The 193,393-nt window shown below is 70.5% G+C and carries 164 protein-coding genes, 4 tRNA genes, 2 pseudogenes and 1 riboswitch; of the genes and pseudogenes, 89 read left to right on the top strand and 81 right to left on the bottom strand.

Going from position 1 to position 193,393, the window contains the following annotated elements; all coding sequences use genetic code 11:
• Positions 1-53 precede the first annotated feature (53 nt).
• The 12 genes from ACWD3H_RS04855 (at position 54) to ACWD3H_RS04800 (ending at position 11,772) form a co-directional block, all read left to right on the top strand.
• The gene (locus ACWD3H_RS04855) at positions 54-206 is read left to right on the top strand and encodes a hypothetical protein (protein ID WP_451954055.1); all 153 of its coding nucleotides are present in this window, start codon (positions 54-56) and stop codon (positions 204-206) included.
• 148 nt (positions 207-354) lie between these two features.
• Positions 355-1,320, top strand: coding sequence for an LLM class flavin-dependent oxidoreductase (locus tag ACWD3H_RS04850; RefSeq protein ID WP_451954054.1), 966 nt, complete (start codon positions 355-357; stop codon positions 1,318-1,320).
• Entirely contained in the window at positions 1,313-1,921 is a 609-nt protein-coding gene (locus ACWD3H_RS04845) for a flavoprotein (RefSeq protein WP_355569315.1), read from the top strand. The genes ACWD3H_RS04850 and ACWD3H_RS04845 overlap by 8 nt, the downstream gene beginning before the upstream one ends.
• A complete protein-coding gene (locus ACWD3H_RS04840) occupies positions 1,918-2,871 on the top strand; it encodes a hypothetical protein (protein ID WP_451954053.1) in 954 nt (317 codons plus the stop codon). Before ACWD3H_RS04845 ends, ACWD3H_RS04840 begins: the two co-directional genes overlap by 4 nt.
• The gene (locus ACWD3H_RS04835) at positions 2,871-4,145 is read left to right on the top strand and encodes a M16 family metallopeptidase (RefSeq protein ID WP_451954052.1); all 1,275 of its coding nucleotides are present in this window, start codon (positions 2,871-2,873) and stop codon (positions 4,143-4,145) included. Before ACWD3H_RS04840 ends, ACWD3H_RS04835 begins: the two co-directional genes overlap by 1 nt.
• A complete protein-coding gene (locus ACWD3H_RS04830) occupies positions 4,142-5,356 on the top strand; it encodes a M16 family metallopeptidase (protein WP_451954051.1) in 1,215 nt (404 codons plus the stop codon). Before ACWD3H_RS04835 ends, ACWD3H_RS04830 begins: the two co-directional genes overlap by 4 nt.
• Before the next feature lie 264 nt (positions 5,357-5,620).
• Positions 5,621-6,313: a FadR/GntR family transcriptional regulator gene (locus ACWD3H_RS04825; RefSeq protein WP_355569340.1), complete on the top strand. Its 693-nt coding sequence runs from the start codon at positions 5,621-5,623 to the stop codon at positions 6,311-6,313.
• Positions 6,286-7,278 (top strand): NAD(P)-dependent oxidoreductase, encoded by a 993-nt coding sequence (locus ACWD3H_RS04820; protein ID WP_451954050.1) that lies wholly within the window; start codon positions 6,286-6,288, stop codon positions 7,276-7,278. The genes ACWD3H_RS04825 and ACWD3H_RS04820 overlap by 28 nt, the downstream gene beginning before the upstream one ends.
• A 31-nt stretch (positions 7,279-7,309) precedes the next feature.
• The gene (locus ACWD3H_RS04815; protein ID WP_451954049.1) at positions 7,310-8,629 is read left to right on the top strand and encodes an MFS transporter; all 1,320 of its coding nucleotides are present in this window, start codon (positions 7,310-7,312) and stop codon (positions 8,627-8,629) included.
• Positions 8,630-8,648: 19 nt separating this feature from the next.
• The gene (locus ACWD3H_RS04810; RefSeq protein ID WP_451954048.1) at positions 8,649-9,539 is read left to right on the top strand and encodes a transketolase; all 891 of its coding nucleotides are present in this window, start codon (positions 8,649-8,651) and stop codon (positions 9,537-9,539) included.
• Positions 9,536-10,531 carry a transketolase family protein gene (locus ACWD3H_RS04805; RefSeq protein WP_451954047.1) on the top strand — a complete coding sequence of 332 codons (996 nt, stop codon included), beginning with the start codon at positions 9,536-9,538 and terminating at the stop codon, positions 10,529-10,531. Before ACWD3H_RS04810 ends, ACWD3H_RS04805 begins: the two co-directional genes overlap by 4 nt.
• Positions 10,528-11,772 carry a four-carbon acid sugar kinase family protein gene (locus tag ACWD3H_RS04800; protein ID WP_451954046.1) on the top strand — a complete coding sequence of 415 codons (1,245 nt, stop codon included), beginning with the start codon at positions 10,528-10,530 and terminating at the stop codon, positions 11,770-11,772. The genes ACWD3H_RS04805 and ACWD3H_RS04800 overlap by 4 nt, the downstream gene beginning before the upstream one ends.
• Positions 11,773-11,783: 11 nt before the next feature.
• On the opposite strand, the gene ACWD3H_RS04795 is transcribed toward ACWD3H_RS04800, so the two are convergent.
• Positions 11,784-12,308 (bottom strand): hypothetical protein, encoded by a 525-nt coding sequence (locus tag ACWD3H_RS04795; protein ID WP_451954045.1) that lies wholly within the window; start codon positions 12,306-12,308, stop codon positions 11,784-11,786.
• A 347-nt stretch (positions 12,309-12,655) separates the two neighbouring features.
• Here ACWD3H_RS04795 and ACWD3H_RS04790 point away from each other — a divergent pair, with 347 nt between their 5' ends.
• The 3 genes from ACWD3H_RS04790 (at position 12,656) to ACWD3H_RS04780 (ending at position 15,864) form a co-directional block, all read left to right on the top strand.
• Positions 12,656-14,332 carry a fibronectin type III domain-containing protein gene (locus ACWD3H_RS04790; protein ID WP_451954044.1) on the top strand — a complete coding sequence of 559 codons (1,677 nt, stop codon included), beginning with the start codon at positions 12,656-12,658 and terminating at the stop codon, positions 14,330-14,332.
• Between the two features lie 78 nt (positions 14,333-14,410).
• Positions 14,411-15,076 (top strand): hypothetical protein, encoded by a 666-nt coding sequence (locus ACWD3H_RS04785; RefSeq protein WP_451954043.1) that lies wholly within the window; start codon positions 14,411-14,413, stop codon positions 15,074-15,076.
• Positions 15,073-15,864 carry a nickel/cobalt transporter gene (locus ACWD3H_RS04780; protein WP_451954042.1) on the top strand — a complete coding sequence of 264 codons (792 nt, stop codon included), beginning with the start codon at positions 15,073-15,075 and terminating at the stop codon, positions 15,862-15,864. Before ACWD3H_RS04785 ends, ACWD3H_RS04780 begins: the two co-directional genes overlap by 4 nt.
• A gap of 140 nt (positions 15,865-16,004) precedes the next feature.
• On the opposite strand, the gene ACWD3H_RS04775 is transcribed toward ACWD3H_RS04780, so the two are convergent.
• The 3 genes and pseudogenes from ACWD3H_RS04775 to ACWD3H_RS04765 form a co-directional block, all read right to left on the bottom strand.
• Positions 16,005-16,367, bottom strand: a complete 363-nt coding sequence (locus tag ACWD3H_RS04775) for an arsenate reductase family protein (RefSeq protein ID WP_355554237.1) — start codon at positions 16,365-16,367, stop codon at positions 16,005-16,007.
• Positions 16,368-16,674: 307 nt separating this feature from the next.
• A complete protein-coding gene (locus ACWD3H_RS04770) occupies positions 16,675-16,914 on the bottom strand; it encodes a DUF397 domain-containing protein (protein WP_451954041.1) in 240 nt (79 codons plus the stop codon).
• Positions 16,905-17,683 (bottom strand): annotated as a pseudogene (locus ACWD3H_RS04765) (helix-turn-helix domain-containing protein). The gene ACWD3H_RS04770 and the pseudogene ACWD3H_RS04765 overlap by 10 nt, the downstream one beginning before the upstream one ends.
• A gap of 687 nt (positions 17,684-18,370) precedes the next feature.
• Between ACWD3H_RS04765 and ACWD3H_RS04760 the strand changes: the two are divergent.
• Both ACWD3H_RS04760 and ACWD3H_RS04755 read left to right on the top strand, forming a co-directional pair.
• Positions 18,371-18,856 carry a hypothetical protein gene (locus ACWD3H_RS04760; RefSeq protein ID WP_451954040.1) on the top strand — a complete coding sequence of 162 codons (486 nt, stop codon included), beginning with the start codon at positions 18,371-18,373 and terminating at the stop codon, positions 18,854-18,856.
• A 155-nt stretch (positions 18,857-19,011) separates the two neighbouring features.
• Positions 19,012-20,652, top strand: coding sequence for a DUF885 domain-containing protein (locus ACWD3H_RS04755; RefSeq protein ID WP_451954039.1), 1,641 nt, complete (start codon positions 19,012-19,014; stop codon positions 20,650-20,652).
• A 280-nt stretch (positions 20,653-20,932) separates the two neighbouring features.
• Here ACWD3H_RS04755 and ACWD3H_RS04750 read toward each other — a convergent pair whose 3' ends face one another.
• Together ACWD3H_RS04750 and ACWD3H_RS04745 are read right to left on the bottom strand one after the other, a co-directional pair.
• Positions 20,933-24,025, bottom strand: a complete 3,093-nt coding sequence (locus ACWD3H_RS04750; protein WP_451954038.1) for an AfsR/SARP family transcriptional regulator — start codon at positions 24,023-24,025, stop codon at positions 20,933-20,935.
• Between the two features lie 360 nt (positions 24,026-24,385).
• Positions 24,386-24,538: a hypothetical protein gene (locus ACWD3H_RS04745; protein WP_350919877.1), complete on the bottom strand. Its 153-nt coding sequence runs from the start codon at positions 24,536-24,538 to the stop codon at positions 24,386-24,388.
• Positions 24,539-24,792: 254 nt separating this feature from the next.
• Here ACWD3H_RS04745 and ACWD3H_RS04740 point away from each other — a divergent pair, with 254 nt between their 5' ends.
• Genes ACWD3H_RS04740 through ACWD3H_RS04730 form a run of 3 tightly spaced genes read left to right on the top strand, consistent with a single transcriptional unit; the run spans position 24,793 to position 26,716 of the window.
• Positions 24,793-25,131: a hydroxyisourate hydrolase gene (locus tag ACWD3H_RS04740; protein ID WP_326641313.1), complete on the top strand. Its 339-nt coding sequence runs from the start codon at positions 24,793-24,795 to the stop codon at positions 25,129-25,131.
• A 41-nt stretch (positions 25,132-25,172) separates the two neighbouring features.
• On the top strand, positions 25,173-26,006 hold the full coding sequence (locus ACWD3H_RS04735; RefSeq protein WP_350919880.1) for an AfsR/SARP family transcriptional regulator: 834 nt from the start codon (positions 25,173-25,175) through the stop codon (positions 26,004-26,006).
• A gap of 23 nt (positions 26,007-26,029) precedes the next feature.
• Complete coding sequence (locus ACWD3H_RS04730) at positions 26,030-26,716, top strand: hypothetical protein (protein ID WP_451954037.1); 687 nt, start codon at positions 26,030-26,032, stop codon at positions 26,714-26,716.
• Positions 26,717-26,768: 52 nt separating this feature from the next.
• Here the strand turns inward: ACWD3H_RS04730 and ACWD3H_RS04725 are convergent, their stop codons facing one another.
• The 13 genes from ACWD3H_RS04725 to ACWD3H_RS04665 all read right to left on the bottom strand — a co-directional run bounded on the left by ACWD3H_RS04725 (position 26,769) and on the right by ACWD3H_RS04665 (position 39,986).
• On the bottom strand, positions 26,769-27,815 hold the full coding sequence (locus tag ACWD3H_RS04725) for an FAD-dependent oxidoreductase (RefSeq protein ID WP_451954036.1): 1,047 nt from the start codon (positions 27,813-27,815) through the stop codon (positions 26,769-26,771).
• A 13-nt stretch (positions 27,816-27,828) separates the two neighbouring features.
• Positions 27,829-29,133 (bottom strand): MFS transporter, encoded by a 1,305-nt coding sequence (locus tag ACWD3H_RS04720; protein WP_355554216.1) that lies wholly within the window; start codon positions 29,131-29,133, stop codon positions 27,829-27,831.
• Entirely contained in the window at positions 29,130-30,368 is a 1,239-nt protein-coding gene (locus ACWD3H_RS04715) for an ATP-grasp domain-containing protein (RefSeq protein WP_451954035.1), read from the bottom strand. Before ACWD3H_RS04715 ends, ACWD3H_RS04720 begins: the two co-directional genes overlap by 4 nt.
• A gap of 1 nt (position 30,369) precedes the next feature.
• Complete coding sequence (locus tag ACWD3H_RS04710) at positions 30,370-31,731, bottom strand: cation:proton antiporter (RefSeq protein ID WP_451954034.1); 1,362 nt, start codon at positions 31,729-31,731, stop codon at positions 30,370-30,372.
• The gene (locus ACWD3H_RS04705; RefSeq protein ID WP_350956169.1) at positions 31,724-33,529 is read right to left on the bottom strand and encodes an ABC transporter substrate-binding protein; all 1,806 of its coding nucleotides are present in this window, start codon (positions 33,527-33,529) and stop codon (positions 31,724-31,726) included. The genes ACWD3H_RS04710 and ACWD3H_RS04705 overlap by 8 nt, the downstream gene beginning before the upstream one ends.
• Complete coding sequence (locus tag ACWD3H_RS04700) at positions 33,526-33,903, bottom strand: hypothetical protein (protein ID WP_451954033.1); 378 nt, start codon at positions 33,901-33,903, stop codon at positions 33,526-33,528. The genes ACWD3H_RS04705 and ACWD3H_RS04700 overlap by 4 nt, the downstream gene beginning before the upstream one ends.
• A complete protein-coding gene (gene ddaH / locus ACWD3H_RS04695) occupies positions 33,900-34,748 on the bottom strand; it encodes a dimethylargininase (protein WP_355554207.1) in 849 nt (282 codons plus the stop codon). Before ddaH ends, ACWD3H_RS04700 begins: the two co-directional genes overlap by 4 nt.
• The gene (locus tag ACWD3H_RS04690) at positions 34,745-36,004 is read right to left on the bottom strand and encodes an ATP-grasp domain-containing protein (protein WP_355554204.1); all 1,260 of its coding nucleotides are present in this window, start codon (positions 36,002-36,004) and stop codon (positions 34,745-34,747) included. The genes ddaH and ACWD3H_RS04690 overlap by 4 nt, the downstream gene beginning before the upstream one ends.
• Complete coding sequence (locus tag ACWD3H_RS04685; protein ID WP_355554201.1) at positions 36,001-37,536, bottom strand: class I tRNA ligase family protein; 1,536 nt, start codon at positions 37,534-37,536, stop codon at positions 36,001-36,003. The genes ACWD3H_RS04690 and ACWD3H_RS04685 overlap by 4 nt, the downstream gene beginning before the upstream one ends.
• On the bottom strand, positions 37,533-37,898 hold the full coding sequence (locus tag ACWD3H_RS04680) for a cupin domain-containing protein (protein ID WP_355554198.1): 366 nt from the start codon (positions 37,896-37,898) through the stop codon (positions 37,533-37,535). The genes ACWD3H_RS04685 and ACWD3H_RS04680 overlap by 4 nt, the downstream gene beginning before the upstream one ends.
• 40 nt (positions 37,899-37,938) lie before the next feature.
• A complete protein-coding gene (locus ACWD3H_RS04675; RefSeq protein WP_451954032.1) occupies positions 37,939-39,237 on the bottom strand; it encodes a SidA/IucD/PvdA family monooxygenase in 1,299 nt (432 codons plus the stop codon).
• A gap of 66 nt (positions 39,238-39,303) precedes the next feature.
• A complete protein-coding gene (locus ACWD3H_RS04670; RefSeq protein ID WP_451954031.1) occupies positions 39,304-39,465 on the bottom strand; it encodes a hypothetical protein in 162 nt (53 codons plus the stop codon).
• A gap of 152 nt (positions 39,466-39,617) precedes the next feature.
• Complete coding sequence (locus ACWD3H_RS04665) at positions 39,618-39,986, bottom strand: hypothetical protein (RefSeq protein WP_350919920.1); 369 nt, start codon at positions 39,984-39,986, stop codon at positions 39,618-39,620.
• A gap of 259 nt (positions 39,987-40,245) precedes the next feature.
• Here ACWD3H_RS04665 and ACWD3H_RS04660 point away from each other — a divergent pair, with 259 nt between their 5' ends.
• Entirely contained in the window at positions 40,246-41,232 is a 987-nt protein-coding gene (locus ACWD3H_RS04660) for a LuxR C-terminal-related transcriptional regulator (RefSeq protein ID WP_451954149.1), read from the top strand.
• A gap of 30 nt (positions 41,233-41,262) precedes the next feature.
• Here ACWD3H_RS04660 and ACWD3H_RS04655 read toward each other — a convergent pair whose 3' ends face one another.
• The gene (locus ACWD3H_RS04655) at positions 41,263-41,778 is read right to left on the bottom strand and encodes a methyltransferase family protein (RefSeq protein WP_451954030.1); all 516 of its coding nucleotides are present in this window, start codon (positions 41,776-41,778) and stop codon (positions 41,263-41,265) included.
• Between the two features lie 358 nt (positions 41,779-42,136).
• Between ACWD3H_RS04655 and ACWD3H_RS04650 the strand changes: the two genes are divergently transcribed.
• The 5 genes from ACWD3H_RS04650 (at position 42,137) to ACWD3H_RS04630 (ending at position 49,035) form a co-directional block, all read left to right on the top strand.
• The gene (locus ACWD3H_RS04650; protein WP_451954029.1) at positions 42,137-46,024 is read left to right on the top strand and encodes a Pls/PosA family non-ribosomal peptide synthetase; all 3,888 of its coding nucleotides are present in this window, start codon (positions 42,137-42,139) and stop codon (positions 46,022-46,024) included.
• Positions 46,025-46,056: 32 nt separating this feature from the next.
• Positions 46,057-47,349 (top strand): M1 family metallopeptidase, encoded by a 1,293-nt coding sequence (locus ACWD3H_RS04645; protein WP_451954028.1) that lies wholly within the window; start codon positions 46,057-46,059, stop codon positions 47,347-47,349.
• Between the two features lie 54 nt (positions 47,350-47,403).
• Positions 47,404-47,718, top strand: coding sequence for an L-rhamnose mutarotase (locus ACWD3H_RS04640; RefSeq protein ID WP_451954027.1), 315 nt, complete (start codon positions 47,404-47,406; stop codon positions 47,716-47,718).
• Between the two features lie 61 nt (positions 47,719-47,779).
• Positions 47,780-48,193 (top strand): ribosomal maturation YjgA family protein, encoded by a 414-nt coding sequence (locus tag ACWD3H_RS04635; RefSeq protein ID WP_451954026.1) that lies wholly within the window; start codon positions 47,780-47,782, stop codon positions 48,191-48,193.
• A gap of 32 nt (positions 48,194-48,225) precedes the next feature.
• Positions 48,226-49,035: an Fpg/Nei family DNA glycosylase gene (locus ACWD3H_RS04630; protein WP_355554168.1), complete on the top strand. Its 810-nt coding sequence runs from the start codon at positions 48,226-48,228 to the stop codon at positions 49,033-49,035.
• A 329-nt stretch (positions 49,036-49,364) separates the two neighbouring features.
• On the opposite strand, the gene ACWD3H_RS04625 is transcribed toward ACWD3H_RS04630, so the two are convergent.
• Entirely contained in the window at positions 49,365-50,219 is an 855-nt protein-coding gene (locus ACWD3H_RS04625; protein ID WP_451954025.1) for a tryptophan 2,3-dioxygenase, read from the bottom strand.
• Between the two features lie 149 nt (positions 50,220-50,368).
• Between ACWD3H_RS04625 and ACWD3H_RS04620 the strand changes: the two genes are divergently transcribed.
• Complete coding sequence (locus ACWD3H_RS04620; protein WP_211263939.1) at positions 50,369-50,794, top strand: Lrp/AsnC family transcriptional regulator; 426 nt, start codon at positions 50,369-50,371, stop codon at positions 50,792-50,794.
• Between the two features lie 14 nt (positions 50,795-50,808).
• Here ACWD3H_RS04620 and ACWD3H_RS04615 read toward each other — a convergent pair whose 3' ends face one another.
• Entirely contained in the window at positions 50,809-51,921 is a 1,113-nt protein-coding gene (locus tag ACWD3H_RS04615) for an alpha/beta hydrolase (protein ID WP_451954024.1), read from the bottom strand.
• A gap of 260 nt (positions 51,922-52,181) precedes the next feature.
• Between ACWD3H_RS04615 and ACWD3H_RS04610 the strand changes: the two genes are divergently transcribed.
• From ACWD3H_RS04610 to ACWD3H_RS04600, 3 genes are all read left to right on the top strand, one after another.
• Positions 52,182-52,739, top strand: a complete 558-nt coding sequence (locus tag ACWD3H_RS04610; protein ID WP_451954023.1) for a GNAT family N-acetyltransferase — start codon at positions 52,182-52,184, stop codon at positions 52,737-52,739.
• A 113-nt stretch (positions 52,740-52,852) separates the two neighbouring features.
• Positions 52,853-53,680 carry a sirohydrochlorin chelatase gene (locus tag ACWD3H_RS04605; protein WP_451954022.1) on the top strand — a complete coding sequence of 276 codons (828 nt, stop codon included), beginning with the start codon at positions 52,853-52,855 and terminating at the stop codon, positions 53,678-53,680.
• A gap of 67 nt (positions 53,681-53,747) precedes the next feature.
• The gene (locus ACWD3H_RS04600) at positions 53,748-54,155 is read left to right on the top strand and encodes a nitroreductase family deazaflavin-dependent oxidoreductase (RefSeq protein WP_451954021.1); all 408 of its coding nucleotides are present in this window, start codon (positions 53,748-53,750) and stop codon (positions 54,153-54,155) included.
• Positions 54,156-54,244: 89 nt separating this feature from the next.
• On the opposite strand, the gene pgeF is transcribed toward ACWD3H_RS04600, so the two are convergent.
• The gene (pgeF, locus tag ACWD3H_RS04595) at positions 54,245-54,931 is read right to left on the bottom strand and encodes a peptidoglycan editing factor PgeF (protein ID WP_350920069.1); all 687 of its coding nucleotides are present in this window, start codon (positions 54,929-54,931) and stop codon (positions 54,245-54,247) included.
• A gap of 96 nt (positions 54,932-55,027) precedes the next feature.
• Between pgeF and ACWD3H_RS04590 the strand changes: the two genes are divergently transcribed.
• Complete coding sequence (locus ACWD3H_RS04590; protein WP_350919960.1) at positions 55,028-55,393, top strand: PH domain-containing protein; 366 nt, start codon at positions 55,028-55,030, stop codon at positions 55,391-55,393.
• 8 nt (positions 55,394-55,401) lie between these two features.
• Here ACWD3H_RS04590 and glgA read toward each other — a convergent pair whose 3' ends face one another.
• Entirely contained in the window at positions 55,402-56,601 is a 1,200-nt protein-coding gene (gene glgA / locus ACWD3H_RS04585; protein WP_451954020.1) for a glycogen synthase, read from the bottom strand.
• 49 nt (positions 56,602-56,650) lie between these two features.
• Here glgA and glgC point away from each other — a divergent pair, with 49 nt between their 5' ends.
• From glgC to ACWD3H_RS04540, 9 genes are all read left to right on the top strand, one after another.
• Positions 56,651-57,877, top strand: a complete 1,227-nt coding sequence (gene glgC, locus ACWD3H_RS04580) for a glucose-1-phosphate adenylyltransferase (protein ID WP_451954019.1) — start codon at positions 56,651-56,653, stop codon at positions 57,875-57,877.
• 232 nt (positions 57,878-58,109) lie between these two features.
• Positions 58,110-58,574 (top strand): signal peptidase I, encoded by a 465-nt coding sequence (gene lepB, locus ACWD3H_RS04575; RefSeq protein ID WP_451954018.1) that lies wholly within the window; start codon positions 58,110-58,112, stop codon positions 58,572-58,574.
• A 50-nt stretch (positions 58,575-58,624) separates the two neighbouring features.
• Entirely contained in the window at positions 58,625-61,540 is a 2,916-nt protein-coding gene (locus ACWD3H_RS04570) for a BTAD domain-containing putative transcriptional regulator (RefSeq protein WP_451954017.1), read from the top strand.
• A 78-nt stretch (positions 61,541-61,618) separates the two neighbouring features.
• Positions 61,619-61,807 carry a hypothetical protein gene (locus tag ACWD3H_RS04565; RefSeq protein ID WP_350919974.1) on the top strand — a complete coding sequence of 63 codons (189 nt, stop codon included), beginning with the start codon at positions 61,619-61,621 and terminating at the stop codon, positions 61,805-61,807.
• A 115-nt stretch (positions 61,808-61,922) separates the two neighbouring features.
• Entirely contained in the window at positions 61,923-62,453 is a 531-nt protein-coding gene (locus ACWD3H_RS04560) for a MauE/DoxX family redox-associated membrane protein (RefSeq protein WP_355554139.1), read from the top strand.
• 37 nt (positions 62,454-62,490) lie between these two features.
• Positions 62,491-63,006, top strand: a complete 516-nt coding sequence (locus ACWD3H_RS04555) for a hypothetical protein (RefSeq protein WP_451954016.1) — start codon at positions 62,491-62,493, stop codon at positions 63,004-63,006.
• The gene (locus ACWD3H_RS04550; protein ID WP_451954015.1) at positions 63,003-64,874 is read left to right on the top strand and encodes an ABC transporter ATP-binding protein; all 1,872 of its coding nucleotides are present in this window, start codon (positions 63,003-63,005) and stop codon (positions 64,872-64,874) included. Before ACWD3H_RS04555 ends, ACWD3H_RS04550 begins: the two co-directional genes overlap by 4 nt.
• A gap of 247 nt (positions 64,875-65,121) precedes the next feature.
• Complete coding sequence (locus ACWD3H_RS04545; protein ID WP_451954014.1) at positions 65,122-65,847, top strand: TetR/AcrR family transcriptional regulator; 726 nt, start codon at positions 65,122-65,124, stop codon at positions 65,845-65,847.
• Positions 65,848-66,065: 218 nt separating this feature from the next.
• On the top strand, positions 66,066-66,437 hold the full coding sequence (locus ACWD3H_RS04540) for a VOC family protein (protein WP_355625485.1): 372 nt from the start codon (positions 66,066-66,068) through the stop codon (positions 66,435-66,437).
• Here the strand turns inward: ACWD3H_RS04540 and ACWD3H_RS04535 are convergent.
• From ACWD3H_RS04535 to ACWD3H_RS04505, 7 genes are all read right to left on the bottom strand, one after another.
• Complete coding sequence (locus ACWD3H_RS04535; protein WP_350956208.1) at positions 66,416-67,216, bottom strand: enoyl-CoA hydratase/isomerase family protein; 801 nt, start codon at positions 67,214-67,216, stop codon at positions 66,416-66,418. The genes ACWD3H_RS04540 and ACWD3H_RS04535 overlap by 22 nt on opposite strands.
• 255 nt (positions 67,217-67,471) lie before the next feature.
• On the bottom strand, positions 67,472-68,587 hold the full coding sequence (locus ACWD3H_RS04530) for a mechanosensitive ion channel family protein (protein WP_451954013.1): 1,116 nt from the start codon (positions 68,585-68,587) through the stop codon (positions 67,472-67,474).
• Between the two features lie 45 nt (positions 68,588-68,632).
• Positions 68,633-69,628, bottom strand: a complete 996-nt coding sequence (locus ACWD3H_RS04525; protein WP_355554117.1) for a ribonucleotide-diphosphate reductase subunit beta — start codon at positions 69,626-69,628, stop codon at positions 68,633-68,635.
• 66 nt (positions 69,629-69,694) lie between these two features.
• Positions 69,695-71,950, bottom strand: coding sequence for a ribonucleoside-diphosphate reductase subunit alpha (locus ACWD3H_RS04520; RefSeq protein WP_451954012.1), 2,256 nt, complete (start codon positions 71,948-71,950; stop codon positions 69,695-69,697).
• A 116-nt stretch (positions 71,951-72,066) separates the two neighbouring features.
• A riboswitch (cobalamin riboswitch) is annotated at positions 72,067-72,268 on the bottom strand.
• A gap of 4 nt (positions 72,269-72,272) precedes the next feature.
• The gene (locus ACWD3H_RS04515) at positions 72,273-73,295 is read right to left on the bottom strand and encodes a tripartite tricarboxylate transporter substrate-binding protein (protein WP_451954011.1); all 1,023 of its coding nucleotides are present in this window, start codon (positions 73,293-73,295) and stop codon (positions 72,273-72,275) included.
• Between the two features lie 105 nt (positions 73,296-73,400).
• Positions 73,401-75,221, bottom strand: coding sequence for a glutamine--fructose-6-phosphate transaminase (isomerizing) (glmS, locus tag ACWD3H_RS04510; RefSeq protein WP_451954010.1), 1,821 nt, complete (start codon positions 75,219-75,221; stop codon positions 73,401-73,403).
• Positions 75,222-75,232: 11 nt separating this feature from the next.
• Entirely contained in the window at positions 75,233-75,508 is a 276-nt protein-coding gene (locus ACWD3H_RS04505; protein ID WP_355554105.1) for a hypothetical protein, read from the bottom strand.
• A 153-nt stretch (positions 75,509-75,661) separates the two neighbouring features.
• Here ACWD3H_RS04505 and ACWD3H_RS04500 point away from each other — a divergent pair, with 153 nt between their 5' ends.
• The 5 genes from ACWD3H_RS04500 to ACWD3H_RS04480 all read left to right on the top strand — a co-directional run bounded on the left by ACWD3H_RS04500 (position 75,662) and on the right by ACWD3H_RS04480 (position 78,379).
• Positions 75,662-77,890, top strand: coding sequence for an N-acetylmuramoyl-L-alanine amidase (locus ACWD3H_RS04500; protein ID WP_451954009.1), 2,229 nt, complete (start codon positions 75,662-75,664; stop codon positions 77,888-77,890).
• 89 nt (positions 77,891-77,979) lie between these two features.
• Positions 77,980-78,051: transfer RNA gene (locus ACWD3H_RS04495), tRNA-Gly, on the top strand.
• A 26-nt stretch (positions 78,052-78,077) separates the two neighbouring features.
• Positions 78,078-78,148: transfer RNA gene (locus ACWD3H_RS04490), tRNA-Cys, on the top strand.
• 73 nt (positions 78,149-78,221) lie between these two features.
• A tRNA-Gly gene (locus ACWD3H_RS04485) sits at positions 78,222-78,293 on the top strand.
• Positions 78,294-78,307: 14 nt separating this feature from the next.
• Positions 78,308-78,379, top strand: a tRNA-Val gene (locus ACWD3H_RS04480).
• A gap of 124 nt (positions 78,380-78,503) precedes the next feature.
• Here ACWD3H_RS04480 and ACWD3H_RS04475 read toward each other — a convergent pair.
• The gene (locus tag ACWD3H_RS04475; protein ID WP_451954008.1) at positions 78,504-79,085 is read right to left on the bottom strand and encodes a hypothetical protein; all 582 of its coding nucleotides are present in this window, start codon (positions 79,083-79,085) and stop codon (positions 78,504-78,506) included.
• A 279-nt stretch (positions 79,086-79,364) separates the two neighbouring features.
• Here ACWD3H_RS04475 and ACWD3H_RS04470 point away from each other — a divergent pair, with 279 nt between their 5' ends.
• From ACWD3H_RS04470 to pcp, 5 genes are all read left to right on the top strand, one after another.
• Positions 79,365-80,252 (top strand): hypothetical protein, encoded by an 888-nt coding sequence (locus ACWD3H_RS04470; protein ID WP_451954007.1) that lies wholly within the window; start codon positions 79,365-79,367, stop codon positions 80,250-80,252.
• A gap of 33 nt (positions 80,253-80,285) precedes the next feature.
• Positions 80,286-81,290 carry a hypothetical protein gene (locus ACWD3H_RS04465; RefSeq protein WP_451954006.1) on the top strand — a complete coding sequence of 335 codons (1,005 nt, stop codon included), beginning with the start codon at positions 80,286-80,288 and terminating at the stop codon, positions 81,288-81,290.
• Positions 81,291-81,375: 85 nt separating this feature from the next.
• A complete protein-coding gene (locus ACWD3H_RS04460) occupies positions 81,376-83,229 on the top strand; it encodes an endonuclease/exonuclease/phosphatase family protein (protein ID WP_451954005.1) in 1,854 nt (617 codons plus the stop codon).
• 28 nt (positions 83,230-83,257) lie between these two features.
• Positions 83,258-83,635, top strand: coding sequence for a thiol-disulfide oxidoreductase DCC family protein (locus ACWD3H_RS04455; protein ID WP_451954004.1), 378 nt, complete (start codon positions 83,258-83,260; stop codon positions 83,633-83,635).
• Positions 83,632-84,258 (top strand): pyroglutamyl-peptidase I, encoded by a 627-nt coding sequence (gene pcp, locus ACWD3H_RS04450; protein ID WP_355562846.1) that lies wholly within the window; start codon positions 83,632-83,634, stop codon positions 84,256-84,258. Before ACWD3H_RS04455 ends, pcp begins: the two co-directional genes overlap by 4 nt.
• A gap of 66 nt (positions 84,259-84,324) precedes the next feature.
• Here the strand turns inward: pcp and ACWD3H_RS04445 are convergent, their stop codons facing one another.
• Together ACWD3H_RS04445 and ACWD3H_RS04440 are read right to left on the bottom strand one after the other, a co-directional pair.
• The gene (locus ACWD3H_RS04445) at positions 84,325-85,371 is read right to left on the bottom strand and encodes a hypothetical protein (protein ID WP_451954003.1); all 1,047 of its coding nucleotides are present in this window, start codon (positions 85,369-85,371) and stop codon (positions 84,325-84,327) included.
• Between the two features lie 88 nt (positions 85,372-85,459).
• Positions 85,460-86,896 carry a glutamate--cysteine ligase gene (locus tag ACWD3H_RS04440; protein ID WP_451954002.1) on the bottom strand — a complete coding sequence of 479 codons (1,437 nt, stop codon included), beginning with the start codon at positions 86,894-86,896 and terminating at the stop codon, positions 85,460-85,462.
• A gap of 254 nt (positions 86,897-87,150) precedes the next feature.
• On the opposite strand from ACWD3H_RS04440, the gene ACWD3H_RS04435 reads away from it, so the two are divergent.
• The 4 genes from ACWD3H_RS04435 (at position 87,151) to ACWD3H_RS04420 (ending at position 92,580) form a co-directional block, all read left to right on the top strand.
• Positions 87,151-88,188 (top strand): alcohol dehydrogenase catalytic domain-containing protein, encoded by a 1,038-nt coding sequence (locus tag ACWD3H_RS04435; protein WP_355562839.1) that lies wholly within the window; start codon positions 87,151-87,153, stop codon positions 88,186-88,188.
• 103 nt (positions 88,189-88,291) lie between these two features.
• Positions 88,292-89,623 (top strand): hypothetical protein, encoded by a 1,332-nt coding sequence (locus ACWD3H_RS04430; protein WP_451954001.1) that lies wholly within the window; start codon positions 88,292-88,294, stop codon positions 89,621-89,623.
• Positions 89,624-89,725: 102 nt separating this feature from the next.
• A complete protein-coding gene (locus ACWD3H_RS04425) occupies positions 89,726-90,415 on the top strand; it encodes an SDR family NAD(P)-dependent oxidoreductase (protein ID WP_451954000.1) in 690 nt (229 codons plus the stop codon).
• A 248-nt stretch (positions 90,416-90,663) separates the two neighbouring features.
• Positions 90,664-92,580: a S9 family peptidase gene (locus ACWD3H_RS04420; RefSeq protein ID WP_451953999.1), complete on the top strand. Its 1,917-nt coding sequence runs from the start codon at positions 90,664-90,666 to the stop codon at positions 92,578-92,580.
• 130 nt (positions 92,581-92,710) lie between these two features.
• Here ACWD3H_RS04420 and ACWD3H_RS04415 read toward each other — a convergent pair whose 3' ends face one another.
• Positions 92,711-92,866: a hypothetical protein gene (locus ACWD3H_RS04415; protein ID WP_451953998.1), complete on the bottom strand. Its 156-nt coding sequence runs from the start codon at positions 92,864-92,866 to the stop codon at positions 92,711-92,713.
• Here ACWD3H_RS04415 and ACWD3H_RS04410 point away from each other — a divergent pair.
• Positions 92,865-93,515 carry a DUF4232 domain-containing protein gene (locus tag ACWD3H_RS04410; protein WP_451953997.1) on the top strand — a complete coding sequence of 217 codons (651 nt, stop codon included), beginning with the start codon at positions 92,865-92,867 and terminating at the stop codon, positions 93,513-93,515. The genes ACWD3H_RS04415 and ACWD3H_RS04410 overlap by 2 nt on opposite strands.
• Before the next feature lie 120 nt (positions 93,516-93,635).
• Here the strand turns inward: ACWD3H_RS04410 and ACWD3H_RS04405 are convergent, their stop codons facing one another.
• The 3 genes from ACWD3H_RS04405 to ACWD3H_RS04395 form a co-directional block, all read right to left on the bottom strand.
• Positions 93,636-95,066 (bottom strand): methyltransferase domain-containing protein, encoded by a 1,431-nt coding sequence (locus ACWD3H_RS04405; RefSeq protein WP_451953996.1) that lies wholly within the window; start codon positions 95,064-95,066, stop codon positions 93,636-93,638.
• A gap of 302 nt (positions 95,067-95,368) precedes the next feature.
• Positions 95,369-96,334: a serine hydrolase domain-containing protein gene (locus tag ACWD3H_RS04400; RefSeq protein WP_451953995.1), complete on the bottom strand. Its 966-nt coding sequence runs from the start codon at positions 96,332-96,334 to the stop codon at positions 95,369-95,371.
• Between the two features lie 329 nt (positions 96,335-96,663).
• Positions 96,664-97,293 carry a nitroreductase family protein gene (locus ACWD3H_RS04395; protein ID WP_355562818.1) on the bottom strand — a complete coding sequence of 210 codons (630 nt, stop codon included), beginning with the start codon at positions 97,291-97,293 and terminating at the stop codon, positions 96,664-96,666.
• A gap of 170 nt (positions 97,294-97,463) precedes the next feature.
• On the opposite strand from ACWD3H_RS04395, the gene ACWD3H_RS04390 reads away from it, so the two are divergent.
• Together ACWD3H_RS04390 and ACWD3H_RS04385 are read left to right on the top strand one after the other, a co-directional pair.
• Positions 97,464-97,937, top strand: coding sequence for an Lrp/AsnC family transcriptional regulator (locus tag ACWD3H_RS04390; protein WP_451953994.1), 474 nt, complete (start codon positions 97,464-97,466; stop codon positions 97,935-97,937).
• 168 nt (positions 97,938-98,105) lie between these two features.
• A complete protein-coding gene (locus tag ACWD3H_RS04385; protein ID WP_451953993.1) occupies positions 98,106-99,080 on the top strand; it encodes an aldo/keto reductase in 975 nt (324 codons plus the stop codon).
• 322 nt (positions 99,081-99,402) lie between these two features.
• Here the strand turns inward: ACWD3H_RS04385 and ACWD3H_RS04380 are convergent, their stop codons facing one another.
• From ACWD3H_RS04380 to lanL, 7 genes are all read right to left on the bottom strand, one after another.
• Positions 99,403-100,446, bottom strand: coding sequence for a radical SAM protein (locus ACWD3H_RS04380; protein ID WP_451953992.1), 1,044 nt, complete (start codon positions 100,444-100,446; stop codon positions 99,403-99,405).
• A gap of 121 nt (positions 100,447-100,567) precedes the next feature.
• Positions 100,568-100,777, bottom strand: coding sequence for a hypothetical protein (locus tag ACWD3H_RS04375; protein WP_451954148.1), 210 nt, complete (start codon positions 100,775-100,777; stop codon positions 100,568-100,570).
• 54 nt (positions 100,778-100,831) lie between these two features.
• A complete protein-coding gene (locus ACWD3H_RS04370; RefSeq protein ID WP_451953991.1) occupies positions 100,832-101,269 on the bottom strand; it encodes a hypothetical protein in 438 nt (145 codons plus the stop codon).
• 146 nt (positions 101,270-101,415) lie between these two features.
• Entirely contained in the window at positions 101,416-101,544 is a 129-nt protein-coding gene (locus ACWD3H_RS04365) for an ALQxL family class IV lanthipeptide (RefSeq protein WP_451953990.1), read from the bottom strand.
• 57 nt (positions 101,545-101,601) lie between these two features.
• On the bottom strand, positions 101,602-101,727 hold the full coding sequence (locus ACWD3H_RS04360) for an ALQxL family class IV lanthipeptide (protein WP_451953989.1): 126 nt from the start codon (positions 101,725-101,727) through the stop codon (positions 101,602-101,604).
• Between the two features lie 172 nt (positions 101,728-101,899).
• On the bottom strand, positions 101,900-103,672 hold the full coding sequence (locus ACWD3H_RS04355; RefSeq protein ID WP_451953988.1) for an alpha/beta hydrolase family protein: 1,773 nt from the start codon (positions 103,670-103,672) through the stop codon (positions 101,900-101,902).
• Between the two features lie 32 nt (positions 103,673-103,704).
• Positions 103,705-106,605, bottom strand: a complete 2,901-nt coding sequence (gene lanL, locus ACWD3H_RS04350) for a class IV lanthionine synthetase LanL (protein WP_451953987.1) — start codon at positions 106,603-106,605, stop codon at positions 103,705-103,707.
• Between the two features lie 557 nt (positions 106,606-107,162).
• Between lanL and ACWD3H_RS04345 the strand changes: the two genes are divergently transcribed.
• Positions 107,163-107,780 (top strand): DUF4142 domain-containing protein, encoded by a 618-nt coding sequence (locus tag ACWD3H_RS04345; protein ID WP_355562793.1) that lies wholly within the window; start codon positions 107,163-107,165, stop codon positions 107,778-107,780.
• Between the two features lie 86 nt (positions 107,781-107,866).
• Here the strand turns inward: ACWD3H_RS04345 and ACWD3H_RS04340 are convergent, their stop codons facing one another.
• The 6 genes from ACWD3H_RS04340 to ACWD3H_RS04315 all read right to left on the bottom strand — a co-directional run bounded on the left by ACWD3H_RS04340 (position 107,867) and on the right by ACWD3H_RS04315 (position 117,320).
• Entirely contained in the window at positions 107,867-109,432 is a 1,566-nt protein-coding gene (locus ACWD3H_RS04340) for a glycoside hydrolase family 43 protein (protein ID WP_451953986.1), read from the bottom strand.
• 144 nt (positions 109,433-109,576) lie between these two features.
• Positions 109,577-112,534 (bottom strand): endo-1,4-beta-xylanase, encoded by a 2,958-nt coding sequence (locus tag ACWD3H_RS04335; RefSeq protein WP_451953985.1) that lies wholly within the window; start codon positions 112,532-112,534, stop codon positions 109,577-109,579.
• A 141-nt stretch (positions 112,535-112,675) separates the two neighbouring features.
• The gene (locus tag ACWD3H_RS04330; RefSeq protein WP_451953984.1) at positions 112,676-114,097 is read right to left on the bottom strand and encodes a glycoside hydrolase family 5 protein; all 1,422 of its coding nucleotides are present in this window, start codon (positions 114,095-114,097) and stop codon (positions 112,676-112,678) included.
• 49 nt (positions 114,098-114,146) lie between these two features.
• Positions 114,147-114,971, bottom strand: coding sequence for a carbohydrate ABC transporter permease (locus ACWD3H_RS04325; protein WP_451953983.1), 825 nt, complete (start codon positions 114,969-114,971; stop codon positions 114,147-114,149).
• Complete coding sequence (locus tag ACWD3H_RS04320; RefSeq protein WP_451954147.1) at positions 114,968-115,942, bottom strand: carbohydrate ABC transporter permease; 975 nt, start codon at positions 115,940-115,942, stop codon at positions 114,968-114,970. Before ACWD3H_RS04320 ends, ACWD3H_RS04325 begins: the two co-directional genes overlap by 4 nt.
• A gap of 82 nt (positions 115,943-116,024) precedes the next feature.
• A complete protein-coding gene (locus ACWD3H_RS04315) occupies positions 116,025-117,320 on the bottom strand; it encodes an extracellular solute-binding protein (protein ID WP_451953982.1) in 1,296 nt (431 codons plus the stop codon).
• 178 nt (positions 117,321-117,498) lie between these two features.
• Here ACWD3H_RS04315 and ACWD3H_RS04310 point away from each other — a divergent pair, with 178 nt between their 5' ends.
• From ACWD3H_RS04310 to ACWD3H_RS04275, 8 genes are all read left to right on the top strand, one after another.
• Positions 117,499-118,512: a LacI family DNA-binding transcriptional regulator gene (locus tag ACWD3H_RS04310; RefSeq protein ID WP_350928793.1), complete on the top strand. Its 1,014-nt coding sequence runs from the start codon at positions 117,499-117,501 to the stop codon at positions 118,510-118,512.
• A gap of 178 nt (positions 118,513-118,690) precedes the next feature.
• Complete coding sequence (locus ACWD3H_RS04305) at positions 118,691-119,962, top strand: glycoside hydrolase family 30 protein (RefSeq protein WP_451953981.1); 1,272 nt, start codon at positions 118,691-118,693, stop codon at positions 119,960-119,962.
• Positions 119,963-120,005: 43 nt separating this feature from the next.
• Entirely contained in the window at positions 120,006-121,037 is a 1,032-nt protein-coding gene (locus ACWD3H_RS04300; RefSeq protein WP_451953980.1) for a Gfo/Idh/MocA family protein, read from the top strand.
• Positions 121,028-121,867, top strand: coding sequence for a DUF6807 domain-containing protein (locus ACWD3H_RS04295; RefSeq protein ID WP_451953979.1), 840 nt, complete (start codon positions 121,028-121,030; stop codon positions 121,865-121,867). The genes ACWD3H_RS04300 and ACWD3H_RS04295 overlap by 10 nt, the downstream gene beginning before the upstream one ends.
• Positions 121,868-121,885: 18 nt before the next feature.
• Positions 121,886-122,554: a cupin domain-containing protein gene (locus tag ACWD3H_RS04290; RefSeq protein WP_451953978.1), complete on the top strand. Its 669-nt coding sequence runs from the start codon at positions 121,886-121,888 to the stop codon at positions 122,552-122,554.
• A 67-nt stretch (positions 122,555-122,621) separates the two neighbouring features.
• Complete coding sequence (gene polX / locus ACWD3H_RS04285) at positions 122,622-124,307, top strand: DNA polymerase/3'-5' exonuclease PolX (protein ID WP_451953977.1); 1,686 nt, start codon at positions 122,622-122,624, stop codon at positions 124,305-124,307.
• A gap of 90 nt (positions 124,308-124,397) precedes the next feature.
• Entirely contained in the window at positions 124,398-125,639 is a 1,242-nt protein-coding gene (locus tag ACWD3H_RS04280; RefSeq protein WP_451953976.1) for a sulfite oxidase, read from the top strand.
• Between the two features lie 267 nt (positions 125,640-125,906).
• The gene (locus ACWD3H_RS04275; protein WP_451953975.1) at positions 125,907-127,406 is read left to right on the top strand and encodes a WS/DGAT/MGAT family O-acyltransferase; all 1,500 of its coding nucleotides are present in this window, start codon (positions 125,907-125,909) and stop codon (positions 127,404-127,406) included.
• 28 nt (positions 127,407-127,434) lie between these two features.
• Here ACWD3H_RS04275 and ACWD3H_RS04270 read toward each other — a convergent pair whose 3' ends face one another.
• The gene (locus ACWD3H_RS04270) at positions 127,435-128,808 is read right to left on the bottom strand and encodes an NADP-dependent succinic semialdehyde dehydrogenase (RefSeq protein ID WP_451953974.1); all 1,374 of its coding nucleotides are present in this window, start codon (positions 128,806-128,808) and stop codon (positions 127,435-127,437) included.
• Between the two features lie 147 nt (positions 128,809-128,955).
• Positions 128,956-130,005, bottom strand: a complete 1,050-nt coding sequence (locus ACWD3H_RS04265) for an alpha/beta hydrolase (RefSeq protein ID WP_451953973.1) — start codon at positions 130,003-130,005, stop codon at positions 128,956-128,958.
• Between the two features lie 102 nt (positions 130,006-130,107).
• On the opposite strand from ACWD3H_RS04265, the gene ACWD3H_RS04260 reads away from it, so the two are divergent.
• Positions 130,108-131,031 (top strand): aldo/keto reductase, encoded by a 924-nt coding sequence (locus ACWD3H_RS04260; protein ID WP_355554713.1) that lies wholly within the window; start codon positions 130,108-130,110, stop codon positions 131,029-131,031.
• Between the two features lie 70 nt (positions 131,032-131,101).
• Here ACWD3H_RS04260 and ACWD3H_RS04255 read toward each other — a convergent pair whose 3' ends face one another.
• The 13 genes from ACWD3H_RS04255 to ACWD3H_RS04195 form a co-directional block, all read right to left on the bottom strand.
• Complete coding sequence (locus ACWD3H_RS04255; RefSeq protein ID WP_355554715.1) at positions 131,102-132,775, bottom strand: solute symporter family protein; 1,674 nt, start codon at positions 132,773-132,775, stop codon at positions 131,102-131,104.
• The gene (locus ACWD3H_RS04250) at positions 132,772-133,101 is read right to left on the bottom strand and encodes a DUF485 domain-containing protein (RefSeq protein ID WP_030908181.1); all 330 of its coding nucleotides are present in this window, start codon (positions 133,099-133,101) and stop codon (positions 132,772-132,774) included. The genes ACWD3H_RS04255 and ACWD3H_RS04250 overlap by 4 nt, the downstream gene beginning before the upstream one ends.
• A 197-nt stretch (positions 133,102-133,298) precedes the next feature.
• Entirely contained in the window at positions 133,299-134,798 is a 1,500-nt protein-coding gene (locus tag ACWD3H_RS04245) for a sodium/solute symporter (RefSeq protein ID WP_350955866.1), read from the bottom strand.
• A 49-nt stretch (positions 134,799-134,847) separates the two neighbouring features.
• On the bottom strand, positions 134,848-135,333 hold the full coding sequence (locus ACWD3H_RS04240; protein ID WP_451953972.1) for a hypothetical protein: 486 nt from the start codon (positions 135,331-135,333) through the stop codon (positions 134,848-134,850).
• Positions 135,330-136,091 (bottom strand): LytR/AlgR family response regulator transcription factor, encoded by a 762-nt coding sequence (locus ACWD3H_RS04235; RefSeq protein WP_211263913.1) that lies wholly within the window; start codon positions 136,089-136,091, stop codon positions 135,330-135,332. The genes ACWD3H_RS04240 and ACWD3H_RS04235 overlap by 4 nt, the downstream gene beginning before the upstream one ends.
• A gap of 250 nt (positions 136,092-136,341) precedes the next feature.
• On the bottom strand, positions 136,342-137,541 hold the full coding sequence (locus ACWD3H_RS04230) for a sensor histidine kinase (protein ID WP_355554722.1): 1,200 nt from the start codon (positions 137,539-137,541) through the stop codon (positions 136,342-136,344).
• Positions 137,542-137,676: 135 nt separating this feature from the next.
• Positions 137,677-138,114, bottom strand: a complete 438-nt coding sequence (locus ACWD3H_RS04225; RefSeq protein WP_451953971.1) for an HIT family protein — start codon at positions 138,112-138,114, stop codon at positions 137,677-137,679.
• A gap of 4 nt (positions 138,115-138,118) precedes the next feature.
• On the bottom strand, positions 138,119-138,946 hold the full coding sequence (locus tag ACWD3H_RS04220) for an HpcH/HpaI aldolase/citrate lyase family protein (protein ID WP_451953970.1): 828 nt from the start codon (positions 138,944-138,946) through the stop codon (positions 138,119-138,121).
• Positions 138,946-140,106, bottom strand: a complete 1,161-nt coding sequence (locus ACWD3H_RS04215) for an acyl-CoA dehydrogenase family protein (RefSeq protein WP_451953969.1) — start codon at positions 140,104-140,106, stop codon at positions 138,946-138,948. Before ACWD3H_RS04215 ends, ACWD3H_RS04220 begins: the two co-directional genes overlap by 1 nt.
• Before the next feature lie 211 nt (positions 140,107-140,317).
• Positions 140,318-140,788 carry a VOC family protein gene (locus ACWD3H_RS04210; RefSeq protein ID WP_451953968.1) on the bottom strand — a complete coding sequence of 157 codons (471 nt, stop codon included), beginning with the start codon at positions 140,786-140,788 and terminating at the stop codon, positions 140,318-140,320.
• Between the two features lie 9 nt (positions 140,789-140,797).
• Entirely contained in the window at positions 140,798-141,358 is a 561-nt protein-coding gene (locus ACWD3H_RS04205; protein ID WP_451953967.1) for a hypothetical protein, read from the bottom strand.
• Positions 141,359-141,783: 425 nt separating this feature from the next.
• Positions 141,784-142,434: a DUF3618 domain-containing protein gene (locus tag ACWD3H_RS04200; RefSeq protein ID WP_355554734.1), complete on the bottom strand. Its 651-nt coding sequence runs from the start codon at positions 142,432-142,434 to the stop codon at positions 141,784-141,786.
• Positions 142,431-142,829, bottom strand: a complete 399-nt coding sequence (locus ACWD3H_RS04195) for a phage holin family protein (RefSeq protein ID WP_355554736.1) — start codon at positions 142,827-142,829, stop codon at positions 142,431-142,433. Before ACWD3H_RS04195 ends, ACWD3H_RS04200 begins: the two co-directional genes overlap by 4 nt.
• A gap of 309 nt (positions 142,830-143,138) precedes the next feature.
• Between ACWD3H_RS04195 and mads6 the strand changes: the two genes are divergently transcribed.
• The 3 genes from mads6 to ACWD3H_RS04180 are packed head-to-tail and all read left to right on the top strand — an operon-like array spanning position 143,139 to position 146,581.
• Positions 143,139-144,740 carry a methylation-associated defense system protein kinase MAD6 gene (gene mads6 / locus ACWD3H_RS04190; RefSeq protein WP_451953966.1) on the top strand — a complete coding sequence of 534 codons (1,602 nt, stop codon included), beginning with the start codon at positions 143,139-143,141 and terminating at the stop codon, positions 144,738-144,740.
• A 58-nt stretch (positions 144,741-144,798) separates the two neighbouring features.
• Positions 144,799-145,395 (top strand): RNA polymerase sigma factor, encoded by a 597-nt coding sequence (locus ACWD3H_RS04185; protein WP_451953965.1) that lies wholly within the window; start codon positions 144,799-144,801, stop codon positions 145,393-145,395.
• A complete protein-coding gene (locus tag ACWD3H_RS04180; protein WP_451953964.1) occupies positions 145,388-146,581 on the top strand; it encodes a CU044_5270 family protein in 1,194 nt (397 codons plus the stop codon). Before ACWD3H_RS04185 ends, ACWD3H_RS04180 begins: the two co-directional genes overlap by 8 nt.
• 7 nt (positions 146,582-146,588) lie before the next feature.
• On the opposite strand, the gene ACWD3H_RS04175 is transcribed toward ACWD3H_RS04180, so the two are convergent.
• Both ACWD3H_RS04175 and ACWD3H_RS04170 read right to left on the bottom strand, forming a co-directional pair.
• The gene (locus tag ACWD3H_RS04175; RefSeq protein WP_350928739.1) at positions 146,589-147,527 is read right to left on the bottom strand and encodes a diacylglycerol/lipid kinase family protein; all 939 of its coding nucleotides are present in this window, start codon (positions 147,525-147,527) and stop codon (positions 146,589-146,591) included.
• Between the two features lie 84 nt (positions 147,528-147,611).
• Positions 147,612-150,344: an immune inhibitor A domain-containing protein gene (locus tag ACWD3H_RS04170; protein WP_451953963.1), complete on the bottom strand. Its 2,733-nt coding sequence runs from the start codon at positions 150,342-150,344 to the stop codon at positions 147,612-147,614.
• A 340-nt stretch (positions 150,345-150,684) separates the two neighbouring features.
• Here ACWD3H_RS04170 and ACWD3H_RS04165 point away from each other — a divergent pair, with 340 nt between their 5' ends.
• From ACWD3H_RS04165 to ACWD3H_RS04110, 12 genes are all read left to right on the top strand, one after another.
• Positions 150,685-152,046, top strand: a complete 1,362-nt coding sequence (locus ACWD3H_RS04165) for an FAD-binding oxidoreductase (protein WP_355554747.1) — start codon at positions 150,685-150,687, stop codon at positions 152,044-152,046.
• A gap of 201 nt (positions 152,047-152,247) precedes the next feature.
• Complete coding sequence (locus ACWD3H_RS04160) at positions 152,248-154,143, top strand: protein kinase domain-containing protein (RefSeq protein ID WP_451953962.1); 1,896 nt, start codon at positions 152,248-152,250, stop codon at positions 154,141-154,143.
• A 328-nt stretch (positions 154,144-154,471) separates the two neighbouring features.
• The gene (locus ACWD3H_RS04155; RefSeq protein WP_451953961.1) at positions 154,472-155,482 is read left to right on the top strand and encodes a nitronate monooxygenase; all 1,011 of its coding nucleotides are present in this window, start codon (positions 154,472-154,474) and stop codon (positions 155,480-155,482) included.
• A 153-nt stretch (positions 155,483-155,635) separates the two neighbouring features.
• Positions 155,636-156,295 carry a TetR/AcrR family transcriptional regulator gene (locus tag ACWD3H_RS04150; RefSeq protein ID WP_355554753.1) on the top strand — a complete coding sequence of 220 codons (660 nt, stop codon included), beginning with the start codon at positions 155,636-155,638 and terminating at the stop codon, positions 156,293-156,295.
• Between the two features lie 47 nt (positions 156,296-156,342).
• A complete protein-coding gene (locus tag ACWD3H_RS04145) occupies positions 156,343-157,875 on the top strand; it encodes an acyl-CoA carboxylase subunit beta (RefSeq protein ID WP_355554798.1) in 1,533 nt (510 codons plus the stop codon).
• Positions 157,876-157,877: 2 nt separating this feature from the next.
• Positions 157,878-159,929, top strand: coding sequence for an acetyl/propionyl/methylcrotonyl-CoA carboxylase subunit alpha (locus tag ACWD3H_RS04140; RefSeq protein ID WP_451953960.1), 2,052 nt, complete (start codon positions 157,878-157,880; stop codon positions 159,927-159,929).
• A 58-nt stretch (positions 159,930-159,987) separates the two neighbouring features.
• Positions 159,988-160,800: an enoyl-CoA hydratase-related protein gene (locus tag ACWD3H_RS04135; protein ID WP_350955833.1), complete on the top strand. Its 813-nt coding sequence runs from the start codon at positions 159,988-159,990 to the stop codon at positions 160,798-160,800.
• Positions 160,801-160,833: 33 nt separating this feature from the next.
• Entirely contained in the window at positions 160,834-162,588 is a 1,755-nt protein-coding gene (locus ACWD3H_RS04130) for an acyclic terpene utilization AtuA family protein (RefSeq protein ID WP_451953959.1), read from the top strand.
• Between the two features lie 103 nt (positions 162,589-162,691).
• Positions 162,692-163,717 (top strand): phosphotransferase family protein, encoded by a 1,026-nt coding sequence (locus ACWD3H_RS04125; RefSeq protein WP_451953958.1) that lies wholly within the window; start codon positions 162,692-162,694, stop codon positions 163,715-163,717.
• Between the two features lie 118 nt (positions 163,718-163,835).
• Positions 163,836-164,060, top strand: coding sequence for a hypothetical protein (locus ACWD3H_RS04120; RefSeq protein ID WP_030908087.1), 225 nt, complete (start codon positions 163,836-163,838; stop codon positions 164,058-164,060).
• Positions 164,061-164,172: 112 nt separating this feature from the next.
• Complete coding sequence (locus ACWD3H_RS04115; RefSeq protein WP_451953957.1) at positions 164,173-165,024, top strand: helix-turn-helix domain-containing protein; 852 nt, start codon at positions 164,173-164,175, stop codon at positions 165,022-165,024.
• 67 nt (positions 165,025-165,091) lie between these two features.
• Positions 165,092-165,361, top strand: a complete 270-nt coding sequence (locus tag ACWD3H_RS04110; RefSeq protein WP_343976512.1) for a hypothetical protein — start codon at positions 165,092-165,094, stop codon at positions 165,359-165,361.
• 36 nt (positions 165,362-165,397) lie between these two features.
• Here the strand turns inward: ACWD3H_RS04110 and ACWD3H_RS04105 are convergent, their stop codons facing one another.
• From ACWD3H_RS04105 to ACWD3H_RS04070, 8 genes are all read right to left on the bottom strand, one after another.
• Complete coding sequence (locus ACWD3H_RS04105; RefSeq protein ID WP_355554767.1) at positions 165,398-166,051, bottom strand: TetR/AcrR family transcriptional regulator; 654 nt, start codon at positions 166,049-166,051, stop codon at positions 165,398-165,400.
• A 130-nt stretch (positions 166,052-166,181) separates the two neighbouring features.
• Complete coding sequence (locus tag ACWD3H_RS04100; protein ID WP_451953956.1) at positions 166,182-168,236, bottom strand: glycosyltransferase family 39 protein; 2,055 nt, start codon at positions 168,234-168,236, stop codon at positions 166,182-166,184.
• Complete coding sequence (locus ACWD3H_RS04095) at positions 168,233-169,429, bottom strand: glycosyltransferase (RefSeq protein ID WP_451953955.1); 1,197 nt, start codon at positions 169,427-169,429, stop codon at positions 168,233-168,235. Before ACWD3H_RS04095 ends, ACWD3H_RS04100 begins: the two co-directional genes overlap by 4 nt.
• 266 nt (positions 169,430-169,695) lie before the next feature.
• Entirely contained in the window at positions 169,696-170,559 is an 864-nt protein-coding gene (locus ACWD3H_RS04090; protein WP_451953954.1) for an intradiol ring-cleavage dioxygenase, read from the bottom strand.
• An 86-nt stretch (positions 170,560-170,645) separates the two neighbouring features.
• Positions 170,646-172,043: a HAMP domain-containing sensor histidine kinase gene (locus ACWD3H_RS04085; RefSeq protein ID WP_451953953.1), complete on the bottom strand. Its 1,398-nt coding sequence runs from the start codon at positions 172,041-172,043 to the stop codon at positions 170,646-170,648.
• Positions 172,040-172,747 (bottom strand): response regulator transcription factor, encoded by a 708-nt coding sequence (locus ACWD3H_RS04080; protein ID WP_451953952.1) that lies wholly within the window; start codon positions 172,745-172,747, stop codon positions 172,040-172,042. The genes ACWD3H_RS04085 and ACWD3H_RS04080 overlap by 4 nt, the downstream gene beginning before the upstream one ends.
• A 73-nt stretch (positions 172,748-172,820) precedes the next feature.
• The gene (locus tag ACWD3H_RS04075; RefSeq protein ID WP_451953951.1) at positions 172,821-174,335 is read right to left on the bottom strand and encodes a phytoene desaturase family protein; all 1,515 of its coding nucleotides are present in this window, start codon (positions 174,333-174,335) and stop codon (positions 172,821-172,823) included.
• Positions 174,316-175,275: a LysR family transcriptional regulator gene (locus ACWD3H_RS04070; RefSeq protein ID WP_355554780.1), complete on the bottom strand. Its 960-nt coding sequence runs from the start codon at positions 175,273-175,275 to the stop codon at positions 174,316-174,318. Before ACWD3H_RS04070 ends, ACWD3H_RS04075 begins: the two co-directional genes overlap by 20 nt.
• 178 nt (positions 175,276-175,453) lie before the next feature.
• On the opposite strand from ACWD3H_RS04070, the gene ACWD3H_RS04065 reads away from it, so the two are divergent.
• The 5 genes and pseudogenes from ACWD3H_RS04065 to ACWD3H_RS04045 form a co-directional block, all read left to right on the top strand.
• The gene (locus ACWD3H_RS04065) at positions 175,454-176,425 is read left to right on the top strand and encodes a YeiH family protein (RefSeq protein ID WP_451953950.1); all 972 of its coding nucleotides are present in this window, start codon (positions 175,454-175,456) and stop codon (positions 176,423-176,425) included.
• 123 nt (positions 176,426-176,548) lie between these two features.
• Entirely contained in the window at positions 176,549-177,487 is a 939-nt protein-coding gene (locus tag ACWD3H_RS04060) for a pseudouridine-5'-phosphate glycosidase (RefSeq protein WP_451953949.1), read from the top strand.
• A 7-nt stretch (positions 177,488-177,494) separates the two neighbouring features.
• Positions 177,495-178,445 (top strand): carbohydrate kinase family protein, encoded by a 951-nt coding sequence (locus ACWD3H_RS04055; protein WP_355554786.1) that lies wholly within the window; start codon positions 177,495-177,497, stop codon positions 178,443-178,445.
• Positions 178,446-178,509: 64 nt separating this feature from the next.
• Positions 178,510-180,228, top strand: a complete 1,719-nt coding sequence (locus ACWD3H_RS04050; RefSeq protein WP_451953948.1) for a hypothetical protein — start codon at positions 178,510-178,512, stop codon at positions 180,226-180,228.
• Between the two features lie 452 nt (positions 180,229-180,680).
• Positions 180,681-181,874, top strand: a pseudogene (locus ACWD3H_RS04045) (MFS transporter); the annotation flags it as partial.
• A 91-nt stretch (positions 181,875-181,965) separates the two neighbouring features.
• Here the strand turns inward: ACWD3H_RS04045 and ACWD3H_RS04040 are convergent.
• The 3 genes from ACWD3H_RS04040 to ACWD3H_RS04030 all read right to left on the bottom strand — a co-directional run bounded on the left by ACWD3H_RS04040 (position 181,966) and on the right by ACWD3H_RS04030 (position 185,243).
• The gene (locus tag ACWD3H_RS04040) at positions 181,966-183,987 is read right to left on the bottom strand and encodes an nSTAND1 domain-containing NTPase (RefSeq protein WP_451953947.1); all 2,022 of its coding nucleotides are present in this window, start codon (positions 183,985-183,987) and stop codon (positions 181,966-181,968) included.
• On the bottom strand, positions 183,984-184,874 hold the full coding sequence (locus ACWD3H_RS04035; RefSeq protein WP_245651495.1) for an SIR2 family NAD-dependent protein deacylase: 891 nt from the start codon (positions 184,872-184,874) through the stop codon (positions 183,984-183,986). The genes ACWD3H_RS04040 and ACWD3H_RS04035 overlap by 4 nt, the downstream gene beginning before the upstream one ends.
• Positions 184,875-185,084: 210 nt before the next feature.
• Positions 185,085-185,243, bottom strand: a complete 159-nt coding sequence (locus ACWD3H_RS04030; RefSeq protein ID WP_343977558.1) for a hypothetical protein — start codon at positions 185,241-185,243, stop codon at positions 185,085-185,087.
• Positions 185,244-185,444: 201 nt separating this feature from the next.
• Between ACWD3H_RS04030 and fxsT the strand changes: the two genes are divergently transcribed.
• Positions 185,445-187,976 (top strand): FxSxx-COOH system tetratricopeptide repeat protein, encoded by a 2,532-nt coding sequence (gene fxsT / locus ACWD3H_RS04025; protein ID WP_451953946.1) that lies wholly within the window; start codon positions 185,445-185,447, stop codon positions 187,974-187,976.
• An 11-nt stretch (positions 187,977-187,987) separates the two neighbouring features.
• On the opposite strand, the gene ACWD3H_RS04020 is transcribed toward fxsT, so the two are convergent.
• Complete coding sequence (locus ACWD3H_RS04020; RefSeq protein ID WP_451953945.1) at positions 187,988-189,292, bottom strand: HEXXH motif domain-containing protein; 1,305 nt, start codon at positions 189,290-189,292, stop codon at positions 187,988-187,990.
• Entirely contained in the window at positions 189,289-190,566 is a 1,278-nt protein-coding gene (locus ACWD3H_RS04015; RefSeq protein WP_451935883.1) for an FxsB family cyclophane-forming radical SAM/SPASM peptide maturase, read from the bottom strand. Before ACWD3H_RS04015 ends, ACWD3H_RS04020 begins: the two co-directional genes overlap by 4 nt.
• A 199-nt stretch (positions 190,567-190,765) precedes the next feature.
• Here ACWD3H_RS04015 and ACWD3H_RS04010 point away from each other — a divergent pair, with 199 nt between their 5' ends.
• The gene (locus tag ACWD3H_RS04010) at positions 190,766-193,240 is read left to right on the top strand and encodes an FxsB family cyclophane-forming radical SAM/SPASM peptide maturase (protein ID WP_451954146.1); all 2,475 of its coding nucleotides are present in this window, start codon (positions 190,766-190,768) and stop codon (positions 193,238-193,240) included.
• Positions 193,241-193,393 lie beyond the last annotated feature (153 nt).

Here is a 193,393-nt window from a genome sequence, read left to right as displayed (position 1 = left end):
GCTAACCACCTGACCCCCAAACCCACAACACAACACCCCAAAAGGAAAAACACATGACCACCGAACTCCTGCTCGAAGGCGCCAACACCTACACCTCCCTCGCCGAAATCGCCACCACCCCCGAAACCGACACCCCCGAAGCCACCCCTCTCACCACCGTCCTGACCATCAGCTTCATCAGCTTCACCGCCGTCCTCGAGTGCTAACCGGCCACAACATTGTGTGACGGTGTCACGGGCGCGCAGAGGCGGCCCGTGACACCGTCACGGCTCCAGATGCGAGGTTCAACCGGCTGCAGGGGTCGGCGCGCTGCGGGGTTGAGCGCCCGCACAAATATCTGATCTTGGAGGTTCCATGGCTCCCGGGTTGCTGTTCCCAACCCAACCCGCGCATCCCGATGTGGTGGTGCCCTTCGGCAAGCTGGTGATGAACGGGCTGGCCGGCCGACTTTGGCTGGGACAGTCCTTGGCGGCTGAGACGCACCAGACGATCGCCTACCTGGCGGGCCGGGGCATCAAGGTGCCGTCCGGCATGGGCGTGACGCTGATGCCGCTGCGGCATCCGATGGAGGCGGCGGCCCAGGCGCGTAGCCTGGCGGTACTCACCGGTCGTCCGGTGGTCGCCGGGTACGGCGCCGCCACCCCGGAGCTGGTCAGGGCGCTTCGCGGCGCGCCGTACGAGAAGCCGGCAACGGCCGCGGCCGGGTACGCCCGCGCGGTGCGCGGCATCCTCGACGGTGGGATCTCCGGGCACACCTGCGAGGCGTGCGTCGCCTCCGGCGGGCTGCTCCCGATGAGGCACGCGCCCGTCGAGGTGGGCCTGGGCGTCCTCCGCCCGGGCATGGCGCGGGCGGCGGGCGCCGTCGCGGACGTGGCCATCACCTGGATGACGCCGCCCGGCTACGTCCGGGACACGCTGATCCCCGCCCTGGCCGAGGGCGCGGCGGACCGCGGCTCGGTGCCCCGCGTCGCGACCGTCGTGCACGTGGCGCTGGCCGCCCCCGGCCGTGACCCGCTCAGGCTCGCACGGGTCGGGGCCGGGGCTCACCTGGGGGCGCCGCACTACACAGACATGCTCAGGCGAGCCGGGGTGCCTGCGGACCCGGCCGACCCGCGGGCGGGCGCCGCGGCCCTGGTCGAGACGGGGGTCTACGTGTACGGCACGCCGGAGGAGGTCGTCGAGCGGTTGCGCGAGTACCGCGAGGCGGGCGTGGACGAGGTCATTCTCAACACCATTGGTGTCGCGTCGACCGAGGGATTCACGGCGGCGGCGGCGGACGCCGAGCAGATCCTCAGCGCGATGGCGAACGCCGATGAGTGAGGCCGGGCAGCCCCAGAGTGCGCCGTCGTTCCGCGCCGAGCGTCTGCTCGTGCTCGTCACCGGGTCGCTCAACGCCACCTTCGTGCCGTACTGGTTCAACTGGTTGCGGCTCTTCTACCCGTGCCTGGACATCCGGGCGGTGGTGACCAGAAGCGCGGAGAGGTTCGTGACCCGGCAGTCGCTCGCGTCCATCCTCAACAAGGATGTGCCACTTGACGTCTGGCCGGACGTTCCGAAGCCTGGCTCGCCCCACGTGGACTACGCGTCCTGGCCGGACACCGTCCTGGTCTACCCGGCGACCTACCACTTCCTGAGCAGGTTCGCCAACGGTTTCGGCGACACCCCCATGCTGCTGGCGCTCCAGTGCACCTCCGCACTGATCGGGATCGCGCCGGCAGTGCCGCCGAACGCCATCCGGTCATACGCCTACCAGCAGCACCAAGCGGCGATCAAGGCCAGGCCCAACGTCGCGTTCGTCGACCCCGTGCTCGGTATAAGCGCCCACACCAGAGAAGAGAGCGTTGCGGCGGCCGCCCCGCTCCCCACTCTGATCGAGCGGCTGGAGAAACTGCGCGCCATCCGAGAGAAAGAAGCCAGATGAGCAAGGTCGTCGAATCCTTCGGCACGGGCTTCGTGCTCACCACGATCGTCAAGCACGACGACGGGGACTATCGGTGGACCCGGCGCCCCGGGCCCCACCGCGGCGGCGCGATCCGCACGCCTGATCCCACCGTCCTGGCAGCCGTCCGGGCGGTGCCGCGGGGGCGGGTCGGGCTCACCGTCCCGGAGCCGAAGGAGGGCGCCGGGGTGACCTACCGGACCGGTCAGGCCCGCTCGATCGCGGCCATACTCCTTGGTTTAAGGCCGGGTGCGGAAAAGTTCGACATCGAACAGGTCGCCATGGACACCCTCGTGGAAACCGGCACGACCCTCGCCCGGCTGCATACCGTACCGGTGCCGCAGGCCGACCTGCCCTCACCGGCGGGTCCGCAGCGGTTACTCTCCTGGCTGCGCAGCGGACAGGGGCCCACCGCCGCGCCGGAGCTCCACTCCCACGCGACCGGGATCCTCGGCCATGACCGGATCTCAACGGTCGAGGCGTGGTGCGTGCCGCCGTCGGAGGGACGGCACGTACTGCTGCACGGCGCCCCCGGCCACGGCATCCTGCTGCCCCTGACCCAGGATCAGGACGGCTGCCTGCTGACCGGTGAGGACCTCAGCGCCGGTCCGCCGGAGTTCGACGTGGGCTGGCTCATCGGCGAACTGGTGGAGTTTCGTGAAACGTTCCAGCAGCCGGGCCACAACACGTTCCCCGCCCTCGACTACGACGCCCTCATCGGCTGCGTGCTGGACGGCTACAACGCCCCCCTGGACCTCGCCGCCGTGGGCAGGGCCGCCGCCCTGCGATTCCTGACCCACACCCACGATTTCGCCGCCTACGTGGGCTGGCACGATGTCCTGGCGGACTACCTGAAGATCGTCGCCGATGCGATCGACGCGGCGGACGCCGGGCAACTTCTGCCCTCCTCCTCGCACAAGGTGAGCCACTGATGAAGACTACCGAGATCGTGCGCGTGACGTTGGACAACGGGCTGCGGGTGGTCGTCGAGGAGGAGCACTCCGCGCCCATCGCGGGCGTCGCCGTCCACTACGACGTCGGCTTTCGCGCGGAGGCCGAGAACAGGTCAGGGCTCGCCCATCTGTTCGAGCACCTGATGTTCCAGGGGGAGGCCGGCAACGAGCTGGACCACTTCCAGCAGCTTGAGAGCATCGGGGGTTTCTGCAACGCCTCCACCCGGCAGGACTACACCGACTTCTACAACGTCGTCCCCGCCGAGGCTGTCGCGCGGGCGATCGCGCTGGAGGCCGGTCGCATGCGAGCCCCGAAGATCACCGAGCGGGCCATCCGGGCCCAGACCTCGGTCGTGCGGGAGGAGGTGCTGGGCAAGATCCGCAAGCCCTACGGCGGCTTCCCCTGGCCCAGGCTGTCCCCCGTGCTCTTCCACGACTTCGCCAACGCCCACGACGGGTACGGCGACTACGCCGCCCTCCAACAGGTCACCCTTCATGACTGCGTGGACTTCTTCGACCGCCATTACAGCCCGGCCAACGCCGTGGTGACGGTCGTGGGTGACGTCGAGCCCGGCGCGGTGCTGGAGGTCATCGGGCGTACCTTCGGGGAGATCCCGCCCCGGCCCGCCCCCGCGCTCGGCTCCTGGTGGGAGCCGGAGCCGGCCGGTCAGCTGGAGGCCGAGTACACCGACTCGCTGGCGCCGCTTCCCGCCTTCGCCGTCGGCCACCGGGTACCTGACCCGGCCGCCGACCCACATGCCCACTTCGCGCTGTCCGCCCTCGCGGGCGTTCTGGCCGGGGGCACCCAGCCGCGGCTGCGTGAGCGACTGCGGCGTGAGACGGGGCAGGCCGTCATCTTCTCGGCCCGCGTCGGCCTGTTCGACTTCCTCGACGCTCGCGAGCCGGACATGTGGATCCTCACCGCGGTCCACCCGAAGGAGTTGCCGGCCGAACGGGTGCTGGCCGCCGTGGACGCCGAACTGGAGTCGATCGGCGCGCTCGGGCCCACCGACGAGGAGTTGCTGCGCTGGCGTACCGCGTGGGTCAACTCCCATCACCGGTCCATGGACCAGCTCGCCAACCAGGTGCGGATGACCGGGCGATTCGAGCTGCTGTTCGCTGATCCCGGCCGCGTCGCGCGGCTGCCCGAACTGTGCGCCGAGGTGACCGCCGCCGATGTGGCGGCGGCGGCGCGCGGCCTGCGCCCGGATTCCCGCGCGCTGCTCAGAGCTGTTCCGGAGGAGGGACGATGAGTAACGCGGTCGTGGATCGCACTCTGGGAAACGGCCTGCGCCTGCTGGCCCTGCGCCACGGCGTCACCCCCCTGGTCGAGGTGCGTCTCCACCTTCCCTCCCCCTGCCTGACCCGGCGCGATCTGGCCGAGTCCATGCTGCTGGCGGCCTGCCTGTCGCAACGGCAGAGCACGGACGACGGCGTGGAGCTGAGCGTGGCGGCCGACGTGTACAAGACGACCGTCACCGCCTCCTGCTCCGTGCAGGACGTGGACCACCTCATGTCAGCGCTGACGGAGGTGGTGGAAGGGGTGCCCGCCGAGGTGGAGTCGGTGCGTGGGCAACTGATCGCGCAGCTCAGGATGACCAGAGCCCACCCCGACGTCGCGGTCAGGTCCGAGCTGGCGCGGCACCTGTTCGGCGACCATCCGGCGACCTTCCTGGTGCCGGAGGAGGACGAGCTGACCGGGATCGCGGAGCCGCGGCACCGGCCGTTCGACCCCAGCGGCGCCGTCCTGATCATCCTCTCGCCGGACGACCCGGAGCGGATGGCCGATGCCGTGGAGAAGGCGCTGGCCGGCTGGCGGCCGCTCGCGCGGAGCGCGCCGCCGCTGCCGCCGCTGCCCAGGATCGACGGTGGCCGGCTGGCGCTGCTGCCGCGGCCGGGCGCGCCGCAGTCTCGCATCCGGCTGCGCGTGCAGGCGGTGACGATAGAGCACGAGCGCTATCCCGCGCTCTTCCTGACCTGCAACCTCCTGGGCGGCTACCTCTCCTCCCGGCTGTCGAGAAGCCTGCGCGAGGACAAGGGCTACGTGTACAGCGTCATCTCGTTCTTCGACCTCCAGCCCGGTAGCGGGCTCCTGGCGATCGAGGCCGACACCTCGGCCGCCACCACCAGCGCCGCGATGGAGGTGCTGGGCGCCGAACTCCGCGGGATGCGGACGCGTCCCCCCACAGGACAGGAGATCCAAGTCGCCCGCACCTATGCCCTCGGTTCCATGGCGACCCGTATGGCTCCGCGTGCCGCCTTCGCCTCCGCGCTCACCGATCTGGCCGCCAAGGGCATGGATCCGCTCTGGCTGCTCGACTTCTCGCACCGTCTGGCCGCCGTGACGCCGGACGCCGTGGTGGCCGCGGCCGAGGAGTTCCTCGCTTCCGGGCGCTTCTCCGGCGTGGTCGCCGCGGATCCCGAGGTGCTCACACATCCCCTCGCTCTCAACGATGTGGAGTAGGACATGATCGCCAAGACCAAGCGGGCGCCGCGCCCGCTTGGTCGCCGACGTTCGGCCATCTGACAGGTGGTGCCTTGGCGGTACGTCTCCGACGTTCGCCAAGGCACCGCCGGCCGCCGGCGAAACCCGCCGCGACGGCCCCGCCCTCCCCACGGGAATCTCCCCGCCCGAAAATAGGTTTGACCAATCTGTTGACCTGGAAGCAACGTGAGCTTAACCTCAGTGCAATTGGTTTAACCAAAGGGTCACCAGGAGGGGAAGGGTATGGATCTGGCATCCCTGGTTCGGAGCCTTGCCGAGCAGGCGAGTCCCGAGCCCGCCACCGGCCGCCTGCGCCTGCCCACGGAGCGCGAGCTGGTGACCTCCCTGGAAGTCAGCCGGGGCTCCCTGCGCGAGCAGTTGTCGATGCTGGAGATGCTGGGCTTCCTGGACCGCACGCAGGGCAGGGGTTCCTACCTGAGCACCCCGGACGCCGGTTTCATCCAGCTCTACTTCGACCTGGGCGTCCAGCTCGGCCACCTGAGCCAGGAACAGTTCACGTCGGCACGGAAGATGCTGGAGGTGTCCGTCGCCGAGGCGGCGGCGAGACTGGCCACCGCGGACGACGTCGACGCCCTGCGTGAACTCGTTGACGAGATGGTCAAGGCCAGCGGCGACGGCGACGGCGAGCGCGCTCTCGAAGCGGACCTGAAGTTCCACCACCGGCTGTTTTTGATCGTCGACAACCCCGTCTTCAACCTTGTCCACGACGGCCTCAGCCACGTGCTCCGCAGCGAGGTCGTCGAGCGCCGCCGGCTGGCGGTGGAACGCGAGCCCCTGACCCCGGGCAAGACCCGGGTCATCGACACGGTCCACTACGGGATCGTCGAGGCCATCGGCGAACGGGACGGCGAGGGCGCGCGGATCGCGATGCGCAGGCACTTCGAGGTGTGGTCCTCCCTCACGCACTCGCCCTAGGCCCCCCACACACGACAACGACACGCCACCCCCGCGCGGGCAGTGGGCCATGCCATGCCCAGAAACAGGGCCGGATCACCCAGAACAGAAGGATGTCCATGAGCGACCCAACAGTCGTTTTCGTCGGTATCGGCGCCATCGGCCTGCCGATGGCGGCCCAACTGGTGTCCGCCGGCTACGCGGTCACCGGGGTGGACCCGCTACCGGCCGCGCACGAGCGGGCCGAGGCCGCCGGCGTACGGGCGGTCTCCCGGTTCTCCGAAGCGCCCAAGACCGAGTTCGTGGTCGTCATGGTCGCCACTCCGGCGCAGCTCGAAGCCCTTGTCACCGAGGCGCTGGCAGTGGATGTGACCGGTCAGCGCTGGATCGTGATGAGCACGGTGGGCCCGGAGGCGGTGCGCGAGCAGGGCGCCCGGCTACAGATGGCCGGCGCGGTCGTGGTCGACGTGCCGGTCACCGGCGGGGTGGCCAGGGCCCGGACCGGCGAGCTCACCCTGTTCGCCTCGGGCCCGGCCACCGACATCGAGGCCGCCCGTCCCGTCCTCGACAGATTTGGAACGGTCCAGGCGGTCGGAGACGCGCTCGGTGACGGTCAGGCCATCAAGGTGGTCAACCAGCACCTCTGCTCGGTCCACATCGTGGCGGCGGCCGAAGCCCTCGCTCTCGCGTCCACGCTCGGGCTGGACAAGGAGAAGGTCCTCTCCCTCGTGGAGCGGGGAGCCGCCGGATCATGGATGCTCTCCGACCGCGGGCCGCGCATGCTGCGGGGCACCGACGTCGACGTCACCAGCACGATCAACATCTTCGTCAAGGACAGCGGCCTCGTGTACGAGGCCGCGCGGGCGGCCGGGGCGCAGACCCCCCTCCTCGACGTCGCCAGGGCCCGCTACCAGCAGGCCGCCGACGCGGGTCTTTCGACACGTGACGACTCACGGGTCATCGAAACCTACGAACACCCCCAGTGATCAAGATCATTAAGATAGCGAGGAGCGGCACATGACCGCTGCATCCAACGTCGCCGGTGCTCACCGGGACAACCCGGCAAAGGTGTCCTTCGCCTCGATGGTCGGCACCGCGGTGGAGAGCTACGACTTCTTCATCTACGGCACCGCCTCGGCCGCCTACTTCGGCACGGTGTTCTTCCACTCCGAGGACAAGCTCGTCGGCGTGCTGGCATCGTTCGCCACGCTCGCCGTCGGCTTCCTGTTCCGCCCGCTCGGCGGCTACCTCGCCGGACACTACGGCGACCGGGTCGGCCGCAAGACGATCCTGATGTGGTCGCTGGTGCTCATGGGCGTCGCGACCGTCCTGGTGGGCGTGCTGCCGACCTACGACCAGGCGGGCGCGCTCGCGCCGATCCTGCTGATCCTGCTGCGGATCCTTCAGGGCATCGGCTTCGGCGCCGAGTGGGGCGGAGCCGTCCTGATGGCCGTCGAACACGCCCCCGAACGCCGCCGCGGCTTCTTCGGCGCGGTCCCGCAGATCGGCATCCCGGCCGGGCTGCTGCTGGCCAACGGCGCGTTCCTGCTCAGCGAGGCCCTGCTGGAGGGCTCCTGGGTGTGGCGGGCGCCCTTCCTGCTCTCCGTGGTGATGGTCGCCGTCGGCATCTTCATCCGGATGGGCGTCTCCGAGTCGCCCGACTTCGCGGAGATGAAGAAGAACAACGAGATCCGCAAGGCTCCGGCACTGGACGTCATCAGGCGCGACTGGCGGGTGATCCTCAAGATCATGACTCTGCGGCTCGCGGAGACCGGCGGGTACTACGTGACCACCAGCTTCATGCTCTCGTACGTGGTGCTCGCCGAGCTGACCGACAAGCAGAACGTGCTGATCGGCACCATCGTCGGATCCGCGCTCGGCCTGGCCAGTCACCTGCTGTACGGCGCGCTGTCCGACCGGATCGGCCGCAAGCCGGTGTTCCTGATCGGGTCGCTGTTCACGATCGCGTTCGGCATCCCGATGTTCCTCATGATCAACACCGGCGCGGTCCTCATGGTCGTCGTCGCGGTCGCCCTGAGCCTGCTGCTGAGCCACGACCCGATCTTCTCCGTGGAGTCCTCCTGGTTCTCCGAGCAGTTCCCCCGTGACGTCCGCTCCTCGGGAATCTCCCTCGGCTACAACGGCGCCTCGCTGGTCGCCGGCCTGCTGCCCTTCCTGGCCACCGCCCTGTACGGATCCATCGGGTGGATCGGCCCGGCGGTGCTGTTCATGCTGCTCGGCGTGGTCTCGACGATCGCCGCCACCCTCACCCCGGAGACCGCTCCGGTCAAGGTCGGCACCCCGGCGTCGTCCACGACCACGGCCGCGACCGTCTGAAGAGAGAACGAGAACAGACATGACCACACTCAGTGAACCGCAGGCCGGCCGCCTCGATCCGGCGGCGCGGGCGGAGAGGGTGCGCGGTGCGGCCTACCGGATGCGTCACCACACCCTGAACATGGGCGAGGCGCAGGGCCAGGGCTACGTCGGCCAGGCACTCGGGGTCGCCGACATGCTGGCGGTCACCTACGTCGACCAGCTCCGCTACCGGGCGGACGACGAGCACTGGGCCGAGCGCGACAGGTTCCTGCTCTCCACCGGCCACTACGCCATCGCCCTCTACGCGGCCCTGGCCGAGGCGGGCGTCGTGCCCCTCGACGAGCTGGAGACCTACGGCTCCGACGGGTCACGGCTCCCGATGTCCGGAATGGCGTCCTACACGCCCGGTATGGAGATCTCCGGAGGATCGCTCGGCCACGGACTGACCGTCGCCGTCGGCATGGCCCTCGGGCTGCGCCACCAGGGGTCGGACTCACGGATCTACAACTTCCTGTCCGACGGTGAGCTGGACGAGGGCTCGACCTGGGAGGCGGCGATGGGCGCCGCCCACCACAGGCTGGGCCGGCTGACCGCGATGGTCGACATGAACGCCCTGCAGGCCGACGGGAAGACCGAGACGGTCATGCGCATCGAGCCGGCGGAGGGGAAATGGGTCGCGGCGGGCTGGTTCACCCAGCGGGTGGACGGTAACGACGTGGAGGCGCTGCTCGCGGCCTTCGACGCCGCCGCCGAGCAGGCCCACCCGGAGGGCAGGCCCTCGGTGATCCTGTGCGACACCAGGATCGGCCGGGGCGTCCCGCTGCTGGAGACCCGCGAGAAGGCCCACTTCATGCGAATCGACGAGGACGAGTGGGAGCTGTGCCGTCAGCAGCTGACGGCCGGGTACGAGGGAGTGGAAGTACTGTGAGCACCGCGACGGGCGCCAGGCGCCTGACGACCTCGGCGATGATCGCCTCATTCGCCGACCCCGGGCAGAGGACCGCGAACGCGCCCTTCGGCCACGCCCTGGCCGCTCTGGCCGAGCAGGACCCGCGCGTCGTGGGACTCACCGCGGACCTGGGCAAGTACACCGACATGCACGTCTTCGCCAAGGCCCACCCCGAGCGGTTCTTCCAGATGGGCATGGCCGAGCAGTTGCTGCTCGGGGCGGCGGCGGGCATGGCCGAGGTCGGCCTCATCCCGTTCGCCTCGACGTACTCGGTGTTCGCGGCACGCCGCGCGTACGACTTCCTGTGCCTGGACATCGCCGAGCCGAACCTGAACGTGAACGTGATCGGTGGCCTGCCCGGTCTGACCACGGGGTACGGCCCGAGCCACCAGGCCACTGAGGACATCGCCATCTTCCGCGGCATGCCGAACCTGACGATCGTCGACCCGTGCGACTCCGTCGACATCGAGCAGGCGGTGCCCCAGCTGGCCGCGTCCGACGGCCCGACCTACCTGCGCCTGCTGCGCGGCAGGGTGCCGACGGTCCTCGACGAGTACGACTACACCTTCCGGCTCGGCAAGGCGGCGGTGCTCCGCGGCGGCAACGACGTCGTGTTCGTGTCAAGCGGCCTGATGACGATGCGCGCCCTGCAGGCGGCCGAGGAGCTGGCCAGGCACAATGTCGACGTCGCGGTGGTGCACACTCCGACGATCAAGCCCTTCGACGCCGAGACCGTCCTCGCCGAGGTCGACAGCGACCGGCTGGTGGTCACGCTGGAGAACCACACGGTGGTGGGCGGGCTCTTCGAGACGGTCGCCTCGGCGGTCGTGCGGGCCGGCATCGGCAGGCGGGTCGTCCCGATCGCCCTCCCCGACGCCTTCCTGGACGCCGGCGCCCTGCCCACCCTGCACGAGAGGTACGGCCTGGCCACCGGCACCGTCGTCGCCAAGGTGCTCGAAGAGCTGGCATGAAGACCGTCGTGCTCGATGACGACCCCACCGGCACCCAGTCGGCCAGTGGGGTCCGGGTGCTGCTGCGCTGGGACGCCGCCCGTCTCACCGAGACGTTGCGCGCGGTGGACTCGGTCTACCTGCAGACGAACTCGCGGGCGATCGACGAGGCCGCGGCGGTGGCACTGTGCCGGCGGATCCGCGGCGAGGTCGACGCGGCCTCGGCCGAGCTGGACACCGAGATCCAGGTCGTGCTGCGCGGGGACTCGACGCTGCGCGGACACGTCTTCGCCGAGACGGACGTGTTCACCACCGGCGACAGCCCGATCCTCTTCCTGCCGGCCTTCCCCGACGGGGGCCGGACCACGGTCGGCGGGGTGCACCATGTCCTGGTCGGCGGGGTGCCGACCCCCGCCCACCTGACGGAGTACGCCAACGACCCGGTCTTCTCCTTCCGTCACGGCGACCTGGTCGGGTACGTGCGGGAGATCGGTGCCAGGGAGGCGTTCCCGGTGCCGCTCGAGGAGGTCCGCTCCTCGCGGGGCGAGGCCGTGGCCGCGGCCCTGCTCGCCGCGCCCGGCCGCACCGTGGTGACGCCGGACGCCGAGACCGACGAGGACGTCGATCTGGTCCACCGGGGCCTGCTGGCGGCGCGGGAGCGGGGCAGGCCCGTGGTCGTCCGTTCCGCGGCGCCGCTGGCCGCCCGGTGCGCCGGCGCGGTCAGCCGGGGTCTGCTGCCGCGGCCGCTGAACGGCGGTCGCGGCCCCGTCCTGGTGGTCTGCGGTTCGCACACCTCGGGGGCGACCGCTCAGCTCGCGGAACTGGAGCGGCGCCGTGGCGTCACCACGCTGACGATCAGCACCGAGGCGGCACTGCGGAACGGCACGGCGGCCGGTCACGCCATCGTCGCGGACGCGAGGAGGGCGCTGACCGGGGAGGGCATCGCGGTGATCAGCTCGGAGCGGGTGCGCCACGAAGGCCACAACACCCTCGCGCACGGCGAGGCGGTGATGACCGCACTCATGACGGCGGTCCGCGAGCTGTCGGACACCGCCCGCGTGGTGGTCTCCAAGGGGGGCATCACCTCGGCCGAGGTGACGGCCACCGGACTGCGGGCCGCCGCCGCCACCGTGCGGGGCCAGGTGCTGCCGGGAGTGTCCGTCTGGGACCTGGACACCGACGCGGCCGCCACGACCTGCGTGGTCGTGCCGGGCAACGTGGGCGGCCCGGACGTCCTGGTGGAGGCCGTCGAGGCGATATAGACGACCCGCGATCACCACCCCGCCAGGGGGAGCGCCGAGCCGTTCATCGGGCCTTCGGGGCTGTAGACCACGCACATCACATCGCGGTCGCCGTCGGCCCAGGTCTCCCGGGTCGGCATGACCGGGTAGAAATCCAGTCCCGAGGCCGACTCACCGCTCCAGTTGCTGTCGAACCCCCGCCGGCAACTCTCCCGGGCGAACGTGGTCAGCGCGGCCGGATCCCATTCACCGTCGGGGGCGTGCACGAAGCCGTACGACTGGTTGGCCGCCTGCTCCCTGCAGGGTGTGTAGAGCACGACGACCTCGGCCGCCTCCGGGGAGTAGGCCGGGTCGGTGAAACACTCCCCCGCCTCGATGTGCAGGAGCCCGCCGGTCTCCGCGGTGATGAAGGTCTCGTCCTTGACCATCGGCCCCGCCGGGCCCGTCGTCCCCGACGTGGACGGCGGCAGGAAGAGCGCGCCGAGCACCACGAAGCCGGGAAGCAGCGTCCAGCGGCGGGCGGACCGCCGGTCACCGGCCTGCCGGGGGCCCGTCATCAAATACCTCCCGTTCGGCGGCCTCGGCCTCGGCCCGGGAGGAGGAACCCTCAGCGAAACCGCGTGCCATGTGGCGCAGGTCGCGAAGTAGGCGTACGTGTTTCCTTTCCACCCGAGCCCGCTCGCACGATGTTAGGCGCGCGCCACCGAACGCGAGGGCAACGGAAGGTGTCGAGCGCACGGCCTTCCGGCGACATCAATGGTGCGGTTGGGGCCAGAGATACCTGGGAGGAGGTGTTCATCCGGGCGTAATGCCCTATATGGGCTTTTGTCCCTCTTTTCTGGATCAATACCGACGTCTACCGCACTCCCTCGGTGGAATGTGATCCCTCCTTGGAGAAGAGTTCATGATGGGCAAAGCCAAACTGCCCCGATCCGCCGGATCCCGGCGTACCAGGCTGACGGCGGTGAGCGCGGGCGTGCTGATCGCCAGCGGCCTCGCGTTCAGCCCGGTGGCGTTCGGCGCGGCCGCGCCGCCGAAGTACCCCGCCGCCGATATCCACAAGCCCTCCCCCATGCCCGACCGGGTCATCCTCACTCCCACCACCACGCCGTCGGCCAGCCAGAAGGTCACCTGGCGGGCCGTGACCGACGCCGATTCGGCGCAGGCCCAGATCCTTGAGGCCCCGCGCGCGCTCGGCGATGTCGCGCCGTCCGCGGGCGCGGTCACCAACGTCAAGGCGATCAGCACCACCCCGGTCAACACCACGCTGGGGTACGCCTCCATCTACCACACCGTCGAGTTCACCGGCCTGAAGCCGAACACCCGCTACAGCTACCGGGTCGGCGACGGCACCAACTGGGCGGAGTGGAGCGACTTCACCACCGCGGCGGCCGACCTCCAGCCGTTCTCGTTCATCTACTACGGCGACGCGCAGAACTACATCGACTCCGCGGTGCCGCGCGTCTTCCGCCAGGCGTTCGCCGACCGCCCGCAGGCCAAGATGATCGTCAACGCCGGTGACCTCATCGACTCCGCGAACAGCGAGGAGCAGTGGGGTCAGTGGTACAAGGCCGCGGGTTTCATCGACAGCCAGGTCAACAACCTCTCGATCCCCGGCAACCACGAGTACAGCGGCGGCCTGTCCACCTTCTGGCGTCCGCAGTTCCCCTATCCGGACAACGGACCGGGTAACCCGGAGCTGAAGCAGACCGTCTACACCGTCGACTACCAGGGCGTGCGCTTCATCGGCCTGGACTCCAACGTGCAGAGCAACACCACCCTGATGGCCGCGCAGACCACCTGGCTGGAGGGTCTGCTCAAGGACAACCCGAACAAGTGGACCGTGGTGACCTTCCACCACCCCGTCTACTCCACCACCGGCACCCGCAACAACCCCGCCGTACGCGGCCAGTGGGGCCCGCTGTTCGAGAAGTACGGCGTGGACCTGGTCCTCCAGGGCCACGACCACTCCTACGGCCGCGGCAACGTGGCGACCGCCCGCAAGTCGGTCACGGTCAACAACGGTGTCGCCTACGTCGTGTCCGTCTCCGGCGGCAAGATGTACGCCCTCAACAACGGCGAGAACTGGACCGGAAACGGCGCCGAGGTCGTCAGCAAGAGCCAGAACACCCAGCTCTACCAGCTGATCGACATCGAGGCCGACAAGATCACGTTCGAGGCCCGGTACGCCAACGGCGAGCACCACGACGGCTTCGTCGTCCGGAAGAACAACAAGGGCGAGCGCACCGTCAACGAGGTCCGTACCGCGGAGAACACCGTCGGTGAGCAGGTCACCGTCGACAAGACCGCCGTCGAGCACCGCGGCGAGCTCACGATCTCCGCGTACGGCTACGACCCGGCCGAGCGGGTGTCCGTCTTCATGAAGAAGGCGGGCGACGGCAACCCTGGAAAGGGGAACGACAACATCTCGATCGGCACGCAGGAGGCCGATGAGCTGGGCCGTCTGACCTACACCTTCAGGGTGCCGAGCAACCTGAAGAAGGGCGAGACCTACGTGGTCTACCTGGACAGCGCCAACCAGAAGATCACCAGCCCGGCCGTCACGGTCGACAAGAAGTAAACCCGCCAGGGGACGGGGCCGCCGTCACGGCGGCCCCGTCCTCCGGACGTGCCGGAGCCTTGTCGGACAGGAAATCCATTGAAAATCCATGCCCGTACGCTGGCGGGCGCGCTGCTCGTCGGCGCCCTGGCCGGCTGGGCCACCCCGGCCGCCGCCCATCCCTTCGGACCACCGTCCACCGCGCGGATCGAGGCCGACGGCTCGCGCGTGACCATCTCGTGGCTCCCGGCCGAGGACGACTGGGTCGCGCTCGGCCAGTCGCTCGGCGCGTTCGAGGACCCGTCCACCGGCACCGTCTCGACGGAGCTGACCGGCGAGCAGAAACTGGAGCGCTCAACGGCCCTCCGCGACTACCTGCTGGAGAAGATCACGGTCGCCCAGGCCGGCCGGCCGTGCGAGAGCCGGCTGGAGGAACTCCGGGCGCTGCTCGTCGACGGCGCCCGGTTCGTCTTCGACTGCCAGAGCCCGGTGACCGAGGTGGAGGTGACCGTCGCCGCCCTGACCGACCTCAACACGGCGTACCGGACGATGCTCATCGCGGACACGCCCGCCACCCCCAAGCAGACGCTCTTCACCGAGGCGGTCAGCACCCAGCGTCTGAGCTTCTCCGGCACGGCGGGGAACGGCATGTCCTGGCAGACGACGAGCGTCGCCGTCGGCGCCGCCGTACTGCTGGCCGGGGCGGGCGCGTTCGTCATGCTGCGCACCCGGCGCAGGGTGAGTACGACGGGTACGCGATCATGACGGAGCTCAGCGGCTTCGAGAGCCGGTTCATCTCGCTCTTCGACAACAGGGGCGTCTTCTGGGTGGTCCTCGCCGTCGCCCTCGTCGCCGGAGCGATGCACGCGGTCGCCCCCGGCCACGGCAAGAGCGTCACCGCGGCCTACCTGGTCGGCACCCGGGGCAACTACCGCGACGCGCTGCGCCTGGGAGTCATCGTCGCGTTGATGCACACCTTCTCGGTGCTGGTGCTGGCGTTCGCCTGGGTGGGGCTCAGCAGCGCCGCGAGTTTCGGCACGGAGAGCGTCACCGCCTGGATGCAGGTGCTGGCCGGACTGGTCACCATCTGCGTCGGCATCCACCTGACCTACCGCCACCTCCAAGGGCGCCGGCGCCAGGCGCAGCACGGACATGGCCACGGACATGGCCACGGGCACGGGCACGGACATGGGCACGAGCATCAGGTCGAGGACGGGCCGGACCCCTGGTCACGCCGGGGCCTCGTCGCGCTCGCCCTCTCCGGCGGCCTGCTGCCCTCCCCGTCGGCGTTCGTCGTCCTGATGAGCGGGCTGCTCACCGGCCGGGCCTTCGACGCCGTCGCGCTCGTCGCCACCTTCGGCGTGGGGATGGCCCTCACCCTGACCGGCGTGGGCGTCGTGACGATCCGGGGCTACACCCTGCTGGCCCACGGAACCCACAGGTGGTCACTGGCCTCCGCGGTCATGGCCTGGGCCCCGGCCGCCGCCGGCCTCGCGGTCTCCTCCGCCGGAGGTCTCTACCTCCTCGCAGCGGTGGGCACCATCACCGGTTGACACCCGGCCGCGCGCCGGAATGTCCGCCGGATCGGGCGTGGTGGACATCCAGGGGCGGGCGTCACTGGCTGGAACAGCGGCCGTCGCCTCCCGGACGGCCGTCATCCGTGTTTCGCGGATGTGCCCAGGATGCTCGACGCCTACGAACGCGGAAGCAGCGAGCGGACGGCCTCCTCGGTTCGGGCGACGACGGCCGGTCCGTCGTCGGCGGTGATGATGGGGCGCTGGATGAGGATCGGGCGGTCGGCGAGCGCCCGGATCCAGCGGTCACGGCTCTCGGGGGTACGGGGCCAGTCGGCCAGGCCGAGCTCGGTGGCCGCGCTCTCACCCGTCCGGGTGATGTCCCAGGGTTCGAGGCCGAGCCTGGTCAGCACCTCGCGGAGTTCCCGCTCGTCGGGCGGGTCTTCCAGGTAGCGGCGGACCGTGTACTCGGCCTTCTCGGCATCCAGGACGGACAGCGCGGAGCGGCACTTGGAACAGTCGGGGTTGATCCAAATTTCCATACGTCTTCCTTCGTGCTCGGACAGCGGGCGAAAAGAGGAACCCACCGCGGAAAACGTAACGGAGCGATACCTCGGACCGGGTACGCGGGTGTGAGGTTTTCCCTGGCTGCGACCTCCGCCGCAGCATGGCCTGACGACCACCGTCGACATGCTCGCCGCCCAGAACGCGGACAAGCACGAGCGACCTGCCCGGACCTGGAACGCGACGTGTGACAGGCATGTACGAGACCCGTCTGACCTCGCGGATCGTCTCCGGAAGGCAACCGGCCGCCAGGAGGGAATGTCCAGGCGGCCGGGAGGGGACCTCTCAGCCGAGGTCGAACTCGCTGGCCTTCACACCGCCGACGAAGGCGTCCCACTCGGCGGGGGTGAAAAAGAGCTTCGGGCCGTCGGGGTCCTTGGAATCGCGTACGGCGATCAGGTCGGGGTGCTCGGCCTTGTGATCAGGGCCGTCGACGACGTCTCTGAGTTCCGCGACCTCAACACAGTCACCACCATTACTTCCGGAGAAGCTTGACTTGAACCACTTGGCGCTACTCAGGTCCATTTTTCCTCTGCCGCCCTCTTGATAAGATCGATGGACATACTCAGCGAAATCGCTTCGGTTCGCATGGCTTCGAAACATTCGACTGCCGTCGCGACATCCTCCGGATCGTTCGTGGTGATACCCCGTATGGCGGTCTCCGCATACAGTACTTCGCCTCCTCCGGGCATCGTCGCAATTGAGAAGCCCCCATCAAGCCCGAGTGCATTCCATGTGGAACCACCTGGACACTCAGTCGGGGTCCGACCACCGATATGAGGTGCTCCAACTGCTCTCGCATCACCTGGGGGCCGCCGATCGGGCGGTGGAGAACCGCCTCGTCGATCACGCACCGGAATATTGGAGGCTGGGGGTCATCACGGACGAAGAGTGCCTGACGATTCAGCCGCGCTTCTACCTTCGCTTCATCTCCGAATAGCAGCACTCGGGCGTATGCCTCGGTCTGGAGGAGCCCTGGAAACACCAGCGGCTGATAGGTCCGGAGGGCGATCGCCGAGTCCTCTTGGTCGCGCCACCTGCCGAACCAGGACGGGAAGACCTGTCCCTTCCGCCAGTCGAGGAGGCGGCGGAGGGCGCCGCCGGTGTCGAGGGCCGTGTCGCAGGCGTCGGCGAACTCCGGGCTGGCCGGGAGCAGACCGGTCTCGACGCCGCTGATCAGGGACTCGCTGAAGTGGATTATCTCGGCCAACTGCCCCTGGGTGAGGCCCGCCGCCTTCCGGTAGTGCTTCAGCTCCCTGCCCCATATCGCCTGAGGCGTGTAGAGGTTGACCACGATGCCCTCCTCGCCGGAGTTCAACGACAACGGCGCGAACCCCAACCATCGAATCTGGTAACCATTCGACTACCAAGCGTAGTCATTTCCCGGCATGCTGGCCATACGAATTCCAGAGAATAAGAAGAGAATTCCAAGGCGCACGAGGCGCCGGACGAGTATCACCACAAGCCGGCCTCCTCGCCATTTCGTGCTGGGCATAAGTGAATACCGGAATCCGGTCACCACCGAAAAGTCCGGTACCGCATACTGCGAAAAGCACAGCGAGGGCAAGTGCGGGTTCGGGGCCGTCCATCGGCGCGGGTCTCCGCGAGGTGAGAGGCCAAAAGCGCAGCGACGGCAAGGAAGGGGTCAAGGACCGCGCATCGGTACAGGTCCGCACGGGGCGCTTTGAAAGGTGACCCCGGAGCTCAGTGGGCCCATCGAGTGGGCGAGCGGCACCAGCCGGTTACAGGTGGATCGCAAGCGCCGTCATCCAGGGTGAGGAACATGCTTCACGCGCCGAAGAAGGCCAGGCGAGACGGCTCTCCCTTGAAGAAACCCGCCCGACGACCTGCCAACCCGGTATCCACCGAACCCAGGTCCGCCGCGCGTGGGAAGCGGGCCCGATCCAAGAGACCCCCCAGCCAGGAGAATGTCCGTGCGGAGCCCACGCCGAAGCGGAAACCTGGAGAAATCATCGGCGGCTTGGCGCTCGCACTCGGCATAACGGCCGCGCTGTCGCTGCTGGCGTTCACCTTGGTCTCCGTCGCCCTGCCCGATCTGAAGGTGGCGCTCGGCATGACGGGCGTACAGGGAACCGCCACTGTCGTGTTCTGTGAAAGTCTCGGCCACGGAAAGCATAGAACGCACCACTGCAAGGCGGATTTCATATTCGACGACCCGGCGAGATCACCGATCGTCATCGACACCGTGCCGGATGCGGAGGTGGGCGACGTCTTCCGGGCCGCACTCAATTTCGAGGGAGACCGGGTTCTGCCCACGGGCACGCAGGGCGTGATGCCCCAGATCGGCCTGCTCGCCCTCGCCCCGCTCTGTGTGGCCTTCGTACCCACCCTCCTGCTGAGGGGCCTCAACATCGAGCGTGGTTTGGGGGTGGCGATAATCGGCGGATGCGTGATCGCGGCTGTCTCGTCTCTGGTGGCCATCATAGGCGTGAGCTTCAGCATCTGAACCGGGGGCGATGAACCGGCCCGTTGACGAGCCGGCGCCTCCCCTTTGCCGGCCTGGACGTCGCCGATTCGGGCTTGGGGCCGGGTGGCCGGCGTCACGCAGGCCCGATAGCGAAGCGATAAGGCATGGATGTTGGGCGGTCCTACGTTTCGGACATGAGCACTCCGATCTTTGCGCTTTGCGATGAGTACGTCACCCGCTGGGCGGCACTCGACCCGATCGCGGCAGGTGCCGAGGGCATCGTGTCCGACTTCGTCGCCGCCACCGACCACAGCCCCGCCGGAAGCGCCGCCCGGGCCGAGCTGATCCGTACGACCCTCAAGCGTCTCGACGAGCTGGTCCCGACCGGGGAGTCGGACGTCCGGGCGGCCGCCCACCTGCGGGAGCGGCTGGAGGCCGAGCTCGGCTGGCACGACATGGGTGAGCCGCTCCGCTGGGTGGCGGCGCCGTACGGGCTGCCCTACCGGGTGCGCTCCAGCGTCGTCCTCCTCCCGCACGGCAACGACGACGAGTGGCGCGACGTCGCCGCCCGCCTGGCGGCGATCCCCGCAATGCTCGCCGGATGGCGGGAGAGCCTGGAGGTCGGCCTGGCCTCGGGCCTGCGGGGCGCTCGCAGGCAGGCACTGGCCATGGCCGACCAGGCCGATCAGTTCGCCGGCGCGGGCGGGACTCCCCCGGCGCACGACGCCTTCGTCGCCACCTACGGCGAGGGTCCGGTCAAGGAGGAGCTGCTCAGCGCGGCGGCGGCGGCCCACGCCGCGTACGCCGACGCCGGGCGCTACCTGCGCGAGGAGTACGCCCCGAGGGCGGACGAGGCCGACGCGGTGGGCCCCGAGCGCTACGCGGTCGCGGCCAGGATCAGCCTGGGCTCCGACATCGACCTGCGCGAGGCGTACGAGTGGGGCTGGGCCGAGCTGGAGCGCATCGGGACCGAGATGGCCGCCGAGGTCGAGCGGATCAAGCCGGGCGCGACCATCGAGGAGGCCACCGAGATCCTCAACGAGACCCAGGCCGTCGACTCCCTCGAGGAGTACCAGACGTGGCTGCAGGAACGCCACGACTGGGCTATCGAGCAGCTGAACGGCACCCACTTCGACATCCCCGAGCCGCTGCGGCGGATCGTGGCCGAGGTCGACGTGAGCTCCACCTCCGGCGCGGCCTCCTACAACTCGCCCAGCGAGGACCTGTCGCGGCCCGGCCGCACGCTGTGGCCGGTCGGCGGGCGGACGCGCTTCGCCACCTGGAGCGAGCTGACCACGATCTTCCACGAGGGCGTTCCCGGCCATCACCTGCAGTTCGGCGCGATGCGGATGGCCGGGGACGGCCTGTCCAGGTTCGCCAAGGTCTCCTGGGTGGACGGCCACGGTGAGGGCTGGGGCCTGTACGCCGAGCGGCTGGCCGACGAGCTGGGCTGGTTCACCGACCCCGGTACCCGGCTGGGCATGCTCAACTGGTCGGCGCTGCGTGCCGCCCGGGTGGTCATCGACCTGGGCGTCCACCTGGACCTTCCGCTTCCCGACGGCTCGAAGTGGACCTTCGAGAAGGCCTGCGAGGTGCTGCGCGACCGGGGCCGTTGCGAGCCGCACCGGGTCGAGGCCGAGGTGGTGCGCTACTTCGGCTGGCCCGCCCAGGCCATCGCCTACAAGCTGGGCGAGCGGGCCTGGGTGCAGGCCCGTGAGGAGGCCAGGCTGCGCCAGGGCGACGCCTTCGACCTGCGTGCCTGGCACACCGCCGCAATGGAGCTCGGACCGGTCGGCCTGTCCAGCCTGGCCGACGCCCTGCGCCGGATCGGCTGATCTTTGGCCCCTCACCTCATGTGATGTCGCCGACGGCGGCCGGTCCTGCCAGGGCAGACGACCGGCCGCCAGGCGACATCACATGAGGGCCACCGCTGACCGCCCGCACCGCCCACAACGACAACGGCCACTCGACCGGGGCCGGCGACCGACCCGCCGCACCACATCACGTGCAGACCACCCGCACCGCCCGTGACCAACCGCCGCACCACACGTCCGCGCCTCGTTCAGGGAGCGCGGCCGCGCCGTCTCCGTCGCCTCTCACCGGGCACGGCCGAGGTCAGGTGGCGGGAGGATCCGCCAGCTGGGTACGGATTTGGGCGGCGATCGCGGGTGGCATCGTGTCGGCCAGTTCGAGCGCCTCCTCCGAGACGCTCAGCGCCGCCTCGGTCTCGCCGACGGCCGAGTACGCCTCGCTGAGCATGACCAGGACGCGGACCACGTGGAACGGCGCGTCGATCTTGTGAAACAGGCCGAGTGCCTGGTGGAAGCGGCCGATGGCCTGTTCGGTCTGGTCGGTGGCCAGCGCCAGCTCGCCGAGGCCGAGCACGACCCGCGCCTCGGCCAGCTTCTCTCCCGTGGTGCTCGCCAGTTCCAGAGCGCGCTGGAGCGTGAGGTCGGCCTCGGCGAAGTCGCCCTGGCGCAGCCGCGCGATGCCCAGGCCGTGCAGGGCGTAGGCCTCTCCGGTCGGGTCCCCGATGTTGCGTACCGTGGTGAGCGTCCGCTCGAAGACCTCGGCCGCCGACGGCAGCTCTCCCGAGCGGAGGTAGGTCTCGCCCAGCCGGTGCAGGACCTGTGCCTCCACGCGCCGGCTGCCGCCGCCCCTGCTGAGTTCCAGCGCCTCGCTCAGCAGTCGCTTGGCCGCGTCGAGGTCCTCGCAGTCCAGTCTGATCTGGGCCACGCTGTGCAGCACGTAGGCGGAGGCGACCTGGTCATCGGTCCTGCGGAAGATCGCCAGCGCGCGTTCGTAGCGTTCCACGGCGTCGTCGAGCCGGCCGCTGATCCGGTCCAGGAAGGCGATGTTGCGAATGACGAGGGCCACGCCGAGGTCGTCGCCCGCCTCCTCGAACAGTTCCGCGGCCGCCTCGAAGTCGCGGCGCGCGTCTCCGAACCGCTGCTCGGCGATGTAGAGCGAGCCGATCGAGTAGAGCATCGCCGCCTGCCCCCTGCGGTCCCCCGCCCGCCGGGCGGCGGCCAGCGCGACCTCGTGGGTCTCCCGCCAGTCGTCGAAGTAGATCCTCGACTCGAACAGGGTCACGGCGCTGATCGCGAGATCCCAGCAGAGCTCGACGAACCCGGCCTGCGCCGCCTGGCGGATCCCCGCGACCAGCGTCAGCCGCTCGCGCTCGTACCAGGGCAGGGGGGCCATGACCAGCTTCTCGACCAGCCTGTCGGGCAGCGACCAGCGCGGGGCGTCGCTGTGCACCTGCACGTAGTCGCCGCCGTACTCGCGGCGGTGCGCCTCCCCGGTCAGGAAGAGCAGTCCGCCGAGCACCCTCTCCAGCGCGGCTTTGCGGTCGGCGACCGCCTCCTCGGTGGCGAGGCGCTCGCGGGCGAAGACGCGGATCAGGTCGTGGAAGCGGTACTGGCCGTGCACGCCGTACCCGGTGTCCGTCGCCTCGATCAGCTGGGTGTCGGCCAGGTCGTCGAGCAGGTCCTGGGCGTCCGCGGGGTCGCTGTCGAGCAGTGCGGCGGCGACCCAGCCGGAGAAGTGCCGGAACTCCAGGATGGCCAGGCGCCTGAACAGCCTCCGCGCGTCCTCGCTGACGCTTTCGTAGGTCAGGGAGATGCTCGCCCTGATGCCCAGGTCCCCGTGCTTGAGCTCGTCGAGCCTGCGGGTCTCGTCTTCGAGCCGGCCCACCAGCTGGTCGATCGTCCAGTGCGGGCGGGCCGCGAGCCTGGCGCCCGCGATGCGCAGCGCCAGCGGGAGGTGACCGCAGAGGTCCGCCAGCCGGGCCGCCGCCTCGTGCTCGGCCTGCACCCGTTCGACGCCCGCGATACGGGAGAGCAGGTCGACCGACTGCCGCGAGTCGAAGAGGTCCACGTCGAGGTGGGCGGCACCGGGCAGGCCGGCCAGCCGGGTCCTGCTGGTGATTATCACCGCGGCCTCGGGATTGCCGGGAAGCAGGGGCAGCACCTGGCTCTCGCTCCTGGCGTCGTCCAGGACGATCAGCATCCTGCGTCCGGCGAGCAGCGCGCGGTACATCTCCGCCCGCTCGTCCACCCCGTCGGGGATGGCGGTGCCCGGCACGCCCAGCGCCCGCAGGAAGCGTTCGAGCACCTGCCCGGAACCGAGCGGGCGCGACTCCCCTCCGTGCAGGTCGGCGAAGAGCTGGCCGTCCTCGTAGCGGCCGGCGACGCTGTGCGAGACGTGCACCGCGATCGTGGACTTGCCGATCCCCGGCTTGCCGACCACGGCGATGATGGGCACGGCGAGTCGCTGCCGGTCCTCCGCGGCGAACGTGAGCTGCCTGCGGATGGCCTCGACCAGTTTGATCCGGCCGGTGAAGTCCGCGATGTCAGTGGGAAGCAGCCGGGGCACGGTCCGGTGCGCGACCGGCACCTCGTTCGTCTCCCCGTGGCGCTGGAGCTGCTGCGGTTGTTGCTGCTGCTGCCGCTCCGGCGGGTCAAGGCTCTCGTCGGAGGTGAGGATCGCGTACTCGAGTTGCTGCAGGCTCTCGTTGGGCTCGATGCCCAACTCGTCGATCATCGTCTGGCGGGCGCGGCGGTAGACCGTCAACGCCTCCGCCTGGCGCCCGGAGCGGTAGAGCGCGAGCATCAACTGGCCGCGTAGCCGCTCCCTGAGCGGATGTTCCTCGACGAGCTCGCTGAGCTCGCCGACCAGCTCGTGGTGCCTGCCGAGTTCCAGCTCCAGATCGACGCAGTCCTCGTTGGCGTTGATCCGGCGCTCGGTCAGCCTGCTGACCGCCGCCTGCACGAGCCGGCTCTCCTGGCCGTCGAGGGCGGGGCCCCGCCAGAGGGCGAGCGCGTCCCGGTAGTGTCTGACCGCCTCCTCCGGGTTGCGGTTCTCGCGGGCCTGGCGGGCCTGGCTCAGCAGGTTCTCGAAGTTCTGGGAGTCGAGCTGCCCCTCGGTGACCCGCAGGGTGTATCCCTGGGAATGGGTCGCGATGACGTCGAGGTTGCCGTGGGCGGCGAATAATCGCCGGAGTGAGGAGATGCAGATCTGCACCTGCGCGCGCGAGGTGCTGGGAAGGTCGTCGCCGTAGATCGCGTCGGTCAGTCGCCCGATGGTGACCATGCGATTGGCCTCCAGCAGAAGGCAGGCGAGAACCACCTGTTGCCGGGGTGCCCCCAGATCCAGGCGCTGGGAACCGGCCACGACTTCCAGAGGACCGAGGATCCGATACTCCACCCGAATCTCCTTACAGAGTCGCGGCCTGTCCAGGAAATCACCGCATGGTTTTGCGTAAGAGAGACGTCAGGCACCTGACCATTAACTTAAACCCAGGGAAAATATACCGAATCCCAACCGTCCATAACCCTGAACACATAATCCAGTGATCACGGCGGGTGATTTTATGTGTATGAACCGCTGTCTGCCCGGGATCATACAACGTCGCCGGGTGGAGAACCAGGGGGGTTTGTTAAGGTCTGACCTGATTTGCGACTAACGGGTGGGTTTGAGACGCGAAGAAGCGGCCGGGCCTTGGACGGCTCCGACCGCTCCGGCGAATCCCCGCCGCCGGTGACCACCGGGCAGGGAGGGTGCAGTTCAGCCCCAGGGGGTGTTGCTGGCGAGCACCACGGTCTCCGGGGACCCGCCGGCGGCGACCGCGGGGAGGACGGCGGTGAGGCCGAGGCACCCCAGGATGGCGGCGGCGGCGACGATGGACCGGAGAGCGTTGGAGCTAGCGAATTTCCGCATTTTCTGCACCTCTTGTCGTGTCTTTCTGGCTGCTGTTCGCCTGTCTGCTTCAAAACGTAGGCAGCCCCCCTATCCAGCCTTTATCCGATCTCTTCTGATCCGGCATCCGCCCCATTCGCCGGCAAAAGATAGGGAGCGGTAGCCGATGGATAGCGGGCCGAAAGCGGACGGATAACGCTCCGGTGGAACCTGATGGGACCGAGGTCGCGTGATACGGGTCACGCGGCCCCGACCAGAAGATGGGTATCCTCACCATGAGCATCGCCACGCAGGCACTTGACGGCGTCTACGGCCGATCCGCGGCCGGTGTCCGAGCTCGCCTGGAGCGAGCCGTGGGCGCGGACTGGCAGCAGGTCTCCGAGGGAGAGACCGACATCGAGGGAAACGTAAAAGAATGGATGGACGAATTCATGGAGCGCGGGCTCTATCGTCTCGTCCTCGCCACCGACCACTATTTCGCCGGGCTTGGCATGACCACCTCCTATCCGGAGGTCACGGTGATGTTCAGAATGCACGACGAGTGCATGCCCTATCACATCCAGGTCGTGCTGGCACCGCACTCGTACACGACGTATTTCGGCGTCCGCGGTTGACTCCGCGAGCGGCGGAGTCCGTTCTCCTGAGGGAAGCGAACATGCCTGTTCAACAATTGGCGGTACCTGGCCCCCACAACCCCGGAGCCGACGAGGGCACGCCCTCGGTCGTCGCCCGCTGCCTGAGCAACTTCCGTCTGGAGGTCGACGGGCAGGCCGTGTCACACTGGCGCGCCGGCAAGGCCCGGGCCCTGTTCCAGTACCTACTGGTCAACCGTGATCGATTCGTCCACCGGGACCGGCTGCACGAGGTGTTGTGGCCGGAAAGAGCGGACCACCACTCCAGCTCGCTCAAGGTGGCCGTGCACGGCGTACGCCGGGTGCTCAACGAGTTCGAGGACAGGGACGGTTTCACCCTGCTCCACCAGAACCACGGCTACCTGCTGCGGACGAACAGCGCGTGGGTGGACATCGAGGAGTTCCAGCGCGCCTTCGACCGGGGCCGGGACGCCTGGGTCGCCAAGGACCACGACACCGCGATCGCCTGGTTCCAGCGCACCGCCGACCTCTACATCGGTGACTTCCTCACCGGCGAGACCGGCGGCTGGATCAACGAGCAGCGGCAGTGGATGCGCGGGACCGCCCTGCGCGCGCTGTCCGCGCTGCGCAGCGAGTCGCTGGAGCGAGAGGACTGGCCGGCCGCGATGCACTGGTGCCGCCGGACCCTCGACGTCGACCCCCACCACGAGGCCACCTACCAGACCCTGATGATGATGCACGGCGAGCTCGACGAGCTCGGCCGCGTCCTGAGCTGGTACGAGGTGTGCCGTCACCGGCTCCGCACCGACCTCGGGGTGGAGCCGAACGAGCGCACCGAACGGCTGCTGGCCGCGCTGATGCGGGGCCGGAGCCGGCCGCCGTTGACCGGCCGGTGACCATGACGACTCCGTCGTGGGAGATGGGATCGCGTTCCGCCGTTCCCGGCCAGGGAGGCTCCGTCACGGACGGGGGGCCCGACCTGGAGCGCCTGCGCGCGGCGGTCGGCGAGTTCGCCGGCTACACCGCGGCCGAGCGGTCCTGGGAACGGCTGCTGCTGGCGACCGGGCCGTGGGTCGACCCGGCGCTCGCGGCCCATCGCCGGGCACTGCTGACCTGGTTGAACGCCTGGGGGTGCCGGCTGCGCTACCCGCGCGAGGGCGAGCCGGACGTCTTCTGTGCGGAGACCGGCGCCTGGTGGGAGCGCTGGCGGGATCGCCTTCCCGGCCGGGACGCCGCACTCGCCCAGCTGGGCGACGCCGAGATCGACGCGGTGGGCGAGTGCTACGCGGACCTCGCGGCGATGCGGGCGGCCCCCGGTTCCAGACCCCGCTCGCTGGGACCGACCGCGGCGACCAAGATGCTGCACGCCCTGCGCCCGCGAGCGCTGATGCCCTGGGACGCCGCCATCGCCGACGCCCTGCACGGTGCCCGTACGGCCGACGCCTACCGCGCGCACCTGCGGCTGGGCCGCCAGTGGGCGCGGCGCCTCCTTTCGGAGGCCGGTCTCGGCGAGGAGGCGCTGGCGGTGCAGCTGGGCCGGCCTGGCCGGCCGCTGGCGAAGATGCTGGACGACTACTGCTATCTGGTGTTCACCGCGACGACCTGACCGGGTGTCGCGGTGACGTTCACCGCGCCCCGGCCAGGCCCTCTTCCCATGGTCAGCGCAGTGACCTGACCAGGCTTCGCGCGGCCGTGCGGCTCGCGGCGAGCACCGTCTTGCCCGCGCCGCCGCTGCCCCCGGTGAAGGTGTAGACGCCCTTCGCCAGGGGGCGCAGCGACAGCCCGCCCGTGGGGTGGTAGCACTCGACCGCGGTGACGGCCCTGACCCCCACACCTGGCGGGCGGTACCCGATCCTGGACTCGGCGACGTCCAGGATCCTGCTGGTGAGGGCGGGGTCGATCGGCACGGTTCCAGGGGTGATGTCCCATCTGTCGGTGGGCAGTCCGAGCAGGATCCTTCCCTCCGCGTACGTCCTGCCGTACAGGCCGGACGTGTCGTCGACGAACGCGCCGGGGTTCCTCCCGGCCGCGGGCCCGAGCACGTACTGGATCACCTTGGTGCGCAGTCCCGCGTCCGACAGGCCGGTGCGGGCGAGCAGGTCCTGAGTCCAGGCCCCCGCCGCCACCACGACGGCGTCGAACCTGGCCGGGCTGCCCTCGGCGGGGCGAACCTCGGCCTCCGCGGTGATCCCGTCGACCTGCCCGTCGGTGACGAACGCGCCCGACCGGGCGAGCTCGACCAGGAGCCGGTCGCGGAAGCCGTTCGGGGAGAGGTAGCCGGCGCGTTTCTCGACGACGGCCACGCTTCCCTCAGGCAGCTCGCGGAACGTGCCGCGGCTGCTGAGTTCCTCGCCGCCGATCAGGGAGATCGAGCCGGGCAGGCGGCTGCGCACCAGTTCCACCAGGCCCTCGGTGCCCGGCCCCAGACCGGGGAGCAGGTATACCGAGCCGGTCTCCCGGTAGGAGGCCCACTGGCGCAGCTCCGGACTCGACTGGAGCTCGGCCAGGCTGTCGGCGGCCTCCAGGCAGAGCGCGGGATCCGGTTCGAACGCCCTGGTCAGGCCGCCTGAGGCGGAGCTGGCGTCGGCCCGCCTGTGCGGCTCTCCGGTGTACAGGTGGACGGCGCTGCCCCTGATGACCTCGCACAGCCGCCAGGCCAGCATGGCCCCCGCGATCCCACCGCCCACAACAGCGATTCTGAGCATCTCATCCCTCCGTTCATGTCGCCGAGGCGGTCGCGGGCCGCGACTCGTCGGCCTTGTGCGGGTCACGCATGCCGATCAGGCCCGCCACGGTCGCGATCGCGGAGACCAGGGCCGCCCACAGCCACACCGAGCGTCCGACCTGGAACCACACCAGGGTTCCGATCACCGGCCCGATCGCGGTGCCGAGCCCGAAGACGCTCTGCATGGCGCCGATGTAGCGGCCGCGGAGCCGTTCGGGGCCGGCCAGGGCGGGGTAGGCGAACGTGGTGGGCCCGCCGATGATCTCCGAGAGCGTCCAGACCAGGGTGCCGATCATGAACCAGATCGGGAGCGGGGATATCGCGTAGATCGCGTAGCCGACCGAGACCAGGCCGAGGCCGAGCAGCGCGGTCAGCCGGATCGGCCACTTCTGCACGACCTTCGTCATCGCCAGCTCGCAGGTGATGACGATGAAACCGTTCAGCGAGACGGCCGCGCCGTACCACCACAGGCTGATCCCGGCGGCGGAGATGTCCAGCGGCAGGGTGGCCGTGTACTGGCAGTAGACGATGGAGGTGAGCAGCATCGCGAGCAGGTAGACGCTGTAGCGCCAGTCGGCGAACACCGCGAGGTAGCCGGAGCGGCCCTGCGTTGCCGGGTCCGCCTCCTCCGCCACCGCCTCCTGCTCCTTCGCCACGTACGCGGCGTGCGCGGCGCGCTTGGGCAGCGCGAACATCACGGTGACGCCGAAGATCAGCGCCGCGGCGGCCTCGCCCCAGAAGAGCGCGTTGTAGGAGACGGAGAGCAGCGCGGCGCCGATCAGCGGGGCGGCGGTCATGCCGAGGTTCAGGCCGAGCCGGTACATCGCCGTGATCATCACGACCCGGTGCCTCGGCGTCAGCTCGGTCAGCATGGTCTGGGCCGCCGGCCGGTAGAACTGGCCGACCGTGCTGACCAGGAAGACCGCGGCGAGCAGCAGCGTGTAGGTCGGGGCGTAGAGGATGGACACGATCAGGACCGCGGAGCCGGCCATGCTGATCAGCGTGACCGTCCGGGCACCGAGACGGTCGGATAGCGATCCGCCGGCGAACGAGCCCACCACCGCGCCGGCTCCGTACACGCCCAGCGCCAGCCCGGCCTGGGTGGCGGAGAAGCCCCGGTCGGTCAGGAAGAGCACCAGGTAGATCTGGATGAACGCGGCGAGCCTGCTGATGAAGCCGCCGAAGAGCAGCGCCTTGACGGCGCGCGGGGTCTCCCGCAGGGTGACGAACACCCCGTCGTCCGGCTTGCCCGGGGGCTCCGGCGGCATGTTCTTCTCGTTCTCGATAACGGCGGTCACGCTGTTGCCCTCACCTTCAGGCCGGCCTCGGCGGCGTCCAGCGCCGCCCGGCATTCGTCGACGGTCTCTGACAGCGCGGTGGCGTAGGCGATACGCCCCCACAGGGTGCCCTTGGGCGGTGGCGAGACGGTCGCCCCGGGGGCGACCACCGGAACCGCCCTGTCGATCTCCGGGGGCAGGCCGGCCTCGTCGAACTCGATCGACTCGATCGTGGTGTCGTCCTCGGCGACGTAGAAGAAGCGCACCCCGCCCACGAGCTTGCGCTCGGGGGCGAGCGCGGGGGTACGGCCACAGGCCACCGCGGCGGCGGCCAGGCCGGGGTTGATCCCGGTGGTGAGCAGCCCGAGGTAGGGGATCATGTCCCCGCCCAGGCGGGCGTTCACCTCGATGACGCGCAGTCCCCTGGAGGAGAGCTTGATCTCGGTGTGGGTGAACCCGTCGGTGAACCCGAGAGCGGTGTGCGTGTCCTGCAGGACGCGGCAGAACTCCGGGTCCTGCAGGAGCGCGTCCTGGGCGTCGACGAAGTGACCCACCTCCTCGCAGTACGGCTCGTAGCCCAGGACCTTCCTGCCGAGGAAGAGCGGGGTCACCACGCCGCCCTGGACGACGGCGTCCACGCTGACCTCGGGGCCGTCGGCGAACTCCTCGACCAGGACGGGAATCTCGTAGGTCGCCCCGTCGGGGACCGTCAGCTCCCGGACGAAGGCGAATCGCTCCGCCAGCTCCGAGGGGTCCTCGACCCTGATCACGCCCAGGCTGCCGCCGAGGCCGCGCGGCTTGAGGATGGCCGGATAGCCGACCTCCTCCGCGGCCCGCAGGGCCTCTTCCAGCGTGGCGACGGCCAGCGACCTGGGCTGCGGCACGCCGAGCGCGTCGAGCGCGACACGGGTGCGGTGCTTGTCGCGGCAGCGGCGCACCATCTCGGGGTCGCCGCCGGGCAGGCCGAGGGCCTCGGAGACGTACGAGGCGGCCAGGATCCTGGCCTCGTCCCAGCAGAGCACCCCGTGCACGGGCTCGCGGGCGGCCAGCTCCAGTGCGACGCCTGCCATCGCGGGGCCGTCGGTCGTGTCGGCGACCACGGTCCAGCCGGTGACGTACTCCTGCTCCCAGCCGGGTTCGGCGGTCACCAGGAGGTGAATGCGGTATTCGGTGGCGATGGAGCGCAGCAGGTACTCGCGGTAGTGCCGCATTCCCGTCGAGACCACCAGGATCAGCGGCCTGGTGTCGGTGGTCATCTCACGCCTCCTTGGCGGTGGTCACGAGCTCCCGGTCGGAGCCCTGCAGTGTGTCGAAGAACTCCTCGCGGACGGACTCGTCCTCGGTGGGGGCGATCCGGGAGGCCGCGTAGCGGAGCAGGGGCGGCGCCATCATCGAGGTCACGACCGCGACCAGGACGATGACCGTGTAGGACGCGGTGGTGAGCACGCCCAGGCGGAGACCGACCATCGCGATGATCACTTCGATCACGCCGCGGGAGTTGAGACCCGCGCCGAGGGCGAGTGCCTCCCAGCGGGTGCGCCTGGCGATGCGCGCCCCGAGGTAGGCGCCGGCGAACTTGGCGGCGATGGCGACGGTCAGCACCACGATCCCCGCCACGAGTACGGGCGGCTTGGCCAGCTCGGTCAGGTCCATCCGCAGGCCCGCCGTGGCGAAGAAGATCGGTGCCAGCACCGCGGCGACGAGCGTCTGCAGGGGGGCCAGCCTGGCGACCTTCAGGTCCGGCGAGGAGCCGACGAGCGCTCCGCAGATGAAGGCGCCGAGGATGGCCTCGAACCCCATCGCCTGGGTGGCCGCGGCCGAGAGCAGGATCATGATCGCCACCGCGGCGATGGTGGTGGCGCTCCCGCCCCGGTCTGCGGCGCGCAGCACCCTGGCGACCACCCGGCGGCCGAGCAGGACGGCCACCAGCACGAGCGCGGCGAGCAGCGCGATCGCGGTCAGCGCGGCCTGCCCGGTGCGTGCCCCGGCGGTGGCGAGCGCGGAGACCACCGAGAGCAGCAGCCAGCCGACCACGTCGTCGACGACCGCGCTGCTCAGGATGAGCTGGCCGATGTCGCGGTGGAGCAGGCGCATCTCCATCAGCACCTTGGCGATGACGGGGATGGCGCTGACGCAGAGCGCGACGCCGAGGAAGAGCGCGAAGACCGTGTGGTCGACGCCCTCGGCGATCATCTCGGCGGGGGCCAGGAAGCCGATCCCGACGCCGAGGACCAGCGGGATGATCAGTCCCATGCCGCTGATCCAGGCGGCGGTCCTGCCCTGGCGGCGGATGAAGCCGAGGTCGAGATGCATGCCGGTCAGGCCCACCAGCAGCAGGACGCCGAGCTGGCCGACGGCGTCGATCATGTGGAATCTGGCCGGGTCGGTGGGGAGCAGCCAGGCGGAGAAGTCGGGGGCGACGTTGGCGAGCAGCGAGGGACCGATCAGGATGCCGGCGCTGAGCTCGCCGAGCAGGGCGGGCAGCCCGAACCTGACGGCCAGGCGGCCCAGGACGGTGGCCAGGCCGAGGAGCAGCCCGAGTTGCAGCAGCAGGATCATGAGGTTCTGCGCGGGGATGACGGCGATGGGTGCCGCGGCGAGGGTCATGGAATCAGCCACCGTTCTCGACGTAGTACCAGTTCTCCGGGCTGATCATCCCGAAGGGGTTGATCGGCTCGAAGCCCCGGAGGTTGTTGGCCACCTCGAACAGCCGCAGCGAGAAGTTCGGGATGAAGATGACCGGGACCTGCTCGGCGATGTAGTCCTGGTACTCGTAGAGCGCGGCCGGGTCGTCGCTGGTCAGGGTGCGGTCGATGAGCTCGTCGGCCTTGGGGTCGGTGTAGTGGCCGAAGTTGCCGCCGGCGTCGGTCCGGAACAGGATCTCGCCGCTCGGGTAGTGGTACACCCAGCCGCCGCCCCAGGTGCTCAGCTCCCACAGGCAGGGGCTGTCGGGTCCGGCGACGCAGGGGGCGTCCTCGGCCACCAGGACCGAGCCGTAGACCTCCTGGAGGCGCAGCTCGATGCCGGCCTTGACGGCGTCGTCGCGGAACTGCTCCATCAGCCGGGTGAGCGCGGGCCGGCCCTCGGCGTACCTGAGGGAGAAGCTGAGTTTGGTACCGCCGGGGATGCCCGCCCCGGCCTGGCCGGGCCCCTCTCCGGGGTTGACGCAGACGGCGGGCGTCACGCTGGTGTCCCAGCCGTTGGCCTCCAGCAGCTCGCGGGCCCGGTCGGGGTCGAAGGGCAGGATCGGCGCGCCCTGCAGGGTGGGCGAGACCAGGTCACTCACCGGGTAGCGGGGCACCGGGCCGTCCTGCCGGTAGGCGTAGCCGTGGTAGATGTCACGGGCCGCCCGGTCCTGGTCGAGGGCGTGCTGCATCGCCTGCCTGATGTAGGTCTGGGCGAGCATCTTGCCGGCGACCGTCGGGTTGTTGTAGTTGAGCGGGATGTAGCGGATGCAGAAGGCCGCCTGCGGGACCAGCGTGTAGTTCTCGCCCAGCGGGTTGGGGCCGCCCTTGGTGGGGTCGTCCGTCGGCTCGGCGCTGAAGCTCAGCGGCAGGTAGCCGACCTGGATGCCGTCGGGTCCGTCCGGCCCCTCCAGCAGTTTCTGGTACTCCTCCCCGTCGGACATGAAGGGGACCTGCCGGAACTCGTCCAGGTGCGCCTTGTTCGGCCCCGAGTAGTGCTCGTTGGGGACGAAGGTGACGACGCCCTCCATGGTGTAGCTCTTCAGCCGCCACGGGCCGCTGACCACGCTCCACACCGGGCTCGTCGCCCAGTGCACCCGGTCGGAGTTGTCCTCCTCGATGACGCCGCCGTTCTCCCCCATCAGGAAGTCGTAGACCGCGGCCACGTTCTCCAGGCTGTAGGAGGCGTCGGAAGGTCCTTCGGCGGTGCGGTCCCACGCCTTGGGCATCGGGGTGATGGTGCTGAGCTGGTTCATCAGCACCCAGCGCTTGGAGTAGACCTTGTCGAAGGTGAAGTAGACCTTGTCCTCGGCGAGCTTGCCGTAGGAGACCAGGTTGTCGGGGAAGCAGCCGGGGACGTACTCGCCGTAGCGCTCGCCCTTGACCGCCATCATGTTCACCCAGAACAGCACGTTGTCCGCGCAGATCGTCTCGCCGTTGGACCACTTCCAGGGCTTGACGGTGACGGTGACGGTCAGGCCGTCCTCACTCCACTGCGGCGGCTCGCCGATGCTGAGGTCGTAGTCGACCTCGGGGGTGCCGTGCGTGCCGAAGAAGTAGAGCGGCCGGTACATCAGGATCTGGAACTCGAGCAGGTTGCGGGTGCCGAAGCGCTCGGGCGGGGTGAAGGGGAAGATGATGGACGGGGGGAATCCCGGCGCGCAGGCCCAGGTCACGGTGCCGCCCTTGACGGGCTTCTCCAGGTTCGGGCGGGCGATGGTGTTCAGGGTCATGTCCGGCTCTCCGTCGTCTGGTGGTTCTGTGCGAACGTCTTCGGGTCGATCTCCTCGAGCAGGGACACACCGCTGTCCGCGTGGGCGCCGTAGCGCTCCCACGTCTCGTGGAGCAGCACGCGGCCGTCGGGGAGCAGTTCGGGGGTGCTGCGGCAGTGGCCCGACACGACGGCGCCGTTGTCGAGGACCATGGTGTAGGCGAAGTCGAGGGTGCCGTCGGGGGCGCAGAGCCCGGTGAGGGTCCCCCGGCGGGCGTGCCCGCCGGAGAACTCGCCCCACAGCAGGTCCCCGTCCTGGCGGTACAGGGCGATCGGGTGCCTCTCGGTGGGGGGGACGCCGCCGGTGGTGAAGCGGCGCCCGTTGTAGTCGATCATGACCGGCCCGCCCTGAGTTCGAGGGTGCAGCACTTGGCGCTGCCACCGGACTTCAGCAGCTCGGAGAGCTCGACGCCGATGGGCTCGTAGCCGCGCTCGCGCAGCTCGTCCATCAGGTGGGTGGCCGAGGGCGGCATCAGGACGTGGCGGCCGTCGGAGACGGCGTTCAGCCCGAACACCTCGGCGTCGGCCTCGGTGGCGATGATCGCGTCGGGGTACAGGACGCGCAGAACGCCCTGGCTCTCCTTGGAGAAGGCTCCCGGGTAGTACATGATCTGGTCGTGGTCGAGCACGGCCAGCGCGGTGTCGAGGTGGTAGAAGTGCGGGTCCACCAGGCGCAGCCCCGCCACGGGCATCCCGAAGAACCGCTCCGCCTCGCGGTGCGAGCGGATGTCGGTGCGGAACCCGGTGCCGGCCAGCAGGTACCTGCCGGCGTGCAGGTAGTCGCCCTCGCCCTCGTTGACGTGGACCGCCTCGCGGGTCTCGTAGCCTCTGGCGCGGAACCACTCCAGGTAGGCGGGGCCCTCCGCGGCCCGCTCCTCGTACCGGAAGCGGGCCGACAGCACCTTCCCGTTGATGACCGTCGCGCCGTTGGCGGCGAACACCATGTCGGGGTAGCCGGGCAGCGGCTCGATGAACTCCACCTGGTGGCCCAGCGCCAGGAAGGCGCGGAGCAGACCGTCCCACTGGAGCCTGGCCAGCGCGCCGTCGACTGGCTTGTCCGGGTTCATCCAGGGGTTGATGGAGTAGACGACGTCGAAGTGGGTGGGCGGGCACATCAGGTAGCGGCGGGTGCGCGCCACCCGCCGGGTCCGCTGCGGCGTCTCGGTGGCCAGCTGTGTCATGTCAGCTCTCCTTCCTGGACGAAAGTGACGTTGATCTTGGATGCGTAGTCGAGCATCGTCTCCCTCGCGTCCTCCAGGGAGGTGCCGGTGGTGCCGAGGAAACCGAGGATGCTGTTGCCCTCCGGCGGGCGCCGGATGACGTCCCCGGGCCTGGCGGTGATCTTGAGGAAGAAGACCCGGTCGGACTCGGCGACCTCGGCCGGCACCTCGATCGAGGCGATCCGGCCGGCGTCGCAGAGCAGGCACATCGCGGTGACGTGGACGCCGGTCGGCCGGTAGTGACGCACCCTCGGCGTGGCACCCCGCGCCACGTCCATGACCGCGCGGATCGGGTTGTGCGTGGCGGTGATCCCGGCGATGAGATCCAGCCCCCCGCCGCCGGGCCGGATCGCGATCTCCAGCAGGTACGGCTCGCCCCGGTGGAAGCGGACCTCGGCGTGCAGCACGCTGCGCCGCAGCCCCTGGGCGTGCGCGCCGGCCCTGACCACGCGGTGGACCGCGGCCACCTGCTCGGTGGTGAGCGAGGTCGGCGCGTGGTGCACGTCGTCGTCGAAGGTGCCGCCCTCGACGGTGATCCGGTCCACGATGGAGCCGAGGTAGACCTCGTCGTCCCAGGCCACGGCCTCGATGAGGAACTCCTCGCCGTCCAGGAACGACTCGATCAGCAGACCGTGCGGGCCGAGGTCGAGGCCGTGCGCCTCCATCTCGAACCACGACATCCCCTCAATGCCCTCAAGGGCCTGCGGGAACAGCTCGGCCATCTCCTCGCTGTCGTCGACCTTGAACACGAAGTTGCTCGCGGCGCCCAGCGTGGGTTTGAGGATGACCGGGTAGCCGAAGTCGTCCGCGGTCCCGAGCGCCTCCCGCAGGTCGGTGACGAAGCGGAAGTCCGGATGCGGGGCGCCGTGCCTGCGGTGCGCCTCACGCATCAGCAGCTTGTTACGGCTGGTCCTGGCCGCCTCGACGCCCACGCCCGGCAGGCCGAGCGCCTCCGCGACCGCCGCGACCGTGGTCACGGCCGACTCGGAGAAGGTGATGATCCCGTCGAAGCGCTCCTGCTCGTGCCAGTTCTTGGCCTCGGTGATGAGGTCGTCGATGCGCTGGGAGCCCGCGACGCGGTAGCGGTCCTTGGGCCAGAAGTCCGGGGTGCCGATGCCGTTGAGCACGTAGAGCTCGGCACCGAAGTCCTGAACCTGCTGGTAGCGGGACTGGTAGTAGGTGGCGTTCTGTCTGGCTTCAAGGGCGAGGAGTTTCATCGGGGACTCCCGGGCAGTCGCGGTAGTGAGAAGGCGTCGATCGTCTCGGCGGAGGTGTCGAGGGTGAGCTCGACGCCCGCCGCCTCGGCCTCGGCCGCGACGTCGATCAGGATGGGCGCGGCGCAGGCCAGGAAGGCGCGTACCTCCATCAGCAGGTCACCGGTCTCGTCACGCTCGGCGGTCAGCAACCTGCCGAGCTGGGTGACGATGCCGTCCGCCGCCCTGGTCAGGCTGAAGGAGGTGAGGTCGTAGCAGAGCCTGAACCTCTCGACGATCACCGCGGCCCGGTGCCGGCCGGCGGCGGTGACCTTGAGCTCCTCCCCCGGGTCCGTGACGAGGGTGTCGAGGCGGTCGGCAAGCGCGTTCCACGGCTCGCGCAGCCGCCTGCCGGTGACCTTGTCGAGCCCCTCCCTGGTGAAGTTGGCCCGCTGGTCCTCGGGGCAGGTGAGCGCGAGGTAGAACCGGACGAGGTCGCGCGGCACCTCGGCGACCAGATCGGCGCCGCGGATCAGGTGGTTACGGCTGGTGGAGAACTTCTCGTTCTCCAGCTCGTAGAACTCGTTGCAGACGTTGGCGTCCGGGGTGATGTAGCGGTCGCCGTGGGCCAGCAGCATGACCAGGTCGACCATGCCCCAGAAGTAGACGTTGTCGAAGCCGTGGAAGTAGACCAGGTGGTTGCCGCTCTCGGCACGCCAGGCGCTGTCGACGGGGCCCTCGGGCCCGCCGGCCGCCTTCCAGGTGCTGTAGATCGAGGCGGGCATCGCCTCGACCCACGGGTAGAGGATCTGCCCGGGGGTCTCGGCGAACGGGGCGTCGATGCCCCACCCCGGTGACGGCACCGTGATCGGGATCTCCGGGAGCGGCCGGGCCAGAATCTCGCGGATGAGCTGCCTGCTGTGCCCACGCCAGGTGCTCATCCGGGCGGCGTAGTAGGCGGTGAGCTCCTCCCGGTAGTTCTCGATGGGCAGGACCAGGACGGTGACCTCGCGCGAGGTCACCGGGTCGTCGGGGTCCAGGACCGAGCGCGGGTCGCCGAGGTCGTCGAAGTGGTTGGGGTGGCCGCAGCCCTCGCACGACCCGCCGCAGCTCTCGGTCAGGCAGGCCGGGCACTCGCCCTTGACCAGCCCGTCGAACAGGTGGGTTCCCGCGTTCTCCGCGTACGGCATGCGCACGGTACGGAGTTCGAAGCGACCCTGGCGGTGCAGGGCGGTGACGAAGTCGAGCACGGTCTGCCGGTAGGCGTCGTCGACGGGCGGCAGCGGGGCCAGCGAGATGCCCATCGCCTCGACCGACCGCTGGATGGCCGCGGTGGAGGTCGCGCACAGCTCGGCGGGCGTGGTGCCGTGCTTGTGGGCGGTCGAGATCATGTAGGACTGGCTGTCGTCGGTGCAGGTGTTGTAGTTGACGGGGCGACCGTCGGCCCGCAGGTAGCGGGCGTAGACGTCACCGGCGATGTAGGGGCCGGCCATGTGGCCGACGTGCAGGTCGCCGTTCGGCGTCGGGGTGGCGGCGATGACGATCGTCCCCGTCATTTCTCCTCCAGGTGCCGGGCTTCGAACGCGCGGGCGAGGTCGTGGTCCCACCAGATGCCGTACATCTCGAAGTCGGTGGTGCCGTCGTTGACCACCTGGTGGTCGGTGCCGGGCGGGAAGTAGGCGACGTCCCCGGCGGCGAAGGGGGCGCGCTCGCCCTCGCTCTCCAGGACCGCCTCGCCGGAGACCGCGATGAAGATCTCGTACTCGTGGTGGGCGTGCCGGGTCGAGGCGGTGCCGGGCGCGATGACGCACCAGGCCCCCTCGAACGGGGCGTTCAGCGTCTCCCAGGGCAGCAGCCTCTTGGCGAGCAGGCCGTTGTCCGGGCGCAGGTGGGCAGGGTCATAGGAACGGAGGTCCACGGGGATTCTCCTCGGTGGGTCTCAGGGGGGGTCTGGGGGATCAGGAGGCGACCGGCAGGGCGAACGGTGACAGGAGCTCGGCGGTGGCCTGGCTCTCCTGGATGTCGCCGACGATCTCCTCCGCCCGGTTGGCCAGCGTGCTGAGCAGGGAGTCGGCGATGCCGTGCGTGTCCTCGTTGACGCCCTGCAGGTAACAGGCGGCGCTCGACCCGGCGGGCAGGGCCAGCTTGTAGAAACGGTCGACGCCGATCTCGCCGAGGCCGGCCCTGGTGGCCAGGTCGCGGATGAGCGAGGGCATCCGGCGGTCGAAGCCGGTGCCGAGCAGCAGGACGTCGCAGGGCAGCTCGTCGTGACGGCCGCTCTTCCTGTCCCTGAGGGTGAGGACGATCTCGCCGCCCTCGATCCTGGCCTGGGAGATCTCGGCCATCGTGATCATCCGGATCCTCTCCTGTCCGGTGAGGCGCTCCAGGTAGATCTGCCGGTAGAGGCTTTCGAGCAGGCCCGGGGAGAGACCCGCGTAGTTGGTCCGGTGCATCTCGCTGAGGAGCTGGCGGCGGGCCTCGGGGCGCGACTCGTAGAACTCGTCGACGAAGGAGGCGTAGAAGAGCTCGTTGGTGAACTTGCTGCTCTCGTAGCCGTTGAGGCCGATGGAGCGCATGATCATCGTGCACTCGGCGTTGGGCATGCTCTGGTGGGTGGCCCACAGCATCTCGGCCGCGCTCTGCGCGCCGCCGATGACCGCGACCCGGTGCGGGGCGTCGTGGTCCAGCCCGGCGATCCCCTTGCTGTACTCGGTGCTGTGGATGATCCGCTCGCGAGGAAGCGTCTCGAACACCTCGGGGATGTGCGCATCGCGGCCCGCGCCGACCACCAGGGTGCGGCAGCCGATGGTCGAGCCGTCGGCGAGCCGGACGATCCAGCGCTCGATCTGGCCGTCACCGGACAGGACCGGCTCGACCGCCGCGCAACGCCGGCCGTACTCGATGCGCACCTGGGCGAGCGACTCCGCGACCCAGATCAGGTAATTCGAAATCTCCATTCTGTACGGGGTGAAACTACCCAGGTTGACGAATTCACTAAGCCTTCCCACCGAGTGCAGGTGATTCACGAAGGAGAACCTGCTCTGCGGGTTCCTCAGGGTGACCAGGTCCTTGAGAAAGGAGACCTGGCTCTGTGTCCAGGGCAGCAGCATTCCCCGCTGCCAGGCCACGTTCTCGTGCTGCTCTATGATCAGCGTTCTGGTTGCCAGTTCCGGAGCGAGCTCTTCGAGAGCCACGGCGAGGGCGAGGTTGGACGGCCCTGCGCCGAGAGCGAGTAACTCGACTTCCTGGTGCTTCACGATGGTCGCCTCCCGGACGACTTCTCGGGCACGGTGCCCGTTACGAATGGGTTTCTCCTGGTCGGCTCACTGCCAGCCGGCTCCGCCGGCCAGGATGAGGGTCGCGGCCGCCGCGGGGCCACCGGCCTTCTTCCCGGTCGAGGCCGCGGCCGCCACGGCGGTCGTGAGGATGGCGGTGAGCGAGCGGACGCCGATTACGGGGGCGACTGGACAAATCGCGGCATTCATTGTTCTTCTTCCTTTCGGCCGGTAATCATCGGCGCCCTTTTCACTGTTTTCCCGGGTGATCTTCCGGTTTACTTTCACCGGACATTTCCCGTTTTGTTCTGACACTTCGATTCTTGGCTGATGTCCGGGTATTCCGGAAGGCCTCGGGGCTGTCAGCGCGCTGCAATGGCAGGACGCTGACAGGCCTGGCCGCCGGAGTCCTCGAAACGGGTGAGAGCGAGGGCGAGGTCGGCGCCACAACCCAGCAGCGACCAGCCCGCGAGCTCGGGCACGTCGCCGAGACAGCGCCCGCAAAGCCGGGCCGCCGCGCTCTCGGCGGCGTCGAGGGTGCGTCTGCGAATGAAGAGGCCGAGGGCCACGCCGTCGGCGCGCTCCTCGCCGTAGACGTGCTCAAGCCCCTCCTCGGGCTCCGCCAGCACCAGGAGCAGACGTCGGATCTCGCGCGCGGACATCCGGCCGCCGGGTGGGGCCAGGCGGCCTTCGATCTCGGGGGCGCGTAGGCGCACGTTGATGAGATACATGAATCGACAGTGGTCGGCATGTGGCGAATAGAACAGGTATTTCCCCTGGCAGGTCCCTAACGTGGCAGGGTCATGCCAGCGTGCCGCGGGCCGGCCCGGGAGCGGCTCCCCTGCCCCCGCCACCCGCCGTTCCGGCCCCCCGGGGGCGAGCGCATAACCCCGTCGTCACTGCGCCTGGCTAGTTTCAGGCTGAGACCATCCTGGGTCCTGCCCGCAGATCGGGTCTTGGTCATGCTCGAACCGTGGAGGAGTCGTGCTCATGCTGCTTGGCATCGGGTCCGCCGAGGAAACCGTCTACCGAACCATCCTGGAGAATCCCTCCTACGGCGTGATGGAACTGAGCCTTGAGCTGGGCTGGCCGGTCCATCGGATCCGCAACACGCTGGACGAGCTGGCCAAGCTGTCGCTCCTGCGCCCCTCCTGGGAGGAGCCGGACGTGCTGCGCCTGGTCCGGCCGGAGGTGGGGCTGGCCGCGCTGCTGGCCCGCGAGGAGGCCGCGCTGCTGGCCAAGCAGCAGGAGATCGAGCGGAGCCGGATGGCCGTCGCCCAGATGATCGCGGCCTACGCCGACCAGAACCCGGCGCGCTCCGGCGAGGACTCCGAGTCACTCGTCGGCATCGACACGATCCGCACCAGGATCGAGGAGCAGGTCGCCGAGTGCCAGCAGGAGTTGCTCGGGTTCGAGCCGAAGAGCGCCCAGACGCCGGACAACATCGCGGCGAGCCGTCCCCTGGACGAGGCGCTGCTCGACCGGGGTGCGGCGATCCGCGTCGTCTACACCGACAGCATCCGCAACGACCAGCCGACCAGCGCGTACGCGGCCTGGCTCACCGACCGTGGCGGCCAGGTGCGCACCACTCCCGGCCTTCCGCTCCGCATGCTCGTCTTCGACCGCCGGGTGGCCCTGTTGCCGATGGATCCCGAGGACAGCAGCATCGGCGCGGTCCTGCTCCGCGGCGCGGGCGTCGTCACCGCCCTGGTCGCGCTGTTCGAGCAGACCTGGGGTGCCGCCACCCCCCTCGGTGCGGAGCGCAGACGCGACGAGAAGGGCCTCAGCCATCAGGAGCGCGAGGTGCTCCGCCTGCTCTCCGCGGGACTCACCGACGAGGCGGTGGCCCGCAGGCTCGACGTCTCGGTACGCACCCTGCGTCGTATCACCGCCGACCTGATGGAGCGGCTCGAAGCACGCAGCCGTTTCCAGGCCGGCTACCTCGCGGCCACCAGAGGGTGGCTGCCCCGCCCGTGACGGCGGCTCCGCCTCCCGCCGGACCGGGGATCAGGGGTGATAGGCGCGCGTACGGGGCCACCAGCCGGGCACGGCCGCGTGGTACCTCTCGTAATCGGCGCCGAACCTGCGGCGCAGGCTCGGCTCCTCGTACCAGCGGACGAACGCGACGACGGCCGCGGCCGTGACGGCGCCGTACAGCAGCAGGACGGGCCGGCCCAGGAGCAGCGCCTGCCCACCGATCGTCGCGAGGACGGCCACGTACATCGGATTCCTGACGTATCTGTACAGACCTCCGATGACCAGGCGCTCGGGCGGTGCGACCGGGGCGGGAGTGCCCAGCCCCTCCACTACGAACCGGACGAATGCCCTGACCAGCACCACGACCCCGGCGACGACGAATGACGCGCCGATGAGGCGTAGCGAGACCGTGCCCCAGGACGGCGCCGCCGGCATCGGGTCCGCCGTCTCCCACCGGGTGATCCACCAGGGTACGAACCCGGCCACGGTGCCCGGCGCCAGCGCGAAGAAGATCGTGCTTCCGATGGCCGCGGGTGTCCTGCGCACAGCGTCACACTCCCGTGTCACGACCGGCCGCCGACAACACCATCGACAGCACCGCCGACAGCGCGGCCACCGTTCGCCACAGAAAATTCACTATGCGTTGAGTTTAAGCTCTGCCAGCAGGACGTCAACAGGCACGACGCGGATCCCTGGCCAACGTCACCAACTCACGGTCCCGCACCGGATGGACACGGTGCGCACCCCGCTTCGAGCGAGGCCTCCTCCGAGCGGCCGACCAGCCGGAATGTGATCGGAAGGGCGGGGTTCACACGACGTACAACCAGGCACCCGGAATGCGTTAACCCCGTGCGCATAGGCTGTTCCGCGGCCGGAAGGGCCTCACACCACATGGGGGAAGACCGTGAGTCCGTTACCAGCCGACACCGACGTGCCAGCGCGGGCGCTCCTGCCGGGAGGGGCCGCGCCGCAGGCCAGGACGCTGCTGGACATCCTCGACCAGACCACGCGGCGCCACCCCCACGCGGCCGCGCTGGACGACGGGCGGACCCGTCTCGACTACACCGGCCTGCGGGCCGAGGCCGGGCGGATGGCCCTGGAGCTGCGGGCCGCCGGGGTCGGGCGCGGCGACCGGGTCGGGGTGCGGATCCCCTCGGGCACCGTCGGTCTGTACGTCGCGATCGTCGCCGTGCTCACCGTGGGCGCCGCCTACGTACCGGTCGACGCCGACGACCCCGACGAGCGGGCCGAGCTGGTCTTCGGCGAGGCGGAAGTCCGCTCCGTCATCGTCGACGGCGGGAAGATCATCTCCTACGGCGACCCCGGCGTCCCCCCTCTCGACGGCGGTCCGGCACACGACCCGACGCACAGCCCGGCCGTCCCGTCTCACGGCGACGGTGGGCGGCCCGGCCCCGAGGACGACGCGTGGATCATCTTCACCTCGGGGTCCACGGGAAAGCCCAAGGGCGTGGCGGTGACCCATCGCAACGCGGCGGCGTTCGTCGACGCCGAGGCGCGGCTGTTCCTGGCCGGGGAGCCCATCGGGCCCGGTGACCGGGTGCTGGCGGGGCTCTCGGTCGCGTTCGACGCCTCCTGCGAGGAGATGTGGCTGGCCTGGCGGCACGGCGGCTGCCTGGTGGCGGCACCGCGGGCGCTGGTGCGCGCCGGCATGGACCTGGGACCGTGGCTGGTCGACATGGGCATCACGGTCGTGTCGACAGTACCGACCCTGGCCGCGCTCTGGCCGGTCGAGACGCTCGACGACGTACGGCTGCTGATCTTCGGCGGTGAGGCGTGCCCGCCGGAACTCGCCGAGCGGCTGGCCGTGCCGGGGCGCGAGGTGTGGAACACCTACGGCCCGACCGAGGCGACGGTGGTGGCGTGCGCGGCGCCGCTGACCGGGGAGGGGCCGGTGCGGATCGGGCTGCCGCTGGCGGGCTGGGATCTGGCCGTCGTCGGCAAGGACGGTGAGCCGGTGGCGATGGGCGAGGCCGGGGAACTGGTCATCGGCGGGGTCGGGCTCGCCAGATACCTGGACCCGGCCAAGGACGCCGAGAAGTACGCCCCGCTCGGATCGCTCGGCTGGGAGCGCGCCTACCGCAGCGGCGACCTGGTACGGGCCGAGCCGCAGGGACTGCTCTTCGTCGGGCGGGCGGACGAGCAGATCAAGCTCGGCGGCCGCAGAATCGAGCTGGGCGAGGTCGACGCGGCCCTGCAGGCGCTGCCCGGGGTCGCCGGGGCGGCCGCGGCGGTCCGCACGACCGGTGGCGGGCACCAGCTGCTCGTCGGCTACGTCGTGCCCGGCGAGGAGTTCGACCAGCAGGACGCCAGGGACCGCCTCCGCCACACCCTGCCCGCCGCGCTGCTCCCCCGGATCGCTCTGGTGGACGACCTGCCGACGCGCACCTCCGGGAAGATCGACAGGGATGCCCTGCCCTGGCCGCCGCCCAAGAAGTCCGGCCCGGCCCCTACCGGGATGCCGGACGTCGACCCGTGGGTGGCCGAGTGCTGGCTGGACATCCTCGGCGGCGTCGAGGGCGACTTCTTCGCCGAGGGCGGCACCAGCCTCGCGGCGGCCAGGCTGGTCTCGGCGCTGCGGACCCGCTACCCCGCGGTCACCGTCGGCGACGTCTACGACAACCCGACGCTGCCCCGGCTCGCCGGGCACCTGTCGGCACTCGACGCGCCGGAGATCGTGACCACCGACCGGATCGTCACGCCGGTGCCGCGCCGTGCCGCGATCGCACAGACGGTGCTCACCATCCCGCTGCTCACCGTCGGCGCGCTGCGCTGGGTGGTGGCGCTGGCCGCGCTGAACAACCTGGTGGGCCTACCCTGGGCCCCGGCCGTCTCGTGGTGGTGGGTGCTCGCGGGCGCGCTGCTGTTCGTCAACCCCGCCGGGCGGATCGCGCTGGCCGCGGGCGGCGCCCGGCTGCTGCTGCGCGGGCTGAAACCCGGCACCTACCCCCGAGGCGGCGGCACGCATCTGCGGCTCTGGTTCGCCGAGCGGCTCGCCGAGCGGCTCGGCGTGGGCGAGGTGTCCAGCGCCCCGTGGCTCACCCACTACGCGCGGGCGCTCGGCGCCCAGGTCGGCGATGACGCGGACCTGCACTCGATGCCGCCGATAACCGGGATGCTCAAGCTGGGCAAGTACGCGGCGGTCGAACCCGAGGTCGACCTGAGCGGCTACTGGATCGACGGCGACCGGGTACGTGTCGGCGAGATCAAGATCGGCGCCTCCGCCACGGTCGGCGCCCGCACCACCCTGTTCCCCGGTGCGAAGATCGGCAAGAACGCCCAGGTCGCGCCCGGCTCGGCGGTGGCAGGTTCGGTGCCGTCCGGGGAGCGCTGGGCGGGCGTGCCCGCGAGCCGGATGGGCAAGGCCCGCCAGCCGTCGGCCGACCGTCCGCCGCGCTCGTGGCGCTGGGTCGCGGTCTACGGGCTGTCCGCGCCGGTCCTGGGCCTCTTCCCGGTGATCGCCATGCTGCCCGGCCTCGCCGTGCTGCTGCGCGGCGACGCCCCCTCCCTGACCTCCGTCCTTTCCGGGGTGCCCACGGCCACCGTCGTCTCCACGGCCACCCTCGTCCTGCTGACCGTTGCCTCGGTGCGGCTGCTCTCGGCCGGCCTGCACGCCGGGCAGCACCCGGTGCACAGCCGCCAGGCCTGGCAGGCGTGGGCGACGGGCCTGCTGATGTCGATGGCGCGGGTCTGGCTGTTCCCGCTGTACGCGAGCATGGTCACCCCCGCCTGGCTGCGCGCCCTGGGGATGAAGGTCGGCCGGGACGTGGAGCTGTCGACGGTGCTGGCGCTGCCGTCGATGACCTCCGTCGGGGACGGCGCCTTCCTCGCCGACGACACGATGGTGGCGCCGTACGAGCTGGAGGGCGGCCGGCTGCGGGTCGACCATGTGCGAATCGGCAAACGCGCGTTCCTCGGTAACTCGGGGATGACCGCGCCGGGGCGTAAGGTGCCCAAGGACGGCCTGGTCGCGGTGCTGTCGGCGGCGCCGAAGAAGGCCAAGGCGGGCTCGTCCTACCTGGGCATGCCACCGGTGGAGCTGCGCAGGGCCACCGAGGAGATCGACCGGAGCCGCACCTACGATCCGCCGCCGAGACTGAAGGTCGCCCGCGCCGCGGTCGAGGTGTGCCGCGTCGTCCCGGTGATGTGCACCGTCGCCGTGGCCGTGCTCGTGGCGGCGGCCCTGGAGTGGCTGGCCAGGGCGTACGGCTTCGCGGCGGCGATCGTCCTGTCGGGCGTGGTGGTGCTGAGCGGCGGGGTGCTCGCCGCGGCGGTCGCCACCGTGGCCAAGTGGGCGCTGGTGGGCCGGATCGCAGTGGGCGACCGGCCACTGTGGAGCTCGTTCGTGTGGCGCAACGAACTGGCCGACACCTTCGTGGAGGTACTGGCCGCGCCCTGGTTCGCCCAGCGCTGGCTGGGGACGGCCCCGCTGAATGTGTGGCTGCGCTCCCTGGGCGCGCGCGTGGGCCGGGGCGTGTGGTGCGAGACGTACTGGCTGCCCGAGGTCGACCTGGTCAGCCTGGGCGACGGGGTGTCGGTGAACCGGGGATGCGTGTTGCAGACTCATCTGTTCCACGACCGCGTGATGAGCATCGATACTGTCGTCATGCGGGACGGATCGACACTCGGGCCCCACGGGGTGATCCTGCCCGCAGCGGCGATCGGGGAGAACACCACGGTTGGACCGGCCTCCCTGGTGATGCGCGGTGAGTCCGTGCCCGCCGGGACCCGCTGGTTCGGCAACCCGATCGCGGCATGGGCCCGGCGGGGATAACGCACGAAGAGAGTGGAACAGAGGAAGCCGGTGTGGTTCTGAGCACGCCCTTTACCCCCAAGTTGTACTTCCCCATGCACGGCGACGACAGCTACCGGGTGGAGCACTACGACCTGACCCTCGACTACCGGGTGGGCCCGAACCGCCTGGGTGGCGTCGCCCGGATCTCCGCCGTGGCGCTGCGGCAGCTCACCCGGCTCTCCCTCGATCTGGGTGCCCTGCGTGTGAGCGGAGTGCTGGTCGACGGCGCGCGGGTGCGCTTCACCCATCGCGGAGGCAAGCTCCACCTGTCGCCGGTCGGGCTGCGACCCGGCCCCTTCACCGTCGAGGTCCGCTACGCGGGCAGTCCCCAGCCGGTGACCAGCCACTGGGGCGGGCTCGGCTGGGAACAGCTCACCGACGGCGTCATCGTGGCCAGCCAGCCGATCGGGGCTCCGTCGTGGTTCCCGTGCAACGACCGGCCCGACGACAAGGCCACCTACCGGATCTCGGTCACCACCGCCTCCGCGTACCAGGTGATCGCCAACGGGGAGCTGGTCGCGCGGCGGCGGGCGGCCTCGACGACCACATGGGTGTACGAGCAGATCGAGCCGATGGCCTCCTACCTGGCGAGCGTGCAGATCGGCCGCTACCAGCGGGCCGAGCTGGGCCCGGGGATGGAGCTGCTCTTCCCCGCCGGGCACGCCTCGCGGGTGCGCCACGACTTCGAGCGTCAGGGCCGGATGATGGAGGTCTTCCGCGAGCGGTTCGGCCCCTACCCGTTCGGCTCCTACACCGTGGTGGTCGTGAACGACGAGCTGGAGATCCCGGTCGAGGCACAGGGCATGTCGATCTTCGGGGTGAACCACGTGGACGGTAGACGGGGCGAGGAGCGGCTGGTCGCCCACGAGCTGGCCCACCAGTGGTTCGGCAACAGCCTGACGGTGACCGACTGGCGCGACATCTGGCTGCACGAGGGGTTCGCCTCTTACGCTGAGTGGATCTGGTCGGAGAACTCCGGCGGCCTGTCATCCGATGACCACGCGCGCCACTGGCACCGTTTGCTCTCCGACCTCCCCCAGGACTTCGTCCTGGCCGACCCCGGTCCCCGTCGCCTGTTCGACGACCGCGTCTACCGGCGCGGCGCGCTCACCCTGCACGCGCTCCGGCGCACCATCGGCGACGATCCCTTCTTCGCGCTGCTGCGGGAGTGGACGGCCGGGCACCGCCACGGGAGCGTCACCACCGAGGCGTTCACCGCGCTGGCCACGCGCCGCACGGTGCGGCCGCTGGACAAGCTGTTCGCGGGCTGGCTGCACGACCGCCGCCTGCCATCCCTTCCCTGACCCCCACACATCGGACCACTGCTATAACGGTCTACAACTTCGTGGAGGTACAACATGCGCGTCGCGCTGCACACCCGGGTCAAGCCTGGCAGGGAGTCCGAGTACGACCAGGCGCACCGGGAGGTGCCCGCCGAACTGGTCGAGGCCATCAAGCGGGGCGGCGCGCACGAGTGGACGATCTGGCGCAGCGGCCAGGACCTGTTCCACGTGATCGAGTGCGACGACTACGAGGCGCTGCTCTCGTCGCTGGCCGCCCTGCCGGTGAACATCACCTGGCAGGCCCGGATGGCCGAACTGCTCGAGGTCACGCACGACTACTCCGAGGACGGCGCGGGCAAGGGTCTGCCCGCGGTGTGGCGACTGCCCTGAGCCCCGCTCCCCTCCGAACGGTGTCCGGCGCGGCCGGGGACGCGATCGCTATCGTGGGTGGATGCCTCCCGCCCAGCGCACCCGTCTGCTCGCCGCGCTCGCCGCGGCCCTGACCATCGCCGCCGGGCTGACCGTCCGCGCGGTCGCCGGCGGCTGGTTCGGCAAGTACGCGGGCGACGCCCTCTACACCGTGCTGGTGTACGCGCTGATCGTGCTGGTGTGGCCCCGGATCACGCCGGCGCGGGCCGCGCTCGGCGCGCTGGCGTTCAGCTGGGCGGTCGAGCTCGCCCAGCTGACACCCGTGCCGGCCGCGCTCTCCGAGGTGAGCGCGGTGGCCAGGCTGGTGCTCGGCAGCACGTTCAGCGCGGCCGACCTGGTGGCCTACGCGGCCGGGGCCGCCCTCGTCGCCTCGGCCCACACCCTGCTCAGGCGACGGCGTGAGCACCGCCCCGAGCCGGTGACCACGCCGCCCTGACCATCACCGGGGGGCCGTATGATTTCGGGACCATGCCTGAAGGACACACCATTCATCGACTGGCCGAAGAGCATCGGCGGGCGTTCGGCGGCCGCGAGGTCCGCGCGGAAAGCCCCCAGGGGCGGTTCGCCGCCGGGGCGCTGCGGATCGACGGGCGGGTGCTCACCGAGGCCGACGCCCACGGCAAGCACCTGCTGCTCGGCTTCGACGACGAGCGGTGGCTCCACATCCACCTGGGCATCTACGGCAAGTACGCCTTCGGCCCGGTTCCCGTGCCCGCGCCGACCGGGATGGTGCGGCTACGCCTGAGCAATACCGGCGAGTACGCGGACCTGCGTGGCCCCAACACCTGCGAACTGCTCGACCCGGCGGGAAAGGCCGCGCTGCACGCCAGACTCGGACCCGACCCGCTGCGCGCGGACGCCGATCCCGAATCGGCCTGGCGGCGGATCGGCCGCAGCCGCACCTCCGTGGGGGTCCTGCTGATGGACCAGTCGGTCGTCGCGGGCGTGGGGAACATCTACCGGGCCGAGGCACTGTTCCGGCAGGGCGTCGACCCGTCACGGCCCGGCCGCGACCTCACCCACGAGCAGTGGGAGGCGATCTGGGCGGATCTGGTGCTGCTGATGGCCGACGGTGTCCGGGTGGGCCGCATCGACACGGTCAGGCCCGAGCACACTCCGGAGGCGATGGGCCGTCCGCCCCGCGTCGACGACCACGGTGGCGAGGTCTACGTCTACCGGCGTTCCGGCATGCCCTGCTTCCTCTGCGGCACCGAGGTGCGCACGCAGGTGCTCGCCGGGCGCAACCTCTTCTGGTGCCCGGCCTGCCAGACCGGCTGACGGCGCCGCACCGGGCGGGAGCGGGTTCGGGCCGCGAACCTGGGCGAGATCAAACAATCTCCAAGCGGGCACCAAGAACCGGCGGCCCCCTGTCGTTTCCCCCTAGGCGCTCCCGCCGGGCCGACCGTCCGCGGTCACCGGCGGCCGGTTCGGCAAGAACGTGGGCGACGCCCTCCGCACCGTGCCGGTGTGGCCTAGTCATTCTTAAGTAACCGACAAGTGTTCCGGGCCACGCTGCCGATCATGAATGCTAAAAGGATCATGGGTCCGCGGCGTTACTCGCCCTGGCGGCGAACCTGACCGTCTCGACCGGCTCTGGTCGGGCGCACTCACATCAGGGTGCGGGCCGTCCAGAGTTCGGGGAAGACCTCCCGCCGCATGCTCCGCTCCAGCCAGCTCAGGCCACTGGATCCGCCGGAGCCGGGCTTGGCGCCCATCGAGCGGCGCACCGCCATCAGGTGCCGGTAGCGCCAGTCGGAGAACTGCTCGGCCAGGTCGGTCAGCGTCTCGGCCAGCGGGGCGAGCGGCCCGGCGTAGACCTCGGCCCAGACCGCCTCGACCTCGGCGCTTGGCTCGTACTCCGCGGCGAGGTCGCGTTCGAGCACCGAGGTGGGGATCGCGTGGCCCGCGCGGGCGAGCATGGCGAGCACCGAGTCGTAGAGGCTCGGCCGGTGCAGCGCCTCCACCAGCTCCCGGTGCGCCTCGGGATTGCGGCGGTGCGGCCTGATGAGCGCCTCGGACTTGTTGCCGAGCAGGAACTCCACATGGCGGTAGAGCGCGGACTGGAAACCCGATCCCTCGCCGAGGGCGTCGCGGAAGGTGTTGAACTGCGCCGGGGTCAGCCAGCTCAGCGCGGCCCAGGCGGCGTTGAGCGCCTCGAAGTGCCGTACCGTGCGCCTGATCGTCCACGTCGCGGCGTTGACGTCGTCCTCGTCGAGCTGCCGCTGGGCCAGACGCCACTCCGAGCGGAGCAGTCCGAAGTAGAGCTCCATCACCTGTGTGGTGACCAGGAACGCCAGTTCCTCCGGGGCGTCGGTGACGGTGTGTTGAAGATCATGAAGGGCGGCGGTGCCCACGTATTCGTCGTAGGGCGTGCCGGCTTCGAAGCCCAGCGTCGGCAGCCCGTCGTTGGCCTCCGCGCGCGCCTTGCGGTCCTGCTCCGTGAGCTGCTTGATAGCGGTCATCGCTCCTCCTACGCCTGTACACCCCCATAGTGCTCCGTATCGGTCTGTACGAAAATAATGCAGGAAAGGTGATTATTGGGTTGTGCCTTCGGAACGGAAGGCATCAGGCAGATCAACTTACGGCATGACGGAGCGTGATCGTGGACGCGATGGACTGGGCACTGCTGGCCGAGTTGCAGCAGGACGCGCGGCTGTCCTACAGCGAGCTCTCCCGGCGGGTGCACCTGTCCGCCCCGGCGGTGGCGGAGCGGGTACGGCGGCTGGAGGAGACCGGGGTGATCACCGGTTACCACGCCCGGGTCGACGCGTCACGGGCCGGGCGCGGGGTGGCCGCCCTGATCAGGATGTCGTGTTACGGCCCCCGCTGCGTGCTCCGCGACGAGCAGGCACTGGCCTGGCCGGAGATCCTTGAGGTGCACCGGGTGACCGGTGACGCCTGCTGCCTGCTGCGGGTCGTCACCTCCTCGATGACGACATTCGAGGAGATGATCGACCGGCTCGCTCCGTACGGTCACCCGTCGAGCATGATGGTGCTGTCCAGCCCCGTCCCCTGGCGCCCCCTGTCGTCCGGCTGAGACCCACCGCCGCGTCAGGTGACCTTGCCGTGCTCGGCGATCGCCCCGGCGGTGGCCCGCCAGATCGGCGACACGGGGTCGATGACATCGAAATGATCACCCGACATTTCGAGATATATCACCTGATCGCCTGACTCCTGAGCGGCTCGCGCGTAGCGACGGCTGAAGTCGACCAGGTCCAGGTCGTCCCCACCCCCCTGCACGATGAGCTGGGGCACTCCCAGCGGGAGTCGCTCCAGCGGCCCCGACCGCTGGTAGGTCTCGGGCACCTCGGCGGCGGATCCGCCGAGCGCCGCGGCGACCGCGCCGGAACTCATCTGCCTGCGGTCCCCCTCGGCCAGGTCGAGCACCCCCGCCAGGGAGACCGCCAGGGTGATCCGATGGTCGTCGGCGGCGGCACGGAGGGCGAGTTGCCCGCCCGCGGAGTGGCCGATCACCACGAGCGGGCCGCGGGCGCCCTGTGCCGCGAGAGCGATGCCCCGGGCGACGTCCGCGGTGGTCGCGTCCCAGCCGTGCAGGTCGGGGCGGCGGTATTCGAGATTCCAGGCGGCGAACCCGCGCTCGGCGAGGTCGATGGCGAGCGCGTCCATCAGGTCCGCGCCCCAGATCGAGCGCCAGAAACCGCCGTGCAACAGCACCGCGACGGGTGTCTGTCCGTCGGCCTCGGGCGAGGGCGCCTGCCCCGGGGTCCCGTACGGCGGCCGTATCTCCGCCCACTGGTCGGGGTGATCACCGTAGGCGACCCGGTGCGCCGGTCGGCGCAGCCGGTGTACGGCGTGCCTGATCGCCCAGGTCAGCCCCCAGATTCCCCGCCCGTGCAGGTGGGTGCCCGACGCGCCGTCCGCCGCCCCGGGGAGCGGGGCCTCGGACTTCGTCAGGTCGAGCCAGACCGCCTCGGGATACTCGGCGAACAGGCCGCGGGCCCCCGGATCCGGACCCGGCATGACGACCAGGGCGCCGGGAGACTCCAGCGCCGCCCGGAAGCCCGGCAGGTCGGAGGTCATCGACACCGTCCCGCCGACCCCGAGGGCCGCGAACTCACGGTCGGCCACCTCGGTGAGCAGGCGGAGGTCCGCGACCAGGCCTGGGCCGGTGACCACGAGCACATGCAGATTCGAAGGAATCATTCGCCTATTCTGCCGCATTACTCCGTGATTACGGTCCGCGGATATACGCCCGTATCAGCAGCTCCTCGGCGTCGCCCAGGCAGATCTCCGCGGGGACCGCCGAGGCCGAGGCGAAGGCGGCGCAGGCCGACGCCGGAGTCACATGGCGTCCTGGGCCTGGGCAGGCGCGAAGCGGTGCATATAAGATCATTAAATGATGGTATGTCCGCTTATTGGAATGATCTCTAGTCCTGGAACTCCCGAGAGGTTAGCGTCTGCGCATGCGCCACGTTGAGATCTCGGGCAAGAGACTCCGGTTGAGGGAAGTCACCATCGCGGACGTGGACGCCCTGCACGCGGTATACGGCGACCCCACTGCCACCGAGCACCTGCCGTTCGACCCCCGCACCCGCGAGGAGGTCGAAGAGTCGATCATCGAGGCGATGGAGTCCTCGGAGACCGAGCCCCGGCGTCTCTACGTACTGGCGGTGACCGACCTCGACGGCTGCGAAGCCTTCGGCGTCGCCAGGCTGCACATCGAGGCCGACCACCCGCACAGCGCGGAGATCGGCCTCGGGCTCCGCCCCGACCACTGGGGCCGGGGCATCGGCACCGACCTGATCCGGCTGATCCTCGCGTTCGGCTTCCGCGACCTGCGCCTGCACCGCATCTGGGGTGCCCGCTCCCCGGCCAACACCGCCGCCCAGCTGGCGATGCTGGTCGCCGGAATGGTCGAGGAGGGCAGGATCAGGCACCACGTCCGAGCCCGCGGAGCCTGGCGCGACTCCATCGTGCACTCGGCCCTGGAGGACGAATGGGAAGGCCACCGCGATGTCTGACCTCGGAGGATCCCCCGGCCGCGCACCGAGCACCCCACCTTTCAGAATGTTGTGACGGAAATGCCGCCGTTTCCGGTCACGGGAAGAGTCAAATGGCCCTAGAGTCCGCGCATGTGAGTGAGAGTCCCATCCTCCCCGTACGAGGGCGCCCGGTACGGCCCTCCGGCAGGCACCGCAGGCCCGTGCCTTCCCAGCTCCCGCCCGAGGCGCCGGCACTGGTGCTGGCCACGCTCGGCGACGCCTCCGGCACCGCCGCGGAACTCGCGGCCCTCATCCGGGTGGACAACCCGCAGATCCAGGTCAGACTGGCCGGGCTCGGCGAGGACGCCAAGGAGCTGACCTCCGAACTGGAGTCAGCGGCCAGGGAACGGCCCGAGGACGCCACAGCCGCCATCGTGGTACCGCTGCTGACCGGCCCGCACCCGGTCGCGGACCGGCTGATCTCCATGGCTGTCGCGGCCAGCGGCGTGCAGGTGACGGTCACCGACCCGCTGGGGCCGCACCCGCTGCTCGCCGAGGCACTGCACATCCGGCTGTCGGAGAAGAGCCTGGCCCGGGCCGACCGGATGCGGCTGCTCAACGTCTCCAATCCGGTCGACACCCCGGTCGACGCGGTCATCCTCGCCACCGTCGGCGGAGAGAACGCGGCGGCGGAGGCACAGCCGACGGCCGTGCTGCTGGCCTCTCGGCTGACGCTGCCCGTCCTGGTCGCCTCGCTGGACAGCGCACCCGCCGTAGCCGACGCCGCCGGGCGGCTCCGCGGCATCGGCGCCCAGCGGATCGCCCTGTCCCCGTGCGTCCTGGGTCCCGAGGCGGCCCCGGGGCTCGCGAGCGCGGCGGCCGAGGAGATCGGGGCCGAGTGCGCCGACCTCCTCGGCTCCCACGACCTGATCGCGGATCTGGCCGCCCGCGCCTACGGAAGCATCCTGTCGGCGGACTGAGCGACCCGAGGTGACGGATCCCCTCTGACGGGTAATGACCTGCGTAAGTTGTCAGAGGGGACAGATCATGCTGTACGGAAAAGAACATGTTGCGCGGTACCAGGCGACCGATGGTGCAGAAGGACACGAGTGGCAGGGCACCACCACCCTGATCCTCACCACCACCGGTCGCAGGAGCGGCGAACGGCACGACACCCCGCTCATCTACCAGCGCCACGGCGACGACTTCCTCGTGGTGGCCTCCAAGGGCGGTGCCGACAACCCTCCGCTGTGGTACCTCAATCTCCAGGCCGACCCCGAGGTCGGGATCCAGGTGCTGGGCGACCGCTTCACGGCCAGGGCGCGCACCGCCACCCCGGAGGAGAAGCCCGAACTCTGGCAGATCATGACGGCGGCCTGGCCCGCCTACGACGAGTACCAGACGAAGACCGGCCGGGAGATTCCGGTGGTCGTGCTGGAACGCGTCACCGCATGACCGGCGTTACGGCGACCGGCCGGGTTCCACCACGTTCGGTCGCGCCGGAGCGCATCGCCCTGTGAGGTGGGACCGGGGTGAGAACCGGGTCAGGGCTCCAGCCAGACGTAACCCGCGAACCTGCCGGTCGTGCCCTCCCTGCGGTGCGAGAACAGGTCGGCGGTCTCGATGGTGCAGCGGGTGTCGTGGATGATCTCTCCGACACCCGCCCTGCCGAGCTGCGAGGTGATCGCGGCCCGCAGGTCCAGTGCCGGAGTGTCCCTGGAGGTGATCGACCACGCCTCGGGGAGGTGCACCGCGACCTCCTCGCGCAGCTCGGCCGGAACCTCGTAGCAGGTGCCGCAGGCCATCGGGCCGATCAGGGCGGTCATCCTCGCCGGGTCCGCACCGCGCTTGGCCATCTCCTCGACCAGGGCCGTGACCACACCGGACACGGTGCCGACCCTTCCTGAGTGCGCGGCCCCTACCAGGCCCGCCCGTGGCTCGGCCAGCAGGACGGGCGCGCAGTCGGCGCAGAGCGCGGCCAGGCCGAGACCCGGCACGTCGGTGCAGATCCCGTCCAGCGGCGGCGGGTCGTCACCGAACGGCTCGCTGACGTAACGGACGTCGGCGCTGTGAACCTGCCGCATGAACACGACCCGTTCCAGGCCGAACTCGGCGGCCGTCCTGGCCCTGTTCGCCGCGACCGCGCCCGGTTCGTCACCGCACAGCCCTCCGAGGTTGCGGCTGCTGTACGGCTCGGCGCTGACGCCACCATGACGATCGGTGATCCTCATCTGAAAGTTCACGGCCCGACCTTACTCGCCCAGGAACCTCGTTCCCCGGACGTTCGTTTCACAGGAACACAGATCCCCCGAGAGATTGCGAGCGTCATGGCGGAGGTTGTGTACGACCGCAAGGAGCAGTACCAGCAGATCGCGAGCGGTCTCATGCCCGGCGAGCAGATCATCGCGGTCTACGACGCCATCGGCACGGGCACCGGCTTCCTGGGGCTCACCGACAAGCGTGTGATCGTGCAGGACAAGTCGTTCGTCGGCAAGAGGATCGCCATCACCAGCATTCCCTACTCCAGGGTCTCAGCGGTGAGCGTGGTGAGCAACAAGTCGCTCGCCGGCTCCTTCTTCTCCTCCGGTGCCATCGCCATCCACGTGGGCACCCACACCTACGAGGTGGAGTTCCGGGGCGACAACAAGGCGCACCACGTGCACAACGTGATCCTGCACTTCATCGCCGCCTGAGGAATCCCTCATCTCCCGGCGGAAGCCGTCATCCGGCCGTCCGCGACCTGCCGGTAGAGCTCCATGGTCCGCTCGGCGATGCGCTCCCAGGAGAAGTGCTCCACCGCGCGGAGGCGCCCTGCCTCGCCCATCCGGGCCGCGAGGGCCGGGTCGGCCAGCAGCCGGTTGACCCGCTCGGCGAGGTCGGCGGCGAAGACGCCGGGGTCGTGCGGGGTGCCGTCGGCCGCCTGGTCGATCGGGACCAGCAGGCCGGTGGAGCCGTCGGCCACCACCTCGGGGATGCCACCGGTGGCGGTGGCCACGACCGCGGTCTCGCAGGCCATGGCCTCCAGGTTGACGATGCCCATCGGCTCGTAGACCGAGGGGCAGACGAACACCGTCGCGTGGGTGAGAATCTGGATCACCTCGGGGCGGGGCAGCATCTCCGAGATCCAGACGACGCCCTCACGATCGAGCCCGCGCACCAGTTCGGTCACCTCGGCGGCGATCTCCGGGGTGTCGGGCGCGCCCGCGCACAGCACCAGCTGAGCGTCGGGGTTGAAGCCACGGGCCGCGTGGAGCAGGTGGACGAGGCCCTTCTGCCGGGTGATGCGCCCGACGAAGACGACGTACGGCCGGCTCGGGTCGATGCCGTGCCGGACCAGGGCGTCGGTGCCGCGGTCGGGGGCGTACTCCCCGGTGTCGATCCCGTTGTGGATCACCGTGACCCTCTCCGGCGGGATCTCGGGGTAACTCGCCAGCACGTCGCGGCGCATCCCCTCCGAGACCGCGATGATCGCGTCGGCGCCTGCCAGCGCGCCGCGCTCGGCCCACGACGACAGCGTGTAACCGCCGCCCAGTTGCTCGGCCTTCCACGGCCGCAGCGGCTCCAGGCTGTGCGTGGTCACCACGTGGGGCGTTCCGTACAGCATCTTGGCCACCTGGCCGGCGAAGTTGGCGTACCAGGTGTGGCTGTGGACCAGGTCCGCGCCCTCGCATCCGGCGGCCATCTCCAGGTCGACACCGAGCACCTGGAGCGCGGCGTTGGCCGCCTCCAGGCCGCCGGGCACCCGGTAGGCCGCTACGCCCTCCTCCTGCCGTGACGCTCCGAAGCAACGGACCCGGGTGTCGGCGAGCCTGCGCAGCTCCCGGGCGAGGTACTCAACGTGGACTCCCGCACCTCCGTACACGTCGGGGGGATATTCACGGGTCAGCAGATCCACTCGCATACGATTAGCCTAGTGTTTTCATCCCTGTTCATCAGGTTAAGGTCCACACATGAGAGTCCTCGCGATCGTGCTCGCCGGCGGAGAAGGTAAGAGGCTCATGCCTCTGACAGCTGATCGAGCAAAGCCCGCGGTGCCTTTCGGGGGGATATACAGGCTCGTCGACTTCGTGCTGTCCAACCTGGCCAACGGTCACTACCTTCAGATCGTCGTGCTGACGCAGTACAAGAACCACAGTCTCGACCGGCATATCTCCCGAACCTGGCGCCTGTCGGCGATGCTCGGCAACTACGTCACCCCGGTCCCCGCCCAGCAGCGTCTCGGGCCACACTGGTTCTCCGGCTCCGCCGACGCGCTGTTCCAGAACCTGAACCTGATCTACGACGAGATGCCGGACCACGTCATCGTGTTCGGCGCCGACCACATCTACCGCATGGACCCGCGGCAGATGGTGGAGCAGCACATCGAGACCGGGGCCGACGTGACCGTGGCCGCGATCCGGCAGCCGCTCTCCCTCGCCGACCAGTTCGGGGTCATCGAGGCGGACCCGGCGGGGCGGCGGATCGTCGCGTTCCGCGAGAAGCCGAAGGACGCGGTGGGCCTGCCGGACGCGCCCGACCAGGTCTACGCGTCGATGGGCAACTACGTCTTCAAGACCCAGGCGATGATCGACGCGCTCAGGGAGGACGCGCTCGACCCGACGAGCAAGCACGACCTGGGCGGCAACATCATCCCGATGATGGTGAAGTCGGGCAGCGCGGAGGTCTACGACTTCGCCGACAACATCGTGCCCGGCTCCACCGAGCGCGACCGGGGCTACTGGAGGGACGTCGGAACGCTCGACGCCTACTACGAGGCCCACATGGACCTCATCTCCGCGCATCCGGTCTTCAACCTCTACAACGATCGCTGGCCCATCTACACCGGCCACGATCCGCTTCCCCCGGCCAAGTTCGTGCACAACGACGGCGACCGGGTGGGCCGGGCGATCGACTCCCTGGTCTCCTCGGGCGTGATCGTCTCCGGTGGGCTGGCGGAGCGCTCGATCCTCTCCCCCGGCGTGGTGCTGCACTCCCACTCCCAGGTCGAGGACTCGGTCCTGATGGGCAACGTGAAGGTGGGCCGGGGCGCCATCATCCGCAAGGCCATCATCGACAAGAACGTGATCATCCCGGACGGCGCCAGGATCGGCTTCGATCTCGAGTACGACCGCAGCCGGTTCGCGGTGACCAGGAGCGGCGTCGTCGTCATCGGCAAGAACGAGATCGTCGAACGCTGACCCGGCCCCGCCGGGTTCGGACGACGTCGACGGTCGGGCCAGGACGCGATCCCCACCATCCACGACCTCGGCCCTGCCCCGGATCCGGGAGCGCCACAAGCCGTCGCCGACCGCTGGCGGCTTTACCACACCCGGACCGCGCCGGAACCGCAGGTTGACAAGTCCCACCGCAACGGAGATCGTTTCCCCGGAACGGATCGGCCCTTCCTCGGGCCGGCAGCGGAAAGGTACGGTGACGTTGATCATCGGTGTGCTGCTCTTCGGTGTTCTCCTCCTGGCCGCAGCTGCTTTCTGGGCCCGCCGAAGCTATGTGGTGATCACCGTTGACGGAACGAGCATGACGCCGACGCTGACCGACGGCGACCGCGTCCTGGTGCGGCGGCGACGGCTCGATCAGGTGGGCCGGGGCGATGTCGTCGTGCTTGAGCCTCCGCTGGATCCTTCCGGTCGATACATGCCCGGGCCGTCCGGTCCGGACGGCCGACGCTGGAACATCAAACGGGTCACCGCGCTGCCCGGTGATCCGGTGCCGGCGGGGATCGCGGCCGATGCCGGCGTGGCTCAGGTGCCTTCCGGGGCGATGGTGGTCCTCGGTGACAACCCGGCGGGCAGTGTCGACTCCCGGCAACGTGGGTTCTTTCCCGCGGACCAGGTGCTCGGTGTCGCGCTGCGCCGGTTGGGCGGACCGGCCCTGTAGCCGACGCCGGCGAGGAAGGGATGACCTTGAGGTTTCGACTCCTTGGGCCGATGCGGATCGAGGTCGACGGTTCACCCGTACAGATCGCGGCACCGAAACAACGCACCGTCCTCGCCATGCTGCTCGCACATGCCGGGCACGTCGTCCCGGTCCGTTCACTGGTGGCGGAGGTGTGGGACGAACGACCACCCCACTCGGCGGTGGCGAACCTGCGCACCTACCTCATGCAGTTGCGCAGGCTGGTGACCCCCGCCGATGATCCGGCCGACGAGCAGCTGGTCACCACGGAGGCCGGTTACCTGCTGCGGGTCGATCCTGCCGAGTTCGATCTCTCCCAGTTCGAGGCGCTGTCCGCGCACGGTCGCCAGGCGCTGACCCGCCGGGACCTCGACACCGCGCAGGACGCGTACGCCCGAGCTCTCGCGCTGTGGCGAGGGACGGCGGCCGAGGACGTGCCACTGGGGCCGACCATGCGGGAGGTGGTCGCCCGCCTCAGCGACCAGTATCTGAGCGCGGTGGAGGAGCACACGGAGATCCAGCTCATGCTGGGCGGGCACGCGACAGTGGTCAGGCGACTGCGCGAGCTGATCAGGCGACATCCGCTGCGGGAGCGGCTGTACGGCCAGCTGATGGTGGCGTTGTACCGGTGCGGCGACGTGGTCGGTGCGCTGGACGTGTTCGGGATGGCTCGCCGGGCCCTGGCCGAGGAACTCGGGCTCGACCCCGGACCGGACCTGCGCCGGCTACACCAGGCGGTCCTGCGCAGGGACGCGGATCTGATGTCGCCGAGCAGGCCACCGACCGGCGGGAACCCGGCCCCGCCGACAGCCGCGGACGGGCGCCCCCGGCCACGTCAGCTGCCGCGGGAGCCGACGATGTTCGTCGGCCGGTCGGCCGAACTCGACCGGATGCTCACCGTGCTGCGCGGCCATCCGGAGGCGGGTGCCGCACCGCCGGTCCTGACGCTGCACGGCCCCGGCGGAGTCGGCAAGTCGACGCTGGCGCTGCGGGCGGCGTACGCCGTGGCCGACCGCTACGCCGACGGCCAGCTCTACGTCGACCTGCAGGGATCGAGTCCAGGCCTGCCGCCATTGCAGCCCGCCGAGGTGCTCGGCCGTTTCCTACGGGCCCTGGGAGTGCCGCACGGCGACATCCCCGCGGCGCCGGCGGAAGCGGCCACCCATTACCAGTCTCTGCTGGCCGACCGGCGAGTCCTGATCGTTCTTGACAACGCCGTCGACGCCGCCCAGGTCGCGCCGTTGGTGCCGGCGAGCGGCGGCTGCGCGGCGCTGGTCACCAGCCGGGCGGCGCTGACCACCATGGAGGCCGTGCAGGTCGCCGTCGGGGTGCTCGACGAGGCGGACTCGGTGCGGATGCTCGCGCAGCTGGCGGGTCGGTCGCGAGTGACCACCGAGGCCGAGGCGGCGGCCGGCATCACTCGCCGGTGCGGCTATCACCCACTCGCGTTGCGCATCGCCGGCGCCCGTCTGGCCGCCCGCCCCGATTGGTCGCTCGAGCGGTTCGGCGAGCGGCTGCGGAGCCGGCAGCGTCGCCTGGACGAGTTGCAGGCCGCTGACCTGGCCATCCGATCCTGCTTTGAGATCAGCTACGAAACGCTGAGGAGCGGCGTGAGCGCGGCGGCGCGCGCCTTCCGGCTGTTCGGAGTGCTCGATGTACCGGAGGTCAGCCTTGAGCTCGCCGCCGCACTGCTCGACGTCGAGCCGAAGGTGGCCGAGGCGGCGCTCGACGAGCTGACGGAAGTTCGCCTGCTGGAGCCGGTCGGCGACGGGCGATTTCGCATGCACGACCTCCTCAGGCTGTTCGCCGCCGAGCTGGCCGTGGCCGAGGATCTGCCGACTGATCGGGTACGGGCCGTCCGGCGCGCACTGGACTGGTACCTCGATCTGTGCCGGCAGGTGAGCGACCTGGTGGAACCGCACCTGCGGCCAAAAGCGGGCCCGCCGGACGGACGGGACACAGGCGTGGCCTTCCGGAGCCCTGCGGAGGCGGTGCAGTGGTTCGAAACCGAGGTGCCGTGCCTGGTCGCGGCCGTCGCCCAGGCGGCGACCGGGGAGCCCGAAGTCGCTCGCTTCGTCACCGATCTGATGCCGCTGGTCAGAGCTCGGGCGACGAAGTGCGGTCACTGGCGGGAGCTTGAGACCATGGCCCGGCTCGCCATCGAGGTGGCGCGGCGGCATGGTGACACGACCGGTGAGGCGTTCACACTGACGACGCTGGGGGTGGTGGAATGGCGCACCGGCCGGATCGACGCCGCTCGCGACTGCCTGCACCGCGCCCTCGAACTCCGGCGCGACCTGGGCGACCAGGAGGCCGAAGGGCTGGCGCTGCACAACCTCGGCTGGCTGAGCATGCGCACCGGTGATCTCGATGACGCCCTCGACCACATCACCGCGGGGCTGCGGCTGATCGAGGCACATGGGTCGAACCGGGCCGGCATGGTCAGGCACAACCTGGGCGAGGTCCTGCTCCAGCTCGGCCGTTCGACAGAGGCAGCCGATTGCTTCGAACGGTGCCTGTCCGTCCGGAGGGCGGACCGTGACCTGTACGGGGAGAGCATCACCCTGGCCGCGCTCGGCCGTGCCTACTGCCTGCTCGATCGTCGCGGCGAGGCACTGGCCACGTTCGAGGACGCGCTGAGCCGCTGCCGGGAGACCGGTAACCGGGAGGACGAGTGGGAAGTGCTACTCAGCAGGTCCGAGATCTGGCTACGGCACGGTGATCCCGCCGCGGCTGTGGCCGACCTGGCCCAGACGCTGGAGCTGACCGCTCAGGTCGGTGACACCTACGGCCAGGCCGCCGCCACTCGCCAGTTCGCCAGGGCGCGTGCCGCGCTGGGTGACTCGCATGCGGCGGCGGAGGACGCCCGCAGGGCCGAGGTTCTCTTCGCGATGCCCGGGATGCGGCGCGATCCGGTGCTGGAGATGCTGCTCACCGCCCGGTTATAGCTCGGCTGTATGGGCGGCTGTACGTCCCCAAAATAGCGTTTCGGCTGCCCACATCGCTCGATGAAGGACTGAATCCACATGAACGTTCTGGGAAAGCTCGGCGACCACCTCCTCGGGAAGCTGGTGCCGAAGGCGACCGCGAAGGCTGACGCCTCCTTCTGGCAGACCTGCTACTGCTACGGGACGACCAGATACGCCAAGCTCTGCTACGTCGTCGGCGGTACGACCGGCTGCGTGCAGGGCTGCGAGAAGCACGGAAAGTGCTGACCGAGTCAAACTTGTAGTCCGGACTCCGAGCGTGTTTCGCGGATCCTCACCACACGGGGATCCGCGAAACACGCCGGACAGTACGACTTGTGAGACGGTGAAGATGCTCTATCTGATGATCGCATGCCAGGCGTTGCTGGCCGGCGTCTTCGTGATCGCGCTGGCGGGCAAGGTGCGCGGGCGGGCGGCGCTCGACGAGTTCGTGGCCTCGATCGTGGCCCTCGGGATGTTCCCGCGCGCGAGGTCCGTGGTGGCGGCGTACGCCGTGCTGGGGGCGGAGGCCGTGGTGATCCTCGCACTCGTGCTGCCGTACACCCTGCTTTTGGGCTTCGCGGCGGCGACGGCGTTGCTCATCGTCCTGACCGTCGGTATCTCGGTCGCCTTGCGACGGGGGCGGCACACGCCGTGCCGGTGCTTCGGCGCTTCCGTCACCCCGCTGGGCCGGACACACGTGGTACGCAATCTCGTTCTGACGGCGATCGGCTGCGTCGGACTGGCGGCCGGTGCCGCCGTCGGCGGCACCGGGCCCGCGGCGCACCCGGCCGGTGTCGCACTCGCGCTGGCCACCGCCGCCGTGGGCGTCCTGATCGTGGTGCGCCTCGACGACCTGATGGACCTGTTCACCACTTCCGGCTCGCCGCACTGATGTGCCTGCGCCTGACGTCCTTAAGTGAGGTTGTCCGATGACTTTCCTGATCGCCGCCGTCGTGCTGGTCGGCGTGCTCTGCGTCCTCGACCTGCTGCTCACCTTCGCGGTGCTGCGCCGCCTTCGCGAGCACACCGCCGAGCTGGCGCGCCTCGCCGGAGGGACGCGGTTCGCTCCTTACGACCCGGGAGTCCTGGTCGGACGCACCCTGCCCTGGACCGACACCGACACCGACGGTGTCGACCGGCCGCGACTCGTGGCGTTCTTCGACGTCAACTGCGACGCGTGCCACGAGCACGCGCCACAGTTCGCCGTCACGGCCCGCACCCAGGCTGCCATGGCGGTCATCTCCGGTGCCGGTCCGAGGGCCGACGACCTTGTCCAGATGGTTGCCGACGTGTCGAGCGTCATCACGGCCGAACGCGCCGACAGCCTGGTGAAGGCGGTCGGCGTCGAAGCCTTCCCGACGTTCTTGCGCGTCGGCCCGGACGGCACGATCGTGGCGGCGCAGACGGAGCTCACGACCCTCGCCGAGATGGCGTCGGCGAAGTGACGGCATCCCTGGCCTCCGACGCGAAGCCAGGTGAGGGCCGGCTGCGGCGGCTGCTGCGAGCTGTCGGCACGGTGACGTCACTGTGCTGGCGGGCCGGACCCGGTCTGGCGGCGTCCCAGTTGGCGGTCACCGTCGTCGGCGGCCTGCTGCCCGTGGGGACCGTGTGGATGACGAAGCTTCTCATCGACGAGCTGGCGACCGGTCGCCCCGACCACGTACTGCTGCCGGTCAGCGGCCTCACCGCCATCGGGCTGGTCTCCGGGGTGCTGCCGCAGCTCATCATGTACCTGCGGGCCGAGTCGGAGCGCAGGCTGGATCGCCTGATGCAGGACCGCCTGTACACGGCGGTAAACGGATTCCAGGGCCTGTCGAGGTTCGAGAATCCGGCGTTTCTGGACGGGCTGCGCCTGGCCACCCAGGCTTCGGGAAGCACGTTGGCGCCCATCACCTCGGGTCTGTTCGACATCGGGCGCAATGCCATCACGCTGGTCAGCCTCCTGGCCGCCCTGGCCGTGCTGAGCCCGCTCATGGCGGGACTGGTGGCGCTGGCGGCGATTCCCGCCCTGGTCGCCCGGATGTCGCTGGAGAAGCGGCGGATGATGATGATCGCCGGGCAGTCCACGTCGATCCGGCGGCAGCTCTTCTACTCCTCCATGATCACCGACGTGCAGGCCGCGAAAGAGGTCCGGCTCTTCGGGCTGGGCGGCTTCCTCAAGGATCGGATGTTCGGAGAGCTGGCCACCGTCCAGGCCGGTGAGCGGCGGCTGGACCGGCGGGAGGCGCTCACCCAGTCGCTGCTCGCGACGCTCTCCGCCGCGGTCAGCGGCGTGGGGTTGATCTGGGCGGTGTACGCGGCGGTGGACGGCCGGTTGAGCCTCGGCGACGTGACCGCGTTCGCCGCCTCCGTGGCCGGAACGCAGGGTGCACTGATCTCGGTGGTGGAGAACGTGGCCAACGCCCGTCAGGCGCTGTCCCTGTTCGGTTACCACGAGCAGGTGACATCGCTGCCCGACGACCTGCCGTCGCCGCGTCGCTCCACGGAGGGATCGGTCGCCACGCTGCCCGCGCTGCGGCGGGGCATCGAGCTGCGCGATGTGTGGTTCCGATACGACGAGAGCCACCCATGGGTGCTGCGGGGAGTCGACCTGACGATCCCGCACGGCACGTCGGTCGCGCTGGTGGGGCTCAACGGGGCCGGCAAGAGCACTTTGATCAAGCTGCTGTGCCGGTTCTACGATCCGTCCCGGGGATCGATCCTCTGGGACGGCGTGGACCTGCGTGCCGTACCACCTGCCGAACTGCGCGCCAGGATGGGCGTGCTCTTCCAGGACTACATGAGCTACGACCTGACCGCGGCGGAGAACATCGGGGTGGGGGAGATCGAGGCTCTGTCCGACCGCGCCAGGATCCAGGCCGCCGCCGGGATGGCGGACGTCCACGACATCGTCGAGGCGCTGCCCCGAGGCTACGACACGCTGCTGAGCCGGATTTTCTTCGGGGACGAGGAGGAGGACACGCAGACCGGGGTGCTGCTCTCCGGAGGCCAGTGGCAGCGTCTGGCCCTGGCCCGCACGATGGTGCGCGAGCGGCGCGACCTGCTCATCCTCGACGAACCCAGCTCGGGTCTGGACGCGCAGGCCGAGTACGAGATGCACCGGCGGCTGCGCGAGCATCGCATGGGGCGCACCAGCCTGCTCGTGTCGCACCGGCTCGGTTCTGTCCGCGACGCGGACCTGATCGTCGTACTCGGCGACGGCCGGATCGTCGAGCAGGGAACGCACGACGACCTCATGGCCGCGGGCGGAGGATACTCCCAGCTGTTCGAGGTGCAGGCCAGGGGCTATCGCGAGGATGCCGGCGTTCAGTGACCGGGTGCCCCCGAATGGCTCGCCAAGCAGATCACCCGCATGGGCGTTCCGGCCATCGCCGCCCGGGGAGCCGCGATCCGTCGGCACATCCAGGACAGCCCGGCCCCCATCGTTGCCGACGTCCTCGGCTTTCACCCCGTCACCATGGCCAAGCTCACCGCTTCACAGATGGCGGCTGGTGGCGGCTTCCCTACCTGTGGGTCAGGAGCCATTGACGGAGTGAGCACTCACTCCGAAAACTGGAAGTATGGAAACCACCACCGCCCGACGGCGCGCGCCGGGAATGAGCCCGGAGCGGCGCCGCCAGATGATCGTGGCCGTCGCTCTCCCCCTGGTCGCCGAGTACGGCGCCGCGGTGACCACCGCCCAGATCGCCAGAGCCGCCGGAATCGGCGAGGCCACGATCTTCCGGGCGTTCACCGACAAGGACGAGTTGCTCGACGCCTGCATGGCCGAGGCGCTCCGCCCGGACCAGGTGCTGGAGCAGCTCGCCGCGATCCCGCTCGACCAACCGCTGGCCGGGCGTCTCGTCGAGGCCGCCGACGCGATGCGGGCGCACATGGCCCGGATCGGCACCGTCATCGCCGCCCTGCACGCCTCAGGGCGCCGCCCTCGCGACCGCCCCGGTGTGCGGCTTCCCCCTCGAGGCCCCGAGGCGGCGTCCCGGGCCCCTGCGGGCGCGCCCTCTCCGCCGGAGCGGGAGGCCGGAACGCCCGCCCCGGGCCGAGGGGAGGGAGATCCGTCACCGGAGCGCGAGGATGCGGCCCGGTTTGACCGGGAGTCCTCGTTCAGGGAGACCCGCACGGCGCTGGCCGAGTTGTTCGAGCCCGAGCGCGACTCCCTCCGGCTGCCCCCGGAACGCCTGGCCGCGCTCTTCCTCGCCATGGTGTTCGCCGGCGCCCGCCAGCCGGAGGGCGTCCCCGAGCTGAGTGCCGACCTCGTCGACGTGTTCGTCCACGGTGCCCTGACCTGAGCCGGCTCGCCGTGGGCCGGCCCGGTCCCGCTCGGTCTCATCCGCCCGGCCGACACCCGGGGCCGCCGCTTCGGAGTGTCACGGCCGAAGGAGGGCGTCGCGGCCTACCGGGTGCCCGGCGGTCACCTCCCCTGCCCACTCCGCCCCGATCTCACCTGACCGCACCCGTCTGCCCCGTCCTCGGACGATCTCCGAAGACCCCACCGAAAGGCCCCGCAATGACGATCACGTTGAACCACACCATCGTGCCCGCGCTCGACAAGCAGGAGGCGGCCGACTTCTTCGCGGGCATCATGAACCTGGAGTGCCTGCCGCCCGCCGGAGCACACGGTCACTTCGCCCCGGTCCGGGTGAACGGGTCCCTCACCCTCGACTTCATGACCGTGGAAGACCCCGAAGGGCACCACCTGGCCTTCGACGTCGATCCGGCCACCTTCGACGGGATCCTCGCCCGGCTCGAGGACCGGGGCGTGCCGTACGGCAACCACCCCGCCCACCACGACAACGGGCGGATCGACCATCCACTCCGCCCGCGCGGCCTGTTCTTCGCGGACGAGACGGGCAACCTCTACGAGGTCATGTCCGACTGACCGCCACGCCCCGGGCCGGTCCAGGTGAAGCGGGGCGGACGACGTTCGAGGAAGGCCGCGACGCCCTCGGCGACCTCCTCACGCGCCTCCTTCTGCCACAGCAGGAAGCGCGCCTCGTCGGCGCGGCCGTCCACGATCTCCTTCGCGGCGGCCACCGTCAGCTGGGAGCGGCCGGCCAGGGTGCGGGCGAGGCCGTACACGCGCTCGGACAGCTCCGCTGCCGGCAGGACCTCGTCCACCAGGCCGGTGCGCAGAGCACGGTCGGCACCGATGAGCTCCGCGGAGAAGAGCAGGAACTTGGCGGTGGACGGGCCGACGGCGGCGGTGAGGCGACGGGTGGAGCTCGGCGGGTAGACGATGCCGAGCTTGGCGGGAGTGATGCCGAAACGGGCTCCCTCGGCGGCCAGGCGCAGGTCACAGGCGAGGGCGAGCTGGCAGCCGCCGCCCACGCAGAAGCCCTCGATCATCGCGATCACCGGTTTGGGGAACTCCGCCAGCGCCCGCTCCGCGGCGACCGTCGCCCCCGTGTCATCGCCGCTCTCGTCGCCGTTGCCGGCGAGTTCGGCGATCTCCGAGATGTCGGCCCCGGAACAGAAGGTACCTGCCGCCCCGGTGAGCACCAGCACCCGCACGGCCGGATCGTCCGCCAGCGGCGCGAGCAGCGCGGGCAGGGCCCGCCACATGGCCGCGCTCAGCGCGTTGCGCTTCTCTGGGCGGTTGATCCTCAATGTGGCGACATGCTGGTCAACGGACAGTTCAAAGCCTTCGGAGATCTGCACGGGATAGATTCTCCCGGTACGCTTCATGATCTTGTCGTCAGACCACCCCAAAGCATGAGAAACCACATGTTCAGCATCATTTGCCCCTCTCAGTGAGCACTCCGGTGCGGCACCGCGCCCGAACGTCCGCGGTGGCCGCGACGGGTGCCGCCGCGACCTCGGTATCCGAGACATCCGGAGGACTCGGCCCACCGGACATCGCGGGACGCCTCCGGACCGCACTCCCGACGCGGCCGGCCCAAGAAACCGGTCGCCTCAGGACGGAGCCGGCCGATCGCCATCCTCATCGCCGGAACGCCCCGGTGCCGGCGCCGTCAGGCCGGTGAGCGTCCCGGGAAGGGTGGCGGGCATGGGCGGATTCTCGACCCGGAAGCGAGGCAGTGCCTGGGGATACTTCTCGCGGACGAAGGCCACCAGGTGCTCGCGGATGTCGCACTTGAGGTCCCAGGCGCTGGCGGAGTCGGCGGCGCTCATCAGGGCGCGCAACTCCAGCAGCCCGTTGGGAAGGGTGTCGGTGACCTGGATGGTCCAGTCCTTCTGGTCCCAGAGCGGGTGCACGCGCAGGGCGTGGTAGAGCTCGGTGCGCAGTTCCTCGACCGGCACCGACCAGTCGACCCGGATGAACACGTGGCCGATCACCCTGCTGCTGTGCCGGGTCCAGTTCTCGAACGGGTTGGTCGTGAAGTAGGAGACGGGCAGGACCAGCCGGCGCTCGTCCCACAGCCGCAGCACCACGTAGGTCAGGCTGAGCTCCTCGATGCGGCCCCACTCGCCCTTCACCACGACGACGTCGTCCAGGCGGAGCGCGTCGCTGAAGGCCAGCTGAAGGCCGGCGAGCAGGTTGCCCAGTGTCGACTGGGCGGCGATGCCGACGACGACGCCGGCGATCCCGGCCGAGGCCAGCAGACCGGCGCCGAGCGCCCGTACCTGGGGGAAGGTGAAGAGCATCGCGCCCAGCGCCACCACGATGATCACCGCCGAGGCGACCCTGCGGACCAGGGTGATCTGGGTGCGGATGCGGCGTGCCCTGCGGTTGCCCTCGCCCTGGACCGTGACCAGGCGGTCCAGGACCACGTCGGTGACGGCGTAGGCGGCCTGGATGACCAGCCAGGTAGCACACCCGATCATCGCCACGCTGAGGCCGCGGTCGATCACCTGGCTGACCGAGCCCTCCGCCATACCGGGCTCGTAGGCGGTGTAGGCGGTCGCCACGGCGGCCATGGCGAACCCCGGCCAGGTGCAGCGGCTCACGACCGGACCGGCGAGCGCCCACTTCTCACCGATCAGCCGTGAGCGCAGCACCCTGCGCACCACCTCCACCGCCACGACCGCGGCGGCCACGGAAATGATCATGATGACCCAGCTGGACACTGACGACTTCCCCTTCGTCGCTCTCTTCCCCGGACCATCAGCCAATCAGAAGGACTCGTCGAAAGCGACATTCCCCTCGACGGCTATCTGGTAGGCCGAAACCCGCCGCTCGAAGAAGTTGGCCAGTTCCTGCACGTCCTGCAACTCCATGAACGCGAACGGGTTGGCCGTGCCGTACCGGACGGGCATCTGGAGCCTGACCAGCCGCTGGTCGGCCACGTACTCAAGGTAGCGCCGCATCTGCTCCACCCCCATTCCCGGCAGACCGTCACCGCACAGGTCGGCCGCGAAGGCCAGTTCGGCCGCCACCGCCTCCTCGATCATCCGGGTGACCTGCTCGGTGAGCTTGTCGTCGAACAGGCCGGGCTCCTCGGCCCGCACGGTCTCCACGACACCGAAGGCGAACTCCATGTGCATGGACTCATCACGGAAGACCCAGTTCGTCCCGGTGGCCAGGCCGCTGAGCAGCCCTCTGGCGCGGAACCAGTAGACGTAGGCGAAGGCCCCGTAGAAGAACAGGCCCTCGATGCACGCCGCGAAGCAGATCAGGTTGAGCAGGAACGTCCGCCGGTCCTCCCTGGTCTCCAGCCGGGTCAGCCCGCCGAGCGAGTCGATCCAGCGGAAGCAGAACTCCGCCTTGTCGCGGATCGAGGGGATGTGCTCGACCGCGGCGAACGCCTTGACCCGCTCATCGGGATCGGGCAGGTAGGTGTCCAGCAGGGTCAGGTAGAACTGGACGTGCACCGCCTCCTCGAACAGCTGCCTGCTGAGATAGAGACGCGCCTCGGGGGCGTTGAGGTGCTGGTAGAGGTTGAGGACGAGGTTGTTGGCCACGATCGAGTCGCCGGTGGCGAAGAACGCCACGAGGCGGTTGATCAGGTGACGCTCCTCGGGCGTCATCCTCGCCAGGTCCGCCAGGTCGGAGGCGAGATCCACCTCCTCGACGGTCCAGGTGTTGCGGATCGCGGCCCGGTAGCGCTCGTAGAACTCGGGGTAGCGCATCGGCCGCAGGGTGAGATCCATGCCGGGGTCGAGCAACATCGGGAAAATGCCTTTCGGAGTGGCTGAGGGGTGACGGGGTGCCCTCGGGACGGGCCGCCGGCAGGCCTACTGGCAGGCGTCGCAGTACTCGGGGTTCTCCAGGGAGCAGGCGACGGCCTGGGGGTCGAGGACGGGGACGGGGACCTCCCCGGCCACCGGTGCCGCCACGGTGGCCTGCGCGATCCGGGTGGCCGGGCGCGAGCGCAGGTAGTAGGTGGTCTTCAGGCCCGACTTCCAGGCGTAGGCGTACATCGAGGAGAGCTTGCCGATGGTCGGCGTGGCCATGAACAGGTTCAGCGACTGCGACTGGTCGATGTACGGGGTGCGTGCGGCGGCCAGGTCGATCAGCGCCTTCTGCGGCAGCTCCCAGGCGGTCCGGTAGAGCAGCTTCAGGTCGGCGGGGATCTCGGGAATGTCCTGGACGGAGCCGTCGGCGCGCTTGATCGCGTCACGGATCCGCGAGGTCCACAGCCCCCGGGCCCGCAGGTCGGCGACGAGATAGCGGTTGACCTGGAGGAACTCACCCGAGAGGGTCTCGCGCTTGAAGATGTTGGAGACCTGCGGCTCGATGCACTCGTAGCAACCGGCGATGGAGGCGATCGTGGCCGTGGGCGCGATCGCGATCATCAGCGAGTTACGCAGCCCCGTTCCGGCGATCCGCTCCCTGAGCTCCGTCCACGCGGCCGACGTCGCGGCCCCGTAGTGGTCGGGGTGGAGCACCCCGGCGGCGGCCCTGGTCTCCTGGTACGAGGGGTGGCGGCCCCGCTCCGCGGCCAGGTCCGAGGAGGTCCGGTAGGCGGCCAGCGCGATCTCCTCGGAGATCCGGGTGGACAGCTCCAGCGCCCGCGGCGAGTCGAACGGCAGCCGCAGCGTGAACAGCACGTCGGCCAGGCCCATCACGCCGAGCCCGATCGGGCGCCACCTCTGGTTGGCGGCCCGGGCCTCGGAGGTCGGATAGAAGCCCAGGTCAATGGTGCGGTCGAGGAACCGCACGGCGGTGCGGACCGTCGCGCGCAGCCGCGCCCAGTCGATCCCGTCTCCGGACTCCCCGGACAGGTGGGCGGCCAGGTTGATCGAGCCGAGGTTGCAGACCGCGGTCTCGGCGTCGCTGGTGACCTCGAGGATCTCGGTGCAGAGGTTCGACAGATGGATGACGTTTTCCGGCCTGGCCGTCTGGTTGGAGGTCCGGTTGGCCGCGTCCTTGAAGGTCATCCAGCCGTTGCCGGTCTGGGCGAGCGTGCGCATCATCCGGCCGTACAGGGTGCGGGCGGGGAGCTGCGCGGTGAACCGGCCCTCGGCCTCGGCGGCCCGGTAGGCGTCGTCGAACGCGGCGCCGTACAGGTCGGTGAGGTGCGGGACCTCCTTGGGGTCGAACAGTGACCAGACGCCGTCGGCCTCGACCCGGCGCATGAACTCGTCGGGGATCCAGTTGGCCAGGTTCAGGTTGTGCGTGCGGCGGGCCTCCTCGCCGGTGTTGTCGCGCAGTTCGAGGAACTCCTCGATGTCGGCGTGCCAGGGCTCCAGGTAGACGCAGGCCGCGCCCTTGCGGCGGCCGCCCTGGTTGACCGCGGCGACGCTTGCGTCCAGGGTGCGCAGCCAGGGCACGATGCCGTTGGAATGGCCGTTGGTACCGCGGATCAGCGAGCCCCGCGAGCGGATCCGGCTCCAGGCGATCCCGATGCCCCCGGCGTACTTCGACAGCCGCGCGACCTGCCCGTAGCGCTCGTAGATGGCCTCCAGCTCGTCGCGGGGCGAGTCGAGCAGGAAGCACGAGGAGAGCTGGGGCCTGCGCGAGCCGGAGTTGAAGAGCGTGGGCGAGCTGGGCAGGTAGGACAGGGTGGCCATGAGCGCGTACAGCTCGGCGGCCTCCTCGACGGTCTCGGACAGGCCGCAGGCCACCCGGAGGAAGAAGTGCTGCGGGCGCTCCAGCACCTTGCGGGTGCGCGGGTGACGCAGCAGGTAGCGGTCGTAGACGGTACGCAGCCCGAAGTACTCGAATCTGGCGTCGGCGTCCGGCTCGATGAGCGCGTCCAGGACTCCGGCGTGGGCGGCCACGAACTCCGCGAGCCCGTCGGCGATCAGCCCCGCCTCGTGCGTCGCGGCGACCGACTCGGAGAAGTCGCGGACGCCGTGCTCGGCGGCCTCGTCGGCGATCAGCTCGGCCAGCAGCGCGGCGGCGACCCTGGAGTTCTCGGGGTCGGTGATCACCCGGGCCGCCGCCTCGTCGATGGCCAGCCTGCGATCGACCGGCGCGTTCCCGGCGTTCTCCGCCACGGTTCCCGCCGCGATCCCTGCTGCGGTCTCTGCCAAGGCCTGTGTCACGTGGTGTTCCTCGCTCGCTCTGACTTCCCCGTACGGCTCCGCCGGAGGGGCACGCGTCCGCGAGCGATCCCGGGCACGCCGGACCGCCTCGTTCCGCGGGCCCTCCCACGAGGCCCTGGACAATCACGTCGCCGGCAGGTCTTCGGACTCACGGGCGCCCTGCGCATGCCTACCGGCCGTCGCTTCCCGGGCATGGTTCACCCAGTGCTCACATGACGGCTTTCGTTCCCGTTCACCGCTGCGGGGCAGTCCCGGAATCTCACCGGGTTCCCTCTTGCCTCGCCCCTCCCGGGGCGAACCAGCAACGAGCAGGATCCTACATCTAGGGGCGTCTGACGCAACTACCCCAACAAGTTGTGTCGGAGGACTTCAGTAGCCCGAGCTCGTGAAGCACCCCGCGGGTGCGGGCCGTCTCGGTGAAGAGCCACTGGCGGAAGTCGTCACCGCTGAGGTAGACCCGGCTCCATCCATTGGCCGCGCACAGGGCGCGCCAGCGCGGCGCGGCGTCGATCCTGTCACACAGGGCGATCGCGGCGTCCCGGTCCGTCTGGCTCATGCCCTTGGGTCCCAGCAGGCCGCACCAGTCGCTGTACTCCAGCCGGACCTCGACCTCCAGGAGCGTCGGCGCGTCGATCCCGTCGAGCCGGCTGCCCGAGGAGACCACCAGGGGACGCAGGCGGCCCGCGGTGACCTCGGGCCGCAGGGCGCGGGCCGACCCCAGCAGGGCCGCCACCCGTCCGACCTGGAGCGCCTCGGCGGCATCCTCGGCGCCGAGGAACCCCGCGTACTCCAGCAACCGGGCGTCCACCCCGAGGCACTTGCCGATCATGCCGTAGAGCACGTGGTCGGAACCGCCCTCCGGCCGGCCGCCGACCGTCAGCACCGCCGGGTTGCGGCGCAGCTCCGCGGCGAAGTCCTCGAAGGTGCGCAGGCGGGAGTCCGAGGGGACGACCAGGACCGTCCAGTCGCCGACCAGGCGGGCGAGAGGGGTGGTGGCGTCCACCACCGCGGCGGTGTTGGCGATCTCCGCGGCCGTCACCATCGGCATCGCGGCGACGAGCACCCTGCCCTCGCGCGTGAACGAGCCGTGTACGGCGCCGAACGCGTCACGCGGGACGGAACCCAGGGCTCCCGGCCGCCCGACGGCCATGGCGGAGCGCGCCAGCCCCGACAGGACCAGGACGGAGGCGAGCCTGCCCGCGATCCCGTCCCAGCCGTGGCCGTCGGCGGTGGGTTCGAGGATGCTCAGGCGGCCCACGGCCGAGTCGGCGGAGTCACCGTTCAGGTCGCAACCCGCGACGACCATGGCACCCGCCACCAGCGCGAAAAACCTCCTACGGCGCATAAGCGCCCCTTCCCCCAAGAACCCCCTATACCATAGGTTACCTCCTTATCACTATCTGTTACAGACCGGGGGCGGCCACCACCGGCGGCCGCCCCTGGAGCCGTCTCACTCCACCGTCACGCTCTTGGCCAGGTTGCGGGGCTTGTCGACGTCCCGCCCCAGCGCCACGGCGGCATGGTAGGCGAAGAGCTGGAGCGGGATCGACAGCAGGATCGGGTCCAGCTCGGTCTCGTTCCTGGGCACCACGACGCAGTCGTCGGCCAGCTTGGGGTCGGTCGTGCGGTGACCGACCATGAGCACCCGGCCGCCCCGGGCGCGGATCTCACCCAGCGTGGTGAGGTTCTTGTCCAGCAGCTCGTCGTCGGGGACGATCGCCACGGTCGGCATGTCCGGGCCGATCAGCGCCAGCGGCCCGTGCTTGAGCTCGCTGGCCGGGTACGCCTCGGCGTGCACGTAGGAGATCTCCTTGAGCTTCTGCGCGCCCTCGCGGGCCACCGGATATCCCCGGACCCGGCCCACGAACATCATGCTCGGCGCCTCGGCGTACTTCTGCGCCAGCTCCTTGAGCCGCGGCTCCAGCGTCAGGATCTCCTTGATCTGGTCCGGCAGCCTCCGCAGGCCCTCGCAGATCCGGCGGCCGTCGGCGGGGGACAGGTCACGCACCCGGCCGAGGTGCAGTGCGAGCAGCGCGAAGGCCACGGCGGTCGAGGTGAACGCCTTCGTGCTCGCCACCGAGACCTCGGGCCCCGCGTGCAGGTAGACGCCGCCGTCGCACTCACGGGCGATCGCGCTGCCCACGGTGTTGACGATGCCGAGCACCCGGCCGCCCTTGCGCTTGAGCTCCTGGACGGCGGCGAGGGTGTCGTAGGTCTCCCCCGACTGGCTGATCGCCACATACAGGGTGTCCGCCTCCACCACCGGGCTGCGGTAGCGGAACTCGCTGGCCGGCTCCGCGTCGGCCGGGATGCGCGCCAGCTCCTCGATGAGCTGCGCGCCGATCTGGCCCGAGTAGTACGCGGAACCACAGCCGATGATCTTCACCCGGCGGAACGAGCGGGTCTCCCGCGCGTCCATGTTGAGGCCGCCCAGGTGGGCGATGTGGAAGCGGTCGTCCAGACGGCCGCGAAGCGTCCTGGCCACGGTGTCGGGCTGCTCGGAGATCTCCTTGAGCAGGTAGTGCTCGTAACCGCCCGTGTCGTAGTGCCCCGCCTCCCAGTCGACGGTCAGCGTCTCCTTGGCCGTCTCCCGCGCGTCGCTGGCGAAGGTGTTGAACCCGTCCGCCTTGAGCACGGCGATCTCGCCGTCCTCCAGGTGGACCACCTGGCGGGTGTAGCGGACCAGCGCGGCGACGTCCGACGCGGCGAACATCTCCTTCTCACCGATGCCCAGCACGATGGGGCTTCCGTTGCGGGCCACCACCACCTCGCCGGGGCGCTCGGAGTCGATCACCGCGATGCCGTACGTGCCGACGACCCGCTTGAGCGCGGTCCTGACGGCCTCCTCCAGGGAGTCGGCCTCCTTGACCGTACGGGCGATCAGGTGCGAGAGCACCTCGGTGTCGGTCTCCGACAGGAAGATCGCGCCGTCGGCCTCCAGCTTGGCGCGCAGCTCGTCGGCGTTCTCGATGATGCCGTTGTGCACGACGGCGATGCGCTCGTCGGTGGACAGATGAGGGTGGGCGTTGACGTCACTGGGCGCGCCGTGGGTGGCCCAGCGGGTGTGGCCGATGCCCAGCCCGCCCTTGAACCGCGCGGGCACGACCGCCGCCAGGTCGGCCACCCGGCCCTTGACCTTGCGCATCTTCAGACCCTTGTTGGAGACCACCACCCCGGCCGAGTCGTAGCCCCGGTACTCAAGACGCTGCAGACCCTCCAGCAGGATGGGGGCCGCGTCCTTGGGCCCTACATAGGCCACGATTCCACACATGTAACCGTTCCTTATCCATAGACGATCCGGCGCAGCTGGCGCAGGGAGAGTTCGGGTGCCGCGACACGGCGTACCGCCAGCTCGGCGGCCAGCCTGGGGAAGATCTCGTCATTGACCAGCCCTCTCCCCTTGAGCTCCGCGTGACGCCGCCTGACGAACTCCTCAAGAGGTTCGGAGAAGTAGGCCAGCACGTCGGCGACGACTCGCGCTGCTTCGCCCGGGCCGAGGGCGCTCGTCCGGGTCAGGTGAGTGATCAGATCCTCATACGGATGCCGTGTCGTGGGCACAGAGCAGGACCATACGCATCCGGGAGAGAGCACACCAAGTTTTCTGCCCGATTTCGGGCAGAGAATCTCCACAATGCCGCAACCCCGCCACAACGCGCGACAGTCGGCAATCTCTGATAACTCTAAGTAGCCATCAGAGGGGGAGGAACCATCATGCGCCGCCTGCCGGGGATCACCGTCGTCGCCGCTCTCGCCGTACTGGTCTCGGCCGTCCCAGCACAGGCGGCACACCCGGGGGATCAGGTGACACGGCCCCGGAAGCGCCCGGCATCCGCCACGACCGCGACCTCCCCCGGCGCCGTCGCCGGCACGCCGCCGTCGGCGGGAACGGGTGCGCGGTCCGGCAGGCAGGCCGCCTTCGCGAAGGCGGCGCGGACGTACGGGGTGCCGGAGAGCGTGCTGCTCGCGGTCTCCTACCTGGAGTCCCGATGGGAGGGCCACCACGGGCTGCCCAGCGTCTCCGCCGGCTACGGCCCGATGCATCTGGTCGACGGCCGGGCCAGGCCGGGCCGGCCGCACGGCGTCGGCGAGGACCCGCGCGGCGACGAGACCCGGCCGCGCGTGATCGCCCTTCCGCCCGTCGCGCCGGCCCCGCCCCAGGACACCCTGCGACGGGCCTCGGAACTGACCGGCCTGCCCCTCCGCCGGCTGCGCGAGGACCCCTCCGCCAACATCATGGGCGGTGCCGCGCTGCTCGCCGACTACCGGCGCCGCACCGGCGGGAGCCCCGGCGCCGGCCCGGCGGGCTGGTACGACGCGGTGGCCCGCTATCCCGGCGTACCGGAAGAGGGCGCCGCGGGAGCGGAGGCGGCACGGTCCTTCGCCGACGAGGTCTACGCGACGATCCAGGCCGGTGCCGCGCGGGTGACCGACGACGGCGAACGGGTGGTGCTGCCCGCGACGCCGGGACTTTCCGCACCGCGGGCGCCACTCCCCGAACCGCCCGCTCCGATGGCACAGCGCCGCGCGCACGGCCCCATCCCCACCCCCACCCCCGCACCCGTCACGGACATCGTCGTGAAACCCGCGACGGAGCCTGCCACGAAGATCGCCGCTGTGCTCGCCGCGGCCCCCTCCCCCCTGCCCACGGCGAGACCCACGGCGAGACCCACAGCGAAACCCGCGGCGAGACCCACGGCGAAACCCGCGGCGGTCCTCGCGGCGGCTCCCGTCGCGGGAGTCACTGCGGGAACCACTGCGGGGCCCGACTGCCCGAGTAACGTCTCCTGCGAGTGGCTCCCCGCCGTCTACCGGCGGCTCAAGGGCGGCGGCTACGGCAACCACGACCGCTCCGACGGCCCCCGGAAGATCGACTACATCGTGATCCACGACGGCGAGACGAGCTACGACGCGATGACCCGCCTGGTCAAGGACCCCGAATACCTGAGCTGGCACTTCACCATCCGCTCCAGCGACGGCCACATCGCCCAGCACCTACGGGCCAGGGACATCGGCTGGCACGCCGGAAACTGGTACGTCAACTCCCGCTCCATCGGCCTGGAGCACGAGGGCTACCTGGCCAGGGGCGGATCCTGGTTCACCGAGGCGATGTACCGGGCCTCGGCCAGACTGGTACGCCACCTCGCGGCCAAGTACGACGTCCCTCTCGACCGGGCGCACATCCTGGGACACGACAACGTGCCGGGCACCACCCCGGAGACCGTGGGCGGCATGCACGACGACCCCGGCCCGTACTGGGACTGGAGCCACTACTTCGAACTGCTCGGCAGCCCGCTGCGCGCCTCCGGCGGTGACGCCGCGCGCTCGGTGCTGATCAAGCCCGACTACGGCACCAACAGCCCGAACTTCACCGGCTGTCCTGGAGGGTGCCGCAGCCTGGGCGCCTCCTCGGTCTGGCTGCACACCCGCCCCTCCCACACCGCGCCACTGGTCTCCGATATCGGCAAGCACCCCACCGGCGACTCCACGTACAGCGTCTACGACCACGCCGCCCGCGCCTCCAGCGGCCAGCGGTACGCGCTCGCCGAGCGCAGGGACGGCTGGACCGCGATCTGGTACCTCGGCCGGAAGGCGTGGTTCAGCGACCCCGCCGAGGCCCCCACCTCCCTGCCCGCGTCAGGCCCCCTGGTGACGCCCAGACCCGGCCGCTCCCCGATCAAGGTGTACGGCAGGGCCTATCCGAAGGCGCACGCCTACCCCGTGGGCGTCCCCGTGCAGGCCCTGACCCCGCTGCAGTACTCGATACCCGCCGGGCAGGTCTACAGCTCCGGCCCGACGACCCGTGCCTCGTACCTGCGGGCGGCCGCCTTCGATCCTGCCGAGCACCGCGTCGTCAAGGGCGAGATCCGCTACCGGCAGATCCAGTTCGGGCACCGGATCATGTTCGTCCGGGCCTCCGACGTCCAACCGGTCAGCAGGTGAAGATCTTCGTCAGACCCGATCTCTGCGCGCATCCGCCCCGCGGAGGCGCTAGAGTTTTCACGTGCCCCGGAGTCGTCTCCGGGGAGCACGCGGAAGTGGCTCAGTGGTAGAGCATCACCTTGCCAAGGTGAGGGTCGCGGGTTCGAATCCCGTCTTCCGCTCCGGCAGGTCCTTTCAGGACCTGGCTGGTGGAGTGGCCGAGAGGCGAGGCAACGGCCTGCAAAGCCGTCTACACGGGTTCAAATCCCGTCTCCACCTCAGCGCACGACCTACGGACCCCTCGGGATCCGGTAGGGTTGTGCGAGCGCCGAGGGGAAACCCGAAGCAAAATGCGGAAGTGGCTCAGTGGTAGAGCATCACCTTGCCAAGGTGAGGGTCGCGGGTTCGAATCCCGTCTTCCGCTCTGGTGGTACCCGAGGACGATTAGCTCAGCGGGAGAGCGCTTCCCTGACACGGAAGAGGTCACAGGTTCAATCCCTGTATCGTCCACCGAGAGATCCCAGGCCCTCGGCCTGGGATTTTCTGTTTCCCGGTGCCGTGCCACCCGCACCGTGCCACCCGCGCGAGCGACAGGAGCGAGGCCCCGGCGTCCGGATCCCGCACGGCCCCCGGGTCAACCGCCGGGTCCCACCTCGTTGTTCGGCGCACCGTCGCCGCTGGTCGGCAGATCGCCGCGCTCCACCGGGCCGGGCGGCGGCGAGGGCGTCCCGGAACCGTCCGGGATCGCCTGCCGCGCTCCGGCCACGGCCTCCTTCAGCGCGGCCCGGTCGACCTCACCGACGCGGCCGTTCAACCGGATGAGGTGATCGGCTCGGACCGCCGTGTACTCATGGCGGCCCCCGCCCGAGCGGTACCAGCCCACCTCGTCACGCTCGCACCTCACCGGCGCCGACGGCGGGTCCGCGTCCATCAGCGGTGTGTCCGCGCACAGGGCGTCGCCGAACGTGCCGCGGTCGACCCTCAGCTGAACGCGCGCGCTCCCGGAGAAGTAGAAGGCTCCGAACCCGTCGTCCCCGATCACGCCGACCGACTGCTCGGCCAGCCGGTACCCCGGCAGATCCAGTGCGTAGATCAGCTCCGGAGCCGCTCCCTGCCGCCGCGCCTGATCCAGCACGCTCTGGCCGAGCGACGCCTCGGAGCCGCAGCCGGACACGACCAGCCCGAGGACCACGACGGAAACGAACCGCTCCTTCATTTTGATCACTTTGTCGTACCCGGTCCCCCTCCGACAACCTCGGCCTCGCGAGGTCCTCCGGAGCGCCCGGGAAAGGCCCTCCCCGCCTGCTCTCACCCGGACTTCCCCGGCCGAACCCCGCCTGACGCGACCTCGGGTCCGGAACAATCATCACGATCACCTTTTTGGCCCGCGTCACCGGCGGGCAAAGAGGCACCAAAAGAGGCACCATGGGAGGACGCATAACCTGAAACACCGTTAATCGCTATGCTTTTGAAACGTGGCAAAGGGGGCAAGCCTGTGCAGCGCGTGGTGGTCGATCCTGAGGTGCCGAGGGACATCGCCGAACTTCTCCGTCGTAACGGGCCCCTGCTCTATCGCCTTCGCACCGGACGTGTCCCGCGGGGGGACGACGATCCCCGGGTTCCGGGAGTGCTCGTAGGGCTCTTCGGCGGCTCGACGGCGGTCGCGGCGGCCGGATTGGCACTCGGCGCCGTCCCGCTCCCGACGTCCGCGGCCGTGCTCACCCTGCTGGTCGGTTTCTACCTCCTCATCCTCACGGTGATCTACCTCGCCAGGAAGCCCTCACCCGCCGACTCCATCGAGCGGGTCCTGTACCGGCACTCCCTGCAGTGGCAGGGGCGCTTCCTGATCCTGGAGGACTTCGACCACGACGCCAGAAACCTGCTCGGCCGGGTCCAGCGGGCGATCGACTTCATCGTGTGCTCCCGGGTCAACGCCATGGGCATGCTCGACAGCGTGCGCAACTCGGTGATGCTCCCCGCCGAGGAGTGGGAGATCGCCCGGCTGCTGACCAAGCTCTCCGCACTGCGGGCCAGGCACCGCCACCTGGCCAGGGGCGGCAGGAGCCCCGAGGTGATCGCGGCCATGGCGCCGCTGGAGCGTGCCCTGGCCGCCAGCGAGGCCGCCGTGCTCGCGCGGGTGGAGGCCCTGGAACGCTACGCCCGGCACGTGTCCGACGCCGAGCACGCCCTGCTCTCCCAGGGACAGATCGAGGCCCTGCGAGCTCACCTGCCCGAGTACGAGCAGCTCGTCGCCGAGACCGGCGCGGCCAGGTTCTCCGCACCGGAGATCGGGCATCTCAGCGATGACGCCGACATGCTCCGGCGGGCGCTCCGCGAGAGCGTACGCTCGGCGCACGAGGCGTTCCGCCATCTCGAACGATGATGTGAGAACCTGACCGGATGGAGGGGCGAACCTGTGCGGCGAGTGGTGGTCGATCCCGAGGTTCCCGCCCGGACCGCCGATCTCTTCCGCCAGCACGCATCGATGTTGTCGCGTATCCGCGCCGGCTGGAGCCCCGAGCCCGCTGAGCCCGCCTCCCGGCTGCCCGTCCGTTTCCTGTGGTCCGGAGGGGCGATGTCGGCGCTCCTGCTGGCCTGCCTGCTCTTCCTCGCGGACGCCGGGCAGCTGTTCTTCTTCGTGCTCGCCCTGCTCGCCCTCGTGGTCCTCGTCGGTTTCCTCACCGCCCGCGAGCCGCTGGAGCTGGAGGCGATCGAGCACGACCTGTATCGCGAGGCCCGCTGGTACGAGGGCCGCTACCTGCTGCCCGCCGAGGACTTCGACTACAACGCCGGCCAGCTGCTCGAACGGGCCCAGCAGGCGATCGACTTCATCCTGCGCTCCCGGGTCAACGCCATGGGCATGCTCGACGACGTGCGCAACGCGGTGATGCTCCCCTCGCAGGAATGGGAGATCGCCCAGCTGCTGACCAAGCTCTCCGCACTGCGCAACGAGCATCACGAGTTCGTGTACGGCGGCAGCACACCGGAGGTGGCCGCGGCCATGGCACCGCTGGAGCGTGCCCTGGCCGCCAGCGAGGCCGCCGTGCTCGCGCGGGTGGAGGCCCTGGAACGCTACGCGGGCCACGTGTCCGACGCCGAGCGGGCGCTACGCGCCCACGAGCAGATCGAGATACTCCGCTCACGGCTTCCCCGCTACGAGGAACTCCTGGCGGAGTCGGGCGCGGACGTCTTCGCCGTACCGGAGATAGGGAAGCTGACCGAGGACGCCGGCCACCTGGAGCAGGCGCTGCGCGACAGTGTCCGTTCGGCGCACGAGGCCTTCCGCCACCTCGACGGCTCTGCCACCGACAGTGCCGCCGACAGTACCGCCAACGGGGCCGCCGGCCCCTCGACCGCTCCGAGCGGGCCTGTCCATCCCCCGAACTCCGGGAACTCCGGAGAGGAACCTTCGGCCCCCTGAAGACGGATCTTCCCTCCCCGGGCGGACCGGCCCTTGTCATGCACCGCAAAGAAGACGAGGATAGCTCGCGTTCTTTGGAGGTAGCATGCGGATCCGCCTGGACACAACCCTCGGCGTGGTCGTGCTGGTCGACGTGTTACGGGTCTTCCTGCCCTCGTTGATCACGCTCTTCGGCCGGGCGGGAAGCACTCCCGCGGAGATGATGGGCCTGTACGCCCTCTCCTGGTTCGTCCTGGCCTTCCTGACCGTCCCGCTGGCCAGACTCGTCCAGCCGCGGCTGATCGCCCTCGGTGCCGGATGCCTGCTGCTCCTGGCCCGGCTGGCGCTCCAGCTGACCGGGGGCGGGGACCCGCAGCTGTACGTGGCCAGCCTCGGCCTGCTGGCCGGCCTGGTCTGGCTGGTGGCGACCGCGATGGGCGGCCGGGACGCCCGGCCCGTGATGGCCGGGGTGATCGCCGGCCTGGCGGCCTCCACGGTGATCCACGCGGCGCTGGACGGCATCGACCTGATGTGGCGGCCCGGAGCGATCCCGTGGGCACTGCTGGCTGTGGAACTCGGACTCTTCGGCCTGTTCCTGATCCGGGCGAAACTCCCGGACGAGGAGTACTCCGGTGCCCCCCGCGCCTGGCTGGCCATCGGCCCCGCCCTGCTGCTCTGGGGTCTCTACACGGGCAACACCGCGCACGCCCAGGCGGCGACCGTATCCGCCCAGCAGGCCGCCGCCGTGATCGTGGCGGCGTTCGCGGTGGTGTCGGCGGCGCCCGCCGCGCTGCCGGTACTGCGCCGCCCGCTCCCGCCCGCCATCGCCCTGGTGGCCTCGGCGGTGGCGTTCACCCTGGGCAGGGCCACCGTGGACGGCGTCCACGGTGTGGCACCCGGCTGGACGATCGCCGCGCAGATCATCGGCCAGCTCGCGCTCGGCGCCTGTCTGGCGCACACCGCGACGACCTTCGGCCCGGACAGGGCGGCGCGGCGGGGCCTGGCCGCGGCAGGAGGCATGCTGCTGTTCGTCGTGTTCGTCTTCGGTTACTACGCCGCCTACGACCTCTACCTTTCCAACCAGTGGGTGCCGGTCGGCGCGGCGCTCGTCGTCGCGATCCTGGGTCTGGCGGGCGGCACGGGTCTGCCGCGCCGCTCCTACGACCGGCGGTTCGCGGCGGCCACCCTGGCCGCGGTCGTGCTGGTGGCGGCCGTGCCCCTCTGGCAGGGGGAGCGGCCTCGCTGGGAGGCACCGCGTGACGGGCTGCGGGTCGCGGCCTACAACATCAGGATGGGGTACGGCGAGTCCGGCAGGCTCTCCCTGGAGCAGCAGGCCGACGCGCTCAGGGAGTTGCGGCCGCACGTGGTGGTGCTGAGCGAGGCCGACCGGGGCTGGCTGCTCAACGGCGGCCACGACGGGGTGCGGCTGATCGCCGAGCGGCTGGGCATGCACTACATCTGGGCCCCGGCGACCGACGAGGTGTGGGGCGACGCCCTGCTCACCACGCTGCCGATCACCTCGATAAGGAACCACGTGCTGGTCCAGGGCGGACCGACCGGCGCGCAGGCGCTGGAGGTCGGGCTGCGCTGGCAGGGCGGGGACATCACCGTGATCGGCACCCACCTGCAGCCTCCGCCGGGCTGGCGCGAGCTCGACCAGGTCGAGCAGCTCGGCGGGATCGTCAGGGAGGCCTCCAGGGGCGGCGCCCCGGTGATCGTGGCCGGCGACCTCAACCTTCAGCCCGGGGACCGTGCCTGGGAGGTGCTGACCGGCGCGGGCCTGACCGACCCCCTCGCCCCGGCCAGGCCGTTCAACACCATTCCGTCCGGGGGACACTCGGTCGAGCAGATCGACCATGTGCTCGTCACCCCGGGTTTCACCGGAAGGGACCAGGTCAACCCCGATGTCCCACATTCCGACCACCGCCCGATAGCGGTCACCCTGGTCGCCGGGCCTTGATCGGGTTCCGCTGGGTAGTGTCGGGTGCATGACAGGACGACCTGTACTGATCTTCGACGGCGACTGCGCTTTCTGCACGACGAGCGTCAGGTTCGCCGAGCGCCGCATCGGGGTTCGCGCCCTGGTCGTCCCCTGGCAGTTCACCGACCTTCCGGCGCTGGGCGTGACACGCGAACGGGCCGAGCGCGAGGTGCTCTGGGTCCAGGACGGCGGTGTGTACGGCGGGGCGCAGGCGGTGGCCAGGCTGCTGATCGCCGCCGGTCTCCCGTGGAGCCCGCTGGGGTTCGCACTGCGGGTCCCGCCGTTGCGCTGGGCGGCCCAGGGGCTCTACCGCCTGATCGCCGGCAACCGGCACCGCCTGCCCGGCGGCACCCCCGCCTGTGCCCTGCCTCCGGACCGCCGATGAAGGGCGTCCTGCTCACCGGGTTCGAGCCGCTCGACGGCGGCGGCAACCCGTCGTGGGAGGCGATCGCCCTGGTGCCCGGGGTGCGGACCGCGCTGCTCCCCTGCCGGTTCGGCGAGATGCTCGAGCAGTTGCGCGCGGCGGTGGCCGAGCACGATCCGGCGGTGGTCGTGTGCGTCGGGCAGGCCGGAGGGCGGCCGGACGTGACCGTGGAGCGGGTGGCCGTCAACCTCGACGACGCGTGCGTCCCGGACAGCGCCGGGCGGCAGCCGATCGACGAGCCGGTGGTACGCGGCGGCCCTGCCGCCTACTTCGCCACGCTGCCGGTGAAGGCGTGCGTGGCGGCGGCGCGGGCGGTCGGGGTGCCCGCGAGCGTCTCGCAGAGCGCCGGCACGTTCCTGTGCAACCACCTCTTCTACGGCCTGATGCACCTGATCGCCACCGAGCGGCCGGGGGTCCGCGGAGGTTTCGTGCACCTGCCGTACAGCCCCGAGCAGGTCCTCGGCGAGGCCAGGCCCTCCATGCCCGTCTCGGTGTCCGCCCAGGCGCTCACCGCGATCGTGACCACCGCCGTCTCCGTCTCGCTGGGCGGTGATCTCCGCCTGGTCGGTGGCTCCCTGCACTGACCGGGCGCCCCGCGTCGGGGCCGTCCGCTCCTTTCGTCCCCGTTCCGGGGAAAGGCGGCCCGCCGCTCAGAGCGGCACGCCGTACACCACCCGGCGGCCCGCGAACTCGGTCACGCTCCACAGCGTCTTCTTGTCGCGGACGCAGGTGAGGTCCTCAGGCCCCACCGGGTAGGGCCGTCTGCGCACCGTGTCGCCGACCACGACCAGGGTGCCGTTCCCCGCGGCGCCCGCGGTCTGGCTGAGGTACCAGGTGCCGTTGTAGGAGAGCGCGCCCTGGATCTTGCTCACGGGGAGCGCGTAGGCGTCCACGGCCTGGACGACGCCGCCGGCGGGGGCGTTCGGTGCCCCCTGCGCGGTCAGCGACCAGCGGGCCACCCGTCCGACCGTGCCCGCCGTGTCGACGTACTCGCCACAGATCAGGGTGTGGGGGGTGGTGCTGCGGTCGACGGCGGTGTAGGAGAAGCGCACCGTGCCGCTGGTGGTGGTCCAGGCGTCGGTCTGCGGCATCACGTACCGGTAGCCGAACGCCTCGTACCTGCCGCCCTTCCTGCCGATTTCGGCCGTGCCCTCCCCGTTGACCTCGAAGATCTGCCGGGTGTCGAACACCCGCAGGCCCCGCGTGGTGTCGGCGACGTACAGCAGGCCGCCGTACCAGGCGACGCCGCCGGCGTGGATGTTGATCGGCGCGATGTTCCCGTCGGCGGCGACCCGCACCAGCAGGACGTGCCGGTAGCGGAGCGTCGCGGTGTTCAGGAAGGTCAGGCGCACGCCCCGCTCGGCCCCCGACGCCGGCGAGTGGTACCAGCTCACCACGAACGTGTTCCCGCCGATCCCGGCGTCGGAGGCGGAGGTCAGGCCCTGGGGGTACCACTCCCTGGTGACGTTGTCGTTCGTGTCGAAGCAGTACCAGTCAACGGGTTTGGGAGTCATCTTGGCGAACGCCCCGGCACCGGTCGATCCCTTTCTGACCGCGACGCGATTGGCCTTGGCCAGCACGGTGTCCAGGGAGACCCGTTGGAGTTCCTTCTCCAGGACCTTGATCCCGGCCGTGAGGCCGCCGACGTCCCGTTTCAACCCGAACGGCTCTGCCGGCGCGGCCTTCATCTGACTCATGTGGGGGTCTCCTTGTCCGGTCTCGCCAGGATCGGCGGATCAAGATACGGAGTTCATGAGTATGCCTTTACTCAAATCCCTTTTGTAGTTAGAAGGGCCAGGTGTGGACGGGCTCCCCGGTCCGTGACAGTTCCCGGTACCGGCTCACCAGGCGCGCCCGCGCCGCCTGGTCGCCCCCCATGCCCGCCAGTGCCTTCCGCTGCCAGATCGCACCGGTACGGCGGCGCGTGACGCGTTCCCGCACGATGTCCAGCGCCCACCGGATCTCGCCCGGCTCCACGCCCATCCTGCCGAGACCGGCCTCGGCGACCGGCAGCAGGTCCAGGGCGAGCCGCCAGGCCGGGACCTCCTCGCGCAGGCCGGGCCAGCTCAGCGGCGCGTCCAGGCCGTGGATCGCGCCTCGGTAGAAGTTGCGGTAGGCCCCGGCGAAGGGGAACTCCTCCACCGGATGGAGGGCCAGGGCCGCGGTCAGCCCGAGCAGGAACGCGCTGTTGGCCGCCATGTCCGCCGCGCTCGGCCCCGCGGGCAGGGCGCGCATCTCCACCCGAAGATGGCCGCCGCCGACCGGATCGTAGACCGGCCGGTTCCACTGCCACACGGTGCCCTGGTGGAGCCGGAGCTCGGCCAGTTTCGGGACGCCGCCCGCGGGCACCTCCTCCGGCACCGAGCTCATCGGCAGCACCGGTTCGTAGTCCCGGACGCATGTCTCGAACAGCTCCTCGACGCTCCGCGCCCAGCAGGAGCCGAACGCCACCCGCCGGACCCTGCGGTCGAGCCGCTCGACGTCCCGGTCGTCGGCGGCCTCCTCGAACAGCGCGATCCTCGTCTCCTCCCAGAGCTGCCTGCCCAGGAAGGCGGGTGAGTTGCCACTGACCGCGAGGACCGGGCCGATGGCCAGCTGGGCGGCGTTGTAGACGCGGGCGAAGTCGGCGGGAGGCGTGCGGAGATGGACCTGCCAGGAGGTGTTGGCGCTCTCCAGGATCACCCCCTTGACCTCCAGCTCCAGCAGCTCGACCCCCTCGATGCGCACCCGGAACGGCTCCGTGCGCAGCCGTCGCATGCCCCTGGCCAGCGCTCGGTAGCGCCCCTCACCGCTCAGCGCCTCGTGGGTGAAGTCGAACTCGCTCAGTGAGGGCAGGATCCCGATCACCACGACCTGCCCGCCCTGCGTCTCGGCCGCCGTGTCCACCACGGCCATGATCTCCCGCATCTCGCGCATCATGGCGGTGAACGGCCGCCCGGCGATCGGCAGCGGGGTCAGGTTGGCCTCCAGGTTGAACCTGCCCAGCTCCAGCGTGAGCCGGTCATCGGCGGCGACCGCCTGCACCTCCTGGTTGCGGGACAGCGGGCGGCCGTCGGGCGTTATGAGGAACATCTCCAGCTCAGCCCCGATCGTCACGGGACCGGCCCCGAAACCGGGCCGCGCGAGCACCTCGCGGAGAGTGCCGAGTTGCTCCGCCAATCTCTCCCCGAAGCGGATGAACTCCGCCTCGGAGTAACGGTCCTTGTCGACTTTCTGCCCCATCACACCGTCCGATCAGTTGGTCCTCGTGCTCCCTCCCTCTCTCCCAGCTTGCGCCTTCTAATCAGGGCTTTCGTCACAGCCCTCCGCAGACGAGGACGCGCGGCACGTCGGGGCCCCTTGCCGCGTCTCCCCTGGCTTCCCACGATGCCTCGCGGGCGCCGGGAAGGGAACGGTGGCCGGGGCCTGATTGAGTAGTGTCAGGTTCGAGTGGGGCCGAGAGGCGGCGGCCGGTAGCCGGAAGAGAGTGTGCACGGGTGCGAGCGGTGGTCTTCGACGATTTTGGAGCCGAGCTTGAGGTTCGGGAGGTGCCCGCCCCCGAGCCCCCGCCCGGCGGAGCGGTGATCCGGGTGGAGGCCACCGGGCTCTGCCGGAGCGACTGGCACGGCTGGCAGGGCCACGACCCGGACATCCGGGTCCTTCCCCACGTGCCGGGGCACGAGCTTGCCGGGGTGGTCGAGACGGTGGGCGCGGGCGTCGCCTCGTGGCGGCCCGGCGACCGGGTGACCGTCCCGTTCGTCTGCGCCTGCGGTTCCTGCGCGGCGTGCGCGGCCGGCGAGCAGCAGGTCTGCGAGCGTCAGACCCAGCCGGGGTTCACCCACTGGGGTTCCTTCGCCGAGTACGTGGCGATCGATCACGCGGACGTGAACCTGGTGCGGCTCCCCGAGGAGATGAGCTTCGGCACCGCCGCGAGCCTGGGCTGCCGCTTCGCCACCGCCTACCGGGCCGTGAACGCCGTGGGCCAGGTGCGGCCCGGCGAGTGGGTGGCCGTGCACGGCTGTGGCGGTGTGGGCCTGTCCGCCATCATGATCGCGGCCGCGGCCGGGGCCAGGGTGATCGCCGTGGACGTCTCCGCGGGCGCCCTGGAGATGGCCGGCGCGTTCGGCGCCACCGCCTGCGTCAATGCCGCCCCGGCCGAGGCCGACGTCCCCGCCCGGGTCGTGGAGCTCACCTCGGGGGGCGCCCACGTCTCCATCGACGCGCTCGGCAGCCCCGGGACATGCGCGGCGTCGATCGAGAGCCTGCGCCGCCGGGGACGCCACGTCCAGATCGGCCTGCTGCCGGGGCTCACCGCGCTCCCGATGGGCCGGGTGATCGGCTACGAGCTCGAACTTCTCGGTAGCCACGGCATGGCCGCGCGCGCCTACCCGGCGATGCTGGCGGCCGTCGCCGACGGCACCCTCCGCCCGGACGCGCTGGTCACCCGTTCCATCGGCCTCCAGGAGGCGGGAGGCGCGCTCGCCTCGATCGGATCCGTCCCCGGCGTCACAATGATCATTCCGTCCCTGCGCTGACGGCGCGGGCCGCGAACCAAAAGAGAACACGTTTCAGTTTTTTGTTGACCAAAACCTGGACACGTGTCTAGTTTGGGGGTCCCGGTTCGGCGAAGGACACGACGTGACAGTGCTGCCCGACTACTCAGGCCCCTTCGATCCCGGCTTCCGGCTGGAACGCCTCTCTCGCGGGGCGCTCGCCGTCCTCGGCAGAGAGTGGCTGCTCCACGGCCACCTGCAGGACCGCGTCGGCGTCCCGATGGTCCTGGAGCTCGGCGGCAGGCAGGAGGCCGAGCGGGTCGCCATCGAGGAATGGGCGGCCGCCAGCCCGATCTACTCGGTCAGGATGCAGGAGGCCCTGGGTTTCCGGGGTGACACCGTCTCGACCATCCTGAAGAACCTCCAGCTCGACATCGGGGCGCCGCCGCAGTTCATGGACTTCCGGCTGCGGCTGATCGACGAGCGGCACGGTGAGTTCGAACTGGCCCACTGCGGCGCGCTGCTCGACGTCGAGCCGATGGGCGAGGACTGGGTCCGCGGCATGTGCCACACCATCGAGGACCCCACCTTCGACGCGACGGGGTCGGCCACCAACCCCCGCGCGAGGTTCCTGCCGGTGCACCGCCCGCCCCGGGTGCCTCCCGGCCGGACACCGCACTGCCACTGGCGCGTCGAGATCTCCGACGCCGCCGAGCCCCTCGCGCCGCACCCCAACCAGGCCTCGGTGGCGGGGTCGCTGCTCGCCCGGCTGCCGATCACCTCGGGCAGGCTCTCCGCCGAGCCCGGCGGGCTGGACGGCTACGGTGGCCCCTTCGACACGGACTTCCAGCTGGAGGACCTCTCGCACGCGGCGCTGCAGACCGCGCTGGAGGAGGTGGCGATTCAGAGCCACCTGCTCTTCCGCGGCTACCTGCTCAGCATGAGCGACCACTACGGCGAGCCGGCCGCCCGCGGCGCGGGGCCCCGGGTGCTCGTCGGACTGGCCGGCCTCACCGCGGGCAGACTCCGCGCGGCCATGAACGTCCCCGGCGACGACGCCGCCGCCATCGGCAGGGTGCTGCAACTGCATCCGACCTTTCAGCCGGGCTCCTACGTCGGCCTGGACGTCGAGGTCACCGGGCCGCTCCGGGTGAGGTTCGGCTTCACCGACTCACCGATCTTCCGGGAGACCGACCCGCTCACCTGGCTGGCCGAGCTCGGCGGCGACGGCGACCGTGCCCTGGACGCGGTGGTCCAGGCGGTCAACCCGCGTGCCCGGTGCGTCCCGGTCCCGCCCCGCGAGGGAGAGCGCCACGCCTACGAGGCCGTGATCGATCCCGGCGCCGAGCCCGCGCGCGAGGAGCCCGAGGTGCGCCTGGCCCGCTTCAGCGGCGGGGCCGGCTTCGCCTTCCACCGGCTGAGAGTCCGGACGGAGCCCGACGGGCGCACCCGGCGGCCACGTCCCGTTCACCGTTGAACCGGCTCGCCGCGGCGCGGCGCTCTAACCGATCCACAGCGATCCACAGGTCGCTTCCAAGAGGCCGCACCCAGACTGTGCGCACTGAACAAAGGAGAACCTGTGAAGATCGCACTGGTCACCGGGGCCGGGCGGGGCATCGGCCGGGAGATCGCCCGGCAGCTCGCCGAGCGCGGGATGATCGTGTTCGCCGGGGTCCGCGACGAGAGCCACGCTCCCGAGGGCACCCGTCCCGTACTGCTCGACGTCACCGACCCGGCGGCGGCCGCGAGCGCGGCCAAGATCGTCGGTGAGGGGTTCGGGCGGCTGGACGTACTGGTCAACAATGCCGCGACCTGCGGTGACTTCGGCGTGGCCCCGGCGGAGGTGACCACCGAGCACATGCGGGTCACCTACGAGGTGGGCGTCTTCGGGGTCGTCACCGTCACCCACGCGATGATCCCGCTGCTGCGGGCGTCCGGCGAGGCCAGGATCGTCAACATGACGACCCGGCTGGCCTCGGTCGGCCTCACCTCCGCCGGAGACGATCTCAACGTCGCGTGGCCGATGCTGGCCTACAACTCGGCCAAGAGCGCGCTCAACGCGCTCACCGTGCTCTACGCCAACGAGCTGCGCGGGTCCGGGATCCTGGTCAACGCCGTCGATCCCGGCCACTGCGCCACCGACCTGACCGGCCACACCGGAACCCGTACGGCGGCCGAGGGCGCGGCGGTGGCTGTACGGATGGCGACCCTCGGCGACGACGGCCCGACCGGCACGTTCAGCTCGCAGGAGGGCTCCATCCCCTGGTAGACGGACCCACCGATGGCGACAGCCGGGGAGAGCACCGGCCGGTGCTCTCCCCGGCTGTCGCCGGCCGGGTGAAACCGGGGTCTCCGGCAAAAGCGGCCCCCACCATCAATGACCGGCCGGTCCTTTCATTCAATGAGTCCTGACAAGAAATCCCCCTCCCCAAAGAACGGGGAACAGCGCAACGGCCAGCCAAAACGGGGCATTAAATACTCATATAAAAGATTAAAACGGTGATAGCGTCGTTAACCATGCGCCCAGAAGACCTCGCCCTGCTCAACGTACCCGGCAGCGTCACCCGCCACGGCGATCTCCTTCTCGTCGACGTGGCCCGGCCCGATCTGGAGGCCGACGCCTACTCCGGGAGCCTGTGGCGGGTGCCGCAGGACGGCCCGCCCGTCCGGTTCACCTTCGGTGACCGCGACAGCGCACCGCGCATCTCCCCCGACGGCGCCTGGGTCGCCTTCCTGCGCGCCGGCGATGGCAGCCCGCAGTTGCACGTGATGCCCACCGGCGGCGGTGAGGGCCAGCCGGTCACCGACCTGCCGCTGGGCGCGGGCGTCCCGGTCTGGGCACCGGACTCGCGCCGGATCGCGTTCGTCGCCCGGGTCGCCGAACCGGGCCGGTACGGCACCGAGGAGGGCGTGGGCGCCGAGGCCGAGGCGCCGCGCCGGATCACCGGGTTCCGCTACCGGACCGAGGGAATCGGCTTCACCCTCGACCGGCGGCAGAGCCTGTTCGTGGTCAACGCCCTCGCGGACATCCCGGTGCCGGTACGGCTGACCGAGGGACCCTACGACGTCGACTCCCCCTGCTGGACACCGGACGGCGAGCACGTGCTGGTCTCGGCCCCCCGCGACCTCGACGGCGAGAGCCTGCACACGGACGTGTACGCCGTCCCGGCCGGCGGGGGTGCCCCGATCCTCGCGGTGCGCAGCGACGGCTCCGCCGAACATCCCGTCGCCCTGCCCGACGGGGAGGTGCTCTACCTCGGCACGGAGTTCTCCGGACTCGACGCGGTGGCCCACAACGCCGGCCTCTACCGCGCGCCACTGCGGATCACCGGCGAGACAGCGGCCAGGACAGTGGCCGGGACGGCGGCCGGGACCCGGCTGACCGAGGAGGAGTCGGTGGACTGCGAGCCACTGCCTCCCGTACCGCTGCGGGACGGCGTCCTGGTCGCGGTACGGGTGCGCGGCGCGGTCGAACTGCGGCTGGTCCCCTCCGGCGCCCTCGACGCGCCACTGGAGAAACTCGTCCCGGTCCTGGGCGAGCGGGCGAGCGTCAAATCCTTCACCTCCTACGGCGAGCAGGTGGTCGCGGTGGTGTCCACCCCCGCGAGCCCCGGCGAGGTGGTCACCCCTGACGGGCCGCTGACGGACTTCTCCGGCACCCTCGCCGGGATCGGCCCGCTGCTGGAGATCACCGCCGTCTCCGCCGACGGCTACCCGGTCCACGGCTGGCTGGCCCTGCCCGAGGGCGAAGGCCCGCATCCCGTCCTGCTGAACGTGCACGGCGGCCCGTTCCACCAGCACGGGTGGGCCTTCCTGGACGAGACCCAGGTCTACAGGGGCGCCGGGTACGCGGTGGTCCTGCCGAACCCGCGCGGCTCCTCCGGATACGGACAGGCGCACGGCCGGTCGGTGATCGGCGCGCTGGGCACCGTGGACGCCGACGACGTGCTGGCCCTGCTCGACGCCGCGCTGGAGCGACCCGAGTGCGACGCCGGACGGGTGGGTGTGATGGGCGGCTCCTACGGCGGTTTCATGACGAGCTGGCTGGCCGCCCGGCACGGGGACCGGTTCCGGGCTGCCTGGAGCGAGCGCGCGGTCAACGCCTGGGACTCCTTCACCGGCTCCTCCGACATCGGCTGGTACTTCGCCGAGGCCTACTGCGGACCCGACGTCGAGACGCAGCGCGCGATGAGCCCGCTCTCCCACGCCGACCGGATCACGCTGCCGTTCGCCGTGGTCCACTCCGAGGAGGACCTCCGCTGCCCGGTCGAGCAGGCACAGCGGATGTTCGTCGCGCTGCGCCGCAACGGCACCCCCGCCGAGTTCCTGCTCTTCCCCGGCGAGGGACACGAGCTCAGCCGCGGCGGGCGCCCGAAGCACCGCCTGCAGCGCTTCGAGGCGGTGCTGGAGTGGTGGTCTCGCCACCTGTCCTGACCGGACCTGCTCCCCGGCGATGAGACGCCGGGGATTTCCGCCGCGCCGTTTCCACGGCCCCCGGAGGGGCGCCGCGTAGCGGAGCCGAGCGGCACCCGTCCGCCTCGCCCCCGGCAGGCCCACAACCGGGTCAGGCCAGGCAGGTCAGGGGCCGGCCCCCGTTGTAGTCGATCATCTCCAGCATCGCGGTGACCAGATCGATCGGCTCGCCGGGGGCGAGGCCGTCCAGCTCGGCGTAGGCCCGGTACGGCAACAAAGCGGGCGCGGTGCGCGTCCAACGGACCATGAAACATTCCATCGGCGCCGGACTGCTCGCCGCCACCTCGGCGCTGGCCATGCTGGCGGCCGCGACCGCGTGCGCCCCGCCCGCCTCCCGTCCCCGGGGCGCCGCCCCGGCTGCCGGCAGCGCTCCCGCGAGCTTCTCCCCCGCACGAGGCGCCACCCCCGCCTCTCCAAGCTCCGCCCCCGCGCGCCCCGCCGTCGCCGTCCAGGCCGCGGGCCTGCGGGTGGCGGACAGCGGCACCGCCGCCGGGCGCTGCCGCACCGAGGCGCTCGCGGCGCGCGTCGGCAGGGTGGACGCCGGAGCGGGACAGCGTTACGCGCCGCTGGTGTTCACCAACACCTCCACCGGGACCTGCTGGGTGTACGGCTTCGTCGGCCTGATCATGATCGACGGCAGCGGCGACGCGATGCGTACCAGGACGCGCAGGGAGAGCGTCCAGCCCCGGCGGATCACCCTGCGCCCCGGAGCGAGCGCGCACGCCAGGCTGCACTGGAGCGAGGTGCCCGGCGGGAGCCGGTCGTGCCCGGCGTCCGCACGGCTGATGATCATCCCGCCGGACGAGGTGGCGCACCTGGAGATACCGTTCAAGGCGGCCGCCTGCGACGACGGCCGCCTGGACGTGACCCCGATGGCCTCCGGGGCGCGCCTTTAGCTCCTCGAACCGGGTCCGGGCCTGTTTCCCGGACCCCGCCTCGCTCTGGCCGCCTCGCTCCGGCCGCCGCGCCCCCGGCCGGAGCGGACCGGCGGCGTGCCGGAGCGGTCGGCGATACGCCTAGGGACGTCTCCGGTAGACCTGGGTTTCGATGTCCACCCCGATCTCACATTCCACGCCGAAGTAGTGGTCGCGCGCCTCCCGGAAGCTCTCCTCGATACCGTGCTGCGACTGTACGAAGGAGAGCAGGCTCCACGCCTCCTCCCTGCCGAGCCGGATCTCGTCGGGACCGAACCCCGGCTCGGCGTCCACCACGTAGCCGAGCGTGGTGGAGAAACGCCGGACGGGCTGGAAGCCGAACTCCGCGGCACGCTCAGGGAGATCGTTGAGGATCGTACGGTCGGCGGCGTAGTCACGGTCGTAGGTCTCGAGCATGCGGCGGACCACATCGGGGCCGCGGAAGGCCGCGTCGTTGACGTCGACCACGTACAGCAGCCCGCCGGGCCGCAGCACCCGGCGCATTTCGAGCAGGGCCAGGTCCGGACTGCGCAGGTGGACGAAGAGGAAGCTCGCCGTGACCACGTCGTGCGACGCGTCCGCCTCACCGGTGGCGTACGCGGTGCCCTGACGGAACGTGAGGCCGGGGAAGTTCGAGCGGGCCCTGGCGAGCAACTGGGGAGCCGGTTCGACTCCCCGCACGTCGTACCCGGCGAACGGGCCCTCCTCGGTGACCGCGGCCAGGTAGTCTCCGGGCCCACTGCCGACGTCGAGCAGCGACGCGGGCGCGGGCGGGAAGGGCGTCGAGGCCAGGCGTGGCCGCTGCTCGGCGAGTACCAACCGGCCCTGTGCGCTCAGCCGCGGCACCTCCTCCTGCAGGGACAGCAGGTCCAGGTAGAAGTTCTCCGCGCCGAGGCGCTCCACCGCCAGCAGGTCACCGCGGCCCTCGTCGGCGAGAAACCGGACCAGCGAGGGAATCGCCAGCCGCTCGTCACCGGACGGCGACTCCCGGGTCAGCTCCCGATGCCTGAGGTAGAACCCCTCCAGGGCCTCTCCGCCCTCCACGGTCATCACCGTGACCGCGTCGTCGCCCGAGCCGACCTCACCGCGCACCACGAAGTCCCGCTTCGCGTACCGATCGAGGAGGTGGTCATACTGGCTCGGCCGGACGATGAGGAAGAACCGGGACGGGCGGAGCGACTCGCAGAGCTGCCGCACCATCGAGTTGGCGATCCGCGTGCTGATCAGGCGGCCCCGGTGGGTCTGGAGCGCCACCCGCTTGCCGATCTCGACGGTCGGCCCGTCCAGGTCGGTCAACTCCAGGGCGGCCAGCCCCGGCGCTCCGGGGCGGTAGACGTACGCGGAGATGGCGGCCACGATCTTCCCCCCGGACAGGGCGCACAGGTGAAGACCCTCCGGGTCGCCGTCGTGGTGCACCCTCTCCTCGGTCCACCCCAGCTCGGACATGAACACCCGCCGCCGGAGATCAAGGATCTCCTCGGCGGCCTCTTCCCATTTCAGCCAGCGGACCTCGATGTCACTTCCGTTGTGCATGCTCAAAGACCTCTCAGGGGATGCGTCCGAACCGCTCATCCAAGGTGGAGGTGTCCGGCGGCGGGCCGACGGGGTTCCGGGGACCCCGAGATCGTGACCGCCGGTGAGGACGTCGCCACATCACGAAAAGAACCAGAAGGGTAGGGGCGGACGGTTCACCGCCGGGCATGGCCAGGACCACGCCGGGGGCGGTTCACGTCTGCCGGGCAGGCCGTCAGCCGCAATATAGGACGGCGGACTTGTGACTTTCTTGGTGCTCGGCCGGACGACACGGCACCCCCCGCAGGAGCGGTGAGCGCGCCTCAGTTCACGATCCCCGGCAGGATCACCTCGTCGAGCACGACCGAGGCGGTCGGCTGATCGGGCCTGTCGTACTGGCCTGCGGTGACGGCGACCACGAGGTCCAGCGCGGGCGCCACGTAGATCCGCTGACCGCCGTTGCCGAACCCGCCCGTCCAGGTGTCCCCCACGTACCACTGGTAGCCGTAGTGGAACCCCTCGTCGATCCGTACCCGCGGACGCAGGGCCTCCGCCAGACAGGACTCGGGCACGATGCCGGCGCCCCGGTCGAGCACGAGCCGCCCGATCGCGAGGAGACCACGAGGGGTCAGTCGCAGCCCCGAGGCCGCCAGAGCCACCCCGTCCTCACCGGCCGACCACTCGGAACGCTCGATCTGCAGCGGCTCGAAGAGCCTGGCACGCGCGTACTCCTTCAGTGCCACTCCGGTGCCCTTCTCAATGAGCCGCGCCAGCAGCGCCGAGGCGCCCCCGCAGTAGGACCATCGGACGCCGGGCTCTTCCACGATCGGCTGTCTCAGGATGTAGTGGAAGCGGTCGGGGGCCGACTCCATCGCGATCTCGCTGTTGGCCGTACTGGTGTAGGGGACGTTCTCGTTCCACTCCAGACCGAGCGTCATGGTGAGCGCGTGCTCGACGGTCAGCGCGGCGCGCCGGGGGTCCGCCGCGAGGTCCGGATACTCGGGGAAGTTCCGTAGCAGCGGCTCGTGCGGCTTCGGCACCCGGCCGTCGGCCAGGGCGATGCCGTACAGGAGGCCGACGACACTCTTGGTGACCGAGCGGATGTCGTGGAGCGTGTCGGGGGTGAAGCGCACGTGGCCGAGGGGCTCGTTCAACCTGAAGTCCTCACCTTCGCCGTAGTGCTCGATGACCACCTGGCCGTGGTGGACGGCGACGACGGCGTGGAGGTCGGGCACTCGGTTCCGCTCGATGGCCCGGGCGAGGCGGTCGGCGATCATATGGCTGCTCATGATCTCGTTCTAGCCCTATCTCCGACCTTTGGGGTATCCGGCACAACCGGCGGCTCGCTGCAATTCCCGCGGAAACAGTCGCGACCACAGGCTTGTTGAGCCGCGACTTTACCTTGGAACCTCACCACCCCTGCGAGAGGTCGCAACGGGGTGCCGCTACTGCGGGCCTCTCACGGGTCCAGCCGAGATACCCGCAGAACCATCTTGAAGCCGCTTACCTGGGCGAAGGGCGAGCCTCCAGTACGGCCGAGCATCGTCCTTACTTCCGAATCAGCGCAGGTCGGAGACGGGTTCGTGGGATATTCGGCGCGCGCTCCGTGGGGCCCGTGTCAGACCATGGCCTCGGACAAGGGTTTGCGGGCCAGGTCGGGGACCTCGGCGTCGGCGGCGGCGTAGCCGATCGGGAACAGGATGTAGGGCCGCTCGTTGCCCGGCCGTCCGCAGATGCCGGTCAGGAACGCCATCGGGTTCGGAGTGTGGGTGAGCGTGGACAGGCCCATCGCGTGCAGGGCCGCGATGAAGAACCCGCAGGCGATGCCGACGCTCTCGTTGACGTAGTAGTGCTTGACCCTGGTGCCGTCGGGGCGTACGCCGTACTTCTCCGCGAAACAGACCACCAGCCACGGCACCGTTTCGAGGTAGCCCTTGTCGGAGCCGGTCTCCAGGCGGGCCAGGGCCGTACGCCACTCCGGGGTCAGCCGCCCGCCCTCGTAGTTCTGCCGCTCCTCGATCTCGGCCGCCTCCCTGATCCGCCTCCTGGTCTCCGGGTCACCGATCACGACGAACTTCCACGGCTGCTGATGGGCTCCCGAGGGTGCGGTGTTCGCCGTCCTGACGGCCAGCTCGACGCACTCGCGCGGCACCGGTTCGTCGCTGAAGAAGCGCACACTCCGGCGCAGGTCCATATGTTCGTAGAACTCCCGGCCCCGCGTCACCATCTCGGCCTCGGGATAACGCACGGGCCGGTACGGAATGAATGGATAAGAATGTTCCCGTGCCACGATCGCCTCCATGGTTGACATATATGCAGGCGTAGTCTGAATTACGGTTATAAGTAGGGCAACACAGTGACCGATTCACTGGCAGATTGTCAGTACCGGGCACGCCCCGCACTCCGGAGGTGGACAGATTGGCAGCTCGGAGGAACAGCCTGGACGAGCTCGACCGTAAGGTGCTCCATCTGATCAGGGAGCGCCCCCGGACCGGCCTGCTGGAGATCGCCCGCCTCCTCGGCGTCGCCCGGGGCACCGTCCAGGCCCGCCTGGACCGGATGATCGCCGACGGCGTGATCACCGACTTCGGCCCCAACCTGTCTCCGCACGCCCTCGGCTATCCGGTGCAGGCCTTCACCACCCTTGAGGTGGAGCAGGCCTCCCGCGCCGACATCTCCAGCGCCCTCACAGCGATCCCCGAAGTCCTCGAAGCGCACATCGTCACCGGCCCCGGCGACGTCTGGTGCCGCATCGCCGGACGCGACCACGAGCACATCCAGCAGGTCATCGACCAGACCCTGGCCATCCCCGGAGTGCGGCGGAGCGGCACGGTGATCACCCTGTCCACCGTGGTCCCCCACCGGGTCCAGCCACTGGCCGACGTCCGCTGAACGGAACACACCGGGCCCCGGCAGCGTGCGCGCCGTCGTACCGGCCCGTCCTGAGCGTGCCTTGAGAGTCGAGGCGGGGACCGCACCGCAGGACAGGCGGGGGCGGGAGCCGGTGAAGTCGGCGGTCGTATCGTGGGGCCCAGGGTTGTGAAGATCTGGAGGTTTGACATGGAGTACGTGCGCCTGGGGTCCACCGGTATGAAGGTGTCGAGGGTCTGCCTCGGCATGATGAGTTACGGCGATCCCGCCAAGTGGGGTGAGTGGGTGCTCGACGAGGCCGCCGCCGAGCCGATCGTGCGCCGGGCGGTCGAGGCGGGGATCACCTTCTTCGACACCGCCGACGTCTACTCGCTGGGCAGCAGCGAGGAGGTCACCGGCCGGCTGCTGAGCAGGCTCTTCACCGACCGGGACGACTATGTGCTGGCCACCAAGGTGTGCATGCCGATGGGCAAGGGTGTCAACGACCGCGGCCTGTCGCGCAAGCACATCCTCTCCTCGATCGACACCTCGCTGCGCCGGCTGGGCACCGACTACGTGGACCTCTACCAGATCCACCGCTGGGACCCGGAAACCCCGATCGAGGAGACCATGGAGGCCCTGCACGACGTGGTCCGCGCGGGCAAGGCCCGCTACATCGGCGCCTCCAGCATGTACGCCTGGCAGTTCGCCAAGGCCCAGCACGTCGCCGAGGTCCACGGCTGGACAAAGTTCGTCTCAATGCAGAATCACCACAATCTGCTCTACAGGGAAGAGGAGCGGGAGATGAATCCGCTCTGCCGCGACCAAGGGGTGGGCCTGATCCCGTGGAGCCCGCTGGCCCGGGGCCTGCTCGCCCGCGCCGGAGCCGCGGAGGCCACCACCCGCTCGGGCAGCGACGCACGCATCGAGGCCCTCTATGACGACGCCGACAACGACCGGCTGATCCTGGAGCGGGTCGCCCAGCTGGCCGGGGAGCGCGAGGTCCCTCCCGCCCAGGTGGCGCTCTCCTGGCTGCTCCACCAGCCCGGCCTGTCGGCGCCGATCGTGGGCGTGACCAAGAACAGGCACGTGGACGACGCGGTCGCCGCGGTCGACCTGCCCCTGAGCGAGAAGGAGCTCGCCTTCCTCGCCGAGCCGTACCGCCCTCGGACCATCAAGCACTGATATTTCCAGGCTCTGACCAACTCTCAGTGATCGAATTATGGAGTGTGCGGAGCGTGGCTGGTGCCTGGATCGACCCCAATTCGGGCGACGGAGGCTCAGACACGCGTCTCTCAACGAACAGCACGAGGTCGGACGGCGTCGCGAGTTCCCCATCGCTCGCCTGACACCTCACCACACGTCCGCGTCACCGGAAACCATCTCATGTATGAGAACAGCGCTCCTCACCTGCGCCGTCCTCCCCTCCCTCTCCGTTCGGCGGTAGACGACCGGAGAGGGAGGGGAGCAGGACCGGCACCGGGACCACCCCTCCCGGCCCCCGGATTCAGAGGCTCACCGGCACGGGATGGGCGGGACGGCGGTCGATGCGCCGCCGGTCCGCGTCGGTTCCGAAGTGGTAGTCGATGCGCCGGGTCGCCTCGGCCCAGTCCCTCATCGAACGCACCGGGGTCAGGGCGTCGACCACGAACGGGTCGCTCCACCGCGCGACGGCGCGTTCCCACAGCACGGTGGGGTCGTCCGTCAGGAGGCTGCCCACGGTTCCCTCGTAGATGGGCATCGCGCGCACCTGCCCGTCGGGCTCGATATGCATCAGGGGGAACGCCATCTGCGCCATGAGGTTCGGGTGCATCATGAGGATGAAGTTGTCGGAGGTCCTGATCTGCACGGACGCCGGTGCCGCGGCCAGCAGGCGCTGGTTGTGCTCCTCGCCGATCAGCGCGCGGAGCTGCTCGTTGTCGAGGAGCTCGTGCTCGCTGAACTCGGGCCGGCTCGCCAGCCCGGTCGGCACCGCGGCGGCGAAGTTGAGGAACCGCACCCGCGGGAAGCGGGGGAGGATCTCCGTGCAGAACTCCTCCGTCTGGTGAAGGTTGCCGCGCAGGACCGCGTAGTCGATCCCGAACTCCACCGGCTCGCCTCCGCGGGCCGTGCGCTCCGCGGAGGCCTCGTCGAGGATGGCCAGCGTGTTCATCGTGCGCTCGAACGAGCCGGCCCGCGAGCGAATCCGGTCGTGGACCTCGGGGGTGGCCCCGTCGATGCTCACGGTGATCCGGGAGAAGACCCCGAGGATGTCCTCGGCCATCCGGGGGGTGAACGTCCACCCGCTGGTGTAGAGGTTGACCTTGATCCCCGCCTGGGTGAAGCGCTCGGCGACCTCGTGGATCCTCTTGATCAGCAGTGGTTCGCCACCGGCGAACTCCATCGAGGACGGGCGCAGGGAGATGATCGCGTCGGCGACCCTGAGCATGTCGTCGTGGCTCAGCTGCCGGGCCGCTCGCCTGCCCGACTCCGAGTAGCAGTGCATGCACCGCAGCGGGCAGGCGTAGGTGACGTCCCAGATGACATCGGTGGGCGCGGCGAGATGGTTCATCGCGTGGTCCTTTCGGCGCCTGTCGGCACGGAGGTCGGTGAAGGGATGACGGTCGGGTCCCTGGACGGGTCGTGGCCGCGCCAGTGGCCGACCAGGTCGGCGTAGAGGGGGGATCGGGCCATTAGTGTGATCCGGTGAGGGCGACGGTGCCGTCCATCAGCAGGACGCGCCGGGCCCTGCGGGCGGAGCTGATGCGGTGCGCGATCACGATGAGCGTGCCCTCGCGGGTGGCGAACGCCGTCTCGGCGCGCAGCTCGGCGGCCGGGTCGAGATGGCAGGTGGCCTCGTCCAGGATGACGACACGCGCGGGGGACGCGTGGACGCGGGCCAGCGCGACGAGTTGCCGCTCCCCGGCCGACAGGGCGGAGGGGGCATCGATCGAAGCTCAGGCGCCGCACACGCAGGAGATGGCCGACCGGCTCGGCGCCGGAGGCGGGCGGGAGATCGGCCGCGGCGGGCGAAGGGCCGACGGTGGCCGTGGGCGCCGGGGGTGGGGGGCGATGGTCTCGGCGAGCCTGCGCAGGGTGACGGCCAGGGTCACGCCCCAGCCGCCGACGATGCCGACGAGCGAGCGCAGGGCCGGATCGAGACCGGTGACCAGGTAGGTCACCGCCCCGACGACCCCACCCGCGCTCAGGTGACCGTTCTGGATCAGGGGACGCGCGGTGATCAGCAGGCCGATCAACGGCAGGTGCGCGGCGAGAACGGTCACGACGGCTATCGTCAGCGGCGCCCACGCACCGCGCGCCGTGGAACGGAGAAGCCGGTCGGCGTGTTCGCCCGCCAACCGCTCCCGCGGCGCTCCGGGTGCACGGCCTGGCATCTCTCACCTCTCAGAACGGGCGCCGCCCGTCGATATCGGCCTGGATCATCCGCTCCCACGTTGGTGGGCGCGGATGATCTCACCGGACTACCGTGCCAGTCCTACCGATCACGCCTACCGACTACGGCCGGTGAGCGGCAGATCGCCTACCAGTAGTCGGTGATAATGCAGGTGACCCCGTCATCGCAGGTGACGGTGCAGGTGACGGTGCACGGGTACAGCTGCGCCTCCTTCACGGCGGGAAGCATGTCCAGGGCGTCGATGTCGAGTTCCATGCGATTTCCTTTCAGATGGTTGATCGTCGTCAGGGCCATGCGGCTTTGACGGCAGTCTTAGATCATGGTGTTGTTCTTGCAGGTGGTGCCCTTGCAGGTGTAGGTACAGGTGATCTCGCAGGGGTACAGCTGCGTCTCCTTCGCGGCGGGAAGCATGTCCAGGGCGTCGATGTCGAGTTCCATGCGATTTCCTTTCAGGTGGTTGATCGTCGTCGGGGCCACACGCCTTTGGTGGGTGCGGCCCCTGTCAGCCGGTTCCGGGCGCTCCTGCGGTCAGAATCGGGAGAGCCCGGAGTGTCGGCTGGATCTTGGTCCTCATCCGGCGCACAAACGCGGCGCCGGATGAGGAGAGGGGTCAGGCGCGGAGGAAGCCGATGAGGCGGTCGCGGACGACGTGCCCGCCGCTTTCCGACAGCGGGTCGTGGCCGGCGCCGGGGATCTCCAGGTAGGTGAGTTCCGCACCGTGGTGGTGACCAGTCTGGAGGAGCCGATCACACAATCGCCGGGAGTGGGCCACCGGGATGATCGGGTCGCGCTCGCCGTGGACGACGAGGAGCGGCAGCCGTATGCGGTCGGCCAGTCGCAACAGGTCGCGGGGGCCGAGCTCGTCGTGGGGTTCCTCGCGCCCGCCGAGCCGGTCGAGCATGGTTTGCACCGGGGGCGGCCCGTCCTCGTACAGTTCCCGTCCGGACAGGAAGGGCGCGACGACCGCGGCGCGGGCCCACAGGTCCGGCCGCGCGGCGGCGGCCAGTAGCGCCAGGTAGGCACCGTAGCTGGCGCCGTACAGCATCGGCCGGTCCATGCCGGGATGCCGCGCGGCGGCCAGGACATCTCCCAGGTGGACGATGTCGGCCAGGTCGGGTCCGCCCCAGGCTCCCTGAATGGCGTCCCGGTGGGCGGCGCCGTATCCGGTGCTGCCACGCTGGTTGGGCGCGACCACGGCGATGCCCGCCGCGGCCAGGTGCTGGAACATCGGCTCGAAGCCGAGATGCCAGGCGGCTTCGGGGCCGCCGTGCAGCGCGAGCACGACCCGCGGGCTGGTCACGGGGTCGCCGTAGACGATGGCCTCGACGCGTCCCGCCGGCCCGTCGTAGCCCTGGACGCGGGCGGGCGTCCAGGGCGCGGGAAGGCGTTCCGAAGCGAACAGGACACGTGCTGGAGACAGGTCGGAGACGGTGACGAGGCCGGACGGGCGGTCGGGTGCGCCGTAGACGAGATGCAGGCCGGCGGTGGTCCACTGGGCCGCCGGATACAGCTTCCCCGGCGGCAGGTCGATCTCGCCGGTCGTGTCCTCGACCAGGTCGTGGAGCAGCAGGTGGGAGCGGGCACCACGGGTGACGGACAGTGCCAGGCGCCGTCCGGCGAGGTCCAGGGCCAGCGGTGTCACGGTGCCCTCGATCGCGTTCAGCCGGTCGGGGAAGACGGTGGGTGAAGCGTCGTCACGGTGGCGGACGCCCAGCCGATAGGCGCCGCCGCGGCGGGCGGCGACGAGCAGTACCCCGGCGCGGGGTGCGGCCCGCAGCACGTGCTCGTCGTCGGCCGCTCCGACCAGGGGGACGAGCGCGCCACGCGACAGGTCCAGGACCCTCGTGCTCGCCCCGGCCTCCGCTGAGGGCACGGCGAGACGCGTACCGGCCTCGTCGAGCCAGATCCCGCCGTTGACCAGGCCCGGTAGCTCCGCGATCGGCTCGGGCGCCTCGGCCAGGCCGGACAGGCGCCACACCGTGGTGTGCCGGTCGGCGTCGATCACGAAGGCCACGGCGGCCGTCCCCTCGGACAAGCCGGCGATGAGCCCGATGCCCCGGCCGCGGACGACGGCCAGCTGGTGTTCCTCGGTCTCCTCGCCGTCCGGGGCGGGGACGGCGAGCAGGAGGTGGTGCGCGCCGTCCCCGTCGTCGAGGCGGCACAGCAGGACGTGGCCGTCGTCGGTGGGAATCGGCACGGTCATCGGGGTCAGCCCGTCGCGGGTGCGCAGCAGCCGGGGCCGTGGCGCGTCACCGGTCAGATCCCATATTTCCAGGGCATGGCGGTCACGCCCGTGGGCCGCCACACACGCGGCGTACCGCCCGTGTCCCGAGAAGCGGAAGTTGATCCGCAGACCGTCCCTGAGATGTTCCGTGCCAGTCACGGCGCCGGCCGGGTTCATTGTGCGGGGGGCCATCACGAGCCGCCGACGGGTGCGCGGTCACTGTCCCCGACCTCCGCCATCCAGGAGCGCGGCCCGCCGTGGCGCAACCTGTGCAGGAAGTCCAGCACGCCCGCCAGGCCGGTGTTCCAGCCCATGCTCACCTGGGTCCCGCTCTCATCCGCCACCACCAGCAGCCCGTCGCGGAGCATGGCGCGAGCACACAGGTAGCCGGCCAGTTCCCCGGCCTGCTCGCGGTAGGCCGGCTCGTCGAGCAGGTCGGCCATGTCCAGGAGGAACTGGCCGTCACCGGCCAGGCCGTGGCAGGCGGAGGTGCCCGAGTTCAGGAGGCTCGCGCGCACGGCGACCGCGGCGCCCTCGGCCGCCTCGCGGAAGCGCGTGTCGCCGGTGGCGGCGTACAGGCGGACCAGGAAGGTGCCCACGCCCGAGGACCCGCTGCACCAGTGCGGCATCATTGACGTGCCCTCGGGACCCCCCCTCCACCAGATGGCGTCGCCCCGCTGTTCGGCGAGGTCCAGCAGGGTCTCGCCCGCGGCCGTGGCCGTCTCCAGGCAGTCCTCACGCCCGAGCGCGATACCTGTGGCCAGCAGGAACGCCCCGATCCCGGCGACGCCATGGCCGAAGCCGTAGTGCAGGACGCCCGCCAACGTGGAGTCGAAGTCCGCCGGGATGGGCCACAGCACGGCTTCGGGTGTGCGCTGGGCGACCTTGAGCAGGGTGTCGGCGCACTCGCCGGCCCTGTCGCGGAAGCGAGTGTCGCCGGTCCGGTGCCAGAAGTGCAACAGGGCCAGTCCCGTCCCGGCCAGACCGTGGCACACATCCGGATTGGGCCAGTCGGTCGGCAGGCCCAGTGCCAGGTCGATGCCCTCGGCACGCAGCGGCTCGTCGCCGAGCGCGTGGCCGGCCTCGTACAGGCTCCAGGCGATGCCCGCCCGGCCGAAGTACAGCCCCGGCGAGGGCCGATGCTCACCGGACATGCGGCGTACGGTCCAGCCTGCGGCGTCCCGCAGTCCCGCGACAAGATCGGCGCGCGACGGCGCCGGCGGTTCCACCCTCCCCCCTCGGGCGGACGTCGCGGTCGCGGACTCCGCCGCTGAGGCCAGCAGGGTGAGCACTCCGGCGGAGCCGTACTGCACGGAGCACGGATCGACGGTCACGCCGAAACCCACGATGGGCCAAAGGTGACCGTGCGGCGCGGGGTTGGCGACCGCGGACGGCAACATCGTCCGCAGTGTGTAGGCGATCCCGTCCCACAGCAGGCGATCCCATTCGGCCACGCCCGGCCGCGGGCCGGCGGCGGGGAGGGGTGCGAGGTCGGGGGCGGGGGGCGATATGGGAGCGGCGGCCATCTCCTCCAGGAACGTCCGCACGCGCGGCAGATCCCAGCGCAGCGCGGGATCCTCCCTCATCAGTCCGAGGATCAGGGGGGTCATCGCGGTGGCCACGGCGTTACCGGCGGCGACCACGCTCCACAGCGTGCTCAGCCGGGACTCCCATGATCGCTCGGCGGGCTCGTCCTCCAGTAGCGCCGGCTGGCTTCCGGTCATCAGGAAGAAAAACGTCGCTCCCAGAGCGAACAGGTCGGCCTCCACCCCCAGCGCGGGCGCGTAGTAGGCGAACCGGGCCTGCTCGGGCGGGGCATAGCCGGGGGTGAAGACGCGGCCGGTCGGCGTGCCGGGCACGACGGCCATCTCCAGGTCGATGAGCAGGCAGTCGTCCTCGGGGGTGACGATGACGTTGTTCGGGGTCAGATCACGGAGCACGTACCCCTGATCGTGGACCGTGGAGACCAGGTCGACCAGCCGCCGCGCCAGGCTCACCACGGCCTCGCGCCACTGCGGCTCGGGCCGCAGGAGGCGCTGTTCGCCGGCCCATCCGCTGAGCGAACTCCCGGCGAGATGTTCCTGCGCCAGGAACAGGTTGCCGTTGGTCTCAAACAGCGCCAGCTTGCGTGCCGTGACGCCCAGGGGGCCGAAGATCTCCAGCATGCGCGCCTCGTGACGCAGCAGGTCTCGCCCGTCGCGCCCGTCGCGCATACTGTCGAGATGCGGGCGAGCCTGCTTGATCACCGCATCGCCGCCCTCGACCCGGTCCTCGGCAAGGAAAACCCCGCCCTTGGAGCCGTGCTTCAGTGCCTGGCGCACCGCGAACCGGTCGCCCAGCAGCACCGCCGCCGGCGCGGCGGTCCTGACCGGCGCCTTACCCGACTCGAAAGGACAGACCGCCCAGGAGGGCGGTGAGTACCAGCCGTTGCGCTCGTCGGTCACCCGCGTGCCGTCGGGCGCGGTCAGCCGCGATTCGTAGCCGCCGTCATTGCCGAGATAGCTGGGTGCGGAGAACACCCCGAAGCGGTAGTGGACCAGGCTGCCGGGCCGGTAGGCGCGGTCGGAGAGGATGGGAGGCCCGGGCAGGCCGAAGGTGGCCTGGTGCAGTTCCTCGGCGATCGCCACGGCGGCCTCGTCGTCGGGCGGGTAGACCGTGATGAACTTGCCCACCGCCCCGCGGCTCTGGTTGCGTGAGATGAGACCGTCCAGCTCGCCCAGCGTGGCGGCGAACTTGAACGCGCAGCGGCGGCGGGCCAGTACCTCCGTCACCGCCGCCAGCACCATCGGTGCCGACAGCGCCGTCGCCGACACGTGCAGCTTCCAGCCCTGGTCGCGTGAGGTCTCATCGACCGGGGCCAGGTACGTCCACGGCCTGCCACGGCGAAGCAGCCACCCGGGGGCGATCCGCTCCCCAGAAGAACCCTGCCGCTCCTCTCCGCCGGGCGCCGCGCATGCTTCCGTCGCGCCGCCCGTCCGGGCCGCGGCGCGCGCCAGGACGGCTCTGGCGACGTCCTCCAGAAGGTTCCCGGTGACGTTGTCCAGAACGTCGCGCTTCTCGCCGGGGCGCTCATCCTCACTCGTTGTCTGCACGGCCACGAACCCCTATCGCCCTCAGTTCAAAGCGGCCGAACCCGGTAGGGGCGTCATGCCTTTGAACCGCAACCTCGTCCTAATCTTGTCAGTGCAAAAATTAAGCTAAGGGGCCGCCTCAAATCTTGTCAACGACAAGTTGAGGTGGCGGCGGCGCTCCAACTGGCGGCGCGCACGGAAAGCGAGGTCAGCGGATGCGGGTGTCGGCCTTGATGGGTGGCGGATCTTCCTGGTGAGCTTGCGGATGCTCGCGTCCGGGGCGGAGGTCGCGGTCACGCCGAACCTGACGGCGGCGCCCCGGCGCGACCCCGCCCAGGCGCGGATTCGCACACCAGGGACGTGTCGCGGGGCGCCGCCTCTTCGAAGACGTCGATCACGTGGACCGTGCCGACCATGTCGACCTGGAGGACCTTCCTAGCGGGCGCGGCTACGTACCCAATAGGACCGCATGTGTCCTTTTGTCAGGATTTACCATTTGTGACGCTATATCGCCAGATATACGCGCATATGAGAGGGAGGTGCTATTTCCGACCGTGGATTGATCAACGGAGGATCCGATGGTTCGAAAGATGATCATCCTGGTGGCGGTCACCGTGGCCGCGATGGGCGGTACGGCCGGTGCCGTCGTCTCCCCCTCCCCCCAGGCCCTCACCCAGCAGGACAGGGACTTCCTCGTCCAGGCGCACCAGTCCAACCTGACCGAGATCGAGTCGAGCAAGACCGCCCGGGAGAAGACCGCCGGCCAGCAGGACCGGGAGGTCACCAGGACCGTCCGCAAGCTGGCGAAGACTTTCATCAAGGACCACAAGAAACTCGACAAGGCCGTCCGCCGGGTGGCCGATCGGCTCGGCGTCAAGCTTCCCGACACGCCCAACACGGAGCAGCGCAAGCAGCTCGACCAGCTGTCTGCCCTGAGCGGCGCGGAGTTCGACAGGGCCTGGATCAGCGCGGAGCTCAACGGCCACCACGAGACCCTCGCCGCCGTGGAGCAGGAAATCGAGAACGGTTCCTCACCCGAGGTGAAGAAGCTCGCCACCGAGGCCAAGCCCATCGTGCAGGAGCACATAGACCTGCTGCTCAAGGCCGAGAGGGCCTCCACTCCCAGCCCCTCGGAAAGTGCCGGCCCTTCGGAAAGCCCGAGCCTCTCGGAAAGCCCCAGCCCCTCGGAGAGCTGAGGCGAGCACCGCGGCACTCTGGGGCGGCTCCCCGCTCGAAGACTCCCACGACACCGAGCCTTGCCCAGGTGGCCACGGAACGACGGTCACGAAGGCAGCGGCAGGTACTCGAACCAGTCGAAGGCGGCCGTGTTGCTGCTCGGGTGGCCGTTGGAGGTGGCGTACAGACCGATCATGGCACCGGTGAAGCCTCCGGCCATGGTGGAGCTGAGGATCCGGCCGTCCACCGGATCTCCGAGATCGATCCACTCGCCGGGCCGTACCGCGTAGCGGGCCTGGTAGTCCTGGCCGTGCGCCTCCACGCCGAGCCAGAGCGGTCCGGCCGGCCCGGCCGGGATGTCGGCGCGGGCCAGGCGGGTGTCCACCCCCTCGGCCCTGCGGGTGAGTTCCAGACCGCGCGCGGTGAGGGTGAGCGCGATGTGGAAGTCGTCGTTCTGGAGCAGGACGAGCCCGGCGCGCTCCTCCCCCTCCGGGCGGAACTCCATCACCGTGTGGGCCGCGAAGGCGATGTGCCGCTGCCGCCGGGCGACCAGGCTGGGCGCGGCCCGCTCGCACACGGTCTGCGGGAGCGCGCGGAGGGTGAGCCGGCTGTCGGCCAGACTCCAGTACGGCTCCCTGGGCGTGCGCAGGTGGTTCCAGTCCGGCGCCAGGCGTCCGGCGTCGAAGTGGTCACAGGCGGGGACGGCGGGCCAGCGGCGAACCGGCGTCGAGGGGGCCGGCATCCGCGGCTCGACCTGGTCGAACACCGGCCAGTCGTCCTCCCAGCGCACCCTGGTCAGGAAGGTCTCGCGGCCCAGGTTGTAGCCGCGGAAGGCGCGGGCGGCGGCCGTCGTGGGCGGGTCGTCGGGAAGACCGCCGTAGGGGCGGGTGGCGAGCAGCACCGACCACCACTCGCCCTGCGCGTTCTGGACCAGGTCGGGGTGGCCGACGCTGGTGATGGGGTGGCGCAACCCGAGGTGGCGGTGGGTGAGGACGGGGTTGCGCGGGTTGCCCTGGTAGGGGCCGGTGATCCGCTCGGCCCTGGCGACCATGACCGCGTGGTCCTCGGCGGTTCCCCCCTCGGAGGTCAGCAGGTAGTAGTGGGCACCGATCCGGTAGATGTGCGGGCCCTCGGACCAGATGCCGCCGCGCTGCACCGGCTCCCAGATCACGTACTCCGCACCGACCGGCTTGAGCGTGGCGAGGTCGAGTTCGCGCAGCCAGATCTCGGTGTCACCGTCGTAGCGCCTGGCCGCCCTCTCCCGGCTGCCGGTCATCCAGGCGCGGCCGTCGTCGTCGAAGAAGAGCGAGGGATCGAAACCTCGGGTGTCGGGAAACCAGACCGGGTCGCTCCACGGCCCGGCCGGGTCGGTGGCGGTGACCAGGAAGTTGCCCGGCTCGTCCATCAGCGTCGTGATCATGTAGAAGACGCCGTCGTGGTACCGGAGAGTGGGGGCGTAGATGCCGCCGGACGGCCGTACGCCGTCCAGATCGAGCTGGGAGGGCCGGTCCAGCACGTGACCGAGCTGCCGCCAGTGCACGAGGTCTCGGCTGTGGAAGATCGGGACCCCGGGAAACCACTCGAAGGACGAGGTGACGAGGTAGTAGTCCGCGCCCACCCGGCATACCGAGGGATCGGGGTGGAAACCGGGGATGACGGGGTTGTCGTACACGGGTCCTCCGTTGGCATGTGCGGATCCTTCGTCCGCGCGACTTCCTGGCCGGGGTAGGCGGCCTCTTCCGGGAGGCCCGCGTACCCGGAGGGCGCCGGGCCCGCACGCTCCAACGGCGGGCGGGCCCGGCGGCCCGGGGCGGGCCTACTTGACGAGCTGGAGCACCCCCCACCTCGACGTGTCGACGTAGCCGCGCCCGGTCGGGTCGTTCCAGGTCGCGGCGGCCGCGCGGGTGGCGCCGACGGCGTCGTTGACCTGGATGTCGAAGCCGAGCAGGGCGTCCTTGGCCAGGGTGACCGTGGGCAGCCTGATCGCCGCCTCGATCACGTAGCCGCCGGGGACGCGGGTGGCCGCGCCGGTCAGGTTCTCCTTGACCGCGAAGGCGTCGAAGGTGCCGCCGACGGTCTGCCTGCCGGTGAAGCTGATCCGGTACTGGCCGTCGTCATCGTCGTAGCCCTTGGTCTTGTTGTTCTGCGGGTCCACGAAGATCTCGACGGAGTCCTGCTCCCAGGCGTTGGGCGACTCCTCGCTGAGCTCGGGGTCGGTGACGCGGGCCAGCACGTAGAGGGTGCCGGAGTTCCACATCGCCCGTACCTTGGCGGTCGCCCCCGAGGTGCCCTGGATCCGGGTGCCGGTGGTTATCTCCGGCGCCTGGTTCCACGCGGCGTCCACGATGCCGTCCACCACCGGGGTCCTCTTCGGCGCGCGGGTCGTCCTGATCGCCGGGATGGGGGTCAGCTCACCCGCCCAAGAGATCTGCTGACCGCCCGCGTCGGCCACGACGACCTTGACGCCGGTGGCCGTCCCCGAGGGGAGCAGCGCCTCCACCCGGTAGCCGGTGGCGGTCTTCTTGGTGTGCGCCCTGAAACCGTGGGCGTGCGTGCCACCTCGCTGGATCCGGTACGGCGTGCCGCCCACGGTGAGGGTGACCGTGTCGTTCTTGTTGTCGGTCGGATCGTTGACCTCGGCCAGTACGTACAGGCCGGCGGGTGTGGTGCGCGCCTGCCAGCCGGCGGACAGGTTGCCGATCCTGGCGATGGGGGCGTCGGGCAGCAGGTTCCACTCGTCGTCCCGCTTGCCGTCCACCGTGACCGTGCCCGCGGGCGCGTTCAGGCTCCGGGTCAGCGGGGGCAGCCTGCCGGGGTCGGCGATGCCCCAGTACGCGGGCTTGGCCTGGAGCTCGTCGTCGAACGGCAGTGGCGGGTTGGTCCGGGTGATCGGGAAGGACGACAGCCAGGTCGCGTCGTCGGCGACGCCCCAGATCGTCACCGACGACAGGTGGTCCGCCTGCCGCCGGAAGACGTCGAAGATCTCCCGGTACCGGTGGCCCTGCAGGGCCAGGATCTCGGCGGGCACCGTGTCGTAGGAGGTCACGAAGTCGGTGTAGACGCTCACGTCCAGCTCGGTGACCTGCTGTTCGACGCCGAGTCCGGCGAACTTCTCGATCGTGTCCTCGATGAACGAGGTGGGCGGCTGCTCGACGTTGACGTGCAGCTGGTGACCGACCGCGTCGATCGGGACGCCCTCGGCGCGCAGCTTCTTGACCAGGTCGTAGAGCGCCTGCCGCTTGCGCGGGAACTCGGTGTTGTAGTCGTTGATGACGAGCGTCGCGTCCGGGTCCACCTCGCGGGCCACCCGGAAGGCGGTCCTGATGTAGTCGAGGCCGGCGATCTCGAACCATGGGGAGCGGCGCAGCCCGTCCGGCCGGTTCTCGTCGATGACCTCGTTGACCACGTCCCAGGTGCCGATCCTGCCCTTGTAGCGGCCCATCACGGCGCGGATGTGGTTCTCCATCCGCTGGAGCAGGATCTCCTTGGTGGCGCCCTCGAACACCCAGCCGGGGGTCTGGCTGTACCACACCAGGGTGTGACCGCGGAACTCCAGGCCGTTGGTGGTCGCCCAGTCGACCAGGTAGTCGCCGTCGGCGAAGGTGAAGTCGCCCTCGGCGGGCTCGGTGGCGTCCCATTTGAGGCTGTTGCCGGGGGTGACGCTCTGGTAGTGCTTGGTGATCAGCTTGGCGTGCTCGCCCAGGGTGGCGCCCCGGTAGAAGGCCGCGCCGACGGTGAACGGCAATCTGTCCTTCAGCGAGGGAATGTCGGTCTGGATGGGCTTGGGTTCGACATGGGCCAGCTGGAAGTCGTCGATGGCGAACGGCTCCGTCCCCGCGGCCGACTCGATGTAGACGCTCAGGAAGTCCACGTCGTGGGCCAGGGTGTAGGTGCCCGCGAGCCTGGTCCACTCGCCGGCGGCCAATGCCCTGGGCGCGGCCACCCGCTCGTAGGCGGGGGTGCCGTCCAGCCTCCGTTCGACGGACAGGCCCAGGCTCTGGGCGCTGTCGGTGCGCACCCACACCGACAGGTCGTACTTCGATCCCTTGGCCATCTTGCCGAGGACGGTCCGTGCGGGACCGTCCCAGGAGGCCTGCCGGTTCGTCACGCCCAGGCCGTAGGCCCCGGTGTGCGCGAAGCCCTCTCCCGGGGTCAGGGTGGCGCCGCCACGCGCGGTCCACTCCTGCGCGGTGCCGGTCTCGAAGTCGCTGGTCAGGCCGGACCGGGTGGGGTCGGTGTCGGCGGTGACCACGATGTCGTCGAGCTGGAAGGCGACGGTCTCACCCGAGCTCTCCGCGTACAGCGACAGGGCCGAGTCGGCCGCGTAGGTGTAGGTGCCGGACAGCCGGACCCACTCGGAGTCGGTGACGGTGGCCGCCGCGACCCGCTCGTAGACCGTCGTGCCACCTGCCGGGGTGCGCTGCATGGTGAGCGCGACCGTCGAGGACGGCTGACCGGCGACGGCCCGCGCCCACGCGGTCACCTGGTAGCCGATGCCCTTCTCGAAGGGCGGGGTCACGGCCGCTCCGTGCCAGGTCGCACTGCGGCCGGTGGTGAGCAGGGACCGGGTTCCGCCGTGTGCGGAGTCCGTGGTCGCGGTGACCGAGACCCCGGAGCCCCGGGGTTCCCAGCCCTGCGTGCCGGACTCGAAGTCGTAGGTGGCGATGGTGGCGGCGGCCGCGTGCGCGGCGGGGACGGTTGACGCGCCTGCCAGGAATGACAGTGCGAGGGACAACAGGGCCAGGACCGCTGTTCGCGGCCGGGGGGTGCGCATCTCTCCTGGGCTCCTCGGTCAGGTAGGAGTGGGGTGCCGGTGGGACAGCGGGATCTGCCGGGCGTCGCCGCGCGGGTCCTCAGGCGCCACCACCGTACGGCTCCGTCAAGCATCGCCGTACGGGGTCGCCGTGCGGTTTCCTCAGACGTCGCCGCCCGGGTTCTCACCCTGCCGGTTCTCACCTCGCGGGTTCTCGGCGAGCAGGTTCTCGGCGAGCAGGTCGAGCAGCGGCTGCCGCCGGACGCAGCGGGTGAGCGCGAAGGAGTCGGCGAGGGCGGTCAGTTCCTCGTCGGAGCAGCCTCGCAGCAGTTCGGCGTACTCGGGGACCAGGGCCTGCGCGATGAGGATGTGCCGGATCAGGTCGTCGGTCTGGTAGCGGGCACCCCACGGGTAGGGGTTCCAGGAGGGGAACTCGGTCTCCATCAGCCGGTGCAGCGGCGCCAGCTCACTCGCCGACTCCTCCATCGTCGAGCCCCACCGGTCCGCGCCCAGCCGTCCCTTCTTGGCGATGAAGTCACCGAACCGGCTCATGTACGGTTCACCCGCGCTGACCAGGCCCTGCAGCCCGACGTCCTTGTAGGTCCACAGCGACCAGCCGGCCTGGTGGGAGTCGAAGATCTCCAACTGGTCGCGGAGGATCTGGTAGCGCTGCCGGTCGATCTCCGCGTCGCCGGTGTAGACGGGGCCGAACTCGCCGACCCACAGGGGGGTGCCCGTCTCACGCTGGAAGACGGTCCGCCGCTCGAAGGATTTCTCCAGCTGGGCCCGGTCCACCCACTCGCCGCGGGTGTGGCCGGGGTAGGGGCCGCCGTGTGCGAAGCCGGCCAGGGCGTAGTCGTGGCAGACGAATACCGTGTTCTCGTACACCTCGCGGAAGATCGAGAAATCGGTGGAGTAGGTGTTGCCGTCCAGGAACAGCACGTGTCCGGGGTCGACGGCGCGGACCGCCTTGACCAGGCGGTCGTAGAAGGGGCCGACCACCTGCCCGCTGGAGTCGCCGGGCTCGTTGATCGGGTTGTAGCCGGCCACCCACGGGTTGTCCCGGTAGCGGTCGGCCACGGCCTCCCACAGGTGAACGACGCGGTCCTGGAAGTGCCGGTGCTGCCAGAAGGCGGCTATATGCGTGGGATTGTCGGAGTGCCAGTGCTGGTTCTGCGCGCCGGGCAGGGCGTGCAGGTCGATGACGCTGTAGATGCCGCGCTCGGCGAGCAGGCCGATCACCCGGTCGAGTTGGCGGAAGCCCTGCTCGATGATCTCGAAGGGGCGGTCGTCGGACTCCAGGTGGCGGTAGTTGATCGGGATCCGGACGCAGTTGACGCCCAGACCGGCGAGGAGCGAGGCGTCGTCCGCGCCGAAGAACGAGGTGAGCAGGCGGTCGAAGAACAGCTCGGCCCGGTCGTCGCCGAGCACCTCCCGGACCGCGGCGCGCATCGTGGCCTCGTTGGCCGGATATCCGGTGATGAAGTTCTCCATGTTCAGCCAGCCCCCGAGGCCTACTCCGCGCAGCCGTACCGGGGTGCCGGCCGAATCGACGAGACGGGATCCGGCGACACTCAGGGTCATGTTTCTCACTCTCCACAACGGTCGTTCGACACAGCGATGAGGTCCCGGCTCAGCCCTTGGTGGCGCCCGCGGTGAGGCCGCTGATCAGCTGGCGCTCGGCGACCGCGTAGAAGGCCAGGGCCGGGACCATGGAGACGATGACGTAGGCCAGGATCTTGGCCGTGTCCGCCGCGTACTCCCCCTGGAACTGCTGGACGCCCAGTGGCAGCGTCCACAGGTTCGGGTCGTTGAAGACCACCAGCGGGAGGAAGAAGTTGTTCCAGCTCGCCACGATCGCCAGGACCGAGACGGTGGCCAGGGCGGGCCTGGCCATCGGCAGCAGCACCCGCCAGAAGAACCCGAAGGGGGTGCAGCCGTCGAGGGTGGCGGCCTCCTCGACCTCGTTGGGGATGGACCGGAAGAAGGTGCGCAGGATGATGATCGTCAGCGGCAGCCCGAACGCGGCCTGCGGCAGGATCACCCCGAGCGGGTTGTCCAGCAGGCCGAAGGTGCGCAGCAGGATGAACAGCGGCAGGATCGCCACCGCGAACGGGAACATCAGCCCGATGGCGAACAGCGTGAACAGGAACTCGCGGCCGCGGAAGGCGAATCGGGCGAAGGCGAAGGCCGCCATCGCCGACAGGACCACGACCAGCACGGTGGTCGCCACCGCGATGAACAGGCTGTTGAGGAGCTGGCGCCAGAACGCGCCGGTGGTGATCACGTCGGTGTAGTTCTCGGTGACCCATGGGGAGGGCAGGCCGAGCGGGTTCTCCGACAGCTGGGCAGTGGTCTTGAAACCACCGAACAGGCCGTACAGGAAGGGGACGACGATGAAGACCGCCGCCACCCAGACGATCACGTGGATCGGGGCCGTCCGGAGCCGGGTGATCATCGGTGGTCTCCCATCGTGGTGCTGGCCCCCTCCAGGTCCCGGCGCAGCACGAACCGCTGGTAGCCGAGGGCGAAGACGAGGCTGATCAGGAACATGGCGACGCTGATCGCGCTGGAGTAACCGATCTGGGTCCGTTTGAAACCGTATTCGAACATGCTGACGGCCATGGTCTCCGAGGCGTGCGAGGGGCCGCCGCCGGTGAGGATCCAGACCAGGTCGAAGAGCTGGATCGTGCCGATGACGGACAGGAACACGCTGACCCTGATGGTGGGGCCGAGCAGCGGCAGGGTGACGTGCCGGAACACCTTCCAGCCACCGGCGCCGTCGATCCTGGCCGCCTCGTGCAACTCCTTGGGGATGCCCTGCAGACCGGCCAGATAGATGATCATGTGGAATCCGAAGTACTTCCAGGTGATCACCAGGAAGATCGAGAACAGCACGGTGTCCGGCTCCGACAGCCAGCTCCACGGCTCCAGCCCCCATGAGGTCAGCAGCCGGTTGGCCAGACCCGCCTCGGGCGAGAGGATCAGCGAGAACAGCACGCCGGTGATCGCCTCGGAGAGCATGTAGGGCGCGAAGAACAGCAGCCGGTAGAGGGCACGCCCCCGGATCCGCTGGTTCAGCAGCACCGCCAGGCCCAGCGAGAGCGGCAGCTGCACCACCAGGGAGAGCACGACCAGGATGCCGCCGTTTTGCAGGTCGCCGATGAAGATGTCGCTGTTCAGCAGCCGGGTGAAGTTGTCCAGACCGATGAAGTCGCTCGGCGGCCCGATGCCGTTCCACTTGTGCAGGCTGGTGTAGCCGGCGACCAGGATCGGCGCCAGCACCAGCAGGGTGAACAGGACCAGGGCGGGGAGCACGAACAGGATCGCGGTGACCCAGCCCCTTCGCGCGCGCCCGCCGCCGCGCCGCCTCCGCCCCTCGGCGGGCTTTCCCACGGCAGGGGCCGGACGTGCGTCCGGCCCGGTCATCGTCGTCACCGACCTCGTCCCTTCACCGTGCTCACCGTCGGTTTCCTGGCCTCGATCGGCTCTGTCACCTTCATCCGGACGGCTACTCCGACTCCGACTTCGCCGTCTCGGTGATGACCTTGACGACCTCCTCCGGCGTCTTCCTGCCCGCGATCAGTTCGGCCACGGCGTCGTTGACCTCCTGGCCGACGGCCGGCGGGTACGCCTGGTCGAGGTAGAGCTGGAAGCCGGTCGCGGCCGACAGCGCGTCGGAGACCACCTTGATGTTGGGGTCGGTGACGGCCGACTCCTCGCCCTTGAGCACCGGCAGCACGCCTCCCGCGGCGACCGCCTTGGAGTGGTTCTCCTGCTTGAGCGCGAACTTCAGGAAGTCCAGCGCGGCGGGCGGAGCGTTGACGCCCACGGCCAGGCCGCCGCCGCCGCCGAACGCGTCGCCCGCGGAGCCCTTGCCCCCGTCCACGGACGGGAAGGCGAAGAACCCGAGGTCGTCCCCGAGGCCCTTGCCGGAGTCCTTCTGCACGGACGGCGCCCACTGACCCATCAGTTCCATGGCGGCCTTGCCGTTGCTCACGGTCGCGGCCTGTCCGTCGGGGGTGGAGTAGTCGGCGTTGAGGAAGCCCTTCTGGAACGGCTGCAGGTCGACGAGTTCCTTAAGCCGCTGCCCGGCGGCGACGAAGTCGGGGCCGGTGAAGTCGTTGGTGGTGCCGGCCTGGCTGAGCGCGTCCAGACCCGCCACCCGCATGGCCAGGTAGGCCCAGTAGTAGTGGCCCGGCCACTTGGCCTTGCCGGCGAGGGCTATCGGGGTGGTCCCGGTCGCCTTGATCTTCTTCACCGCGTCCAGGAACTCGGTCCAGGTGGCGGGCGGGGTGGAGATGCCGGCCTTGGTGAAGATCGACTTGTTGTACCAGAAGCCGACCATGCCGATGTCGGTGGGCAGCCCGTAGGTCTTCCCGTCGAACTGGTAGGCGGCCAGCGAGGCCGGGGTGAAGCCGCCGAGGATGTCACCGGCCTCCGCCGACAGGTCCTTCACCAGGCCCGCCTCGATGTGCTGCTTCAGGACACCGCCACCCCAGGTGGAGTAGAGGTCGGGCGCCTTCCCCGACTGGGTGAGGGTGGCGAGCTTCGGCTTGTAGGAGTCGTTCTCGATGCCGACGTTCTTGATCGTCACATTCGGGTGTGCCGCCTGGTACTCCTTGATGAGGTCAGCCCAGAAGGACTTGAGCGGTTCGGCCGTCGCCAGGTTCCAGAACTCGAAGGTGACCTTCTCCGAGCCGGCGCTCGCGCCCGGTTTCGACCCGTTGTCGTCTCCGCTCGTGCCGCAGGCTCCAAGAAGCACCATCGATGCCGCCAGCGCCACCACGCCTCGCCGACTCAGCATGGGGTTCCCCTTTCGGGAGTGGGTCTGAAAAATTTCATAGGTTCCCCGAATATTTCGTGACCCGGAGGATAGGTAAACTGTCGGTTACGCGTCAATAGCCGCCGTGGTAGCGAGCTCGAACAGCGACGGAGACGGCCCCCTTACGGGTCTCCGAAAGTTTTCGGTTAGTATTCGCCGCATGCCATCCAAGAGGCGGGTGACGATCGCCCTGATCGCCGAGGAGGCCGGGGTCTCCGCGCCCACGGTCTCGAAAGTCATCAACGGGCGGCCCGAGGTCGCCTCCGAGACCAGGCAGCGGATCGAGCGCCTGCTGCACAAGCACGGCTACATACGCAGGACCGGCCAGGGCGACGAGCCCGTCGGCCTGGTGGATCTGGTCTTCACCGAGATCGAGAGCCCGTGGGCGATGGAACTGGTGCGCGGCGTGGAGACCGCGGCCCGCGAGGTCGACGCCGGCGTGGTCGTCTCGGTACTGCACAGCCACGCGGGCCCGGGCAGGGACTGGGTGGAGCGGATCGCCACCCGGCGCACCGACGGGGCCATCCTGATCGGCTCGCGGATCAGCGCCGCCCAGCATGGCCAGCTGGCCGCCAGGTCCATCCCCTTCGTGGTGGTGGATCCGGAGGGCGAGCCGCCGCCGGGAGTCGCCTCGGTCGGCGCCACCAACTGGAACGGCGGCCTGGCCGCGACCCGTCACCTGCTGGAGCTGGGCCACCGCCGGATCGGGATGATCGGCGGCCCGGCCGGCATGCTGTGCAGCCGGGCCCGCATCGACGGCTACCGCGCCGCACTGGAGACCGCAGGGATCGCGGTGGACCCCTCGCTCATCGGGTACGGCGACTTCCTGGTCGGCTCGGGCCGCGACCTGGGCCACGCGCTGCTGTCGGCGGCGGACCCGCCCACCGCGATCTTCGCCGGCAGTGACATGCAGGCGTTCGGTGTCTTCGAGGCGGCCAGGCAGCGTGGCCTGCGGGTGCCGGAGGACCTGTCGGTGGTGGGCTTCGACGACCTGCCTTTGGCACGTTCCGCCTGGCCGCCGCTGACCACCGTGCGCCAGCCGCTCCAGGAGATGGCCGCGCTGGCCACCCGGATGGTGCTCGGCCTCGACCGCGGCGGGCACGAGCCCCGGCGGGTGGAGCTGGCCACCGACCTCGTGGTCCGCGACAGCACCGCCCGCCCTGACGGCTGTTGACTGCCACCCTCCGAAACATTTACGGTGATCGCCACGAAAAGTCTCGGTAATCTTGTGAAACTTTCGGAAAGCGGGTTCCCGCATGTCACGACGTCACAGGGCACTACTGACACCGATCCTCCTGCTCCCCCTTCTCGGACTTAGCCCCGCCATCAAGGAAAGCGCTTCCCCGATCCGGGTGGATCAGCACGGCGTTCTCCAGCGGATCGACGGCTTCGGCTTCTCCCAGGCCTTCCGGCGCAACGAACTGGTTCGCGCGCTGCCCGCCGCCAAGCAGCGGGAGATCCTCGACCTCTGGCTGAGCCCGGAGAAGGGCGCCGGGCTCAGCATCCTGCGCCTGGGAATCGGCTCCTCCCCGGCCGGCAGCCCGTACGACCTGATGACCTCCATCCAGCCCGAGGACCCCGGCGGCCCGGACGCGCCGCCGAAGTACCTCTGGGACGGCGAGGACGGCGGCCAGGTCTGGCTGGCCAAGGAGGCCAAACGCTACGGCGTGAGCCGTTTCTACGCCGACGCCTGGAGCGCCCCGGGCTACATGAAGGACAACGGCTCCGACAGCAACGGCGGCACCCTGCTCCCGGCGTGGCGGCAGGCATACGCCGACTACCTGGTCCAGTACGCGAGGTTCTACGCCCGTGAGGGCATCAAGATCACCGACCTCGGGTTCACCAACGAGCCCGACCTCACCGTCTCGTACGCCTCGATGCGCTTCACCCCGGGCCAGGCCGCCGAGTTCGTCAAGGTCCTCGGCCCCACGGCGGCCCGCGCCGGCCTCAAGGTGATCTGCTGCGACGCCGCCGGCTGGTCCGAGCAGCGCGAGTACACCCGCGCCATCGAGGCCGACCCCGCCGCGCGGCGGTGGGTCGCCACGCACGCCGGCCATCCCTACGTCAGCCCGGTGGACGGCCCGCTGCCCACCGGCCGGCCGGTCTGGATGTCGGAGTGGTCGCCCAACGGAAGCACCTGGAACGAGGCCTGGGACGACGGCAGCGGCTACGACGGCCTCGCGGTCGCCCAGCAGATCCACGACTCGCTCACCCTGGGCAAGGCGAACGGCTACGTCTTCTGGTTCGGCGCCTCGCGCGGTGCCACCCGGGGCCTGATCCAGATCGACGAGGCCGCCTCGACCTACCACGTCTCCAAGCGCCTGTGGGCACTGGCCGCCTACAGCCGCTTCATCCGGCCGGGCGCGGTCCGGCTCGCCGTCACGGCCGCCGACCCGGCGCTGAAGGTCACCGCCTTCCGCAACGCCGGGGGCTCGGAGGTCGTGGAGATCCTCAACACCGCCACCGTCCCCGTCTCCACCAGGATCACGACCCGGGCGGGCCGGGCCACCTCCTACCTGACCGACGGCGACCACTCACTCGCGGCCACGCCGCTCGCGGGTCTGCGGCCGGACCGGACCCTCACCCTTCCCCCGCGTTCCCTGACCACGGTCGTCGTACGTTGACGCGCCCGGTACCGGAGACGGCCGTCACGCGGAAGGGACGCGGATGATCCGGGTGGCGGTCGTGGGCACCGGCGGCATCGCGGGGATCTGCCATCTGCCCGCGCTGCGCACCCAGTCGCACCGGGCGCGGGTGGTGGCCGCCGCGGACACCGACGAGGCGCGGGTCAGGGCGTTCTGCGCCGAGCACGCGATCCCGCGGGCGTACCCCTCCCTGGAGGCGATGCTCGACGCCGAGCGGCCCGACCTCGTCCACCTGTGCACCCCGCCGCACCTGCACGCCGCCCAGGCGAGGGCCTGCCTGAAGGCCGGCGCCTGGGTGTGGATCGAGAAACCCGCCTGCCGGTCGCTGGCCGAGTACGACCTGATCACCTCGGCCGAGGGGCCCGGCTACGCCTCGGTGGTCTCCCAGCACCGGTTCGGCTCCGGCGCGCGCCACCTGCGTGCCCTCGCCCCCGAGCTGGGCCGACCGCTCGTCGCGCTCTGCGTGACCGCCTGGTACCGCGACCACGCCTACTTCGAGGCGCCCTGGCGCGGCCGCTGGGAGACCGAGGGCGGCGGCCCCACCATGGGTCACGGCATCCACCAGATGGACCTCATGCTGTCGATCCTGGGCGACTGGTCGGAGATCCGCGCGATGACCGGCACGCTGGACCGCCGGATCGAAACCGAGGACGTCTCGATGGCCGCCGTCCGCTTCGCCTCCGGAGCCATGGCCTCGGTGGTCAACAGCGTGCTGTCCCGGCGCCAGGAGAGCTACCTGCGCTTCGACTACGCCGAGGCGACGGTGGAGCTGCGCCACCTGTACGGCTACCGCAACGCCGACTGGAGGTCCACCTCGGCGCGCTGGAACCCGCCGACCGACCTGCCGAGCTCGCACGAGGCGCAGCTGGCGGAGCTGCTGGACGCCTACGAGCGCGGCGAGCGCCCGCCCATGAGCGGTCCCGAGGGGCGCCGGTCGCTCGAACTGATCACCGGCCTGTACGCCTCGGCGTTCACCGGCCGGCCCGTGCTCCGCACCGATCTCACCCCCGATCACCCCTTCTACCACCGCCTGGACGGAAGCGCATGGAGCTGACCTTCACCGAGCGCGGCGTCGAGATCCTGCGCTACGTCCACCGGCCGGAAACGCCGGTGTTCGAATCGCCCAAGCCCTACTTCCACCCGATCAGGACCCTGGCGGGCGACGTGGTCAGCGCCTACCGCCCGCACGACCACCGCTGGCACCGGGGCCTGCAGCTGACCGTCTCGGACCTGTCGGGGGAGAACTTCTGGGGCGGCGGCAGCTACGTTCGCGCGGCCGCCGGATACGTGGACCTGCCGAACAACGGGACCATGCGGCACGAGGAGTTCCTCGCCCCCGGCGTGGAGCGGCTGACCTGGCACACCCAGGGCGGCGAGCACTGGGTGGACGAGGTGAGGACCTTCGAGGTCGGCGACGTCGGCGACGACTCGTGGGCGCTGGAGCTGTCCACCGCGATCACCAACGTACGCGGAAGGGACCTGGTCTTCGGCAGTCCCACCACCTCCGGCCGCCCGATGGCCGGGTACTGCGGCCTGTTCTGGCGCGGGCCCCGCTCCTTCGAGCACGGCCGGGTGATCGCCGAGGGCGGCGAGGGACCGGAGATGATGGGCCGGGAGTCGGCGTGGCTGGCCTACAGCGGCACCCACGACGAGGTCGACCGCTCCTCCACCCTGCTGTTCCAGAGCGCCCGGCCCACCGTCTGGTTCGTCCGCACCACGCCGTTCGCGGCGGTCAACCCGTCCATCGCGTTCCATCGCGAACTGATCCTGCCGCCCGGCGCGACGCTGCGGCTGCGCTACCGGATGGTCGTGGCCACCGGCGCGTGGGACCGCCCCCGGCTGGAGGCGTACGTCCAAAGGCACCCGTGTCCGGCACCGGCGTGAGAGACCCAGGGAGCACCCGTGTTCGGCACCGGCGTGAGCGATCTGACCGTCTACGACTGGCCCGCCGCCGACGGCCTGCGCGGCGGCTCGCCGCACCTGCACACCCTGTGTGCCGAGGCGTACGCCGTGGTGGCCGGTTCCGGCAGCGTGCAGACCCTGACCTGGGACGGTTACCAGGAGACGGCGCTGGCCCCCGGCTCCGTCGTCTGGTTCACCCCGGGCACCGTCCATCGCCTGGTCAACGGCGGTGACCTGCGCATCGTGGTCCTCATGCAGAACAGCGGCCTGCCCGAGGCCGGCGACGCCGTCCTGACCTTCCCCCCAGACGTCCTCGCCGATCCGGCCGGCTACGCCGGGGCCGCGCGCTCGGCCCCGCGCGAGCGCCGCGACCTGGCCGTCGAGGGGTTCCTGCGGCTCCGTGCCGCGGGCCGCCCCGGTTTCGCCGCCTTCCTTGCGGCCGCCGCCGGCCTCGTCGGCCCCCACCTGGACGCCTTCGAGTCCCGCTGGCGCCAGGGCCCGCTGCGCGCGGCGCAGACGACGGGCGCCCGGCTGGCCGCGCTCCGCGCCGGCGACCTGGCCCACCTGCGCGAGGCGGCGGTCACCCGGATGCCCTCCGTACCCCGCGACGGCATGTGCGGCCACCTGCTGACCTATCCGGCGGACCTTCCCGATCGGGACGGGGCCTGAGGCCGGCGGCGGGCGCGGCGGCCCGCCGGGAGCGGGAACTGTCGGTGCGATCTTCTAGGCTGGCCCCATGGCACGAGCTAACGACGACGTCGCGGCCGCTCTGGAGGAGTACGCCGAGCTGTTCGCGATGACCGGCGGCGACGCGTTCCGGGTCCGCAGTTACCAGAAGGCCGCCAAGGCGATCGCGGGCTCTCCCGAGGACATCACGGCCGTGCCCGTGCGAAGCGTGCCGGGGGTGGGCGAGGCGATCGCCAAGAAGGTCGAGGAATACCTGGAGCGGGGCAGCTTCCGGCAGCTCGACGACCTGCGAGGAAAGGTTCCCCAGGGAGTGCGGCGGCTGACCCGGGTGGCCTCGCTCGGGCCGAAGAAGGCGGTCTTCCTCTACCAGGAGCTGGGCATCGACTCCCCCGAGGCCCTGGCGAAGGCCATCGGAGAGGGGCGTCTCGAGGGCGTCAGGGGCTTCGGCGCCAAGACCGTGGAAAACTTGCTCAAGGGGGTCGAGAACCTGGCGGAGAACAGCGCCAGGATGCACATCGGAGCCGCCATGGACCTGGCGGAGCGGGTCATCGCCTCGCTGCCGGGTGCCGAGCGGATCGCCTACGCCGGGTCGCTGCGCCGGATGAAGGACACCATCGGCGACGTCGACGTCCTCGCGGTCGGCCCCGAGTCGCTGATGGACGACTTCAAGGCCCAGCCCTACGTCGCGGAGGTCATCGCCTCGGGCGACAAGAAGACCTCGATCCGCACCGCCCAGGGTGTCCAGGTCGACCTGCGCCTGGTCCCCGCCGAGTCGTGGGGCGCCGCGCTGATGTACTTCACCGGTTCCAAGGAGCACACGGTGCACCTGCGGGAGATCACGGTGAAGAAGGGCTGGAAGCTGTCGGAGTACGGCCTTTTCGAGGGGGAGCGGGTGATCGCGGCCGCGACCGAGAAGGAGGTCTTCGAGGCGTTCGGCATGGAGTGGATCCCGCCGACCCTGCGCGAGGACACCGGTGAGATCGCCGCCGCGCTCGCCGGTGAGCTGCCCAAGCTGGTCACCCTGGAGGATCTGCGGGGCGACCTGCACACCCACACCGACCTGACCGACGGGATCGCCTCGCTGGAGGACATGGTCGCCGCCGCCCACGCTCGCGGCTACTCCTACTACGCGGTGACCGACCACGCGCCCGACCTGGCGATGCAGCGGATGACGCTGGAGGCGGCCCTGCAGCAGCGCGAGCGGCTGCACCGGCTGCAGGAGAGATATCCGAAGATGCGGCTGCTGCACGGCAGCGAGCTGAACATCGCCCCCGACGGCTCGGTCGACTGGCCGGCCGAGGTGCTGGCGGGCTTCGACGTGTGCGTGGCCAGCGTCCACTCGCACTTCACCCAGTCACGCGAGGAGATGACCCGGCGCCTCGTCACCGCGTGCGAGAACCCCCACGTGCACATCATCGGCCACCCGACCACCCGCAGGATCGGCGCCCGGGGGCCGGTGGACGCCGACTGGGACGAGGTGTTTCGCGCCGCGGCCCGCACCGGCACCGCGATGGAGATCGACTCCTTCCCCGACCGCTCCGACCTCCCCTCGGACCTGGTGCGGCTGGCGCAACACCACGGCGTGAAATTCTCCATCGACAGCGACGCCCACGCGGTTCCCCATCTCGACAACCAGCGGTTCGGCATCGGTGTCGCCCAGCGCGGCTGGCTCACCGGCGACGATGTGATAAACACCTGGCCCCTGGAGCGGTTGCTGGCTTTCCTCGGTCGTTGAGGGGATGATTGAGAGCGGCAAGGACGTGGGCCCCATCGTGTATTGCATAGTTTACTGGTAGGAAATAGGTGTAGAGAGGAGTGGCGCCGGATGCCGTACGAGAACCTCGACGACGAGGCCGTCCATCAGCGCACCCGAGCCGGGCAGCTGCCGCGGGAGGCCCCCGACCGGCTTCGGCTGGCCGCCGTCGACGGCAGGACCCTCGATGACCGGGGCGGCGACAGCGGGGCCTCGAACGACGATCCGTCCGCCACGGGGATCGTCAAGCCGCTGCCGCCGGAGCTGTTCGTCGAGCACGAGACCAATGCCGAGATGCGCTGGGACGCCATGGGCGACATCGGGTTCCATGTGCCCAACGACCGGTTCTTCGTCCGCAACCACACCTCCACCCCGATCATCGACGCGGCCACCTGGCGGCTGCGGCTGCACGGCACGGGCCTGAGCGCCCCCCGGAGTTTCGGCTACCAGGAACTACTCGCGATGCCCTCGGTGACGCGCGACGTGGCGATCGAGTGCGCGGGCAACGGGCGGAGCCTCTTCACCACCCAGCAGCACCAGGAGGTCACCGGCACCCCGTGGCGGCTCGGCGGCATCGGGGTGGCCCGCTGGCGCGGGGTGCCGCTGGCCACGGTATTGGAACGGTCCGGGATCACCACCGACGCCGTCGACGTCATGGCCCGCGGACTCGACCCCGCCTACGTGGCCGACGGGGTCGACTACGGCCGGGTACGCCGCCCGATCCCGGTGGCCAAGGCGCTGCGGGACGTCATCCTCGCCTACGAGATGAACGACGAGCCGCTCCCGCCCGACCACGGCCACCCCGTGCGGCTGATCGTCCCCGGCTGGATCGGACTGGCCTCGGTCAAGTGGGTCGGCGACATCGAGGTGTCCACCTCGCCGCTGTCCTCGCCCTGGAACACCGAGTTCTACCGGATGTTCGGCGACGCCTACCCGCCGCGGGGCGGCGCCCCGCTGACCACGCAGGGCGTCAGGAGCGCCTTCGAGCTGCCCTGGAACGCCACTCTGGTCGCCGGGCGCCCCTACCTGCTGCGCGGACGGTCCTGGTCGGGCAACGGCCGGATCGCCGACGTGGAGGTGAGCCTGGACGACGGCGCCACCTGGCAGCGCGCTCCGCTGCGCGGACCGCACGTGGCATCCACCTGGACCCGCTGGCAGGTCACCTGGAAACCCGCGGAGACCGGCCGGCACTTCCTGCTCGCCCGCGCCACCGACGAGACCGGCGCGGTCCAGCCGTCGCACACCACGCACAACGACTTCGGCTACCTCTTCGACGCCGTCGTCCGCCACCCCGTGACCGTCGTGAGCGGGTGACCGGGGCCCCGCCCAGCCGAACGGCCCGGCCCACGGCTCCGGATGCCCGCACCCGAGTATCACCTTCGGAAAGAATCGCCGGGACACCTCCATCCGGCAGGCGTGACTACCGAGCGAAATGGGAATGTTACCGAACGCGATGATCGGCTGGGCCTCCAGACCTCGCCGGAAAGACATCCGAGGTCCCACGGAGGAAACGAGAGGGAAACGTGCCGACCTGATGATGGCAATACGTGTTCTCCCATCTTCCGCCAGGAGGCTCGACCGATGCGCCAGCTGACCGCGCTCGACGCGCAGTTCCTTCACGCAGAATCGGCGACCACGGCGGCCCACGTCGCAGGGCTTGCCATCCTCGACCCCGCCTGCTCCCGGGCGGGGGCCGTCACCCGCGAGTGCCTGATCGGGCTGCTCCACGAGCGGGTGCACCTGGCCCCGGCGCTGAGGCTCCGCCTGGCCACCGTGCCGTTCGACCTCGACCGGCCGTACTGGACGGAAGACCCCGATCTCGACGTCGCCGGCCACGTCCACGAGGTGACCCTGGCCGCGCCGGGCGACGACGCCCAGCTCGCCGAGGAGGTGGCCCGGATCCACGAGCGGCGCCTCGACCGGGGCCGCCCGCTCTGGGAGATGCATCTCATCCAGGGACTGACCGGCGGCCGGGTCGCCCTGTACGCCAAGGTCCACCACTGCGCCATCGACGGGGTCTCGGGAGCGGAGACACTCGCCGCGCTGCTGGATCTGACGCCCGAGCCCCGCGTCGTCGAGCGGCCCGCGCCCACGCCGCGGACCACCGCCCCCGGCCTGGCGGGCATGCTCGCCGGGGCCGTGGCCAGGTCGGTGATGCAGCCCGCCAGAACGCTCTACTCGCTGGGTCGCATGGCGACCGAACTCGACACGATGCCACTGGCCTCGGCGCTGCCGGGCGCCCGGCAGGTGGCCGCCGCCACCCGGATGATCACCGGGAGGGTACGGGAGTTGCCGGAGCTGCCCGTGCTGACGGCGCCGCGCACACCGTTCAACGGCCCGATCGGCCCCGAGCGGCGCTTCTCCTACGGGTCGATCCCGCTGGCGGACGTCAAACGGGTGGCCAGGAGCTCGGGGGCCAGCGTCAACGACGTGGTCATGACGCTGTGCGCCTCGGCGCTGCGCGCCTGGCTACATGAGCGCGACGCGCTGCCCGACCGGCCGCTGATCGCCGCGGTCCCGGTCGCGGTCCGCACCTCGAGCGCCCAGGACGTGGTCGGCAACCAGATCTCCGTCATGGTCACCCCCATCCCGACCGACCTGGCCTGTCCCCGCGAGCGCCTGCGCGTCATGGCGCGGACGATGCACACCGCCAAGCGGCGGTTCGCCGGCTCCCCCACCGGCTGGCTGGGCGAGCTGTCGTCGATGCTGCCCGCGGCCGTCACCGCGCTGGCGACCTCCACGGTGTTCCGGCTGGCCTCGATCATGCTGCCGCCGATCAATCTGATCGTCTCGAACGTGCCGGGACCGCAGCTCCCGCTGTACCTGTGCGGGGCCAGGGTGCTCGCCTACCACCCCATGTCCGTGCTGACCGACGTGAGCGGCGGGGTCAACATCACCTGCTTCTCCTACGACGGCTCGCTCGACTTCGGCATCCTGTCCTGCCCGGACCGGGTGGCCGACGTGTGGCGGCTCATGGGCCACCTGCAGGAGGCCATGGACGAGCTGATGGAGCAGCTCGAGCCCGCCGGGCGGCTCAACCCGGTGGACAGCCTCCCGGCCAGGCAGATGGTGCCCGCCTGAAGGCCCCGCACCGAGGCGCGGCGGGCGATCAGCCGATCCAGACGGTCTTGGCGTCGCAGAACTCACGGATGCCGTACGCCGACAGCCCGCGCCCGTACCCGGAGCTCTTGATACCGCCGAACGGCAGTTGCGGGTAGGCGGAGACCATCCCGTTGACGTACACCATGCCGGCCTCGATCTCGGAGACGAGGCGTTCCTGCTCCGCCACGTCGCCGCTCCAGACGGCGGCGGCGAGCCCGAAGGGGGTCGCGTTGGCCAGGGCGATCGCCTCGTCGATGTCCGCGACCCGGTACAGCGCGGCCACCGGGCCGCGGACCTCCTCGTGGAACACCCGCATCTCGGAGGTGATGCCGGTGATCACGGTCGGTTCGTAGAACCAGCCGGGCCGATCCGGGCTCACTCCCCCGCAGAGCACCCGGGCGCCGAGCCCCGCGGCGTTGGCGACCTGTGACTCGACGTGGTCGCGGCCCTGCCGGGTGGCGAGCGGTCCCACGTCCGTCGCCTCGTCCGCGGGGTCGCCGAGCCGCAGCGACTCCATCAGCGCCACGAACAGCCCGGCGAAGTCGTCGTAGACCTCCTCGTGCACGATGAACCGCTTGGCCGCGACGGAGGACTGGCCGTTGTTGCGCACCCGCGAGGTGACCCCGACGGCGGCGGCCTCGTCCAGGTCGGCGGAGGGCATGACGACGTAGGGGTCGGAGCCGCCCAGCTCCAGGACCGTCTTCTTGATCTCCCAGCCCGCGATCGCGGCGACCGGGCGCCCCTCCTGATCGGCCCCGGTGAGGGTGACGGCCGCCACGCGCCGATCGCGCAGCAACGGCTCGACCTGCTCGGGCTCGATCAGCAGGACCTGCGCGCATCCCTCGGGAAAACCGGCCCTGGCGAACAGCCCGCCCAGCTGCAGCGCCGTCTGCGGCACGTTCGGCGCGTGCTTGAACAGGCAGACGTTGCCCGCCATCAGGGCGGGCGCGGCAGACCTGACCACCTGCCAGAGGGGGAAGTCCCATGAGGTGATCCCGAGGACGGGGCCCAGCGGCTGGTAGCGCACGTACGCCTGCCGCGCGCCCACGGCGGGCCCGTCCGCCGACTCGTCCGCGAGGAACTCCTCGGCGTGGTCGGCGAAGAAGCGCATCTCCCGCACGCACATGTCCACCTCGCAGTGGGCGGCGGCCAGCGTCTTGCCCATCTCGGTGGTCACCAGCCGTGCCAGCCGGTCCTGCTCGGCCCGGAGCAGGCCGGCGGCGGCGTGCATCCAGGCCGCCCGCTGCTTGAAGTCGACCGTCCGGTAGTCGTGGAACGCGGAGGCGGCGAGTGCCACCCGCCGTTCCACCTCCTCCTCGCGGATCGGGTCGAACGTCCTGACGGTCTCGCCCGTGGCCGGGTTGATCGTCGCGATCGCCATCGGTGCCTCCCGGAGAATCGCCGTCGCTGCCTCCCGGAGAAACATCGCCGCCGGACGGCGAAGCGTTCGGGCGACCTTCCCCTCTTCCTTTATGCCCCTTTATGTCCAATATTCGTCCTCACGGTCGGCGGGAGCAGCCGGAAGGGCTCATCGGGCTCCGACAGCCTCCAGGAGCATGGGCAGCGCCCGGCGCAGCTCCCGGTTCCAGTAGGTCATGTTGTGGCGCCCCGAGTAGAAGTGGGGCTGGAAGGGAATGTCCAGCGACTGCAGGCGACCGGCGAAGGCCAGTGTCGCCCTGTGGGCGAGTTCCTCGGTGATGTCCCCGAACAGCTCACCGTCCCCCTTGCCGCCGTCGCCCGAGGCCAGGTAAAGGCGGACTCCGCGCAACCTGCCCGCCAGATGGTACGGGTCGTGCCGCTCCCACACCTCGCGATTCTCCCGCGGATCACCCCAGATCCGCTTCCAGTCGGTGCCGAAACAGCCCGCCGTGGTGCCGAGCATGACCGCCAGGTCGACCCCGGGCATGAGGATGTGCACCGCGCCACTGAAGGAGGCCGCGGCCTTGAAACCACCGGCCGCCGCATACAGCATCGCGCCCTGGCCGCCCATGGAGTATCCGGCGATGGCCCGCTCCTTGCCCGCGCCGTACCTGCTCTCCAGCAGCGGAAGCAGCTCCTTGAGGTGGTAGGTCGCCCACCGGGGCGGCCCGCCCTCGCCGCCGTTGTACCAGTCGGAGTAACTGCCGCACTTGCCGCCGTCAGGCATGACCACGATGACCTGATCGTTCTCCGTGAACCTCTCGACGCCGGACCTCGACCATCCCTCGTAGTCGTCGAGCCCCCCGTGGAGCAGCCAGAGCGTCGGCCAGGTCCTGCCCGCCTCCCTGGACCAGCCCTTGGGCAGCAGCAGCCGCACCCGGGTGACGTCGTCGAGGGCCGCCGAGCGCAGGGTCAGGTCCATCCGGCGGCCACCGGACCGTTTCTCCCCGACCACCTCGACACCGTCGGGAACCCCTCCCGGCCTCCTGGACGCGTCCGGCGTGCGGGGCCGCTCCGAGGTGGAAGGGCCCGGCGGGTCCGCGACGGTCCCGCGCTGGTTGGAGATCAGGGCGATCGCGGCGGCCACCGCCAGGACGAAAAGACCGCCCGCGATCACAGCACCGATGAGGAGTCCGCGTAACCGTGAACCGGGTGCCATGGGAGCCTCCGACAGTCTTATTGACGCCGCACATAATAGTGCTCCGACGGCTGTCACCGATGCCCCGCGCCCGCGCGATTACTCGAGAAATAGAGTTAGCCCATGAGCTTTTCTGAGCTGAACCTGTTTCCTCTCTGTCTCGGCGGCAACGTATTCGGCTGGACCGCGGACCGGAACGACTCCTTCGCAGTCCTGGACGCCTATGCCGAGGCGGGCGGCAATTTCCTCGACACCGCGGACGTCTACTCCGCATGGGCGCCCGGACACGTCGGCGGGGAGTCCGAGACCGTCATCGGCGAGTGGATGACCTCCCGCCGCAACCGTGACCGGATCGTGGTGGCGACCAAGGTGGGTTCACTGAACGGCCGCACCGGGCTGTCGGCGGCCAACATCCGAGCGGCGGCCGAGGACTCGCTCCGGCGGCTGCGTACCGACTACATCGACCTGTACTGGGCCCACATCGACGACGCGGCCACCCCCCTGGAGGAGACCCTCGGCGCGTTCGACGACCTGATCACCGAGGGCAAGGTACGCAACATCGGCGCCTCGAACTACAGCGCCGAGCGACTCGCGGAGGCGCTGGAGATCTCCGAGCGGAACGGCCTGGCACGGTACGGGGTGCTGCAGCAGCACTACAACCTCCTCGAGCGCGACTACGAGGGGGCGCTGCGAGACGTGGTGGCCGAGGCCGGGCTGACCAGCACACCGTACTTCGGCCTGGCCCGCGGCTTCCTGACCGGCAAGTACCGGCCGGGGATCACGGTGGACAGCCCCCGCGCGGGCCAGGCGGCGCAGTATCTTCACTCCGAGCGCGGGCCGAGGGTGCTCGACGCCCTGGACAAGATCGCCGCCTCCCACGGAGCCGCCCCGGCCACCGTCGCCCTCGCCTGGCTGGCCGCCCAGCCCACGGTGGCCACGCCGATCGCCAGCGCCCGCAACGTCGAGCAGCTTCGGCCGCTGCTCGCGGTCGCCGACCTGACGCTGTCCGAGGGCGAACTGGCCCTGCTGGACGAGGCGTCCCGCTAGAAGGACCCGGCGGGGCCCGGCCGTGGTGGGCCGGACCCCACCGGGTTCGGAAGCCGTGCCGGGCCGGCGCCTAGTCGGCGCTGGGCTCCAGCTCAGGGCCGGTGCCGGGCTGCCGCTGGACCTCGGTGCCCGGCTGGTGCGAGGTGGCCTGCTCGGCACCGATGCCGGTGAGCGAGCGGACCTCGATCTCCGCGTACTTGCCGGCGCTGTACTCCTTGCTGAGCCGCGCGCCGACGAACCCGGCCAGGAAGCCGATCGGGATCGAGACGATGCCGGGGTTGCTCAGCGGGAACCAGGCGAAGTTCGCGTCGGGGAACAGCGCGGTGGCACTGCCGGAGACCACCGGCGAGAAGATCACCAGGACCAGCGCGGAGACCAGGCCGCCGTAGATGGCCGAGACCGCGCCCGCGGTGTTGAACCGCTTCCAGAACAGGCTGTAGAGGATCGCGGGCAGGTTCCCCGAGGCCGCCACGGCGAAGGCGAGCGCGACCAGGAAGGCCACGTTCTGCCCCTGGGCGAGGATGCCGAGCCCGATGGCGACCGCGCCGATGACGAAGGCCGAGATCCGGGCGACCAGGACCTCCTCCTTGTCGGTGACGTTGCCGCGCTTGAACACGTGCGCGTACAGGTCGTGGGCGAAGGAGGAACTCGACGCCAGTGTCAGCCCGGCGACGACCGCCAGGATCGTGGCGAAGGCGACCGCCGCGATGACGGCCAGCAGGATCGTGCCTCCGACGTCGCCGAAAATGGTCTTGCCGACCGCTTCGGCGAGCATCGGCGCCGCCGTGTTGCCCGCCTTGTCCTGTGCCACGATCGCCTTGCCACCGACCAGCGCCGCCGCGCCGAAACCGAGCACCAAGGTCAGCAGATAGAAGACACCGATGATGCCGATGCCCCACAGGACGGACTTGCGGGCCTCCCGCGCGGTGGGGACCGTGTAGAAGCGGATCAGGATGTGCGGCAGGCCCGCGGTGCCGAGCACCAGCGCCAGGCCCAGGCTGATCAGGTCGATCTTGCCCGCGATGCCCTGCGCCTCGGTGCCGTACTTCAGACCCGGCTCGAGGAACGCCTGGCCCTTGTCGCTCTGCGCGGCGGCGTCGCCGAGCAGGCCGGACAGGTTGAAACCGTAGTGGCCGAGCACCAGCAGGGTGACCAGGGTGGCGCCGCCCATGAGCAGCACCGCCTTGACGATCTGCACCCAGGTGGTGCCCTTCATACCTCCGACGACCACATAGACGATCATCAGGACACCCACGCCGACGATCGTGAGCGCCTTACCCGTCGGCGAGGTGACGCCGAGCAGCAGGCCGACCAGCGCGCCCGCGCCGACCATCTGGGCCAGCAGGTAGAAGATCGACACCGTGATGGTGGAGACACCCGCCGCGGTACGGACCGGACGGGGGCTCATCCGGAAGGCCAGCACGTCGGCCATGGTGAACTTGCCGGAGTTGCGCATCAGCTCGGCGACCAGCAGCAGCGCCACCAGCCAGGCGACCAGGAAACCGATCGAGTACAGGAAGCCGTCGTAGCCAGACAGGGCGATGATCCCGGCGATGCCCAGGAAGCTCGCGGCCGACATGTAGTCGCCACCGATGGCGAGGCCGTTCTGCACGCCGCTGAAGGACCGGCCACCGGCGTAGAAGTCGGTGGCGTCCTTGGTGTTGCGGCTGGCCCAGAAGGTGATCCCCAGCGTTCCCGCGACGAAGAGCAGGAACAGGATCGTGGACAGGGTCTGGTGGCTCATTCGGTCTTCCCCTCGGCCTGGTGACGGATCTCGTCAGCCAGCGGGTCGAGCTTCTTCTCGGCGAAACGGGAGTAGGCCCAGGCGATCCCGAACGTCGACACGAACTGGAGCAGACCGAAGATCAGCGCCACGTTGATGTTGCCCAGGACCTTCGTGCCCATGAAGTCCCGCGCCCAGCCGGAAAGGACGACGTAGAGCAGGTACCACCCGAGGAACGCCGCGGTCATCGGGAACGCCCAGGCCCGAAAACGCCTCTTCAACTCCTGGAACTGTTCACCGGCCTGAATCTCTTCGTAGACCGATGAGTCATGTTGCCTGGCGGTCACAAGACCTCCCACAGATGTGATCTGGATCACGGACAACGTAGGAGGGGACGCTACCCTTCGTGGAGACCCGCTCGCGGACTCTTCGCCGAGGCGCCGCCGCGTCGCGTTCAGCTGGACGTGGCTTGCGGTGAAAGGTCTGTCTCGCGCGACGAACGGTTGCCGCCGAGGAGACCCGGCCGGACGGCTCGCCGGACCCGTCAGGAGGAGCGGGGCCGCCAGTCACCCCGGTCCAGGTTGAGGATCTCCGGGGTGTGCAGGCGCACCATCGTGCGGGCCACGTTCGGCGGGATGCGCCCCGGCGTCAGCAGCGAGACCAGCACCATGACGAGAAAGGCGATCGGCACCGTCCACGCGGCGGGCTGGGCCAGCATGGCACCCACCAGACCGGGATAAGGCCCCCCTCCGATCGTCATCAGAACCGCGCCGCAGGCCAGGCCACCGCCGGCGAGCAGCCCCGCCATCGCCCCGGCGGGAGTCAGCCGGCGCCACCAGATGCCCAGCACCAGCAACGGGCAGAAGGAGGAGGCCGCCACCGCGAACGCCAGGCCGACGACGTCGGCGACCGGCAGCGAGCGGGCCAGAGCCGCCAGGCCCAGCGGAACGATCACGGCGAGCACCGCCGCAGCCCGGAACGACCGCACCCCTCCCTTGAGAATGTCCTGCCCGATGACCCCGGCGACCGAGACCGTCAGCCCGGAGGAGGTCGACAGGAACGCCGCGAACGCCCCGGCCGTCACCAGCGCCGTCAGCAGGTCACCGGCCACACCGCCGATCAGCCGTCCCGGCAGCGTGAGCACCACCGTGTCACTGCCCTCCAACTCCGGGACGTAGATCCTGCCCAGCGCGCCGTAGACGGCCGGCAGCAGATAGAAGGCACCGAGCAACGACAGGACCACCAGCGTCGTGCGACGGGCGGCCCGGCCATCGGGGTTGGTGTAGAAGCGGACCAGCACATGCGGCAGCCCCATGGTGCCCAGGAACGTGGCCAGGATCAGCGAGTAGGTCGAGTAGAGGCCGTACTCCCTGCCGCTGGAGAGCGGCAGCGCCCAGGTGGCCACATCCCGCTCGCTCAGCCCCGGCGCCCCCCCGCTCCGCCACGCCAGCAACAAGAACACCAGCGGCACGGCCAGGGCCGTGAGCTTCAGCCAGTACTGGAAGGCCTGCACGAACGTGATCGACCGCATACCGCCCGACATCACGTTCACCGCGACCACGGCCGCCACCAGCAGACCCCCCGCCCACTCCGGGGCGCCGGTGATGGCCCGCAGGACCAGGCCCGCGCTCTGGAACTGCGGCATCAGGTACAGCCAGCCGATCAGCACGACCAGCACCCCGGCCATCCGCCGCACCGCCATCGACTCCAGCCGCGCCTCGGCGAAGTCGGGCAGCGTGTAGGCGCCCGAACGGCGCAGCGGAGCCGAGACCAGCACGAGCAGCACCAGATAACCGCCCGTCCAGCCGACCGGCAGCCAGAGCATGTCCGCGCCGTAGGTGAGGATCAGCCCGGCGACACCCAGGAAGCTCGCGGCCGACAGATACTCCCCGCCGATGGCCGAGGCGTTCCACAGCGGGGAGACCGTACGGGAGGCGACGTAGAAGTCGGAGGTGGTCCGCGACAACCGGATCCCGAAGGCACCGATCAGCACCGCGGCCAGCACCACCAGCACGACCGCCGTCACACCGTACGCGGTGCTCATCTGATGCCTCCCGGCGTGGAGACCTCGGGCTCCTGGCCCTGGACGGGGATCAACGGGCCCTGTCCACCAACTCGGCGAAGTGGCGCTCGTTCCGCTCCGCCTGCCGGACATAGAGCCAGGCACCGATCACGAACGCCGGGTAGATCAGACCGGCCAGCACCGCCCAGGGCAACGGGATCCCCAGCAGGCGGACCGCGTGCAGCTCGGGCACCAGCAGGAACAGCAGCGGCAGCCCCACCACCACACACCCCAGCACCGTGCAGACGAACAGGGCCAGCCGGAACTGGGTGCGGACCAGCGAGTGCATGTAGATCTCGCCCAGCCGGGTCTGCTCGTCGATCTCTCGGGTGACCGGGTAGCGGGGGTGGCGGGGGGCCATGGTGCGAGGACTGGTCACCACCTCGCGCCGCGGCCGCTCGGACTCCCTGCGCGAGCGGTCGGACTCCTTACGCGACCGCTCGGAATCCTTGCGCGACCGCTCGGTGATCCACCGGCGCGGCTCGGCCTCCTCCCTGGCCCCTGGGTCGCGGCTCACTCCGGCCTGCCCTTGCGCGCCCGGCGAACCAGGAGGTCGCGCAGCTCGCGGGTGTGACGGCGGCTGACCGGGATCTCGGTCTCACCGATGCGGACCACGCACCGGCCCGAGTCGATGTGCAACTCGTCGATGTGCTTGACCGCGACCAGATGGCTGCGGTGCACCCGGACGAAACCCGCCAACGACCAGCGCTCCTCCAACGTGGCCAGCGAGATGCGCACGAGGTGACTGCCACCCGCGGTGTGCAGGCGGGCGTAGTCACCCTGTGCCTCGACGTAGCGGACCTCGGTGCTGGCCACGAACCTGGTGACACCGCCGAGTTCGACCGGGATGGTATCGGGGTCGGTACGGCCCGCGCCCTCGCTCTCCGGCAGCTCCGCCGAGACGAACACCCGCCGGATGGCCTCGGCCAGCCGCTCCGGCCGCACCGGCTTGAGCAGGTAGTCCTCCGCCTTGATCTCGAAGGCGTCCACCGCGTGCTCCTCGTAGGCCGTCACGAAGACCACCCGGGGCGGGTTGGCGAACTGCGAGAGCAGACGGCCGAGCACCACCCCGTCCAGACCCCGCATCCGGATGTCGAGGAAGACCGCGTCGATCGGCCGCCCGTCGGCGATCGCCCGGTCCAGAACGCGCAGCGCGGCGGCCCCGTCCCTGGCCAGGGAGACCTCTCCGATGCGGGGGTCGTCCCGGAGCAGGTAGGCCAGGTCCTCCAGCGCGGGAAGCTCGTCATCCACCGCAAGGACACGCAGGCCGGTCACGGTCACTCCTCCAGGTCGTTCACGTGGGAATTTCTAGAGGGTGATGAATTAGACATCGCCTGTCAACTTTTTCATATTCGGGAGAAGACTCAATCCGGCATGGGCGCCCGGTCAGACCGGAGAGCCCGGTGGCCGGGCGGACGGACCGGCGGGGGTGATCCTGGCGGGCAGCCGGCGAACGGCACGGCGGGCGGACGGGCAGAGCACGGAAGGAGCCCGACCGCGAGCGGAGCGGCTGATCGGGCGCGGTTCAACGGACGGAGACACCCGGGTGGTACTTCGGCAGGCGGACGCTGACCTTCGTCCCCGCCCCCCTGGCCGTCTCCGCCACCAGGCCGTACTCGTCCCCGTAGACCTGGCGCAACCGCTCGTCCACATTGACCAGTCCCACTCCTCCCGCCCCCGAGCGCTCGTCGGCGTCACCGGCCAGGATGCGGCGCAGGCGATCCGGTTCCATGCCGACACCGTCGTCCTCCACGCTGATCTGGCATTCCGCCCCGGCGTCCTCGGCGACGATCGAGATGCGCCCTATCCCGGGCTTGCTCTCCAGCCCGTGCTGGACCGCGTTCTCCACCAGCGGCTGCAGGCACAGGAACGGCACCGCGACCGCGAGCACCTCCGGGGCGATGCGCAGCGTCACCTGAAGCTGGTCGCCGAAACGGGCACGTTCCAGGGTGAGGTAGCGGTCGATGGAACGCAGTTCCTCGGCCAGCGTGGTGAACTCCCCGTGCCGCCGGAAGGAGTAGCGGGTGAAGTCGGCGAACTCCAGCAGCAGCTCACGAGAGCGGTCGGGGTCGGAACGGACGAAGCTGGCGATGGTCGTCAGCGAGTTGTAGATGAAGTGCGGGGAGATCTGCGCGCGCAGCGCCCGGACCTCGGCCTCCATCAGGCGTGTCCTGGACCTGTCGAGTTCGGCCAACTCCAGCTGCGAGTCGACCCAGTTCGCCACCTCATGGGCGGCCCTGACCAGCCCCGCCGAGGCGTGCCCGCCGTACGCGGCCAGGGAACCGACCACCCGCCCGTCGGTGGTCAGCGGCACCACCACGGCGAACCTGATCGGACACTCGGGAAGGTCACACCAGACGACCTCGGGGCCGAGAACCCGGGTCCGGCCCCCGGCGAGCGTCCTGGCGGCGTGGGTGAACGCCTCACGGGCGTGATGGTCGTCGCCCTCGCCGTCGTAGACCAGCAGCCTCTCCTCGTCGGTGACCGCCAGCGCCGGGGAGCCCAGTAGTTCCCGCAGGTGCCGGGACGCCTTCTGCGCCCCCGCCTCGGTCAGCCCGGCCCGCAGCGGTGGCGCGGCGAGGGAGGCGGTGTGCAGGGTCTCGAACGTGGCCCGCTCGGCCGGGCTGCTGCCCAGTTCCCTGCGCCCTCGCAACACCCGCCACAGCACCAGGGCGGGTACCCCGATCAGGGCGACGACCAGCAACACGGCGATGACGGGTTCCACGCTCCGGACCTTATACGCCCAGCCCCACCCGCGCCCGGCCCATGCGGATCACACCGACCTTCCGTATCCGGTCAGAACAGCGGCAGGGTCCACTCTCCTCGCCGCCGTCCCCGAGGCCGGAGGCGGTCAGGCGATTCAGGAGGCCGGCGGGGCGGGGCCGAGTGCCTCGCGGACGCGGCGGGCGTAGGTCTCGGCCTCGGCGGGGTCGTCGTATCTCGTACGGGGCCAGAAGAAGCCGCGCAGGCCGTCCTTGTGGTTACGGGGGACCACGTGGACATGCAGGTGCGGGACGCTCTGGCTGACGCGGTTGTTCGTCGCGACGAACGTGCCGGCCGCCCCCAGGCCCCGCTCGACGGCGACGGCGACGGCCTGGACGCGTTCGAAGAACGGGCCGACCATCGGCGCCGGCAGGTCCGCCAGCGTCTCGACGTGGGTCAGCGGGGCCACCAGGACGTGGCCTTTGAAGACCGGACGCGTGTCCAGGAAGGCCACGGCCACGCCGTCGGAGACGACGACGTGGGCCGGGCGCTCCCCCGCCGCGATGGCGCAGAACAGACACCGTTCATCTGGCATCACGTCAGGATAGGAGGCGGCGGGCGGCCCTTACCACCGCCTCGTCGACCATCTGGCCCCTGGCGTCGGTGACGACACCTGATCCGGATGCCTCGAAGCGGGCGATCAGGTCACGAGCCCGGTCGAGCTCTTCCTCCGAGGGGGTGAACACCTCGTTGACGACGGCCACCTGGGCCGGGTGGATGCAGGCTCTACCGCGGAAGCCGAGGCGTTTCAGGGCGAGGGTGGAGACGCGCAGGGCGTCGAGGTCGCGGAAGTCGGTGCTGACCGGAGCGAGGGGCGGGGCGAGTCGGGCCGCCGCCGAGGCCAGGACGACCTGGGAGCGAGCCCACAGCAGCTCACGCTCGTCGGGGCCGGTCTCGACCGCGAGGTCCGCCCGCAGATCGGCCTCGCCGATCTGCAGGCGCGCGACACGGGGCGCCCTGGCGATCTCGGGGGCCGCCAGGATCGCGGCGGCACTCTCCAGCAGGGGGCACACCACGATGGAGCCGCCCGGCAGTCCCTGGGCCGCCTCGGCGGCGGTCAGCACGGCATCGACGGCCTCCAGTTCGGCGGCCGACTCGGTCTTGGCCACGCAGACCCCGCGCACCCCGGGCAGGGCGACCGCCCGCAGGTCGTCGTGTCCGGCCGCGCCGGGATTGATCCGTACGTAGATCTCGGGGTTGTCGGGGCCGAGCTCGCGCAGCCACGCGGTGACAGCCGCGCGGGCCGCCGCCTTGTGCACGGGCAGGACCGCGTCCTCAAGGTCCACGATCAGGCTGTCGGCTCCCCTGCCGAGCGCCTTGGCGAGTTTTTCGGGCTGGTCACCTGGTACATAAAGGGCGGATCGCATCACCATCCGACTTTAGCGGTACCCGAGATGAGGGATTTCGCGATGACCATCCGCTGGATGTCGTTGGTGCCCTCGCCGATGGCCATCAGGGGCGCGTCGCGGTAGAGGCGTTCGAGGACGAACTCCTGGGAGTAGCCGTAGCCGCCGTGGATCCGCATCGCCTCCATGGTGGTGCGCAGCGCCACCTCGGACGCGAAGTACTTGGCCATCGCGGCCTCGGAGTTCACCGCGCCGTTCTCGGAGCGGACCGCCGCCCAGTAGGTCAGCAGCCGGGCCGCCTGGATGTCGGTGGCCATGTCCGCGAGCTTGAGCTGGATGGCCTGGAAGTCGGAGATGGGCCGGCCGAAGGCGTGGCGCTCACGCGAGTAGCTCAGCGCGGCGTCGTAGGCGCACTGGGAGACGCCGACGGCGCGGGCCGCTATGTTGACCCGGCCGAGTTCCAGGGCGGACAGCGCCTGCTGCATGCCCCGCCCCTCGACCCCGCCGAGCAGCGCCGAGGCCGGGACGCGCACGTCCTGCAGCACGATCTCGCAGGTCTCGGTGCCCTTGTAGCCGAGCTTGGGCAGGTCGCGGCTGACCGTGTAACCGGGAGTTCCCGCCTCGACCAGGATGAGGGACATGCCTCGGTGCGCGGGGTCGGTGAGCGAGGTCTTGACCAGCACGGGCATCGGGTCGGCGTGCCGGGCGTTGGTGATCCACGTCTTGGTGCCGTTGATCACGTAGTGGTCGCCGTCGCGGACGGCCCGCGTCTGGATGCCCTGCAGGTCGGTGCCGGCCGCCGGCTCGGTCAGCGCGATGCCGGTGCGGCGGACACCGGTGGCCAGGTCCGGGAGGTAGCCGCTTCTCTGCTCCTCCGTGCCGTAAGTGGCGATCATCCAGGCGGCCAGGGAGTGCGAGCCGAGCACCCCGGCCACGCCCATCCAGCCACGCGCGATCTCCTCGAAGACCAGGGCGAACGACACCCGGTCCAGGGCCAGCCCGCCGTACTCCTCGGGGATCGTGATCCCGAACAGCCCCATCCGTTTGAAGCCCTCGACGATCTCCGTGGGGTAGCGGCCGGTCCGCTCCCACTCCGGGGCGACCGGCACGATCTCCTTGTCGACGTACTCCCGCAGGGTCCGGCGGAACAGCTGCTGTTCCTCGTTGAGCTCGAAGTCCATCACGAGGTCCTTTCCGGAAAAGCGGTCCCGCGGAGGGGGAGCGGGCCGGTCCTGGCCTGCGGGTGATACTTCACCAGGTGGCGCAAGGACATGATCTCGCACCGTCCCGGCCGGGGCCACGGGCCCCCGCCGGAACCTTCCGGCGATCACGGGAAGGATCCCGCTCGGCACGGCCGCGCCAGGCCTGCCGCCGCTCCGGCAGGCGGGCCTCTCAGGCCCCGTCCCGCCCGGGGGCGAAGCCGGGGGCCGGGCCTGATCGGTAGACGCCTTCCGGGCCCACCTGGGCGGCGTGGACCTCCTCGTCCGGAGCGTACAGCCGGATCTGGACGCCGTCGGGGTCGACGAAACCCAGCGCGTGGCCGGAGGAGGCCCTGATGATCGGGCTGTGCGGGATGCCGAGGTCGTCGAGGTGGGCGACCCAGGCATCGAGCCCGGAGAGGGTGACCTGGAGCGCGAAGGGGTCGGCGTCGAAGAGCGCCCTGGCCAGGTCCGGGTTCTGGCGCAGCGCGATCTGGAAGGCGGCGCCGGGGACCCTGAAGCTCATGCCCCTGATCACGCCGTCCTCGTCCTCGAAGCTGGTGTGGTGCTCCAGCCCCAGGACGCGTTCGTACCAGGAGCGGCTCCGCTCCAGGTCACTCACCCAGATCTTGAGGTGGTGCACACCGGTCAGTGCGGCGTTCAACTCGTCCCCTCAGGAGTCCGGCGTCGTGGTGACGGTCGTGGTGAAACGGTGGTTGCAGAATCTCTCGCGCGCCTCCCGCCGGCTGAAGCGCCGCTCGGACTCCTTGCGGTCGAGCTCTTCGAAACTGTCGAAACCGAGTCTGGTCACGCCCTTGCCTCCGGTGGGGGCGGTGAGGACGACCCTTCCCCTGTGCGGGATGTGGCTGCCCGCGGCGCACCAGACACCGTCGGAGTGCTCGCGGCAGCGTAGGACGGCGACCCGCTTGCCGGCGGCGTCGAACAGCACCGCCCTGGTGGGGCCCCGCCCCGCGGGAAAGCGGCCCCCCACCCAGAAGGTGCCCCAGTAGGGGGCGAAGGACGGGGTCAGGGTCATGGAGTAGTCAAGGGTGTAGGAGACCTGCCTGCTCGGGGCCGCGGAGGGCGTGGCCCTGGCCGCCACCTCGATACCGATCAGTGGTTTGGCCTGGCATTTCCTGGTCACGCTGACACAACTGGCCTGGGCCTGGGGCAGCGGGGCGAGGGCCACCGCGATGAGAGCGAGGCCTGCGGCGATCCCGAGAGCGTGGCGCATGAGACCTCCCGTGTTGTCCTGCCCTGAGAACGCTACATGCGCTCGGGCACGCATGTGCCTGAGTCCGGATACTTCGCCTTTCGCTATGAAAACGCGGCCTGGCCGGTGAAGGCCGATGTGAAGGTCCGGGCGGAGCGAAGGCGGTTTCGCGGGACATCAGCGGCGGGAAGGTCCGGGCAGGCGGAGAGGAGGGGGTCCGCCGCCCGCCCGGAAACGGTCAGATTACCCCGGCAGACATGAGTTTGGCTCGCCTGGGCGCACGGGTATCGGCCGGATCTCCGGAGATCCGGCGGTTCGCGTCGTTCCTGGCGGTGCCGAGGGCCGCTCGGAGCACCCCACCGGCCGTCACCGCCAGGGCGGTTTCGAGGGCTTCGGGCCGCCCCCCGTGAATCGTCGGGGACGGCCCTGCCGGTGTCGCCGGACGGCTACCTCTTCCTTCCTCTCCGCAGGACCCGGAAGACGACCAGGGCGAACGCGGCCACCGCCGCGATCGTCAGAACGGGGCGCTTGCCCGCCTCGGCCGTGACCTTCTCCGCCGCGTCCTTGATCTCGGCGGGGGTCACCTCCTTGACCCGGCCGACGACCTCGGGAGCCGCCTCCTTCACACGCTCGACCATCTCGGTGGCGGTGGTGGCGGTCGCCGCTCTCGCCTTGCGCAGGTCCTCCCCCACATGGGCGGCGGTCTCCTGAAAACGGCCCTTCACATCGGTCTTGTGCACCAGTGCCTCCACAGTGTCGCCAAGTTCGCGGCGGGCGTCCTCGATGTCCCGCCGCACGGTTTCCACGTCGTTCCCGTCTTTTTTGATGATCTTGCCGGTCTTCGTCTCGCCGACACCGGTGTCGACGTAGGGTGCGACGTCGGCGGCCGCGTTCTCCGCGAGCCGGGGCGTGCCGTCGCGCTCGGACTCCGGAACGCCGAGATCCTCGCCGGGCGTGCCGTACGGCTGCTTCGGCGGGATGTTCAGCGACTCCCTCTCGTCCGGCGTTATCGGGGCACCGACCCTTTTCCTCCGGGATCCGGTGATCCCTGCCTCGGCCCGGGACCGGTCGGGTCCGCCCGGGTCTGTCTCAGTCATCGGTGGGCCCTCTCCTTTACCGCGTAGATGTCGTCCCTGACGCTCTCGATGGTCCGCGCGGGAGTCGGCGGGGACGCCTCGGCGACCTGGTGCTTGCCGGAGAACCCGAGCACACCGGCCAGGGCCAGCAGCACCACGCCCACGACCGCCGCGGCCACCCAGGCGGGCATCACGTACGCGAGGAGCAGGATCACCGCGGCGACCAGGGAGCCTGTCCCGAACAGGGCCACGACTCCCGCCCCGCCGAACAGCCCCGCGCCGATTCCGGCGTGCTTGCCCTTTTCCGTCAGTTCCGCCTTGGCCAGACGGAGTTCGTCCCTGACCAGACGCGAGACCTGCTCCGACATCTGCCGGATCAGCTCGGACGTCGGCAGTGACTCCTTGGTGTTGACCATGGACTGCCTCCTCCCCTACAGGAAAGGACGCCTACCCCGTCCCACCGCGGCAAACATCCGCCCGGCGGCGGTGTTCACGGGAGCCTCAGGGGTAACACCGCCCCACGACCACGACCCGCAGGAGCGGCGGCACCGCCCGCACCCCTGACGTGCCGGACACGTCGATCACGTCTCCCGGCCAGGACTAGGCCATGATCATAGGGAGGCCCGCGTGTCCGAGTGGTGGAAAAGTAAAGGTACGGGCGAAGATGAGCCTCTTGAGATACTGCGTGGCACGATGAGCACGATCAGGAAGGCGGCACGCTAGAGATGGCACAGATCGTCGGCGGCGGAAGCCCGGTCAACGACGCCGAGCGACGGGTCATCGCACACCTGCGAGACAGCGCCCCGCCAGACTGGCTGCTGCTGCACAACATCGAGGTGCCCCGCGGCGACGACACCTTCGAGGTGGACGTGATCGTCCTGACCGGTCACTCGCTCTGCGTCATCGACGTCAAGGGCACCCGGGGCAGGATCGAGGTCGCGGGGAACCGCTGGTTCCCGCTGCGGCGGGAGGCGTTCGGCTCCCCTGTCGCCAAGCTGCGCGGCAACGGGCGCGCGCTCAAGGGGCTGCTCACCCAGGAGCGGCGCGAGCTGGACCGGGTCTACGTCGACAGCCTGGTGGTGCTCACCGGGGCCGACGCGGAGCTGGTCGACCCGGCCGGCCGCGACTCACGCCACGTCACCGACCTGGCCGGGCTTGTCGGCACGCTGAGTGACGCCTCCCGCGTCAGGCGCGGCCACACCACGGACACCGCGCCGTACGGCACCGCGATCATCGAGGCGCTCAACGGGAGCGTGCGACGCTCCACGGCGCCGCCGCGGTTCGGCAGCTGGGAGGTGGAGGAGCAGCTGGGCGGCGACAACCGGGTCACCGAGTATCGCGCGATCAACGCGACGGTTCCCGGCAGCGAGACGGTTCTGCTGCGCGTCTACCGGGCCGACCCTCTGGCGGAGGAGGAGCCGAGGGCGGCCGAACGGCGGCTGATCACCAACGCCTACCAGGCTCTCACCAGGATCCCGGCGCACCCGTGCGTGGTGCGCGCCCGTGACTTCTTCGCCATCGACGACGAGAGCCGGTTCGTGCTGGTCCTCGACGACGTGCACGGTCAGGCGCTGCACCTGCACCTCACCGCCTCCCCCCGCACGCTCTCCACCGCCGCCCGGCTGGACGTGGTGGAGGACATGCTGCTGGGCCTGGCCCACGTGCACGCCAACAACGTGATCCACCGGGCGCTCAGTCCCGCGTGCGTGCTGGTGACGGAGAACGGCCGGGCGATGCTCACCGGGTTCGACTACGCCAAGCCCGGCCCCCGCGCGCACACCGTTGCCAACGAACTGCCCAACGTGCTCGACACCCACTACGCGGCCCCCGAGTGCCAGGCCATGCCCGAGCGGATGACCGCCGCCTCCGACGTGTACGCGGCCGGGGTGATCGCCTTCCAACTGCTGACAGGGGAGCTCCCACCGGCCAATCCCGACGCCGAACCCGCTTCCAGTGAGGCGTCCGCCGAGGTCATGGACCTGCTCCGGCGCATGCGCGACCACGCGACGCACAAGCGCCCGGACGCCGCCGAGGCCCTGTCCGACCTGCGACGGGCGCGGCGCCCCCGCCCCGCGGCCCTCACCGCGCCGGATTCCGGCGCGTCGGCCCCCCTCCCCCAGCTCCCTGGTACGGCGAACACCGGCGTGGCGGCTCCCGGACACCAGGAGGGGCCCGAGCCGGAACGCCACCGGCGAGACGCCCACGCGCCCGCGCGGAACGGGGAAGAGCGCGAGGAGAGCCCGCGTGACAGGAGCGGGCCGGGACAGGAGCCGCTGCTCGACAGGCTCAGGATGAGGTTCCGGCGTATCACCGGAAAACAGTCGTGAAGGCGAACCGGGCCCGCGACGGAGTAGGGGTGTAACCCATAGAAGGGACACCCGGCACATGGCCGCTCCCCCTGATGCGCCGACGAGAGTCGACGCCGCCGCGCTGATAGAACGGTCGCGGCACCGTCCCGACCTGTTCGCGATGCTCTACGACCGCTACTTCGTCGAGATCCACCGCTATGCCGCCGGACGGCTCGGCTCGCAGATCGCCGACGACGTCGCCGCCGAGACCTTCCTGGTGGCGTTCCGTAGACGGGAGACGTTCGACCCCACCAGGGGGACGGTGCGGCCCTGGCTGTACGGCATCGCCACCAACCTGGTCGCCCAGCACCGCAGGAGCGAGACACGCAGGCTGGAGGCGTTCCAGCGGGCACCCGTCGACGGTGAGGTCGACGAGGGATACGAGGAGCGGGTGGCCACCCGCCTCGCCGCCGCGGGCGTGCGGGGGCCGCTCGCGTCGGCGTTGAGCGGCCTTTCCGACGGCGACCGCGACGTGCTGCTGCTGGTCGCGCTCGCCGATCTCAGCTACGAGGAGGTCTCACAGATCCTCCACATCCCTTTCGGCACCGTCGGCTCCCGGCTCAACCGGGTGCGCAGGAAGCTGCGCGCGGCGCTGGGCGGCGTCAATCCCATGATCGGAGGATCCGATGGATGACCTGACCGCGGTCCGGGACCTGCTCGCGGAGCCGGAACCGTCCCGCGAAGTGATCGCGGCGGGCCGGGACCGGCTCCTGGCCGCCATGCCGTCGCCTCAGGAGCCGCCCGGAGGCCGAGGGCTCCTGCAGGCACGGCGGGGCCGCAGGGCGGCCTGGTGGACGGCCCTGGGGATGGGGGTGGCCGGGACGGCCGCGGCCGCGGCCCTGGTGATCACCTCGTCGACCGCCGCCTCGCCGACGCCGTTCCCGCACCTGCCCGCCCCCGGCACGCAGGACACCGGGGCCGAGGCGAGACAGGTCCTGCTGGCCGCGGCCACCGCGGCGGCCAGGGCACCGGCGGAGGGTGCCTACTGGGTCACCCGCGCCGTCCGGGGGAGCCAGCGCGTCGCGCCGAATGCCGGCTATCTCATCCTGCGGAGTCACGCCGAGGAGATGTGGCTGTCACGCGCACGCGACGGGCAGAGCTGGAGGATCAGCCAGTACCTCGGCGCGAAACCGGCGACTCCCAAGGACGAGGCCGCCTGGCGGAAGGACGGCTCCCCCGACCGCTGGCTGTTCGCGGACGGCGCGCTGACGGGCGGCTACGTCTCCGCCGAGGACAGGATCGAGTCCAAACCGGGAGAGCGAGAGGCGTCCCGCCTGCGCGGCAAGTGGAAGGGGTCGGCCGGCCACCTGACCAAGGGACTGCTCACCTGGGCCGAGGTGCGCGCGATACCGGACACCCCGGAGAAGTTGAGGATCTACCTGAACGGGCGTGGCGAGGAGTTCACCGCCAAGTGGCCGGGGGCCGAGAAGGCCGAGAAGCAGGTGGAGCCGTGGCTGCTGGAGGACTGCATGATGATCATCACCTCACTCCCGGTCACCCCCGCGACCCGCGCGGCGGCCTATCGGCTACTGGCCTCCCTGCCGGGGATGACGTCGGAGGGGAAGGTCGTCGACGGGCTCGGCCGGGTCGGTCAGGCGATCTCCTACCCGGTCAGCACCACCACGCCACAGGGCGAGAGCAAGGTCTACGGAACCAACCGGCTGGTGATCGACGTGTCGAGCGGGCTGCCGCTGTCGCGGGAGCAGGACGGCCTCGACCGGCTCAGGGACGGGCGGACCTACAAGGTCACCTCGTTCACCGCGTACGAACGGATCGGCTGGACCGACGACCTGCCCGACCTGCCCGCCCGGCACGACTGAACGCGGCTCAGGAGTCGACGAAGTCGTCGGGGACCATCACCCGCAGCCCGTTGGGGACGGTGCGGATCGTGATGGGGGTCATCAGGCGGACCTCGCCGTCGACGTCGGCGGCCAGCGGCGGGTCGGTCTCCAGGTGCATCTCGCGCCCCACCACGAAGGGACCTCCCGCGAGGCTGCGCCAGCGGCCGCTGCCGGCCCGGATCATGGTCTCCACCAGCAGGCGCAGCCGCTTGCCCGAGCCGAGCTGGTAGGCGACCAGGCGGCCGTTGTCGATGCTGATGTCCTTGGCGACCTGCCAGCCGCCGTGGAAGCGGCCGTTGGCGATGTTGAGCTGGTGGGTGAGCAGCTCGTGGCGGCGGCCGTCCACGGTGAGGAAGGCCCGGAACGGCCGGTGGCCCGGCAGGACCGTCAGTGCCGTGAGCGGGTAGGCCGCGCGGCCGAGCAGGCGTTTCACCCCGTGCCTGACCTTGCCCGCCACCTCCACCGACACCCCGAAGCTGGCCAGGTTGGCGAACTCGCGGTCTCCGGCGATGCCCAGGTCGATGTCCGCGACCTTGCCGGTGCGCAGCACCTCGATGGCTCCGGCGAGGTCGAGGGGGACGCCGAGGCTGCGGACGAAGTTGTTGGTGGTGCCCAGGGGCAGCACGCCGAGGGCGACGTCGCGGTGGGCGACGTGCTTGACGGCGGAGCTGAGCGTGCCGTCGCCACCGCCCACGACGAGCAGGTCGGGCCCCGCGGCCAGGGCCTCCTCGATGATGGCGCGCAGACGCTTGGGATCTTCCACGGGGAAGAAGCGGATCGATCCGAACCTCTCGGCCCGCAGCGCGCGGACCACCTCCGGGTAGTGGCGCCGGCCTCGGCGCGAGCGCGTGTTGACGACCACGCAGACCCTGCCCTCGGTCCTGATGGCCTCGGTGTGCTCGGCCTTGCTTCGAAGCTCTCCCACGCTGCCCCTATCCGATCGGGTGCCTGCCCGTTCAAATGGTATGGCCCCGCCGTCGGTGACAGCGGGGCCATACTCCTGCGGGGTTTACTTCTTGGGCGGGGTGACCTGAACGATCGCGCCGAGGTTACCCGGCAGCGGGGTGACGAGCTTGAGCTTCACGCCCAGCGCCTTGCCCTCGTCACCGGGGTTTCCGGAGCCGAGGACGTGGCCGCCGCCCATGTCGGTGCCGTACGCCTGGGTGGCCGGGCTGCCGTCGGCGTTGACGACCCGGGTGCTGTACATCTGGTCGCCCGCCGACGGGATGACCGTCGAGGCGTCGGCGTCGCGGAGGAACAGGCTGTCGCCGCGTACCTCGAAGCCCGGGTACCAGGTCTTGGCGTCGGTGAACTCCGAGACTCCGCGCAGTCCGTCCACCTTGGTGCAGTACGCACTGAAGGGCTCGTTGAGTCCCTCGATGCACTCGGTGAGGGGGTAGGTCTTGTTGAAGGAGAAGGCAGCGTTCGAGCTCTGCACGCGTCCCAGCATGTTCTTGAGCGTCGTGGTGTCCTGCTCGGCCGCCGCGCCGGTGCGCCGCAGCGGGTCGAAGTGGGAGTCGACCAGGAGCAGGCTGCCCTTGGCGCCGAGGCTCGGCGCCGCTTCGAAGCCGTTGAACACCGAGTTGTCGGTGTAGTTCGAGTCGCGATACCAGACGAGCAGGCCGGGGGCGTTGTACTTGATCTTCTCCACCCTCCACGCGCCGTCACGCGAGTAGTTGGTGGTGTAGGCGTACTGCAGGCCCTTGTCGAACCCGTCGAGGTTGCGCCACTCGGCCAGGTAGAAGCGGGAGGCCTCCCGCCTGCCGTCGTTGACGATCCAGCCCTGGCCGCTGGTGTTGTTGAAGCTGCCGCCGGTGGCCGTCCAGCCGTTGAGGCCGCCCTCCAGGTCGTCGCTCCAGACGGTCTGGGTGCCGTTGGTGAGCGCGAAGTCGTCGGCGTGCCAGCCGCGCGGGGTGTAGGCCGCGTCGGTGTTGTAGGTCAGGCGGAGCTTGATGTTCTTGCCGGCGAACGGCGTGAGGTCGACGTAGTCGTGCCGCCAGCCGTCGGTGGCGCCGGTGAGGCCGTACTTCTTGTCGCCGAACGCGGCGAGGTTCCCGTTGGGGTCGGTGTAGTCGTCGTCGGTGGAGACCAGGGCTCCGCCGTCGGTGTAGACCCTCTGCTGGCTCCAGGTGGTGCCGCCGTCAACGGAGGTCTCGATGAAACCGAAGTCCCAGTCGTCCTCGATCTCGTAGTTGTTCCAGAGCCAGAACTTCAGGTCGGTCCCCGCGGGCACCTGAACGTCGCGGGCGATCTTGACGTTGGCCCACTTCTGGTCGAAGTTGGACCAGAGCGTCTTGGTGCCGCTGTGCGGCTCGACCATCGTGACCGGCGGGCTGTCCAGGTTCACCCGGACGCCGTCCTCGGTGAGCTTGGGCGTGCGCGAGGCCTGGCCGATCGTCACCGCGCGGGCGCGGTCACCGGGGTTGAAGACCTTGGGGTTGGCCCAGCCGAGGACCCACTTGCTCCAGATGCTCATGTGGGTGGGCATCGACTGGTAGATCGGGCCGCTGTGCGATCCGCTGGACATCAGGTCCCAGAAGTCCACCGCGGAGGACGCCTGGCCGCTGGTGTCGTAGAGGTCCGGAAGGCCCAGGTCGTGGCCGTACTCGTGGGCGAAGACTCCGACGCCGGAGTCCTCGGGCTGCACGATGTAGTTGGAGATCTTCACGTTCTTGCCGGGCACCTGGTAGCCGCCGGCCACCGCGCTGGAGTGTGCCCAGATCGCGTAGGTGCCCTCGGCGCCGCCGTCGGAGGACTTGTCCTTGCCCGCGTGGACCAGGACCAGGTGGTCGACCACGCCGTCGGGCTCGGCGAAGTTCCCGTCGCCGTCGGCGTCACCGACGTCCTCGAGGTCGTAGTCGGCCCACGGGAAGTTCGGGTCGGCGGCGGCCAGGGCGTTCACCGCGTCGATGGCGAGCTGGCCGGCTCCGCGCGGGTTGTCCGGGTGGCCGCTCATGTCCTGTACCGGCTGGCCGCAGGCGCGCGCGCCGTAGTATGCCTCGGAGTGCGGGACCTTGATCCACGGGCTTGCCTGCCCGGTGACCGTGTAGGCGCCCTTGGACATCTCCTCGTACATGTTCTTCAGGGTGTGCTTGGAGATGTCTATGCCCTTGCGGCCGTCCCGCGGGTCGGTCAGGTCGGTGCGGACGCGCTGGGTGATGCCCCCGGTGCTGTAAAGCATCTTGTTGAAGTGGTCGGGGCTGAAGTCGGGCACCCAGAAGCTGTTGTTGTCCTTGTGGGACAGCGTGGCCGGGTTGGGGATCTTGTTGTGCAGCGGGCCGTTGAGCCGCGTGCCCGGCGGCTCGGTGACGCACTCGGCCGGGTCCTCGCTGGTCACGCTCGCCGGACGGGAGAATCCGGAGAAGTCGTCGTTCGCCTGGTCGTTGAACTCCACCAGCAGGGTGAGGAGCTTGGCCGTCTTGGGGGTCTTCGCCTTCTTGAAGAGGAGGTCCGCGGGGTTGAGCCCCGTCCTGATCGCCTCGGCCTCGCGGGCGGCCAGCACCCGCGCGGCGACGGGGTTGCCCTCGGAGTACTTCCGGTCGATCTTCCTGGGCGGACCGGTCTTGCGCGCCTTGGCCGACGGCACGGCCGGGTCGCCGACCTCCGGCTCGTCCCTGGGCGGCGCGTAGTTGATGTAGTAGTCGGCCGCGGTCGGCTGGTAGCGCGCGACCGAGGAGTCGCTATCGGCCGACGCACCGCTCACAGCCAGTCCCGTGACGGCCAGGCCGAGCACGGGAACCATCGCGAGAAGGCGTCTGGGAGCGCCCCCTCTGCTGACTCTGCCGGACAACGTGTCCCCTCCCTGCGCCCGGGTTTACCGGATGCGGACATTTCCGGCGCGCCGGATGAGCGCACCGAACGGGGACGTTAGACGAGAAGGTAAAGCCAGAGTCAAGACGCCAAATGATGTTGTAAAAATGAAATAAAGTGTCTTTTACTGGGAATGGTGGTGATTTTCACTACGCTCCGGCTCGGCGCCGCCGGAAACTGCCTCCGAAAGCCCCTTGAGATGCGGAATTGGCGTATGGGGGGTTCGGCGTACCGCCGAACACTTGCTCGGGGCCAGGCCGTACAGTCCACTTGTGACCGCTATCTCCGAACTTGTCGCCGCGCTCGCACCGGAGAAGGTGCTGACCGACTCCGACGTGACCGACTCCTACGCCCGGGATCGAACCTTTCTTGAGCCCGGCAAACCGCTGGCCGTGGTGCTCGCGCACACCAGGGACGACGTGGTCGCCGTGATGAGATGGGCCACCCGGTACCGGGTCCCCGTGGTGCCCCGGGGTGCCGGGACCGGCCTGGCCGGCGGGGCGACCGCCGTCGAGGGGTGCGTCGTGCTGGCGCTGCACAGGATGGCGGCCATCAGGGAGCTGTCCCCCGACGACGAGATAGCCGTGGTCGAGCCGGGGGTCATCACCGCCGACCTGGACCGGGCCGCCCGCGAGCACGGGCTGATGTACGCCCCCGACCCCTCCTCCTACGAGATCTCCACCATCGGCGGCAACCTGGCGACCAACGCGGGCGGTCTGCGGTGCGTGAAGTACGGCGTGACCCGCGACTCGGCGCTCGGCCTGGAGGTCGTGCTCGCGGACGGGCGGGTGATCAACACCGGTCGGCGCACCGTGAAGGGCGTGACGGGGTACGACCTGACCGGCCTGTTCGTCGGCTCCGAGGGGACGCTCGGGGTCATCACCGCGGCGACGGTGCGGCTGCGCAGAGCGCCGTCGGTCTACCCGGCGACGATCGCGGCCGAGTTCACCTCCCTCAGGGAGGCCGCCGCCGCCGTCTCCGCGATCATCGCGGCCGGGTGCCAGCCGTCCCTGCTGGAGCTGCTCGACCGGAACACGCTCAAGGCCATCGACGACTGGCGGAACATCGGGCTGGAGGAGTCGACCCGGGCGATGCTGATCGCGCAGTCGGACGCGGTGGACGGCCCGGCCGTCTCCGAGCGCATGGCGGAACTCTGCACCGCCAGCGGCGCGGCCTTCGTGGCGGTGTCGTCGTCGGCGCAGGAGGCCGAGCAGCTGATCGAGGTCCGCCGGATGGCGTACGAGGCCAAGGAGCGGCTGGGCAAGTGCCTGGTGGAGGACGTGTGCGTACCACGCTCCCTGCTGCCTGACATGATCGAGAAGATCGAGGCGATCGCGGCCAAGCACGGCGTGCTGATCACCACGGTCGCCCACGCGGGCGACGGCAACCTGCACCCCGTCTTCGTCTTCGACAGGACCCTGAGCGAACCGCCGCCCGAGGTGTGGGCGGCGGCCGACGAGCTCTTCAGGGAGACCCTGAAGATGGGAGGCACGCTCACCGGCGAGCACGGCGTCGGGCTGCTGAAACAGCGCTGGCTGTCCATGGAGACCGGGCCGGTCACCGAGGAGATCCACCACGGGATCAAACAGGTCTTCGACCCGCTCGGCATCCTCAACCCCGGCAAGGCCATCTGAGCGGGTTCCCACCACACCGGGCGGGAACCCCGCAAATCCCGCCCCACCAGGACAAAAGATGGGACCTCCGCGGATTCCCATCAGACCGAGCACGGGATTCCGCGGCTCCCCGGATCTCCATGGCCGTTCACTCCCCTCTCGCGCTGGTAGCGTTCTGCCCCACATAAACCATTTTTTTGGGTTTTGTCGGGGGGGCATCTGGTGGAACCACTAACAACGGAGGATCCCCCACGCCTGGGATCGTTCGAGCTGACCGGACGGCTCGGAGAGGGCGGGCAGGGGATCGTCTACCTCGGGCGGGGGCCTGAGGGCGAGCAGGTCGCCGTCAAGCTTCTCCACCACGGACTGGTCGGCGACCCCGAGGCCAGGGCACGCTTCCTGCGCGAGGTGTCGGTCGCGCAACGGGTGGCCCGGTTCTGCACCGCCTCCGTGCTCCACGCCGACCTCGCCGGCAGCCGTCCGTACATCGTGAGCGAGTACGTCCCCGGCCCCTCCCTGCGCCAGCTGGTCGACAGCCAGGGGCCGCGGCGCGGCGCCTCCCTGGAACGTCTCGCCGTCAGTACCGCCACCGCGCTGTCGGCGATCCACCGCGCGGGCATCCTGCACCGTGATTTCAAGCCCGCCAATGTGCTGATGGGTCCCGAGGGACCGGTGGTGATCGACTTCGGCATCGCCAGGGCGCTGGACTCCCCGGGGATGACCGCGACCGGGGTCGCGATGGGCACCCCTTCCTATCTCGCGCCCGAGCAGCTCGGGGCGGGCGAGGTGACACCCGCGGCCGACGTGTTCGCCTGGGGCGTCACGATGGTCTTCGCCGCGACCGGCAGGCCCGCGTTCGGCCAGGACTCCATCCCCGTCGTGATCAACCGGATCCTGAACACGGAGCCGGAACTGGGCGCGCTGGAGGGAGAGCTGCGCGAGCTGGTCACGGCCTGCCTGTCGAAGGACCCGGCACTGCGCCCCACCGCCGAGCAACTCGTCAACCGTCTGATGGGCACCGCCCCCACCACCCCGGTCCGGCGTCCGGCCCCCCTCCCCGGCCCTGTGCCCGGTCCCGGTCACGTGTCCGCGGCGGCCACGCGACAGAGCGGGCAGCGTCAGGACGGACCGCCGACGGGCGGACCGGGACACGTAGGGCCAGGACACGGCGGACCGGGAGGCACCGCGCCGGGACAGGGCGGCCCCGGGCGGGCCGGGGAGCCTGGTGGGAGGAAGCCGCGCGGGCCTGTGGGGCTCCTGCTCACCGGAGTGGCGGTCGTGGCCGCGCTCGGCGTGACCGCCGGGACCATGGTGGTCCTGCAGAACGACGAGAAGGCCACGATGGCGCGAGCCGGAGCGGCATCCATCGCGGCGGAGACCCCGGGCCCCGACCCGACGACCGTTCCCGGCGATCCGCTCACGGCCGGGAAAGAGGCTTCCCGGCCTCCGGAGAACGAGGAACTCCTCACGATCACGCCCCACCCGTCCCGGCCGATCGCGCGGCCGTCATCCCGACCGGCCGAGAACCCGAGCCGCGCTGCGGGAGCGCCGACGGGGAAGCCGAGCAGGCCCCCCTCCCGGACCTCCAGCCCGGCGGCCACCACCGCCAAGCCCACCCCGCCGGCGGAGCAACCGGGCTCGGCGGAGCCGAGCGGCATCGTCAAGCCCTCATCGGCTCCCGAGCCGACGGCCAAGCCCACCGCCACCTCGCGACCGACCTCGACGGTGAAGCCCACCACGGCCAAGCCCACCGTCAAGCCCACTGCCAAGCCGAGTCCCGCCCCTCAGAAACCCAACCCCTATACGGCCACCGGCGTCTGCGGCAGCGGCTACAAGGTCATCAACTCCAAGGCCCTGGGCAGTGTCGCGACGATCTACCTGCTCTACAGCTCCGCCGCGGGCAAGAACTGCGTCGTCACCATGTCCAGGTATGTGATTCCCGCCAAGATCTCAATGAACGCGACACTTCAGGTGCAGGGCGGCTCCAGCGGGAGCAACCCCGGCAAGTTCACCGTCTACGCGGGCCCGGTACGCCTGTCCGGGGCCAAGAAGTGCGTCATCTGGGGAGGCTCACACGGGTCGCTGTCCTGGAAGAGCGGCTGGAGCCACTGCGGCTGAGCACGAGGACTGTCGCATACTCCTCGGTGACCCGCGTGATGTCGCCGCCGCACCTCGTCCACCGCGTGAGCGTCCCGCCCACGACCAGGACGACCGCGGCATCCGGCCGGCCCAGAGCCGGCCGGAGATCTCCAGGCGGCTCCGCTCGGAGACGCCGGGGTATGTCTTCAAAGCCATGGATACTGCCGTACTGACCTGTGCGCAGCGGCGTTTGCCGGGTACATGGCGCTCCAGGTACTTGATCTGGATTTACCGTGAACTCGCGAGTGGGATGTGCTGATCGGCGGCATAGGTTTTCCAGACCATGGAGTGCTGAGAGGAGAAACCGATGCCTGACCCGATGCCGTGGCCGTCCAGGCTGCCGATCGTCCAGGCTCCGATGGCCGGCGGGGCGTCCACGCCCGAATTGGCCGCCTCCGTGTCCGGCGCCGGAGGTCTGGGATTTCTCGCGGCCGGTTACAAGACGGCCGCGCAGATGCGGCAGGAGATCGAGCGGACGCGTGAACTCACGTCTCGTCCGTTCGGAGTGAACGTGTTCATGCCTACGGCCGACGAGGCCGATCAGGCCGAACTCGGCGCCTATGCGCGAGCCATCGAGGGGGAGGCGCGGCGGCTTGGCACCGAGCTCGGGGTCCCGCGCGGCGGCGACGACGACTTCACGGCCAAGATCGAGGATCTGCTCGCGGATCCGCCCGCGGTGGTGGGATTCACGTTCGGCTGTCCCGAGGACGAACTCGTCCAGGCGTTCCGCCGCAAGGGGACCGCGGTGGTGGTCACCGTGACGTCGGTGGCCGAGGCCCGGCTGGCCTCGGCCGACGCGTTGTGCGTCCAGGGAGAGGAAGCGGGCGGGCATCGGGGGTCGTTCGCCAACACGGACGCAGCAGGAATGGGCCTGGACCGCTTGCTGCCCCGGATACGTGAGGTGTCACGGCTTCCCCTCATCGCGGCTGGCGGTATCGCCTCGGCCGCCGACGTCTCCCGGGTCCTGTCCGCGGGAGCGGTCGCGGCCGCGGCGGGCACCGCCTTCCTCCTCTGTCCCGAGAGCGGCACCGGCGCGGTCCACCGCGCGGCGCTGACCGATCCGCGCTTCACCCGGACCGCCATGACCAGGGCCTTCACCGGACGTCCGGCGCGCGGCCTGGTCAACCGGTTCATGACGGAGTACTCCGGCCGGGCGCCCGCGGCCTATCCGCAGGTCCATCACCTGACGGCGCCGCTGCGGCGCGCCGCCGCGGCACAGGGGGACGCCGAGGCGCTGCACCTATGGGCCGGAACCTCCTGGCACCGGGCGCGGCCCGTACCGGCGGCGCGGGTCACCGTGGACCTGGCCGCGATCTGAATCGGTCAGAACCGGGCTCGATCAGCGGTGTCGGCGGGCGGGACGGCTCCGGCGCCGTCGGAGCCGACGGCCGCGGCCTCGCCGGGGTGAGGGCGACATCGAATCCATCCCGGCCTCTGGCAGGCGCATGGGTTCTGGGTTACCGTAACTGACGTGATCGTCAAGTCTGAGACGCTCAGCACCCGGGGCCGGCGCACGCGAGCGGCGCTCGTCCAGGCCGGACGGGAGATGTTCGAGGAGCGAGGCTACGACGCCGTGCGTGTCGACGACGTCTGCGCGCGCGCCGGTGTCTCACACGGCACCTTCTACACCTACTTCGGCTCGCGCGAGGAGCTGTTCCGTGAGGTGGCGGCCACCGTGGTGGGCGAGATGTTCACCGCCAGCGTGGTCGGGCCCAGCGCTCCCGACGACCCGTACGCCCGCATCGAGGCCGCCAACCTGCTCTACCTGCGCGCCTGGGCCACCAACTCCCGGTTGGTAAGGATGCTGGAGCAGGTCGCGATCGCCGACGAGGGGTTCCGCGGCCTCCTGCTCGAGTTGCGCGAGGTCTTCGTACGGCGCGGCGCGGAGGGGTTGCGCCGCCTGCAGGAGCAGGGTCTGGCCGATCCGTCGCTGGACCCCCGGCTGACCGCCGTGATGCTGGGCGGGATGGTCGAGCACTTCGCCCACGTCTGGCTCGACCTCGGCGAGCACGCCGACGAGCGGACCGCCGTAACCATGCTCTCCACGCTCTGGGCCCGGGCCATCGGCCTGACGCCCGCGAGCCGGGGCAACAACATGACGCCAACGTCAATCAAGGAGGCGGGTTCGTGAGCCGGCTGGACACCTCCGGTGACGACTACCTGGCCCGGCGCGAGGCGATGCTCGCCAAGCTGGCCGAGCTCGACGCCGAGCAGGCCAGAGCGGTGGCCGGCGGCGGCGAGAAGTACGTCGACCGGCATCGCGCGCGGGGCAGGCTGCTGGCCAGGGAACGGATCGAGCTGCTCGTCGATCCCGACTCGGCGTTCCTGGAGCTCTCACCGCTGGCGGGCTGGGGCAGCGACTTCCCCGTGGGGGCGAGCGTGGTCACCGGGATCGGGGTGGTCGAGGGCGTCGAGTGCGTACTCGTCGCCAACGACCCGACGGTGCGGGGCGGCTCGTCCAACCCGTGGACGCTGCGCAAGACGCTCAGGGCGGCCGACATCGCCTTCGAGAACCGGCTGCCGCTGATCAATCTGGTGGAGTCCGGCGGGGCCGACCTGCCGACCCAGAAGGAGATCTTCATCCCCGGCGGCCGGATCTTCCGCGACCTGACCCGCCTGTCGGCGGCCGGGATCCCCACGATCGCCCTGGTCTTCGGCAACTCCACCGCCGGCGGGGCGTACGTACCGGGGATGAGCGACCACGTGGTCATGGTCAAGAAGGGCGCGAAGGTCTTCCTCGGAGGGCCGCCGCTGGTCAGGATGGCCACCGGGGAGGAGTCCGACGACGAGTCGCTGGGCGGTGCCGAGATGCACGCCCGGGTCAGCGGGCTGGCCGACTACCTGGCCGCCGACGAGCACGACGCGCTGCGGATCGGGCGGCAGATCGTCAGGGGCCTGAACCGGCGAAGGCTCGGCGCCTCCGCCGGGGCCGTGCGTGACCCGCTGTACGACGAGGACGAGCTGCTGGGCATCGTGCCCGAGGACCTGAAGATCCCGTTCGACCCGCGCGAGGTGATCGCACGGATCGTGGACGGCAGCGAGTTCGACGAGTTCAAACCCCTGTACGGCGGGAGCCTGGTGACCGGGTGGGCCCGCCTGCACGGCTACCCGATCGGGATACTGGCCAACGCCCGGGGGGTGCTGTTCAGCGAGGAGGCGCAGAAGGCCGCGCAGTTCATCCAGCTCGCCGGCCAGGCCCGCACACCGCTGGTCTTCCTGCAGAACACCACCGGCTACATGGTCGGCAAGGACTACGAGCAGGGCGGCATCATCAAGCACGGCGCCATGATGATCAACGCGGTGTCCAACTCGACGGTCCCGCACCTCACGATCGTCATGGGCGCCTCGTACGGAGCGGGCAACTACGGCATGTGCGGCCGGGCCTACGACCCTCGTTTCCTGTTCTCCTGGCCCAGCGCGAAGTCGGCGGTCATGGGGCCCGCCCAGCTCGCCGGAGTGCTGTCCATCGTCGGCAGGGCCGCGGCCCAGGCCCGGGGGCAGGTCTACGACGAGGAGGGCGACGCGGCGATGCGCCGGATGGTCGAGGCACAGATCGAGGCCGAGTCGCTGCCGTTCTTCCTCTCGGGCCGCCTCTACGACGACGGGGTGATCGACCCTCGCGACACCCGGACGGTCCTGGGCCTGTGCCTGTCCGCCGTACACAACGCCCCCGCCCCGGAGCCCGCGGGCTTCGGCGTCTTCCGGATGTGACCATGCCCGCGAACATGCCCGCGAACATGCCCGTGACCGCCTCGCCGATCCGCCGCCTGCTCGTCGCGAATCGGGGTGAGATCGCCCGCCGCGTCTTCCGTACCTGCCGCGACCTCGGCATCGAGACCGTCGCGGTCTTCTCCGACGCCGACGCCGACGCCCCGCACACGGCCGAGGCGGACCACGCGGTGCGGCTCGGCGGTGTCAGACCCGCCGACACCTACCTGTCGGTGGCGAAGATCATCGACGCGGCCCGCAGATCGGGGGCGGACGCGGTCCATCCCGGCTACGGCTTCCTGTCGGAGAACGCCGCCTTCGCGCGGGCCGTGCGGGACGCCGGCCTGACCTGGGTCGGTCCACCGGCCGAGGCCGTCGCCGCGATGGGCTCCAAGATCGAGGCCAAGGAGCTGATGGCGGCCGCGGGGGTCCCGGTGCTGCCGGGATTCACCACGGGTCCCGGCCACTCGACGGACGACCTGGAACGGGACCTGGAAGCCGTGTTCACCCCGATGGGCGGGCCCCTTCCCCTGCTGGTGAAGGCGTCGGCCGGGGGCGGCGGGCGTGGGATGCGCGTCGTACGGCTGACCGGCGACCTGCCGGAGGCGGTCGAGTCGGCGCGCGCCGAGGCCGCGTCGGCGTTCGGGGACGGCACGGTGTTCGTCGAGCCCCTGCTGGAGGGCGCCCGGCACATCGAGGTGCAGATCCTGGCCGACGGGCACGGGACGGTGTGGGCGCTGGGCGAGCGGGAGTGCTCGATCCAGCGGCGGCACCAGAAGGTGATCGAGGAGACCCCCTCCCCGGCGATCTCCCCGGCGACGCGGGTGCGGCTGCGCGACGCGGCGGTCACGGCCGCGCGGGCCATCGACTACGTCGGCGCCGGAACCGTCGAGTTCCTCGTCAGGGGCGACACGGTCGCCTTCCTGGAGATGAACACCCGCCTGCAGGTGGAGCACCCGGTGACCGAGTGCGTCTACGGCGTCGACCTCGTCGAACTGCAACTGCGGATCGCCGAGGGCGCCCGGCTGCCCGCGTCACCGCCCGAGCCGTCCGGGCACGCCGTCGAGGCGCGCCTGTACGCCGAGGACCCGGCCCGCGACTGGCTCCCGCAGAGCGGCCCCCTGCACCGCCTCGAGATCCCCGGCGTGGACTCCCGCTTCGCGCCCGCGTCCGGCGGGCGGCACGGACTGCGGCTGGACTCCGGCGTCGAGGACGGCTCGGTGATCGGGGTGCACTACGACCCGATGCTCGCCAAGGTCGTCTCCTACGGCGTGAGCCGCTCCGACGCCGTGCGGCGGCTGGCCTTCGCGCTGGCGGGCGCGCGAATCCACGGCCCCGTCACCAACCGGGACCTGCTGGTCGAGGTCCTGCGCCATCCGGCGTTCCTCGCCGGGGAGACCCATACGGGTTTCCTGACCGAGCACGGCCTCACCGGGGCGGCGCCCGGACGGCAGACCGCCGGAGCCGGGCCGGGGGCCGTGCGCCTGTCCGCCCTCGCCGCCGCGCTCGCGCGGGCGTCGGCCAACCGCGCGGCGGCGACGGTGCAGGCGGGACTGCCGAGCGGATGGCGCAACGTGGTGTCGCAGCCACAGCGCACCGCGTTCGCGGAGGCGGAGATCTCCTACCGGATCACCAGGGCCGGCCTGCGTGCCGAGGGGTTCCCCGATACCGTTCTGGTCGGTGCGACGCCCTCGCTCGTCGTACTGGAGACCTCCGGCGTGCGGCACAGGTTCGCCGTGGCCCGCTACGACGGCGTGACGCACGTGGACTCCCCGCTCGGTTCCGTACGGCTCACCCCGCTGGAGCGCCTGCCTGCGCCGGTGGAGCAGGTGCTACCCGGCTCCCTGCTGGCACCCATGCCCGGTACCGTGCTGCGGATCGACGTCAAACCCGGCGAGAGGGTCGGTGGGGGGCAGGTGGTCGTGGTGCTCGAAGCCATGAAGATGGAGCACCGGATCACCGCACCCGCACCGGGCACGGTGGCGGCGGTGAACGTGGCGCCGGGCCGCCAGGTCGAGGCCGGGTTCGTGCTGGTCGTGATCGAGGAGCAGACTTGATCCCCTCCCCGGGCTCTCCGGAGCCGGGATACGGGGTCTTGCGGCTGGAAGGATTCAGATGAGAACCGATGGGGGTTGGCCGGTGGAGCGCCTGGTGCACGGGGAGGTGTCCGGAGGGGTGGCGACGATCACCCTCGACTCCCCCCGCAACCGCAACGCCCTGTCGGTGCGGTTGCTGGGCGATCTGGAGGACCGGCTCAACTGGGCGCTGGCCGAGGAGAGCGTCCGGGTGATCGTGCTCACCGGGACCGGGCCGGTGTTCTGCGCGGGCGCCGATCTGAAGGAGCAGCGAGTGACCCCCCGCGGCGCGCACGAGGCGCCGGTGACCGCGTCGTTTCCGGAGATCATGAGCCTGATCTGGGAGAGCCCGAAGCCGGTCGTGTGCAGGCTGAACGGCACCGCGAGGGCCGGCGGGCTCGGTCTGGTGGCGGCCTGCGACTTCGCGATCGCCCCCGACTCGGCGTCGTTCGCCTTCAGCGAGGTGCGGCTCGGCGTGGTGCCCGCGATGATCTCGGTGACCGTGCTGCGGCGGCTCGACCCGCGCGCCGCCGCCGAGTACCTGCTCACCGGGGAGACGTTCGACGCCGCCCGCGCCAGGGAGATCGGGCTGCTCACCCGCGCCGTGCCCGAGGAGGAGCTGGACGCGACGGTCGCCCACTACACCGGCATGCTGCTGCGCGGCGGCCCCGAGTCGCTCGCTCTCACCAAGCAGCTCGTGCGGACCGTGCCCGAGCTGAGTGTCGAGGAGGGCATGCGCCAGATGGCCGAGCTGTCCGCCCGGCGCTTCACCTCCGCCGAGGGACAGGAGGGGATCGCCGCCTTCATGGAGAAGCGGCCCGCGTCCTGGATCCCCGCCTCCGAGGCGGGCTGACACCGCCTGCCGATACCCGCCCGAGGAGATCCGATGTTGCGTATCGCCAACTGCTCCGGCTTCTACGGCGACCGGCTGTCGGCCGCCAGGGAGATGGTGGAGGGCGGCCCGATCGACGTGCTCACCGGCGACTGGCTCGCCGAGCTGACCATGCTGATCCTGGCCGGGAACCGGCTCAAGGGCCGCCCCGGCTACGCGCCGACCTTCCTCAAGCAGCTGGAGGAGGTCCTCGGGACCTGCCTGGAACGCGGCATCAAGATCGTCTCCAACGCGGGCGGCCTGGATCCCGCCGGGTGCGCCGGGGCGGTGACCGAGCTGGCGGCGCGCCTCGGGTTGCCGGTGCGGGTCGCCCACGTCACCGGTGACGACCTCACCGGCCACGACCTGGGCGGAGCGCCGAACGCCGACACCGGCGAGCCGCTGCCCGCGCCCGCCCTGACCGCCAACGCCTACCTGGGGGGCCGCCCGATCGCCGCCGCCCTGTCCGCCGGGGCGGACGTGGTGGTGACCGGCCGCGTCACGGACGCCGCCCTGGTCACAGGGCCGGGAATCTGGCGGTACGGGTGGGGGCCCGGCGATCTCGACGCGCTGGCCGGGTCCGTGGTCGCCGGGCACGTCATCGAGTGCGGCTGCCAGGCGACCGGCGGTAACTACGCGTTCTTCGGCGAGGTGCCCGACCTGGCGCGCTGCGGGTTCCCGCTGGTGGAGCTGGAGGCGGACGGCTCCAGCGTGGTCACCAAGCATCCCGGGACCGGGGGGCTGGTCTCGGTCGGCACGGTCACCGCGCAGCTGCTGTACGAGATCGCCTCACCCCGCTATCCCGGCCCCGACGTGGTCGCGCGCTTCGACACGATCCGGCTGGAGCAGCAGGGCCCCGACCGGGTCCGCGTCTCGGGGGTGCGCGGCGAGGCCCCGCCCGCCACGCTCAAGGTCGCCGTCAACTACCTGGCGGGCTACCGCAACACCATGACGCTCGTCCTGACCGGTCTGGACATCGAGGCCAAGGCCGGGCTCGCCCAGGAGGCCATCTGGGCCCGGGTGCCGAGGGAGTCGTTCGACGAGGTCCACGTCGAGCTCACCCCGCTGGCGGGAACCGCCCTGCTGCGCGTCACCGTGATGGACGCCGACCGGCGCAGGGCCGGACGCGCCTTCTCCTCGGCCGTGGTCGAGACCGGCCTGGCGAGCTACCCCGGTTTTTACGGGCTGACCCCTCCCGGTGACGCCTCGCCGTACGGGGTCTACTGGCCCACACTCGTCCCGGCGGAGGCGGTGCGGGCCCGCGTCTGGCTCGACGGCCGCGAGCTCCCCACGGTGCCGGACGCGTCGGGGGACGGCGACCGGGAGCGGTCCGGGCAGGCTCCCCCTCCCCCTCCCCCTCCCCCTCCCCCGGTCACGCGTCCTGGAGCGCCGGAGGGGGGCGCGCCGGGCGGCCCCCGGGGCGCGGACGGCGACGGCGGGACGGTGCGGGTCGCGCTGGGCTCGATCGTGGGTGCCCGGTCCGGGGACAAGGGTGGCAACGCCAACCTGGGGGTCTGGGTCCGCACCGCCGAGCAGTTCGGGTGGCTGGAGGACTACCTGACGGTCGAGCGCCTGGCCGGGCTCCTGCCCTGCACCGCGGAGCTGAACGTCGAGCGCTTCGAGCTGCCCAACCTGCTCGCCCTCAACTTCGTCGTCCACGGCCTCCTCGGCCGGGGTGTGGCCGCCAGTCCTCGCCTCGACGCCCAGGCCAAGGCCCTCGGTGAGGAACTCCGCGCCGTACTCGCCGACATCCCGCGGCGCCTGCTGTGATCCCCCGATCGGAACGGCCGTCGCGGTCTGGATGGTATTGACCGTCGCGGGCGGGAATCATAGATTCACCCCGACTAGAATATAATTCGGTCAAGGAGGATGCATGACGGCCGCACACATCGACGTCAACGTGATCGACTTCGGCGTGCTCGGTGCGTGGATGGACGCGCAGGGGCTGCCCCCCGGGCCGTTCGAGCGGGTCGCGCCCGTGGCGGGCGGAACGCAGAACGTCATGGTCCGCTTCGAGCGGGGTGGGGCTCGGTACGTGCTGCGCAGGCCGCCGCTGCATCCGCGCGCCAGGAGCAACGAGGTACTCCGCCGGGAGGCGAGGGTGCTGACGGTGCTGCGCGACACGCCGGTGGCGGCGCCGCGCCTCGTCGCGGCCTGCACCGACGAGAGCGTCATGGGCGCGGTCTTCTATCTGATGGAACCGGTCCAGGGTTTCAACCCCACGGTCGGGCTGCCCGAGCCGCACGCGAGCGATCCCGCGATCCGGTACCGGATGGGCCTGGAGGCGGCCTCGGCGCTGGCCGACCTCGGGCGGGTGGACCACGGCGCGCTCGACGGGTTCGGCCGCCCCGACGGGTTCCTGGAGCGGCAGGTACCGCGCTGGATGGGCGAACTGGACGGCTACGGGGCACTGGACGGGTATCCGGGGCCCGACATCCCCGGACTGGCGGAGACGGCCGGCTGGCTGGAGCGCAACCGGCCGAAGGAGTTCACCCCGGGGATCATGCACGGCGACTACCACCTGGCCAACCTCATGTTCGCCTGTGACGGGCCCAGGGTGGCCGCGATCGTCGACTGGGAGATGTGCACGGTGGGCGACCCGCTGCTGGACCTGGGGTGGCTGCTGGCGACCTGGCCGACCGCCGACGGCGTGGGCGTGATCTCCGGCGGCGTCACCGGGCTGGCCCCGGCCGCCGAGCTCGTCGAGTGCTACGCGGCCCTGTCCGACCGCGATCTGTCCGCCGTCGACTGGTACGCAGTGCTGGCCTGCTTCAAGCTCGGCATCGTGCTGGAGGGCACGCACGCTCGCGCGTGCGCGGGCAAGGCGCCCAGGGAACTCGGGGATCTGCTCCACGCGACCACGCTGAACCTGTTCGCCCGCGCGCGCACGTTCATGTGACATAAGGCGAAATAAGTGGAATGTGCGTTATCTGGCGCTTGAAACCTTCATGCAACCCTCCAAACTCTAGGATTGCTCGCAATTGCTCCATGAGTGTGGTTCGGGGAAGGATTCAGTCATGCGCCTCCGGTTCCTTGGTTCAACCTCCGAAGCGGGCGCCTGCCCCTCCCTCTACGAGACCGATCGCGGGACCGTCGTGGTGCAGGGCCTTCGGGTGACCGACGCGGAGGCGCTGGCCGACCTGCGCCACGTCCTGGAGGGTGAAACCGCCGTCGAGGTGCCCCGCGAGTTGCTCGTGGACATCGCACGCCGGGTACTTTCTGTAAATATTGGTCACGATTAGGAGTGCTCTCTGGCTTGATCCACATGCTCGGGTCTAGCGTCGTGCGCACCACGCGGGGGATGACGTGAACCCGCGGGAGGAGCAGGCGGGCGAGAGCGGCCAGGGAGATCGTGTGAGCGGGTTCCAACAGGCCAGAACCGAACTCGGCGCGCGGTTGCGGCACCTGCGGGAGACCGCTCACCTGTCGGGCAAGGAACTGGCCGAACGGCTGAGATGGCAGGCCTCCAAGGTCTCCCGGATCGAGAACGCCCGCCAGGCCGTCACCGAGGACGACATCGTCCAGTGGGCGCAGGCCACAGACGCCTCCCCCGAGGTGGTCGAGGAGCTGGTGGAGCGGGCACTGGGCCTCCTGGATCGCCAGGACTCCTGGCGGCAGCGGCACCGCAGCGGGCTGGCCGCCCTCCAGGAGGACGTCCGCGACATGGAGGCGCGGACCACGCTGCTGCGGGTGTTCGAGCCCGGCGTGGTCATCGGCCTGCTGCAGACCACCGAGTACGCCCGGAGCATCTTCACTCGGATCAAGCGCCTCTACCGGTCCCCCGACGAGATCGACGCGGCCATCCGGGTCCGCATGCGGCGCCAGGACATCCTCTACGACCAGAGCAGGCGGTTCAGGTTCGTCCTGCCGGAGGCGGTGCTGCGCTACCGGCTGGCCCCGCTGGACGTGATGCGCGGGCAGCTCGACCGGTTACTGGCGGTGACCGCACTGCCGAACGTGGAGTTCGGTGTGATCCCCTTCGAGGCGCCCCTGCCCTCGGCACCGCTCAACGGTTTCTGGATGTACGACGACGACCATGTCGCGGTGCCGACCAGGACGAGGGACCTGCTTCTCCGCGACCCGGACGACGTCGCCTTCTACGCGCGGACCTTCGAGGAACTCTGCGAGGTCGCGGCCTTCGGGGAGGACGCCAGATCGGTGATCGTCCGAGTACTCGACGATTTCTCCGGGCAGCCGAGGGAGTAAACACCGCAATTGCTTGATTAGCATCCCAAGATCGTGCAATTCTCTGTCGAGACGGAGGTGACGCACGATGCTGGACACGCTGTCTTGTCTGGAGAGGTTCGTTGCTGCGATACGACTGCACGCCGACCTTTCCGTACAGCGGATCTCGTTCGGTGATCCCGCGTACGTGTACGTCCGCAACCGTTTCAGCAGCACCCTGGCCGAGACCGTGACCTGCTCCCAGGACGGCCGTTTCATCACCTCGTGGGGTTACCGGCTCGGCACCAGCGAGAACATCGACGGTGCCGCGGCGCGGCTGGCCTTCCTCCTCGCGGCCCTGCCCACCCCCCAGGTCTGACCCGGCGCCACGGGGTCTCCCCCGCCCGACCCGCCGCTACGAAGCCTCGGCCGGCTCGTCGGGAAAGTCCGAGAGGTGCAGGCCGACCTCCCTGGCGGCGGCGACCCTGGCGTGATGGAGCATCCGGCTCCGCGACATGTTGCCGGTGTGCAGGGTGTACCGGACCACGAGGCCGTCGAGCATGCCGTCGATCCGCTCGGCCGAGCCCAGAGGGTCGTCGCAGGTGAACTCACCCGAGGCCACGCCGGCGGAGATCACCTGGCTGAGGATCTCGATCCAGGCGCCCTCAAGCTCCAGCAGGATGGTGCGGACGTGCTCCTCGCGCACTCCCACGGCCCAGGCGTCGACCCAGAGGATCCAGCTCTGGTCGGAGCGGGAGGCCGGGATGTAGAAGCGCAGGACACGGTCGAGGAGTTGGACGGCGGTGCCGGGGCCCGCGACGATCTCCTTCAGCCGCTGGATCTCCGAGTCGCTGGTGCTGCGGAGCATCTCGGTGATGAGATCGTCCTTGGTGGCGAAGTGGTAGTGGATCAGGCCACCGCTCACGTTCGTCGCCTTGGCGATGTCGGCGACACGGGTACTGGCCAGCCCGCGCTCGAGCACGACCCGCCTGGCGGCTTCAAGGAGCTCCGCTCGGCGCTGGTCGGCCTGGTCGGCGCGGCTGCTGCGCGCCCCTACTCCGCTGTGCACGGCGCAAGACTACAGCAGCGCGGGCACACCGCCTCCATACTACTGATTGGTCGATCAGTCAATGACTTCGCCCCTGTCGTACGGGCGAGGAGAGCGGAGCGGCACGGCACCGGACGGCCGGCCTGCCGGCTCAGCCACAGCGGTACAGGGACTGGTCGGTGGAGCCGCCGTACTCCGACGCCTTGACCGCCGTGCAGTTGGCCCGCACCCACTCGGTCACCTGGGACCCGCCCCCGTCGGGCCCGCCCCGGCCGCCTCCGGTCATCACGTACCTGAGCCGCCCCGAGGAGACGAGCCCGTTGAGCCGGTCCACGGTCATGGCGGGGTCGCTCCCGGTGAAGCCGCCCATCGCGATGACGGGCAGCCCTGTCGACAGGATGGCCGAGGAGGCGCCCTGCGCGCTGCTCACCGCCACCAGCCAGGTCGCGCCGCCCCGGTTCCTCCTCAGGTATTCGATCATCTGCGGGTCCATGGCACCGCCGGGGCCGCCACCACGCATGCCGCCTCCGGCCGGGAGGCCGTAGCGCGTCCGCGGAACGGCGTCACCGGTCACCCCCTGCTGCGAGTTCTGTCCCGGTACGCCACCGGGAGGTCCGCCGTCACCCTCGGCGCCCCCTCCTCTCGTGCCTCCGGGGAAGCCGCCCCGCATGCCGCCGAAGCCACCGCTCCCCGCGGGACCCGCGGTGGGGTTGGTGCCGTTGACGGCCGAGCCGAGCGGGGTCAGCGCGTAGGCGGCGGGACCGGCGAGGCCGGCGGCCAGCCCGGCCGTCAGCGCGACGGCGGCGATCCGCAGCCGGAGCCGCGGCCCCAGGCGGGCCAGGAACAGCCCGGCGACCGCCGTCACCGTGATCGCGGCGACCGCCCAGGCCAGCCAGGGCACGAAGTCCGTGCTGCGGCGCAGCACGGTGAACGCCCACGCCCCGGTGACCGCGATCCCCGCGGGCAGCACCCACGACCACGCCCTGGAGTGCCGGTAGGCCCTCCAGCCGAGCACCCCGCCAAGACCGGTCAGAGCGGCGACGGCCGGGGCCATCGCGGTGGAGTAGTACGGGTGGAAGGTGCCGCTGGAGAAGCTGAACACGACGTAGTGGACCACGAGCCAGCCGCCCCACAGCAGCAGGGCGATCCTGGTGTCGCGGAGCGGGCCGCGGACGGTCAGGGCCAGGCCGGCGACCAGGGCGATCACAGCGAAGGGCAGCAGCCAGGAGATCTGCCCGGCCATGATGTCGTTGAACAGGCGCCCGGCGCCCGCCTCACCGCCGAATCCCATGCCACCCCCGGCCCGGCCCCCGCCGGTGCCGAAGATCCGTCCGAGGCCGTTGTAGCCGATGACGAGGTCCCAGACGGAGTTGTCGGTGCTGCCGCCGATGTAGGGGCGGCTCGACGCGGGCCACAGGTCCACGATCACCATCCACCAGGCGCTGGAGACCACCAGCGCGGCGCCCGCGGCGAGCAGGTGCCCGAGACGGCGGAGCGGCGCCCCCGGAGCCATGGCCAGGTAGAGCGGGGCGAAGGCCGGGAGCACCAGGTAGGCCTGGAGCATCTTGGTGTTGAACGCCAGGCCGACGAGCACCGCCGAGACGACGAGCGCGCGCATCCGGCCGGCGCGTACCGCCTCCTGGCAGAACCAGGCCGCGAGCACCAGCAGCAGGACGAGGAGGGTGTCGGGGTTGTTGTCCCGGTTGATGGCCACGGTGATCGGGGTCAGCGTCATCACCAGGGCCGCGACCAGTGCGGCGGCGTGGCCGTACCCGCCGGGCATGGCTCTTCGCACCGCCGAGTGGAGCACGGCGACGGCGGCGACCCCGGCGGCGGCCTGGGGCAGGAGCATGCTCCAGGTGCCGAACCCGAAGATCCTCGCGGACAGCCCCATCGCCCAGAGCGCGAGCGGTGGTTTGTCCACGGTGATGAACGACCCCGCGTCCAGGGCTCCGAAGAAGAACGCCTTCCAGCTCTGGGTGCCCGACAGGATCGCGGCGGAGTAGTACTCGTTGGCGTGACCGTTGCGCCCCAGCGCCCAGACGTACAGGACGGTGGCCAGCACGAGCACCCCCCACAGGCCGGGCCGCGCCCAGCGGGGGTCGCCGGGGGCGCCGAGGAACACCCGCCGCACCCCGCCCTGCCCGACGGTGTGCCGCCCGCCCGAAGTCGGCAGCACCGCGTCCGGCGAGGTGTGGGTGGTCATCGGCTGTTCTCCTTGGCGCGGCGGGGGTTGAAGACCCAGATGCGGAGCATCAGGAAGCGTACGAGGGTGGCGACGGCGTTGGCCGTCACGAGCGCGGCGACCTCCGCGGCGGTGGACGCCGCGGGTGCCACGAGGTTGAGCAGGGCCAGGCCGCCGGTGCTCAGCGACAGGCCGACGAGGAAGGCCAGGCCGCCTTCGAGCTGGTGACGGAGGGCTCCGGTACGGCCGGTGACGCCGAAGGTGAAGCGCCGGTTGGCCGCGGTGTTGAGGACCGCGGTGACGAGCAGGGCCACCCCGTTGGCCACGACGGCGGGCATCACCAGGCGCAGGGACACGAACAGGGCCAGGTGCGCCAGGGTGCAGACCACGCCGATGACGGCGAAGCTCGGCAGCTGGCGGGCCATGCCCCCGGGCAGCCGCGCCGCCCGCACCCGCGGCGGGACCGGGATCCTGGCCGCCCCCGACAGCGTCTTCCGCGCCACCCTCGCCATCCCCCTGAGGTCGTCCCTGACGGTTCTGACGATGTCGACGCGGCTGTCGGGGTCGTCCACCCAGTCGACGGGCACCTCGTGGATGCGCAGACCGTGCCGCTCGGCCAGGAGCAGCAGCTCGGTGTCGAAGAACCACTCCTCGTCCTCGACCGCGGGGAGCAGCGCCTGCGCGATCTCGGTGCGCACCGCCTTGAAGCCGCACTGCGCGTCGGAGAACCGCGCCCCCATCGCCGAGCGGAGCAGCAGGTTGTACGTCCGCGAGATGAACTCCCGTTTCGGCCCGCGGACGACGTTGGACCCCCGAGACAGCCGGGTGCCGATGGCCAGGTCGCTGTGGCCGGAAAGCAGCGGGGCCACCAGCGGCAGGAAGGCGTCCAGGTCCGTGGAGAGGTCCACGTCCATGTAGCTGACCACGTCGGCGTCGCTGGCCGACCACGCCCTGCGCAGTGCCCGGCCCCGGCCCTTGGCGTCGAGGTGCAGGGCGCGCACGCCGGACAGCTCGCGGCTGAGGTCGGTGGCGATCTGCCAGGTGGCGTCGGTACTGGCGTTGTCGGCGATCGTGATGCGGAAGCCATAGGGAAAGGTTCCCGTGAGGTAGGCGTGCAGGCGGCGGACGCTCTCGTCGAGCACCCGCTGCTCGTTGTGGACGGGGACCACGATCTCGACCGTTCGGGTGCGCGCCGGCGCTGTCGCCTGCTTCACGCTGCTCTCCCGGGGTGAGGGCTCGGTTCTCTCATGGCCCCAGAGTCGTCAGGTGACCTTGGGCGATCCTGAGGCGCTCGTTAACACCGGGTGAGAAAACGAAGGAGCCCCGGCGCGCGCGGCCGGGGCCTGGGACCGTCCGCGAGTGCGCCCCCATCCTTCGCACCGGCCGATCAGGCCACCGGCAGCGAGTCAGGCGGGCCCGGCTGCGCATACGCCGGTGGAACACGAAAAGCCCCCGGCCGCGGCCGGGGGCTCTCAGGCGGTCACTTCCCGGCGGGGGCGGAGAAGGTCATGACCCCGAGGTGGCCGTCGCCCTCCCCGGTCAGCTTCATCAGCAGGCTGTCGTCGTAGATGGAGTCGGAGTCGTTCCTCAGGCGCTGCCCGGTGTGGTCGGCGTACGGCCGCGCCGCGTAGACCTGCTCGGAGACCGTCTCGTCGAAGAACATCTGGGTGGTCAGCACCCGGGCGTTGCCGATGTGCACCATCGCGTGGATGTGCACGCTGCGCCCCTGATACCAGCCCGGGTAGATCGTGACGAACTCCACGATGCCGTCGGCGTTGGTGACCTGGGCGCCGCGCAGGTAGCGCTCCTCGTCGGTGGGCGTGGCGTCGCCCATGCCGTCGTCCGCCCCCCGCCCCGGGCCGCCCGCCCCCGGGCCGCCGGGGCCGCCACTCGGCGGCGCGCCGGTCGGGCGCTCCCCCGTGGGGCCGCCGTCCGCCGCCTGGGAGGCACTCTCGAAACCGGAGTAGACGCCCCCCGCGTCGCAGTGCCAGATCTCCACCACCGCGCTGGGGATCGGCTCACACGTGGCGGCGTCCTGCACCCGGATCGCCACCCGCAGCGTGCTCCCCTGCCGGTCCTCGCGGATGTCGCTGCGGATCTTGTCCGCGTCGAAGTGGTACGGGCCCTGGGTGGTCTCCTCGGTCAGGACGCACGTCGACGCGTCCTCGAACAGCGCGGCCAGTCCGGCGGAGGACGCGGTGGTCGGCTGAACCGTCGCGGTACCGCCCGTGGTCGTCGCCACCCGCGTGGTGGTGCTGTCCGGTCCGGCGCAGGCGGCCAGCAGCGCCCCCAGGCCCACGGTGCCGAACCCGGCCAGGGCCGTCCTCCGGTCGATGTTCCTCATGGTGATGCCCTCCTCGTGTCGGCTCCCACGCTCACCGCGCCCTCTGGAATCTCGCTGAGCGAATTCTTAACGCCTGATGAGAGACCTCACGGCGCCGCGGGGAGGTGGGCGCGGGCCGGAGAGCCGGGCAGGCGGACGCGCGCGAGGATGCCGCCCCCCTCGGCGTTCTCCAGTTCCACCTCTCCCCCGGCGTCGCGCACCGCCTTGGCCACGATGGCCAGCCCCAGCCCCGACCCGGGCATGCTGCGGGCCGAGGACGACCGCCAGAACCTGTCGAACACGTACGGCAACTCCCCCGGGGGGATGCCGGGGCCGTGGTCCCTGACCGTCAGCTCGCCGCCCCGGAGCCTCACCCGCACCGGGCCCTCCCGCCCGTGCGAGAACTTCACCGCGTTGTCCAGCAGGTTCACCACGGCCCGCTCCAGGGCGGCCTGATCACCTCGCAGGTACCAGGGGAGCAGCTCCACCTCGATCGGGGTGTCGGGGGCGCGCAGCCGCGCCCGGCGCACGGCCTCCTCGACGACCTCGTGGAAGGCGACCTCGACGTACGGCTCGTGCTCGTCCTCGGCGCGCGAGAGCTGGAGCAGGTCCCCGACGAGCGTGGACATCTCCTCGAACTGGGCCTTGAGGTTGGTCAGCAGCCTGTGCTTGGGGGCGGGGTCGAGCGGACGCCCGGTGTTCTCGCTGCGCAGCAGCAGGTCGATGTTGGCGCGCAGGCTGGTGAGCGGGGTGCGCAGCTCGTGCCCCGCGTCGGCGATCAGCCGCCGCTGGCGCTCGCGGGACCCGGCCAGCGCGGTGGTCATCGCGTTGAAGGAGACGCCGAGCCTGGCGATCTCGTCGGTGCCCTCGACGGGGATCCTGGTGTCGAGGTCCTCGGTCCTGGCGACGTACTCGACGGCCTCGGTCAGCCGGCCGACCGGGCGCAGCGCGGTGCGGGAGACCAGCAGCCCCGCCGAGGCCGCGCCGAACACGCCGAGCGCGGTGACCCCGGCGAGGATCCAGGCCAGGGCCGCGAGGGTGGTCTGAACCTCCTCCAGCGACCGGGACTCCATGATCGCGATGCCGGGCCCGACGTTCCTCGTCATCACCCGGACCTCCTCGCCGCCGTCGGTCACCCCGTCCCTGATCCTTCTCGTGCCGGGCGGGGCCTGGGTCAGGGCCAGGTCGGCGGGGGTGACCTTGACGGGCGCGGTGCCTATGACGCACCTGCCGCCACCGGCGTAGATCAGCTGGACCGACGGGATGCGGAACGACGGCCTGCGCTCGATGCTCCCCCTCGGCCCCGCCGGGCCCCCCGCGCAGTACGACTCGATCCACTCGATGCCCTGCGGTCCCTTCGGCACCTCCAGGGAGCGCTCCACCTGCCGCAGCAGCTCGGCCCTGACGACGAACCAGCACAGCACCGCGCAGACCGCGATCGCCAGCGCCACGGCCGCCGCCACCAGCAGGGTCAGCCGCGAGCGCAGCGAACGGCGACCGTTCACGCGGAGTTCCGCAGCACGTAGCCGACCCCCCGGACCGTGTGGATCAGCCTGGGACGCCCGCCGGTCTCGGTCTTGCGGCGCAGGTACATGACGTAGACGTCGAGGGAGTTGGAGGAGGGCTCGAAGTCGAAGCCCCACACCTCACTGAGGATCTGCTCGCGGGTGAGCACCTGGCGGGGATGGATCATGAGCAGCTCCAGCAGCAGGTACTCGGTACGGGTCAGCTCCAGCCGCTCGCCCGACCTGGTGACCTCCCGGCTGGCGGTGTCCATCCGCAGGTCGCCGAAGACCAGGCCCGCGTCGTCCTCGGCCGCGGGCGCGCTCAGCGCGCCGCGCCGCAGCAGCGCCCTGACGCGTGCCAGCAGCTCGTCCAGCTCGAACGGCTTGACCAGGTAGTCGTCGGCCCCCGCGTCCAGGCCGGAGACCCGGTCGCCCACGGCGTCGCGGGCGGTGAGCATGAGCACCGGCAGGTGGTTGCCCGCCGCCCTGAGCCTGCGGCAGGCGGTCAGCCCGTCCAGCCGGGGCATCATCACATCCAGCAGGACCAGCTCGTACGGCTCCCGCTCCAGCGTCTCCAGCGCCTCCTGGCCGTCCGAGGCCACGCCGACCCGGTAGCCCTCGAACTCCAGGCTGCTCTGCAGCGCCTCCCTGAGCGCGGGCTCGTCGTCCACGACCAGCACCCGCGCCGCCTCACCGTCACCCATGGCCCTCACGTTAGACGCTCATCATGAGAACCCGATGAACACCTCCGGCCACCTTCGCCCAGGCCGGACGGGCTCAGGTGAGCAGCGCCATGGCGGCGTTGTGGCCGGGGATGCCGCTGACGCCACCGCCGCGCCTGGCACCCGCGCCGCAGAGCAGGACGCGCTCGAGGTCGGTCTCCACGCCCCAGCGCCCCGGCTCCCCGTACGGCCAGGACAGGTCGCGGTGGAAGATGTGGCCACCCGGCAGTCCCGCCTCGGTCTCCAGGTCGACCGGGGTCTTGGCCTCCAGGCAGAGACCGCCGTCCGGGGCGCGCAGCAGGCAGTCCTCAAGGGGCTCCGCGAGCACCTGGTTCATCGAGGCGAGCGTGGCGCGCAGCGCGGCCTCGCGCGCCCCGTCCGGGTCGTCACGGAACAGCCTGGCCGGCATGTGCAGGCCGAACAGCGTCATCGTGTGGGCTCCGGCCTCCCGCAACCCCTGGCCGAGGATGGAGGGGTCGGTCAGCGAGTGACAGTAGACCTCGGCCGGGGGCAGCGTGGGGATCCGCCCGGCCGACGCCTCCGCGAACGCGCGGGCGAGCTGGTCGCGGCCCTCGTTGATGTGGAACGTGCCGCTGAACGCGGCCTCGGGGTCCACCGCGGGGTCCTTCAGCCGGGGCAGCCGCGACAGCACCATGTTGACCTTGAGCTGGGCGCCCTCGGGGGCGGGCTCGGCGCCGCCGAGGAGCCGGGCGAGCACGGCGGGCGGCACGTTGGCCAGCACCCGCTCGCCCACCACCGTGTGCTCCCCGCCCGCGTCGCGGAAGACGACCTCGCCCGAGGCGTCGACCGCGAGGACCTCGGCACCGGTCAGGATCTCCGCCCCCGCGGCGCGGGCGGCGTCGGCGAGCGCGCCGGAGACCGCGCCCATGCCGCCGACGGGGACGTTCCAGTCGCCGGTCCCGTCGCCGATCACGTGGTAGAGCAGGCACCGGTTGGCCGACAGGCCCGGGTCCGAGGGGTCGGCGAAGGTGCCGATGAGGGCGTCGGTGAGGACCACCCCGCGTACGGTGTCGTCGGCGAACCGCTCGTCCACCACCTCACCGATCGGCCGCTCGAACAGGTCGCGCCACGCCTCGTCGCCAACGAGGCGCCGCATCGCCGCACGGTCGACGAGAGGCTCCAGCAGTGTCGGCGCGACCCTGCCGGCCACGTCGGCGGTCATCCCGTAGAAGCGCCGCCACGCGTCCAGCTCACCGGTGCCCCCGGTGACCCGGGTGAAGGAGGCGGCGGTCCGCGCGGCGTCGCCGTTGTCGACCAGCAGCCCGCTCTCCCCCACCGGCGTGTACGAGGCGTAACGGCGCCGGCGCAGCGTGACGTTGAGCCCCAGGTCGGCCACGACCTTGGCGGGCAGCAGGCTGACCAGGTACGAGTAGCGCGAGAGCCGCGCGTCGACGCCGGGGAACGCCCGCGCCGACACGGCGAGACCACCGACGTGGTCGAGGCGCTCCAGGACGAGGACGCGCCGGCCCGCGCGGGCGAGGTAGGCGGCGGCGACCAGGCCGTTGTGGCCGCCTCCGACGATCACTGCTTCATAGCGAGAGCGGAGCACGAGACTTCCCTGTGGGTTGAGGGGACGGTGGAGCCGAGGGCTCCGGCCGCCCGGCGGCGGAGAGGGTGATTCTCAGCAGGGTGGCGGCGGGGCCGCTGGGGGTGCGACCTCGACGCCAGACCGCCCGCAGGCGGCGCGCGAGGTCGATGTCCTTGGTGGGCACCTCGATCAGGCGGCCGGTGGCCAGCTCGGCCTCCACAGCGTAGCCACTGAGCACGGCGGGGGCCGCACCCTCGCGGGCGGCCCCCTTGACCGCCGCGTTGGAACCGAGCTCCAGCTTCGGGGAGGCGACGGCGTAGCCGGTCAGCGCGACGTCCAGCGTCTCGCGGGTGCCCGACCCCCGCTCCCGCACGACCAGCGGGGTGGCGGCCAGCTCGGCGGCGCGCAGCGGGGTACGGCGGCGCGCCCATGGATGGCCCGGCGCGACCACCACCACGAGCCGGTCCGTGGCCACCACCCGCGACACCAGCCCCGACGGCACCGAGGGCCCCTCCACGAAGCCGAGCTCGATCTCACCGCCGATCAGCTTCGCCACCTCCGCCGAGTTCTGCACGTCCAGGCCGACCTGTACCTGGGGCTCACGGTTCTGGAGCTCTCCCAGCCAGCGCGGCAGCAGATACTCGGCCACGGTCATGCTGGCGGCGATGTGCAGGTGGGCGGCCCGGCCGTGCCGTACCGCCTCCACCCCCCTCATGAGCTCCTCGGCCGCCGCCAGCACCTGCGCGGCCCAGGCCGAGACCATCGCGCCCTGCGGGGTGAGGACGGAGCCGCGCGGGGTGCGTTCCAGCAGTTCCAGCCCAAGACGTCGTTCCAGCAGCGAGATGCGCTTGCTCACCGACGGCTGCGCGACGCCCGCCGCCCTGGCTGCCTGACCGAGGCTGCCCAGGCGTTCCACATCGACGAGCAGGCGCAGGGATTCGATGTCGGGCAGCTCACTCATAGCCCCAGGCTATGACCTACCAGCAAGACGACGGGTACCGGCCCCGCCGGGCCACGCCGACACTCGGACAATGCCCCCCTCCCCGCCCGCCCGTTCATCGGGACCTACCCGGCACTCCCCCCCGGCGCCCGCTGCGACGGGGCGGGCACCGGCGACGACATCGGGGCTCGGGACGCTCGTGCCCGGGCTCGGGGCGGTGGCCGTCGCGGTGCTGCTGGCCACGGCCATCGCCCGGATCGTTCCCGAGGTGAGCGCCGCCGTGATCGCGGTGGCGCTCGGGGTCGCGCTCACCAACCTCGGCGGCCTGCACCGTTCGCTGGCCCCCGGGCTGAGGTTCGTCTCCCGCCGGGTGCTCCGCCTGGCGATCGTGCTGCTCGGGCTGCAGATCGCGCTGCCGGAACTGCTGGCGCTCGGCTGGCCGGTGCTGGCGGTGGTCGCGGCGGGGACCGGTGTCACGTTCGCGGCGACGCGGTGGATCGGAGGCCTGGTCGGGGTGAGCCCGCGCAGGTCCCTGCTGATCGCGACCGGCGTGTCCGTCTGCGGGGCGGCGGCCGTGGCCGCCATGCACGAGGTCGCGGGAAGCGACGACGACGACGTGGCGGCCGCGGTCGGCGTGGTCGTCCTGTACGGCAGCGCCTCGATCGTCGCGCTGCCACTGCTCGCGGGATCGCTGGGCCTGACACCGCACCAACTGGGCATCTGGGCCGGCGCCTCGGTTCACGAGGTCGCACAGGTCGCGGCCATCGGCGCGGCGGCCGGAGCGGGGGTTCTGGTGAGCGCGGTGGCCGTCAAGCTGGCCCGGGTGGTGCTGCTGGCCCCGATCGTCGGCCTCACCTCCGCCGCCCTGCGCCGTACCTCGACGGAACCCCCCGGGACCGGGCGGGCGGCGGGCCGGCCGCCGGTGCTGCCGCTGTTCGTCGCCGGGTTCGTCGTGGCCGTGGCGGCGCGGAGCCTGGGCGCGGTACCGCCCGAGGTCATCCGGGCCGTCCCCGGGCTGACGGCGACGCTGCTCGCCGCGGCGCTCTTCGCCCTGGGCACCGGTGTCGATCTCCGAAAGCTCGTGCGGGGCGGGCGGTCGCTGCTCCTGGGCGGGATCTCCACGGCCATCATCGGCGGGATCTCACTGATCGGAACCCTACTCATTAGCTGATCTTTAGGTGGACGTCTCCCGGCAACCGCCGTAACGTGCTCTTTTTGGGGAAGACGGTGTCGTTTACACCGTTCCAAAAGCAAGCAATGATTACGACCTCGGACAAGGAGACAGAACCAGCTCATGCGTACCACCCGACAGTCCCTCGCCGGCATGCCGAGCCCCTCGAGTGAGGTGGCCGAGGCGCTGGAGCAGGGCGCCCCGATCGTGGCCCTGGAATCCACGATCATCTCGCACGGCCTGCCCCAGCCCCGCAACCTCGAGGTCGCGCTGGAGCTGGAGCAGCTCGTCCGCGAGGCCGGGGCGGTACCGGCGACGATCGCGGTACTGGACGGGGTGGCGCGCATCGGTCTCGACAAGAGCCAGCTGGAGCGCATCGCCGGCGAGCCCGGGCTTCGCAAGCTGGGCTTCCGCGATCTGCCCGCCGCCGCCGCGCTCGGGGCGAGCGGGGCGACCACGGTCTCCGCCACCTCGTTCCTGGCCGCCAGGGCGGGCATCCGGATCTTCGCCACCGGCGGTCTCGGCGGTGTGCACCGCGGATGGACCGACAGCCAGGACGAGTCGGCCGACCTCGACATGCTGAGCCGGACCCGCATCACCGTGGTCTGCGCGGGCGTGAAGTCGATCCTGGACGTCGGGGCCACCCTGCAGCGGCTGGAGACCCGTAGCGTCACGGTCGCGGGGTTCCGTACCGACGAGTTCCCCGGCTTCTACCTGCACACCTCTGGCGAGCCGATCGACTGGCGGATCGAGACCCCGGCCGAGGCCGCGGACATCATGCGGGCCCAGGACGCGCTGGGCGGTCCGGAGAGCGCGCTGATCGTCGCCAACCCGGTGCCGCTGTCGGAGCAGCTCGACCCCGAACTGCACGACCGGGTGCTCGCCGAGGCTCTCGCGGCCGCCGAAGAACAGAAGGTCACCGGCCAGGCCATCACCCCGTTCCTCCTGGGTTACCTGGTACGCGGCACCGCCGGAGCCTCACTCGAGGCGAACCTGGCCGCGGTGCGGGGCAACGTCCGCCTCGCCGGGCAGATCGCGGCCTCCTGGAGCCGGGGAAACTGAGGAAACCATGACCGGAACGGGTCTACTGGTCATCGGCGACGTGGTGACCGACGTCGTCGCGCTGCACGGCGGGTCGGCCAGAAGCGGCCTGGCCGTCGGCACGGACACCGCCGCCGACATCGTGCTGCGTCCCGGCGGCTCGGGGGCCAACACGGCCTCCTGGGCCGCCCGGCTGGGCGCCGACACCCGCATCCTGACCCGGGTCGGCTTCGACACCGCCGACTGGCACGCCGCCGAGCTGCGGCGCTTCGGGGTACGGCCGCACCTGCGGGTCGACCCCGACCGGCCGACGGCCGTGGTGATCGCCATGGTCGACGTGACCGGGGAGCGTTCCATGCTCACCAACCGGGGCGCGGGCGGGCACATCGGCACGGGCGACTGGGACGAGAGCCTGCTGGAGGGGGTGGGCCACCTCCACCTGTCCGGATACACGCTGTTCGCCGAGCCGGGGCTCCAGCTTTCCCGGCTGGCCATGGCCGAGGCGTCCCGGCGCGGCGTCTCGATCAGCGTGGACCCCGCCTCGACCGGATTCCTGCGCTCGTTCGGCGCCGAGCGGTTCATCCAGGAGACCCTGACCGCCCAGCTGATCATCCCCAATCTGGACGAGGCGCTGCTGCTCACCCGCGAGACCTCGGCCGAGGGCGCGGCGGAGATCCTGAGCCTGCGCTACGGCGCGGCGGCGGTGAAACTCGGCTCCCGCGGCGCGCTGATGGCCAGGAACGGAAAGTTGGCCGCCCGGGTTCCCGCACTCACCACCGAGGTGATTGACTCCATTGGAGCGGGGGACGCGTTCGCCGCGGGGTTGCTCACGGCCCTGCTGAGCGGGGCCGACGACGAGGCCGCGCTGGACGCCGGACGCCGTGCCGGAGCGGAGGCCGTGACGGTCCTGGGGGGCCGCCCACGTATCCTTCCGTCGGAGTTGGGTACGAACGAGCTTTACCCTCTTAACACCAATTGATAGCTTGCGGCGTAAGCTGCACCATTAGCCACACGCGTCACTTTGGGGAGGTTGCGGTCCGCCGATGGATGCCGAGTCATCGATCTGCCTGAGTGATCTGGTCCCAGCCCTGCGCTGGAGCCGTCCCCAGCAAGTCGCCGAAGCCCTGGCCGACCCCCGGCTGCCCGCCGGCTGGTGGTCCTCGGTCACCCTGCCCAAGGCCCTCGGCTCCGCCGGGCTCGACTGGGTCTGCGACAGGCTGGCCCGGCTCTCGCTGTCGCGCTGGGACCACCTTCCGCTGAGCGACGTGCTGCCCGCCCTGCACGTGCACACGGTCGACCCCACCCTGCCGGGCTGGCCGGAGCCCGCGCGCCTGGCCATCACCGGGCTGGGCGGCTGGAGTCGCCTGCGTCGCCTGACCGCGGGAGACCTGAGCGGGCCCGCGATGCCCGCCTCTCCCGAGGTCCTGGTCACCGCCATGTTCCGCGAGGTGCTCAGCCGTACCCCGGGGCTCGCCGAACAGGCCGTGCCGGCCGCCCAGGCTCAGTCCCCGGCACAGGAACAGGCCCCCGCGCAGGTGCCCGCGCCACCGATCCCGGCCCAGCCGCCCGCGCCACCGATCCCGGCCCAGCCGCCCGCGCCACCGGTCCCGGCCCAGCCGCCCGCGCCGCAGGAGCAGCGCCAGTCGCCGGCCCCGGAGCCGGTCGCCCCCGCCGCCGAACCCCCCGCCGCCAAACCTCCGGTGCGCCTCAGCGACTATCCGCTGGTGCGCCTGGTGGACAACATGTTCCGCGACTGGAGCCCGCTGGAGCGCGCGGTCGCCGTGGAACGGCTCTTCGCGGTCGACCCGATCAGCCTGCGCGCGCTCGCGCACAAGCTGAACGCCGACCGCGACGCGCTCTCCGCGGCCCAGCGCACCGCCGAGGAACGCATCCTGCTCTGGCTGCGCTCCTCGGAGTCCGCACCGCTGACCGGGCACATGTTCGGGCTGACCGAGTGGCTGGGCGCCGCCGCCACCAAGGACCAGCTCATCGGCGCGGACCCCGCGCACCCGATCGAGGTCCCCACCCTCCAGACCCCGCTCTGGCGGGTGCTGGTCACGCTCATGCCCGATCGGCGGCTCCAGGACGACTGGCTCGTCGTGGGCGATCTGGGCGGCCTGCGCGACCGGACCCGCCAGCTCCTGGCGAACAAGCCGATCGACGCCGACGCGGTCGCGCTCATGGAGCACCAGCTCGGCATCCGGGCCCACTCGGCCCAGGCCTGGCTGGACGCCCTGGCCGCGAGCGGGCAGGAGACGCCTGCCCAGGAGGCCGCCGCCGAGGCGACCAGGCAGCTGCCTCGCCGCACTCCGGGGGCCAACGGCCACCACCACCGCGGCGGCCAGCCGATACCGCAGGTGAACACCGGCAGCATCGATCCCCGCGCCGCCCTGGCCACGCTGTCGGCCCTGTCCGGCGGTAACACCCGGCCGCACCTGATCACCAGCCAGCGGGCTCCGCTCCACCCGCCCGCGAGCCCGTCGGCCGACCCGAGCCGCTGGCAGCGCATCGAGGTGACCAGCGACCACCTGCGGGGCGGTCCCGTGGCCGTGCCCGAGGGGTACGCCACCCGGCTGGGCATGCGTCCCGGCACGCTGCTTTCGGTCACCGGCCCCGGTGACAACGCGGTGGTCCTGGTCTGGCGGGACCACCCTGTCTTCGACTCCCTGCAACCCGTCCTGATGCGCCTGAACGCCCGGCCGGGCGACCAGGTCTACGTCACCGTGGACGGCTACCGCCTGGACGCCCAGCTGCCCGCCTGAACTTCCGGCCCCCTCGGAGTGATTTCCGCCCCCGGGAACCGGCCGTCCGCGGCGACCGAAACCGGCATAGGCGGCCCCCACCCCCGGGGGCCGCTCACCGGTCGCGTCGATTCGGCCACCGAGCGCCGTCGACGACCTGTAATTTCCACCAAGGATTCCGAAACGTCCCCTTTCTCGGCACGGGAATGACCGACCTTTCCCGGCTGCTCTTTTTCGGCGCTATGCTTTTGGGACTCAAGTGACTTAGCGACACCGCTGGGGCCCGTTTCCCTGAAACGGGCTCTCGTTGTTGTTGAATCCTGCGACTTTTCGTAAGGAAACGCCATCTGGTGGGAGTCGGGATAGCTCTATCCTCCGTCGCCTTGTGAAGTGTCCCCAGGGACGCGGATGGGGACGGCGGGCGGCTAAGTCGTGATAAGGCCAGGGATTAGAGAGCGACTTCGAACTAGCCGATGAGAAAATTCGCCCGGGTCTGGCTGGGACTGACGTTCTCCACCGTGGGATCACGAGCCGTGAGCGTCGCCTATCCCCTCCTGGCACTGGCCTTGACCGGATCTCCGGTGCAGGCGGGCTGGACCAGCTTCGCCCTGACGTTTCCGGTCCTGATCTTCTACATTCCGGCGGGCGTCCTGGCCGACCGGGTGAACCCGCGCTCGCTCATGCTCCTCACCGAGACCCTGCGGGGGCTGGCCGTCTTCAGCGTGTTCCTCGCACTCGCCCTCGACTGGCCGTCGCTCCCGCACCTACTGGTGGCGGCCTTCCTGGAGGGCACGCTGTGGGTCGTCTACTCGCTGGCGGAGACGGCCTTGATCTCGTCCCTCGTCCCGAGGGACCAGGTCTCCGTCGCGATGGCCAGGAGCGAGACGATCTCGCACGTCGCGGTGCTGGCGGGCAGGCCACTGGGCGGGTGGCTTTTCGGGATCATGCAGGTGGCGTCCTTCGCGGTGAACTCCGCGCTGTTCTTCCTGGCGCTGCTGTCCCCGCTGAGCGTGGCGGGCGGAGGGAGAGGGCGCCGGCCTCGGTCGCACACGATCCGCGAGATCGCCGGCGGGCTCGTCGACGGGCTCAGAAGCCTGGCGGGACGGCACCTGCTGCGAGAGATCGCCGACGGCTTCAACGAACTGGCGAGGCACCCGTTCCTGCGCAAGGCCATGGCCCTGACCATGGTCACCAATCTGATGGTCAACGCGCTCATCATGATCTTCATTGCCGGGTCGGCGAACCTGCCCTCCTACGAGGTCGGCCTGGTACTGGCCGCCGGGGGGATGGGCGGGGTGGCGGGATCGAGCCTGGCTCCCTACCTCAAGCTCAAGCCGAGGAACTCCACGCTCTTCGCCCAGCTGTGGATCTGGGTGCTGGCGCTCCTCATCGCGGCGTACGGTGCCGGGCCGATCTTCTTCGGGCTCGCGATACTGCTGACCGGGTGCACCGGGGCGCTCAGCAACGTGGCCATCAGGACCTTCGAGGTCGACACCGTCGACAAGGGCAAGCTCGGGCGGGTGATGAGCGTGCACCGGCTCGTCACGTACAGCGCCGTGTGCGTCGCGGCCCCCCTCGGCGGGACCCTGGTCGCCGTGGCGGGCGTCCGGATGGCGGCCGTCATCCTGGCCGGCCTGATGTTCTGTGTCGCCCTGGTGGTGACGCTCGTGGCACTGCTGAACCTCCATAGGCGGCTCGGCCTCGCCGGGACGGCCAGGGAGGCCCGGGCGACCGGGGCCCACGCGGCCACGCGGGCGCTCACGACGTGGCGACCAACCGAGCCGCTTCGGCCGCGAGATGGGCAGGGAGGGTGGGCGCCCTCGCCGTCCCCGCCCTCCGGGCCAGATCGGCCGCCGCCGAGGCGTCGCCGGCCAGAGCCTCGATCCGGGCGGCATACAGCAGCACCGGACCGTGATCTCCCACCTCGGTCAGCACAGCCCTGATCTCCCGCCTCGCCTCGGGGAAGCGCCCCAGCAGGGCCAGCGCGAGGGCGTGGGCGGCCCGGGTGGAGGGCCACTGCAGCGGTCTGACCCGGTCGAGGTCGCGCAACGCCGCTTCCGCCTGGCCGAGCCCGGCGAGGATCTCGCCCCGCGCCCGCAACGCCTCGGTGAGGTTTCCCTCCCTTCCCAGAACGTCGTTGAGAACGTCACGTGCCGCATCGGGATGGCCGTCGTACCAGAGTGCCCAGGCGAGCTCGGTCTGGATGCTCATGTCGTTGGGGACGCGGCGTATCGCCGAGTACAGCTCCCGCACCGCGACCGAGGGGCGCCCCTGGGCCAGCCGCAGCCGGCCGATCCCGGCGAGAAGGCCGCCGACGGCCGAGGTCGCCCCCAGCGTCTCGAAGAGGACCGCGGCGGTGCGGTAGTGCGACACGGCCTTCTCGAAGTCCTCCCGCCGGTGCGCCACGTTGCCGAGAAAGGACTCGATCTCCGCGCGGATCCTGGTGTTGTCGCCACACCGCTCCAGAGCCTCCTCGGCCTGTTTGGCGGCCAGCGCGAACTCCCCGTCGCGGAACGAGAGCTCGGCGGCCCGCAGGTAGTCGTCGGGAAGGGCCCGGCTCTCGGCCTGCACGACGAGGCGGTCGTTCTGCAGGATCGGCTGGATGAGACGCTCGTGCGACAGCTCGCACCAGCGCGTGCCCGCCTTGATGTCCTCACGCAGGATGTGGCGGTCCACCAGTGCCCTGACCACCGCGTTCGGCATGCCGGCGGTGACGGTCTCCCCCTGGTAGACGACCTCGCGGGTGCCGAGTTCGGTGATGAAGCAGCGGCGCAGCCAGCTCCTGAGCTCGGCGACGTCGTCTCCGAAGTGGTCGTGGGCCACCTCGGTGATCATTCGCTCGGAGAAGTCGGTGAGGGAACGATCGGCGTTGGCGAACCTGCGGACGTGGTCCGAGGAGATGACCCGCACGTCCTCGGGCAGGGAATGCCACATGGCCGAGCACACGACCTGCAACTGGACGGGCTCGACCACCTTGGCGTCGGCGACGACCTCCTCGCCCAGCGCCCTGCCGACCCTGATCATGCGGAGGTCGTCCACCAGGCCACGCGCCGCGCCCGGGGCGAACGAGCGTCCCGTTCCCTCCAGCGGGCCCTCGGTCGCCCGGACCGCGGCGCCCGTGTCAAGGGCGGTCAGGGAGAAACGGCTCCTGGCCATGCCCGCCAGCTTCGGCTCGTGGGGAAGGATCGCGGCGAGGTAGTCCTCGCGGATCGAGATGAGAAGACGCAGGTTCGGGTCGTCGTCCAGCGCCTCGACGAGCTGGCCGATGAACCATTCCCGGTACGGCTGGCGGTGGGCGAAGTCCCCGAAGAGCTCCTCGGCCTGGTCGATCGCGGCCAGGGTGAGGACCGGGTCGCCGTAGGGGTCCTGGCGCGGCGGGCGCCGGCTGAGGAACTCACGGATCGTCAGCCCCGCCAGCCGGGTGGGCGTCTCGGTGGGAGACCACGACGACAGCAGCGCGAACACGTGCGGGTTGTGCCGGGAGAGCGCGGCCGAGGGGAAGGGCGAGCCGTGCGACACCCTGCCTATCGGCAGGACGTCGGTCCTGCCGGTGTCCAGCAGTGGGAGCACGCCCGCCTGGATCAGCGAGGTCTTGCCCACGCCCGACGGCCCGTACAGCACGGTCAGGCGCCCGGCCTGCCACAGGTCGGAGACCTCGTGCGCCTCCCTGTCGCGGCCGAAGAACTTGGCTCGGTCCTCGCGGCGGAAGGCCCGCAGGCCGACGTACGGCCGGCCGGCCGCGTCCGGCCGGACAAGGTCGGAGGTCACATCAGAGGTCACGGCACCGGTCCCATCCGCCGGCGCAGCTCACGGCAGAACTCCTCCGCCGTCCCCCAGAAGATGGAGATCCGCCAGTCTTCGTAGTATCTGGCCAGCTGACGCTGGACTTCCAGCACGTCCGCCTTCGTGCTGGCGAGCGAGGGGGCGAGCTGGACGCTCACGTGCCTGCGGCGGTTGATTCCGGGAACGGCTTTCAACAACCCATGGAAAAGCACGCGAAATGTCCAGTCCTGCAGGCTGTATCCGATGAACAGCAGGGGTCTCCTGGTCAGCGCCGCGAGAATGGAGGTGGGCAGCATCCGCTGGCCGCCCGCGACACCGTCCACGGCGAGGTTGGTGAGAAACTCCAGATAGTCGTCCTCCGCCAGCACTATCGACGCCGGATCCTGCAGGCTGCCGTGCAGGTGATAGATGAGCGGGGCCTCGGGCCTGGGATTCCAGCCCGCCTCGCTGCTGAACAGATCCTCGGCGTAGGCCAGTCCTTTGTTCCATGGACAGACGGCCACATTCGGTCTTTTTCCCACGGCTTCGAGTGAGCGCAGGATGAAGTCGTCGTAGTTTGTCGTCAGATATACCGGAAGTGGGAAGCTCGCGAGCAGACCGTGCGGTTCGAGGGGGTCGAGGAAGTCAGGCGCGCCCCCGGCGTCGAGCTCGTCGCAGATCCGCCTCTTCACATATACCGAATCCCCATATCGCATCACCGCGAACTGCGTCACCCGCGGGAGATCATGGTCGTCGTCGAACGGATAGTCCCATCGGCGCGCCATGTCGCGGCTCAGCGCGGTCCCGGTCGGCAGAGTGCCCACGCACGCCCCGGACCCCAGGAACGGCGTGCAGTCCCCGCTGTTCAACTGGTCGAGCAGGCGTTCCCACTCGGCCTCCCCCATGTCATGCACGCAGGGCACCACCTCACGGGCAAGAGATCCAATCGGATCATGGACTCGATGCCGTACGACTCTATTGGCATGGTCAATCCCTCCGGCGAGGGAAGGCACCTCTTGTCCCGCCGACGCTTGTCCCGACGGCACGCCCGGAGCAGCCGAATGATTCACGATCACCTTTCTGCCGTGACCCGTGTGAAACGGCAGGGTGACCGTTCAGATCGAGCTGGTGAATCCGGCCGTCGGCTCCGCCGTCTCCAGAAACAGCGGCTCCAGCGCCCTCCGCAGGGAGTGGTCCTCGATCTCACCGAGCATCTCCAGGGAGAGGCCTCCAAGGTCGACGAAAATGTTTGATCTTGAGCCGTCATCGCGCATACGTGCTCCCCTTACATCGCTCCGGATCCGGCCTCGACCACCGCCCGGGTTTGGGACGTCCTAAAAAATGTGAAACGACGTCCCTTTCGAAAGTATCCAGGCCGCTTTCTTCTTACTATGCGATTCTGTAATACCCCACTCGCCGAATCAACCTTTAGGATGACCGTACGATCCCTTTGGCTAAAAAAACGGAGGCCCGAGGTGGTGGAGCTTTCACACGCGGCGAACACGGTGCCGGAACGGCAGCCCGAGGTCTGGGAGAAGGTGCCGCCCCGCAACAGGAACTTCACCGGGCGGGACGACCTGCTTGTCAGGCTTCGCCAGGGCATCAGCACCGTCACCGCCGTCGTGCCCCAGCCCCAGGCACTGCAGGGGTGGGGCGGTGTCGGCAAAACACACCTGGCCATCGAGTACGCCCACCGCTACCGGTCGCACTACGACCTCGTCTGGTGGATCCCCGCCGACCAGCGCGTGCTGGTGCCGTCCGCGCTGGCTGCGATGGCCCCCCATCTGGGGCTGCCTCCCGCCTCCGCCACCGGTGTCGAGGAGGCCGCCGAGTCCGTGCGCAGGACGCTGCAGAACGGCAACCCCTACCGCCGCTGGCTGCTGATCTTCGACAACGCCGAGGATCCGGGACAGGTCGAGGAGTTCATCCCGCGCGGGCCGGGTCACGTCCTGATCACCTCGCGCAACCCCAAGTGGGAGGACCACTTCGAGACCCTCCAGGTCGACGTCTTCACCCGCGAGGAGAGCGTGGCGTTCCTGAAGAAACGCCTGCGCCGGGAGGTTCCCGACGACGACGCCTCGCGGCTGGCCGAGCAGCTCGGCGACCTCCCGCTGGCTCTGGAGCAGGCCGGCGCGCTGCAGTACGAGACCGGCATGTCCGTCGACGAGTACCTGGAGCAGCTCGGCGAGCAGGCGAACAGGCTGCTGGGCGTCAACAGGGCGCCGGGGTATCCGCTGTCGATGACGGCGGCCTGGAAGGTGTCGGTGTCGCTCCTGCAGGACCGCCTCCCCGAGGCCATCACACTCCTGCGATGCTGTGCCTTCTTCGGCCCCGAGCCCATTCCGCGCGACGTCTTCCGCAGGGGCAACAAGGCCGTCGTTCCCCGGCTCAGCAAGATCCTTTCTGATCCGATCCTGCTCGCCACGGCGCTGAGCGAGCTGAGACGCTTCGCCCTGGCCAGGATCGAGCCCACCACCCGCACGATCCAGGTTCACCGGCTGATCCAGGCGCTGCTCCGTGACGACCTGCCGGAAGAGGATCAGACGGAGATCCGGCACGAGGTGCACGTGCTGCTGGCCGGCAGCGCCCCGAACGACCCCGACGAGACCGACAGGTGGCGCAGCTTCGAGGAGTTGGTCGCGCACGTCACCCCCTCCGGTCTGGAGGAGTGCACGGACCCCGCGGCCAGGCAGTTCGCCCTCAACGTGGTCCGCTACCTGTACATGTCGGGCAACTACCAGTCGGCCCACTCCTTCCTCACCAGCTTCATCCGGAGATGGACCGAGGTCAGCGGGCCGAAGCACCTGGACGTGCTCGTCGCGCACCGGCACCTGGGCAATGTCCTGCGGGCGCTCGGCCAGTACGCCGCGGCGTACGAGGTCGACCACCAGACCCTCGACGACATGCGCGCCATCCTCGGCCCCGACCACCGCGAGACGCTCCTGACGACCAACGGGTACGGGGCCTCCCTGCGGGCCCGTGGTGACTTCGCCGCCGCCCGCAAGCTGGACGGTGAGTCCCGGGACGCCCACATCGCCAACCGGGGCCCCAGCGACCCCGCCACGTTGCGCGTGCTCAACAGCCTGGCCCTCGACTACGCGCTGACCAGTGACTACAAGGCGGCACGACGGCTGCACCAGGAGACGTACCTGGAGATGAGCGACGCGATGGGGGGCATCGGCAAGAGCACCCTGCTGCTGTCCTGGAACGGCCTGGCCAGGGCGGTACGGCTCTGCGGCGACTACACCGAGGCCTGCGACCTGGGCGAGGAGGCCTACGCCTACGGCGTCCAGGAGCTGACGCTCGACCATCACTTCACCCTGCTGACGGCCAAGGACCTGTCGATCGCCAAGCGCCGGGCCGGAGAGGTCTCCGAGGCGCTGGAGCTCGCGCGTGACACGCACACCCGGCTCCAGCGGCTCTTCGGAGACGAGCACGCCGACACGATGGCGGCCGCGATCAACCTGTCCAACTCCCTGCGGGTGACCGGTGACCTCGACGAGGCGTTCGCGATAGCGAACAGGACGGTCGCGCTGTATCCCCGGGTGTTCGGCGAGGAGCACCCCTACGGCTTCGCCTGCGGCGGTAACCTGGCGATCCTGCACCGCCTGCGCGGCGAGGTCGAGACGGCCCGCCGGCTGAACGAGCAGGCGGTGCGCGGCCTGATCTCCAAGGTCGGCAGGGAGCACCACTACCCGCTGACGTGCGCCATCAGCCTCCAGACGGACCTGGCGATCCTGGGAGAGTTCACCCAGGCGTGCGAGCTCGGCAGGGAGACGCTGGACAGGCTGCGGAAGCTCTTCGGCGAGAACCACTTCCTGAGCCTGGCCTGCGCCGGCAACCTCGTCCTCGACCTGAGAGCCGCCGGCGCGGAGAAGGAGGCCGAGCTGCTGTACCACGACACGATGCGGCAGTATGAGCGCCCCCTGGAGGCCGGCCACCCCGACGCCATCCTCGCGAGCGAGGGCCGGCGCATCGACTGCGACTTCGACCCCCCGCCGATCTGATCACGCCGGGGTCAGGTGTTGCGCCTCCGCCAGGCGTCGAGGTGCTGCTCCGCCTCGCGGAGGGCCTGTGCCTCCGCGAGGTCGTCCACCGGTTCGGCGGCGCACTCTTCGAGGGTTCTCCTCATGCAGGCCACGAACTCCTCTCCGCGCTCGTTCAGGCTCCCGCTGGCCAGCAGCGTGCCGGTGACCTGGTAGGCGCCCCGCCTCCACCGGGCGAGCTCCACGCGTGCCCGGAACGCCTCGGCGTCCCGCTCGAACCTGTGCTGCCTCCGCCAGAACTCCGCCACCCCGAGATAGGCGTACGAACCCTGCAGCAGCCCGTAGGCGGGGCGCGGGTCATCCCGCCAGGGCGCGTAGTAGCGTCTGCCGTCGTCCGGCAGGGTCAGCGGGATCACGTCGGTCAGCGCCGTGAGCTTCGCGTGCTGGATCTCGTGCGCGAGCGTGGCGGCGAGCCCCAGGCCGTGCCACGGGTCGGACATCGCGACGGTCCCGAACGCCTCGCGGGTGGAAGCGCTGTTCTGCCCCCTGTCCGGCGCCTTGACGGGGGTGAGCACCGACACCGTGGAGCTCACCTCCTCCGCCACCTGCCGGTGGTGGGCGGTCAGGACGCGCCACGCGTCGTCCAGGTGCGCCCGCCACGCGCGGAGCCGCTCGCGGCCGAGCCGCGGCTCGGTGACCTCTTCCACGGGCCACCGGTACGGATCGAGGTCGTCGACGACCAGATCGAACCCCGGGATCACCGACCAGCCGTACAGCGCCTGCCAGCCGGGCCGGTCGCCCGGGGGGTCGACGCGGACCGTCAGGCCGCCGGCGTCGAGTTCGGCGCCGTCCCCGTCCGGCCGCACCTCGACGTCGACCGTGGCCGGCGCACCGGCGGGGAGAGTGAGGCGCCCCAGGGACGGCAGCATGATCGTGCCGTCGCGGACGGGCAGCCGGACCCGGCACCGGACCCGGGCCCGCACCGCGACCACCACGGCCAGTGCGCCCAGCTGCGCGGGATCGTCGCGGCTGTCATCCCCGCTCCGCAGGGACCGGCAGGTCCGCCACGCCCACGCCCCCACCGCCGGATACCTCAGCAGGCGCTCGACCTCCTCGTCCGCCTGCCCCTCCAGATCGGCCAGCAGGCCGTAGGCGCGCATCGCCAGGGCGGCACCGGGATGCCCGGCCGACCGCGCCTCGCCGACGACACCTCGCACCAGCACCCTGTTCCTGGCGCGCTGCGCGGCCCGCAGCTCGGCCACGGCGCCGGCACCGCCCTCACCTGCCGCCAGCGTGAGAAACGTCTTGTCGGACACCTGCTGCGAACCGTGCCTCATCGGCTTCCCTTCAGCCTGGCGACATCCCGCGCGAGCCGGGTGCGGATGTGGGTGATCAGCCGGTACAGGTCGGGGCAGTAGACCGAAGGTCCCAGAAAGCCGGCGGCCTCGCTGTATCTGTGCGCGTACAGCCCGCCGCCGCAGACCGAGTGGATGTCACAGGCCAGGCAGACCGGTGCCAGCCCGAGCTCGCCGATCTGCCTGGCGGCCATGGACGGGTGGGTGAGCGCGGCGTCGAACGAGTCGCGGAGCAGGTGCAGGCGGGTCGCGGCCGCCCCGTGGTAACTGGACTTCAGGATGTCCGACTGCTCGATGCTGCCGTCGGTCTCCACCACGGCCATCCGGGCGGGTGAGAGTCCCACGGTCTCGCTGCGCGAGGCGCCTCCCGTCAGCAGGCGCATGATCTCGCGGAACAGCCGGACCTCCGTCTGGTCGGCGGCCGATCCGTACCAGCGGTCGAAGATCGGGATGAGCCAGTCGGCGTACGGCGTCACCCCCGCCTCCGGAACGCGGAAGGGCGGCGGGGTGGACCAGTTGCCGTGCGGGAGCAGGAAGTCGACGGCCGGGGGATCGAACTCCAGAAGCGCCTCGTAGGTCGCCAGCGGATCGTTGCGGACGTCGACGGTGCACAGCAGGCCGCTGAACAGGTGGTGGAAGGGACCGCCGGTCAGCCTGCGGAGCGAGGCCGCCACCTTCGCGTGACTTCCCCTGCCGTCCGCGTGGCGCCGGTGCCGGTCGTGACCCTCCGCGTAGCCGTCCAGGCTCACCCCGACCCGGATCTCCAGGCTGTCGAAGAGCCGCAGATAGCTCTCGTCCAGGCGCAGCCCGTTGGTCTGCACACCGACGTGGACGCGGGTACCGACGTCGGCGGCGGCCCCCCTGATGGTGCGCACCGCGTAGGAGATGAGATCCGGCCCGGCCAGAAGGGGCTCACCGCCGTGCAGAACGACCTCCACCTCGGCCAGCTCGTGGGTGAGCGCGTGCTCGGCTATGCGCTTCGCCGTGCGGTCGACGATCGCCTCCGACATGCGCCTCGGCTGTGCCCTCCAGGACTGGTCCGCCATCTCGTAGACGTAGCAGTGGCGACAGGCGAGGTCGCACCTGCTGTGGATCTTCAAGATGAACTGCCGGAAAGCCGCCGGTCGCCACCCTGATTCCAGCAATCCCCTGACATCGAGCGTCGCCGGGAACACGCTTCTGGGTGACGGGATTATAGGGTCAAGTTTCTCAGGCAAACGCGGCACACCTCTCTTGCGCCATTTCCTATCTGGCATGAGTTTGCCCAAATAGTCAAGTTCCAGGCTTACAAACAGTGGTCTCCACGACATGACCGAAGGGTTTCATCCGTCTCTGGAACGGCGGCCGGCCATCATCTATCGTGGAAGCATCTTTCGGGCATCACATAACGTGGTCTCATCAGGGGGCTGATCAGCGGTGCGCGAGTGGCCGTCGACTCTCGACATCGGCAGGCTGATGGCCGACGGCTGGAGACCGACACCGTTCCGGCAGTTCATCCTGAAGATCCACAGCAGGTGCGATCTCGCCTGCAAATATTGCTATATGTACGAAATGGCCGATTCGTCGTGGCTGACACGCCCGAAACAAATGTCACGGGAGACCGTCGCCGCCACCGCCGCGAGAATCGCCGAGCACGCCCACCGTCACGGCCTGCGCGACATCGAGATCATCCTGCACGGGGGCGAGCCACTGCTCGCCGGCCCCGAGGCGATCCGCGAGATCGTCACCCGGATCCGTTCGGCGGCCGCCGGCACCCGGGTCAGGGCCAGCCTGCAGACCAACGGGCTACGCCTGGACGAGAGCTACCTGCGACTCCTCGACGACCTGGACGTCCGGGTCGGGGTGAGCCTCGACGGTGACGAGACGATGCACGACCGCAGCCGCAGGCGCGCAGGCGGCCGCGGCAGCCATGCCGAGGTGTCCCGAGCCCTCCGGCTGCTGACCTCGCCCACCTTCAGGCATCTCTTCAGCGGCCTGCTGTGCACCGTCGACCTCAGAAACGACCCGATCGGGGTCTACGAGGCGCTCCTCGCCTTCGATCCCCCGGCCGTCGACTTCCTGCTCCCGCACGGCAACTGGTCGGCGCCCCCGACCGGCCGGCTCCCCCACGAGGAGACGACACCGTACGCGGACTGGCTCATCCCGATCTTCGACCGGTGGTACGGCGCGGCGCGCAGGCCCACCCGGGTCCGGCTGTTCGGCGAGATCATCCACGTGCTGCTCGGCGGGTCGTCGTCGAGCGAGCAGATAGGCCTGTCCCCCGCGGGGATGGTGGTGGTGGAGACCGACGGCGGCATCGAGCAGTCGGACGTGCTGAAGTCGGCCTACCAGGGAGCCCCCGAGACCGGGCTGCACGTGACACGTGACTCCTTCGACGACGCCCTGCTCCTTCCCTCGATCGCCGCCCGCCAGATCGGCGAACTGGCCCTGTGCCCCACCTGCCGGGCCTGCCCGGTGTCACGGATCTGCGGAGGAGGGTTGTACGCCCACCGCTACCGCTCCGGCCATGGTTTCGCCAACCCCTCCGTCTACTCCCCCGACCTGCTCCGACTCATCGAGCACGTCAAGAGCACTGTCGAGGCCGATCTGTCGGCTCGATCGAAACGACGGGGAAGGGACACGATGAACCTGCGTGAGCACCGGATCACGGCCGGGGTGTTCTCCAAGCTCGCCGCCGGCGGTGGCGGCGCCGCCGCGGTCGCCAAGCTCTCCGCGGCGCAGCACAGCAAGCACGTGCTTCTCGTACGGGGGGTGCTGGAGGCCGCGCGCGCGAACGGCCACCCGGACGCCGCCGTCACCCGCCGTGCCTACGACCTGCTCGCCACGGTACAGCGCCGTCATCCCGGCGCCGTCGGCACCGTTCTGCGCCATCCCTCGGTGGGCGCCTGGGCGCGGCGGACAATCAAGATGCTCGACGCTCACGCCGAGGACGCGGCACCGGGGCAGCTCGCCGCGCTCGCCGCCGCGGCGGCGATCCGTTCGGGCACGGCCTGCGACATCGACGTGCCCGCGGTGGAGGGGGTCGTCACGCTGCCCTCTCTGGGCCAGGCGGTCCTGTCGCCGACCGTCTCGTGGGCCACGGTGGAGTGTGCCGAGGGCGGTGCCGAGGTCACCGCGGACGGGGTCATCGTCACCGTCCCGCGCGACCCGGGCCGGGACGCTCCCGGGTGGAGAGGCCTGCGATCGCTCTCCACCGAGGTGGACGGCGTGCCGCTCCACCTGGTCATCGACGACCTCGACCCGTACCGGATGCCGGAGACCACGAACATCGGCGGGCGTCTGACCGAGGCCGAGACCGAGCGCTGGCAGTCGACGCTGGAGGGAGCCTGGCATCTGCTGGTGCGCCACCACCGCGCCGTGGCCGATGAGGTCGTCACGGCGATCACGGTCCTCACCCCGCTGGTCGCCCCGGCCCGGGGCCAGTCGAGCTCGACATCCGGCGAGACGTACGGCTGCGTGGCCCTGTCGACGCCGCCGGACGCCGCCACGTTCGCGGTCACCCTGACCCACGAGACGCAGCACGCGAAACTCTCGGCCCTGCTCGACCTGGTCCCCCTGACCCTTCCCGACGACGGCAGGCGCTACTACGCTCCCTGGCGTGATGATCCCCGTCCCGTTCCCGGCCTGCTCCAGGGGGCCTACGCCTTCCTGGGCGTGGCCGGCTTCTGGATGCGCCAGCGCCACCTGGAGACCGGGGCCGAGGCCCTGCGCGCGAGCTCGGAGTTCTTCCGCTGGCGCGAGGCGGCTCACCTGGTGACCGGCACCCTGCTCGGCAGTGGGCGACTGACCCCGGCCGGCGAGAACTTCGCGACCGGAATGGCCCTGTGCCTGGACCGCTGGGCACAGGAGAGTGTGCCGGCCCGCGCCCGGGCCCTGGGCCGCGCACGCGCCGACGACCACTACGCGCGCTGGCTCGAACGCAACGGTTAGGCCCTGCCCACCGGATCCTGCCGTGGCGGGTGCCGGTCGGGCGGCGAGACGCCGCCCCCGCTGGGTGACGTCGCCCCGGTCGTCGTCCCCGGCCAGGGCGAAGGTGGAGTAACCGTGGCCGAGCAGGTGGGTGGTGAGCGCCTCGGCCGACGC

Source organism: Streptosporangium sp. NPDC002607 (genome assembly GCF_053592655.1).
Note: the sequence above shows the minus strand (reverse complement) of the source record. Positions and strands in the feature narration are given on the sequence as shown.

Coding starts and splice junctions, on each gene's coding strand:
- ACWD3H_RS04855 (WP_451954055.1), top strand. CDS start 54: ATGACCACCGAACTCCTGCTCGAAGGCGCCAACACCTACACCTCCCTC.
- ACWD3H_RS04850 (WP_451954054.1), top strand. CDS start 355: ATGGCTCCCGGGTTGCTGTTCCCAACCCAACCCGCGCATCCCGATGTG.
- ACWD3H_RS04845 (WP_355569315.1), top strand. CDS start 1,313: ATGAGTGAGGCCGGGCAGCCCCAGAGTGCGCCGTCGTTCCGCGCCGAG.
- ACWD3H_RS04840 (WP_451954053.1), top strand. CDS start 1,918: ATGAGCAAGGTCGTCGAATCCTTCGGCACGGGCTTCGTGCTCACCACG.
- ACWD3H_RS04835 (WP_451954052.1), top strand. CDS start 2,871: ATGAAGACTACCGAGATCGTGCGCGTGACGTTGGACAACGGGCTGCGG.
- ACWD3H_RS04830 (WP_451954051.1), top strand. CDS start 4,142: ATGAGTAACGCGGTCGTGGATCGCACTCTGGGAAACGGCCTGCGCCTG.
- ACWD3H_RS04825 (WP_355569340.1), top strand. CDS start 5,621: ATGGATCTGGCATCCCTGGTTCGGAGCCTTGCCGAGCAGGCGAGTCCC.
- ACWD3H_RS04815 (WP_451954049.1), top strand. CDS start 7,310: ATGACCGCTGCATCCAACGTCGCCGGTGCTCACCGGGACAACCCGGCA.
- ACWD3H_RS04810 (WP_451954048.1), top strand. CDS start 8,649: ATGACCACACTCAGTGAACCGCAGGCCGGCCGCCTCGATCCGGCGGCG.
- ACWD3H_RS04800 (WP_451954046.1), top strand. CDS start 10,528: ATGAAGACCGTCGTGCTCGATGACGACCCCACCGGCACCCAGTCGGCC.
- ACWD3H_RS04795 (WP_451954045.1), bottom strand. CDS start 12,308: ATGACGGGCCCCCGGCAGGCCGGTGACCGGCGGTCCGCCCGCCGCTGG.
- ACWD3H_RS04790 (WP_451954044.1), top strand. CDS start 12,656: ATGATGGGCAAAGCCAAACTGCCCCGATCCGCCGGATCCCGGCGTACC.
- ACWD3H_RS04780 (WP_451954042.1), top strand. CDS start 15,073: ATGACGGAGCTCAGCGGCTTCGAGAGCCGGTTCATCTCGCTCTTCGAC.
- ACWD3H_RS04775 (WP_355554237.1), bottom strand. CDS start 16,367: ATGGAAATTTGGATCAACCCCGACTGTTCCAAGTGCCGCTCCGCGCTG.
- ACWD3H_RS04770 (WP_451954041.1), bottom strand. CDS start 16,914: ATGGACCTGAGTAGCGCCAAGTGGTTCAAGTCAAGCTTCTCCGGAAGT.
- ACWD3H_RS04755 (WP_451954039.1), top strand. CDS start 19,012: ATGAGCACTCCGATCTTTGCGCTTTGCGATGAGTACGTCACCCGCTGG.
- ACWD3H_RS04745 (WP_350919877.1), bottom strand. CDS start 24,538: ATGCGGAAATTCGCTAGCTCCAACGCTCTCCGGTCCATCGTCGCCGCC.
- ACWD3H_RS04740 (WP_326641313.1), top strand. CDS start 24,793: ATGAGCATCGCCACGCAGGCACTTGACGGCGTCTACGGCCGATCCGCG.
- ACWD3H_RS04735 (WP_350919880.1), top strand. CDS start 25,173: ATGCCTGTTCAACAATTGGCGGTACCTGGCCCCCACAACCCCGGAGCC.
- ACWD3H_RS04730 (WP_451954037.1), top strand. CDS start 26,030: ATGGGATCGCGTTCCGCCGTTCCCGGCCAGGGAGGCTCCGTCACGGAC.
- ACWD3H_RS04725 (WP_451954036.1), bottom strand. CDS start 27,815: ATGCTCAGAATCGCTGTTGTGGGCGGTGGGATCGCGGGGGCCATGCTG.
- ACWD3H_RS04715 (WP_451954035.1), bottom strand. CDS start 30,368: ATGACCACCGACACCAGGCCGCTGATCCTGGTGGTCTCGACGGGAATG.
- ACWD3H_RS04705 (WP_350956169.1), bottom strand. CDS start 33,529: ATGACCCTGAACACCATCGCCCGCCCGAACCTGGAGAAGCCCGTCAAG.
- ACWD3H_RS04700 (WP_451954033.1), bottom strand. CDS start 33,903: ATGATCGACTACAACGGGCGCCGCTTCACCACCGGCGGCGTCCCCCCC.
- ddaH (WP_355554207.1), bottom strand. CDS start 34,748: ATGACACAGCTGGCCACCGAGACGCCGCAGCGGACCCGGCGGGTGGCG.
- ACWD3H_RS04690 (WP_355554204.1), bottom strand. CDS start 36,004: ATGAAACTCCTCGCCCTTGAAGCCAGACAGAACGCCACCTACTACCAG.
- ACWD3H_RS04685 (WP_355554201.1), bottom strand. CDS start 37,536: ATGACGGGGACGATCGTCATCGCCGCCACCCCGACGCCGAACGGCGAC.
- ACWD3H_RS04670 (WP_451954031.1), bottom strand. CDS start 39,465: ATGAATGCCGCGATTTGTCCAGTCGCCCCCGTAATCGGCGTCCGCTCG.
- ACWD3H_RS04665 (WP_350919920.1), bottom strand. CDS start 39,986: ATGTATCTCATCAACGTGCGCCTACGCGCCCCCGAGATCGAAGGCCGC.
- ACWD3H_RS04660 (WP_451954149.1), top strand. CDS start 40,246: ATGCTGCTTGGCATCGGGTCCGCCGAGGAAACCGTCTACCGAACCATC.
- ACWD3H_RS04640 (WP_451954027.1), top strand. CDS start 47,404: ATGCGCGTCGCGCTGCACACCCGGGTCAAGCCTGGCAGGGAGTCCGAG.
- ACWD3H_RS04635 (WP_451954026.1), top strand. CDS start 47,780: ATGCCTCCCGCCCAGCGCACCCGTCTGCTCGCCGCGCTCGCCGCGGCC.
- ACWD3H_RS04630 (WP_355554168.1), top strand. CDS start 48,226: ATGCCTGAAGGACACACCATTCATCGACTGGCCGAAGAGCATCGGCGG.
- ACWD3H_RS04625 (WP_451954025.1), bottom strand. CDS start 50,219: ATGACCGCTATCAAGCAGCTCACGGAGCAGGACCGCAAGGCGCGCGCG.
- ACWD3H_RS04620 (WP_211263939.1), top strand. CDS start 50,369: ATGGACTGGGCACTGCTGGCCGAGTTGCAGCAGGACGCGCGGCTGTCC.
- ACWD3H_RS04615 (WP_451954024.1), bottom strand. CDS start 51,921: ATGATTCCTTCGAATCTGCATGTGCTCGTGGTCACCGGCCCAGGCCTG.
- ACWD3H_RS04610 (WP_451954023.1), top strand. CDS start 52,182: ATGCGCCACGTTGAGATCTCGGGCAAGAGACTCCGGTTGAGGGAAGTC.
- ACWD3H_RS04600 (WP_451954021.1), top strand. CDS start 53,748: ATGCTGTACGGAAAAGAACATGTTGCGCGGTACCAGGCGACCGATGGT.
- pgeF (WP_350920069.1), bottom strand. CDS start 54,931: ATGAGGATCACCGATCGTCATGGTGGCGTCAGCGCCGAGCCGTACAGC.
- ACWD3H_RS04590 (WP_350919960.1), top strand. CDS start 55,028: ATGGCGGAGGTTGTGTACGACCGCAAGGAGCAGTACCAGCAGATCGCG.
- glgA (WP_451954020.1), bottom strand. CDS start 56,601: ATGCGAGTGGATCTGCTGACCCGTGAATATCCCCCCGACGTGTACGGA.
- glgC (WP_451954019.1), top strand. CDS start 56,651: ATGAGAGTCCTCGCGATCGTGCTCGCCGGCGGAGAAGGTAAGAGGCTC.
- ACWD3H_RS04570 (WP_451954017.1), top strand. CDS start 58,625: ATGCGGATCGAGGTCGACGGTTCACCCGTACAGATCGCGGCACCGAAA.
- ACWD3H_RS04565 (WP_350919974.1), top strand. CDS start 61,619: ATGAACGTTCTGGGAAAGCTCGGCGACCACCTCCTCGGGAAGCTGGTG.
- ACWD3H_RS04560 (WP_355554139.1), top strand. CDS start 61,923: ATGATCGCATGCCAGGCGTTGCTGGCCGGCGTCTTCGTGATCGCGCTG.
- ACWD3H_RS04555 (WP_451954016.1), top strand. CDS start 62,491: ATGACTTTCCTGATCGCCGCCGTCGTGCTGGTCGGCGTGCTCTGCGTC.
- ACWD3H_RS04545 (WP_451954014.1), top strand. CDS start 65,122: ATGGAAACCACCACCGCCCGACGGCGCGCGCCGGGAATGAGCCCGGAG.
- ACWD3H_RS04540 (WP_355625485.1), top strand. CDS start 66,066: ATGACGATCACGTTGAACCACACCATCGTGCCCGCGCTCGACAAGCAG.
- ACWD3H_RS04525 (WP_355554117.1), bottom strand. CDS start 69,628: ATGTTGCTCGACCCCGGCATGGATCTCACCCTGCGGCCGATGCGCTAC.
- ACWD3H_RS04515 (WP_451954011.1), bottom strand. CDS start 73,295: ATGCGCCGTAGGAGGTTTTTCGCGCTGGTGGCGGGTGCCATGGTCGTC.
- glmS (WP_451954010.1), bottom strand. CDS start 75,221: ATGTGTGGAATCGTGGCCTATGTAGGGCCCAAGGACGCGGCCCCCATC.
- ACWD3H_RS04500 (WP_451954009.1), top strand. CDS start 75,662: ATGCGCCGCCTGCCGGGGATCACCGTCGTCGCCGCTCTCGCCGTACTG.
- ACWD3H_RS04475 (WP_451954008.1), bottom strand. CDS start 79,085: ATGAAGGAGCGGTTCGTTTCCGTCGTGGTCCTCGGGCTGGTCGTGTCC.
- ACWD3H_RS04460 (WP_451954005.1), top strand. CDS start 81,376: ATGCGGATCCGCCTGGACACAACCCTCGGCGTGGTCGTGCTGGTCGAC.
- ACWD3H_RS04455 (WP_451954004.1), top strand. CDS start 83,258: ATGACAGGACGACCTGTACTGATCTTCGACGGCGACTGCGCTTTCTGC.
- pcp (WP_355562846.1), top strand. CDS start 83,632: ATGAAGGGCGTCCTGCTCACCGGGTTCGAGCCGCTCGACGGCGGCGGC.
- ACWD3H_RS04445 (WP_451954003.1), bottom strand. CDS start 85,371: ATGAGTCAGATGAAGGCCGCGCCGGCAGAGCCGTTCGGGTTGAAACGG.
- ACWD3H_RS04440 (WP_451954002.1), bottom strand. CDS start 86,896: ATGGGGCAGAAAGTCGACAAGGACCGTTACTCCGAGGCGGAGTTCATC.
- ACWD3H_RS04420 (WP_451953999.1), top strand. CDS start 90,664: ATGCGCCCAGAAGACCTCGCCCTGCTCAACGTACCCGGCAGCGTCACC.
- ACWD3H_RS04410 (WP_451953997.1), top strand. CDS start 92,865: ATGAAACATTCCATCGGCGCCGGACTGCTCGCCGCCACCTCGGCGCTG.
- ACWD3H_RS04415 (WP_451953998.1), bottom strand. CDS start 92,866: ATGGTCCGTTGGACGCGCACCGCGCCCGCTTTGTTGCCGTACCGGGCC.
- ACWD3H_RS04405 (WP_451953996.1), bottom strand. CDS start 95,066: ATGCACAACGGAAGTGACATCGAGGTCCGCTGGCTGAAATGGGAAGAG.
- ACWD3H_RS04400 (WP_451953995.1), bottom strand. CDS start 96,334: ATGAGCAGCCATATGATCGCCGACCGCCTCGCCCGGGCCATCGAGCGG.
- ACWD3H_RS04385 (WP_451953993.1), top strand. CDS start 98,106: ATGGAGTACGTGCGCCTGGGGTCCACCGGTATGAAGGTGTCGAGGGTC.
- ACWD3H_RS04380 (WP_451953992.1), bottom strand. CDS start 100,446: ATGAACCATCTCGCCGCGCCCACCGATGTCATCTGGGACGTCACCTAC.
- ACWD3H_RS04370 (WP_451953991.1), bottom strand. CDS start 101,269: ATGCCAGGCCGTGCACCCGGAGCGCCGCGGGAGCGGTTGGCGGGCGAA.
- ACWD3H_RS04365 (WP_451953990.1), bottom strand. CDS start 101,544: ATGGAACTCGACATCGACGCCCTGGACATGCTTCCCGCCGTGAAGGAG.
- ACWD3H_RS04360 (WP_451953989.1), bottom strand. CDS start 101,727: ATGGAACTCGACATCGACGCCCTGGACATGCTTCCCGCCGCGAAGGAG.
- ACWD3H_RS04345 (WP_355562793.1), top strand. CDS start 107,163: ATGGTTCGAAAGATGATCATCCTGGTGGCGGTCACCGTGGCCGCGATG.
- ACWD3H_RS04335 (WP_451953985.1), bottom strand. CDS start 112,534: ATGCGCACCCCCCGGCCGCGAACAGCGGTCCTGGCCCTGTTGTCCCTC.
- ACWD3H_RS04330 (WP_451953984.1), bottom strand. CDS start 114,097: ATGACCCTGAGTGTCGCCGGATCCCGTCTCGTCGATTCGGCCGGCACC.
- ACWD3H_RS04325 (WP_451953983.1), bottom strand. CDS start 114,971: ATGATCACCCGGCTCCGGACGGCCCCGATCCACGTGATCGTCTGGGTG.
- ACWD3H_RS04320 (WP_451954147.1), bottom strand. CDS start 115,942: ATGACCGGGCCGGACGCACGTCCGGCCCCTGCCGTGGGAAAGCCCGCC.
- ACWD3H_RS04315 (WP_451953982.1), bottom strand. CDS start 117,320: ATGCTGAGTCGGCGAGGCGTGGTGGCGCTGGCGGCATCGATGGTGCTT.
- ACWD3H_RS04310 (WP_350928793.1), top strand. CDS start 117,499: ATGCCATCCAAGAGGCGGGTGACGATCGCCCTGATCGCCGAGGAGGCC.
- ACWD3H_RS04300 (WP_451953980.1), top strand. CDS start 120,006: ATGATCCGGGTGGCGGTCGTGGGCACCGGCGGCATCGCGGGGATCTGC.
- ACWD3H_RS04295 (WP_451953979.1), top strand. CDS start 121,028: ATGGAGCTGACCTTCACCGAGCGCGGCGTCGAGATCCTGCGCTACGTC.
- polX (WP_451953977.1), top strand. CDS start 122,622: ATGGCACGAGCTAACGACGACGTCGCGGCCGCTCTGGAGGAGTACGCC.
- ACWD3H_RS04280 (WP_451953976.1), top strand. CDS start 124,398: ATGCCGTACGAGAACCTCGACGACGAGGCCGTCCATCAGCGCACCCGA.
- ACWD3H_RS04275 (WP_451953975.1), top strand. CDS start 125,907: ATGCGCCAGCTGACCGCGCTCGACGCGCAGTTCCTTCACGCAGAATCG.
- ACWD3H_RS04270 (WP_451953974.1), bottom strand. CDS start 128,808: ATGGCGATCGCGACGATCAACCCGGCCACGGGCGAGACCGTCAGGACG.
- ACWD3H_RS04265 (WP_451953973.1), bottom strand. CDS start 130,005: ATGGCACCCGGTTCACGGTTACGCGGACTCCTCATCGGTGCTGTGATC.
- ACWD3H_RS04260 (WP_355554713.1), top strand. CDS start 130,108: ATGAGCTTTTCTGAGCTGAACCTGTTTCCTCTCTGTCTCGGCGGCAAC.
- ACWD3H_RS04255 (WP_355554715.1), bottom strand. CDS start 132,775: ATGAGCCACCAGACCCTGTCCACGATCCTGTTCCTGCTCTTCGTCGCG.
- ACWD3H_RS04245 (WP_350955866.1), bottom strand. CDS start 134,798: ATGAGCACCGCGTACGGTGTGACGGCGGTCGTGCTGGTGGTGCTGGCC.
- ACWD3H_RS04225 (WP_451953971.1), bottom strand. CDS start 138,114: ATGCCAGATGAACGGTGTCTGTTCTGCGCCATCGCGGCGGGGGAGCGC.
- ACWD3H_RS04220 (WP_451953970.1), bottom strand. CDS start 138,946: ATGCGATCCGCCCTTTATGTACCAGGTGACCAGCCCGAAAAACTCGCC.
- ACWD3H_RS04215 (WP_451953969.1), bottom strand. CDS start 140,106: ATGGACTTCGAGCTCAACGAGGAACAGCAGCTGTTCCGCCGGACCCTG.
- ACWD3H_RS04205 (WP_451953967.1), bottom strand. CDS start 141,358: ATGCGCCACGCTCTCGGGATCGCCGCAGGCCTCGCTCTCATCGCGGTG.
- ACWD3H_RS04200 (WP_355554734.1), bottom strand. CDS start 142,434: ATGACTGAGACAGACCCGGGCGGACCCGACCGGTCCCGGGCCGAGGCA.
- ACWD3H_RS04195 (WP_355554736.1), bottom strand. CDS start 142,829: ATGGTCAACACCAAGGAGTCACTGCCGACGTCCGAGCTGATCCGGCAG.
- mads6 (WP_451953966.1), top strand. CDS start 143,139: ATGGCACAGATCGTCGGCGGCGGAAGCCCGGTCAACGACGCCGAGCGA.
- ACWD3H_RS04185 (WP_451953965.1), top strand. CDS start 144,799: ATGGCCGCTCCCCCTGATGCGCCGACGAGAGTCGACGCCGCCGCGCTG.
- ACWD3H_RS04180 (WP_451953964.1), top strand. CDS start 145,388: ATGGATGACCTGACCGCGGTCCGGGACCTGCTCGCGGAGCCGGAACCG.
- ACWD3H_RS04170 (WP_451953963.1), bottom strand. CDS start 150,344: ATGGTTCCCGTGCTCGGCCTGGCCGTCACGGGACTGGCTGTGAGCGGT.
- ACWD3H_RS04155 (WP_451953961.1), top strand. CDS start 154,472: ATGCCTGACCCGATGCCGTGGCCGTCCAGGCTGCCGATCGTCCAGGCT.
- ACWD3H_RS04145 (WP_355554798.1), top strand. CDS start 156,343: ATGCTCGCCAAGCTGGCCGAGCTCGACGCCGAGCAGGCCAGAGCGGTG.
- ACWD3H_RS04140 (WP_451953960.1), top strand. CDS start 157,878: ATGCCCGCGAACATGCCCGCGAACATGCCCGTGACCGCCTCGCCGATC.
- ACWD3H_RS04135 (WP_350955833.1), top strand. CDS start 159,988: ATGAGAACCGATGGGGGTTGGCCGGTGGAGCGCCTGGTGCACGGGGAG.
- ACWD3H_RS04130 (WP_451953959.1), top strand. CDS start 160,834: ATGTTGCGTATCGCCAACTGCTCCGGCTTCTACGGCGACCGGCTGTCG.
- ACWD3H_RS04125 (WP_451953958.1), top strand. CDS start 162,692: ATGACGGCCGCACACATCGACGTCAACGTGATCGACTTCGGCGTGCTC.
- ACWD3H_RS04120 (WP_030908087.1), top strand. CDS start 163,836: ATGCGCCTCCGGTTCCTTGGTTCAACCTCCGAAGCGGGCGCCTGCCCC.
- ACWD3H_RS04110 (WP_343976512.1), top strand. CDS start 165,092: ATGCTGGACACGCTGTCTTGTCTGGAGAGGTTCGTTGCTGCGATACGA.
- ACWD3H_RS04100 (WP_451953956.1), bottom strand. CDS start 168,236: ATGACCACCCACACCTCGCCGGACGCGGTGCTGCCGACTTCGGGCGGG.
- ACWD3H_RS04090 (WP_451953954.1), bottom strand. CDS start 170,559: ATGAGGAACATCGACCGGAGGACGGCCCTGGCCGGGTTCGGCACCGTG.
- ACWD3H_RS04080 (WP_451953952.1), bottom strand. CDS start 172,747: ATGGGTGACGGTGAGGCGGCGCGGGTGCTGGTCGTGGACGACGAGCCC.
- ACWD3H_RS04070 (WP_355554780.1), bottom strand. CDS start 175,275: ATGAGTGAGCTGCCCGACATCGAATCCCTGCGCCTGCTCGTCGATGTG.
- ACWD3H_RS04060 (WP_451953949.1), top strand. CDS start 176,549: ATGCGTACCACCCGACAGTCCCTCGCCGGCATGCCGAGCCCCTCGAGT.
- ACWD3H_RS04055 (WP_355554786.1), top strand. CDS start 177,495: ATGACCGGAACGGGTCTACTGGTCATCGGCGACGTGGTGACCGACGTC.
- ACWD3H_RS04050 (WP_451953948.1), top strand. CDS start 178,510: ATGGATGCCGAGTCATCGATCTGCCTGAGTGATCTGGTCCCAGCCCTG.
- ACWD3H_RS04035 (WP_245651495.1), bottom strand. CDS start 184,874: ATGGGGGAGGCCGAGTGGGAACGCCTGCTCGACCAGTTGAACAGCGGG.
- ACWD3H_RS04030 (WP_343977558.1), bottom strand. CDS start 185,243: ATGCGCGATGACGGCTCAAGATCAAACATTTTCGTCGACCTTGGAGGC.
- ACWD3H_RS04020 (WP_451953945.1), bottom strand. CDS start 189,292: ATGAGGCACGGTTCGCAGCAGGTGTCCGACAAGACGTTTCTCACGCTG.
- ACWD3H_RS04015 (WP_451935883.1), bottom strand. CDS start 190,566: ATGCCAGATAGGAAATGGCGCAAGAGAGGTGTGCCGCGTTTGCCTGAG.
- ACWD3H_RS04010 (WP_451954146.1), top strand. CDS start 190,766: ATGGCCGACGGCTGGAGACCGACACCGTTCCGGCAGTTCATCCTGAAG.